General features: G+C 64.9%; 213 protein-coding genes, 3 tRNA genes and 7 pseudogenes (2 of these 223 running past the window's edge). 112 read left to right on the top strand and 111 right to left on the bottom strand.

Annotated features, from left to right (window positions below):
- The 5 genes from P0Y64_06520 to P0Y64_06500 form a co-directional block, all read left to right on the top strand.
- Window positions 1–1,379: the 3' portion of an NAD(P)-dependent oxidoreductase gene (locus P0Y64_06520; GenBank protein ID WEK44447.1), read on the top strand. The gene continues 61 nt to the left of window position 1, outside the view; the window shows 1,379 of its 1,440 coding nt (coding positions 62–1,440); the start codon falls outside the window, past its left edge; its stop codon occupies window positions 1,377–1,379.
- Window positions 1,379–1,975: a DUF2059 domain-containing protein gene (locus P0Y64_06515; GenBank protein ID WEK44446.1), complete on the top strand. Its 597-nt coding sequence runs from the start codon at window positions 1,379–1,381 to the stop codon at window positions 1,973–1,975. The genes P0Y64_06520 and P0Y64_06515 overlap by 1 nt, the downstream gene beginning before the upstream one ends.
- A complete protein-coding gene (gene gltB / locus P0Y64_06510; GenBank protein WEK44445.1) occupies window positions 1,972–6,486 on the top strand; it encodes a glutamate synthase large subunit in 4,515 nt (1,504 codons plus the stop codon). The genes P0Y64_06515 and gltB overlap by 4 nt, the downstream gene beginning before the upstream one ends.
- A gap of 160 nt (window positions 6,487–6,646) precedes the next feature.
- A complete protein-coding gene (locus tag P0Y64_06505; GenBank protein ID WEK44444.1) occupies window positions 6,647–7,318 on the top strand; it encodes a glutathione S-transferase family protein in 672 nt (223 codons plus the stop codon).
- Window positions 7,318–7,689 (top strand): tRNA-binding protein, encoded by a 372-nt coding sequence (locus tag P0Y64_06500; GenBank protein ID WEK44443.1) that lies wholly within the window; start codon window positions 7,318–7,320, stop codon window positions 7,687–7,689. The genes P0Y64_06505 and P0Y64_06500 overlap by 1 nt, the downstream gene beginning before the upstream one ends.
- Window positions 7,690–7,735: 46 nt before the next feature.
- Here P0Y64_06500 and pepN read toward each other — a convergent pair whose 3' ends face one another.
- Complete coding sequence (gene pepN / locus P0Y64_06495) at window positions 7,736–10,327, bottom strand: aminopeptidase N (GenBank protein WEK44442.1); 2,592 nt, start codon at window positions 10,325–10,327, stop codon at window positions 7,736–7,738.
- A gap of 80 nt (window positions 10,328–10,407) precedes the next feature.
- On the opposite strand from pepN, the gene P0Y64_06490 reads away from it, so the two are divergent.
- Both P0Y64_06490 and P0Y64_06485 read left to right on the top strand, forming a co-directional pair.
- Window positions 10,408–12,069, top strand: a complete 1,662-nt coding sequence (locus P0Y64_06490; protein WEK44441.1) for a M28 family metallopeptidase — start codon at window positions 10,408–10,410, stop codon at window positions 12,067–12,069.
- Between the two features lie 31 nt (window positions 12,070–12,100).
- Window positions 12,101–12,925 (top strand): NAD(P)-dependent oxidoreductase, encoded by an 825-nt coding sequence (locus P0Y64_06485; protein ID WEK44440.1) that lies wholly within the window; start codon window positions 12,101–12,103, stop codon window positions 12,923–12,925.
- On the opposite strand, the gene P0Y64_06480 is transcribed toward P0Y64_06485, so the two are convergent.
- On the bottom strand, window positions 12,835–13,752 hold the full coding sequence (locus P0Y64_06480) for an EamA family transporter (protein ID WEK44439.1): 918 nt from the start codon (window positions 13,750–13,752) through the stop codon (window positions 12,835–12,837). The two genes, P0Y64_06485 and P0Y64_06480, sit on opposite strands and share 91 nt — an antisense overlap.
- A gap of 132 nt (window positions 13,753–13,884) precedes the next feature.
- Window positions 13,885–16,020 (bottom strand): transglycosylase domain-containing protein, encoded by a 2,136-nt coding sequence (locus tag P0Y64_06475; protein WEK44438.1) that lies wholly within the window; start codon window positions 16,018–16,020, stop codon window positions 13,885–13,887.
- 63 nt (window positions 16,021–16,083) lie between these two features.
- Between P0Y64_06475 and P0Y64_06470 the strand changes: the two genes are divergently transcribed.
- From P0Y64_06470 to P0Y64_06415, 12 genes are all read left to right on the top strand, one after another.
- A complete protein-coding gene (locus P0Y64_06470; GenBank protein WEK44437.1) occupies window positions 16,084–16,683 on the top strand; it encodes an NAD(P)H-dependent oxidoreductase in 600 nt (199 codons plus the stop codon).
- A 113-nt stretch (window positions 16,684–16,796) separates the two neighbouring features.
- Entirely contained in the window at window positions 16,797–18,560 is a 1,764-nt protein-coding gene (locus P0Y64_06465) for an amidohydrolase family protein (protein WEK44436.1), read from the top strand.
- Window positions 18,561–18,650: 90 nt separating this feature from the next.
- Window positions 18,651–19,766 carry a hypothetical protein gene (locus P0Y64_06460; protein WEK44435.1) on the top strand — a complete coding sequence of 372 codons (1,116 nt, stop codon included), beginning with the start codon at window positions 18,651–18,653 and terminating at the stop codon, window positions 19,764–19,766.
- Window positions 19,763–21,163: a phosphotransferase family protein gene (locus P0Y64_06455; GenBank protein WEK44434.1), complete on the top strand. Its 1,401-nt coding sequence runs from the start codon at window positions 19,763–19,765 to the stop codon at window positions 21,161–21,163. Before P0Y64_06460 ends, P0Y64_06455 begins: the two co-directional genes overlap by 4 nt.
- A complete protein-coding gene (locus P0Y64_06450; GenBank protein ID WEK44433.1) occupies window positions 21,160–23,271 on the top strand; it encodes a CoA transferase in 2,112 nt (703 codons plus the stop codon). The genes P0Y64_06455 and P0Y64_06450 overlap by 4 nt, the downstream gene beginning before the upstream one ends.
- 169 nt (window positions 23,272–23,440) lie before the next feature.
- Window positions 23,441–24,244, top strand: a complete 804-nt coding sequence (locus P0Y64_06445) for a crotonase/enoyl-CoA hydratase family protein (protein WEK44432.1) — start codon at window positions 23,441–23,443, stop codon at window positions 24,242–24,244.
- A gap of 1 nt (window position 24,245) precedes the next feature.
- Window positions 24,246–25,751, top strand: coding sequence for an acetyl-CoA acetyltransferase (locus tag P0Y64_06440; protein WEK44431.1), 1,506 nt, complete (start codon window positions 24,246–24,248; stop codon window positions 25,749–25,751).
- 175 nt (window positions 25,752–25,926) lie between these two features.
- Window positions 25,927–26,397 (top strand): ribose 5-phosphate isomerase B, encoded by a 471-nt coding sequence (rpiB, locus tag P0Y64_06435; protein WEK44430.1) that lies wholly within the window; start codon window positions 25,927–25,929, stop codon window positions 26,395–26,397.
- Window positions 26,394–27,701 carry a serine hydroxymethyltransferase gene (locus tag P0Y64_06430; GenBank protein WEK44429.1) on the top strand — a complete coding sequence of 436 codons (1,308 nt, stop codon included), beginning with the start codon at window positions 26,394–26,396 and terminating at the stop codon, window positions 27,699–27,701. The genes rpiB and P0Y64_06430 overlap by 4 nt, the downstream gene beginning before the upstream one ends.
- Before the next feature lie 8 nt (window positions 27,702–27,709).
- Window positions 27,710–27,886, top strand: coding sequence for a small multi-drug export protein (locus P0Y64_06425; protein ID WEK44428.1), 177 nt, complete (start codon window positions 27,710–27,712; stop codon window positions 27,884–27,886).
- Window positions 27,887–28,112: 226 nt separating this feature from the next.
- Window positions 28,113–28,574, top strand: coding sequence for a transcriptional regulator NrdR (nrdR, locus tag P0Y64_06420; protein ID WEK44427.1), 462 nt, complete (start codon window positions 28,113–28,115; stop codon window positions 28,572–28,574).
- Window positions 28,571–29,299 (top strand): RNA methyltransferase, encoded by a 729-nt coding sequence (locus tag P0Y64_06415; protein WEK44426.1) that lies wholly within the window; start codon window positions 28,571–28,573, stop codon window positions 29,297–29,299. The genes nrdR and P0Y64_06415 overlap by 4 nt, the downstream gene beginning before the upstream one ends.
- Window positions 29,300–29,356: 57 nt before the next feature.
- On the opposite strand, the gene P0Y64_06410 is transcribed toward P0Y64_06415, so the two are convergent.
- The 7 genes from P0Y64_06410 to thiL form a co-directional block, all read right to left on the bottom strand.
- Window positions 29,357–29,432, bottom strand: a tRNA-Phe gene (locus P0Y64_06410).
- A gap of 29 nt (window positions 29,433–29,461) precedes the next feature.
- The gene (gene yacG, locus P0Y64_06405) at window positions 29,462–29,635 is read right to left on the bottom strand and encodes a DNA gyrase inhibitor YacG (protein ID WEK44425.1); all 174 of its coding nucleotides are present in this window, start codon (window positions 29,633–29,635) and stop codon (window positions 29,462–29,464) included.
- Window positions 29,635–30,552, bottom strand: coding sequence for a ribonuclease (locus tag P0Y64_06400; protein ID WEK44424.1), 918 nt, complete (start codon window positions 30,550–30,552; stop codon window positions 29,635–29,637). The genes yacG and P0Y64_06400 overlap by 1 nt, the downstream gene beginning before the upstream one ends.
- Complete coding sequence (locus tag P0Y64_06395; GenBank protein WEK44423.1) at window positions 30,545–31,126, bottom strand: Maf family protein; 582 nt, start codon at window positions 31,124–31,126, stop codon at window positions 30,545–30,547. The genes P0Y64_06400 and P0Y64_06395 overlap by 8 nt, the downstream gene beginning before the upstream one ends.
- Window positions 31,127–31,141: 15 nt before the next feature.
- Window positions 31,142–31,387, bottom strand: coding sequence for a translation initiation factor IF-1 (gene infA / locus P0Y64_06390; protein ID WEK44422.1), 246 nt, complete (start codon window positions 31,385–31,387; stop codon window positions 31,142–31,144).
- Window positions 31,388–31,518: 131 nt separating this feature from the next.
- Window positions 31,519–33,693: a sodium-translocating pyrophosphatase gene (locus tag P0Y64_06385; protein ID WEK44421.1), complete on the bottom strand. Its 2,175-nt coding sequence runs from the start codon at window positions 33,691–33,693 to the stop codon at window positions 31,519–31,521.
- Window positions 33,694–33,804: 111 nt separating this feature from the next.
- Complete coding sequence (gene thiL / locus P0Y64_06380; GenBank protein WEK44420.1) at window positions 33,805–34,692, bottom strand: thiamine-phosphate kinase; 888 nt, start codon at window positions 34,690–34,692, stop codon at window positions 33,805–33,807.
- A gap of 89 nt (window positions 34,693–34,781) precedes the next feature.
- On the opposite strand from thiL, the gene nadB reads away from it, so the two are divergent.
- The 4 genes from nadB to P0Y64_06360 all read left to right on the top strand — a co-directional run bounded on the left by nadB (window position 34,782) and on the right by P0Y64_06360 (window position 42,029).
- On the top strand, window positions 34,782–36,374 hold the full coding sequence (gene nadB, locus P0Y64_06375) for an L-aspartate oxidase (GenBank protein ID WEK44419.1): 1,593 nt from the start codon (window positions 34,782–34,784) through the stop codon (window positions 36,372–36,374).
- Between the two features lie 138 nt (window positions 36,375–36,512).
- Entirely contained in the window at window positions 36,513–37,631 is a 1,119-nt protein-coding gene (locus P0Y64_06370; protein WEK44418.1) for a serine hydrolase, read from the top strand.
- Between the two features lie 92 nt (window positions 37,632–37,723).
- Window positions 37,724–40,483: a DNA polymerase I gene (gene polA, locus P0Y64_06365; GenBank protein WEK44417.1), complete on the top strand. Its 2,760-nt coding sequence runs from the start codon at window positions 37,724–37,726 to the stop codon at window positions 40,481–40,483.
- A 28-nt stretch (window positions 40,484–40,511) separates the two neighbouring features.
- Window positions 40,512–42,029, top strand: coding sequence for an oligosaccharide flippase family protein (locus P0Y64_06360; GenBank protein ID WEK44416.1), 1,518 nt, complete (start codon window positions 40,512–40,514; stop codon window positions 42,027–42,029).
- A 180-nt stretch (window positions 42,030–42,209) separates the two neighbouring features.
- On the opposite strand, the pseudogene purH reads toward P0Y64_06360, so the two are convergent.
- The 4 genes and pseudogenes from purH to P0Y64_06340 form a co-directional block, all read right to left on the bottom strand.
- Window positions 42,210–43,783, bottom strand: a pseudogene (gene purH, locus P0Y64_06355) (bifunctional phosphoribosylaminoimidazolecarboxamide formyltransferase/IMP cyclohydrolase).
- A 100-nt stretch (window positions 43,784–43,883) separates the two neighbouring features.
- On the bottom strand, window positions 43,884–45,617 hold the full coding sequence (locus tag P0Y64_06350) for a heparinase II/III family protein (protein WEK44415.1): 1,734 nt from the start codon (window positions 45,615–45,617) through the stop codon (window positions 43,884–43,886).
- Window positions 45,614–46,276, bottom strand: a complete 663-nt coding sequence (rpe, locus tag P0Y64_06345) for a ribulose-phosphate 3-epimerase (protein ID WEK44414.1) — start codon at window positions 46,274–46,276, stop codon at window positions 45,614–45,616. Before rpe ends, P0Y64_06350 begins: the two co-directional genes overlap by 4 nt.
- A 69-nt stretch (window positions 46,277–46,345) precedes the next feature.
- Window positions 46,346–47,638: a transcription antitermination factor NusB gene (locus P0Y64_06340; GenBank protein ID WEK44413.1), complete on the bottom strand. Its 1,293-nt coding sequence runs from the start codon at window positions 47,636–47,638 to the stop codon at window positions 46,346–46,348.
- Window positions 47,639–47,678: 40 nt separating this feature from the next.
- Between P0Y64_06340 and P0Y64_06335 the strand changes: the two genes are divergently transcribed.
- A complete protein-coding gene (locus tag P0Y64_06335; protein ID WEK44412.1) occupies window positions 47,679–47,840 on the top strand; it encodes a DUF1674 domain-containing protein in 162 nt (53 codons plus the stop codon).
- Window positions 47,841–47,954: 114 nt separating this feature from the next.
- Here P0Y64_06335 and P0Y64_06330 read toward each other — a convergent pair whose 3' ends face one another.
- The 3 genes from P0Y64_06330 to tsaD are packed head-to-tail and all read right to left on the bottom strand — an operon-like array spanning window position 47,955 to window position 50,481.
- Entirely contained in the window at window positions 47,955–48,485 is a 531-nt protein-coding gene (locus tag P0Y64_06330) for a DUF1697 domain-containing protein (protein ID WEK44411.1), read from the bottom strand.
- A gap of 2 nt (window positions 48,486–48,487) precedes the next feature.
- The gene (locus P0Y64_06325) at window positions 48,488–49,459 is read right to left on the bottom strand and encodes an NAD(P)-dependent glycerol-3-phosphate dehydrogenase (GenBank protein ID WEK44410.1); all 972 of its coding nucleotides are present in this window, start codon (window positions 49,457–49,459) and stop codon (window positions 48,488–48,490) included.
- On the bottom strand, window positions 49,456–50,481 hold the full coding sequence (tsaD, locus tag P0Y64_06320; protein ID WEK44409.1) for a tRNA (adenosine(37)-N6)-threonylcarbamoyltransferase complex transferase subunit TsaD: 1,026 nt from the start codon (window positions 50,479–50,481) through the stop codon (window positions 49,456–49,458). Before tsaD ends, P0Y64_06325 begins: the two co-directional genes overlap by 4 nt.
- A gap of 59 nt (window positions 50,482–50,540) precedes the next feature.
- Here tsaD and hemC point away from each other — a divergent pair, with 59 nt between their 5' ends.
- From hemC to P0Y64_06305, 3 genes are read left to right on the top strand one after another with little or no spacing between them, the layout of a single operon-like run.
- Window positions 50,541–51,446, top strand: a complete 906-nt coding sequence (gene hemC, locus P0Y64_06315) for a hydroxymethylbilane synthase (protein ID WEK44408.1) — start codon at window positions 50,541–50,543, stop codon at window positions 51,444–51,446.
- On the top strand, window positions 51,443–52,111 hold the full coding sequence (locus P0Y64_06310) for a uroporphyrinogen-III synthase (GenBank protein ID WEK44407.1): 669 nt from the start codon (window positions 51,443–51,445) through the stop codon (window positions 52,109–52,111). The genes hemC and P0Y64_06310 overlap by 4 nt, the downstream gene beginning before the upstream one ends.
- Before the next feature lie 24 nt (window positions 52,112–52,135).
- Entirely contained in the window at window positions 52,136–53,041 is a 906-nt protein-coding gene (locus P0Y64_06305) for a hypothetical protein (GenBank protein WEK44406.1), read from the top strand.
- On the opposite strand, the gene P0Y64_06300 is transcribed toward P0Y64_06305, so the two are convergent.
- The 11 genes and pseudogenes from P0Y64_06300 to P0Y64_06250 form a co-directional block, all read right to left on the bottom strand.
- Window positions 53,034–53,831, bottom strand: a complete 798-nt coding sequence (locus P0Y64_06300) for a DUF72 domain-containing protein (GenBank protein ID WEK44405.1) — start codon at window positions 53,829–53,831, stop codon at window positions 53,034–53,036. The two genes, P0Y64_06305 and P0Y64_06300, sit on opposite strands and share 8 nt — an antisense overlap.
- A gap of 161 nt (window positions 53,832–53,992) precedes the next feature.
- Complete coding sequence (gene pbpC, locus P0Y64_06295; protein ID WEK44404.1) at window positions 53,993–56,131, bottom strand: penicillin-binding protein 1C; 2,139 nt, start codon at window positions 56,129–56,131, stop codon at window positions 53,993–53,995.
- On the bottom strand, window positions 56,128–61,905 hold the full coding sequence (locus P0Y64_06290; protein ID WEK44403.1) for an MG2 domain-containing protein: 5,778 nt from the start codon (window positions 61,903–61,905) through the stop codon (window positions 56,128–56,130). The genes pbpC and P0Y64_06290 overlap by 4 nt, the downstream gene beginning before the upstream one ends.
- Before the next feature lie 87 nt (window positions 61,906–61,992).
- Window positions 61,993–62,946, bottom strand: coding sequence for a CorA family divalent cation transporter (locus tag P0Y64_06285; GenBank protein WEK44402.1), 954 nt, complete (start codon window positions 62,944–62,946; stop codon window positions 61,993–61,995).
- Window positions 62,943–63,695: a siroheme synthase gene (locus tag P0Y64_06280; GenBank protein WEK44401.1), complete on the bottom strand. Its 753-nt coding sequence runs from the start codon at window positions 63,693–63,695 to the stop codon at window positions 62,943–62,945. The genes P0Y64_06285 and P0Y64_06280 overlap by 4 nt, the downstream gene beginning before the upstream one ends.
- Window positions 63,692–64,956, bottom strand: a pseudogene (gene lysA / locus P0Y64_06275) (diaminopimelate decarboxylase). Before lysA ends, P0Y64_06280 begins: the two are co-directional and overlap by 4 nt.
- Window positions 64,957–65,205: 249 nt before the next feature.
- Window positions 65,206–65,376, bottom strand: a complete 171-nt coding sequence (locus P0Y64_06270) for a hypothetical protein (GenBank protein ID WEK45124.1) — start codon at window positions 65,374–65,376, stop codon at window positions 65,206–65,208.
- Window positions 65,373–65,555, bottom strand: coding sequence for a hypothetical protein (locus tag P0Y64_06265; GenBank protein ID WEK44990.1), 183 nt, complete (start codon window positions 65,553–65,555; stop codon window positions 65,373–65,375). The genes P0Y64_06270 and P0Y64_06265 overlap by 4 nt, the downstream gene beginning before the upstream one ends.
- A gap of 278 nt (window positions 65,556–65,833) precedes the next feature.
- Window positions 65,834–66,016: pseudogene (locus tag P0Y64_06260) on the bottom strand (argininosuccinate lyase).
- Between the two features lie 79 nt (window positions 66,017–66,095).
- Window positions 66,096–66,224, bottom strand: a pseudogene (locus P0Y64_06255) (lyase family protein).
- Between the two features lie 70 nt (window positions 66,225–66,294).
- Window positions 66,295–66,456, bottom strand: a pseudogene (locus P0Y64_06250) (argininosuccinate lyase).
- 282 nt (window positions 66,457–66,738) lie between these two features.
- Here P0Y64_06250 and P0Y64_06245 point away from each other — a divergent pair.
- The 6 genes from P0Y64_06245 (at window position 66,739) to P0Y64_06220 (ending at window position 71,137) form a co-directional block, all read left to right on the top strand.
- Window positions 66,739–67,059, top strand: a complete 321-nt coding sequence (locus P0Y64_06245; protein ID WEK44400.1) for a TlpA disulfide reductase family protein — start codon at window positions 66,739–66,741, stop codon at window positions 67,057–67,059.
- A 210-nt stretch (window positions 67,060–67,269) separates the two neighbouring features.
- Window positions 67,270–67,755 carry a methylated-DNA--[protein]-cysteine S-methyltransferase gene (locus P0Y64_06240; GenBank protein WEK44399.1) on the top strand — a complete coding sequence of 162 codons (486 nt, stop codon included), beginning with the start codon at window positions 67,270–67,272 and terminating at the stop codon, window positions 67,753–67,755.
- A gap of 18 nt (window positions 67,756–67,773) precedes the next feature.
- Window positions 67,774–67,983: a hypothetical protein gene (locus tag P0Y64_06235; protein ID WEK44398.1), complete on the top strand. Its 210-nt coding sequence runs from the start codon at window positions 67,774–67,776 to the stop codon at window positions 67,981–67,983.
- Window positions 67,984–68,124: 141 nt separating this feature from the next.
- Window positions 68,125–69,249 carry an 8-amino-7-oxononanoate synthase gene (locus P0Y64_06230; GenBank protein ID WEK44397.1) on the top strand — a complete coding sequence of 375 codons (1,125 nt, stop codon included), beginning with the start codon at window positions 68,125–68,127 and terminating at the stop codon, window positions 69,247–69,249.
- The gene (gene bioD / locus P0Y64_06225; GenBank protein WEK44396.1) at window positions 69,246–69,875 is read left to right on the top strand and encodes a dethiobiotin synthase; all 630 of its coding nucleotides are present in this window, start codon (window positions 69,246–69,248) and stop codon (window positions 69,873–69,875) included. Before P0Y64_06230 ends, bioD begins: the two co-directional genes overlap by 4 nt.
- Window positions 69,872–71,137 (top strand): adenosylmethionine--8-amino-7-oxononanoate transaminase, encoded by a 1,266-nt coding sequence (locus P0Y64_06220; GenBank protein WEK44395.1) that lies wholly within the window; start codon window positions 69,872–69,874, stop codon window positions 71,135–71,137. Before bioD ends, P0Y64_06220 begins: the two co-directional genes overlap by 4 nt.
- Window positions 71,138–71,146: 9 nt before the next feature.
- Here P0Y64_06220 and P0Y64_06215 read toward each other — a convergent pair whose 3' ends face one another.
- Entirely contained in the window at window positions 71,147–72,073 is a 927-nt protein-coding gene (locus P0Y64_06215) for a formylglycine-generating enzyme family protein (GenBank protein WEK44394.1), read from the bottom strand.
- A 150-nt stretch (window positions 72,074–72,223) separates the two neighbouring features.
- Window positions 72,224–72,371 (bottom strand) — tRNA-Ser (locus P0Y64_06210).
- Window positions 72,372–72,423: 52 nt separating this feature from the next.
- On the opposite strand from P0Y64_06210, the gene P0Y64_06205 reads away from it, so the two are divergent.
- The 5 genes from P0Y64_06205 to P0Y64_06185 all read left to right on the top strand — a co-directional run bounded on the left by P0Y64_06205 (window position 72,424) and on the right by P0Y64_06185 (window position 77,171).
- Complete coding sequence (locus P0Y64_06205; protein WEK44393.1) at window positions 72,424–73,566, top strand: HipA domain-containing protein; 1,143 nt, start codon at window positions 72,424–72,426, stop codon at window positions 73,564–73,566.
- A gap of 121 nt (window positions 73,567–73,687) precedes the next feature.
- Entirely contained in the window at window positions 73,688–74,824 is a 1,137-nt protein-coding gene (locus P0Y64_06200; protein ID WEK44392.1) for a DegT/DnrJ/EryC1/StrS family aminotransferase, read from the top strand.
- Complete coding sequence (locus tag P0Y64_06195) at window positions 74,824–75,450, top strand: sugar transferase (protein WEK44391.1); 627 nt, start codon at window positions 74,824–74,826, stop codon at window positions 75,448–75,450. Before P0Y64_06200 ends, P0Y64_06195 begins: the two co-directional genes overlap by 1 nt.
- 105 nt (window positions 75,451–75,555) lie before the next feature.
- Entirely contained in the window at window positions 75,556–76,515 is a 960-nt protein-coding gene (locus P0Y64_06190) for an ATP-grasp domain-containing protein (GenBank protein ID WEK44390.1), read from the top strand.
- On the top strand, window positions 76,512–77,171 hold the full coding sequence (locus P0Y64_06185; protein ID WEK44389.1) for an HAD family hydrolase: 660 nt from the start codon (window positions 76,512–76,514) through the stop codon (window positions 77,169–77,171). The genes P0Y64_06190 and P0Y64_06185 overlap by 4 nt, the downstream gene beginning before the upstream one ends.
- 118 nt (window positions 77,172–77,289) lie before the next feature.
- On the opposite strand, the gene rfbA is transcribed toward P0Y64_06185, so the two are convergent.
- From rfbA to P0Y64_06130, 11 genes and pseudogenes are all read right to left on the bottom strand, one after another.
- A complete protein-coding gene (gene rfbA, locus P0Y64_06180) occupies window positions 77,290–78,165 on the bottom strand; it encodes a glucose-1-phosphate thymidylyltransferase RfbA (protein ID WEK44989.1) in 876 nt (291 codons plus the stop codon).
- Window positions 78,162–78,437, bottom strand: coding sequence for a sugar nucleotide-binding protein (locus P0Y64_06175; GenBank protein ID WEK44988.1), 276 nt, complete (start codon window positions 78,435–78,437; stop codon window positions 78,162–78,164). The genes rfbA and P0Y64_06175 overlap by 4 nt, the downstream gene beginning before the upstream one ends.
- Window positions 78,346–79,098 (bottom strand): annotated as a pseudogene (gene rfbD / locus P0Y64_06170) (dTDP-4-dehydrorhamnose reductase). The gene P0Y64_06175 and the pseudogene rfbD overlap by 92 nt, the downstream one beginning before the upstream one ends.
- Entirely contained in the window at window positions 79,041–80,093 is a 1,053-nt protein-coding gene (rfbB, locus tag P0Y64_06165; GenBank protein ID WEK44388.1) for a dTDP-glucose 4,6-dehydratase, read from the bottom strand. Before rfbB ends, rfbD begins: the two are co-directional and overlap by 58 nt.
- 9 nt (window positions 80,094–80,102) lie before the next feature.
- Window positions 80,103–80,660, bottom strand: a complete 558-nt coding sequence (gene rfbC, locus P0Y64_06160) for a dTDP-4-dehydrorhamnose 3,5-epimerase (GenBank protein WEK44387.1) — start codon at window positions 80,658–80,660, stop codon at window positions 80,103–80,105.
- Between the two features lie 61 nt (window positions 80,661–80,721).
- Window positions 80,722–81,630 carry a glycosyltransferase gene (locus tag P0Y64_06155; GenBank protein ID WEK44386.1) on the bottom strand — a complete coding sequence of 303 codons (909 nt, stop codon included), beginning with the start codon at window positions 81,628–81,630 and terminating at the stop codon, window positions 80,722–80,724.
- Window positions 81,631–81,647: 17 nt separating this feature from the next.
- Window positions 81,648–82,691: an EpsG family protein gene (locus P0Y64_06150; GenBank protein ID WEK44385.1), complete on the bottom strand. Its 1,044-nt coding sequence runs from the start codon at window positions 82,689–82,691 to the stop codon at window positions 81,648–81,650.
- A 1-nt stretch (window position 82,692) separates the two neighbouring features.
- Window positions 82,693–83,322 carry a hypothetical protein gene (locus tag P0Y64_06145; GenBank protein WEK44384.1) on the bottom strand — a complete coding sequence of 210 codons (630 nt, stop codon included), beginning with the start codon at window positions 83,320–83,322 and terminating at the stop codon, window positions 82,693–82,695.
- 44 nt (window positions 83,323–83,366) lie between these two features.
- A complete protein-coding gene (locus P0Y64_06140; GenBank protein ID WEK44383.1) occupies window positions 83,367–83,972 on the bottom strand; it encodes a methyltransferase domain-containing protein in 606 nt (201 codons plus the stop codon).
- Between the two features lie 44 nt (window positions 83,973–84,016).
- On the bottom strand, window positions 84,017–84,916 hold the full coding sequence (locus P0Y64_06135; GenBank protein WEK44382.1) for a glycosyltransferase: 900 nt from the start codon (window positions 84,914–84,916) through the stop codon (window positions 84,017–84,019).
- A gap of 76 nt (window positions 84,917–84,992) precedes the next feature.
- The gene (locus P0Y64_06130) at window positions 84,993–86,474 is read right to left on the bottom strand and encodes a glycosyl hydrolase family 28-related protein (protein WEK44381.1); all 1,482 of its coding nucleotides are present in this window, start codon (window positions 86,472–86,474) and stop codon (window positions 84,993–84,995) included.
- A gap of 238 nt (window positions 86,475–86,712) precedes the next feature.
- Between P0Y64_06130 and P0Y64_06125 the strand changes: the two genes are divergently transcribed.
- The 7 genes from P0Y64_06125 to P0Y64_06095 all read left to right on the top strand — a co-directional run bounded on the left by P0Y64_06125 (window position 86,713) and on the right by P0Y64_06095 (window position 95,564).
- The gene (locus tag P0Y64_06125) at window positions 86,713–88,713 is read left to right on the top strand and encodes a nucleoside-diphosphate sugar epimerase/dehydratase (GenBank protein WEK44380.1); all 2,001 of its coding nucleotides are present in this window, start codon (window positions 86,713–86,715) and stop codon (window positions 88,711–88,713) included.
- Window positions 88,713–90,128 (top strand): O-antigen ligase family protein, encoded by a 1,416-nt coding sequence (locus P0Y64_06120; GenBank protein ID WEK44379.1) that lies wholly within the window; start codon window positions 88,713–88,715, stop codon window positions 90,126–90,128. The genes P0Y64_06125 and P0Y64_06120 overlap by 1 nt, the downstream gene beginning before the upstream one ends.
- A 48-nt stretch (window positions 90,129–90,176) precedes the next feature.
- Window positions 90,177–90,890 carry a polysaccharide export protein gene (locus P0Y64_06115; protein WEK44378.1) on the top strand — a complete coding sequence of 238 codons (714 nt, stop codon included), beginning with the start codon at window positions 90,177–90,179 and terminating at the stop codon, window positions 90,888–90,890.
- Between the two features lie 149 nt (window positions 90,891–91,039).
- On the top strand, window positions 91,040–93,127 hold the full coding sequence (locus tag P0Y64_06110) for a polysaccharide biosynthesis tyrosine autokinase (GenBank protein WEK44377.1): 2,088 nt from the start codon (window positions 91,040–91,042) through the stop codon (window positions 93,125–93,127).
- Window positions 93,124–94,341 (top strand): hypothetical protein, encoded by a 1,218-nt coding sequence (locus tag P0Y64_06105; protein WEK44376.1) that lies wholly within the window; start codon window positions 93,124–93,126, stop codon window positions 94,339–94,341. Before P0Y64_06110 ends, P0Y64_06105 begins: the two co-directional genes overlap by 4 nt.
- 13 nt (window positions 94,342–94,354) lie before the next feature.
- Entirely contained in the window at window positions 94,355–94,672 is a 318-nt protein-coding gene (locus tag P0Y64_06100; protein WEK44375.1) for a hypothetical protein, read from the top strand.
- Between the two features lie 131 nt (window positions 94,673–94,803).
- Window positions 94,804–95,564 (top strand): IS5 family transposase gene (locus tag P0Y64_06095; protein WEK44374.1). Its coding sequence is split into 2 segments (ribosomal slippage): window positions 94,804–95,140 and window positions 95,140–95,564, totalling 762 coding nucleotides; the frame shifts between segments, so codons are not numbered across the junction.
- A gap of 402 nt (window positions 95,565–95,966) precedes the next feature.
- Here P0Y64_06095 and P0Y64_06090 read toward each other — a convergent pair.
- Entirely contained in the window at window positions 95,967–96,197 is a 231-nt protein-coding gene (locus P0Y64_06090) for a hypothetical protein (GenBank protein ID WEK44373.1), read from the bottom strand.
- A 110-nt stretch (window positions 96,198–96,307) separates the two neighbouring features.
- Between P0Y64_06090 and P0Y64_06085 the strand changes: the two genes are divergently transcribed.
- Window positions 96,308–96,553, top strand: a complete 246-nt coding sequence (locus P0Y64_06085) for a helix-turn-helix transcriptional regulator (protein WEK44372.1) — start codon at window positions 96,308–96,310, stop codon at window positions 96,551–96,553.
- 242 nt (window positions 96,554–96,795) lie between these two features.
- Here the strand turns inward: P0Y64_06085 and P0Y64_06080 are convergent.
- Window positions 96,796–96,870: transfer RNA gene (locus tag P0Y64_06080), tRNA-Gly, on the bottom strand.
- Between the two features lie 121 nt (window positions 96,871–96,991).
- On the opposite strand from P0Y64_06080, the gene P0Y64_06075 reads away from it, so the two are divergent.
- From P0Y64_06075 to P0Y64_06050, 6 genes are all read left to right on the top strand, one after another.
- Window positions 96,992–97,702 carry a response regulator transcription factor gene (locus P0Y64_06075; GenBank protein WEK44371.1) on the top strand — a complete coding sequence of 237 codons (711 nt, stop codon included), beginning with the start codon at window positions 96,992–96,994 and terminating at the stop codon, window positions 97,700–97,702.
- Entirely contained in the window at window positions 97,699–99,057 is a 1,359-nt protein-coding gene (locus tag P0Y64_06070) for an ATP-binding protein (protein ID WEK44370.1), read from the top strand. Before P0Y64_06075 ends, P0Y64_06070 begins: the two co-directional genes overlap by 4 nt.
- Before the next feature lie 129 nt (window positions 99,058–99,186).
- Window positions 99,187–100,035, top strand: coding sequence for a TorF family putative porin (locus P0Y64_06065; protein WEK44369.1), 849 nt, complete (start codon window positions 99,187–99,189; stop codon window positions 100,033–100,035).
- Between the two features lie 133 nt (window positions 100,036–100,168).
- Window positions 100,169–101,065 (top strand): tetratricopeptide repeat protein, encoded by an 897-nt coding sequence (locus P0Y64_06060; GenBank protein WEK44987.1) that lies wholly within the window; start codon window positions 100,169–100,171, stop codon window positions 101,063–101,065.
- Between the two features lie 2 nt (window positions 101,066–101,067).
- Window positions 101,068–101,673 (top strand): LON peptidase substrate-binding domain-containing protein, encoded by a 606-nt coding sequence (locus P0Y64_06055; protein ID WEK44368.1) that lies wholly within the window; start codon window positions 101,068–101,070, stop codon window positions 101,671–101,673.
- Complete coding sequence (locus tag P0Y64_06050; protein WEK44367.1) at window positions 101,670–101,846, top strand: Trm112 family protein; 177 nt, start codon at window positions 101,670–101,672, stop codon at window positions 101,844–101,846. The genes P0Y64_06055 and P0Y64_06050 overlap by 4 nt, the downstream gene beginning before the upstream one ends.
- Here P0Y64_06050 and msrA read toward each other — a convergent pair.
- The 4 genes from msrA to pabB form a co-directional block, all read right to left on the bottom strand.
- Entirely contained in the window at window positions 101,830–102,486 is a 657-nt protein-coding gene (msrA, locus tag P0Y64_06045) for a peptide-methionine (S)-S-oxide reductase MsrA (protein ID WEK44366.1), read from the bottom strand. The genes P0Y64_06050 and msrA overlap by 17 nt on opposite strands.
- Window positions 102,487–102,522: 36 nt before the next feature.
- Window positions 102,523–102,663: a hypothetical protein gene (locus tag P0Y64_06040; GenBank protein WEK44365.1), complete on the bottom strand. Its 141-nt coding sequence runs from the start codon at window positions 102,661–102,663 to the stop codon at window positions 102,523–102,525.
- Window positions 102,664–102,860: 197 nt separating this feature from the next.
- A complete protein-coding gene (locus P0Y64_06035) occupies window positions 102,861–104,060 on the bottom strand; it encodes a pyridoxal phosphate-dependent aminotransferase (protein WEK44364.1) in 1,200 nt (399 codons plus the stop codon).
- Window positions 104,061–104,122: 62 nt separating this feature from the next.
- Window positions 104,123–105,913: an aminodeoxychorismate synthase component I gene (gene pabB, locus P0Y64_06030; GenBank protein WEK44986.1), complete on the bottom strand. Its 1,791-nt coding sequence runs from the start codon at window positions 105,911–105,913 to the stop codon at window positions 104,123–104,125.
- A gap of 92 nt (window positions 105,914–106,005) precedes the next feature.
- Here pabB and P0Y64_06025 point away from each other — a divergent pair, with 92 nt between their 5' ends.
- Complete coding sequence (locus tag P0Y64_06025; protein WEK44363.1) at window positions 106,006–106,668, top strand: MBL fold metallo-hydrolase; 663 nt, start codon at window positions 106,006–106,008, stop codon at window positions 106,666–106,668.
- 97 nt (window positions 106,669–106,765) lie between these two features.
- Here the strand turns inward: P0Y64_06025 and rpoZ are convergent, their stop codons facing one another.
- Complete coding sequence (gene rpoZ, locus P0Y64_06020; GenBank protein WEK44362.1) at window positions 106,766–107,110, bottom strand: DNA-directed RNA polymerase subunit omega; 345 nt, start codon at window positions 107,108–107,110, stop codon at window positions 106,766–106,768.
- Between the two features lie 118 nt (window positions 107,111–107,228).
- Here rpoZ and P0Y64_06015 point away from each other — a divergent pair, with 118 nt between their 5' ends.
- Window positions 107,229–108,374 carry a phosphatidylserine/phosphatidylglycerophosphate/cardiolipin synthase family protein gene (locus P0Y64_06015; protein ID WEK44985.1) on the top strand — a complete coding sequence of 382 codons (1,146 nt, stop codon included), beginning with the start codon at window positions 107,229–107,231 and terminating at the stop codon, window positions 108,372–108,374.
- A 133-nt stretch (window positions 108,375–108,507) separates the two neighbouring features.
- Here the strand turns inward: P0Y64_06015 and P0Y64_06010 are convergent, their stop codons facing one another.
- Entirely contained in the window at window positions 108,508–109,128 is a 621-nt protein-coding gene (locus P0Y64_06010) for a methyltransferase domain-containing protein (protein WEK44361.1), read from the bottom strand.
- A 132-nt stretch (window positions 109,129–109,260) separates the two neighbouring features.
- Here P0Y64_06010 and P0Y64_06005 point away from each other — a divergent pair, with 132 nt between their 5' ends.
- Both P0Y64_06005 and P0Y64_06000 read left to right on the top strand, forming a co-directional pair.
- Complete coding sequence (locus P0Y64_06005) at window positions 109,261–109,596, top strand: antibiotic biosynthesis monooxygenase (GenBank protein ID WEK44360.1); 336 nt, start codon at window positions 109,261–109,263, stop codon at window positions 109,594–109,596.
- On the top strand, window positions 109,593–110,909 hold the full coding sequence (locus P0Y64_06000; GenBank protein ID WEK44359.1) for an MFS transporter: 1,317 nt from the start codon (window positions 109,593–109,595) through the stop codon (window positions 110,907–110,909). Before P0Y64_06005 ends, P0Y64_06000 begins: the two co-directional genes overlap by 4 nt.
- Window positions 110,910–110,917: 8 nt before the next feature.
- Here the strand turns inward: P0Y64_06000 and P0Y64_05995 are convergent, their stop codons facing one another.
- Window positions 110,918–113,209, bottom strand: coding sequence for a CDC48 family AAA ATPase (locus P0Y64_05995; GenBank protein ID WEK44358.1), 2,292 nt, complete (start codon window positions 113,207–113,209; stop codon window positions 110,918–110,920).
- Window positions 113,210–113,532: 323 nt separating this feature from the next.
- Between P0Y64_05995 and P0Y64_05990 the strand changes: the two genes are divergently transcribed.
- A complete protein-coding gene (locus tag P0Y64_05990) occupies window positions 113,533–114,426 on the top strand; it encodes a LysR substrate-binding domain-containing protein (protein ID WEK44357.1) in 894 nt (297 codons plus the stop codon).
- 97 nt (window positions 114,427–114,523) lie between these two features.
- On the opposite strand, the gene P0Y64_05985 is transcribed toward P0Y64_05990, so the two are convergent.
- The gene (locus P0Y64_05985; protein ID WEK44356.1) at window positions 114,524–114,979 is read right to left on the bottom strand and encodes a peptidylprolyl isomerase; all 456 of its coding nucleotides are present in this window, start codon (window positions 114,977–114,979) and stop codon (window positions 114,524–114,526) included.
- A gap of 143 nt (window positions 114,980–115,122) precedes the next feature.
- Here P0Y64_05985 and mgtE point away from each other — a divergent pair, with 143 nt between their 5' ends.
- Together mgtE and P0Y64_05975 are read left to right on the top strand one after the other, a co-directional pair.
- On the top strand, window positions 115,123–116,520 hold the full coding sequence (mgtE, locus tag P0Y64_05980; GenBank protein ID WEK44355.1) for a magnesium transporter: 1,398 nt from the start codon (window positions 115,123–115,125) through the stop codon (window positions 116,518–116,520).
- A gap of 14 nt (window positions 116,521–116,534) precedes the next feature.
- Window positions 116,535–116,933 (top strand): DUF1489 domain-containing protein, encoded by a 399-nt coding sequence (locus P0Y64_05975; protein ID WEK44354.1) that lies wholly within the window; start codon window positions 116,535–116,537, stop codon window positions 116,931–116,933.
- Here P0Y64_05975 and P0Y64_05970 read toward each other — a convergent pair.
- The 4 genes from P0Y64_05970 to recQ form a co-directional block, all read right to left on the bottom strand.
- Window positions 116,828–117,808 (bottom strand): sterol desaturase family protein, encoded by a 981-nt coding sequence (locus P0Y64_05970; protein WEK44353.1) that lies wholly within the window; start codon window positions 117,806–117,808, stop codon window positions 116,828–116,830. The genes P0Y64_05975 and P0Y64_05970 overlap by 106 nt on opposite strands.
- 13 nt (window positions 117,809–117,821) lie before the next feature.
- Window positions 117,822–118,217, bottom strand: coding sequence for a hypothetical protein (locus P0Y64_05965; GenBank protein ID WEK44352.1), 396 nt, complete (start codon window positions 118,215–118,217; stop codon window positions 117,822–117,824).
- Between the two features lie 16 nt (window positions 118,218–118,233).
- A complete protein-coding gene (locus P0Y64_05960; GenBank protein WEK44351.1) occupies window positions 118,234–118,668 on the bottom strand; it encodes a TIGR01244 family sulfur transferase in 435 nt (144 codons plus the stop codon).
- A 105-nt stretch (window positions 118,669–118,773) separates the two neighbouring features.
- Window positions 118,774–120,534, bottom strand: coding sequence for a DNA helicase RecQ (gene recQ, locus P0Y64_05955; GenBank protein ID WEK44350.1), 1,761 nt, complete (start codon window positions 120,532–120,534; stop codon window positions 118,774–118,776).
- Window positions 120,535–120,583: 49 nt separating this feature from the next.
- On the opposite strand from recQ, the gene P0Y64_05950 reads away from it, so the two are divergent.
- Window positions 120,584–120,856 carry a GNAT family N-acetyltransferase gene (locus P0Y64_05950; GenBank protein WEK44349.1) on the top strand — a complete coding sequence of 91 codons (273 nt, stop codon included), beginning with the start codon at window positions 120,584–120,586 and terminating at the stop codon, window positions 120,854–120,856.
- 9 nt (window positions 120,857–120,865) lie between these two features.
- Here P0Y64_05950 and P0Y64_05945 read toward each other — a convergent pair whose 3' ends face one another.
- Window positions 120,866–122,686 (bottom strand): ABC transporter ATP-binding protein/permease, encoded by a 1,821-nt coding sequence (locus tag P0Y64_05945; GenBank protein ID WEK44348.1) that lies wholly within the window; start codon window positions 122,684–122,686, stop codon window positions 120,866–120,868.
- Window positions 122,687–122,870: 184 nt separating this feature from the next.
- Between P0Y64_05945 and P0Y64_05940 the strand changes: the two genes are divergently transcribed.
- Complete coding sequence (locus P0Y64_05940; protein ID WEK44347.1) at window positions 122,871–123,101, top strand: hypothetical protein; 231 nt, start codon at window positions 122,871–122,873, stop codon at window positions 123,099–123,101.
- Between the two features lie 4 nt (window positions 123,102–123,105).
- Here the strand turns inward: P0Y64_05940 and ubiG are convergent, their stop codons facing one another.
- Window positions 123,106–123,861 (bottom strand): bifunctional 2-polyprenyl-6-hydroxyphenol methylase/3-demethylubiquinol 3-O-methyltransferase UbiG, encoded by a 756-nt coding sequence (ubiG, locus tag P0Y64_05935; GenBank protein WEK44346.1) that lies wholly within the window; start codon window positions 123,859–123,861, stop codon window positions 123,106–123,108.
- Between the two features lie 57 nt (window positions 123,862–123,918).
- Between ubiG and P0Y64_05930 the strand changes: the two genes are divergently transcribed.
- Window positions 123,919–125,178, top strand: a complete 1,260-nt coding sequence (locus tag P0Y64_05930; protein WEK44345.1) for an aspartate kinase — start codon at window positions 123,919–123,921, stop codon at window positions 125,176–125,178.
- Window positions 125,179–125,199: 21 nt separating this feature from the next.
- On the opposite strand, the gene P0Y64_05925 is transcribed toward P0Y64_05930, so the two are convergent.
- The 7 genes from P0Y64_05925 to P0Y64_05895 form a co-directional block, all read right to left on the bottom strand.
- Entirely contained in the window at window positions 125,200–125,907 is a 708-nt protein-coding gene (locus tag P0Y64_05925; protein WEK44344.1) for a DUF2807 domain-containing protein, read from the bottom strand.
- A gap of 45 nt (window positions 125,908–125,952) precedes the next feature.
- The gene (locus P0Y64_05920) at window positions 125,953–126,678 is read right to left on the bottom strand and encodes a DUF2807 domain-containing protein (GenBank protein ID WEK44343.1); all 726 of its coding nucleotides are present in this window, start codon (window positions 126,676–126,678) and stop codon (window positions 125,953–125,955) included.
- 58 nt (window positions 126,679–126,736) lie between these two features.
- On the bottom strand, window positions 126,737–127,480 hold the full coding sequence (locus P0Y64_05915; protein WEK44342.1) for a DUF2807 domain-containing protein: 744 nt from the start codon (window positions 127,478–127,480) through the stop codon (window positions 126,737–126,739).
- Window positions 127,481–127,598: 118 nt separating this feature from the next.
- Window positions 127,599–128,132 (bottom strand): CarD family transcriptional regulator, encoded by a 534-nt coding sequence (locus P0Y64_05910; GenBank protein WEK44341.1) that lies wholly within the window; start codon window positions 128,130–128,132, stop codon window positions 127,599–127,601.
- Between the two features lie 274 nt (window positions 128,133–128,406).
- A complete protein-coding gene (locus tag P0Y64_05905) occupies window positions 128,407–128,748 on the bottom strand; it encodes a ferredoxin family protein (GenBank protein ID WEK44340.1) in 342 nt (113 codons plus the stop codon).
- A gap of 57 nt (window positions 128,749–128,805) precedes the next feature.
- A complete protein-coding gene (locus P0Y64_05900) occupies window positions 128,806–129,114 on the bottom strand; it encodes an RNA-binding S4 domain-containing protein (protein WEK44339.1) in 309 nt (102 codons plus the stop codon).
- Window positions 129,107–131,581 carry a helicase-related protein gene (locus P0Y64_05895; protein WEK44338.1) on the bottom strand — a complete coding sequence of 825 codons (2,475 nt, stop codon included), beginning with the start codon at window positions 131,579–131,581 and terminating at the stop codon, window positions 129,107–129,109. The genes P0Y64_05900 and P0Y64_05895 overlap by 8 nt, the downstream gene beginning before the upstream one ends.
- A gap of 228 nt (window positions 131,582–131,809) precedes the next feature.
- Here P0Y64_05895 and P0Y64_05890 point away from each other — a divergent pair, with 228 nt between their 5' ends.
- Entirely contained in the window at window positions 131,810–133,246 is a 1,437-nt protein-coding gene (locus P0Y64_05890; protein WEK44337.1) for a peptidoglycan DD-metalloendopeptidase family protein, read from the top strand.
- Window positions 133,247–133,351: 105 nt separating this feature from the next.
- Here the strand turns inward: P0Y64_05890 and P0Y64_05885 are convergent, their stop codons facing one another.
- Window positions 133,352–134,155: a hypothetical protein gene (locus P0Y64_05885; GenBank protein ID WEK44336.1), complete on the bottom strand. Its 804-nt coding sequence runs from the start codon at window positions 134,153–134,155 to the stop codon at window positions 133,352–133,354.
- Window positions 134,156–134,370: 215 nt separating this feature from the next.
- Between P0Y64_05885 and P0Y64_05880 the strand changes: the two genes are divergently transcribed.
- Genes P0Y64_05880 through P0Y64_05855 form a run of 6 tightly spaced genes read left to right on the top strand, consistent with a single transcriptional unit; the run spans window position 134,371 to window position 140,355 of the window.
- Entirely contained in the window at window positions 134,371–135,009 is a 639-nt protein-coding gene (locus tag P0Y64_05880) for a DUF4129 domain-containing protein (protein WEK44335.1), read from the top strand.
- Window positions 135,006–136,217, top strand: a complete 1,212-nt coding sequence (locus P0Y64_05875; GenBank protein ID WEK44334.1) for a hypothetical protein — start codon at window positions 135,006–135,008, stop codon at window positions 136,215–136,217. Before P0Y64_05880 ends, P0Y64_05875 begins: the two co-directional genes overlap by 4 nt.
- Window positions 136,214–137,170 carry a MoxR family ATPase gene (locus P0Y64_05870; protein ID WEK44333.1) on the top strand — a complete coding sequence of 319 codons (957 nt, stop codon included), beginning with the start codon at window positions 136,214–136,216 and terminating at the stop codon, window positions 137,168–137,170. The genes P0Y64_05875 and P0Y64_05870 overlap by 4 nt, the downstream gene beginning before the upstream one ends.
- Window positions 137,167–138,477: a DUF58 domain-containing protein gene (locus P0Y64_05865; GenBank protein ID WEK44332.1), complete on the top strand. Its 1,311-nt coding sequence runs from the start codon at window positions 137,167–137,169 to the stop codon at window positions 138,475–138,477. Before P0Y64_05870 ends, P0Y64_05865 begins: the two co-directional genes overlap by 4 nt.
- Window positions 138,474–139,496: a stage II sporulation protein M gene (locus P0Y64_05860; GenBank protein ID WEK44331.1), complete on the top strand. Its 1,023-nt coding sequence runs from the start codon at window positions 138,474–138,476 to the stop codon at window positions 139,494–139,496. Before P0Y64_05865 ends, P0Y64_05860 begins: the two co-directional genes overlap by 4 nt.
- The gene (locus tag P0Y64_05855; GenBank protein ID WEK44330.1) at window positions 139,474–140,355 is read left to right on the top strand and encodes an RDD family protein; all 882 of its coding nucleotides are present in this window, start codon (window positions 139,474–139,476) and stop codon (window positions 140,353–140,355) included. Before P0Y64_05860 ends, P0Y64_05855 begins: the two co-directional genes overlap by 23 nt.
- Window positions 140,356–140,387: 32 nt before the next feature.
- Here P0Y64_05855 and P0Y64_05850 read toward each other — a convergent pair whose 3' ends face one another.
- From P0Y64_05850 to P0Y64_05830, 5 genes are all read right to left on the bottom strand, one after another.
- Entirely contained in the window at window positions 140,388–142,022 is a 1,635-nt protein-coding gene (locus P0Y64_05850) for a DUF87 domain-containing protein (protein WEK44984.1), read from the bottom strand.
- Window positions 142,023–142,136: 114 nt separating this feature from the next.
- Complete coding sequence (locus P0Y64_05845) at window positions 142,137–142,904, bottom strand: TIGR02186 family protein (GenBank protein ID WEK44329.1); 768 nt, start codon at window positions 142,902–142,904, stop codon at window positions 142,137–142,139.
- Window positions 142,901–143,815: a sulfite exporter TauE/SafE family protein gene (locus P0Y64_05840; protein ID WEK44328.1), complete on the bottom strand. Its 915-nt coding sequence runs from the start codon at window positions 143,813–143,815 to the stop codon at window positions 142,901–142,903. The genes P0Y64_05845 and P0Y64_05840 overlap by 4 nt, the downstream gene beginning before the upstream one ends.
- A gap of 139 nt (window positions 143,816–143,954) precedes the next feature.
- Window positions 143,955–144,977, bottom strand: a complete 1,023-nt coding sequence (locus P0Y64_05835; protein WEK44327.1) for a hypothetical protein — start codon at window positions 144,975–144,977, stop codon at window positions 143,955–143,957.
- A complete protein-coding gene (locus P0Y64_05830) occupies window positions 144,974–146,350 on the bottom strand; it encodes a glycosyl transferase family protein (GenBank protein WEK44326.1) in 1,377 nt (458 codons plus the stop codon). Before P0Y64_05830 ends, P0Y64_05835 begins: the two co-directional genes overlap by 4 nt.
- A gap of 110 nt (window positions 146,351–146,460) precedes the next feature.
- Here P0Y64_05830 and gluQRS point away from each other — a divergent pair, with 110 nt between their 5' ends.
- From gluQRS to P0Y64_05770, 12 genes are all read left to right on the top strand, one after another.
- Complete coding sequence (gene gluQRS, locus P0Y64_05825; protein ID WEK44983.1) at window positions 146,461–147,303, top strand: tRNA glutamyl-Q(34) synthetase GluQRS; 843 nt, start codon at window positions 146,461–146,463, stop codon at window positions 147,301–147,303.
- Window positions 147,304–147,314: 11 nt separating this feature from the next.
- Complete coding sequence (locus P0Y64_05820) at window positions 147,315–147,551, top strand: twin transmembrane helix small protein (GenBank protein WEK44325.1); 237 nt, start codon at window positions 147,315–147,317, stop codon at window positions 147,549–147,551.
- Window positions 147,552–147,593: 42 nt separating this feature from the next.
- Entirely contained in the window at window positions 147,594–148,154 is a 561-nt protein-coding gene (locus P0Y64_05815) for a cob(I)yrinic acid a,c-diamide adenosyltransferase (GenBank protein ID WEK44324.1), read from the top strand.
- A gap of 249 nt (window positions 148,155–148,403) precedes the next feature.
- Complete coding sequence (locus P0Y64_05810; protein ID WEK44323.1) at window positions 148,404–149,315, top strand: heme o synthase; 912 nt, start codon at window positions 148,404–148,406, stop codon at window positions 149,313–149,315.
- Window positions 149,312–149,452 carry a hypothetical protein gene (locus P0Y64_05805; GenBank protein WEK44322.1) on the top strand — a complete coding sequence of 47 codons (141 nt, stop codon included), beginning with the start codon at window positions 149,312–149,314 and terminating at the stop codon, window positions 149,450–149,452. Before P0Y64_05810 ends, P0Y64_05805 begins: the two co-directional genes overlap by 4 nt.
- The gene (locus P0Y64_05800) at window positions 149,449–149,988 is read left to right on the top strand and encodes a cytochrome c oxidase assembly protein (GenBank protein WEK44321.1); all 540 of its coding nucleotides are present in this window, start codon (window positions 149,449–149,451) and stop codon (window positions 149,986–149,988) included. The genes P0Y64_05805 and P0Y64_05800 overlap by 4 nt, the downstream gene beginning before the upstream one ends.
- Before the next feature lie 34 nt (window positions 149,989–150,022).
- Window positions 150,023–150,949 (top strand): cytochrome c oxidase subunit 3, encoded by a 927-nt coding sequence (locus tag P0Y64_05795; GenBank protein ID WEK44320.1) that lies wholly within the window; start codon window positions 150,023–150,025, stop codon window positions 150,947–150,949.
- 118 nt (window positions 150,950–151,067) lie between these two features.
- A complete protein-coding gene (locus P0Y64_05790; GenBank protein WEK44982.1) occupies window positions 151,068–151,388 on the top strand; it encodes a DUF983 domain-containing protein in 321 nt (106 codons plus the stop codon).
- Window positions 151,385–152,002, top strand: a complete 618-nt coding sequence (locus P0Y64_05785) for an SURF1 family protein (protein ID WEK44319.1) — start codon at window positions 151,385–151,387, stop codon at window positions 152,000–152,002. Before P0Y64_05790 ends, P0Y64_05785 begins: the two co-directional genes overlap by 4 nt.
- A gap of 11 nt (window positions 152,003–152,013) precedes the next feature.
- Entirely contained in the window at window positions 152,014–153,408 is a 1,395-nt protein-coding gene (thrC, locus tag P0Y64_05780; GenBank protein WEK44318.1) for a threonine synthase, read from the top strand.
- Between the two features lie 7 nt (window positions 153,409–153,415).
- On the top strand, window positions 153,416–154,288 hold the full coding sequence (locus tag P0Y64_05775; protein WEK44317.1) for a class I SAM-dependent methyltransferase: 873 nt from the start codon (window positions 153,416–153,418) through the stop codon (window positions 154,286–154,288).
- A 206-nt stretch (window positions 154,289–154,494) separates the two neighbouring features.
- Window positions 154,495–154,731 carry a hypothetical protein gene (locus P0Y64_05770; protein ID WEK44316.1) on the top strand — a complete coding sequence of 79 codons (237 nt, stop codon included), beginning with the start codon at window positions 154,495–154,497 and terminating at the stop codon, window positions 154,729–154,731.
- 27 nt (window positions 154,732–154,758) lie between these two features.
- Here the strand turns inward: P0Y64_05770 and rlmN are convergent, their stop codons facing one another.
- From rlmN to P0Y64_05755, 3 genes are all read right to left on the bottom strand, one after another.
- The gene (rlmN, locus tag P0Y64_05765; GenBank protein WEK44315.1) at window positions 154,759–155,943 is read right to left on the bottom strand and encodes a 23S rRNA (adenine(2503)-C(2))-methyltransferase RlmN; all 1,185 of its coding nucleotides are present in this window, start codon (window positions 155,941–155,943) and stop codon (window positions 154,759–154,761) included.
- Between the two features lie 71 nt (window positions 155,944–156,014).
- Entirely contained in the window at window positions 156,015–156,485 is a 471-nt protein-coding gene (locus P0Y64_05760; protein WEK44314.1) for a hypothetical protein, read from the bottom strand.
- Window positions 156,482–157,123 carry a histidine phosphatase family protein gene (locus P0Y64_05755; protein WEK44313.1) on the bottom strand — a complete coding sequence of 214 codons (642 nt, stop codon included), beginning with the start codon at window positions 157,121–157,123 and terminating at the stop codon, window positions 156,482–156,484. Before P0Y64_05755 ends, P0Y64_05760 begins: the two co-directional genes overlap by 4 nt.
- A 221-nt stretch (window positions 157,124–157,344) precedes the next feature.
- Here P0Y64_05755 and P0Y64_05750 point away from each other — a divergent pair, with 221 nt between their 5' ends.
- From P0Y64_05750 to P0Y64_05725, 6 genes are all read left to right on the top strand, one after another.
- Entirely contained in the window at window positions 157,345–157,965 is a 621-nt protein-coding gene (locus P0Y64_05750) for a porin family protein (protein WEK44312.1), read from the top strand.
- Window positions 157,966–158,081: 116 nt separating this feature from the next.
- Entirely contained in the window at window positions 158,082–159,200 is a 1,119-nt protein-coding gene (dnaN, locus tag P0Y64_05745) for a DNA polymerase III subunit beta (protein ID WEK44311.1), read from the top strand.
- Window positions 159,201–159,277: 77 nt separating this feature from the next.
- Window positions 159,278–160,501: a site-specific integrase gene (locus P0Y64_05740; GenBank protein WEK44310.1), complete on the top strand. Its 1,224-nt coding sequence runs from the start codon at window positions 159,278–159,280 to the stop codon at window positions 160,499–160,501.
- A gap of 15 nt (window positions 160,502–160,516) precedes the next feature.
- Window positions 160,517–162,094, top strand: a complete 1,578-nt coding sequence (locus P0Y64_05735; protein ID WEK44309.1) for a tyrosine-type recombinase/integrase — start codon at window positions 160,517–160,519, stop codon at window positions 162,092–162,094.
- Window positions 162,091–164,139, top strand: coding sequence for a hypothetical protein (locus tag P0Y64_05730; GenBank protein ID WEK44308.1), 2,049 nt, complete (start codon window positions 162,091–162,093; stop codon window positions 164,137–164,139). The genes P0Y64_05735 and P0Y64_05730 overlap by 4 nt, the downstream gene beginning before the upstream one ends.
- Window positions 164,140–164,219: 80 nt before the next feature.
- Entirely contained in the window at window positions 164,220–164,642 is a 423-nt protein-coding gene (locus P0Y64_05725; protein ID WEK44307.1) for a hypothetical protein, read from the top strand.
- 181 nt (window positions 164,643–164,823) lie between these two features.
- Here P0Y64_05725 and P0Y64_05720 read toward each other — a convergent pair whose 3' ends face one another.
- The 5 genes from P0Y64_05720 to P0Y64_05700 all read right to left on the bottom strand — a co-directional run bounded on the left by P0Y64_05720 (window position 164,824) and on the right by P0Y64_05700 (window position 172,221).
- The gene (locus P0Y64_05720; GenBank protein ID WEK44306.1) at window positions 164,824–166,530 is read right to left on the bottom strand and encodes a UvrD-helicase domain-containing protein; all 1,707 of its coding nucleotides are present in this window, start codon (window positions 166,528–166,530) and stop codon (window positions 164,824–164,826) included.
- 4 nt (window positions 166,531–166,534) lie between these two features.
- Window positions 166,535–168,340: an AAA family ATPase gene (locus tag P0Y64_05715; GenBank protein WEK44305.1), complete on the bottom strand. Its 1,806-nt coding sequence runs from the start codon at window positions 168,338–168,340 to the stop codon at window positions 166,535–166,537.
- 232 nt (window positions 168,341–168,572) lie between these two features.
- On the bottom strand, window positions 168,573–170,486 hold the full coding sequence (locus tag P0Y64_05710; GenBank protein WEK44304.1) for a hypothetical protein: 1,914 nt from the start codon (window positions 170,484–170,486) through the stop codon (window positions 168,573–168,575).
- A complete protein-coding gene (locus P0Y64_05705; GenBank protein ID WEK44303.1) occupies window positions 170,483–171,046 on the bottom strand; it encodes a hypothetical protein in 564 nt (187 codons plus the stop codon). The genes P0Y64_05710 and P0Y64_05705 overlap by 4 nt, the downstream gene beginning before the upstream one ends.
- The gene (locus tag P0Y64_05700; GenBank protein ID WEK44302.1) at window positions 171,043–172,221 is read right to left on the bottom strand and encodes a dsDNA nuclease domain-containing protein; all 1,179 of its coding nucleotides are present in this window, start codon (window positions 172,219–172,221) and stop codon (window positions 171,043–171,045) included. Before P0Y64_05700 ends, P0Y64_05705 begins: the two co-directional genes overlap by 4 nt.
- Window positions 172,222–172,597: 376 nt before the next feature.
- Between P0Y64_05700 and P0Y64_05695 the strand changes: the two genes are divergently transcribed.
- From P0Y64_05695 to P0Y64_05685, 3 genes are all read left to right on the top strand, one after another.
- The gene (locus P0Y64_05695) at window positions 172,598–173,164 is read left to right on the top strand and encodes a recombinase family protein (GenBank protein ID WEK44301.1); all 567 of its coding nucleotides are present in this window, start codon (window positions 172,598–172,600) and stop codon (window positions 173,162–173,164) included.
- Complete coding sequence (locus P0Y64_05690) at window positions 173,161–173,631, top strand: hypothetical protein (GenBank protein WEK44300.1); 471 nt, start codon at window positions 173,161–173,163, stop codon at window positions 173,629–173,631. Before P0Y64_05695 ends, P0Y64_05690 begins: the two co-directional genes overlap by 4 nt.
- 221 nt (window positions 173,632–173,852) lie before the next feature.
- Window positions 173,853–175,823 (top strand): AAA family ATPase, encoded by a 1,971-nt coding sequence (locus tag P0Y64_05685; GenBank protein ID WEK44299.1) that lies wholly within the window; start codon window positions 173,853–173,855, stop codon window positions 175,821–175,823.
- Between the two features lie 235 nt (window positions 175,824–176,058).
- Here P0Y64_05685 and P0Y64_05680 read toward each other — a convergent pair whose 3' ends face one another.
- Entirely contained in the window at window positions 176,059–177,720 is a 1,662-nt protein-coding gene (locus tag P0Y64_05680) for a DUF262 domain-containing HNH endonuclease family protein (GenBank protein ID WEK44298.1), read from the bottom strand.
- Window positions 177,721–177,996: 276 nt separating this feature from the next.
- Window positions 177,997–179,874, bottom strand: a complete 1,878-nt coding sequence (locus P0Y64_05675; protein ID WEK44297.1) for a hypothetical protein — start codon at window positions 179,872–179,874, stop codon at window positions 177,997–177,999.
- 283 nt (window positions 179,875–180,157) lie between these two features.
- Here P0Y64_05675 and P0Y64_05670 point away from each other — a divergent pair, with 283 nt between their 5' ends.
- The 5 genes from P0Y64_05670 (at window position 180,158) to P0Y64_05650 (ending at window position 189,109) form a co-directional block, all read left to right on the top strand.
- Entirely contained in the window at window positions 180,158–182,161 is a 2,004-nt protein-coding gene (locus tag P0Y64_05670; GenBank protein ID WEK44296.1) for an N-6 DNA methylase, read from the top strand.
- Complete coding sequence (locus P0Y64_05665; GenBank protein WEK44295.1) at window positions 182,158–183,384, top strand: restriction endonuclease subunit S; 1,227 nt, start codon at window positions 182,158–182,160, stop codon at window positions 183,382–183,384. The genes P0Y64_05670 and P0Y64_05665 overlap by 4 nt, the downstream gene beginning before the upstream one ends.
- Before the next feature lie 35 nt (window positions 183,385–183,419).
- Window positions 183,420–186,584 (top strand): type I restriction endonuclease subunit R, encoded by a 3,165-nt coding sequence (locus P0Y64_05660; protein WEK44981.1) that lies wholly within the window; start codon window positions 183,420–183,422, stop codon window positions 186,582–186,584.
- Window positions 186,585–186,888: 304 nt separating this feature from the next.
- Entirely contained in the window at window positions 186,889–187,911 is a 1,023-nt protein-coding gene (locus P0Y64_05655) for a nucleoid-associated protein (GenBank protein WEK44294.1), read from the top strand.
- Window positions 187,912–187,996: 85 nt separating this feature from the next.
- On the top strand, window positions 187,997–189,109 hold the full coding sequence (locus P0Y64_05650) for a hypothetical protein (GenBank protein ID WEK44293.1): 1,113 nt from the start codon (window positions 187,997–187,999) through the stop codon (window positions 189,107–189,109).
- A gap of 132 nt (window positions 189,110–189,241) precedes the next feature.
- Here P0Y64_05650 and P0Y64_05645 read toward each other — a convergent pair whose 3' ends face one another.
- The 5 genes from P0Y64_05645 to P0Y64_05625 form a co-directional block, all read right to left on the bottom strand.
- Window positions 189,242–189,661: a hypothetical protein gene (locus P0Y64_05645; GenBank protein ID WEK44292.1), complete on the bottom strand. Its 420-nt coding sequence runs from the start codon at window positions 189,659–189,661 to the stop codon at window positions 189,242–189,244.
- Entirely contained in the window at window positions 189,658–190,068 is a 411-nt protein-coding gene (locus P0Y64_05640; GenBank protein WEK44291.1) for a hypothetical protein, read from the bottom strand. Before P0Y64_05640 ends, P0Y64_05645 begins: the two co-directional genes overlap by 4 nt.
- Before the next feature lie 15 nt (window positions 190,069–190,083).
- Entirely contained in the window at window positions 190,084–190,431 is a 348-nt protein-coding gene (locus tag P0Y64_05635; GenBank protein ID WEK44290.1) for a hypothetical protein, read from the bottom strand.
- Window positions 190,432–191,000: 569 nt separating this feature from the next.
- Complete coding sequence (locus tag P0Y64_05630; protein ID WEK44289.1) at window positions 191,001–191,759, bottom strand: SDR family oxidoreductase; 759 nt, start codon at window positions 191,757–191,759, stop codon at window positions 191,001–191,003.
- Window positions 191,756–192,508: an enoyl-CoA hydratase-related protein gene (locus P0Y64_05625; protein ID WEK44980.1), complete on the bottom strand. Its 753-nt coding sequence runs from the start codon at window positions 192,506–192,508 to the stop codon at window positions 191,756–191,758. The genes P0Y64_05630 and P0Y64_05625 overlap by 4 nt, the downstream gene beginning before the upstream one ends.
- Window positions 192,509–192,671: 163 nt before the next feature.
- Between P0Y64_05625 and P0Y64_05620 the strand changes: the two genes are divergently transcribed.
- Genes P0Y64_05620 through P0Y64_05610 form a run of 3 tightly spaced genes read left to right on the top strand, consistent with a single transcriptional unit; the run spans window position 192,672 to window position 195,788 of the window.
- Window positions 192,672–193,457: an SDR family NAD(P)-dependent oxidoreductase gene (locus tag P0Y64_05620; protein WEK44288.1), complete on the top strand. Its 786-nt coding sequence runs from the start codon at window positions 192,672–192,674 to the stop codon at window positions 193,455–193,457.
- A gap of 13 nt (window positions 193,458–193,470) precedes the next feature.
- Window positions 193,471–194,568, top strand: coding sequence for an acyl-CoA/acyl-ACP dehydrogenase (locus P0Y64_05615; GenBank protein ID WEK44287.1), 1,098 nt, complete (start codon window positions 193,471–193,473; stop codon window positions 194,566–194,568).
- 14 nt (window positions 194,569–194,582) lie between these two features.
- Window positions 194,583–195,788: an acyl-CoA dehydrogenase family protein gene (locus P0Y64_05610; GenBank protein ID WEK44286.1), complete on the top strand. Its 1,206-nt coding sequence runs from the start codon at window positions 194,583–194,585 to the stop codon at window positions 195,786–195,788.
- Window positions 195,789–196,183: 395 nt separating this feature from the next.
- Here the strand turns inward: P0Y64_05610 and P0Y64_05605 are convergent, their stop codons facing one another.
- Window positions 196,184–197,248 (bottom strand): GGDEF domain-containing protein, encoded by a 1,065-nt coding sequence (locus tag P0Y64_05605; protein WEK44285.1) that lies wholly within the window; start codon window positions 197,246–197,248, stop codon window positions 196,184–196,186.
- A 102-nt stretch (window positions 197,249–197,350) separates the two neighbouring features.
- Window positions 197,351–197,881: a peroxiredoxin gene (locus tag P0Y64_05600; GenBank protein WEK44284.1), complete on the bottom strand. Its 531-nt coding sequence runs from the start codon at window positions 197,879–197,881 to the stop codon at window positions 197,351–197,353.
- 65 nt (window positions 197,882–197,946) lie between these two features.
- Here P0Y64_05600 and P0Y64_05595 point away from each other — a divergent pair, with 65 nt between their 5' ends.
- Window positions 197,947–198,768: a histidinol phosphate phosphatase gene (locus P0Y64_05595; GenBank protein ID WEK44283.1), complete on the top strand. Its 822-nt coding sequence runs from the start codon at window positions 197,947–197,949 to the stop codon at window positions 198,766–198,768.
- Between the two features lie 70 nt (window positions 198,769–198,838).
- On the opposite strand, the gene P0Y64_05590 is transcribed toward P0Y64_05595, so the two are convergent.
- The 4 genes from P0Y64_05590 to P0Y64_05575 form a co-directional block, all read right to left on the bottom strand.
- Window positions 198,839–199,237, bottom strand: a complete 399-nt coding sequence (locus tag P0Y64_05590; GenBank protein ID WEK44282.1) for a GFA family protein — start codon at window positions 199,235–199,237, stop codon at window positions 198,839–198,841.
- A 106-nt stretch (window positions 199,238–199,343) separates the two neighbouring features.
- Complete coding sequence (locus P0Y64_05585) at window positions 199,344–200,240, bottom strand: pirin family protein (protein ID WEK44979.1); 897 nt, start codon at window positions 200,238–200,240, stop codon at window positions 199,344–199,346.
- Window positions 200,233–200,679 (bottom strand): NUDIX domain-containing protein, encoded by a 447-nt coding sequence (locus P0Y64_05580; protein ID WEK44281.1) that lies wholly within the window; start codon window positions 200,677–200,679, stop codon window positions 200,233–200,235. Before P0Y64_05580 ends, P0Y64_05585 begins: the two co-directional genes overlap by 8 nt.
- A complete protein-coding gene (locus tag P0Y64_05575; protein WEK44280.1) occupies window positions 200,676–200,966 on the bottom strand; it encodes a BolA family transcriptional regulator in 291 nt (96 codons plus the stop codon). The genes P0Y64_05580 and P0Y64_05575 overlap by 4 nt, the downstream gene beginning before the upstream one ends.
- A gap of 33 nt (window positions 200,967–200,999) precedes the next feature.
- Here P0Y64_05575 and P0Y64_05570 point away from each other — a divergent pair, with 33 nt between their 5' ends.
- Entirely contained in the window at window positions 201,000–201,599 is a 600-nt protein-coding gene (locus P0Y64_05570) for a J domain-containing protein (GenBank protein WEK44279.1), read from the top strand.
- Between the two features lie 10 nt (window positions 201,600–201,609).
- Here P0Y64_05570 and P0Y64_05565 read toward each other — a convergent pair whose 3' ends face one another.
- The 8 genes and pseudogenes from P0Y64_05565 to P0Y64_05530 all read right to left on the bottom strand — a co-directional run bounded on the left by P0Y64_05565 (window position 201,610) and on the right by P0Y64_05530 (window position 205,885).
- The gene (locus P0Y64_05565; GenBank protein ID WEK44278.1) at window positions 201,610–202,269 is read right to left on the bottom strand and encodes a dihydrofolate reductase family protein; all 660 of its coding nucleotides are present in this window, start codon (window positions 202,267–202,269) and stop codon (window positions 201,610–201,612) included.
- Complete coding sequence (locus tag P0Y64_05560; protein ID WEK44277.1) at window positions 202,262–202,744, bottom strand: SRPBCC family protein; 483 nt, start codon at window positions 202,742–202,744, stop codon at window positions 202,262–202,264. Before P0Y64_05560 ends, P0Y64_05565 begins: the two co-directional genes overlap by 8 nt.
- Window positions 202,741–203,238 (bottom strand): VOC family protein, encoded by a 498-nt coding sequence (locus tag P0Y64_05555; GenBank protein ID WEK44276.1) that lies wholly within the window; start codon window positions 203,236–203,238, stop codon window positions 202,741–202,743. The genes P0Y64_05560 and P0Y64_05555 overlap by 4 nt, the downstream gene beginning before the upstream one ends.
- Window positions 203,239–203,248: 10 nt before the next feature.
- On the bottom strand, window positions 203,249–204,028 hold the full coding sequence (locus P0Y64_05550) for a VOC family protein (GenBank protein WEK44275.1): 780 nt from the start codon (window positions 204,026–204,028) through the stop codon (window positions 203,249–203,251).
- Window positions 204,029–204,040: 12 nt separating this feature from the next.
- Window positions 204,041–204,454 (bottom strand): DUF1428 domain-containing protein, encoded by a 414-nt coding sequence (locus P0Y64_05545; GenBank protein WEK44978.1) that lies wholly within the window; start codon window positions 204,452–204,454, stop codon window positions 204,041–204,043.
- A pseudogene (locus tag P0Y64_05540) lies at window positions 204,431–204,751 on the bottom strand (DUF1428 domain-containing protein). The gene P0Y64_05545 and the pseudogene P0Y64_05540 overlap by 24 nt, the downstream one beginning before the upstream one ends.
- A gap of 16 nt (window positions 204,752–204,767) precedes the next feature.
- Window positions 204,768–205,421 carry a glutathione S-transferase family protein gene (locus P0Y64_05535; GenBank protein ID WEK44274.1) on the bottom strand — a complete coding sequence of 218 codons (654 nt, stop codon included), beginning with the start codon at window positions 205,419–205,421 and terminating at the stop codon, window positions 204,768–204,770.
- 38 nt (window positions 205,422–205,459) lie between these two features.
- Window positions 205,460–205,885 (bottom strand): lactoylglutathione lyase, encoded by a 426-nt coding sequence (locus tag P0Y64_05530; protein ID WEK44273.1) that lies wholly within the window; start codon window positions 205,883–205,885, stop codon window positions 205,460–205,462.
- An 82-nt stretch (window positions 205,886–205,967) separates the two neighbouring features.
- Here P0Y64_05530 and P0Y64_05525 point away from each other — a divergent pair, with 82 nt between their 5' ends.
- Window positions 205,968–206,651, top strand: coding sequence for a helix-turn-helix domain-containing protein (locus P0Y64_05525; GenBank protein WEK44272.1), 684 nt, complete (start codon window positions 205,968–205,970; stop codon window positions 206,649–206,651).
- Window positions 206,652–206,698: 47 nt separating this feature from the next.
- The gene (gene cobS, locus P0Y64_05520; GenBank protein WEK44271.1) at window positions 206,699–207,703 is read left to right on the top strand and encodes a cobaltochelatase subunit CobS; all 1,005 of its coding nucleotides are present in this window, start codon (window positions 206,699–206,701) and stop codon (window positions 207,701–207,703) included.
- Window positions 207,704–207,782: 79 nt separating this feature from the next.
- Here cobS and P0Y64_05515 read toward each other — a convergent pair whose 3' ends face one another.
- Complete coding sequence (locus P0Y64_05515; GenBank protein ID WEK44270.1) at window positions 207,783–208,436, bottom strand: PEPxxWA-CTERM sorting domain-containing protein; 654 nt, start codon at window positions 208,434–208,436, stop codon at window positions 207,783–207,785.
- A 302-nt stretch (window positions 208,437–208,738) separates the two neighbouring features.
- Here P0Y64_05515 and cobT point away from each other — a divergent pair, with 302 nt between their 5' ends.
- The 5 genes from cobT to P0Y64_05490 all read left to right on the top strand — a co-directional run bounded on the left by cobT (window position 208,739) and on the right by P0Y64_05490 (window position 214,759).
- A complete protein-coding gene (gene cobT, locus P0Y64_05510) occupies window positions 208,739–210,565 on the top strand; it encodes a cobaltochelatase subunit CobT (GenBank protein ID WEK44269.1) in 1,827 nt (608 codons plus the stop codon).
- On the top strand, window positions 210,562–210,828 hold the full coding sequence (locus P0Y64_05505; protein ID WEK44268.1) for a ribbon-helix-helix domain-containing protein: 267 nt from the start codon (window positions 210,562–210,564) through the stop codon (window positions 210,826–210,828). The genes cobT and P0Y64_05505 overlap by 4 nt, the downstream gene beginning before the upstream one ends.
- 119 nt (window positions 210,829–210,947) lie before the next feature.
- Entirely contained in the window at window positions 210,948–213,344 is a 2,397-nt protein-coding gene (locus P0Y64_05500; GenBank protein ID WEK44267.1) for a TonB-dependent receptor, read from the top strand.
- Between the two features lie 3 nt (window positions 213,345–213,347).
- Entirely contained in the window at window positions 213,348–214,082 is a 735-nt protein-coding gene (locus P0Y64_05495) for a tetratricopeptide repeat protein (protein ID WEK44266.1), read from the top strand.
- The gene (locus P0Y64_05490) at window positions 214,076–214,759 is read left to right on the top strand and encodes a Fe2+-dependent dioxygenase (GenBank protein WEK44265.1); all 684 of its coding nucleotides are present in this window, start codon (window positions 214,076–214,078) and stop codon (window positions 214,757–214,759) included. Before P0Y64_05495 ends, P0Y64_05490 begins: the two co-directional genes overlap by 7 nt.
- 51 nt (window positions 214,760–214,810) lie before the next feature.
- Here the strand turns inward: P0Y64_05490 and P0Y64_05485 are convergent, their stop codons facing one another.
- Window positions 214,811–215,239 (bottom strand): CBS domain-containing protein, encoded by a 429-nt coding sequence (locus P0Y64_05485; protein WEK44264.1) that lies wholly within the window; start codon window positions 215,237–215,239, stop codon window positions 214,811–214,813.
- A gap of 59 nt (window positions 215,240–215,298) precedes the next feature.
- Here P0Y64_05485 and P0Y64_05480 point away from each other — a divergent pair, with 59 nt between their 5' ends.
- Window positions 215,299–215,589: a hypothetical protein gene (locus tag P0Y64_05480; GenBank protein ID WEK44263.1), complete on the top strand. Its 291-nt coding sequence runs from the start codon at window positions 215,299–215,301 to the stop codon at window positions 215,587–215,589.
- A gap of 91 nt (window positions 215,590–215,680) precedes the next feature.
- Here P0Y64_05480 and P0Y64_05475 read toward each other — a convergent pair whose 3' ends face one another.
- From P0Y64_05475 to hisS, 4 genes are all read right to left on the bottom strand, one after another.
- A complete protein-coding gene (locus P0Y64_05475) occupies window positions 215,681–216,496 on the bottom strand; it encodes a DUF4167 domain-containing protein (protein WEK44262.1) in 816 nt (271 codons plus the stop codon).
- A gap of 269 nt (window positions 216,497–216,765) precedes the next feature.
- Window positions 216,766–217,587 (bottom strand): peptide chain release factor N(5)-glutamine methyltransferase, encoded by an 822-nt coding sequence (gene prmC, locus P0Y64_05470; GenBank protein ID WEK44261.1) that lies wholly within the window; start codon window positions 217,585–217,587, stop codon window positions 216,766–216,768.
- 54 nt (window positions 217,588–217,641) lie between these two features.
- Window positions 217,642–218,718, bottom strand: coding sequence for a peptide chain release factor 1 (gene prfA / locus P0Y64_05465; GenBank protein ID WEK44260.1), 1,077 nt, complete (start codon window positions 218,716–218,718; stop codon window positions 217,642–217,644).
- Window positions 218,715–219,968, bottom strand: a complete 1,254-nt coding sequence (hisS, locus tag P0Y64_05460) for a histidine--tRNA ligase (protein ID WEK44259.1) — start codon at window positions 219,966–219,968, stop codon at window positions 218,715–218,717. The genes prfA and hisS overlap by 4 nt, the downstream gene beginning before the upstream one ends.
- A gap of 73 nt (window positions 219,969–220,041) precedes the next feature.
- Here hisS and P0Y64_05455 point away from each other — a divergent pair, with 73 nt between their 5' ends.
- The 3 genes from P0Y64_05455 to ppa all read left to right on the top strand — a co-directional run bounded on the left by P0Y64_05455 (window position 220,042) and on the right by ppa (window position 223,329).
- Complete coding sequence (locus tag P0Y64_05455; protein WEK44258.1) at window positions 220,042–220,701, top strand: DUF1345 domain-containing protein; 660 nt, start codon at window positions 220,042–220,044, stop codon at window positions 220,699–220,701.
- A gap of 67 nt (window positions 220,702–220,768) precedes the next feature.
- Window positions 220,769–222,709: a peptidase M61 gene (locus tag P0Y64_05450; GenBank protein WEK44257.1), complete on the top strand. Its 1,941-nt coding sequence runs from the start codon at window positions 220,769–220,771 to the stop codon at window positions 222,707–222,709.
- 80 nt (window positions 222,710–222,789) lie between these two features.
- Window positions 222,790–223,329, top strand: a complete 540-nt coding sequence (gene ppa / locus P0Y64_05445) for an inorganic diphosphatase (GenBank protein WEK44256.1) — start codon at window positions 222,790–222,792, stop codon at window positions 223,327–223,329.
- A 25-nt stretch (window positions 223,330–223,354) separates the two neighbouring features.
- Here the strand turns inward: ppa and P0Y64_05440 are convergent, their stop codons facing one another.
- The 6 genes from P0Y64_05440 to ispG form a co-directional block, all read right to left on the bottom strand.
- A complete protein-coding gene (locus tag P0Y64_05440) occupies window positions 223,355–223,726 on the bottom strand; it encodes a TfoX/Sxy family protein (protein ID WEK44255.1) in 372 nt (123 codons plus the stop codon).
- Window positions 223,723–224,037 carry a multidrug efflux SMR transporter gene (locus P0Y64_05435; protein WEK44254.1) on the bottom strand — a complete coding sequence of 105 codons (315 nt, stop codon included), beginning with the start codon at window positions 224,035–224,037 and terminating at the stop codon, window positions 223,723–223,725. Before P0Y64_05435 ends, P0Y64_05440 begins: the two co-directional genes overlap by 4 nt.
- Window positions 224,037–224,519 carry a GNAT family N-acetyltransferase gene (locus P0Y64_05430; GenBank protein WEK44253.1) on the bottom strand — a complete coding sequence of 161 codons (483 nt, stop codon included), beginning with the start codon at window positions 224,517–224,519 and terminating at the stop codon, window positions 224,037–224,039. Before P0Y64_05430 ends, P0Y64_05435 begins: the two co-directional genes overlap by 1 nt.
- Window positions 224,516–225,412, bottom strand: coding sequence for a DMT family transporter (locus P0Y64_05425; protein ID WEK44252.1), 897 nt, complete (start codon window positions 225,410–225,412; stop codon window positions 224,516–224,518). Before P0Y64_05425 ends, P0Y64_05430 begins: the two co-directional genes overlap by 4 nt.
- 72 nt (window positions 225,413–225,484) lie before the next feature.
- The gene (locus P0Y64_05420; protein ID WEK44251.1) at window positions 225,485–225,985 is read right to left on the bottom strand and encodes a TIGR02281 family clan AA aspartic protease; all 501 of its coding nucleotides are present in this window, start codon (window positions 225,983–225,985) and stop codon (window positions 225,485–225,487) included.
- 36 nt (window positions 225,986–226,021) lie between these two features.
- Complete coding sequence (gene ispG, locus P0Y64_05415) at window positions 226,022–227,137, bottom strand: flavodoxin-dependent (E)-4-hydroxy-3-methylbut-2-enyl-diphosphate synthase (protein ID WEK44250.1); 1,116 nt, start codon at window positions 227,135–227,137, stop codon at window positions 226,022–226,024.
- An 87-nt stretch (window positions 227,138–227,224) separates the two neighbouring features.
- On the opposite strand from ispG, the gene P0Y64_05410 reads away from it, so the two are divergent.
- Window positions 227,225–227,354, top strand: partial view of a DUF1993 domain-containing protein gene (locus P0Y64_05410; protein ID WEK44249.1) — the 5' end (the start) only. 392 nt of this gene lie beyond the right edge of the window; 130 of the gene's 522 nt are visible here — the first part of the coding sequence; it begins with the start codon at window positions 227,225–227,227; its stop codon lies off the right edge, out of view.

Below are 227,354 nucleotides of genomic sequence, written 5' to 3'. Positions count from 1 at the left end.
ACGCCGCAGAGCGCGCGGCGGACTTTCGTGAGATCGCCGATCGCTATGCCGTGCCCACGGCCGAGGAGCAGTCTTCGCGCTGCTCGCAATGCGGCGTGCCCTATTGCTCAGTGCACTGCCCGCTCCACAACCACATCCCTGATTGGCTGCGGCTCACCGCCGAGGGTCGGCTTAAGGAAGCGTTCGAGCTGAGCAACAGCACCTCGACCATGCCCGAAATCTGCGGCCGCATCTGCCCGCAGGATCGGTTGTGCGAGGGCAATTGCGTGATCGAGTTCTCCGGCCATGGCGCGGTGACGATCGGCTCGGTCGAGAAATTCATCACTGATACCGCGTGGGAAGAAGGCTGGGTGGAGCCGCTCAAGCCCGGTCCGGCGCGCGGTCAGTCGGTCGGTGTGATCGGCGCGGGGCCCGCGGGGCTGGCGGCGGCGGAATATCTGCGCGGCCACGGTTATGAGGTGCATGTTTACGATCGGCATGATCGCGCGGGTGGGTTGCTGACCTACGGCATCCCCGGCTTCAAGCTGGAGAAGCCGGTGGTGATGCGGCGCGTCGAGCGGCTGCGCGAGGGCGGCATCGTGTTCCACGAAGGGTTTGAAGTCGGCCGCGACGCGACCCTCGACGAGCTGCGGCGTCAACATGACTCTATCCTGATCGCGACCGGCGTGTACCGCGCTCGCGCGATCGACGTGCCGGGTAGCGGCGCGTCAGGCGTTCTCGAGGCGCTGGATTATCTCACCGCATCGAACCGCAAGAGCTTCGGCGACGCCGTTCCGGCGTTCGACGACGGAAGCCTGAATGCGGCGGGCAAGCATGTCGTGGTGGTCGGCGGCGGCGATACCGCGATGGATTGCGTGCGCACCGCGATTCGGCAGGGCGCGAAGAGCGTGAAGTGCCTCTATCGCCGTGATCGCGCCAATATGCCGGGCAGCCAGCGCGAAGTGGCGAATGCCGAGGAAGAGGGCGTGGAATTCGTCTGGCTCTCCGCCCCGCTGTCGTTCGACGGCGAGAAGGTGTCGAGCGTTCGCGCCAGCCGGATGCGGCTCGGCGCGGCAGACGCCAGCGGTCGCCGCGCGCCGGAGATCGATCCGGGCAATGAAGTCTCCTTCCCCGCCGATATGGTGATCAAGGCGCTGGGCTTCGACGCGGAGGAACTGCCGCGTTTGTGGGGCGCACCCGAGCTTGGCGTGACGCGCTGGGGCACGTTGCTTGTCGACGGCAAGACGCTGATGACCAGCCTCGACGGCGTGTTCGCCGCCGGCGACATCGTGCGCGGCGCGAGCCTCGTCGTGTGGGCGATCCGCGATGGCACGGACGTCGCCGGGCATATGCACAAATGGCTGAAGGCCAAGGCCGCTCGTGAGAAGGTGGCGGCGTGATGCCTCGCGCGCTTCTCGCGGTGGCGCTGCTCGGCGCGCCTATCATTGGGATCAGCTCATCGGCGATCGCGCAAACCACGCCTGTCGCACCCGCGTCCAGTGCGACGGACCCCGTCCGCCTAGCGGCGGCGGATCATTTACTGCGGCAGATGGGAATTGAGGCGACGCTGGATCGCTCATTCATTCAGCTTGCGCCGGTCTTCGCAAAGGCCGTGATCGGGGAACTCGCAAGCAATCCGCAGAGCAAAACGACGATCGAAACGCTGAATTTACGCGCGGCGGAGAATCATGATCGGATGATAGCGGTGCTGTCGCAGGAGTTCATGCTGGCGATTAAGCGCCAGTATCCAACCTATATGAAGCGCGCGGCCGCGGAATATGCCGGGGTTTTTACGACCGATGAATTGAACGAGATAGCCGCCTTCTATTCAACCGGCGCGGGGGCAAAGGCGCTCAAGCTGATGCCAGAACTTCAAACCAAATTGAGCGCTGTCGGCAGCGAAATTGGAGCGGTCGCGGGAGCTGATGCCGGCAAACGCGCATTCGAACGTATTCAACAGGAAATGTTGCCCGAAAACCGGAGCAAAAACTCATGACCGATCCTCGCACCTATCTGGCCACCCACGGCATGTACCGTCCCGAATTCGAGGGCGACGCATGCGGCGTGGGCCTCGTCGCGGCGACCGATGGCAAGCCGTCGCGCCGGGTCGTGCAGTGCGCGATCGATGCGCTGAAGGCGGTGTGGCATCGCGGCGCGGTCGATGCCGATGGTAAGACCGGCGATGGCGCGGGCGTGCATGTCGATCTGCCGATCCGTTTCTTCGACGATGCGATCGCGGCGGGTGGGCATAAGGTGCAGCCGAACCGGCTCGCGGTGGGCATGATCTTTCTGCCGCGCACCGATCTCGGCGCGCAGGAAACGTGCCGCACGATCGTCGAAAGCGCGATCATCGAGGCGGGCTATACGATCTATGGCTGGCGGCAGGTGCCGGTCGATGTGTCGGTGATCGGCCAGAAGGCGCAGGCGACGCGCCCCGAGATCGAGCAGATCATGATCGCCGGCCCGATGCCGGATGAGGTGGACGCGACCGAATTCGAGAAGAACCTCTATCTCGTCCGCCGCCGGATCGAGAAGCGCGTGATCGCGGCGCAGATCCAGGGCTTTTACATCTGCTCGCTCTCCTGCCGCTCGATCATCTACAAAGGGCTGTTCCTCGCGGAGAGCCTGTCGGTCTTCTACCCCGATCTGGTCGACAAGCGGTTCGAGAGCCGCGTCGCGATCTTCCACCAACGTTATTCCACCAACACCTTCCCGCAATGGTGGCTGGCGCAGCCGTTCCGCTGTCTCGCGCATAATGGCGAGATTAACACGATCCGTGGCAACAAGAACTGGATGCTGAGCCACGAGATCCGCATGGCGTCGATCGCGTTCGGTGAGCATTCGGAAGATATCAAGCCGGTGATCCCGGCCGGTGCCAGCGATACCGCCGCGCTCGATGCGACGTTCGAGGCGATCTGCCGCTCGGGCCGCGACGCGCCGACCGCCAAGCTGATGCTGGTGCCCGAGGCATGGCGCGGCGGCGACGAGGACGTGCCGGCCGCGCATGCCGCAATGTATCAATATCTCGCCAGCGTTATGGAGCCGTGGGACGGCCCCGCCGCACTGGCGATGACCGATGGTCGTTGGGCGGTCGCGGGCATGGACCGCAACGCGCTGCGCCCGCTGCGTTATACCGAGACGGTGGACGGGCTGCTCATCGTCGGTTCCGAAAGCGGGATGGTCGTCGTTCCCGAATCCACCGTGGTCGCCAAGGGGCGGCTCGGGCCGGGGCAGATGATCGCGGTCGATCTCGTCGAAGGACGGGTATTCAACGATCGCGAGATCAAGGATCGCATCTCCGGCGAGCAGGACTATGCCGCGATGATCGGCAATTTCGCGACGCTCGACGACCTGCCACCAGCACCGGCGGACAGCGTGCCGCGTTATGACCGCGCTGAACTTGCGCGCCGCCAGGTCGCCGCCGGCCAGACGCTGGAGGATATGGAGCTGATCCTCGCGCCGATGGTGGAAACGGCAAAGGAAGCCGTAGGGTCGATGGGCGACGATACGCCGCTCGCGGTGATCTCGGACAAACCGCGCCTGCTCAGCCACTTCTTCCGGCAGAATTTCTCGCAGGTCACGAACCCGCCGATCGACAGCTTGCGCGAGCGTTATGTGATGTCGCTCAAGACGCGGTTCGGCAATCTCGCCAATATCCTCGACACCGAGGATCGGCGCGAACGCGTGCTGGTGATGGATTCGCCGGTGCTGACCTCCGCGATGTGGGGCCGGCTCAAGGCCTATTTCGGCAATGCGGCGGCGGAAATCGATTGCACGTTCGAGGCGAACGGCGGCCCGGACCGGCTGCGCGCGGCGATCCAGCGTATTCGCAATCAGGCCGAGCAGGCGGTGCGCGAGGGACGCAGCGAAATCTTCCTGACCGATGAACATATCGGCGCGGATCATGTCGCCATCCCCGGCGTGCTGGCGGCGGCGGCGGTGCATACGCATCTCGTGCGGCGTGGCTTGCGCTCTTATGCCTCGATCAACATCCGCACCGCCGAATGCCTCGATACGCATTATTATGCGGTGCTGATCGGCGTCGGCGCGACCACGGTGAACGCCTATCTGGCCGAGGCGTCGATCGCCGATCGCCACGCGCGCGGGCTGTTCGGCGAGATGACGATGGAGCAATGCCTCGAGCGTCACCGCACCGCGATCGAGGAAGGGCTGCTCAAGATCCTGTCGAAGATGGGGATCGCGGTGATCTCCAGCTATCGCGGCGGCTATAATTTCGAGGCCGTCGGGCTAAGCCGCGCACTCGTCAACGATCTGTTCCCGGGGATGCCGGCGAAGATCTCCGGCGAAGGTTATGCCTCGCTCCATGTCAACGCGACCGAGCGGCATGAGGCGGCGTTCGACAGCGCGGTGGTTCATCTGTCGATCGGTGGCTTCTATCGCCAGCGCAACACGGGTGAGCCGCACGCCTATTCGGCGCAGCTCATGCATCTGTTGCAAACGGCGGTCTCGACCGACAGTTATTCGACCTACCTGCAATTCTCACGTGGCGTTTCCGATCTGCCGGCGATCTACCTACGCGATCTGTTGCAGTTCAATTTCCCGGCGGAAGGGCTGCCGGTCGATCAGGTCGAGCCGATCACCGAAATCCGCAAGCGTTTCGTCACGCCCGGTATGTCGCTCGGCGCGCTCAGCCCGGAAGCGCATGAGACGCTGGCGATCGCGATGAACCGCATCGGAGCCAAGGCGGTGTCGGGCGAGGGGGGCGAGGACAAGGCGCGCTACAAGCCCTATGCCAATGGCGATAACGCGAATTCGGTGATCAAGCAGATCGCCAGCGGACGGTTCGGCGTCACAGCTGAATATCTCAACGCGTGCGAAGAGATCGAGATCAAGGTCGCGCAGGGTGCCAAGCCCGGTGAGGGCGGCCAGCTCCCCGGTTTCAAGGTGACCGAGTTCATCGCGAAGTTGCGCCACGCAACTCCGGGCGTAACGCTGATCTCGCCGCCGCCGCACCACGATATCTATTCGATCGAGGATCTGGCGCAGCTCATCTATGATCTGAAGCAGATCAACCCGCGCGCGCGGGTTTGCGTGAAGCTCGTCTCCTCGGCTGGCATCGGAACGGTCGCGGCGGGCGTCGCCAAGGCTCATGCCGATGTGATCCTCGTCTCCGGCCATGTCGGTGGCACCGGGGCCTCCCCGCAGACCAGCATCAAATATGCCGGGACGCCGTGGGAAATGGGCCTCAGCGAAGTCAATCAGGTGCTCACGCTCAACGGCCTGCGCGGCCGCGTGAAGCTGCGCACCGACGGTGGCCTCAAGACCGGGCGCGACATCGTGATCGCCGCGATCCTTGGCGCGGAGGAATTCGGCATCGGCACCCTCAGCCTCGTGGCGATGGGCTGCATCATGGTGCGGCAATGCCATTCGAACACTTGCCCGGTCGGCGTCTGCACGCAGGACGAAGCGTTGCGCGGCAAGTTCGTCGGCACGCCGGAAAAGGTGATCAACCTGATGACCTTCATCGCCGAGGAGGTGCGCGACATTCTCGCCCGGCTCGGCGTGCGCAGCCTCGACGAGGTGATCGGCCGCACCGAATTGCTGCGGCAGGTGAATCGTGGTGCCGAGCATCTAGACGATCTCGATCTCAACCCGATCCTCGCCAAGGTGGACGCGTCGGACGACGAGCGGCGTTTCAGCTTGAAGACCTTCCGCAACGAAGTGCCCGACAGCCTCGATGCGCAGATCATCAAGGATGCGGCCGCCGTCTTCTCGCGCGGCGAGAAGATGCAGCTCACCTATTCGGTGCGTAACACGCATCGCGCGGTGGGAACGCGGCTGTCGAGCGAGATTACCGCGCGCTTCGGCATGGATACGCTCAACGACAATCACGTCACGATCCGGCTGCGCGGCTCGGCGGGGCAGAGCCTTGGCGCATTCCTCGTCAAGGGCGTGACGCTGGAGGTGTTTGGCGACGCCAATGATTATGTCGGCAAGGGCCTGTCGGGCGGCGTGATCGTGGTGCGGCCGGCGGTGTCGTCACCGCTCGCCAGCCAGGACAATACGATCATCGGTAACACCGTGCTCTATGGCGCTACCGCCGGGCGGGTCTATGCCGCCGGGCAGGCGGGTGAACGGTTCGCGGTGCGCAATTCCGGCGCGACGGTAGTGGTCGAAGGCTGCGGCGCCAACGGGTGCGAATATATGACCGGCGGCACCGCCGTGGTGTTGGGAGAGGTCGGCGCGAATTTCGGCGCGGGCATGACCGGCGGGATGGCGTTCGTCTACGATTCGACGGGCACGTTCGCGCGCCGCGCCAATCCGGAAAACATCATGTGGCAACGGCTCGCTTCGCTTCACTGGACGAGCGTGCTCCACAATCTGATCCGCGAACATGCCGATACGACCGACAGCAAATGGTCGCGCAGCATTCTGGAGGATTGGGATCGTACCGCCGGCCATTTCTGGCAGGTGGTGCCGAAAGAAATGCTGACGCGCCTGTCGTATCCGCTCGATGACAGCGAGGCGCTCGAAGCGGCGGAGTGAATAGCGCTCGGCCGTTTGCCCCGGCGTCTGTGGACGCGGGGTAAACGGTCGGGAGTATTGTTCCCGCCATCCGCGCTGGGAGCGCCACCGGGATCATCGGCCGAATTTCCGCGTCGAGCGGCGTTGCCGCACCGCCGTCGCTCGGCTTATGGATGGTCGCATGTGGCAGCTTTACCAATTCACCTTGTGTCCCTTCACCCGCAAGGTCCGCGCGCTGCTCAATGAAAAGGACGTCGGCTATGAGCTGGTGCCCGAGGAGCCATGGGCGCGGCGCGACGAATTCGTCGACATGAATCCCGCCGGGCAGACCCCGGTGATGGCCGACCCGACCCGGAATATCCTGCTGATCGATTCGATGGCGATCTGCGAATATTTCGAGGAAACGGTCGACAAGGTGCAGATGATCAACGGCACGGCCGCGAACCGTGCCGAGATTCGCCGGCTGGTGACGTGGTTCGACGGTCATTTCTATCGCGATGTCACCGGGCCGTTGTTGCAGGAGCGGATGATCAAGCGGATCGTCCACCGCGCGTCGCCCGATGCGTCGCGTCTGCGCGAGGCGATGAAATCCGCCATCGGCCACCTCGATTATATCGATTTCCTGCTCGATCATCGCAAATGGATGGGCGGGGCGACGATCAGCTTGGCCGACTTGGCGGCCGCAGCGCAGATTTCGGTCGCCGACTATCTCGGCGGAATCGACTGGAGCGGGCATACGCACGCCAAGGCGTGGTATTCCGCGTTCAAGAGCCGGCGCAGCTTCCGTCCATTGCTCGCCGAGCGGATGCGCGGGATCGAGCCGCCATCCTATTACGAGAATCCGGATTTCTGATGCACATGGCGCATGATCCGGCGGCCGCGGCCGCCGACACGATCGGTTTCGACGATTTCCTGCGGGTCGATATCCGCGTCGGCACGATTGTTGCCGCCGATCCATTCCCCAAGGCGCGCAAGCCCGCGTTCAAGCTGACGATCGATTTCGGGCCGACGCTGGGGCTCAGGAAATCCTCCGCGCAGATCACCGAACATTATACCCCGGAGCAGCTCGTCGGGCGGCAGGTGGCAGCGGTGGTCAACTTCCCGCCCCGTCAGATCGGCCCGATGATGAGCGAGGTGCTGACGCTCGGCTTCCCCGATGCGGACGGCAACGTCGTGCTGATCGGCCCGAGCGAAAAGGTGCCGGACGGCGGGCGAATGTTCTGAAGCCGAAGCCGACCCCCCTCAAAGGGGTTTATGCACGGCCCCGCGTTTACTCTTCGAGACTCTTCGACGCCTGCTCGAACAGATCCTTCGACAGCCCCGGCGTGGCGACGATCCGTTCCAGCTCGGCCTTCATCAGTGCGGCGCGACCCGCATCGAAACGGCGCCAGCGGCCAAGAGGCGGCAGCAGCTTGGCGGCAGTCTGCGGGTTGAGCCGGTCGAGCGCGATCAGTTGGTCGGCGACGAAGCGATAGCCGCCCCCGTCGGCGGCATTGAACGCGCGCTGGTTGACGCTGAACGCGCCGATCAGGCTGCGCGCGCGATTGGGGTTGGAGAGCGTGAAATCGGGATGCTCGGCCAGTTGCGTCACTGCCGCTGGCGTATCGGCGCGTGTCGATAGCGCCTGCGTCTGGAACCATTTGTCCAGCACCAACGGATTATCGGCGTAGCGATTGTAGAAGATGTCGAGCGCGGCCTCGCGCTCGTCCCACTCGCCGTTGACCAATGTGGTTAGCGCCGCCTGCCGGTCAGTCATGTTGTCGGCCGCCTCGAACTGGCCGAACGCGACCTGCGCGACATCCGTTGCCCCGCTCGCCGCGATATAGTTGAGTGCCACGTTGCGCAGCCGCCGCAGCCCCTTGGCATGCGGATTATATTGATAGGGGGCGGTGCTCCCGGCGTCATAGGCAGCGCGCCATTGCGCGGCGAGCGCCGTGCCGAGATCGCGGCGCAAAGCCTCGCGCGCGGCGAAGATCGCGTCGGGATCGACCGTCGTCAGCTGATCGCCGATAAAGCCTTCGGACGGCAGCAGCACCGCTTCCGCGATAAAGGCGCGATCGAGCGACCCGTTGGCGAGCGTGTTGGCGACCGCGCGGATCACCGCCTGATGATCGGCGCGCCCCTCCACCGTCGCTGCGACGAGCGTATCGAGCATCAATTGCTGCATCGCCTCGTAGCGCGCGAAGGGATCGTCATCATGCGCCGACAGAAAAGCGAGATCGGCCGCGCTGCGATCGCTCTCGATCACGACCGGGGCGGAAAAACCGCGATTGATCGAGAGCGCGGGGCGTTCGGCGACGCCGTCGAACACGATCGTCTCGACGGTCGCGTTGAACAATATGAGCCGCTCCTCGGTCAGCGGGCGGCCCGTCACCGTGCCGAACAACCGGACCTTGAGCGGGAGCACCATCGGCTGCTTGTCCGACTGGCCCGGCGTCGGCGGGACATGCTGGGCGAGGCGCAGCGTCGCGCGGCCGCCCTCATGCTCAACACTGGCCGAGACCCGTGGCGTGCCGGCTTGCAAATACCACAAGCGGAAACGTGAAAGATCGACGCCGCTCGCTTCCTCCATGCACGCGACGAAATCCTCGCATGTCGCCGCCGTGCCGTCGAAGCGGTCGAAATAGAGATCGGTCGCGGCGCGGAAGCGCACCGGGCCGAGGATCGTCGCCATCATGCGGATCAGCTCGGCGCCCTTGTTGTAGATCGTCGCCGTGTAGAAATTGGCGATCTCCAGATAGCTTTCCGGGCGCACCGGGTGCGCCAGCGGGCCGGCGTCTTCCGGAAACTGGCTGGCGCGCAGCCCGCGTACATCCTCGATCCGTTTGACGGCGGCAGAGCCCTGATCGGCAGAGAAGCTCTGATCGCGATAGACGGTGAAGCCTTCCTTCAGGGAAAGCTGGAACCAGTCCCGGCAGGTGACGCGATTGCCCGACCAATTGTGGAAATATTCGTGCGCCACCACGGCGGCGATCGCGTCGTAATCGTAATCGGTCGCCGTGTCGGGATCGGCGAGGATGTAGCGGCTGTTGAAGATGTTCAGCCCCTTGTTCTCCATCGCGCCGAAGTTGAAATCGTCCACCGCGACGATGTTGAACACGTCGAGATCATATTCGCGGCCATAGACGCGCTCGTCCCATGCCATCGCCGTCTTGAGCGCATCCAGCGCGTGGCCGGTGCGCGACAGATCGGCCGAACGCACCCAGATGCCGAGAGCGACTTCGCGGCCCGATTGCGTGACGAATGTGTCGCGATTGACCGCGAGATCGCCTGCCACCAGCGCGAATAGATAAGTGGGTTTGGGAAACGGATCATGCCATTCCGCCCAATGCCGCCCGTTCGGCAGATCGCCTGACGCGATCGGATCGCCGTTCGCCAGAAGCACGGGAAAGCGCGCCTTGTCCGCCGTCATCCGCACGCGATAGGTGGCGAGCACGTCGGGCCGGTCGGGGAAATAGGTGATACGGCGAAAGCCCTCCGCCTCGCATTGCGTGCACAGATTGCCGCTCGAGGCATAAAGTCCCATCAATTGCGTGTTGCGATCGGGAGCGATCGCCACCTCGGTTTCGATCTCGTGCGTGGCGCCGGTCAGCGGGATGATCAGATCGTCGCCATCCTGCCGCCAGTCGTTGATGGCCACGCCATCGACCAGCACGCTGAGCGGCGCCTGTCCCGCGCCATCGAGCCGCAGCGGCGCATGCTGCGTGCCGTTGCGCGTGACGCGAAAGCGCGCCTTCACCAACGTGCGCTCGGGATCGAGATCGAAATCGAGCGACACCTCCGGCACCAGCCATGCGGGCGGGCGATAATCCTCGCGCCGGGTGATGGCGGGAAGCGTAGCGGCGGTCTGAACGTCGATCATAGGGGAAATATAGCTGGCGCGCGCGGTGGTTCCATCGAAACCTTGCGTGTACCCGGCGGGATGATAGTCACCCAGCCGATATGAAAGCCATTCCCTTGCTGGCCCGCGTGGCCGTGATCGCGCTTCTCCCGCTTTCCGTGACCCTTTCCGCACAGGAAACTACGCCGGCCGGGGTGAACGTCGCCGTCAACGCGCCACTGCCGGCGGATCAGGCCGCGCTCAAGGCGCATGTCATGTTCCTCGCCTCCGACGCGATGAAGGGGCGCGAGGCCGGGAGCGGGGAATATGATATCGCCGCGCAATATGTCGCTTCGCGCTTCTATGCCGCCGGGCTGCGGCCGGGCGGCGATGCGGGGGGCTATCTCCAGGCGGTTCCGCTGGTCAGCTACCGCCCCGAAGGCAGCGGGCGCGTGGTGCGGACCGTCGATGGAAAGACCGAAACCTTGGTGGCGGGGACGGATTATGCCGCGCTTGCCGATCCACGCCGGGCAAAGGTGTCGCTGAACGGCGAAATCGTGTTCGTCGGCTTTGGCGTCTCCGCGCCGGATCGCGGGCGGGACGACTATGCTGGCGTAGATGTGAAAGGGAAGATCGTCGCGATCCTCCCCGGCACGCCGCGAGACATGAATGCGGAGGAGCGCGCCTATCTCGGCGGTGGCGATACCAAGGCCAAGGCGGCGGCGGCGCATGGCGCGATCGGGATGATCCTGCTCGCCGCGCCGGGGAGCACGGAAAAAACGCCCTTCGCCCGCACCGCCGAACGCATCGCCAAGCCACGCATGACCTATGCCGAACCGGACGGGACCGGGCACGGGGACGCGCCGATCCCGACGGTCGCGACTTTCAGTGAAACGGGCGCGGCGAAGCTTTTCGCAGGTGCGCGCGCGCAATGGCCGGCGCTGGTGAAGGAAGCGAAGAAGAAGCTGCCGCGCTACGCCTCTCAACCGCTGCCCGGCATGGTGCAGCTTGAAACGGCGAGCAGCTACGACAAGGCGACTTCCTCCAATGTCGTCGGCGTGATTCCGGGGCGCGATCCGGTGCTGTCGAAAGAGGTGTTGGTACTCTCCGCGCACCTCGATCATATCGGCATCACCGCGCCCGACGAGCGCGGCGACACGATCAACAATGGCGCACTGGACGATGCGATCGGCATCGCCAGCCTTATCGAAGAGGCAAATCGCTTCAAGGAAAAGGCGCCGCGCCGCACGATCCTGTTCGTCGCCTTTACCGCCGAGGAAAAGGGTCTGATCGGCAGCGCGTGGTTCACCACCCATCCCACCGTACCGATCGACACGATCGTGGTGGACGTGAACCTCGATATGCCGATCCTGACCTATAAGTTCGAGGATATGGTCGCGTTCGGCGGGGATCGCTCGACGCTGGGTCCAGTGATCGCGCGCGCGACGGGGGCGATCGGAGTGTCCATGTCCCCCGATCCGATGCCGGACGAGGCGATCTTCGTGCGCTCCGATCATTTCAATTTCGTGCGACGCGGTATCCCCTCCGTCTTCCTCTGGCCCGGCCAGAAGGGCCCCGGAAAGGAGGCCGTCGCCACTTTCATGTCGAAACATTACCACCGCCCGTCGGACGATCTGACGCAGCCGATCATGTGGGATCAGGCGGTGCGTTTCGTCGATGCCAATTATCGCATCGCCCGCGAGATCGCCGATGCTGACGCGCGGCCGGTGTGGAACAAGGGCGACTATTTCGGCACCTTGTTCAACGGGCCGATGGCGCGGTGATCGACATGACCGGGCCGCGCGCCTCGCAACGATGACCCGCCTGTTCGTCTTCGGCATGGGCTATGCCGCGCGCGCGATCGTTGCGGCGAGTGGCTGGCCCGCGCTCGGAACGACGCGTGAGGGGCGCGACGGCACGATCCCTTTCGACGATGCGGATGCGGTGCGCGCCGGGCTCGCGGCGGCAACGCATGTTCTGTCGAGCGTACCGCCCGATCTCACGGAAGATCCGGTGCTGGCGCGTTACGGTGCGCTGTTGAGCGGGCGCTGGCTCGGATATCTTTCATCGACCGGCGTCTATGGCGATACGCGCGGGGCGTGGGTGGATGAATGTGCCGCGATCGGCGGCGGCCGCCGCGGCGCGCGTGCGGCGGCGGATGCGGCGTGGCTGGCGCGCGGCGCGCGGGTGTTTCGCCTGCCCGGAATTTACGGCCCGGGGCGCTCGCCGCTCGGTCGGGTGCGGAGCGGCACCGCGCATCGCGTCGATGTGCCGGGGCAGATATTCAGTCGCATTCACCTGAGCGATATCGCCAGCGGCGTGCTCGCCGGTTTCGACGCGCCAGCCGGGGCATATAATCTCGCGGACGATCTGCCGGCGAGCCAGAATGAGGTGATGGAATATGCTGCCGCGCTGCTGAACCTGCCCGCCCCGCCGCTGGTCGCGCTCGACGTGCTGTCACCGGCGGCGCGGGGTTTCTATGCGGAGAACCGTCGCGTCGCGAACGGCAAGGCGAAGCGCGTGCTCGGCTGGACGCCGCGCTATCCCGATTATCGCGCAGGCCTGCGCGCGGTGAGCGCGATGACGAGGCCAACCCCCGCGAGTGCCGCCCCGCCGATCGCGAGCGGGGACCAGCGATAGCCCTCGAACAGCGTCGACAGCAGCATCGCGATCACCGGCACGATCACGCTCGAATAGGCCGCCTTGGCCGGGCCGATCACGCGGATCACGTTGAAATAGAGCGGAAAGCACAGCGCTGATGCGGCAAGCCCGAGATAGAGGATGCCCGCGACATAACCGACGCGCCATTCGAACACCGGCGGCCCGACGGTCGCCCATGCCCAGATCGCATCAAGCCCGGCGCCGATCAGCATCGCCACTGCCAGTGTCGGGATCATCGGATAGCGTCGCGCCGTTTCGGTCGCCTGCATCACATTGGCGCTGGAGGCGGAGAGGATCGCGCAACAGGTGAGCGCGATGCCGACCAGCGCCGCGCCCGATCCGTGCGGATCGCTGCGCGCCTCGTTGATGAACAGCAGCACGACGCCCGCCATCGCCACCGCTGAACCCGCGATCAACTGTCGCCCGAGCTTCTGCCCGAGGAAGATGCGGCCGAACAATGCATTGGGCACGAGCAATAGCGCAAATACCACGGCGACCAGCCCGGACGTGATGTGCTGTTCCGCGCGATAGACGAAGTTGAAATTGAACACGAACTGCGCCGCCCCCAGCGCCGTCGCGAAGGCCCAGCCGCGCGCATCGAGCGCAAACCGTTCGCGCTTGATCAGCGCCCAGATCAGCATCGCGATGCCAGCGGTGAGGAAGCGATAGCTGACCGACCAGCTCGCCGGTACGACATGGAGCTGATCGCGGATGACGAGCCAAGTGGAGCCCCAGATCAGCGTGACGATTGCGAACGGGATCAGGATCGCGGCACGGGTGGAATTGGGCCGGATCGCGTCGCTCATCAGGTTCGCCTCATCTTCTGGTGTGGCCGTGTCATTCGGCCGAGGCCGCGCAGATTCGCTCTAGCCGTGCGCGAGGCGCTGTCGACCGGAATTTCCCGGTTCGATCACAAGCCTGGCTGATCGATGCGCGGATCACTCACGCGGTGAGGGGCCCTCAGGCGGTGGTGCGCGCTCCTCGCGGCGCGGCGGCGGCGGTGGTGCGGATGGCGCGCGATCGATCGAGACCGATCCGTCCTGCCCGACTTTCATATTGATCCCCATGCCGTGCAACTGGTCTTGCAACTGCCCCTGAAGCTGCCCGGCAACCGGCGCGAGCACATTGTCGGCCACGTCGTCGATCACCGCCTCGGGATCGATTTCCTCCGGCTCGGGTGCCTTCACCACCGGCTTCAGATCGAGCGCGGAAACCATGAAGTTGCGCCAAATCTGCGCGGGGACGCCACCGCCGTGCAACCCCGGATTGGGCGTATTATCGTCATTGCCGACCCACACGCCGACGACCAGATCGCCGGCGAAGCCGATGAACCACGCGTCCCGCCCGCTTTGCGACGTGCCGGTCTTGCCATATGCGGGAACCGACAGTGCAGCCGCGCGCCCGGTGCCGCGCATCGAGGCGGCGAGCAGTTCCAGCATTTCGTCATGAATGCCAGACGGCATCGTCTTCTGGCCGCCGGTCAGCGCGGCATACCACGGCTTGTCGCTATTATCCTTGAGCCCGCGCGGCTGCACCGGATAGCGCCCGTCGGCGACACCGGCGAAGGCGGCGGTGAGTTCGAGCAGCGATACTTCCGAGGTGCCGAGCGAGATCGTCGCCTCGTTCGCGATCGGGGTGGAGATGCCGAGATCGCGCGCGGCGCGGATCACGTTCTTGACGCCCACCTCCTCCGTCACGCGTGCCGCCACGACATTCGACGATCGCTGAAAGGCGCGGCGCAGCGGAATCTTGCCGAGATAATCACCGCTGTCGTTCTTCGGCTTCCATCCGGCGATCTCGACCGGCGAATCGTCAACGATCGTCTCCGGCGTCATCCCGGCGCGCATCGCGGCGAGATAGACGAACAGCTTGAAGGTCGAGCCGGGCTGGCGGCGTGCCTGTGTCGCGCGGTTGAACGGGCTTTTCGCATAATCGCGGCCGCCGACCATCGCGACGACCTCGCCATTGCGTGTCATCGCCACCAGCGCGGCCTGCGCCTGCCGCAGCCCGGCCTGCCGGATCACGCGCTCGGCGGTGCGCTGGAGATCGCGATCGAGGGTTGTGCGAACCACCGCCTCGTTACGAATCTCACCCGCCTGATCGCGCGCCTCGGGCAGCACCCAATCCGCGAAATAGGTGCCGTTGGGGAGCTGCGCCGGCTCTTTCGCGAGCACGCGCTGCGGCTGAACGTCGTCGCCTTCCGCCTTGGTGAGAAAGCCCGCATCGACCATCGCGCCGATTACCACCATCTCCCGCGCCTGCGCGCCATCGAGATTGCCGGTCGGCGCAAGCCGCGACGGCGCCTTGACCAGCCCGGCAAGCATCGCCGCCTGACCGACGTTGAGCTTGTCCGGCGCACGCCCGAAATAGTGTTTCGCCGCCGCCGTCAGCCCATAAACATTGTCGCCGAAATAGACGTTCGACAGATAGCGCGAGAGGATTTCATCCTTCGTCAGCCACGCCTCCAGCCAGAAGGCGATCAGCATCTCGCGCAACTTGCGACCGGCGGTGCGATCCGAATCGAGGAAGGCGTTCTTGGCTAGCTGTTGCGTGATCGTGCTGCCGCCCTGGCGCACCCCGCCATGGCCGACATTGGCCCAGGCAGCGCGCGCGATGCCGCGCGGATCGATTCCCCAATGCGAATAAAAACGCCGATCCTCGATGGCGATGAACGCCTCGCGCACATGCGGCGGCAGCTTCGCCGCATCGACCGGCGCGCCGATGATCGCGCCGCGCCGGGCGATCGGCGTGCCATCCGCTGCGGTAAGCGTGATCGACGGCGGGGTTGGCGGCTTCAATGAGCGCGACAAGGGCGCGGTAACCGCAAGCCAGGCGATCGCGATCACGAGCAGGACGATGAACCCCGCCATGCCACGTACCGTCCAGCGCCAGATATGCCGGGCGCGACGGGTCGGCGGGTGGAGGGGAAATTCCGGCGATAGCTCGGCGCCCTCTTCGTGCCATGCGTCGAATGCGGGCAGCGGCGCGCGCGCCTCCGCGGGAGCGTGGTTGTAGCGCAAGCGGCCGGTATCGTGGGGATCGGGATGCATATCGTCGTTTTGGCGGTCGGCCATTAGCGTGTTACTTCAATAAGACAGTTGCCGCAAGGGGCCGGGCCATGCGAAGGGCTTAACCCGATGACGACTGAAGCGAAAGCGGTAAGCGGCGATGATCGGCCGCTCGTGGTGGGGATTGGCGGCACGACCGGCGGCGTGTCTTCGACCGAGCGCGCATTGCGCATCGCGCTGGATGCGGCATGCGAGGCGGGTTTCCAGACGCGGATGTTCGGTGGCGAGGCTATGGCCAAGCTGCCCCTTTATGATCCGCGTGCGCCGGAACGCACCCCGGAAGAACGCGAATTTGTCGAGACCGTGCGGCAGGCGTCTGCGGTGATCATTGCCAGCCCGGGCTATCACGGCAGCATCTCCGGCCTCGTCAAGAATGCGCTCGATCTGCTTGAGGAAACCGCGCGTGATGAGAATCGTCCCTATCTCGCGGACATGCCGGTCGGGCTGATCGCCACCGCTTATGGCTGGCAGGCGACCGGATCGACCATCGCGGCACTGCGCTCGATCGTTCACGCGTTGCGCGGCTGGCCGACGCCCTTCGCCGCCGCGATCAACAGCCAGATCACCAAGTTCGATGACGCTGGCGGTGCGAGCGACCCGGCGGTGGTGGAGCAACTGCGGCTGATCGGCCGACAGGTGGCGCGCTTCGCACCGCTGACGCAGGGCTGACGCGCGCGTTTACGTTGAAGCGGCCAGGCGCGAACTCCGGCCGGTCGTCGCTAATACGTTTGACTTAGCGAATCGCGCGACGCACCCTCGGGGAAAATCCGAGGAGAGGTGTGATGGCCGAGGCAGCCTGGGATCTGGTGATTCGCGGCGGGACGATCGTCGATGGATCGGGCGGCGAGCCGTTCGAGGCGGATGTCGCGGTGGTCGATGGTGTGATCGCGGCGATCGGCAGGGTCGCCGGGCGTGGGCGCGAGGAGATCGATGCGCGCGGGAAGATCGTCACCCCCGGCTTTGTCGATGTTCACACTCATTATGACGGGCAGGCGACATGGGACGAACGGCTCCAGCCCTCGTCGTGGCACGGCGTCACTACGGTCGTTCAGGGCAATTGCGGGGTAGGCTTCGCGCCCTGCCGCCCCGAGGACCGCGACCGGCTAGTCTATCTGATGGAGGGGGTGGAGGATCTGCCCTATCCGGTGCTTACCGCCGGGCTGCCGTGGAACTGGCGGAGCTTCCCTGAATATCTCGACGCGTTGGGGCAGCGCCGCTTCGATCTCGACGTCGCGACGCAGCTGCCGCATGCGGCCGTGCGCGTGAACGTGATGCGCGAGCGTGGCGTGGCGCGCGAGCCGGCGACGGCGGACGATATCGCGCAAATGGCCGCGATCGCGCGTGAAGCGGTGGAGGCGGGCGCGCTCGGCTTCTCGACCAGCCGCACGCTGAACCATCGGACCAAGGCCGGCGAGCCGACCCCGACGCTGACGGCGGAAGAAGACGAACTGACCGGCATCGCCATGGGTCTCGCCGCCGCCAATGGCGGGCGCGGAGCGGGCGTGTTGCAACTCGTCAGCGATTTTCACCCTGATGCGGCGGCGGAGTTCGCGATGTTTCGCCGCATCGTCGAGAAATCGGGCCGTCCGTTGAGCTTCAGCCTCGCACAGAGCCATCAGGCGCCCGATTCCTATCGCATGATCCTCGATGCACTGGGGCAAGCGGTCGACGCCGGGTTGCCGATGAAAGCCCAGGTCAGTGCGCGTGCGGTGGGGGTTTTGTTCGGGCTTGATCTGACGGTTAATCCGTTCAGCGGCCACGATACCTATCGCGAAATCGCGGCATCGCCTGTCGCGGCGCAGGTCGAGCGGCTCCGCGATCCCGCGTTCCGCGCACGGCTGTTCGCGGAGACACCGAATCCGCGCGGGCCCTTTGCCACCGCCAACCTCACAGCATGGGCCGGCATGTATCCGCTCGGCTCGGAAAGCCCGGATTACGAGCCGACGCAGGACCGCACGATCGCGGCGATTGCCGCTGCACAGGGGCGCGATCCGCAGGCGGTTGCGCTCGATCACCTGCTGTCGAACGAGGGGCGCGGAATCCTGTATCTGCCGTTCCTGAGCTATGGTTATGGCTCGCTCGATGCGTCGCACGAGATGATGCTCCACCGCGATACCGTGCCCGGCCTGTCCGATGGCGGCGCGCACGTCGGGATGATCTGCGACGGCAGCTTCCCCACCTCGTTGCTGACCCATTGGACGCGTGATCGCACGCGCGGGCCGAAGCTGTCGCTGCCGTTCGTGGTCAAGCAGCAGGCGGCCGATACCGCCGCTTTGGTGGGGCTTGGTGACCGGGGCATGATCCTGCCGGGGCTGCGCGCCGATCTCAATGTGATCGATTATGACAATCTCACCCTGCTCGCGCCGGAGGTGATCCACGATCTGCCGGCGGGCGGGCGGCGCCTGATGCAGCGCACGCGCGGCTATGTCGCCACGATCGTCGCCGGGCAGATCACCTATCGCGACGGCGAGCCGACCGGCGCTTTGCCGGGCCGATTGGTCCGTGGTGCGCGTGGCGCTCCATCGGCGAGGCGTATGGCGGCATAACTTCTGTTATTGTACTGTTGACACGGTCGTCGGCGCTCGTCCACGCTGGGGCAATGCGGCATGAGACCGCGATCCCGAAGGAGAGCTGGCATGGTGCTGACCAAGGGCGATGACTATCCGATCCACCAGACGGCGGAGCCGGTCGCTTATGCGGGCACGGACCGCAATTTCTACGATCGCTATTTCTTCAACGGCTATCCGCGCGGAGCCGATGACGACGGCTTCTTCGCCGCCGCTTTGGGCGTCTATCCGCACGTAAACGTGATCGATGCGTCCTTTTGCGTGCTGGTCGGCGGCCGGCAGGTGAATCTCCATGCCAGTCGCGGGCTGGGGATGGAGCGGATGGACACGCATGTCGGGCCGATCGCGATCGAGGTGGTGGAGCCGCTCAAGGTGCTCCGCCTGAAAGTCGATGCGCCGGACGAAAAGATCCGCGCCGAGATCACTTTCACCGGCCACTCCTTCCCGCTGGAGGAACCGCGCTTCACCCGCCGTAACGGCCCGCGCGTGTTGATGGATGTGACACGGCTGACGCAGAACGGCGGTTATACCGGCTGGATCGAGGTGGATGGAAACCGCATCGATGTGAACGGCTGGGTCGGCACGCGTGATCGCTCGTGGGGCGTGCGGCCGATCGGCGCTCCCGATGCGCAGCCTCCCAGCCCGCCGATGGCGCCGCAATTCTTCTGGTTGTGGAGCCCGTGCGTGATCGAGGGGGGCGACCTTTATTGCCACACCAACGACGATGCCCATGGCCGTTTCTGGAACCGCCGCGCGACCTGGCGGCCCGCGGGCGGTGGAGCGGCGGACGAGCATCATTACGAGGCCGCGGATTATGCGATCGACTGGCGCAAGGGCACGCGCCATGCCGAGCGCGCGTCCGTAACGCTGCACGACGATAACGGCGAGACGAAGGTGGCCTTCGATATCGGCGCGACCTTTCAGATGATCGGGCTGGGTTATGGCCATCCGAAATGGGCGCATGGCCGCAATCATGGCGAGGCGGTGACGGTGGAGCGCGAGGATTTCGTCCCGGCGGAGCTTGATCCGATGATGCCGCATCACCTCCACATTCAGGCGCTGGTCGGCGTGACGATGACCGCCCCCGATGGCTCGGTCCGCAAGGGCAAGGGCGTGCTGGAGCAATTGGTGATGGGGCCGCATGCCCCGTCCGGCTTCCGCAATGTGCTGGATCCGGCACAATGATCGGCGCGGCGATAGAAGCCTATCTGACCCGCATCTGGAATACCCCCGTGGTGATCCGCGATCTCGCGCGCATCCCCGGCGGGGCGAGCCGCGAGACCTATCGCTTCGACGCCTTCGTCGATGGCGAGCGGCGGCGGCTGATCCTGCGGCGTGAGCCCGAGGCCGGGCTGATCGACACCGAAAGCGAAACGGAGTTCCGTGCCTATCAGAGCGCGGCCGGGGTCGTCCCGGTTCCCGGCGCGATCGTGCTGGAACCGGGCGGGGCTGAACTGGAACGCCCGTTCTTCCTGATGGAGCGGATCGACGATGGGCTGGTCGCGAGCCCATTCGATCGCGCGGGCTTTGGCGACCATGCAGAGGCACTGGGCGAGCAATTCTTCGGCGCGCTCGGCCGGCTCGCGGCGCATGATCCGGCCGGCTCGCCGCTTGCCGGCCATGTAGAGATGCCCGCGCCCGATCAATGCTGGCGCATCGCGCTCGATTATTGGGAAGGCGTTATCGAGGCGGACGCCTTCGCGCCGCAACCGATCGCGCGCGCGGCGATCCGGCGGCTGCGCGCCAGCCCGCCGCCGCCGGCGCAGCGCCTGTCGATCGTTCACGGCGATTATCGTTCGGGCAATATGATGCACGACGGCGCGGGCCGGATGCTCGCGATGTTCGATTGGGAGATGGCGCACCTCGGCGATCCGCTGGAAGATCTCGGCTGGGCGCTTAACCCGATCTGGGATCATTTCCAGCCGGGCCGTGCGTGCGGCATGACGTCAAATGAGCGCGCGCTGGCGATCTGGCGTAGCGCGAGCGGGCTGACCGTCGATCCGGCCGCGCTCGATTGGTGGCTGTTGTTCAACGCGGTGAAGGGCGCCGCGATCTGGATTTCCGCCTTTCGCGAATTCGTCGATGGCGGGCGGACCGATCCGATCCTCGGGCTGTCGGGCTGGTATGTCGGGCGGCGACAGGACGCGGTGATCGCGGCGATGCTGGCGGGCCGCGCCACCGCGCCGGAGCCGCCGGGCGCGGTGCAGAGCGAACTGGGCCATATCATGACGGGCGCGGGCATGATCGCGAGCGGCGCGGGGCAGGCTGCGGGTGCGACCGATGCCTTCGGCGGGGCGATGCTCGCCGGCACCGGGCTGATGGCGCTGCTCGCCGCGCAGGAAACCGAAAAGGCAGCCGCGTGGCGGATCGCCGATATCGCTGAGATGCGTGCGCTACTCAACGATGTCGCTACCGGAGACGGGGAAATGACGCTGCCGGCGCTTGACGCGCGCTGGGCGGGGCTCGCCGGGGCGCTGATTGCGGAGCATGATCGCGTCGCGGCAACGGGCGGCGACGAACGCGCCTTCAGCGATTTCTATCTGCGCAGTGCGGCCCGCCGCGAATTGGCGTGGCCGGCGTGACGGCACTCGACCTGCCACTTATCGGAATACGCGTGCTGGATGCGGTGCCCGGCCCGTTGGGGGCGATCGGGCGCTTCCTCGGCGAGCTTGGCGCGGAGGTGATCCGGGTCGAGCCGACCGGTGGCGGCGCGGATCGCGTCGCGGGCGATATGGTGGCGGGGATCGGGCTCGATTTCATCGCGGCCAATCTCGGTAAGCGCGCCGCGACGATCGATCTGCCGCGCGACGCGGCGCGGTTCATGGAACTGGCGCAGGCGGCGGACATATTGCTCGAGGCGCGGTTGCCGGGGCTGGACGTAGATGCGGTGCGCGCCGCCAATCCGGCGCTGGTGGTGGTGTCGATCAGCGATTTCGGCGAGCAGGGCCCGTGGAAGGACTGGCGCGCGAGCGACGCGGTGCTTCACGCACTGACCGGTGGTCTGTCGCGATCGGGGTTGCCGGGGAGGCCGCCGCTGCTACCGCCCGGCGAACTGACCTTTCAGACCGCCGCGCCGCAGATCGCCTATCTCGCGCTCGCCGCGTTCATCGGGCGGCTGCGCACCGGGCAAGGCGACTGGCTCGACGTCGCGCTGCTCGAAGCGGCGATGCAGGCGCTTGATCCCGGCTTTGGCCTGTCGGGCAGCGCGCAATCGGGCGTGCCCATGTGGAAGATGCCGCGCGGGCGGAGCGACGAGCGCCATCGCTATCCGATCTTCCGCTGCGCCGATGGCTTCGTCCGGCTCTGCGTGCTCGCTCCACGGCAATGGCGCGGCATGTTCAAATGGATGGGCGAGCCGGCCGAATTTGCCGGGCCGGAGTGGGAAAAGCTGATGGTGCGCTATCGCTCGGCGGCGCTGCTCGATGCCTTCACCTGCTTCCTCGCGCCGAAGACACGAGCGGAGATCGAATCCGGGGCGGAGGCGCATGGCGTGCCCGCCGCCGGGTTGCTCGATGTCGATGAGGCGATTGCCACGCCGCAGATGATCGCGCGCAACGCGTTCGCGCCGGTCGAGATCGCGTCGGGCGTGAGTCTGCCGTTTCCCAACGGCGCGGTGGAGATTGATGGCGTTCGTGCCGGCATTCGTGGCCCCGCGCCCGCGCCGGGCGGCGATGCAAGCTTCGCGGATGCACGGCCGGTGTTCGATGCGCCGCCGGGCACCGTGCCGCTCGATGGCATCCGCGTGCTCGACATGGGGGTGATCGTCGTCGGCGGCGAAACGGGGCGGCTGCTTGGCGATCTCGGCGCGGAAGTGATCAAGGTGGAGAATGGCGCCTTCCCGGATGGCCAGCGCCAGTCCCGCGACGATGCCGCTGTTTCGCTGACCTTCGCGGCGGGGCATCGCAATAAACGCGGGCTGGCGATCGATCTGCGGTCGCCACGTGGCAAGGCGCTGTTCCTCGATCTGGTGCGGCGGGCCGATGTGCTCTGCTCGAACTTCAAGCCGGGTACGCTCGCCGCGCTCGGCTTCGATCAGGCGACGCTGATGGCGACGAACCCGCGACTGGTGATGGTCGACAGTTCCGCATTCGGGCCGACGGGGCCGTGGTCGGGCCGCCTCGGCTATGGTCCGCTGGTGCGGTCTTCGGCGGGGCTGACGCGGCAATGGGTTTATCCCGGTGAGCCGGAAAGTTTTTCCGATGCGATCACCGTTTATCCCGATCATGTCGCGGCGCGGATCGGGACGTGCGCGGTGCTGGCGCTGCTGATCCGGCGGATGCGCACCGGGCGCGGCGGTAGCGCGAGCCTGAGCCAGGCGGAGGTGATGCTGGGGCAGAAAGGCGCGGAAATCGCGGCGCTCGCGGCGGGCCCGGCGCTGGAGCGCGGCGCGGCGACGGAGAACTGGCTGCTCGCCTGCGCCGGCGACGACGAATGGTGCGTGGTGACGATCCGCGACGATGCCGATCGCGCGGCGCTAGGGGCGGTTGCCGGCGGCGCGGGCCGTGCGGCGGCGGAGCGATGGGCGGCGGCGCACGCGCCCGGCGAGGCGATGGCATTGTTGCAGGCGGCGGGCATTCCGGCGGGGGCGATGGTGCGCGTGATCGATATGCCGGAAAGCCCGCAATATCAGGCGCTCGGCACGTTTCGCGCGGCGCGGCACCCGCTAATCGCCACACCTTTCATGGTCTAGGGGCGGCCGACACGTTCGGCGCATCTCCCCGATCCTGATCAACGCCCCGCGCCGCGCATCGGCGAGGATAGCTCGGCCGTGGTGGCCGACTGGCTGGGGCTGGACGCGGCGGCGATCGCCGCGCTCCTCACCGACAAGATCATTGAACAGGCAGCTTGAAGGAAAACACATGAGTGCTCTTGGTAATGACGCGGTAGTGGTCGAAACGCGCGGCAATGTGATGCTGATCACGATCAACCGGCCGGAGGCGCGCAACGCGGTCAATGCGCACGTCCACGAAGGCGTTGGCGATGCGCTGGCGGCGGCGGATGGCGATCCCGAAATCCGCTGCGTGATCGTCACCGGGGCGGGCGACAAATCCTTCTGCGCCGGTGCCGATCTGGTCGCGCTGTCACGCGGCGAGAGCCTGGTCCCTGCCGACAAGGCGAAGCAGTCATGGGGTTTCGGCGGGATCGTCAGCCACGCGATTTCCAAGCCGGTGATCGCCTGCGTCAATGGCACCGCGCTCGGTGGCGGGCTGGAGATCACGCTGTCGTGCGATCTCGCGGTGGCGGTGGATAGCGCGCAATTCGGCCTGCCGGAACCGAAGCGCGGGCTGTTCGCGGCGGCCGGCGGCGTGTTCCGCCTGCCCGAACAATTGCCGAAGAAGATCGCGATGGAGATGATCCTGACCGGCGAGCCGATCACCGCGCAGCGCGCGCTGGAGCTTGGTCTGATCAACGCCGTCGCCCCGCGCGAGGCGCTGCTCGACACCGCTTTCGCGCTGGCCGAGCGGATCGCGGTCAACGCGCCGCTTTCGGTGCAGGCATCGAAGCGGATGGCGCAGGGCATCGTCGACGGCAAGGTGGCGCGTGAGGAAGCCGCCTGGACGCAGAATCGCAAGGAGACGATGGTGGTCTTCACCAGCGAGGATTCGCGCGAAGGGCCCAAAGCGTTCGCCGAGAAGCGCGCGCCCGTCTGGAAGGCGCGCTGAGGTGGCGATCGATCCCGCACGCGTCGCGGTGATCGTCGGCGTCGGGCAGGTCAATGACCGCCCGACGGACCCGATGCAGGGGCTCGATTCGCTCGGCCTGATGGTCGCCGCGCTGGAGGCGGCGGATCGTGATGCGGGCGGCGGTTGGCTGGCCGATGTTGAATCGGTCGCCGTGATTCAGCAGATCAGTTTCCGCCAGGAGAATCCGCTGGCGCAGAAAGTCGCCGACGGGATCGGATCACGCGCAAGCATCGTCTATGAATCGGTAGGGCCCAATGGCGACAGCCCGATTCTGTTGTTGAACGAGGCGGCCAATCGCATCGCGCGCGGCGACATCACGGTCGCGGCGGTTACCGGTGGGGAGGCGTTGCGCACCGCGAGCCAGCGCGCCGCGATTGCGGCAAAAACGGCGGTGGCGGATCAGAACCCGATCCGCAATCTCGCGAAAGGCCGCGCGCCCGGTTATCGCCAGCTCCACGGCCTGTCCGCGCCGATCGACGTCTATCCGCTTTATGAAAATGCCGGTCGCGCCGCTTACGGGCAGACGCTGGCGCAGGGGCAGCGCGAATCGGGGGAAATCTGGTCGCGCTTCAGCCAGATCGCGGCCGCCACGGAAGCCGCGTGGATTCACGCCCCGAAGACCCCGGACGAGGTGACCGAGGCGACCGCCGACAACCGCCCGATCGCTTTTCCCTACACCAAGCTGATGGTGGCCAATTCCAGCGTCAATCAGGGCGCGGGGTTCATCGTCACCAGCCTTGCCGAAGCGCGGCGGCGCGGGGTGCCGGAGGCGCGGATCATCTATGTCGGGCGTGGCGCGGCGGCGCATGAGGCCGACGATTTCATGGCGCGCGACCGATACGATAAGTCGCCGAGCATGGAAGTGTGCCTCCGGCGTACACTCGAATGGAATGCGGTGAGCGCGGACGATCTCGATTTCGCCGAACTCTATTCGTGTTTCCCATGCGTGCCGAAAATGGCGCGTCGCGTGATCGGCTGGCCGGTGGAGAAGCCCGCGACGGTGTTCGGCGGCCTGACCTTCGGCGGCGGTCCGATCGGCAATTACATGAGCCATGCTGTCGCGGAGATGGTCGATGCGCTCCGTGACGGTGGGGGCGGTAAAGGCCTGCTGTTCGCCAACGGCGGCTTTGCCACGCACAATCACGCGATCGTACTGGGCACGGCCCCATTGCCCGGCGCGGGCGAGGCGCATGATTTCGATTGTCAGGCCGAGGCGGACGCAGCGCGCGGATCCGTACCGGAATTGATCAAGGATTATGCCGGGCCTGCCGAGATCGAAACCTATACCGTCTTCTACGCGCGCGACGGGCAGCCGAAATCGGGCGTCGTGGTGGCGCGCCTGCCCGACGGTAATCGCACGCTGGCGCATGTGCCGGGCGAGGATGCGGCGACGATCGCCTTTCTCACCGACGGCGCGGTCGAACCGGTAGGCACGAACGGCGCGGTGATTGCGTCAGGCGATCTGATGGCCTGGCGGCGCGCGTGATTCTTGCTCCGTCGCCCCGGTACAAGGCCGGGGTGACGGAGTTGTCGCCGGCAGAGGCCGATGGTCCGTCCGCCTGAGGCGGATCCATTCTTCGTATCTTCAACGGTGGCAATCGCGCGGCGGCGCGGCTAAAGGCGCGGGCATTCGTCCATCGCCTTTGAAGGAAGCGCCCCCGATGCGCATCGCCATCGCGTCCGATCACGCCGCCGTCGAGTTGAAGGCCGCGCTTGCGGAATGGTTGCGGGAAAGCGGGCACGACGTGCTCGATCTCGGCACCGATGGCAGTGCGAGCGTCGATTATCCCGATTACGGCTATGCCATCGGCGCCGCGCTGGCGGACGGCCGCGTCGATCGCGGCGTGGCCCTGTGTGGATCGGGAATCGGCATCTCGATCGCGGCGAACCGCAATCCGGCATGCCGCTGCGCCCTGGTCAGCGAGCCGCTTTCCGCGAGCCTCGCGCGCACCCATAATGATGCGAACGCGATCGCGATGGGTGCGCGGCTGGTCGGGCCGGAAATGGCCAAGGCCTGCCTCGAAGCCTTTCTCTCGACCGAATTCGCCGGCGGCCGCCACCAGCACCGCGTCGACAAGCTTTCTGTTTCTGACGGCGCCGGGAGCGCCGCTCAATCGAAGGAGCCAGCATGAGCACGAACCCCGCCTCTCTCCACGACGTGCAGCCTGACGGCTTCTTCACCCGCGGCCTTGCCGATGCCGATCCGGCGGTGTTCGCCGGCGTGGAGCATGAACTTACCCGCGAGCAGACCCAGATCGAGCTGATCGCCAGCGAGAATATCGTCTCCAAGGCGGTGCTGGAGGCGCAGGGCAGCGTCTTCACCAACAAATATGCCGAGGGTTATCCGGGCAAGCGTTATTATCAGGGCTGCCACCCGTCCGACGAGGTCGAGCAGCTCGCGATCGATCGCGCCAAGGAGCTGTTCGGTTGCGGCTTCGCCAACGTCCAGCCGCATTCCGGCGCGCAGGCCAATGGCGCGGTGATGCTGGCGCTCGCCAAGCCGGGCGACACGATCATGGGCCTGTCGCTCGATGCCGGCGGCCACCTTACGCACGGCGCGCGCGCGGCGATGTCGGGCAAGTGGTTCAACGCGGTGCAATATGGCGTAGATGCCAAGACGCACCTGATCGATTTCGACGAGGTTGCCGCCAAGGCGCGCGAGCACAAGCCGAAGCTGATCATCGCAGGCGGCTCGGCCTATCCGCGCCAGATCGACTTCGCGAAATTCCGGGCGATTGCCGATGAAGTCGGCGCGCTGTTCATGGTCGACATGGCGCATTTCGCCGGCCTCGTCGCCGGCGGTGTCCACCCCACGCCGTTCGGCCATGCGCATGTCGTCACCACCACCACGCACAAGACGCTGCGCGGTCCGCGTGGCGGCATGGTGATGACCGATGACGAGGCGATCGCGAAGAAGATCAACTCGGCGGTGTTCCCGGGGTTGCAGGGTGGCCCGCTGATGCACGTCATCGCCGCAAAGGCGGTGGCGTTCGGCGAGGCGCTGCGCCCGGAATTCCGCACCTATGCCGCCGCGATCATCGAAAATGCCAAGGTCTTGGCCGCAACGCTGGCGGAGCGCGGCGCGGCGGTCGTTTCCGGCGGCACCGACACGCATCTCGCGCTGATCGACCTCACCCCGCTCGGCGTGACCGGCAAGGATGCGGACGAGGCGCTGGAGCGTGCGGGCATCACCTGCAACAAGAACGGCATCCCCAATGATCCGCTGCCGCCGGTCAAGACCAGCGGCATTCGCGTCGGCTCCCCCGCTGGCACGACGCGCGGCTTCGGCGCGGCCGAATTCCGCGAGATCGGCAATATGGTCGCCGACGTGCTCGATGGCCTGGCCAAGAACGGCGAAGCCGGCGACGCACAGGTTGAGGCGCATGTCAGGGAACGAGTTAGCGCCTTGTGCGCTCGTTTCCCTATCTATCAGTGAGGGATGACATGTCGAAGATCGACGAAGTGCAGGACAATGTGAAAAACACGCCGGGTCTCGGCAAGAAGATGGCGAAATACGGCGCGGTCGGCGCGGTGCTCGCGATCCCGTTGCCCTTCGTCGGCCCTGTGCTGGGCGCGATCGTCGGCGCGGGCGTCGCTTATGCGAGGCGCGACAAGAATTAGTCGCCGGATTCAGCATCGCTGAATTCGCAGCCGGTATCGGCCCGCTTCCTCACCCCACCTCCTACATCAGTATCCTGAATGGGAGATGGGATGGGGGAGCGGGCCGGCGCCGCATCGAGCTACTGCACCGGCCCGCTCTCCTGCCTGACTTCCCATTCGGCGCCAGCTGTGGGAAATGCGGCGGGAGAGCGGGCCGGCCCCGTTTTATCGTTAGGAATTGAACCCGATGCGCTGCCCATTCTGTGGCCATGATGCGAGCCAGGTGAAGGACAGCCGCCCTACCGACGATGGTGCCGCGATCCGTCGCCGGCGGCAGTGCGAGGGCTGCGCCGCGCGCTTCACGACGTTCGAGCGCATCCAGCTCCGCGATCTGGTGGTGATGAAAAGCCATGATCGCCGCGAATCGTTCGAGCGCGAAAAACTGATCCGCTCGATCGGCATCGCCGCGCGCAAGCGCCCGATCGATGGGATCGCGATCGAGCGGCTCGTTTCGGGCATCCAGCGCCAGCTCGAAACCAGCGGCGACGGCGAGGTTACCTCAAAGCGGATCGGCGAAATGGTGATGGAGGGGCTGAAGGTGCTCGATTCAGTCGCTTATATTCGCTTCGCCTCGGTCTATCGCGATTTCAACGAAGCGCGCGATTTCGAGGAATTTGCCGGCAACGTCGAGGAAGCGGGGCGCGGGTGAGCGTCGCGCCACCTCCCGTCATCGTTCTGGTCCGCCCGCAGCTTGCCGAGAATATCGGCAAGGCGGCGCGCGCGATGCTCAATTTCGGGCTGGTCGAGATGCGGCTCGTCACGCCGCGAGACGGCTGGCCCAACGCGCTCGCGGGCCCGGTCGCCTCGGGCGCGGACATCGTGCTGGAACGGGCGCAATTGTTTGATAGCGTCGCCGATGCGGTGGCCGATTGCGCGCACGTCTATGCGACGACGGTGCGCAAGCGCGGCGTGACCAAGCCGGTGGTGACGCCGGAGGTCGCGGCGCGCGAGATACGTGGTGCAAGCGAGCGTTCCGCGATCCTGTTCGGCCCGGAGCGCGCTGGCCTCGAAACCGACGATGTGGCACTCGCGCGGAAAATCCTGACCGTGCCGATCAACCCGGAATTCGGCAGCCTCAATCTCGCGCAGGCGGTGATTCTGGTCGCCTATGAATGGTCGAAGGGTGAGGCGCTCGCCAGCCCGCCGACGACCGATCTTGCCCCGCCCGCGCCGCATGAGGAGCTGGAAGGCATGATGGGGCAGCTCGATGGGATGCTGGAGGAAGCGAATTTCTTCTTCCCACCCGATCGCACGCCCACGATCAAGCGCACCCTGCGGACATTGCTCACCAAGCCCGGCTGGTCGAGCCAGGAAGTGCGCACGATGCGTGGCGTGCTGTCGGCGCTGGCCGGAAAAAAAGCGAAACGCGGCTGAGCGCCCGGGGCGTTCAGTTCGCTTTGCGCAGGGGGTGAAGCATCATCCGGGAAGGGATGGTGCCCAGGGACGGGATCGAACCGCCGACACTGCGATTTTCAGTCGCATGCTCTACCAACTGAGCTACCTGGGCATAACCGACGAGCGCCGGAGCCGCGCTCTCTAGTCGGGGTCTTTGCCGCTGTCCAGCCCGTTCGGATCGATCGGCGAACCGGGCAGGCGATATCCCTCGCCGAGCCATTGCAACAGATCGCGATCCTTGCAGCCGCGGCTGCAAAACGGCGTGAATTCCGGCGCCGTCGGGCGGCGGCAGATCGGGCAGGCGGTTTTCGACATCACTGCAATATAGGGGTGCGGCCGGTGCGACGCACCAGCTCCGCGAGCCAATCCGCGCGCGATTCGATTCGCGCGGCGACGGCGGGCGGCAGTCGATGGCTATTGGGTGCGCCGGGCGGGGTCCGCTCGATCTGGCGCAGCGTAGCGAGCGCGGCGCTGTTGACGGGATCGGCGCGCAGCAATTCGGGGAGCGACGCGCGCGGGCGCGGGCGGACGATCTGCAGGAAACCGAAGCCGTTCATCGCCGTGCGCTCGAACGGTTGCGGCAGGCCGGCATCGATCGCGGCGGCGACGCGCTGGCGCGCTTCCTTGCCCTGAATGGTCGGGAAGTCGATGCCGATCGAGCCGCCCACTCCGTGCCGCACGATCGCGGCCGCGACCGCCGCCGCGGCGCGCTCGGCAAGCGCATCGAGCGGGCCATCGCCATCGACGTCGAACAATGTCATCGCGGGCGTCGGCGACATGCGCAGCGCGCCGCCGGAGAAGACGATGTCGCCGGTCAGCGCCTCGTCCAGCACCTCTGACCATCCCGCCGCCTCCAGCGCGTCCGGCTCGTGCGCCCGGAGCGTCCGCACAGGGCCTTCGAGCGTCTCGCGCAGGGACGGGGCCGCACGGGGCGGTGCATCGGTGGAGACGACGCGGGGGAGCTTGAGGCGGCCCGGTTCTGGTAGCGCCTCCCGCGTTACCTCTACATTCAGCCGTGCACCGAGCGTCAGGCCCGGCGGCGTGCGCGTGAGCGTCGCGGTCGTGCCGTCGGGAAGGCGCACGAGGCCGGGCTCGAATAATTGTGCGGTATAGACCGCGCCGAGCCGTGGCCCGGCATCATCACGTTCGATTCGGGCACACAGGATGCGGTCGTCCGCGATCAGCGCGGCGCGCGTCTCGCCGATGCCCTCTTCAAGCAGCCATTCAGCCAAGGTCGATACCAGCCGTGCGCAGCAGCGCGGCTGTTTCGTAAAGCGGCAGGCCGACCACGCCGGAATGCGAGCCGTCCAGGCGGCGCACCCATGTTTCGGCATGGCCCTGAATGGCATAGCCGCCAGCTTTGCCCATTCCCTCGCCGCCGGCGATATAAGCGTCGATCTCGGATGCGGAGAGTGGCTTGAACACCACCAGCGTATCGGAAAGCCGCTCGCGCAACCGGCCCTCGGCATCGATCACCGCGACCGACGAGAGGCAATGGTGGCGGCGCCCGGCAAGCAGGTTGAGCATCCAGCGCAGTTCGTCCGCATCGGCGGGCTTGCCGAGAATCCGCCGCCCGACCGCGATCGTCGTGTCGGCGGCGAGGATTATCTCATTGGGTGCCCGTTCGACCGCACGGGCCTTGGCGATGGCGACGCGGCGGACATAATCGCGCGGGGTTTCGCCCTTCAGCGGGGTTTCATCGACATCGGGCGCAACGATGCGCGCCGGGGTCACGCCGATGCGCGCCAGCAGATCGCGCCGCCGGGGCGACGCGGAGGCGAGAACGAGAGCCGGACCGGAGGGCATGCGCCCGCCCGCGCCTTATTGCGGGCCGGGGCCGCCGCGACCGGGCATGAAGCGGTAGGTGATGCGCCCCTTGGTCAGGTCATAGGGGGTCAGCTCGACCAGCACCTCGTCGCCCACCAGCACGCGGATGCGGTTCTTGCGCATCTTGCCGGCGGTGTGGCCGAGGATCTCGTGATCGTTCTCAAGCCGGACGCGGAACATCGCGTTGGGCAGCAGCTCGACCACCTGGCCGCGCATCTCGAGGAGTTCTTCTTTCGCCAAACAAATATCTTTCGGGAATGGAGGGCGCGCGCGCCCTTAGCGGAAAGGGCGGGTTTTGGGAAGCGCGAGGCACAAAAAGCCCGCCCGGAGCGGATCCGGGCGGGCCATCTAGACCATATCGACGGTGCTTGTCAGCCCGCGACGTGACCGGCCAGCGCGGCGAGCAGCAATAGCGCTACGATATTGGTGATCTTGATCATCGGATTCACCGCCGGGCCGGCGGTATCCTTGTAAGGATCGCCCACGGTGTCGCCGGTGACGGCGGCCTTGTGCGCTTCCGATCCCTTGCCGCCGTAATGTCCGTCTTCGATATATTTCTTGGCGTTATCCCATGCGCCGCCGCCCGAGGTCATCGAGAGCGCGACGAACAGGCCGGAGACGATCACGCCGAGCAGCATCGCGCCGAGCGCGGCGAAGCCGGCCGCCTGATCCTCCACGCCGGTGACGACGAAATAGAGCACGATCGGCGAGAGCACCGGCAGCAGCGACGGCACGATCATCTCGCGGATCGCCGCACGGGTGACAAGATCGACGGTGCGGCCGTAATTGGGCCGGCTCGTTCCTTCCATGATGCCCGGATTGTCGCGGAACTGCCCGCGCACTTCCTCCACCACCGCGCCCGCCGCGCGGCCCACCGCCGTCATGCCGAATGCTCCGAACAAATAGGGGAGCAGGGCGCCGAGCAGCAGCCCGACGATGACATAGGGGTTGGAGAGGCTGAAATCGACCTGCGTATCCGGGAAATAGGTTTGCAGATCGGTGGTATAGGCGCCGAACAGCACCAGCGCGGCAAGCCCCGCCGAGCCGATGGCATAGCCCTTGGTCACGGCCTTGGTGGTATTGCCCACCGCATCGAGCGCGTCGGTCTTGTGGCGCACGTCATCGGGCAGGCCGGCCATTTCCGCGATGCCGCCGGCATTGTCGGTAACCGGGCCGTAAGCGTCGAGCGCCACGACCATCCCGGCGAGTGCCAGCATCGAGGTCGCGGCAAAGGCGATGCCGATGATCCCGGCGAACTTATAGGCGGCGATCACCGCGATCACGATCACCAGCGTGGGGAGCGCGGTCGCCTCAAGGCTGACGGCAAGGCCCTGGATGACATTGGTCCCGTGGCCGGTCTCCGATGCCTTGGCGATCGATTTCACCGGGCGATAATTGGTGCCGGTGTAATATTCGGTGATCCACACGATCAGCGCGGTCACGGCGAGGCCGATCATCATGCACCAGAACAGGTCCATGCCGGTAAAGCCGGCGCCCGCCATCACCGGCGCGACGGGTGCGGACAAATCGCCGCCCAATGCGTCGCTCGACTGATCGAGGAAGCCCGATGCACCAATCGGCGCGTTGAGATCGCCCAGGGTGAACTTCGTGGCGAACCAGATCGCCGGGATCGACAGCAGCGCAGAGGTGCCGAAGCCCTTGTAGAGCGCGCCCATGATCGAGGTGCCGCCGCCGAGACGGACCATATAGGTGCCGATGATCGAGGTGATGATGCACACCCCGCCAACCATCAGCGGCAGCGTCATCAGTTTCGTCAGTTCGGCGGCATCGGCGTGGATCAGCAGCGCGATCGACACCATCGTCACGCCCAGCGTCACGACATAGGTTTCGAACAGATCGGCCGCCATGCCCGCGCAATCGCCGACATTGTCGCCGACGTTATCGGCGATCACGGCGGGGTTGCGGGGATCGTCCTCCGGGATGCCCGCCTCGACCTTGCCGACGAGATCGGCGCCGACGTCCGCTGCCTTGGTGAAGATGCCGCCGCCGAGACGGGCGAAGATCGAGATCAGCGATGCGCCGAACGCCAATGCGGTCAGCGATTCAACGATCACCCGGTCGTTCGGCGCATGGCCGGCCGGGCCGGTGAGATACCAGAAGAAGGTTGCGATCGCGAGCAGCCCCAGCCCCGCGACGAGCATGCCGGTAACCGCGCCGGAGCGGAACGCCAGCGTCAGCGCCCCCTGCAGCGATCCCCGCGCGGCCTCCGCCGTGCGGACGTTGGCGCGCACCGAGATGTTCATGCCGACGAAGCCCGCCACGCCTGACAGGATCGCGCCGATGACGAACCCGATCGTGGAGGTGTGGCCGAGCGTCACCGCAAGGATCACCGCGACGATCACGCCGACGATGGCGATGGTGGTATATTGCCGTGCCAGATAGGCTTTTGCGCCTTCCTGGATGGCGGCCGCGATATCCTGCATTCGTTCGTTGCCCGGCGATGCGCTGAGCACCTGCCGGCTGGTGACGAAGCCATAGACTACGGCCAGGATGCCGCAGAGGATGGCGATAGTGACGGTCGTCATCGCATTCCTTCCCCTATTCTGTTCTCCCGTGTCGAAGGCTTTTGCCCTTTAAAAGACACGGATAGGGCAAAGGCGTATAGAGCGCCCGGCGCGCGCGCAAGCCGCCCCGCGTCAGGCGCGGTGTTCGAAGCCGAGGCGGGGAGGAAGCGGCACGGCGCGATCGCCGTCGACCAGCGTAAGGCCGGTTCCTTCGGCAAAGCAGCCGACACGCGTAGCGGGCGCGGGGATCGCCGAACCCGGCGCGGCGGCGAACAATAGCTGATAATCGTCGCCAGCGGTTGCCGCCGCCAGCACATCCCAGCCGAACGCGCGATAATCCGCCGACAGCGGGACGCGCGCGAGGTCGATCGTCACCGCGCAGCCGCTCGCCGCAGCCATCCGCCACGCGTCGATCAACAGGCCGTCAGACACGTCCATCATCGCATGGACATGGGGGGCGAGCAGCCGCCCCTCTTCGATGCGCGGGCGCGGGCGGCGATAGGCCGCGAGCAACGCGGGCGGCCCATCCGCGCCCTGGGCAATGGCAAGGCCGGCGCCCGCGTCTCCGATCGTGCCGGTAACCCACAATTCATCGCCGGGCCTCGCCCCGCTCCGTGCCGGCGCAATGGCGTCAGCGCCGATCGCAGTGAGCGTCAGCACGCGCGGCGCGCCAGCCGGTAGCGATATCGTGTCGCCGCCGAGGAGCGGGCAATCGAACGCCGCCAACGCCGCCGCCAGCCCCGCGAGGAAGGCACGATCCCAGCGATCGTCGCCCAGCGGGTAGTTGAGCAGCACGCCTTCCGGCCGTGCGCCCTTGGCGGCGAGATCGGAGAGGTTGGTCGCCACCAGCTTCCACGCGACATCCTCCGCCGGATCGTCGGGGAGGAAATGCACCCCCTCGACCAGCGTATCGGTGGTGAGGATGAACCCGCCGAGCCGCGCGGTATCGTCGGCCAATCCCAGCGCGCCGGCATGGAGTGGAAGCCGGCGCAGCGCGGCGATGAACTCGGCCTCGATCATGCGGCGGGCTATAAGTTCTTGTCGGTGTGCATGGAAGACAACACACATAGCCATTGTCGCGCGGCGCAACTTTCGTGCAACAGGGCGGCATGACCCAGCCCGTTCACGCAACCAGCGACGTTCTCATCGTCGGGTCCGGCGCTGCCGGGCTGACCGCAGCGCTCAATCTCGCCGATCGCTTCAAGGTGACGGTGCTGGCGAAAGGCGCGCTCAACGAGGGCTCGACCGCCTGGGCGCAGGGCGGCATCGCCGCGGTGCTGGAGCCGGGCGATACGTTCGAAAGCCATATCGAGGACACGATGATCGCGGGCGCGGGCCTCAACGATCGCGCGACCGTCGAATTCGTGGTGGAAAACGCCCCGGCCGCGATCCACCAGTTGCAGGCGCTGGGCGTGCCCTTCGCGACCGAGGGGGATACGCTGCACCTGACGCGCGAGGGCGGGCATTCGCACCGCCGGATCGTCCATGTCGATGACGCGACCGGCTGGGCGGTGCAGGAAGCCCTGCAGCGCGCCGCGGAGAAGCATCCCAATATCACCCTCGTTCCCGATCAGGTGGCGATCGATCTCGCCACCAGCCGGCATGAGGAGCGTTATTCCGGCGCGGGCAACGTGTGGGGGGTATATGCGGCCGATCGCCGCACCGGGCGCGTCAACCTTTACACCGCGCGCGCGACGATCCTCGCCACCGGCGGCGCGGGGCGCACCTATCTGTTCTCCACCGCGCCGCGCGGCGCGACGGGGGACGGGATTGCGATGGCGTGGCGTGCCGGGTGTCGCATCTCGAACATGGAATTCATGCAATTCCACCCGACCTGCCTCTACAATCTGGAGGTCAAGAACTTCCTCATCACCGAGGCCGTGCGCGGCGAGGGCGGGCAGCTCAAAATTCCCGAAACCGGCTATCGCTTCATGCCCGATTTCGATCCCCGCGCCGAGCTTGCCCCGCGCGACGTGGTGGCGCGCGCGATCGACCATGAGATCAAGCGGCTCGGCCTCGATTACGTCCATCTCGACATCAGCCATATGCCGGCCGATTTCGTGCGCGGGCATTTCCCCAATATCTACGAAAAGCTGCTCGGTCTCGGCATCGACATGACGACGCAGCCGATCCCGGTGGTGCCGGCGCAGCATTACACCTGTGGCGGTATCGTCATCGATCGTGACGGGTGCACGGACCTGCCGGGTCTTTACGCGGCGGGCGAGTGCACGCAGTCCGGCCTGCATGGCGCGAACCGGCTCGCGTCCAATTCATTGCTCGAATGCTTCGTGTTCGGCGAGGCGGCGGCGAAGCATATCGCGGCCAATTGGGACAGCTTCGGCCCCGTGCCCGCGATCCGCGCATGGGATGAAAGCCGCGTCACCGATTCCGACGAGGAAGTGGTGATCAAGCAGAACTGGACCGAGATCCGCCGCTTCATGTGGAATTACGTCGGCATCGTGCGCAGCACCAAGCGGCTGGAGCGCGCCGCGCACCGCATCAAGCTGCTGACCGATGAGGTTGGCGATTATTACGGCCATTTTCGCGTCACGCCCGATCTGATCGAGCTGCGCAACCTGCTCCAGACCGCCGATCTGATCGTGCGTTCCGCGTTGCAGCGGCATGAGAGCCGGGGGCTGCATTATACGATCGACTGGCCCGAAACGCTGCCCGAGGCGCGCGATACGATTCTCGTTCCGTGAATCTGTCGCGCATCAGGCGCGGTTCATCGCGATTGTGCCAAGCCTATGTTTTCTTTCGATGCGCGGATCGGGTTTAACCTGATCTTCGGGTCGGGTGGGCATGATTTGAGTATGGCGGGTTCGTCGCTACGGTGGTTGATGGCAGGGCTGGGGGCACTGGTGCTGGCCGCCTGCGGATCCGGTACGCGGCCCGGCGCGAGTGGGGTCGCGCTTACGCCATCCTATGTCGCCGCTCCCGCTTATGTCGTTTCGTTGCCCGTGCCGCGCGTGATGACGCCGCGCCGCAACGATCCCCCGCGTGCGCTGGTCGAGCGCGTCGATGCGCTGGTGCGGGGCTTCCCCGGCATCGCCGGCGTCGCGATCCGCGCGGTGGATGAAGGATGGACGGTGGAGGCTGGCGGGCGCCGCCGGATGCCGCAGCAGAGCGTGAGCAAATTGTGGGTCGCGATGACCGTGCTCGATCAGCGCGATTCCGGCCGGCTGAAGCTCGACGATCCGGTAACGGTCTATCCGGCCGATCTAACCCTGTTCCATCAGCCGATTGCCGGGCTGGTCAAGCCGGCCGGATATCAGACGACCGTGGGCGGTCTGCTGGCCCGTGCGCTCACGCAAAGCGACAATACTGCGAACGATCGCTTGCTGTCGCTGGTCGGCGGCCCCAGCGCGGTGCGCGCTTTCGTTGAGCGCAAGCAGCTCGGCGATATCCGCTTTGGTCCGGGTGAACGGCTGCTCCAGTCGAAGACCGCCGGGCTGACGTGGCAGCAGAGCTATTCGCTCGGCAATGGTTTCGAAATCGCGCGCTCGCGGCTCGCGCCCGAAGTGCGCGCGGCGGCGTTGCAGGCCTATATCTCCGATCCGCCCGATGGCGCGGCGCCGCTCGCTATCGCGGATGCGCTGGCGCGGCTGGCGCGCGGCGAGCTGCTGTCCGAAACGTCGACGCGCTATCTGTTGAGCACGATGGGTGCGTCCGTCACGGGGCGCGCGCGGCTTCGCGCGGCGCTGCCGCCGGGCTGGTCGATCCAGCATAAGACCGGGACGGGGCAGGAACTTGGCCGCCGCAATGCCGGCTTCAACGATGTCGGGCTGCTCACCGCGCCGGACGGACGGCGCTATGCGATCGCGGTGATGATCGGCGATACGACGCGCCCGATGCGCGAACGGCAGTTGCTGATCCAGGCCGCCGCGAGCGCGCTGACCGGCTATCGCGTCGATAATCGCGCCTTCGCATCGACCGACGACGACGCGCCGGGAAGCTGAGGGTTCGCCAGCGCGAATTTTTTGTAACTTCCAATCCCGCGGATGCGACAAGCGGGATTGGTCCGCCGCGCGATCCGGGCTATCCCGCGCCGATGCCGCACCTCTATCTCGTCGATGGCTCGGGCTATATCTTCCGCGCCTATCACGTCCTGCCGAAGCTCACTAACCGGCATGGCGAGCCCGCCGGCGCGGTTTATGGTTACACTTCCATGCTATGGAAACTAGCCAACGAGTTGCATCAGGCGGATGGCCCGACCCACCTCGCGGTGATCCTCGACAAGTCGGGGCACACCTTCCGCAACGAGATGTACGACAAGTATAAGGCGCAGCGGCCGCCCGCGCCGGAAGATCTCGTCCCGCAATTCCCGATGATCCGCGACGCGACGCGCGCCTTCTCGCTGCCATGCATCGAAGAACAGGGATGGGAGGCAGACGATCTGATCGCCTCTTATGCCAAGGCCGCACTGGCGCAGGGCTGGCAGGTGACGGTGATCAGTTCCGACAAGGATCTGATGCAGCTGCTGACTGAGCCCGGCATCGACATGCTCGACACGATGAAGGATCGGCGGATCGGGCCGGAAGCGGTAATCGAGAAGTTCGGCGTCGGCCCGGAAAAGCTTGGCGAAGTGCTGGCGCTGATGGGCGACAGTGTCGACAACGTCCCCGGCGTCCCCGGCGTCGGCCCCAAAACCGCCGCCAAGCTGATCAACGAATATGGTGATGTCGAAGCCGTGCTCGCCGCCGCGCCCGGGATGAAGGCCGGCAAGCTGCGCGAGAATCTGATCGAACATGCCGATATGGCGCGGCTGAGCCGCCAATTGGTCGAGCTGGCAAGCGACGTGCCGCTGCCGCAGCCGCTTGAAGAGATGGCGTTGAACGGCATTCCGGAGGCGCCGCTGCGCGCGTTTCTGGAGCATCACGGGTTCAAGACGTTGCTCGGCAAGCTTGGGCAGGTGGCGGATGCGCCGCAGCCAGCGCCCTCCGCCGCGGTCGCGCTTGAGGAAGAGCCGCCGTGCGATCACGACAGTTACGAGACGGTGGCCGATGAGGCGACGCTGGATCGCTGGATCGCGGAGGCGCGGCATCAGGGCTTCGTCGCGATCGACACCGAAACGACCGCCAAGGATCCGATGCTCGCCGAACTGGTCGGCATCAGCATGGCGCTAGCCCCGAACCGTGCCTGCTATATCCCGCTCGCGCACGGTGGCAGCGACATGTTCGCCGAAAAGCCGGTGCAGATCGATCGCGATGTGGCGCTGGCCAGGCTCCGTCCCCTGTTCGAGGACGCGGGCGTGCTCAAGATCGGGCACAATCTGAAATACGATCTGACCGTGCTGGCTCGGCTGGACATCGACGTCGCGCCTTATGACGATTCGATCGTGATGAGCTTCGACCTCGACGCAGGCCTGCATGGGCACGGCATGGACGAGCTGGCCGCTACGCATCTATCGCATTCGTGCATCGCGTATAAGGATGTGGTCGGCACCGGGAAGAAGCAGCTCGGTTTCCATGAGATCGATCTCAAGACCGCCACTCGCTACGCGGCGGAAGATGCTGATGTGACGCTGCGGTTGTGGCGGCGTTTCCGTGCCCGGCTCCCGGTCGAGGGCGCGACGCGCATCTATGAGATGGTCGATCGCCCGCTCATTTCCGTGATCGCGCGGATGGAGCGCCACGGAATCAAGGTCGATCGTGAGCGGCTGGCGCAACTTAGCCGTGGCTTCGATACTGAAATCGCCCGCTTGGAAACCGCGATTCACGGCCTCGCTGGCGGCCCGTTCACCATCGGCAGCCCCAAACAATTGGGCGACGTGCTGTTTGAGCGGATGGGGATCAAGGGTGGCCGTAAGGGCAAGTCCGGCGTCTATTCCACCGACGTGACCGAGATGGAGCGGATCGCCGCCGACAAGGATTCGCCGGGCGCGGAAATCGCCGCGCGTGTACTCGACTGGCGCCAGCTCACCAAGCTTAAGAACACCTACACCGATACGTTGCAGGAGCAGATCCACCCGGCGACGGGCCGCGTCCACACTAGCTACAGCCTGACGGGCGCGCAGACCGGACGCCTGTCGTCGACCGACCCTAACCTCCAAAATATCCCGATCCGTACCGAGACCGGGCGCCAGATTCGCCATGCTTTCGTGGCAGAACCGGGCAATGTCATCTTGGCGGCCGATTATTCGCAGATCGAGCTGCGGCTCGCCGCGCACATGGCCGATGTGCCTGCGCTGAAGGAGGCGTTCGCACGCGGCGACGACATCCACTCGCTCACGGCGCAGGAATTGTTCGGCGAGTTGAATCGCGACACCCGCGCGCGCGCCAAGACGATCAACTTCGCGATCCTCTATGGCATCAGCCGCTGGGGCCTCGCTGGACGGCTCGACGTCACGCCGGACGAGGCGCAGGCGATGATCGATCGCTATTTCGAGCGTTTCCCCGGCATTAACCGCTATATCGCCGAAACGCTGACCAACGCGCGCGACCGCGGTTTCACCGAGACACTGTTCGGCCGCAAGACGCATTTCCCGCGCATCAAATCCAAGGTGCAGCATGAACGGCAGGGCGCCGAACGCGCGGCGATCAACGCGCCGATTCAGGGATCGTCGGCGGATATCATCAAGCGCGCGATGGCGCGGATGGAGCCGGCGCTGGCCGCGGCGGGGCTTACCGGCACGCGGATGCTGCTTCAGGTGCACGACGAATTGGTGTTCGAGCTTCCGGTGGGCGAGGTGGATGCCGCGCGCCCGGTGATCGAACGCGTGATGGCGACCGCCGCCGAGCCGGTGGTGAAGCTCGATGTGCCGCTCGCGGTGGAGATCGGTGTCGGTGAAAGCTGGGGGGCGGCGCATTGACAGATCGCAGGCGCGAGGAGCGCCAGCAATGAGCGAATCGTCGGAAGACATCGCCACGCTCGCTAAGGGTGGCCGCACCAATGTCGCGGGTTTCATCCTGCGGCTTCTGGCGCGCATCCCGTTCCTGTTCATCGCGGGGCGGCTCTATGGCCCGGATCTCGTCGGCCGCTTCGCGATAGCGGTCGTGGTGGTCGAACTGGCCGCGCTGGTTTCCACGCTTGGGCTGAAGCGCGGGCTTGCGCAGGCGCTGGCGACGACCGAGCGACCGCATGTCCATGTCGTCTGGGATGCGATGGTGCTCGGCGGCATCCTCAGCCTCGCGGCGAGTGGGGTGCTGTGGGTGTTTCCGGAGGTAATGTATCCAAATAGCTATGTCGGCGGGCTCGATCGTTATCTGCCGCTGATCATTCTGGCGATCGCCTGGTCCGACATCAGCCTGGCGGCACTCGCCTATCGGCTGAACGTGCGCGCGACGGTGACGGCGCGGGCGGTGGTGGAGCCGTGGACGATATCGATCGCGGCATGGATATTCTCGTTCTTCACGACGCGCGACGGGCTGGTCCTCGCCTATGTCTCGTCGATGATCGCGGCGCTGACGGCGAGCCTCATTCCGTTCATCCGCAGCTATGGCCTGCCGCGCGGCTGGTCCCCGCACCTGACCGAATTGTTCGCGCTGGCACGTCGCAACATACCGCTCGCCGGGGCCGACGCGCTGGAATGGGGGACGCGCAACGTCGACCGCTTCATCCTCGGCATAATGTTCGAGCCGAAGATCGTCGGCATTTACTATATGGCGCAACAGGTCGCCTCGTTGCCGCAGAAGCTGAAAACCTCATTCGATCCGATCCTCGGCCCGGTGATCACCCGCAATCTGGCGAGCGACAATCGCGCGGCGATCGCGGCACAGGTGCGCCAGGTGGCGTTCTGGATCATCGCCGCGCAGGGCGGGCTGGCGCTGATGGGATCGATCCCCGGCGAAGCAGTGATGGGCATCGTCGGGCCGCAATTCGTCGCGGGGACCGCCGCGCTCGCGTTCCTGCTCACCGCCGAGGTGCTGGCGTCGACCGGGGCGGTGTGCGAATCCGCGCTCGTTTATATGGCGCGGCATCGCAATCTGATGATTTCGGCCGCGATGCTGTCGTTTCAGGTGGTGCTGAGCTTCGCGCTGATCTTCGGGATGCGCGAACTGGGCTGGCCGGTGGCGTTTCAGGCGGCGGGCCCCGCGGTGGCGCTGATGCTGAGCCTTGCCATGACCTCGGTGGTGAAAGCGCGGGTGCTCGGCCACCTGCTGCACGCGCCGGTGTCACCGCTGCGCTGGCCGCTGCTGTGGGCGGCGCTGGCGGCGATCGCAGTGGGGGCGGCCTTCACGATGCTGCCGCACCGCTTCGAATGGGCTGAGGTGATCATCGGCATTCCCGCGATCGCGGCGGTATATCTGTTCGTGTTGTGGCGCTGGGCATTCGGCCCCGCCGACCGCGCCCTGTTTGGCAAGATGCCGCGCGCCGATGAGGCGACGCTGCCCAATGTCGGTGCGATCACGCGCTAGACGAGGTCGCCATTCGGCGCATGCGGGCGGTGGAAATAGCGGTTTCCGGCGCGTCGGGAATTATGCTTCGGGCACGCCATGCTGCTGGCCACCCTGCTGAGCGCATGGCACCAGCCCGCCCCCTCCCGCGCGCGCCATGATGAGAGGCGGGGGGAGAGAGCAGGCCGACGCTGCGGCGGATCAATGACGGAAGTGGCGCATCCCGGTGAAGACCATCGCCAGGCCCGCCTCGTCGGCGGCCGCGATCACCTCGGCGTCGCGGATCGAGCCGCCCGGCTGGATCACCGCCGTCGCGCCAGCCTCGACCGCCGCGAGCAGCCCGTCGGCGAAGGGGAAGAAGGCGTCGGAGGCCACCGCCGAGCCGATCGTGCGCGGCGTGGCCCAGCCGGCCTTGTCGGCCGCGTCCTTCGGCCTTCCACGCGGCGATCCGCGCGCTTTCGCAGCCGGTTCATCTGGCCCGCGCCGACGCCGGCGGTGCCGCCGTCCTTGGCATAGACGATCGCGTTCGACTTGACGTGCTTGGCGACCGTCCAGGCAAAGCGGCAATCGGCCAGTTCCTGTGGCGTCGGCTGGCGCTTCGTCACCACCTTGAGCATCTCATCGGTTAGGCCGCCATTGTCGCGCGACTGCACCAGCCAGCCGCCGGTGATCGACTTGGCGGTCATGCCCGTGCGCGCCGGATCGGGAAGCGCGCCGGTGAGCAGCAGGCGCAAATTCTTCTTCGCCGCGAACAGCGCGATCGCTTCCTCATCAGCATCGGGGGCGACCACCACTTCGGTGAAGATGCCGGTGATCGCCTTGGCCGTCGCCGCATCGAGCGTGCGGTTGAGCGCGATGATCCCGCCGAATGTGGACACGGTGTCGCAGGCGAACGCCGCCTCATATGCCTCGGCCAGCGTCGCCGCGCTTGCCACGCCGCACGGATTGGCATGTTTGACGATCACGCAGGTCGGCGCGGCATCGCGGAATTCGCTCACCAGCTCCAGCGCGGCATCGGCATCATTGAGGTTGTTGTAGCTCAGCTCCTTGCCCTGCACCTGTCGCGCCTGGCCGATGCCCGGCGTCGAGGGGCCGGCATGGTTGTAGAAAGCGGCCTGCTGGTGCGGGTTCTCGCCGTAGCGCAGCACGGTGGGGGACTGGAGGACGAACGGCAAAGTCGCGGGGAACATCTGCTGCTGATCGGCGAAACCGAACCAGCTCGCGATCATGGAATCATAGGTCGCGGTTGCCGCGAACGCCTTGGCCGCCAGCCGCTTGCGCTCATCGAGATCGGTCTCGCCCTTCGCGACGGTGGCATAATCCGCCGGATCGGTGACGATCGCGACATAGGCATGGTTTTTCGCGGCCGAGCGCACCATCGAGGGGCCGCCGATATCGATATTCTCGATGATCTCGTCGCGGCCCGCGCCCTTGGCGACGGTCTGGGCGAAAGGATAGAGGTTCACGACCACCAGATCGATCGCGCCGATCGCGTGCTCGGCCATCGCGGCGGCGTGGGCGGGATCGTCGCGCACCGCGAGCAGCCCGCCATGGACCATCGGGTGCAGCGTCTTGACGCGGCCGTCCATCATCTCGGGAAAGCCGGTGAGGTCCGACACGTCGCGTACCTCAAGCCCGGCATCGCGCAATGCCTTGGCGGTGCCGCCGGTCGAGACCAGCTCGACGCCACGCCCGGCGAGCGTGCGGGCCAGATCGACCACCCCCGTCTTGTCGGAAACGGAAAGGAGCGCGCGCTTGATAGGGATCGTGGTCATGTCGGCCTTGCGAAGCTTGGGAGGACTCGCCGCGCCTCTTAGAACCGGTTTGGAGGTCGCGCCACCCTGCGCCGCCCTAGCTCCTGAATGTCGATCCGCCCTAGCGCGCGCGTTTGAGCGCCCAGCTTACGCTCGCGCCACCGGATTCCGCCGTGCCGGTGATGACGAGCTGCTGCGTCGCGACCGGGCGGCCGTCCGCATCGATCCACAGGCTGTCCTCGATCGTCAGCGAATCGCCACGCACGCGGAATTGCCACAGCGCGCCGCCGGGTACGCGCAGCACGGCGGCGAGGCCGTCGGCGGTGGGCGATGCCTCCACCCCGCGCCCGAGATGGAAGCGGATCGCGAACGGCGTCGCGCCGGGGCGACGGCGGCGTCCCTTGGGCAGTAGCGAGTCTTCGCCACGCAGCTCGCGCCCGTCGCCGGTCAGCACCAGCTGGCGGCGATGGACGAAGCCGAAACGGCGGACGTAACCGTCATGGCTCGCCTCGATCCGGTTGGCGCCATCGGACTCCTGTCGTGACAGTTCCACCTCCGCCACGCCCTTGCCGAGCGTGCCGTCCGCGAGGATCGCGGTGGAGTTTGAATCCGCCAGCGTCAGCGTGGAATGCGCAGCGGTGGTGCGCAGCGCCTCGACCAATTCGCGTGGGATACGCGTCGAGGCAGCGCGCGCGCCGCCGCAATTGATGATCAGCCGCGTCGCACCGTCCGAAAATTCGAACGCCAGCGTCGAGGCGCAGCCGCCATCCACCACGCGCGCCACCGGGGGCGGCGCCGCATCCATGATGAGGACGGCATTGCCCCCGGTCAGCCGCTGATAGCCCCATTCGCGGGCCTGTTTGAGCGGGCGCGCGCGCACGCCGGTCGCCTCGACGATCTGCGCGACACGCTCGGCGGATACCGGGCCGCCGCCCTGCCAGCTCGCCAGTCCGCGATCGGCGTGGCAGGTGCCGAGCAGCGCGGGGATCATCCGTGCCAGCGCCGCCTCGGCCGGTTCGGGCAGTTCCAGCCGCCGCGCGGCATAGCATTCGCGAAGGCTCACCAGCAGCATCGCGATATCGAGCAACGCATCGGGCGCGCGGCTCACCGCGCCGCCATCCTCGAACAATGCGGTGGAAAGCGCGCGGGCCAGCCCCGCCTCACCGAACACGCGGCGCGGATCGCCGCCGGGGATCAGCAGCCCCGCCGCGACCAGCCCGCACCACGCGGCGACGCGCTTCGGCCCCGGCGGCGTCTTGTCAGCGCCGCGATCGAGATGCCGCGCGCCGCGCGCCAGCGTGTTCAGCACCTTGGAGCGATAGATAAGATCGGTCGAAGAGAGGATCAGCGGGGCGTGCGCGGTCCAGAACAGCATCCGCCGGCCCCAGATATCCGGCCGCCACGCGACGCCCGACACCTTGTCGGCATGCGCGAGCAGCCAGCGCGACATGAGGCCCTCGGCGATCGGCGCACCCTGCGCACGCGTCGCGACCGAGGACAGATCGCGCAGCCACGCGAAGGACTGGAGATAATCGGCAAAGCCCGGCGCGACATCGAGCGCACGGAAATCGAGACTGGCGATTTCCCGCATGTCGCCACGCCATTCGGCGCGCCCTTCGAGCAACGCCTGCCCGCGCTTCGCATCGCCGTATAGCGGATCTTCCGGCACGGCGATCAGCTTCAACGGATAACGCCCCTTGAGGCGGAAGCTGTGGATCGGCGTGCGCCAGGTGAGCCGATCGAGCGTCTGCGACAGGCGCTCGGTGAGCGACAGCCCGCGATCGCCGCCCGATCGTACCAGCCGCTTGCCCTGCTCGATCCCGTCGGCGCCGGGATCGCCGCCCGGTGCGTTCATTCGCCCCGGAGCGCCCGGATATTGGCGGCATAGGCATCCGGCCCGCCACGGAAGGTGGCGGTGCCGGCGACCAGAGCGTCAGCGCCGGCGTCGATCGCCAGCCGCGCGGTGCGCTGGTCGATTCCGCCATCGACCTCCAGATCGATATCGCGCCCGCTCATATCGATCATCGCGCGGATCGCGGCGATCTTGCGCAACTGGCTGTCGATGAAGCTCTGCCCGCCGAAGCCGGGGTTGACGCTCATCACCAGCACCAGATCGACCATGTCGAGCAGATAATCGAGGATTTCCACAGGGGTCGCGGGGTTGAGCACCACGCCGGCGCGCTTGCCGAGGCTCTTGATATGCTGGACCGTGCGGTGGACGTGGGGGCCGGCCTCCGGGTGGACGGTGATAATGTCCGCGCCGGCCTCCGCAAAGGCATCGAGATAGGCGTCGACCGGCGAGATCATCAGATGAACATCGAACGGCTTGGTGGTGTGCGGGCGTAGCGCCTTCACCACCGCCGGGCCGATCGTGATGTTCGGCACGAAATGACCATCCATCACATCGACGTGAATCCAGTCCGCGCCGGCGGCGTCGATCGCGCGCACCTCCTCGCCCAGCTTCGCGAAATCGGCGGACAATATGGAAGGCGCGATACGGACTGGCTTGGTCATGATGCTCCGCTGCTGCAACAGATGCCCGCCGGGCTGGCGGACGCAGCCATGCCTTAACGCGCGATTCGCTCAGGCGGAAGCGCGTCGCAGCCGTGCGACGAAAAAGCCGTCGCAGCCACCCTTCGCCTCAACCGTTCCGGGCAGCGTGCGGACATGCCCATCGGCATGCGCGGTGATGCCCTCCGGCAATTCGCCCGCGATCGGCGGCGCGATCGAATAATCGCTACGCAGCCCGAGAAACCGCGCCAGTTGCGCCTCGCCCTCCGCCGGTTCGAGCGAGCATGTGGCATAGACGAGCGTGCCGCCCGGCTTCACCCATTCCGCCGCGCGATCGAGGATGCGCTGTTGCAGCTCGGCCATCTCCGCGATCACGCCGGGATGCGCGCGATGCAGCACATCAGGATGGCGGCGGAAGATGCCGGTGGCGCTGCATGGCGCATCGACCAGCACGGCATGAGCCGGGGCGCCGGGGGACCATTGCAGGAGATTGGCCACCACCGTCTCCGCCTCAAGCCCGATGCGGGCGAGATTATCGTCAAGTCGCGCGGCGCGACTTTTCGAGGCGTCCACCGCCGTTACCTGCCAGCCGGCGGCGGCGAGCTGGAGCGTCTTTCCGCCCGGCGCGGCGCACAGATCGAGCGCGTGCCCGTTGCCGGCGCCGATCAGCCGCGCGGGGATCGAGGCCGCAAGATCCTGCACCCACCACGCGCCTTCGTCATAGCCGGCGAGTTCGGGCACCGGCCCGGCATCAGTGAGGCGCAGATGGCCCGGGGCGAGGCTCTCGCCCTCCAGCCCGGCCCATGACGGATCGCGCAACGAGAGATCGAGCGCCGGCGGCGCGGCGATCGCGCGGGCGGCGGCGGTGACCACTTCATCGCCCCACGCCTCACGCCAGCGCGTAGCGACATCCTCCGGCAATGTCGGCGTTTCGGGCAGCATCGCGTTACGGCGGGAGAGCGTGCCGAACACGCCATGGACCAGCCGGCGCGGGCCACCGTCGACCAGCGGCAGGACGGTGGCGATCGCGGCGTGCGGCGGGGTGCCGAGCCCCAATGTCTGGGCGAGTGCGATGCGGAGCGCCATCCGCGCCTTGGCATCATCCGGCAGGCGCTGGCTGGTGGCCGAATCGATCAGCGCGTCGAGATCGGGCAGACGGCGCAGCGTTTCCGCCGCAATGGCATGGGCGAGGCCGCGATCTGGCGGGGAGATCAGATCGCGCGTCGCGGCGGGCAATGCCGTTTCCAGCGCCTCACCACGCCGCAACACCGCGTCGAGCAGGCGCAGTGCGGCGCGCCTGGTTTTCGTGCCGAGCGGCTCGACGGGGCGGGAGCGGGAATTGCGGGGCTTGGCGTGGGTCGTCATCGCGCCCATGTGGCGGTTAACCAGCAAGATCGGAAGAGCAATGTCGAAACGCCCCCCGCATGTGCAAGCGCCGGCCTATCTTTCGCCGAACCCGCCGGTGCCGAAACCCGCGCCCGGCAAGGATGGTCCGGCCGATCCGAACGATCGCAATCCCACGCGCTTCGGCGATTGGGAACTGAAGGGAATCGCGGTCGATTTCTAGGACGGATTTTGCGCGCTTCCGGTGCTCACGTACTGGAAGTACGCTGCGCTCCGGGTCGCGCGAAATCACCAATTTCGCCACACCATCTTCTGACGGTCGATCCGCCCTAAATGGTCAGGCGGTCTGTTCGGCCAGTTTGAGCAGCGTGTTCCAGTTGCGCGCGGTGGCGGCCTTGGGGAATTTCGCGCGCGACATCGCCGGTGGCAGTTTCGACCGGCCGATGCCGTCGGGATAATCGACGAACAGCTCGCGGCCGATCGCGTGGATGCGTTCCGGGCCGTCATAATTGTCGGCGAGCGTGGTCAGCGCCGACGGAGCGATCGGCTGGTGCAGGAAGAATATCTGCACATGGTTCGGCCGCGTTTCCGCTTCGTGTGGAAAGGGATTGGCGGCGATGATCGCGGTAAGCGCGTGATGGTCGCGCAGGAACCAGTCGGTATCCAGGCCGAGCTTTTCGCGCGCCGCCGCCTGCAAGCGTTGCTCCAGCGCGGGGCCATCCGTTTCGTCGCTGTCGAATAATGCGTTGCCCGAGGCGAGCAGGGTGGTGACATCGCGCATTCCCTCCGCCCCCAGAAACCCGCGCAGATCGGTCATCGCGACATTCTTGCCGGCGTTGATGCTCTTGAGCAGCGCGGCCCAGCGCATTGTCAGGCCTCGTCGCGCAATGGGCGGGAGAGCAGGTCGCGCGTCACCTCGCGCACGTCCGCGCCATCGAGCAACTGGCACACCGCATCGACGATCGGCATGTCCGCCCTCGCCTCACGCGCTGCTTCGGCCAGCACCGGGGCGGTGAACGCGCCTTCCGCCACCGTGCGGCGATCGGCAAGCAAGGTCGCGGCCTGCTCGCCACGCCCGAGGCCAAGGCCGAGCGAGAAATTGCGCGAACTGGTCGAGGAACAGGTGAGGACGAGATCGCCCAGCCCCGACAGCCCCGCCAGCGTCTCCGCCCGTGCGCCGCGCGCGAGGCCGAAGCGCGTCATCTCCGCGAAACCGCGCGCGATCAGCGCGGCGCGGGCGTTCTGGCCGAGGCCGGCGCCCTCAACCACGCCACAGGCGATCGCCAGCACGTTCTTCACCGCGCCGCCGATCTCCGCGCCCACAACGTCGCTCGAGGCATAAGGGCGGAAGGCCGGGCCGGCGAGCCGCGCCGCCAGCCGGGCCTGAAGCTCGCTATCCTCGCACGCGAGCGTGACGGCGGTGGGCAGCCCGGCGGCCACCTCATGCGCGAAGGTGGGGCCGGAGAGCACCGCGATCGGCGCGTCGGGGTGCGCGGCATGTGCCACCTCACCGACCAGCCGGCGCGATCCGGCCTCGATCCCCTTGGCGCACATCACCAGCGGGGTCGCGCCAACCGGCGTTTCGGCGAGCACGCGCCCGACGTGCTGGGCGGGGGCGACCACCAGCAGCGCCTCCATCCCCGCAAGATCGCCAAGCGCGCCGGTCGCACGGATCGCGGGGGACAGCGGAACGCCGGGCAGGAACAGCGGATTGGCGTGATCGGCGTTGACCGAGGCGACCACCTCCGGCTCGCGCGCCCATAGCAGCACCTCGCCGCCGCGCGCCGCGACCTGCGCCAGCGCGGTGCCCCATGCGCCGCCGCCGATCACCCCGATCCTCATGCCTTCACCCCCGCGCCACGCACCGTTTCCGCCGAAGGATCGAGCGGCCAGCGCGCGCGCGCCGGCACGTCGAGCGCGTCGGTGAGGCCGGCCGTGAATCGCTCCACGCCCGCCCATGCGATCATCGCGGCGTTATCGGTGCACAGCCACAAGGGCGGCGCGACGAAGCGCAGGTGGTTGTCGATCGCCAGCGCCTCCAGTGCCCCGCGCACCGCGCTATTGGCCGCGACTCCGCCGGCGACGACCAGCGCGGTCGCGCCATCGGCACGGTGAAGGGCGCGGCGCGTGCGATCGATCAGGCAATCGACCACCGCCTGCTGGAACGATGCCGCGATATCCTCCGGCGCATGATGCCCGACAGCGCGCACCACCGCGCTTTTCAGCCCGGCGAAGGAGAAATGCGGCTCGGCCGATCCGAGCAACGGGCGCGGCAGCGGCACGGCCTTGGCATTGCCAAGCGCCGCGGCGCGCTCCACCGCCGGGCCGCCGGGGAAGCCGAGACCGAGCGACTTGGCGGTCTTGTCGAATGCTTCGCCCGCCGCGTCGTCGATCGTCGTGGCGAGGCGGCGATATCGGCCGACGCCCTCCACCAGCAGCAACTGGCAATGCCCGCCCGATACGAGCAACAGCAGATAGGGAAATTCGAGATCGGGATCGGACAGGCGCGGGCTGAGCGCATGACCCTCCAGATGATTGACCGCGATCAATGGCTTGCCGATCGCATGGGCGATCGCCTTGCCCGTGACCAGCCCGACCATCACGCCGCCGATCAGCCCCGGCCCGGCGGTCGCGGCGATGGCGTCGACCCGGCTCAGCGAGACGCCGGCATCGGCCAGCGCCGCTTCGATCAACGGCTCCATCGCCTCGACATGCGCGCGCGCGGCGATTTCGGGCACCACGCCCCCATAAGGGCGATGCGCCGCTTCCTGACCGGCAAGCCGGTGCGCCAGCACGCGCCGCTCGCCGTCGACCAGCGCGGCGGCAGTCTCGTCACAGGAGGATTCGAGGCCAAGGATCAGCATGGCCAATCCTCTATCCGCTCGTTCCGAACTTGTCGAAGGGCGCGGCTTGGGTCATCGGGATGGACATGACCTTTCGCCTAGGCACCCGTGCTTCGCCCCTTGCGCTCACCCAGGCGGAGATGGTGCGCGACGCGCTGATCGCCGCGCATCCCGGTATCGCGATCGAACTGGTGCCGATGCGCACCACCGGCGACAAGGTGCAGGATCGCGCGCTGGCCGAGATCGGCGGCAAGGGGCTGTGGACCAAGGAGCTGGATCGCGCGCTGCTCGATGGGGAGGTCGATGCCTGCGTCCATTCGGGCAAAGACGTCGAGACGATCCGCCCGGCGGAGATCGCCATCGCCGCGATGCTGCCGCGCGCCGATGTACGTGACCGGCTGATCGGCGCGGAATCGATCGCGGCGCTGCCGAACGGCGCGGTGGTCGGCACCAGTTCGCCGCGTCGTCGCGCGCAATTGCTTCACCTGCGCCCCGATCTGAAGATCGTGCTGTTCCGGGGCAATGTCGCGACGCGGCTCGCCAAGCTGGAAGCGGGGGAGGCGGACGCGACGCTGCTTGCCGCCGCCGGGCTGGATCGGCTCGGGCGGCACGATCTGGGCGCGGCGATCGCGATCGACGAGATGCTGCCCGCGCCATCGCAGGCGGCGGTGGCGATCGAGATACGCGCCGGCTCCCCGGCAGCGGCGATCATCGCGGCGATCGATGACGCGCCGACCAGCGCGGCCGTGCTGACCGAGCGCGCCTTGCTCGCGGCGCTGGACGCGGGGTGTCATTCGCCGGTCGGCGCGTTGGCGCGGATCGTGGACGGGCGGATCGTGCTGCGCGCGCAATTACTGTCCGAAGATGGTGCCGAGATGATCGCGGGCGAGCTGTCCGGCACCCCCGGCGAGGATATCGCCGGCGCGCTGGCGCGTGATCTGCTGGCGCGCGCGCCGGCGGCGGTGAAGCGGCTGTTCGGCGGATGACGCGCACTGCGATCGTACTGCGCCCCGCGCCCGGCGACGCGCAGACGATCGCGCGGCTCGCGGCGCTCGATATCCCGGCGCGCGCGCTGCCACTGTTCGCGGTCGAGCCGGTCGCATGGTCGCTGCCGGAGGGTGAGTTCGATGCGCTGCTCGTCACCAGCGCCAATGCGATGCGCCACGCGGGCGACGGACTGGCGGCGGTGCGTGCGCTGCCGGTGGTCGCGGTAGGCGAGGGGAGCGCCGCTGCCGCACGGGAAGCCGGCCTGCGCGTCGCGCTCGCCGGAACGAGCGATGGCGTCGCGGTGATCGCGGCGGCGCGCGCGGCGGGGTTCGCGCGGCTGCTCCATCTCGTCGGGCATGATCGGATCGGGTTACACGGCGTCACCGCGGTCACCGTCTATCGCAGCCGCGCGCTCGATCCCGCGCGCGGCGCGCTGGCGGTGGCGCGCGGGCAGGTCGTATTGCTCCATTCGCCGCGTGCCGCGCGCCATTTCGCCGCGCTGAGCGATCGCGATGGCGTGCCGCGCGATACGATCCGTCTCGCCGCGCTGAGCGAGGCGGTGGCGAACGCCGCCGGTACGGGATGGGGCGATATCGCCGTCGCGGCGCGCCCCGATGACATGTTGCTCGTCACGCTCGCCGCCAAGCTCGCGATTGACCCGTGACGCTGGCGCGGGGATAGTGCGCCCATGAACGATCCTATGCCGAGCGAAACCGCCGCGCGCCGGCCGCGGGTCGGGCTGGTGACGATTTTTATCGTGCTGGCCTTTGCCATCGGCATCGCGCTGATGTTTTTCGCGATGCGCAATTCGGGCGGATGGTTCATCCACACCCCCGCATCGAACCCACCCGCGCCCGCCGCTGCCCCTGTCGAGCCGCAGCCGGCCGCAGCACCATCCCCGCCCGCCCCGCCGCCCGATCTCGACGCGCTGGCGACGCGCGAAACCACGCTTGCCGCGCAACTCGCCGCGCTGGAGGCGCGCGCGGCGGAGATCGGCAGCACTTCCGCCGCCGCCGCCACGCAGGCTGGTCGTGCGGAGGCGATGATGGTCGCCTTCGCCACGCGCCGCGCGATCGATCGCGGGCTGCCGCTCGGCTATCTCGAGGTGCAATTGCGCGAACGCTTCGGCAAGATCGCGCCTGGTCCGGTGGCCGCCGTTATCCAGGCGGCGCGCCAGCCGGTGACGATCGCCGCATTGCGGCAGGCGCTCGACAATAACGCCGATGTGCTGATCAACGGGGATGATGGCTGGCTGGAAGGGCTGCGGCTTCAGCTCGGCAAGCTGATCATCCTGCACGACGCCAATACCCCGTCGCAGCTTCCCGGCGAGCGACTGGCGCGCGCGCGGCGGTTGCTTGAATCCGGGCAGGTGCAGGCGGCGCTGGGGGAGGTCTCACGCCTGCCGGGCGCGACGGATTCGGGCAATTGGGCGACGGCCGCGCGGCGCTTTATCGATGCGCATCGCGCGCTCGATGCGATCGAGGCGGCGGCGTTGATGCTCCCCCCGCCCGCGCCGCCGAAGCAGGATGAGGCGGATGCGGCCCCGGCGCCCGCGCCCGAACCGCTCGCGCCACCGCCGCCGGGCGTTATTTGACGCGATCGATCAGCGCCATCGCGCCGTGCGGGGCACGGATCTTTGCGCCATTGATGAAGAATATGAACGCATCGCGCGGCGCTAGTTCCGGTTTCGCGGGATCGACATAAGGCAGGTTTTCCGGCGCCTCGCCGGCCGCCCATTCGCGCGCCGCGCCCGCCCAGCGATCGAGCGCCGCTGGCGTATAGCCCGCCGGCTCCTCCTCCACGGCATTCTCCAGCCGGGCATAGGTGAAAGCGCCCGTCACATCGGCGATCGCGGGATAATCGGCCGAATCGGCATAGACGATCGCCACCCCGGCAGCGCGACACATCGCGATAAAGGCAGTGTCGGCGAAGGATTCGTGCCGCACCTGCACCGCGTGGCGCAGCGCCACGCCGTCATGGTTCGAGGGCAGCAGCTTGAGGAAGGCGCCGAAATCATCGGCATCGAATTTCTTGGTCGCCATGAATTGCCACAGGATCGGGCCGAGCTTGTCTCCCAGCTCCACGATCCCCTGCCCGACGAAGCGCGCGACCGATTCACCGGCCTCCGCCAGCACCTTGCGATTGGTGCAGAAGCGCGAGGCCTTGAGCGTGAAGACGAAACCGTCGGGCACCGTATTCGCCCATCCGGCGAAGGTCGCGGGTTTGAAGCCGCTGTAATAAGTGCCGTTGACCTCGATCGCGGTCAGTTTGCCGGCGGCATATTCCAGCTCGCGCTTTACCGGCCATTTCGGCGGGTAGAAGCTGTCGCGCCACGGCTCGTAGGTCCAGCCGCCGATACCGATGCGAATCGTGCCCTTGCTCATCGCGCGATCATAGCAGGCCTCGCCGGTGCGCGCTTCGGCCGCGTCGCATGGTAAGCAACGACGCGGCCAGTGCCGACAGCGCGACACTAGCCCCCAAAGGGAAGGGGCCGGATCATCAACGCGCGATCCCGATGGCGGTTCGCGGGCGACGAAAAATCCGCTCAGCGTACCGTAAAGGTCACACGATCGACGACGCGCCCCGCCACATCGACCAGTGCGAGCTGGTGCTTGCCCGGCGCGGGGAACATCGGCGCGATCGCTTCGGCGGGGCCGAGATCGCGCGCGTCGAGCCGCAGCCGGTGCGTCGTCGCTGCACCGGTTACCGATACCGACAGCCGCTGCCGATCGCGCGGGATATCCGGATCGAGCGCATAGACGCTGCCAGAGACCGGGGCGGCGATGCGCGGGCGGCGCGCTTCGGCCGGTGCGACATCCGCGCGGGCGAAGGAGGTTCCGGCGAGAAACCATTCGCGGCGCGGTTGCTCGCGCGTGCCGGGGAAGGCGATTTGCCGTGCCTCCACGCCGGGCGGCGGGGGCGGGGCATGGCCGGCGCGCGTACCGCCCAGCGCCAGCATCACGTCACGCCATACCGGCGCCGCGCCGCTGGTGCCGGAAACCGCGCGCATCGCATCGCCTTCGACATTGCCGACCCACACCGCGACGGTGAAACGTGTCGAGAAGCCGACGCACCAATTGTCGCGCATCGCCTTGGACGTGCCCGTCTTCACCGCCGCCCAGAACGGCAGCCGCAGCGCTGAATCGAGCCCGAACGTGCCGGCGCGGGCGACCGGATCGGACAGCATATCGCCAACGATCCATGCCGCGGCCGGCGTGGTGATCGCGCGTGGCGGCGTGTGCGGATCATCCGCCGTCAGCCGCAGCGTGGACCAGCGCCCGCCTTGCGCGAGGCTGCGATAGGCCGCCGCCTGTTCCTGCAGCGTCACCTCCGCCGAGCCGAGTGCGAGGCTGAAGCCGTAATAAGCGCCATCCTCCACCAGTCCGCGATAGCCGGTATCCCACAAGCGATCGCGGAACGGATCGACGCCGACGAGCAGCAAGGTGCGCACCGCGGGCACGTTGAGCGAACCGGCCAGCGCCGCGCGCGCCGAGACCGGCCCCTTGAACGCGCGATCGTAATTCTGCGGGACATACAGACCCGACGCGGTGTCGAGCTGCACCGGAGAATCGTCGAGGATCGAGGCGGGGGTGAGATAGCCCTTTTCGATCGCTTCGGCGTAGAGGAACGGCTTCAGCGTCGATCCCGCCTGCCGATAGGCGTTGGCGCCGTCCACCGCCGGCGCGGTCGAATTTCCGCCGATCCCGCCGACATAGGCGAGCACGTCGCCGCTGGCATTGTCGACGACGATCACCGCGCCATCGCGCGCGCGGGTCGCACCCAGCCCGAGAAGTTGGCGGCGCAAAGCGGCGGTCGCCACACGCTGGACGTTGATGTCGAGCGTGGTGGAAACGCGCATCCCCGGCTTTTTTAGCAAGCGGTCCGCGAGATGCGGCGCCAGCCCCGGATCGAGCGCGAGGCTGCGCGCCGGGCCGAGCATCGACGCGGCAAGCGCGGGATAGCGCGCGCAATCGCGATCATGCGCCAGCAGGCAGGCACGACGTGCGACGTTGCTGGCTGGCGCCTGCGGATTGGGCAGCAGCGCCGCGAGCAGCAGCGCATCGTCGCGGGTCAGGGTGGCGGGCGTCTTGCCGAATAGCCCGAGCGCGGCGGCGCCGATCCCCTGCGCCTCTCCGCGAAAGCCGGCCAGATTGAGATAGGCTTCGAGGATCTGGTCGCGGCTCCAGGTATCGCCGATCGTCCGTGCCGCCCTGATCTGCCGCAACTTATCGCGCCAGCCGCGTGCGCCCGGCCGCGCGAGATCGGGCGAGAGGAAGCCGGCGAGTTGCATCGCCAGCGTGCTCGCGCCGCGCGGGCGCTTGCCGGTGATCCGATCGCGCACCGCCCCGCCCAGCGCGAGCCAGTCGACCCCGCCATGATCGGCGAAGCGCCGGTCCTCGGCGGCGATGATCGTGGTGCGGACGATCGGTGCGATCTGATCGAGCGGGGTCCATGCCAGTCGCCGTGACGCGAAATCGACCCGCGAGGAATCGAGCAGCACGCCGTTGCGATCGTAAAGCCACGCTTCCGATGGCCGCCACGCCGCGCGGACCTGCGCATAACCGGCCAGCGGTGGCGGCCGCGTGAACCAGTCGATGAGGCCGAACAGCGTCGCGACCAGCAGAATCGCCACGATCGGCCACGCGCGCCGCGCCGGCGGGGCAGGCGCGCGCGTGTCGTTCACCTTTGCACCACGACCACCGGCGCATTCGGCACCGCCGCATGGATCGCGGGCGAATACATCGCCTCGACCCGCGTCGGCGGGAGCTGGAAGCGGCCCGCGCCGTTCAGCCGCAGCATATAAGACGCCTGGAAACGTCCGCGCGGCACCCACGCATAGAAGCCGCGCCACGCGGTATTGCCGCGCTCGACATAGGCGGGGACGACGCCAGCCTGCACCTCCCACAATTTGCCATCGCCATCCACCGCGCCGAACTTCACGCCGTCGCCCGCACTGGCCTGATCGGCGAGCATCTTCGATTGGCCGCCGAGATCGCCGATGATTGTCGCGCTGGCGGGGATCGGATCGTCGATCACCACCCAGTTGCGCTCTGCCGTCGCGTCGACCGTGAGCGTGACGCGCAGCACATCGCCGCGCGTCAGTTGCCCGGCGATGCGACGCTGCACCACATCCACCTTGCGCGTCAGGCGATAACCGGCGGAGAGCGGCTGGGTCAGCGGCACGGCGGCCTTCACCGAGACGGTCGCCCATGGCCCGTCGCCGCCAGACTGGCGGAGCACCAGCGGTGTTTGCCCCGCTGGCAAAGGCAGCGACGCCTGCCGGCGATCGGTTGCCAGCGGCCAGGCGAAGCTCGCGCTGCGCCCGCCAAGCGTCGCGGTGGTCGTGCCCGCGATCGCGCTCGCCGGGTAGAGCTGGGCGAAGCGTCGCACGGTCAGCGCCCCCCAGGCGTTGGCCGTCGTGGTGTCCCAGCGCCCGCGCTGCTGGCGCGATGCGATGCCGACCATCATCTTCGGCCCCTCATCCTGCCAGCCCGGCCGGCCGAGCATTGCCAGCAATGCCTTGATCGAGCCCTCGTCGGCCGACGACATCAGCCACCATGGCGTGTTCGACGCATCGGAAAGATCGAGCCGCGTGCCTTCATAAACCAGCCGGCTGCGCAGCGCATTCTCGCCCGCCCCGCGCAGCGCCTGCGCATTGGCCAGCCCCGGCACGCGATCGAGCGCGAGCAGATAGTCGGCGAGGCTGGCGGTCGGCATTTCGGCCGGGGTCAGCCCGATCTGGCCGAGCATCGCGGGGGTCGCGGCGCCCGCCCGCGCCAGCGCGGCGAAGGCGGCGAGCCGCTGGAGCCGCACGTCGCCATATTCCTCATGCCGCAAGCGCCCGTCGAGCACGGCGCGCAGCCCCTCGATCATCTTGGTGCGGCTCGCATCCGGGATTGGCAGGCCGGCCTCTCCTGCCATCGACAGGACATAGGCCGTGAGCGCCTCCGATCCTTGCAGGCTTTCGCTCGGCCAATAGCGGAGGAGACCGTCCGGTGCCTGATAGGCCGGAATGTCGGCGGCCAGCCGCGCCCAACCGGGCGTGTCACCGAGTGCCACGATACGGCTCATCTGCTGTTCGAAGCAGGTATAGGGATAGGCCGCCATGAACGCGCGGACCCCCGCCATCGGCGGCGCGAGCGTGTCATCAAGTCGGATATCGACCGAGCCCATCCCGCCGATCGCGCCAGCGGGCGCACGGATCGGAATCACCGTATCCGCGCCCACTCGCGCGAGCGTCGACGCCCATACCTCGACCGGTACGGCGGGCACGACCTCTTGCGAGACGGTTACCTTGTCCGCCGCGCGGCCATCGCTGGACTTCGCGGTGACCTGCCAGCGCAGATTGCTCGCTTGCGGCGGCGCGGTGAGGTTCCACGCGATCGGCGCGGCACCGCCGGCCGGGATCGTCACGGTCAGCGGCCTGCCCGTCGCGATGCGCGGGGTGAGCGCCACCTCCGCCGTCACCGTCATCGGCTTGTCGGAGCCGTTCCTGAGCGTGAAGCCGGCTGCATATTGATCGCCGGTGCGCACCGCCGGGGGCAGCCCCGCGTAAACCGACAGATCCTGCGCGGTGCGGATATTGACGGTGCCGGTGCCGAAGCGATCCGCCCCATCGGTGGCGATCGCCACCAGCCGGAACGACGTCAATGCGTCATTGAGCGCGACGGGCACGATCACCCGCCCGTTGGCATCGAGCGCGACGCGCCCTTTCCACAGCAGCACCGGCTGGAAATTCTCGCGGTTAAGCGCCGTGGCATCGCCGCCGCCGCCACCACCAGCCTCCACCGCCTTGCGGCCGTAATGCCGCTTGCCCACCACCTGCATCTGCGCGGTGGCGGTTAGGACGGAAAGCGGGCGTTCGCCCATCATCGCGGTCAGCACATCCCATGATTCATTGGGCGCGAGCTGGAGCAACGCCTGATCGACCGCGGCGAAGGCGACATCGGCGGTGCGCGCCGGCTTGCCGTCCGGCCCGCGCACCTGAATGGCGACCTGCGCGGTATCGCGCGCGGCATAGCGTTCGCGATCGGCCTTCACCGTCACGTCGAGCGTATGCGCTTCCCACCCGACCTTCACCTTGGCGATGCCGAGGCGATAGGCCGGCTTGGAGAGATCGACCAGCGCCGTTGCCGCGGGGGCCTCGTTGCGCGCGCCGAACAGGCTCTTGAACCAGCCCCACCAGCTTTGCGTCACGCGCCCGCGCACCGCCATCACCGAGACATAGACATCGGGCGCATAGCTGCCCGGCATCTTCACCTCGACCACCGGGTCTTTCCCCGACAATTGCGTGACGAAGCTGGAAAGCACGCCCTCGCGCTCAACCGTCACCAGCGCGGTCGCCTCGCGGAACGGCATGCGAACCTGGAAACGCGCGGTGTCGCCGGCCTTATAGGCGGGCTGTTCGGGCACCACGTCCATCCGGTCGCCATTGTCGCCGCCGAACCACCAGTCGTCGTCGCCCGCCAGCCACACCGAGCGCACCGCGCGCGCGACATTGCCGTCCGCGTCCGCAGTGGTGACGACGGCATAGACCTCGCCGGAAACGCCGGGGTTGGCCGCGCATTGCGCCAACCCCTGCGCGTCGGTCGTCGCGGTGCAGGAGGCTGAGAGCTTCGTCGTCCGCATCTGATTGTCATAGGCGTAGAAGCCGCCGATCAGCCGGCGCCGCGCGGTCAATATCTGGCGGCTGTAGAGCGCGACCGCGATCTTCTGGCCCTTGATCGGCTTGCCATCGGGATCGAGCGCGACGAAGCGCAGCCGCAGATCATCCTGCTTCATCAGCCAGCCGTCGGTCTTGACGCCGAGTTGCACGCGTGATGCGAACACCGGGATCGTGCGCGATGCGGTCAGCGTCTGGCCGTTGGCATCCTGATAATCCATCTCGACCGTCATGTCGGTCGTGCCGTCGAGCCCTTGCGGCACCTCGACCGTCTGGCGCCCGGTGCCGTCCGCACCCAGCTTTGCGGGAAGCGTCTGCGTCGGCGGCAGAGTGGGCGCATCCTCCTCACCATCGCCGTTGAGCGGCTTCACGCCCTCCTGCACGGCGCGGCCGCCGAAGGTATAGGCCTCATAGCCATCGGGGTTGCTGCGCCGCGCGAACCAGCCGACGCGCAGATCGACCGGCAGGTTCGATGCGCCGCCGCCGGAGAGATAACCGGCGAACAGGTCGAGCGGCACCGTTTTGGGGCGCACCAATGCGCCTTTCGGCCCGCTTACCGTCGCACGCATCGTCGGCAGGCGATATTCGTCGAGCCGGAACGACTGGCTGGTGTAGATCGTGCGGTCCCCGGCGATCACGCGCAGGTCGTAATCGCCCATTGGCGCGCCCTTTGGCGCGGTCCAGCTCGTCTCGCCCGTGCCGTTCGCGTCGATCGTCAGCGGCAGATCGAATTCGGTATCCGATCCGCGATGCGACAGCCGCAATGTGCCCGTGAAACCGGCGGGAATAGTGAAGCCCGCGCCGACCGGGTGGCGCACGATATGTTTCATGTGGACCGTCTCGCCGGCACGGACCAGCGCGCGATCGAACACGGTGTGAAACACATCGCCGGGCTTCGAATAGCCATAGGGCAGATCGAAATCATAGGGGCGGATGCCGTTGCCCCATTCGGTCAGCGTGAAGCTGAAATCGTCGCCGGCGCGGGCCGAGATCATCAGCGGATGCGCGGACGAATTATCGCGGCAACTGCCATAGGTTTCCGGCTCCGGCAGGCCGCCAGCCACCATGAGCGCCCCGGAACGATCGGTCGCGCCGCGCGCCAGCAATTTGCCGGTGCAACTGTCGGTGATCGCGATTGCGGCATTTGCGACCGGCTCGCTGCTGTCGAGCGCGGTCACCCAGGCCAGGCTGCGCTCGCGGCCCCATTTGAAATGCACCGCCATGTTGGTGACGAGCGCGGACGCGGCGACATAGCGTGTCGCATCCCGCCCGAGCAGCGCGCGGCCCAGCACCGGGCTGGCGAGTTCGACGACGTAGAAGCCGGGCTTGCCGAGGGGCACGCCGACCACCTCGAAATCGCGCCCCTTGCCGGGCAGCGCCACCGTGAGTGGCGCGCCCTTGCCGCCGAGGATCGACGTGTCGCCCGTATGGTTGACCTCCACCGATTCCTTGCCGCGCTTGACGGTTTCGTACCTGCTGTCGTCGGCCGATCCGACGCGGCGCAGCCAGTCGGCCACATCGCCGTCACTGTTCGCGACACGCAGCGCCTGTCCGCCGACCGCGAGGTTGCGCCCCTGTAGCGCGGGCTCGACGTTGCGCACCGTCACCGGCAGCACGCCGCCTTCCTTCGCCTCAAGGATGCCGAAGGGCGCGGCGAACTTCACCAGCGGCGGCGCGCGATCGAAACGGATGTCGAGCGGGAAACGCTCCGCATTGGAAAGCGCGCGACCGCTCTCGTCCTTCACATTCTGCGGCAATTCCAGCTTGGCGGCGGTGTCGAACGGTAGCGGCGCGGCGAAGGAGATATCGGCGATCGTCGCCTTTTTCTTTTCGTCGGCGCTGATGGTCGGCGCGATCTTCTTGCCGTCGGCCAGCGTGATGCGGATCGCCTGCGCGGTCGACATCGGCACCGGCGCGGTGAAGCGCACCCACGCCTTTTCGACCGGGCTGCATCCCGCCTGCGGATTGACGCGCGAACATTCGAAGCGCGCCGCGAACGGCTTGCGCACCGTATAGTCGAAGCGCTGGTCGGTGCCGGCGCGCTTCCCGCCGGCAGCCGCGATGTTCGCGCCCCACACCAGCGCCATGTCACGCCCCGGAGGCAGGTTGCGACGGCATTTCAGCGCAACGACATTGCTCAGCGCGCGCTGGCGATCGGCGGCGCCTTCGGGCAGGTCCGCCGCGATGCCGGCATTTTCGAGGAAGCTGCGGACCTCCCAGCGATCCTTGCCCATTTCCTTGAGCAACTTGCCGGGCAGATCGGCGGCCAGCACGTCGACCGGAATCTTCTCGCCGATACCGTCGACCGCGCAATAAGCGTTGGCCGCGACCGAGCGCGGATCCGGTGACATATTCGCCGCGACGAGGAACGCCTGATCCTCCTCGATCTCATCGCCGCTGCCTGATGGCAGCACCGCGCGCGCCACCGGGCCACCGGCATCGACGGTGAAGCTCCGCGTGCCGGCCAGCGCATAGCCGGCGACGCTTTTCAGCCCCTCCACCGTCTTGAAGGCGCAGCTCGTGCCGCCCGGCAGCGGGCGGGTGAATTCGTAAACCCAGGTCTGCTGATCGACCCAGCGGCCCTTCCCCTCGACCGGGCATTGCGTGGTGGCAGGGGCGGCGGCGCGCGGATCGCCCAGCGGCGCCATTGGCTGGCTGAAGCGCATCGTGAAGCGCTCGATCGCCCCATTGCCGATCCCCGGCTGCGCGAGGATCACCCGCGGCGCATTGTCGCTGAGCGCCGCCACCGGGGCGATCGCCAGCGCGAGCAGGGCGAGCTTTGCCGCGAGCTTCATGATTATCCTCCCGAGATAGCCGCGACGCTATCGGCAGGAGGGCCCTCAAGTCCAGCGCGAAAAGGCGCGGCTTTCTATCGGTTTAGGCTAACGGCGGAACCAGCGGTTGCGCAGAAAATAGAGCACGATCGCCGCCGAGATGACGACGCAGGCGATCATGATAGCGTCGAACGCCCATGGCTTTTGCGCATAAGGAAGGCCCGAGACGTTCATCCCGTACAGGCCGGTGAGAAAGGTGAGCGGCAGGAACACCATCGCGGCGATCGCGATGATCAGGCTGCGCGTGTCGATCAGTTCGGCGCGCAGATCGGTGAGCGTTTCGTGGATCAGGCTCGATCGCTCGCGGATCGCTTCGAGTTCCTCGGCCATGCGCGCCGCGCGATCGGCGGCGGCGGCGACATGGGCGCGATCGTCCCCGTCCAGCCAGTCACCGGGTAACTGCGCCATCTTCTCCAGCGCGGCGCGCTGCGGATTGAGGAAGCGGCGATAGCTGATCGCGGCGATGCGGACATGGGTTACGCGGCGGCGCAGCTCGAACACGCGATCGGCGTCCAGCTGTTGCTCGCAATCGTCGATCTGGTCACCCAGATCCGCCACCACGGGATCGAGATCATTGGTGATCGCGGTGGCGAAGGCGGTGATCAGATCGCCCGGATCGCTCACCGTCCCGTCTTTCACCGCCTGTTCGACGGTATCGGTGGCGAGCAGGTGCTTGCGCGTGACCGAAATCACCCGCCCCTTGGTCGCCCAGATGCGCACCGAGGCGAGGAGATCGGACGAATCGATATCCTCCTCCGTGCGGCCGCGCAGGTTGAGAAAGGCGCCCGCCTCGAAGCCGTCGCAGCGCGGGCGCGTTTCCTGCGCGATCAGCGCCTCGACCAGATATTCCGGGAGCTGTGCCTGATCGCGCAGCCACGCCGCGGCCTCCGCATTGGTGGCGGACAGGTGAATCCACGCCAGCCTGACCGAACAGTTCAGCGCTTCCTTCACGGTGACGCGCTGCACTTTGCCGTCGTCAATGCGATAGCCGAATCCGCTCACAGCATCTCCACGTCCACGGTCAGTCCAGATTCTGCGTCCAACGGCGCGGCGGCGCATTCGATCCGTACGGCATCGGCGCGCGCGCGATCGAGGATGGCACGCGGCACGTTGGCGCGATGCATCACGCGATCGGCATTGGCGAGCGCGCGCGCCTCGCGCAGCGTGAGATCATCGGGATCGGCGGAGCGCAGCTTGAGCGCGACAAGCGCGCCTGCGGTCGTCGCCGCCGCAGGGGGGTGGGCATCGGGCATGTCGCCATGATCGCGCAGCGGATCGAGCGCGCCGCCCGTCGCCAGCGCCGCGCCGATCGCGCGGCGTCGCTCGGCCGCCTCGGGATAAAGCGCGCGCCACGCCGGGCGCGCCGCATGCAGCGCGCTAGCCAGCGCCCCGAGCCGCGCGGGCAGCAATGCTTCAAGTCGTTGGCGCAGCGCCGCCGCCAGCCCGGCGGAGGCGCCGGCGGTGCCGATCGCGACGATCACCGGCGCGCGATCGACGATCGCCGGCAGCGTGAAATCGCACAATTCAGGCCGATCGACCGCATTGACCAGCACGCCACGCGCCCTGAGCCGCGCGACCGCTGCATCATCATCGACGACGATGGCGAGCACGGCATCGTCTGCCTCGCCCACCACAATGGCGCCCGCGCGCTCCAGCAGCCGCCGCTTCGCGTCGGCCGCTTCGCCTTCCCCCACCAGAATCACCGGCCGTCGCTCCAGCCGGACGAACAGGGGAAGGGCGGGGAGCGTCACAGCCAGTCGGGCACCCGTTCCGCGTCGAGAATCGTCTCGGCGGCGATGCGATCGGCGACCACGACATAGCGATCGCCATCCACCAGCACCTCCGGCACCAACGCGCGGCTGTTGTAAGTGGAGGCCATGGTCGCGCCATAAGCCCCGGCGGTGCGGAAGATGCCGAGATCGCCGCGCTTCACGCTGTCGATCTCACGCCCCATCGCGAAAGTGTCGCCCGTTTCGCATACCGGGCCCGCGATATTGGCGACCATCGTCTCGCCGCTCGGGCGCACGGCGGAGAAATCGTGCCATGCGTCGTACATCGCCGGGCGGGCGAGATCGTTCATCGCCGCGTCGACGATGACATATGGGTGCACCACGCCGGGCTTCACCCAGATCACCTCGGTCAGCAGCACGCCGGCATTGCCCGCGATGACGCGCCCCGGCTCGAACATCAGCTCGACATCCCAGCCGGCGGTCGCACGGGCGACCATCGCGCCGTAATCCGCCGGGGAGGGCGGTAGGTCGAGCGGCTTGTATGGCACGCCCAGCCCGCCGCCGAGATCGACATGGGTGATCGTGTGGCCGCGCGCGCGCAGCTCCGCGACCAGCTCGCCGACACGGCGATAGGCTGCGTCGAGCGGCGCGAGATCGAACAACTGGCTGCCGATATGGATCGCGACGCCGCGCAGGTTCAGCCCATCGGCAGCGGCGCGAGCCGATCGAAGATCGCGGGGGCGAGGTCGATCGGCACGCCGAACTTATTGTCCTTCTTGCCGGTCGAGATCTTGGCGTGGGTGCCGGCGTCGACGTCCGGGATTGACGCGCAGCACGGCCGGTGCGGTCAGCCCGCGCGCGGCGGCGAGCGCGGCGAGCACCACGCCCTCCTCCTCCAGCTCGAGGTTGAACTGGCCGATCCCGGCCTCCAGCCCGCTGCACCAGCTCGGCGATCGGTCTTGCCGACGCCGGAGAAGACGATGTCCTCCGCCGGCATCCCGGCGGCCAGCGCGCGCGCCATCTCGCCCCCGGAGACGACGTCGGCGCCATAGCCTTCGTCGGCCAGCACGCGCAGCACGCCGATATTGGGATTGGCCTTGATCGCATAAGCGAGATGCACCTCGCCCGGCGGATTTCAGGCCGTCGCGGAACACCTGTGCATGGCGACGGCAGCGTCGCGGCGGAATAGACATAGACGGGTGTGCCCACCTCTGCGGCGATTTTCGCCGAGCGGCACGCCTTCGCAGTGGAGCGCGCCGTCGATCTTCGAAAAATGGTCCATCAGCGCGGCGGCAGGTCGAATTGATCCGACCGGCGATCCATGAGAGTTGGTGAGCAGATCGTCGCCGCGCTCGGGGCGCGCCTGCGCCGAGGGATCGGATCAGTCGGCTGGCGGACGGCGCCGCATCCGCGCCATAAGGGGCGGGCGGCAGGCTATCGCCCTTGGCGGGCGCAGCCGGATGCGCCGGCCGCAGGCGGCAAGCAGCAGCAGCGAGCGAGGATGAAGCCGCGCACTGATGCGCGTTCATCGTCATTCTCCCCGCGCCGCGCGGATCGCGGCGCGCACATTATCCGGCGCGGTGCCGCCGAAGCTCGTCCGGCTGGCGACCGAGGCATCGACCGACAGCACCGAATAGACGCGATCGTCGATCCGCGCGTCGATCGCCTTGAGATCGGCGAGCGGCACCTTGTCGAGCGTCACGCGCCAGCGCCTCGGCGCGCGCCACCGCGCGCGCCGGTGATATGATGCGCCTCGCGGAACGGCACATTCGCCTCGCGCACCAGCCAGTCGGCCAGATCGGTGGCGGTGGCATAGCCGCTCTCGGCCAGCGCGCGCATCCGATCGGTGCGGAAGGTCGCGCTCTCGATCATGCCGGTCATCGCCGCGATGCTGAGGCCCGAGCAGGTCGTGGCATTCGAACACCGGCGGCTTATCGTCCTGCATGTCCTTCGAATAAGCGAGCGGCAGGCCCTTCATCGTCACCATCAGGCTGACGAGGCAGCCGGTGATCCGCCCGGCATGGCCGCGCACCAGCTCGGCGGCATCGGGGTTGCGCTTCTGCGGCATGATCGAGCTGCCGGTCGACCATTGGTCGGACAGAGCTGACGAAGCCGAACGGCTGCGACGCCCACAGCACGAATTCCTCGGCCAGCCGCGACAGGTGCAGCGAGCATTGCGCGGCACAGGTGAGATATTCGATCGCGAAAGTCGCGGTCGCGACACCGCGTCGAGCGAATTGCGCGTCGGCCCGTCGAAGCCGAGCGCCTGCCGCGGTCGCGTGCCGATCGAGCGGGAAGCCGGTGCCGGCGAGCGCCGCCGAGCCGAGCGGGCACAGGTTCATCCGCTGCGCGCGCATCGCGAAGCGGCGCGGCATCGCGCGCGATCATCTCGTGATAGGCCATCAGATGATGGCCGAGCGTCACGGGCTGCGCGGACTGGAGGTGGGTGAAGCCGGGCATCACGTCGCCGGCATGTTGCTCGGCGCGCGCAAGCAGAGCGGCATCGAGCGCGTCGAGCGCGGCGAGCGTCTGGTCGATCGCGTCGCGCACCCACAGAGCGGAAATCGGTCGCCACCTGATCGTTGCGGCTGCGCGCGGTGTGCAGCCGCCCGGCGACCGGGCCGATCGCCGCGGCGAGCCGCGCCTCGGTGAGCATATGAATGTCTTCGAGCGTCAGATCGTCGGGCACGCCGTTGGCATCATAATCCGCGGCGACCGGATCGAGCCCGGCGGTGATCGTGGCAGCGTCCTCGTGCGCGACGACGCCGCGCGCAGCGAGCATCGCGACATGCGCCTTGGACGCCGGCGATGTCTTGACGCCACATGCGCTTGTCGAACGGGATCGAGGCGTTAATCTCACGCATCACTGCTGCGGGGCCTTCGGCGAACCGCCCGCCCCACATCTGATTGGAACCGCTCATGGCTTCGCGTTCGGCGATCGTCTTTCTCCTCGGGCTGGCACTGGCCGCCGCCGGCTGCGATAGGCAAAGGCCCGGCGACGGGCAAGCGACTGCCGCGCATAATGCAACCTCGCCCGACGAAGTGCAGCCGACGCGCAAGAGCCATGGCGCACACAACGCGGTCGATCGCCACCAGCGAGGGCTCGCACCGGTCGACGCCTTCTTCATCGCCCGACGAGCAGCGCACCCGCATAGCCGATTTCCGCGGCAAGCCGGTGCTGCTCAACCTGTGGGCGACGTGGTGCGCGCCATGCGTGAAGGAACTGCCGAGCGCTCGACGCGCTGGCCGGGCGGCTCGGCGACAACGTGTGCACGGTGCTGGCGGTGAGCCAGGATATGGAGCCGGCGAAGGTCGCGCCCTTCGTTGCCGCGCGTCGGCATCTGACGCGGCTCGAAGCCCTACACCGATCCCGACATGGGGCTGAGCCTCGGCTATCGGGTCAACCTGCCCGACGACGATCCTGTTCGACGCGAAGGGGCGTGAGGTGTGGCGCAGCCTCGGGCGCGATGGACTGGGGCGCGCCGGCCACGCGCAAATTGGTCGATGAGGCGATCTGAGCGACCGGCATTGATCGCAAGCGACGGGAAGTGCGGCGCCGCGCGAATCGGGCAGGGAAGGGCCAAGGAGATCGATCATGACCCAGCCTTTGCCATCGAAGATCATCGCGTCCCCGGTCGGCGCGCTCACCCTGGTTGCGGACGAAGACTCGCTCGTTGCGATCCTGTGGGAGAATGACGATCCCGCCCGCGTTCCGCTGCCCCCGATGGTGACGGCGCCAGCGCATCCGGTGCTGCTGGCGGCGGAACGACAATTGGGCGAATATTTCGCTGGCCGCCGTCGCGCGTTCGATCTTCCGCTGCGCTTTCGCGGCACCGAGTTTCAGCGTGCGGTGTGGGCCGAGCTGCTCGCGATCCCGTTCGGAGCGACATCGAGCTATGGCGCGATCGCGCATGCGCTCGGCCGCCCCGGCGCGGCGCGCGCGGTGGGGGCCGCGAACGGTCGCAATCCGATCTCGATCGTCGCGCCGTGCCATCGCGTCATCGGAGCGAGCGGTGCGCTGACCGGGTTCGCCGGTGGGCTGCCAGCAAAGGAGGCGCTGCTCGCGCTCGAACGGCAATAGGTTCGGCTTGATGAGGCCATGGTCCGCGCGATGGACCCGCTGGCCGCCCGGTGCGTTGAGCACCGAAATCCCGTTTCGAAACGAGTTTCCGCGATGCGTCAGGATGTTGGCTATATTCTGCTTGTTCTATTGGTGCTCGCGGTGATCGCCGGGGGCGTGATCTACGCCCGCTACCGCCAGCGCGAGCACGCCCGAATCTGGGGCCGCAACAAACGCCGCCGCCGCTAGGAGGGATCGCCTTTCAATTCGAGGGAGCTGCGATTGGCCGCTATCCGCGTTTCCGTTGCGCGCCGGTCCACCATTTCCTGAATGGCGATCACTGTGGCGCATCCTCTCGCGCCGCCCGCGCTATTCGTTATAGCGGCGCGCATGAGCCTGCTGACTGCCCAGAGCCGCGATCTGAATGATCTCGCCGCGCGGGCGCGCCTGCGTCACCTGCAATCGCGCGCCGGCCTCGATTTTTCCTCCAACGACTATCTCGGGCTGGCCAATTCGCCCCGGCTGCGAGCGGCGGTCGCGGCGGCGCTCGCGCGTGATGTGCCGGTCGGCTCCGGCGGATCGCGGCTGTTGCGCGGCAACGATGCCGAGCATGAGGCGCTGGAGGCGGAAGCGGCGGCGTTCTTCGGGAGCGAATCGGCGCTGTTCTTCTCCAGCGGCTATACCGCCAATGCCGCGCTGCTTTCGACCTTGCCGCAGCGTGGCGATCTGGTGGTGTATGACGCGCTAATTCACGCCAGCGCGCATGAGGGGATGCGGCTCAGCCGGGCGACCTGCGTCGGCGCGGTGCATAACGATGCGGATGCGTTCGATGACGCGATCACGCAATGGCGCCGCGAGGGCGGTACGGGGCGGCCGTGGATCGCGGTGGAGAGCCTCTACAGCATGGATGGCGACGCCGCCCCGCTCAACGCGCTGCTCGCGGTCGCGGATCGGCACGAGGCGATATTGCTGATCGATGAGGCGCATGCGACCGGGGTGTTTGGCGATTCCGGGCGCGGATTCGCCGCCGCGCTGGAGGGGCGCGAAAATGTTGTCACTTTGCGTACCTGTGGCAAGGCGATGGGATGCGAGGGCGCGTTGGTGTGCGGCCCCCGCATCGTGCGCGATTTCCTGGTCAATCGCGGGCGCGGTTTCATCTTCTCGACCGCGCCATCGCCGCTGATGGCGAGCGCGGTGCGGGAGAGCCTGCGCATCCTTGCCGACGAGCCGGAGCGACGCGCGCGGCTGATGGCGCTCGTCGCATTCGCCGAACGCGCACTCGCGCCATGCGGCATCTCGCCGGCGGGTTCGCAGATCCTGCCGCTGGTGATTGGCGAGGACGCGCCGACGATGGCGCTCGCAGCGGCAGTGCAGGCCGCCGGTTTCGATGTGCGCGGTATCCGGCCGCCCACCGTGCCGCCGGGCACGGGGCGGCTGCGCATCTCTATCACGCTCAACGTGGATGAGGCGGATATCGCCGCGCTCGCCGATACGATCGAAAGGTTGCGGGGATGAATGGCTCACGGATCGTCGTCACCGGCACCGACACGGATGTCGGCAAGACAGTCTTCACCGCCGCTTTGGTCGGGGCGCTGGGCGCGCATTTCTGGAAGCCGGTGCAGGCCGGGGTCGATCCGGGCACCGATGCGGAGCGCGTCGCGGCGTTATCCGGCGTGCCGGCGGCGCATATCCTGCCCGAAGCCTATCGCCTGATCACGCCCTGTTCGCCGCATCGCGCGGCGGAGATCGAGGGCGTGACGATCGATCCGGCGCGGCTCGCGCTGCCTGAGGTGGATGGGCTTTTGGTGATCGAGGGCGCCGGTGGCGTCATGGTGCCGCTGTCGCTCGATCTTGTGTTCGCCGACCTGTTCGCGCGCTGGGGCTGCCCGGTGGTGCTGGTTGCGCGCACCGCGCTGGGCACGATCAGCCACAGCCTGTTATCGATCGAGGCGCTGCGCCATCGCGGCGTTCCGATCCTCGGCATCGCCTTCGTCGGCGCTTCGCAACCGGATAGCGAAGCGACGATCGCGCGGATCGGCGGCGTGAAGCGGCTCGGCCGCTTGCCGTTGCTCGATCCGCTCGATCGGCAAACGCTGGCGCGCGCCTTCGCGGACAATTTCGACGTGGAGGATTTCCGATGAGCGGCTCCCCGATCTGGCACCCATTCACCCAGCACGGGCTGGGCGAGCCGATTCCGCTCGTCACCCATGCCGAAGGCGCGGCACTCTACACCGCCGACGGGCGGCGGGTTATCGATGGTATCTCATCCTGGTGGGTGACGACGCACGGCCATTGCCATCCGCGCATCATGGCGGCGATCGCGGCACAGACGGCAAAGCTCGACCAGATCATCTTCGCCGGCTGGACGCATGAGCCGGCGGAGGCACTGGCACGCGGGCTGACCGCGATCATGCCGCGCGAACTGACCCGCGTCTTCTATTCCGATTCGGGATCGACCAGCGTCGAGGTCGCGCTGAAGATGGCGCTGGGCTTCTGGGCCAATCGCGGCGAGCCGCGGCATCGCATCCTCGTGATGCAGCACAGTTATCACGGCGACACGATCGGCACGATGTCGGTCGGCGAGCGCGGAGTGTATAACGCGGCTTATTCGCCGCTGCTGTTCGATGTGGATACGCTGCCCTTTCCCGCGCCGGGCGCGGAGCAGGCGACGCTCGACGCGCTGGAGGCGGCGTGTCGCGAAGCGCCCGCCGCGCTGATCGTGGAGCCGCTGCTGCTCGGCGCGGGTGGGATGCTGATCTATCCGCCACGGGTGCTCGCCGAGATGCGCGCGATCTGTGCGCGATATGACGTGCTGTTCATCGCCGATGAAGTGATGACCGGCTGGGGCCGCACCGGCACCCTGCTCGCGTGCGAGCAGGCGGATGTCGTGCCGGATATCCTTTGCCTGTCCAAGGGGCTGACCGGCGGCGCGATTCCGCTGGCGGTGACAATGGCAACCGAGGCGATCTTCGACGCGCATCTTTCCGATGATCGCGCGAAGATGTTTTTTCACTCGTCGAGCTACACCGCGAATCCGATCGCCTGCGCGGCGGCGAACGCCAATCTCGCGATCTGGCGCGAGGAGCCGATGACGGCGCGAATCGCCGATCTCTCCGCGCGACAGGCGGCGCGGCTGGCGTCGCTCGCCGGGCGCGACGGCGTGGCCAATCCGCGCGCGATCGGCACGGTTACCGCGATCGACGTGATGGATGCGGGGGGCACCGGATATCTTTCGCATCTCGGCCCGCGTCTGCTGGCCGCTTTCCGCGAGCGCGATCTGCTGCTCCGCCCGCTCGGCAATACCGTCTATGTCATGCCGCCTTATTGCATCGACGACGCCGATCTCGATCGGCTCTATGCCGGTATCGCCGAAGCGGTGGAGGATATCGCGCGAGGCGGCTGAGCGCCGGCGTCAGGCCGCGCGAGAAACGCAGCGAAAGCCGATATGGCCGGTGGCGGAGTCGATCTGCTGCGGATGGCGCGCCGCCGGGCGATAGCGCTGGCAATAATTGGCCGCGCACAAATGCGATCCGCCTTTCAATACCTTGCGCCCGATTTTGCTCGCTGGTGAGGACGGGTCATAGCTTTCGCGTTCGCGCGCGCCGCGTGGATTGCGCGGCAGGTCGCAACAGCCAGGCTTCCCGCGCTGTTTTCCTTTGGCCTCGGCGGTTGCGTACCAGTCGGCGGTCCATTCCCAGACATTGCCGATCATGTCCCACACGCCATGGCCGTTGGCGGGAAAAGCGCGGACCGGCGAGGTGCGTTCATAGCCGTCGAGCAACTGGTTGGCGAAGGGGAACAGCCCCTGCCAGTAATTCGCCATCATTGCCCCGCCCGGCGCCAGTTCGTCGCCCCACGCATAGTCTGCGCCGTCTAGGCCGCCGCGCGCGGCATATTCCCATTCTGCCTCGGACGGCAGCGCCTTCCCCGCCCAGTCCGCATAAGCGAGGGCATCGGCATAAGCGACGTGGACGACGGGGTGATCCTCCAGACCGTCGATCGAACTGTCCGGCCCGAGCGGCTGTCGCCAGTTCGCGCCGAAGCGGAAATGCCACCACGCGCCCGGATCGCCAAGATCGACCGGCGCCGTGGTGCGCTCGAACACCAATGACCCCGCGCGCGCCATCGCCGGGTCCAGCCCGGGATAGTCGCGCGGATCGGGTGGCAGCTCGACCAGGGTGACATGGCCGGTTTCCGCCACGAAGCGCGCGAATTGCGCATTGGTGACCGGGGTCTCGTCGATCCAGAAGGGATCGATCCGCACCGCGCGCGCCGGCGTTTCCTCGGGATAGAATCGCGCGGAGCCCATGGCGAACTCGCCGCCTTCCAGCCAGCGCATGTTGGCGTGATTCGTTGTCGCAGCCAGTTCCACGGCGCAGCGCTAGCATCGCGCGTCGGGATGCTCCAACTTCAAAGGGTGGATATCGCGCGATTGCGCCGGTGGCAGCAGTTTTTCCCGCCTTGCGGCGGTGTCGATCGACGGAAAGACTGGAGCGGGCGAAGGGATTCGAACCCTCGACCCCAACCTTGGCAAGGTTCATTGTAGCTATTCCGTATGTATTCGGCGCTGCGCGTTATTGCTACAATTCAAAGGTATAATTGAAAGCTGCCGAAAACAATAGCAGCGTTATACCCGCGTTTTTTCCGGGCTCGGTGTTGACCATGTGTTGACCGTAAAATCGCAGAAAAATGGTCGATGTCTTGGTACAGCGAGTCGCAATCCTTCTCATCAATCGCGGCGTTCTGGCGGCGCAGGCGCGAAAGAATCGCTATTGCGTCTGGGACCGCGATCTGCCGGCCTTCTTCGCGAACCTGCTGCCAGAGGACAAGCTGCGCGAGGCGATGGAAAAGCATCATGCAGGCGCCGTCCGTCCGGGCAATGATTTCGATCTATTGGCGGCGCTCGGCGCAGATCTGCCGGGCGCCGTCCGGGCCCTGCCGAGCGACGGCACGAAAGCAGCGCCTCAGGACAGGGCAAAAGGAAAGCCGAAGGCTCGTTTTTCGCTCGCGGGCGTGCAGATGAAGTTGTCGGTGATGAAGAACACCGGCAAGGGTGACGGCCTGATCCTTCCGCTCGATGACAGCCAGGGGCAATATATCGCGAAGTTCCCCTCGACGGCATTTCCCGGCGTGTCCGAAAACGAATTTGCCAATCTCGCCCTGGCGGCAGCGATCGGCATGGATGTGCCCGAGCGCGAGCTGGTCGAGAAGTCCCATTTTGAGGGGATTCCGGAAGACTTCGATACGCTGTCAGACGGCAAGGTTCTTCTCATCAGGCGTTTTGACCGTGGCCCACAGGGTGAGAGAATCCACATCGAGGACTTCGCCCAGGTGTTTGGCGTCTATCCCTCCCGTAAATATGAGGGGGCGGCCTATCACGATGTGGCCGCGGCCATGAACGCGGCCGTGTCCCCTGCCGCCGCGCTCGAATTTGTGCGCCGGCTCGCGCTGGCGTTGGTGACCGGCAATGGCGACATGCACCTGAAAAACTGGTCGCTGATCTATCGTGATGAAGGCAGCACGCCCGGGCTCGCGCCGATCTACGACATGTTATCGACCATCCCTTACATTCCCACAGGCACGATGGCGCTGTCGCTTGGTGGCGAACGGTCGTTCAAGGCACTGTCGGCGCCTCGATGGAAATCCTTCGCGAACCGAGCAAGGCTGCCCGAGCCGGCGGTTCTTCAAGCCGTGGTGGAGACGGTGGCCCGCGTAAACGAGCATTGGTGGCATCTGCCGGAACGCGCTGTCGTCCATGCGATGGTGCTCGAGCGTATCGACGCGCATGTGAAAGCGATGACACCGATCCTGAACTCCTGTGGAGAAAAATGAGCAGGGGATGAGAAGCTCGGTCGGGGGGGGATTGAACGACACCATTGTCCTGATCGAATTTGCTCCCTAGTCACGAATTGACGGCTTGCGGGCCGGAAGGTCAGCAACGGTGTTTTTCCAAATGAATTTTGATATCCTGCTCTCGCCGCCGCATATGGGGGGAGAAGAGTTCGGCAAGATCAAGGCCGCCTTCGACAGCAACTGGATAGCGCCGACCGGGCCGATGGTTGATGCGTTCGAGGCCGGTCTCGCCGAACTCACCGGCATCAGCCATGTGGCGGCCTTATCGAGCGGCACCGCCGCGCTGCATCTGGCGTTTCGTCTCGCCGGGGTCGGGCCGGGCGATCATGTGTGGTTGCCGTCGATGACGTTCATCGGCGGGGTCGCCCCCGCGTTGTATCAAGGAGCGCGGCCGACGTTCCTCGACAGCCGTGAGCGTGACATGCTGGTCGATCTCGATCTGCTTAACGAAGCTTTGCGCGGGGTGCCGGCAGCGGAACGGCCAAAGGTGGTGGTGACGACCGATCTTTACGGTCACGTCGTCGATCCGGTCGCGATGCGCGCGGCGGCGGATGAATATGGCTTCCTGTGGGTGAGCGATGCGGCGGAATCGATCGGCGGCACGTATGGCGCGGTCCACGCCGGCAAGGGCGCGCATTTCGCGGTCTTCTCCTTCAATGGCAACAAGATCATCACCACGTCCGGCGGAGGCGCGCTGGCCAGTGACGATGGCGAGATGATCGCGCGTGCGCGTTATCTTTCCACCCAGGCGCGAGAGCCCGCGCCACATTATGAGCACACGACCTATGGCTATAACTACCGTCTAAGCAATCTGTGCGCGGCGGTAGGGGTCGGACAATTGGAGGTGCTGGCGGACCGGGTCGCTGCGCGACGGCAAATAGCAGAACGTTATCGGGTTGGGTTGGAGACGTTGTCGGGTTTCCGCATGACTAGTGAGGATGAGGTGATGCGTGCCAACCGCTGGCTGACAACCATCCGTATCGATCCTGACGCAGCCGGCGTTGACCGCGAGGACGTGCGTCTGGCGTTGGAGCGCGCACGGATCGAAAGTCGCCCGTTGTGGAAGCCGATGCATATGCAGCCCCTGTTTGGAGAATGCCGCTTCATAGGCAGCAATGTGGCGGAGACTGCCTTTGCGACGGGCCTGTGCCTGCCGTCCGGATCGGCGATGACCGATGAGCAAGTCGATCATGTGTGCCATGTGATCCGCGACCGGGTAGAGGCGCGGGTCGGCTAATGGCGGCGGGCAGCCGGGCTTACCGTTTCGCGAAACGGGGGCTGGACCTGACGCTCGCCGGCGGGGGGCTCGCGGTGCTGGCGGTGCCCTTGGTGTTGGTCGCCCTGCTCGTTCGCTGGAAGCTTGGGGCACCTGTATTGTTCCGGCAGGAGAGGGCGGGGCGGAACGGCCGACCCTTTCAGATCCTTAAATTCCGCTCGATGACCGATCAGCTTGGGGTGGACGGGGCGCTTCTTTCAGACGCGCAGCGCCTGACCCCGTTCGGTGCCTGGTTACGCTCGACCAGTATCGATGAATTGCCGTCGCTCCTTAACATCCTGCGCGGCGACCTTAGTATTGTCGGACCACGACCGTTGTTCATGCGCTATATCCCACGCTACACGTTGGAACAGGCGCGCCGGCTGGAGGTTTCGCCTGGCCTCACCGGTTGGGCGCAGGCGCGAGGCCGCAATAGTCTGAGTTGGAACGAAAAATTCCGGCTTGATGTCTGGTATGTCGATCACCGTTCGTTCATGCTGGATCTCGGGATCATCGCGGCGACCGCGCTTCAGGTGCTGCGCCGTGAAGGGATTTCTGCGTTAGGCGACGCCACCATGCCGGAATTCATGGGTAACGATCAGGTGTGATGGGAAGGAAATCGTTATGATCTTAGGGACGGCAACATTTGCCCAAGTCCCTCCCGAAATATCTCCTTTGCAGGGCGTCCGCCTGTTAACTAGCAAGGCCTGTCGATGACCGTATCCATTCTAATCTGTTCCGCTGGGCGTCGAGTCGGGCTCAGCAACGCATTCCGCGATGCGGCACAGGCGCTTGGGCACAAGGCGCGGATTATAGCTGTAGATGTAAAACCCGCTCTCAGCGCGGCATGTGCGTTGGCGGATGTGGCTTATGCGGTGCCCCGAGCATCCGACCCTGATTATGTTTCGGCGCTCGTTGATCTCTGCGACCGCGAGCGAGTACAACTCGTTGTGCCCACGATCGATCATGAACTTTTACCACTGGCGATGGCGGTTGATCTGTTCGGGGCTGTCGGTGCGCGTGTCCATATATCGAGCCCTGATTTCGTCAGGATGGCGCGTGACAAGGAAATAACAGCGAAGCGGCTGGATGCGGCGGGCATTGCTACTCCGCGCACCGTGACACCGCTGCATACCAACGTCACGCATGCTGCCATTGACCTGCCAGCGATAGTCAAGCCGCGTGGCGGAAGTTCGTCGATCGGCTTGCGCGTCCTTAGGACGAGGGCTGATCTTGCGGGTTTCGAATTACCCGCAGACTCGATCGTGCAAGAATTGCTTGATGGACCTGAGTATACTGTTAACGTTTTCTACGATGCCGAGGGCAATTTTCGGGCGGCGATTCCCCATCTACGATTAGAGACACGTGGTGGAGAAATGTCCAAGGGGCGTACCGAACGCCACGCTGCCCTCACCGAAATCGCACGGCAGATCGGTAAAAGTGCAATGGGAATCCGAGGAGCCTTCTGCTTCCAGGCCATACTGACAACACGCGGACCTGTCGTGTTCGAGATTAATGCGCGCTTCGGCGGGGGGTATCCTTTGGCCCATCATGCCGGCGGCCGCTTCGCGCAATGGCTGCTCGAGGAGGTTCTGGAACTCGAGCGGACCGCCGCAGATGACTGGCGCCCTAATATCACCGCCTTGCGGTACGATATGGAAGTTTTTCGATGACCGCCCAGGCGACATATGCGGTGGTTCTGGATCTGGACGACACTCTGTATCTCGAGCGAGACTATGTCCGGTCCGGTTTTAACGCAGTGGGACGTCATCTTGCCGGCCAAGGGGTGATGGAGGACTTCTCGGAACGAGCCTGGGCATTGTTTGAGTCTGGGCTACGCAACACCATATTCGATGCGGCATTGGCTTCCTCAGCGTCGATTTCGATAACTGAGCTCGTCGAGATTTATAGGGCGCATCAGCCGGACATCGCGTTATGTCCAGATGCTATTCGATTTCTAGAACGCTTTCCAGCCAACAGGCCTCTCGGCATGGTAACGGATGGCCCGATCACCAGTCAGGCCGCCAAGGTGCGAGCTCTTGGACTGGAACAGCGCATTTCCCCCATCGTCATGTCGGACAGCTTCGGCGTGACGTTCCGCAAGCCTCATGACCGGCCCTTCGAAACGATCGAACGTGCTCTTGGGGTGGCTCCAGAGCGGATTGTCTATATTGGAGACAACCCGTTGAAGGATTTCGTCACACCGCGCCGTCGTGGCTGGCGCACGATCCGGATTCGACGCCCATTGGGCGAGCATACCGCAAGGCTGATGGTGGGAGAATATGCGGCGCATACCACTGTTACGACCTTAGATGCGCTGGATATCTAATCCTCTGTCTTAGATACTTGGTTCCCCACACGATGCTGATGCTGATGCTGGATGGTCAGGTCGAGGTGGACGATGCCACGATCGACCGCGTGATCGACGTCAGCGGATGGGTAAGGCGCTAGGCGTTGCTTTCGCGGACGGCGTTGATGATGGCGCGGCCGTAGGCGGTTTTGCTCAGTGCCTCGCCGCGGGCGATGGCTTGATCGGCGGTGATGAAGCCGTGGGTGAACGCGATTTCCTCGAGGCAGGCGATCTGGATGCCCTGGCGGTGCTGGATGGTGCGGACGAACTCGGAAGCTTCGAGCAGGCTGTCGTGGGTGCCGGTGTCGAGCCACGCATAGCCGCGCCCCATCTGCTCGACGTAGAGGTCGCCCGCCTCCATATAGAGGCGGTTGAGATCGGTGATCTCCAGCTCGCCGCGCGCCGAGGGTTTCAGGTCGCGGGCGAGATCGAGCACGCGGTTGTCGTAGAAGTAGAGACCGGTGACGGCGCAGTTCGACTTCGGTTTCGCCGGCTTTTCCTCGAGGCTGATCGCGCGGCCGTCGCGATCGAGCTCGACCACGCCGTAGCGTTCCGGGTCTTCGACGCGATAGCTGAACACGGTCGCGCCATGGGTACGCGCGACCGCGCTCGCCAGCAGGTTGGTGAGGTGTGCGCCGAAGAAGATATTGTCGCCGAGCACGAGGGCCACCCGATCGTCGCCGACGAACTCGCGCCCGATCGTGAACGCCTGCGCCAGCCCTTCCGGGCGGGGCTGTTCGGCATAAGAGATGGCGATGCCCCACTCGCCGCCGTCGCCGAACATCCGCCGATAATTGTCGAGGAACTCTGGGCTGGAGATGATCAGGATATCGCGGATGCCGGCCATCATCAGCACCGACAGCGGATAATAGATCATCGGCTTGTCATAGACCGGCAGCAGCTGCTTGTTGATCGCCAGCGTCGCGGGATGCAGCCGCGTGCCGGAGCCGCCGGCGAGAATGATGCCTTTCACTTGGGTGTTCCGATCAGTTCGTCGAGGATGTCGTCGAGCGCGGCCTGCCACGGGCGCGGCTCGATACCGTAAGCGGCGCGGATCGCGTCGTGATCGAGGCGCGAGTTGGCCGGGCGGCGCGCCGGCGTGGGATAATCGCTGGTAGCGATCGGCTCGACGACGGGCGAGGGGCCGCCGCGCCGCGCCGGCGAAGATCGCGCGGGCGAAGCCGCACCATGTCGTCTCGCCGGCGTTGCTGAAGTGGAACACGCCGCTTGGTGCCGCGCGGTCATCGGCCATGGCGAGCGCGATCGTCGCGACCGCCGTGGCGAGATCGGCCGCAGCCGTCGGCGCGCCATGCTGATCGTCGACCACGCGCAACGTATCGCGCTCGGCGCCGACGCGCAGTATCGTCTTGATGAAGTTATTGCCGTGCGCGCTTACCACCCATGAGGTGCGGACGATGGCGTGGCGCGGGCAGCCGCTCGTCACCGCGAGATCGCCGCCGAGCTTCGACGCGCCATAGACGCCGAGCGGCCCGGTCGGATCGGTGGGGAGCCATTTGCCCTGCTTTGCCCCGTCGAACACATAATCGGTCGAGACATGGACCAGCGGGATATCCGCCACGCGACAGCCTTGCGCGAACGCGGCCGGGGCGAGGGCGTTGACCGCCCAGGCAGTGACGCTGTCGTCCTCGGCCTTGTCGACGGCGGTATAGGCGCCGCCCGAGATCACCGCCGCCCATGGCCGCGACGCGACCATCGCGGCGATCGCAGCGGTATCGCGCAGATCGAGTTCGTCGATATCCACCGCGACCACGCGCCACCCCGCCGGCCATGGATAGCGTTTCAACTCGGTGCCGAGCTGGCCGTTGCCGCCGGTGACGAGGATCTCCCTCACGCGGCGAGCCCGCGCCGTTCGGCCGCCTTCGCCTCCACCAGCGAGCGCCACCATGGCTCGTTGGCGAGATACCAGCGCACCGTTTTCTCGATCCCGCTCTCAAACGTCTCGGCCGGCTCCCAGCCGAGTTCGTCGCGGATGCGGGTCGCGTCGATCGCGTAGCGCGCGTCATGCCCCGGCCGGTCAGCGACGAAGCCGATCTGCGCGGCATAGGATTTGCCGTCGGCGCGCGGACGCTCGGCATCCAGGATCGCGCAGACCGTCTCGACCACCGCGAGGTTGGTCTTCTCGTTATTGCCGCCGACATTATAGGTGCGCCCCGGCGCGCCGCGCTCGAACACCGCCTGCAACGCGCGGACGTGATCCTCGACATACAGCCAGTCGCGAACATTGGTGCCTGCCCCGTAGATCGGCAGCGTCTCGCCGGCGAGCGCCTTGACGATCATCAGCGGGATCAGCTTTTCCGGGAAGTGATATGGCCCGTAATTGTTCGAGCAATTGGTGACGAGCACCGGCAGCCCGAAGGTATGCCCCCAGGCGCTGACGAGATGGTCGCTTCCCGCCTTCGACGCGGAATAGGGCGAGCGCGGATCGTAGGACGTATCCTCAGTGAACAGCCCGGTATCGCCGAGCGAGCCATAAACCTCGTCGGTTGAGATATGGTGGAAGCGGAACGCCTCTTTCGCCGCGCCGTCGAGCCCCTGCCAATAACCACGCGCCTCCGCCAGCATCACATAGGTGCCGACGAGGTTGGTCTGGATGAACGCATCGGGCGCGTCGATCGAGCGATCGACATGGCTCTCTGCGGCGAGATGGGTGATCACGTCCGGGCGGAACTCCGCGACCGCCGCGCGCACCGCCTCGGCATCGCAGATGTCACCCCGGACGAAGCGATAGCGGTTGCTGCCTGCCACCTCCTCGACGGTCGACAGCGTGCCGGCATAGGTCAGCTTGTCGAAGTTCAATACTTCATGGGTCGTATTGGCGATCAGATGGCGAACCAGCGCCGAGCCGATGAAGCCGGCCCCGCCGGTGACGAAGATGCGCATCAAACTACCTCAGGCAAGCGGCGCCAGCGGGCGACCGTCATAAGGAAAGGGGCTGTCGAACTCGGCGAGGGTCGGGAGCTTCGCGTCCTTGGCGGACAGCTCGGGCAGCGTATCGGTCGGCAGCGGCCAGTCGATCCCGGCGCTGTCCCAGCGGATCCCGCCGTCGCATTCCGGCGCGTAATAATCGGAGACCTTGTAGGTCACCTCGCAATCCTCGGTCAGCGTCATGAAGGCGTGGGCGAACCCAACGCCCACGAACAGCTGTCGGCCATTCTCCGCCGACAGCTCCACCGCGACATGCTGGCCATAGGTCGGCGAGCCGCGCCGCACGTCCACCGCGACATCGAGAATGCGGCCACGGATACAGCGCACCAATTTATCCTGCCCGTGCGGCGGGGTCTGGAAATGCAGGCCGCGCAACGTCAGCGCAGGCACCGACAACGAATGATTGTCCTGCACGAAGCGACAGGCAATCCCGCGCTCGGCAAAGCGGCGCTCGGCATAATATTCGGTGAACCAGCCACGCGCGTCACCATGCCGCACCGGGTGGATGAGTTGGACCGACATAATAATACCTGGAATTGGATTAGCTATCAGGGGCTTGTAGACATTCTGGGGCTGGCAGCCTTTAGAACAGGCCGGTAGCGATCGCTAGCCGGAGCATCAGGACGTCACGAGGGCGCCGCCGTAATTGTCTTGCATGTGCCAGCAGCCAAAGCCGGTCCGTGAGATTGCCCCGCGCCACCCGCCGCACCAGCACTTGCTCCTCGGTCGACAAGTCCAACTGCGAGGCGATCCAGAGCACATGGCGGCGATACCAGCGTGCCCGGAGCAGCTTGATGCGCGCGGCGACACTCTGCAGGCCTGTCTGGGCCCCATATACATTGGCACTGTGTTGGCGATAGAGAAGCAAGGCGGCATCGTCATAAACCCAGCCAAGCTCACGGTTGCGCGCAAAGGCATAGATCAGCCAGTCGTGCGAGATTCCGTAGTCGACGGGGTACTCCAAAGTAGCGAGCCACGGCCGAATGGCATCGGCGGCAGCCCGGCTGAGAACATAGGTGCACCCGGCTGAGGCGCCTTGGAAAAAGTGATCGAAACGCTGGGGGGCGCCTTGTTTGAGCAATAACCATGGTTCGCGCAGGCCTTCATTGTCGAAAGCGGTCAAATTGGCCGAATAACCCCCCGCGCGCGCAATCGTGATCCGCTCTATCGCCCTGCGCAGCTTATACGAAAGCCAGAGATCGTCTTGGTCGGCCAAGGCAATATAATTGGCGTCCCCGAAGTCCACTGTTTCGAGCATTCGCAGGAAATTGCGCGCTGCCGAGCCTGTTGAGATGCCTTGCGGATCCACCACCTGGACGCGGGCATCGCGTCGCGCCTCCGCGGCGATGATGTCGGGGGTCGCGTCCAACGATACATCATCCCTAATAAAAAGCTCAACTTCAACATCTTGCTGGTTAAGGATTGTTGCAATCTGGTCGGCGATAAAGTTGGCGCCATTGTAGCTAGCCATTAAAACGCAGATGCGGGGCATGGGGCCTTCTTGCGGTTTCATATGTATACCTGATCAAACTGAAAGACGAATAATACCGCGCAGGCTAATATGAAAAGAAAGGCCACAGGACCCTTTATGCCGAATTTTTGCCATGGAAACAAAGAAATCATGGGAATTAGAAAAAATGGTGCTTGACGGAAGGCTGCGACCGGAGAAAGCGCCATAAACATAGACAAATATACAAATGAAGACGATATAACGTAAATTATTATGCTTTTTGCGCGATCATCTAAAGATATCAAAAAAGATATGGTCAATAATACTACGAATACCATAAACACATAATGACTGATACTTGTAACATGATTCGTCGGAAGAACTTCGTCCGTGTATGCTATATATTTTGAAAGATAAGATGTGCTTTGAATTAAGGTGATTGGGGCTGATGTTATCTGCGGAAAGATTGCCGTGGCAACCAGTAGCGATGAAATGGCGATCGCCAATATCCAGGCGGCCCGTTTTCCCCTGAGGGATTGAGGAAGAAATTTTTGAAAGTAAAGCAAGAGCATGGGGGGGAGGGCGAGTAAAGTCGATGCATGAAAAAGGAAGGCGACCGCAACGTAAATCCATGCGCGCGGATCGCGCCGCATTGCACGAAAAACGCTTGCCGAAATGAGGAAATACGCGGGTGTAGCACGAAGGGTTACGAACGCTAAAACTGGCCCCAGTATACAGAAGAAGAAAAATATAGATTGCCAAGACGAGATTCTTGGAGGAAATGAAATAATAAGCAAGAAGATGAATGTGATTCCAAGAATATAATGGGCTATAAAAACGGAAGATTGCACTGATGGTTGAATTAAATGAATAAGAATAAGGTAAAAATTTGAAAATGCTTCGAAGTACCACCAGTTTGCTGGTGGGAAATGAATAAGTTGATCAAGATACAAAATATACGTATCGACGTCGGCAAAGTTGCCTGGTTTTGTTGTTAGCCATACCGCGCCAATGCATGCGCCGATTGCTGCTATGGCCACCCAATATCCGGTGTTGGTGGTTGCAAACGAGCTTCGGGCAGGAACCCTCTCTTCACCAATCACTTTAGATTGCCTTATAAATCAGGAAGCACAGCGCGGCTGAGAGGCCGAAGGCTAGCGCGCGCCCCATGCTGTAGCTGGGCAGAGTCCGCGCAAGATCGCCTTCATCCAAGGAACGGAACAGCCGCTGGTCGACCATGAACAGCAACATGATCGTGCCAAGCGCGTTCACCATTTGCCCCACATAGGACAGCGACATTCGGTATTGCGGCACGAGCACGGCCAGCAAAAGCGGTAAGCTTATCCCGATTCCAAAACACAGCGAGGCAATCGCCGAGGAGGTAACAATTCGGCGCTCCATTTGAGGGTGTGGCACCCCGTCATAGGGGCCGGGCTTCGGCAGAAGCAAAATGCGGGTCATGACCGCAACGGTCAGATGCGTAATCGCCCCTCCCCGAAGCAGCAGGAGATGGGCAACACACGTGCCGGCGAAACCGATCGCCAGCGTCGCAGCGACATGCTGTGCAGGTGCGCCGTTCTCGATCCCGAAAGCAATCAACGCGTTATACGCAAGGGAAAAAAAACGGCCGAAGTAAAGATAGATGTTTGAACGACTGACATAGAGACCGATCGTTCCCGGAGTGCACGCGCCCTTGATCCACCAGGATGAGGATTCGACAATAAAGCCGGCCATCATTGCCGCCGCCGCAACGGCGAAGGTAAGAATGAGTGGGACCGTCACTTGGCGAAGATGAACAAGTTTTGCAGGGCAAGGAATTCGGCGGGGGCAATCCGCGCGAGCATGGAAGGCACGAGTCGCCCTGATCCTCGCCAATCCTTGAGAGTGAAACCGGCCCGGGTTGCTAGTGCGACCACATCCTTTTTGCAGAACCAGCGCAAGTGCGTGCGATCGAACAGGCCGGCCTCATCGCGCGGGAAAGTTCCGCGCACGAAGATATGATAGGCAGTGCGGATTTGACGGATGTTGGGAACCGACAGCGCTAGGAGTCCGCCGGGGCGCAGCATCATGAGGAGCACGCGGAAGAACTCCTCGGTCTGCTCGACATGTTCGATCACGTCATTGGCTACGATCAGGTCGAAGCCGTCCTGCGGTAAGCGCGCCACCACTGCGGGATCGGTGATAGATCCCTCGACGAAGTTGTCGAAGGTGGGTTCGGGGCGCCGAACATCTACCCCCCAAATCTCAGCCTGACGATCTTCGCCGAGCTTGTGCAAAGTAGGGAAATCGCCGCCGCCCACTTCCAGAATGCGCGAGAAGTTGCGATCGGGAATCAACGCGACGACGTCGAGGCGAGCATTGGTGTAATAGATGTCCGGTTTCATCGACAAACGGTCCTCAATGGCCAGTCTTCAAGGGCGGGCCGCTTCTACTCAAATCGGCCCGCAGATACGAAGCGTGGCGAGCGTAAGCCATCGGCAAATGCCCGTAATAGATTGCGCATCGAACGGGGCCTGTCGGCGCTGAACAACAGATAGACGGGCATGCGGTAGACCAGCTTCAAGAGTTCGCTCGCGCGCCAACGAAGCGGTATATAGCTTCGACCTGCCAGCCAGAGCGTATTGCGTACGATGAAATAGTGCCGCGCCGCAGACCGGTGAATCGGCTTGAAGCGGCCGAAAAAGTTGATCGCGCCTTCGCCCATGTCGTGTTCCATGACGATGCCTGGCGAAACTACCGTCTCGAAACCGCAATTGCGCGCTCGGAAGCACCATTCATGGTCGATCCCGTCGATGAACAGGTCTTCCCACATCGGACCAACTTGGTGCCATGCCGCGCGCGGGATGAGCGTGCCCGACGTGGCAAGCGTACCTCTTGTTGCCTTATGCGGATCGCTTGAGCCGACATTGGCCCCCGCCAGCTTGCGGTCGACCAACGCCGGGGCCACGCAGCCGATTCGTCGTCCTGCGGCCGCCAGTTCTGCCGCCACGGCAATTAGGCGGCCGCGCATCGCGGCGTGGGGCCGGCTGTCCTGATCGAGCAGCAACACGTAATTGGCTCCGCGCTCCATTGCAGCGGCGAGACCCTGATTGAGTGCGCGCGCCAGACCCGGATTGTCGACGTTGCGGATGTAGAATATGCAGTTTTTTGCCGGGAGAAGCTTTGAAAGCGCGTCGTCGTACCCATTGACGACTGCAACCACCTCCTGCCCCCAATCGGCCATTAGCGTAAGGTTCGCGATATCGTCGGGGCCCGGCCGGAAGAGAACCACGACAGTTGCGGACGCATCGCTGACGCTGGGTGCTGGTGACACAGGATCAATAGGCATGGGCAAACCAATCAGAGTCGTAGAGCAGATCGTGTTGTAAGGGATCGACAGGCGGCTCGCTGGCGCTTTTTGAAAGTTACGTCAATGGTACGCGAACTGCCGGCGGCATTGCCGTAGCGGCGAAATCCCAGGCAAAGGTGTACCCAAGCCGCACCGTGCGCTGCGCGCTGGCAGCAGTGATAAAGATAGCCCACCGCCGAGGCTCCATGCGCTCAAGCCGAGCGGTGTAGGGAGGGGCAGCCCGTGTTACACTGGGGGAATTAACATCTGCTGTCAGGGTGACGGAAATGGGATCGCTGGTTCGGTCTGTATCAGGAAGCAGAGTCAGGTTCGCGTGCAGTCGCCAGGACGGATCGGCAGAGGTCTCGATAACAAGGGCGGGCTGGTCTGGGCGGAGCGTACGTGGCTGGGCCATGAGACGCCCTGACTGAGCAGCGCCCTGAACCAGCACCTCCCCGGCGAAAATGCCGCGGTTATTCCCCTCGAGCATGACATGTCCCCCGACGGGCATGGGGTGAAGGCTCACACAGTCGCGGAACACGGTCATTGTGTCACCCATATCCCAGCGGAATGCACGGAGCGCACCTCCGCCTAGGCTCGTGCCGGAGAAATGGCAGGACTGAAATACGACGGGGCCATCGATGCGCCGAAAGCGGGCGAGAAACTCGTGAACATTCTCGAAAAAGCAGCCAAGGAAGAGGATGTTGCTCCCATTCTCGATATCGATGCAGTAGCGGCCCCGGCGGCCGCTGCCCTCAAAACGGCTACCGACAATGGTGACCCCGTCTGCGCCTCGCAGGAAGATCGATCCCTCGGAATGATCGATCCACTCAGATCCGTCCGCGTAGAAGCAGTTGGTTCCGGTCCCTGCGACGCGGATACCCCATGGAGCGCTGCCGAAAATGCAGTTGGAGATCTTGACGGTCTGTAGAAGTTTGTTTGCCTCAATATTGGCCACACCTTGCATCAGCATGCTCACATTTTGAAGGCGAAGGTCGGCGTTCTCCTCCTCTGCATCGAGCCTGATACCGTGTGACCCGCCAAAGAGCGCCAAATCCTGAATCCGTGCGGCAATAAGGCCGGTGCGCGCTTGATTCACCAAGATCGGTTTGTTGAACGCGCTATCATTCTGGCTGTTCAAGACCGAGCTGCCGCCCTCACCCGTCAGGCAGAGATGGTTAGGCAGCGCAATGCTGTCGCTTCGGCGGAAATTGCCGGCAGGAATGAACACGCTCCGGGGGTATTGGTCCGTTTGTTGTGCGCGGGCGATCGCTTTGCGGATCGGCTCTATATCATCGGTCTGGCGGTCTCCCTTTGCCCCGAAGCGGCGGATGTCGATGCGCTCTGTCGCCGCAAGCGTCGGCGCGTCAGTCTGGCTTGCCGCGACGCTTTCGCGCGAAAGCCAGATTGCGCCGTTTGCTGCCAGTGCCGCGCCCAGAAGCTTGCGGCGCCCAGGCTCCGGCGCTTCGTGCGGCTCGGTTCGAGGTTTCTTGAACCTGCGACGAAAAGGGTCGAATTTGCGGACGATCAGGCTTCTTAGTATCCCGTTGGAGAACATGTCATTATCCTATCCATCGCAGGCGGACTTTATCTGTTTCGCCCAGATGTGGTAGCGACAGAAGTAGTCGATCTTGCATTAACACGCCTATCTCGTTGCCGAAGAGGTCCTCGGGCGCGACGGCCCGGGGCGGGGCGGGTCGATGCGACATCCATAGGGTAGGAATAGTCCAGCTCTTGGCCTAAGGCGTTCCGATCTATCGGTCGGACGCGCGCTAAAGTGGGGAGCATAGAATAGCATGCGGTTAATTGCCGACTCTCTTCTGGCGCTACCTCGGCCTTTGAAGCGGCTGATCGCGGTTGGCGTAGATGTCGCACTATGCGCGCTTGCGGTCTGGATTGCCTATTGTCTAAGGCTTAGTGAATGGGCGCCGATGAGCGGCCACCCACTGGTTGCGATCTCCCTGTCCGCGATGCTTGCAATCCCGGTGTTTTCGGCATTCGGCTTGTATCGCATCGTTTTCCGCCATGCGGGCGCCGACACTTTGGGTGCATGCGCCTCAGCCTGCGCGGTCTATGGTCTCGGCTATTCGGCCTTCATCACGGCCTATGGTTTCAAAGATGTGCCGCGCACCGTTGGGCTAATCCAGCCGGTATTACTGTTCCTCGCCGTATCCTTCTCCCGCGTCGTAGCGAGCATGATGCTTGGGGATCGGTACCGCCGCATCAGCAGTGCTGAACCGCGTAAGCGTGCGCTGATCTATGGTGCCGGGTCAGCTGGAAGGCAACTTGCTAACGTCATGGCGAATAGCCGTGAAATGGAGATCGTCGGCTTCCTAGATGACGATCGTTCGCTGCATGGTAGTCGCATCTCCCGTTTGCGCATCTATGACCCGGGCGGGATGCACAAGCATATCGACGATCTGGAAATCGCCGAAGTGCTGCTGGCGATTCCCTCCGCTGGGCGCGCGCGCCGTAGCCAGATTGTCGACGAGCTCAAGACGATTGGCGTCGGGGTGCGCACGCTGCCTGGTTTGCTCGATCTCGCCCATGGCACTGTGCACGCCAATGATTTGCGCGAGGTAACCATCACCGATCTGCTGCAGCGCGATCCTGTATCGTATGAAAGCAAGCTGTTGGCGGAATATATAAAGGATCACGTAATCCTGGTGACGGGCGCCGGCGGATCGATTGGCAGTGAGCTCTGTCGTCAGATCATTGGCATGAATCCGCGGCGGCTATTGTTGGTCGATTCCAGTGAATTCGCACTTTATTCGATCCACCATGAGCTCGCTCCGCTAGGTGGGGACAGGTTGGTTCCGCTGCTTGCCTCCGTGATTGATGTGCAGCGGATGGAATCGATCCTGCGGACGTGGCGGCCGCAGATGATCTTTCATGCGGCCGCATTCAAGCACGTCCCGCTTGTCGAGCATAATCCCCTCGAGGGGTTGAGGAACAATGTTCTTGGCACCGCGACCGTGGGGCGGCTCGCGGCACGCTACGCGGTCCCAGATTTCGTGTTGGTGAGTACCGACAAGGCAGTCCGGCCGACCAACGTCATGGGAGCCTCGAAGCGCCTTGCCGAGCTCGTCCTCCAAGGGCTGAGCGCAACCGTGGATCCGCAGCAGACGTGTTTTTCGATAGTCCGTTTCGGCAATGTGTTAGGGTCGAGCGGATCGGTGGTGCCCTTGTTCACTCGCCAGATTCAATCGGGCGGGCCCATCACAATAACGCATCCCGACATTACCCGCTATTTCATGACAATACCCGAGGCGGTCAATCTGGTGCTTCATGCTGGGGCCATGGCCACGGGAGGCGAGGTGTTCGTTCTCGATATGGGAGAGCCTGTCCGCATTTATGATATGGCGCTCAAGATGATCCATCTGTCGGGTCTCATGCCGCGCGACGAAATGCATCCCGATGGCGATATCGAAATCCGGATCACCGGCCTGCGGCCCGGCGAGAAGCTGTACGAAGAACTGTTGATCGGTGATAATCCCAAATCCACCGCGCACCCGCGCATCATGAAGGCGACGGAGCACAGTCTACCATGGGATTTGCTGGATCACGAACTCGGACATTTGAGCGGAATGATCGAAGCGGGCGATGTGGTGGGGGCACGTGCCTTGCTGTCGAAATTGGTGATTGAGTTCATGCCTAGCAGTGACATTGTCGATTGGGTCGAGCTGGCTTCCCGGCAGCCTGAACGGGTTGCGATCGCCGTCCCAAACGCTCGGAAGCTGAGGTCGGTGCGGGGCACGCATGCCCGCGCCCTGGCACATGACAGCGGAGCGCGTTGATGGGCACCCGCTTGCATTCACCTATGTCCGGCGAAACAGCACAAACCCGATTGATCCGATTCTTCGAGCTTCTTCGCGAAGACAGGGCCTTTTTGTTGCTTTGCGTTCTACTCTGCGTCCTTTGGGTGGCCGGAGGTGCATCGCGCGAGGATGCTCTGGGGCAAGCAGTCGTTCGGAGCGCGGCATGGGCGGTGTTGATTGGAGCGGCGTTGTTCGGGCGTCGGCCAACATTTGACCGATTAATGCCTGTCCTCGCCTTATTAAGCGTCGCGGCCCTGCTTCCGATATTACAGTTGATCCCTCTGCCGCCTGCTTTGTGGCAGGCCTTGCCGGGCCGAGATGCTTTTGTCTCGGCGGCGGAGGGCGTGGATCAGCCGTGGCGACCCTGGTCGCTGGTGCCTGGCGCGACGTGGAATGCGGCCGCTTCCTTGGTCGTCCCAGCCGCGGTTCTTTTGCTAATTGCGCAGATGCGCAAGGAGGGGCGAGCGAACCTGCCCGAGCTGTTATTCGGGCTGGTCATTGCCTCTCTTGTCCTAGCATTGGTCCAGGTGTCCGCTGGCGGCTCTCGTAATCCCTTCATCAATCAAACGACCGGCCAAATCGGAGGGCCATTTGCCAATCGTAACCACTTCGCGCTTTTCATGGCCTTGGGTTGCCTGATCGTGCCCGTCTGGACCTTTCGAGCTACAAAAGCGCCGAGTTGGCGAATACCGGCCGCAGTTGGACTGTTGCCCCTGCTCTTGCTTAGCATCCTTGCCAGCGGATCCCGTGCCGGATTGCTGCTGGGAGGGGCCGGCCTGGTTTTGGGGCTTGCGCTGGTGCGCGACGAAATCCGGCGTGCGCTGCGCCGCTATCCACGCTGGGCGTTTCCCGCAGTTCTGGCCGGCATACTGTTGCTCGTGGCGGCGTGCGTGCTCCTGGCAGTTGCGACAGATCGGGCGGTATCGATCCAGCGTATCTTGGCCGAGGATAGCGCGCAGGATATGCGGCGCCAAGCATTGCCGGTGGTGATCGACATGATCGGCGCCTATTTCCCCTTCGGTTTTGGCCTCGGCGGCTTCGATCCCCTGTTCCGCGTCCACGAGCCCCTGGCGCTTCTCAAGCTGACCTACTTCAATCACGCGCATAATGATTTTCTCGAGATAGCGGGGGGGGCAGGGGTGCCTGGCATCCTGGCGTTGGTTGTCGCGCTTGGATGGTGGGCATGGGCGAGCTTTAACGCTTGGCGGCCTAGTGAGGCGCGTAGCGCTACGGCGCGGCTGGGATCGGCGATGCTGCTGTTGATATTCATCGCCAGCCTTTTCGACTATCCGGCGCGCACGCCCATCATTATGGCTGTCATCACGATTGCAGGCATCTGGTTGACAGAAGCCGGGCGCGGTCGGCGCGGCGCTGCTTTACCCATGTCTGGGTAGCATCTATAGCCCGGTGGCTTTCACCTAAATTCGGAACTTCCCGAGCGCATGCGAAAAACCTGTATTGCTTTACTGCTGGCGACGACTCTGTCCGGCTGCCTGACTGGCCGGCCGCAGCTTGAGTCCACTTCGCGCTTGACTGTCGTCCAGGACATTGAAGCGCTGCCCGCTCCAGATCGCAACGATTTGACGGCGCCAGATCGCCGCTCGCTGATCGGACCGCTCGACACGATCCAGGTTGACGTCTTCAATGTTCCTGAACTGAGTCGCGAATTGCAGGTAGATGCGAGCGGGAAGATCGCGATGCCACTGGTGGGCACGATAGATGCCCGCGGCAAGACTTCAGCCGAATTGGCCACCGCGATTGAAGGCGCATTGCAGGAGCGGTATGTTCGTAACCCGAAGGTTACCGTCAATATCAAGAGTTCGGTCAGTCAAGTCGTGACGATCGACGGGCAGGTAGTAGAGCCCGGCCTATATCCTGTGACCAACCAGATGACACTGATACGCGCTATCGCCTCGGCGAAGGGGTTTTCTGAATTCGCGCGACAGGAAGACGTGGTGATCCTGCGCACAGTAAATGGACGCAAAATGGCGGCTCTGTACAATGTCGCCGCGATCCGACGTGGTGCGTATGACGATCCGCCAATCTATGCGAACGACATCGTCGTCGTCGGGGATTCCCCTCAGCGGCGGATGTTCCGTGACTTCGTATCGCTCTCGCCGCTGCTTGCAGCGCCTCTCGTTGCGATCCTGCGATAAGGCGGCTTGAAATGAATATCGCATCTTCCCACTTTCAAGGTGATCTGGCGGTGGTGGGTTCGCAAGCTATCCAACCGAGAACCGTCGAGGCGGAGCAATCGGCTTTGTTGCGCCGCTACCTTCGGATTGCGGTGCGGTGGCGCCATGTGATGCTCGGGATCATTGCGGCTTGCATTCTGTTGGGCTTGATCGTCACGCTCCTGATGACGCCTAAATTCACCGCAATAACAACGGTAGAAATCTCACGTGAATCGAACCGTGTCACCGACATCCAGGGCGTAGAGCGCGAAGCCGGTGTTGCGGATCAAGAATTCTACCAGACCCAATATGGGCTATTGAGATCGCGTCAGTTGTCCGAGCGGGTGGCGCAGCGGGTTAATCTGATTGACGATCCGAAATTCTTCGAGATGTTCGGTGTCAAGCGTGATGGCCCGGCGTTTCAGCTGGTCAATGGCCGCTATATCGCCGCAGGGCGCGCGGCACGGCAACGCATAGCTGGCGAAGTCCTTATGGATCATATCGGCATCGAGCCGACGCGTCTTTCGCGGCTGGTGGACATCCGCTTCACCAGCCCCGATGCCCAGCTTTCCACCAAGGTCGCGAACGCCTGGGCCGAGAATTTCATCCAGACCAACCTGGAGCGCAAGGTCCAGGCGACCTCCTATGGCCGCGATGCCTTGCAACGCCAGTTGGTCCAGCTCAAGGAGCGGCTCGACCAATCCCAGCGTCAACTAGTCGGTTATGCTTCCGCCCAGCGGATCATCAATTTGCCGCCGCAGGCCGGTGGCGACGGACGGATGACGTCTGAACGTTCGATCGTGGCGGATGATCTGGTATCGCTGAATACAGCGTTGTCGCAGGCGACGGCGGACCGGATTCAGGCAGAAGCACGCTATCAGCAAGCCGGGCGCGCTGGCGCTTCGATCGAGGCTTTGGCAAACCCGGCGATCAACGGACTGCGCCAGAAGCGCGCCGAACTGGCTGCCGAGTATCAACGGCTGATGCTCCAGTTCGAGCCTGAATATCCTGCCGCCAAGTCTATCAAGACCCAGCTCGATCAGTTAGACCGCAGCATCGCACGCGAAGAGGGCCGGGTTTCCAGCGCATTGGGGGCCGCTTATCGCGAAGCGTTGGAACGTGAGCAAGCTCTTGCCGCCAAGGTGGAGCAACTGAAGGCGAGCTATCTCGACCTGCGTCGGCGCAGTATTCAGTACAACATATATCAGCAGGAAGTGGATACCAACCGAGCCCTCTATGATGGGGTGCTCCAACGATTCAAGGAGATTGGCGTCGCGGGTGGCGTGGGCGTGAACAACGTCTCCGTCGTTGATCCGGCCGATGTTCCGCAGAAGCCCTCAAGCCCGCGGTTGCTGCTGAATCTCGCGATTGCGCTCTTGGCGGGACTGGGTTTAAGCGCCCTCGCAGCCTTTGCACTGGAGCAGATCGACGAGGCGATCGCCGATCCGGGCGAGGTTGAGCGGCGGCTCGGCCTACCGTTGCTCGGTTCGGTGCCCAAGGTAGAGAACAGCACGCCCAAGGAGGCGCTGCTCGATCGCAAGTCCGACCTGTTCGACGCCTATCTCGCAGTGCAGACAAACCTTGGCTTCACCACTGAACATGGCGTACCGCGCTCCTTCGCCGTCACCTCGACGCGACCGGCGGAGGGCAAGTCCACCACCTCGCTTGCGCTCGCTACCACGCTAGCGCGCGCGCATCGCAACGTTATACTGATCGATGGCGACATGCGCTCGCCGTCGGTGCATCACCTAGGTGGCGTGGCTCACGATCGGGGATTGAGTAATTTCCTGTCGGGCGAGGACGATTTCGCCTCGCTGACCTTCCCGATGAGTGATCTCGGCTTCACCGCCATGTCGGCCGGACCGATTCCGCCTAATGCGGCCGAGCTGCTAACGGGCAACCGCCTGTCGCTGCTGCTCGAGCGTCTGCTGGAGATGTACGATCACGTGGTGATCGACTCCCCGCCGGTGATGGGGCTCGCCGATGCGCCGCTGATCGCGAGCCGCGTCGAGGGCGTGATCTTTGCCGTGGAATCGCACGGCATACGCTCCAGCCTCGTCAAGACCGCGCTGGGCCGGCTCGCCAGTGCCAATGCCCATATCATCGGCGGCGTGCTCACCAAGTTCGAGGCGCGCAAGGCGCATTACGGTTATGGTTATGAATATGGCTATGGTTATGGCCGCGACGGCAAGGTCGACAAGGCGGCCCGCGGCGGATGAGGCGCCGCGATGGGATCCTGCTGCGCCGCTCCGCCGGTGAATGGGGCGCCCGCATAGCGCTGGCGCTGTTCGCCGCGATGGTGGGAGCATGGTCGGTGATGCAGTCGCTGGCCTATTCGGAACGCGGCGTCACGCCAGAGCTGGCGCATCGGCTCGCGCCGGGAGATGGACGGATTACTGCTCTCCTCTCCGAAAAACTCTCCGGGCCGGAGGCGACAACGGCGCAGCGTGCTGAGGCTGACGGGCTGGCACGGTTGGCGTTGCGGCAGGATCCGACCGCGGTGCCGGCGGCGGCGACGCTCGGGATCGACGCACAGATCCGGGGCGATACGGCACAGGCGCGGCGAGTCTTCGCTTACGCCCAGATGCTGTCGCGGCGCGACCTGCGCACCCAGCTCTGGGCGATCGAGGACACGGTGTCGCGTGGAGACGTGGCCGAGGCGCTGCGACAATATGACATAACGCTGCGCACCTCGACCTATGGGTCGGACCTGCTTTTCCCGGTGATGGTAAATGCGATTGCGGACCCGGCTATCCGCAATGCGCTGATCCACACGCTGGCCGCCCGTCCGGCATGGACCCAGTCGTTCATTGAATATGCCGCGAACGGTGCCGATCCACGTACGGTGTCAACTCTGTTCGCTGGATTGCGACGCGTCGGCGTACCGATTTCCGGCAATGCGCGCGCGGTGCTGGTCAATGCGCTGCTGAAGGATAACTTTTATGACGAGGCGTGGGCCTATTATGCCTCCATCCGTCCGGGTGCGGACCGCCGTATGTCGCGCGACCCGCATTTCACCGCCACGTTAGATACGCCGTCGCCGCTGGATTGGGTCGCGATCAACGATGCCGGAATCTCTGCCGTGATTCAGGGCGGGGTTTTCGATTTCTCAGCGCCGGCCAGCGTCGGTGGGCCAATGCTACGGCAGATGCAATTGCTGCCGGTCGGCAATTACGTACTTCGGGGGCGCAGCCAGAACCTGGACCAGCCACCCGGCTCGCGGCCTTACTGGACATTGACCTGCCAGGACGGGCGCGAACTGGGCCATGTCGAAATACCTAATTCGGCGCAGGGCGGCGGCAATTTCACCGGCCGGTTTAGCGTGTTGGCGGGATGCGCGGTGCAATATCTGATGCTCGTTGCCCGTTCCTCCGATGCGGTTGCAGGGGTTAGCGGGCAGATTGATCGGGTTCAGCTAGCGCCGGCGCGGTGACGAGGGAAAAGTGATGGTCTTGCGTGCGTGCGGTTCGACGTTTGCGGTGCTGGTGCTAATGGCCGGGGTGTCCCCCGTGTTAGCGCAAGAGGTGAAGGGCGGCCATGTAGCCGGCTCGGCGGTTGGCGAGGCTGGGCAGCGCCAGACAAAGGAGCAGGGCGTGACCGGTATCAAGCCGATGGCGCGGATCAACAGCCGTATCCCGAACCGTGTACAATCGCGCATTGGCAACCGGATTGACCGTTATTACGATCCTTATGCCAATGCGACTTCGCCGTTCGCGACCGCCGGCGATCAAGCGCGTACGGCAGGGAAGCCGCGCGGTCGTTGATTCGCGGAATCTCTTTCGCGTTTCCCGCTCGCCTGAGTACTCGTATGATACCGTCCTTTATCGTGCATTAGGGTCAGGACCTATTGATATGATCGGCGCGATCTGATTCCGTCTCTCTGAGGAGACTGGATTTGAGCGATCTTTACTGGCCGACGGACGAGCAGATGGCGTGGCTTGAGCCGTATTTTCCGAAGAGCCACGACAAGCCCCGGGTTGACGATCGACGGGTGTTGAGCGGGATCATCTTCGTCAATCGCAACGGGCTGCGCTGGCGGGATGCGCCGAAAGAGTATGGACCGCACAAGACGCTCTACAATCGCTGGAAACGGTGGGGTGACAAGGGCGTCTTTCTTCGGATGATGGAAGGTCTGGCTGCGCCTCAGGCTTCCGAGCGCAAGACTGTGATGATCGACGCGACCTATTTGAAGGCGCACCGCACGGCTTCCAGCCTGCGGGCAAAAAAGGGGATGCGGGCCGCCTGATCGGCCACACGAAAGGCGGCATGAACACCATGCTTCATGCCGTTACCGATGCGAACGGCCGCTCTTTGAGCTTCTTCATGACCGCAGGCCACGTCAGTGATTATATCGGTGCCGCCGCTCTGCTCGATGAGTTGCCGAAGGCCCAATGGCTGCTCGTTGACCGGGGCTATGATGCCGACTGGTTCAGGGACGCCTTGCAGGAAAAGGGCATCACGCCTTGCATCCCGGGCCGAAAATCCCGGAACAAGGCCGTCAAATACGACAAGCACCGCTACAAACGCCGCAACCGCATCGAGATCATGTTCGGGCGCCTCAAGGACTGGCACCGTGTGGCCACCCGCTATGACCGATGCCCGATTGCCTTCTTCTCCGCCATCGCACTCGCTGCCACCGTCATCTTCTGGCTGTAATCAACGAGTCCTGGCCCTAGGGCGCAAATTCTATTTATGATGTTGACCCGCTTTTCATCGGAGAAATTTGTTTCTTCATTGTTCACCGTTGCCGTCAATAAGATTTGACTTCCAACCGCTTCCACTTTTGAAATGATCGTAGTATTATCAATGGTAACGGGTGTGCGTGCGGTCACCGCTGCTTCCCGGAGGCGGGTTTCTAGTTGGATGGAAGAAATTGGGGGCTGCTGGCCCGCGCTCGGCGTTGGAGTCGCTGTGCTGCCATATGCTGGGGCCGTTGATCCAGTGGGGGGGGGCATGATCTCGCAACCTGGCCACCTAGTTCCATCCGTCCCTTGTTGATATGCGTAGAGCATTGCGCCTTTGCAGTCGCCGTCAGCAAGCATTTGGCCTATTTTTTTTCTAAAGCGATTTTTCTTTCGCTCCCATGATCATGGTCCCGATCGCTTCGCCAAGCGCGTATCCACCGTCGCCCGTGCTCACGGTGTCGCAGTGTACCATGCCGCCGCCCATCGCCATGCAGTTAGAGCTGCTCGTCTGAGCGTGGGCTTCGCCGGCTGCGGTGATCGCCATTGCGCCTATGGCTGCGTGAACGCCCATACGCAGGCGGGCAATTTTCAGATTGCGACGCACGGCTACCTCCACCCTGTTCAAGTCATATCGGAAGCAGAATAGCTCAGAGCGCTTAATGAGGTATAAAAGCCCGTGGACCGATAGTCCGCATTTGCGGCCTAGCCCGCTCGATGGACGAGAGGCAAATCCTCCGTGAATTAGGCCGGCGAATCAGGGCGCAGCGCAAGCGTATTGGCCTTACGCAGGAGCAACTCGCGTTGCTCGCAGAGGTCGATCGGTCTTATTTCGGTGCGATCGAACGCGGCGAGCGGAACGTGACCTTCACCACGCTCAATCGTCTTTGCATTGCGCTACGATGCGATCTCGCGACCGTTGCGGGCGACATGCCCTCTTCGGGGCGGTCGTCAGGTTCTTGACCGCTGCAGGAAGAATTTTTTCTAAATTTTTTCTTGAGCGAAAAGGTGGGCTTGAAACGCGATTCTTTTGCGCCGGGTTTCTGCCCCTCCCCCCCCCGTGGCGGTCCCTTGCAAATCCGAAAGCGAGAGGGCGCTCACTCTTGTGAGTTGCAAAACCTCGAGTTTGAGAGGCGAGTTTGTGGGATATGGTGGGGTGGCGTATGTGCCACGGTCCGCATGCGCGGATAAGTCTTTGAAAAGACTGGAGCGGGCGAAGGGATTCGAACCCTCGACCCCAACCTTGGCAAGGTTGTGCTCTACCCCTGAGCTACGCCCGCTCTGGCGCCTGTCCCGGAAGCCTCCGGGGTGGGTGAGGCGCGGCCACTAGCAGCCGTTTTTGGTCTTGCCAACCCCCTCGTTGCGTTGACCGTGCATCTCCTTCGCGATTAGGCCCGCGCGATGACCGCTCCCGTGATCCTGCTCGTCGAGGACGATCCTTCCCTGCGCATGCTCACGGCGCGCGCGTTGCAGGAAAATGGCTTCGTCGTGCGCCCGGCCTCTGCCGCGCCGGAAATGTGGCTGGCGCTCGATTCGGGGCCGGTCGATCTCGTGCTGCTCGACATCATGTTGCCCGGCACCAGCGGAATCGATCTGTGTCGCGCGCTTCGCCAGAAAAGCGATGTGCCGATCATTTTCATGTCGGCGCGCTCCAGCGAGACGGATCGCGTCGTCGGGCTCGAACTGGGCGCGGACGATTATATCGGCAAGCCGTTCGGCGTGCGCGAGCTGGTCGCGCGGGTGCGTGCGGTGTTGCGCCGGCCCGCGCTCGATCGCCGATCCCGCGTGAGCGGCGAGGGGATGATGCGATTCGAGGGCTGGGCGCTCAATCTGCCGCGCCGCGAGCTGCTTTCGCCGACCGGGGCAGTGGTCGATCTTACGGGAGCGGAATTCGATCTGCTGGTGGTGCTGGCGGATCATGCGCAGCGCGTGATCGCGCGCGAGCGGCTGATCGAGCTGTCGCGCACGCGGCTCGGCGACAGTTCGGATCGCTCGATCGACGTGCTGGTCAGCCGTCTGCGGCGCAAGTTGTCGACGGCGGGTGATGCCGCGCCGATCATCACGGTGCGTGGAGTGGGCTATATGCTCAACGCGCCGGTGGAGCGCAGTTGAAGCGGCTGATTCTCTCGACGGGGCTGTTGGGGCAGGTCGTCGCGATCCTGCTGCTGACGATGCTGATCGAATTCGGCGTCTCGACCCTGCTCTATGAGCGCGCCAGCCAGTTTTCGGTGCGCGACGATGAGGCGCGGCGGCTGGCCGAACATCTCGTCATCAGTCGAAGGCTGATCGAGGAACGGGCGCCGGCCGGGCGTGCGGCGATGGCTTATGCGCTGACCACGACGCGCTATGCGATGCGCTGGGATCAGGCGCCGCCGCGCCGCGCGCCGCTGGCGCCTCCGCTCGGCGAGATGCGGCGCCAGATCCTCGCATGGGAGCCGGGGTTGCAAACCGGCGATCTGCGTGTCCTGCTGACCTCACCGGGCGGCGGCGCGGCGGCGGTGACGGGCGGATTGCGACTCGCGGACGGCAGCTGGCTCTATTTCCGCACGCTGGAGCCGTTGACGCGGCTGACCTTCGGGTTCGAGCGAATCGCCTTCGCGCTGGTGCTGGCTTTCGCGCTGATCGCGATCGGCGGGCTGATGCTGCGGCGTATCCTGCTGCCGCTGCGGCGGCTGGCGGCGGCGGCGGACCGGATGGGGCGCGATCGCGTCGATCCTGTGCCGGAGGACGGCCCCGGTGAGGTGCGCCGCGTTGTCGGGGCGTTCAACCGCATGCAGGCCCGTATCCGCGCGCTGATCGACACGCGGACACAGGCGCTGGCCGCGGTTGGGCATGATCTGCGCACACCGCTCGCCCGGCTGCGGCTGCACGCCGAATCGGTGCCGGACGTGGACGCACGGGATGCGATCGGGCGCGACGTGGCGGAGATGGAGGCGATGATCGCGTCGCTGCTCGCCTTTCTGGGCGGAGAGAACGATCCCGAAGCGCCCGTGTCGATCGATCTGGCGGTGCTGTGCGCGACACTGGTGGACGATGCGAGCGACGCAGGGCGGGTGGCGGAATATATCGGCCCGGATCATCTGGAGCTGCCGCTGCGCCGTTCCGGCTTCAAGCGCGCGCTGACCAACCTCGTCGATAACGCGCTGCAACATGGCGACCGCGTTACGATCGCGCTGGAGAATGGCGGCGAAGCGGTGAAGGTGCGAGTGATCGATGATGGGCTCGGGATACCGGTGGATCAGCTCGAATCGGTGATCCAGCCTTTCGTCCGGCTCGATCCCGCGCGGTCCCGCGATACGGTAGGGTTTGGGCTCGGGCTGGCGATCGCCGCGCAGGCGGTGGAGGCAGAGGGCGGCACGCTGACGCTCGCCAATTGCCAGCCGCATGGGCTGGAGGCGACGATCAGTCTGCCGTGGCCGATTCATCACACCAACGGCGGCACGCGATTCAGCAATGTTTTGACATAATCCAGCAACATTTCAGAAAGAATGCTGCACTAGCGTAATTACTACCGACCAGTCGCGGCCCGTCCCCATGGGATAGAGAGCAACGGCGGACGGGAAAGCAGGAGGAGCCTCTGATCAACAGGAGGTTCCATGAAGACGTTTCAGCTTATTTCCGCGTTTGCGTTCACCGTCGTGGCCGTCCCTGCCGCAGCGCAGGAAACCGCGCCGCCAAAGGACGTTACCGTCACCGGCAGTGTCGGCGTGGTCAGCGATTACCGCCTGCGCGGCGTGTCGCAGACCGACAAACATGCCGCCGTGCAGGGTGGCTTCACCATCGCCCACAAGAGTGGCTTCTATGTCAGCACCTGGGCATCGAACCTGGCCGGCTGGGGTACGTTCGGTGGGGCGAACATGGAGCTGGATCTGATCGGCGGCTACAAAAGGTCGCTGGGTAGCGGCATCTCGATCGATGCCGGGCTCACCTGGTATATGTATCCGGGCGGCGCCAACAAGAGCGACTTCGGCGAGCCGTATGTGAAACTGTCTGGCACCGCGGGCCCCGCCACCGTGCTGGTCGGCGTCGCTTATGCGCCCAAGCAGCAGGCGCTCGGCAAATGGTATAACGATGCGGCGAGCTACGCGACCGGCATCCCCGACCATCCCAACGCGAAGAACGACAACCTGTATATCTGGACCGATCTGTCGGCGGCGATCCCCTCGACCCCGCTCACCGCCAAGGCGCATCTCGGCCATTCGGACGGCAACAACGGCCTCGGCCCGAACGGCACCAGCGCCGCGCCGACCGGCCATTATTGGGATTGGATGATCGGCGCAGATTTCGCGGTGAAAGGCACCCCGCTGACGCTGAGCGCGGCATGGATCGACACCGATATCAGCCGCAGCAAATCCGCCTATCTCTTCCCCAATTTCGCTTCGACCAAGGATGGCAGCTCGATCGCCGGCTCGACCGCGCTGTTCTCGATCACGGCGGCGTTCTGATTGTCGCGGTGCCGGTGGGGCGGCACCGCAGCATAATCTGATGTTTCCGGCCGGCCGGGGGTTTGCTTCCCCCGGCCGGTCCCCACATAAGGGCGCACCAATCAAGTTGGAGCGATCCTTGGCAACCCTGGGTATGAGTGAAGCGGAAAAGGCGGCGGTGCAGGCGTTCCGCGCCGACGTGGTCGAACCGTCGATGACGAAGCTCGTCATCATCGATTTCTGGGCGGAATGGTGCGGGCCGTGCAAGGCGCTGGCCCCCGTGCTGGAGAAGGTCGCCGCAGCATATGCCGACAAGGGCGTCGTGCTGGCGAAGATCGATACCGACAAGAATCAGTTCATCGCCGCGCAATTCCAGGTGCGTTCGATCCCCACCGTCTATGCGATGTTTCAGGGGCAGCTCGTCGCGGATCTCACCAGCGCGCGCACCGAATCGCAGCTGCGCACGATGCTCGACCAATTGCTTCGCCAGCTCCCGATCACGGGCGAAGCGCAGCAGCAGGAGGCGGAGCTCGAGCCGCTGATCGCGATGGGCGAGGAAGTGCTGGCGGCGGGCGATGTAGAGCGCGCGCTGTCGATCTTCGATCAGCTGGCGGAGATGGCGCCGGACAACCCCGCGGTCGTTTCGGGCCGCGTTCGCGCGCTGGTCGCGGCGGGCGATATTGAAACGGCGGAGGCGATGATCGCCGCGCTGCCGGAGGAGATCGCGAAGCTGCCTGAGATCGAGCGCGCGAAATCCGCGCTCGCGCTGGCGAAATCCGCGCCGGTCGTGTCCGATCTCGCGCCGCTGGAAGCGGCGGTGGCGGCCAATCCGGGCGATCTTCAGGCGCGCTATGATCTCGCCAACGCGCAGATGGCGGCGGGGAGCCGCGATGCGGCGGCCGAGGGCTTCCTCGGCATCGTCGCGACCGAGCGCGACTGGAACGAGGGCGCCGCGCGCCAGCAATTGCTGAAGCTGTTTGAAGTGGTGGGGCTGGAGGATCCGTGGGTCTCGCAGCAGCGCCGCAAGCTTTCCGCGATCCTGTTCGGCTAGTCATGGCCCGGCTGTCGATCTTCCCGCTCGCCGGCGCGATCCTCTTTCCGGGGATGCACTTGCCGCTGCACATCTTCGAGCCGCGTTATCGGGCGCTGGTATCGGATGCGATGGCGCGCGATCGGCGGATCGGGATGATCCAGCCGCGCGGCGAAGGCGATCCCCCGCCGCTTTTCGATATCGGCTGTGTCGGGCGCATCACCGATATCGAGATGCTGGACGACGGCCGTTCGAACATCGTGCTCGAAGGGCTGTCGCTGTTTCGCGTGACGCGCGAACTCGAAGTGACGACGCAATTCCGGCAGGTCGAGGCGGAATTGCTGGCGGTGCCGGCGGACGACACGCTGTCGCTCGCCGCGCGCGCCGGGCTGGAGATCGAATCGAAGCGCTTCGCCGAAGTGCAGGGCTATGCGGTTGACTGGGACGCGGTCGGGCGGCTCGACGACGCCAGCCTGGTCAACGGCATCGCGCAGATCGCACCATTCGATTCGGCGGCGAAGCAGGCGTTGCTCGAAGCGCGCACAGTTGCCGAGCGCGCCGAACTGGTCGTCCAGCTCCTGCAATTCTTCGGTCGCCACGACGGCGAGGATCGCGTGACGCTGCAATGATCGACGCGTGGCTGCTTGAACGACTGGTCTGCCCCGTGACGCGTCAGCCGCTGCGCTATGACGCGGAGGCGGCAGAGCTGGTTTCAGACGCCACCGGTGTCGCCTATCCGATCCGCGATGGAGTGCCGGTGCTGCTGATCGAGGAAGCGCGCCCGCTCACTTCACGAGATTAGGGAAAGCGGCGCGGAACGCGGCAACCTTAGGCTTGTCCCAGCGGACGATATAGGGATTGGCCGGGTTGCGATCATAGAAATGCTGGTGGAAATCCTCCGCCGGGAAGAAGCCGCCGCCCTCGATCCGGGTGACGATCGGGCGCGGCCATGCATGGGTCTGGCCGAGCTGGGCGATATAGGCCGCCGCCACGGCGCGCTGCGCGTCGGATTGCGGGAAGATCGCGGAGCGATAGCTCGGGCCGCTATCCGGCTCCTGCCGGTTGAGCTGGGTGGGATCGTGCGCGACCGAGAAATAGACGCGCAGCAACGTGCCGTAGCTGATCTGCTGCGGATCGAACACGATCCGGATCGCCTCGGCATGGCCGGTGCTTTCACCTGAGACCGCTTGGTAATTGGCGCTGCCCGCACTGCCGCCAGCATAGCCCGACGTGACGGAGCGCACGCCCTTCACGCGCTCGAACACCGCCTCCATTCCCCAGAAGCACCCCCCGGCGAAGACTGCTGTCTGCGTGCCGGGCGTGGCGGGAACGTCGCGGGCGGGCGGCGGAATCGCCACCGCGCGCTCGGCGGCGCTGGCGGGGAGGGAGGTCGCAGTGGCCAGAAACGCGGCCACGGCAATTGCGGGCAGGGAGCGGTTCATGCCCCCCAATATAGGGTGTTGCTCAGCGCCGCGCTATCACCGCGCGACGATGTGGGTCGGCGCAGCAGGCGGGGGCGTGCTGGCGGAGACCGGATGCAACGCGAACAGACCCACCGCTCCGATCATGAAGCCGCCTGCGAATTGCCACAGGAAGGTGGATTTGAGGAAACGGGTCATTCGCGTGATCTCTTCTTGAATCTGCTCAGGGCGACAGGTGGGGCGCGCCCAGCCATCGACAAGGAAACTTATACTTGGGGCCGCTGAACCTTGGCTGGCGCCGCCGTTCATCCGGCAGCAGGCAAATAGGTACTCGCGGGTTGCCGCGGTATTTCAACAATCGAAACGCATTGTTTCGTTGTTGAAACCCGCGAGCTTCAGCGCAGCGCGGCGCAGGCCGTCTGGATGCGCTCGCACGCGTCGCGCAGCACGTCCTCGCCGGTGGCGTAGCTGATGCGCATCGCCGGGGAGAGCCCGAACGCCACGCCCTGCACCGCCGCGACGCGCGCGTCGTCGAGCAGATAGCCGACGAAATCGCTGTCGTTCTCGATCTTCTTGCCGCCCGGCGTGGTCTTGCCGATCACGCCCGATACCTCGGGATAGACGTAGAAGGCGCCTTCCGGGCGCGGGCAGGTGATGCCGACGGTCTGGTTGAGCATCGACACGACGAGATCGCGGCGCGACTTGAACGCCGCATTGCGCTCGATCAGGAACGATTGATCGCCGTTGAGCGCCGCCGTTGCAGCCGCCTGCGCGATCGAACACGGGTTGGACGTCGATTGCGACTGAAGCTTGGCCATCGCCTTGATCAGCCACGGTGCACCGGCCGCGAAGCCGATCCGCCAGCCGGTCATCGCATAGGCCTTGGAGCAGCCGTTGACGGTCAGCGTGCGATCATAAAGCGACGGGCAGACCTCCGCGATCGTCGCGAACTGGAAATCGTCATAAACGATATGCTCGTACATATCGTCGGCGAAGATCCACACCTGCGGGTGCCGTTCGAGCACCTCGCCCAGCGCCTTCAGCTCGGCCGCGGTATAAGCGGCGCCGGTCGGGTTCGACGGGGAGTTGAGGATCAGCCACTTCGTCTTCGGGGTGATCGCGGCTTCCAGCATCGCCGGGGTCAGCTTGTAACCCTGCGCCGCGCCGGCAGCGACGATCACCGGAGTTGCGCCGGTGAACTGAACCACGTCCGGATAGCTGACCCAATAAGGCGCGGGGACGATCACTTCGTCGCCCGGGTTGAGCGTCGCGACCAGCGCGTTGAACAACGTGTGCTTGCCGCCCACGTTCACCGAGACTTGCTGCGCGGTGTAATCAAGGTTGTTGTCGCGCTTGAACTTGGCGACGATCGCGTCCTTCAGCTCGGCCGTGCCATCGACATTGGTATATTTCGTCTTGCCGTCGCGAATCGCCTGGATCGCGGCTTCCTTGACGAAATCGGGCGTGTCGAAATCGGGCTCGCCCGCGCCCAGCCCGATCACATCGACCCCGGCACGCTTCAGTTCCAACACCTTGGAGGTGATCGCCAGCGTGGGCGAAGGGCTGATGCGGTCAAGCGCGGCGGAGGGCTTCATGTCGACGGGCCTCGTAAAGTTTCGCGGAGCTGCGGCGGCGCAGCCCTGTTATGTCGCGCGGCCTATAGCGGTCGTGACTTCGATTTCGCAACTGCAACAACCGCCGGCATCAATCCACGCAGCGCATTTCCGATCAGAAAGCCGTCTGAAAGGTCGGCGGCCGAGAGATCGCCCTCCACCGCACGGCCCTGTTCGATCAGCGCGGCGCGCAGGATTCCGGGCAACAATCCCCGTGTCAGTGGTGGCGTGACGAGTTGGCCGTCGCGTTCGACGAAGATCGTCGTGAAACTGCCTTCGGTCAGGAAATTGTCCGGGCCCACGAACGCCACTTCGTCGGTGCCCGCCGCGATACGTGCATCGTCGTAGAAGGCGCGATCGCTCGTCTTGTGGCGCAGGCGAAAGTCGCGCGGCGCAACTGGCAGCGGGGTGACGGCGACCTGCATCGGTGTGGCGCGGGTAGGCGGCGCTGGGCTTACCTCAATCGCTATTCGCCCGGTGCGCGCGGCCAGCAGCCGCACTTTCGCGGGGTGGCGCAGACGAAAGGTCGCGGCCTGCAATTCGTTGCGCGCATCATGGCGATCGAAGGCGAAGCCGAACTCGTCCGCGCTCGCCTTCATCCGCGCGAGATGCTGCTCGACCATCGCTACGCCGGCCTCGGGATCGAAGGCCATCGTCTCAATCAGGTCGAAGTGGCGCGAATCGTGGGTCAAAAATGCTCCCTTCGCCAGCGCTTCATCCCATTCGGCACCGGCGCGGGAATCGGCGACAATTCCCCCGCCCAGCCCGATAGTGGCGCGGCTAATACCCTCATTTACGAGTGTTTCATCGACTAGCAAGGTGCGGATCGCGACGTTGAACTGCGCGGCATCGAGCGTGTCGATGTGCCCGATCGCGCCGGTATATGGCCCGCGCGGCGATCCGCGTTCCACCTCGCCGATCACCTGCATCGCGCGCACTTTGGGCGCTCCGGTGATCGAGCCGCACGGGAACAGCGCGGCCAGCACGTCGATCGCGTCGCGCCCCACGTCGAGCGCGGCGGTGATGGTGGAGGTCATCTGATGGACGGTGGGATAATGTTCGACCGCAAATAGAGCGGGCACCTTCACGCTGCCGGGCATGGCGACGCGCGACAGATCGTTGCGCATCAGATCGACGATCATCAGATTTTCGGCGCGCTGCTTTTCGTCTGCCGCCAGTTCCGCCGCCGCCGCAGCGTCCAGCGCCGGATCGCCCGTGCGCCGCGCGGTGCCCTTCATCGGGCGGCAGGTGATTTGCCCGTCGGTAAGATCGAAGAACAATTCGGGCGAGAAGGAGAGCAGGGTCTCGCGGCCCGTGGCGACCACCGCGCCCCACCCCGCCGCCGCCCGCGCCCGCACCGCGGCGTAAATGGCAAGCGGATCGCCGGAGAACGGCACCTGCGCGCGGAAGGTGAGATTTGCCTGATAGATGTCGCCGGCCGCGATCAGCGCCTGCACGCGCGCGATCATCGCGTCATAATCGGCACGGGATACTTCGGGTTCGGGCGCGCCGATCCATGCGCCGGCGGGATCGGGCAGCAAGGCCAGCGGGTCGGCGAGTTCGGTGAAGCCGTCGAACAGCCCGAACCACAGTAGCGGAGTGGGCGAGGCGATGGCCGGGCCTGCCCCCGGCTCCAGCGCATGGCCCGCCTCATAGGACAGGAACCCCGCCGCCTGCCGCCCCGCCGCGACGGCTGTGCGCAAAGCGCCCAGCGCGCCTGCCACCGCCTGGGGCGTCCGCGCCTCGATCACCGCGGCAGGCGCGCGATAGAGCCGCGCGGGCGCCCCACCGGTACGCGCGTCGTCCAGCAGGACAAAGGGGGCGGTCGCCAGCATCGCGCGGGTGATGCCCGTCGCGTCGCCTTGCGGCAAGGGCGCGGCGCGGGCTAGGGATCGAACTATCCCGCCTGCCGGAAAGGATTGTTTGAATGACCGAACCCGCGCTGCGCGCGATGATCGTGCCGGTCACCGCGATCGAGCAGAATTGCACGATCATCTGGTGCACCAAGACGATGAAGGCGGCCGTGATCGATCCCGGCGGCGATATCCCGCGCATTCAGGCCGCGATCGCGCAAGCGGGCGTGACGGTGGAGAAGGTGCTGCTCACCCACGGTCATATCGATCATGCGGGCGAGGCCAAGCCGTTCGCGGAGGCATTCGGCGTGGCGATCGAAGGGCCGCATGAGGATGATCGCTTCTGGCTCGCGCGGCTGGGCGACGATGGGCGCAACTGGGGCATTCGCGGCGTACCGTTTGAGCCGGATCGCTGGCTGGACGACGGCGATACGGTGACGGTCGGCGAGCTGACGCTGGATGTCTATCATACGCCGGGGCACACCGCCGGGCATGTGATCTTCCACCATGCGCCGTCGAAGCTCGCGCAGGTCGGCGACGTGCTGTTCCAGGGCTCGGTCGGGCGCACTGATCTGCCGCAGGGCGATCATCAGCAACTGATCAAGTCGATCGTCACCAAGCTGTGGCCACTGGGCGACGACACCACTTTCATTCCCGGCCACGGCAAGGCCAGCACCTTCGGGCATGAGCGGCAGTGGAACATGTTCGTCAGCGACGAGGCACTATCAGCGGCGTGAGGTGATCCGCACCGGCCCCGTAACAAAACAAAAAAGCCGCGACTGCCGATGAGGCGGTCGCGGCTTTTTTTGATCGGGCCGTCAGTGAAAGCTGAAATCAGCCCTCGTAATCGGCGCCGAGATTCTGGTTGCGCGGCGGTGCGGCGGCGGTGAGGCGCAGCGCCTCTGCCGACGCGGCCAGGCTGCCGACGGCATCCGCCTCGTCCTCATCGTCGATCTGCACGCGCTGCAGGCTGGCGACGAGCGATTCCTCGAGCCCGCCGGGCAGCACCGTCTGTTCGGCGATCTCGCGCAGCGCGACCACCGGGTTTTTATCGCGATCGCGATCGATCGTCAGTTCCGCGCCGCCCGATACCTGCCGGGCGCGCTGCGCCGCGAGCAGAACCAGATCGAAGCGGTTCGGGATTTTATCGACGCAATCCTCGACCGTCACGCGCGCCATGGACGCTTTCCTTCGCAAATTTACCGCTGGATGAAGGCGCGCGATCTAGGTGCTGACAGCCGCGAAGTCAAGAAAAGCGCGCTTGTCGCTTCGCCGGCATCCGGCCAACAGTGGTGCGATGGAGACGCTGACCGTCGACGGCAACCGCCTGACGCTGATTACCGAGGGGCCGGCGCGGCTCGACGCGCTCGTCGCGTTGATCGATGGCGCGCGGGCTACGCTGCGCATCCTCTATTACATTTACGCCGACGACGAATCGGGGCGACGCGTCAATGCGGCGCTGATGGCCGCCGCCACGCGTGGCGTGCAGGTTACGCTGATCGTCGACGGTTTCGGCAGCGAGGCGACCGGGCGCGAGCACTTTTTCGATCCGCTCGCGGCGGCAGGGATCTCGGTCTGCTGGTTTATGCCGCGCTTTGGCCGGCGATATCTGTTGCGCAATCACCAGAAGCTCGCGCTGGCGGATGAGGCTCGCATCCTGATCGGCGGGTTCAACGTCGCCAACGACTATTTCGCTACCGCCAGCGAAGATGCGTGGCGCGATCTGGGGTTGCTGGTGGATGGCCCGGCAGCGGGGCGGATCGCCCCCTATTTCGATGCGCTGCATGAATGGGTGCGTCGCCCCGACGCGCCGACGCGGCATCTGGGCAAGACGCTGGCGCAATGGAGCGAGCCGACCGGCGCGGTGCGCTGGCTGATCGGCGGGCCGACGCGGCGCCTCTCGCCCTGGGCTCGCGCCGTGCGCCACGATATGCGCGGCGCCCGGCGGATCGATATCATTGCGGGTTATTTCACGCCGAGCCCGACGATGTTGCGCCGGCTGGATCGCGCGGGGCGTCGCGGTGAGAATGTGCGGATCGTCACCGCATCCCGATCGGACAATAATGCGACGATCGCCGCCGCGCGCTTCACCTATCGCGGGCTGCTGAAGCAGGGCGTGCGGATATTCGAATATGCGCCGTCGAAGCTGCACACGAAACTATATGCGATCGACGATGCGGTGCATGTCGGCAGCGCGAATTTCGACATGCGCAGCCTGTTCATCAATCTGGAGCTGATGCTCAGGATCGAGGATGTCGCCTTCGCGGCGCAGGTTCGCCGCTATATCGATGGTGAGGTGGCGCAATCGAGCGAGATCACGCCGACGGGCTATCGCGCCGCGACCGGCTGGTGGCAGCGGATCAAGCAGTTCATCGCCTATCTGATCGTCGGCGTTGCGGACCCGACGCTTTCACGCGGGCTGAATTTCGGGATCGATGATTGAGGTCTGGAGCCGACGATGGCGAAGCCCACATCGTCGGACGGGTTCCGCCGTGCCGATCCGCCGGCCGGGCAGGGAATTGCGCCGCCGAACACCGCGCGCCGCCGCGTCGCGGGGCGACGCGGCTATTCCTTGCCTATTCCCCGTCTTTCCAGGCCCAGTAGAGCTGTGCCGGGGGCACATTCCACCATTCCATGCCGTGATCGATTCGCGGGAAATGCGGCGCGACGAAATCGCGCACCTTCGGGCTGAACTGATAGACCAGAAAAGCGCCGCCGGGACGGATCACGCGCTGCGTCGCGGCCGCGATCTCCGGGCCTACGCCGGTCGGCAGGGTGGAGAAGGGCAGGCCGGAAAGCACGTAATCGGCCTTTTCATGGCCGTGGCTCGCGACGATCGATTCGACATCCGCTGCCGAGCCCAGAACGGGCACGAAACGCGAATCGCCGATCGTGTGGCGCAGATAGTTGATGAAATCCGGATTGGTGTCGATCGCGAGCAAGGTCGCGTCGGGCGCCATTTTCTCCAGAATGGGGCGGCAAAAGGTGCCGACGCCGGGGCCATATTCGACGAACAGCTTGCATTGCTGCCAATCGACGGGCCCGAGCATCTTCTCGATCAGCTTGTCCGAGGATGGGATGATCGATCCCACCATCACCGGATGCTTGAGAAAGCCCTGGAAGAACATCTGCCAAGGGCCCGGAACGCCCGCGGGGCGGGACCGCGCGCGGCGGACGGCACTGGTCGAACTGGGCATCGAGGCTATGTCACTCCCGGACGTGGAGGTGGGCGGTATCTCGCCCCGTCGCACATCTGCCAAACGCTGGGCAAGCGCTATCGGTTGCAAGGGTGGGGTTGCGTCCTTGCCGCAAGCGCTTAAGCGAGCAGGATGCACGACGGACCGAGCGTGGAGAGAGCGGGGCAGGTGGCGGTGATTTTCATCTCGCAACGCACCGCCGCCGATGGGGAAGGATATGCCGCGGCCGCGGCGGCGATGGACGCGCTCGCCGCAGAGCAGCCGGGCTATCGCGGGATAGATAGCGCGCGTGACGCGGAAGGTTTCGGCATCACCATTTCCTATTGGGCGACCGAGGCGGATGCGCATGCGTGGCGCGATCAGCCGGATCACGCGGCGATTCGGGCGCGAGGGCGGGCGGACTGGTATCAAAGCTATCGGGTGATCGTGACGCGGGTCGAGCGCGGTTATGATTGGATGCGCCCGTGACGCGCGGCTTCGATCGGCGCTTCACATTATTGTTTCTCGTCATGCTGACGATCGCGGCGGGGAATACCGCGCTGCAATCGGTGCTGCCCGCGCTGGGGCGCTCGATGGGGGTGAAGGACAGCGCGGTGGCGGCGGCCTTTTCGGTTTCCGCGCTGCTGTGGGTGATCGCCGCGCCCTTCTGGGCCAATCGCTCCGATCGGCAGGGGCGACGTGCGATGGTGCTGCTCGGCGTCGGCGGCTTCACCATCAGCCTTGGGCTGTGTGGACTGTTTCTCGCAGCGGGAATCAACGGCTGGATCAGCGGCACAGCCGCCTTCGGGCTCTTCATCGTCGGGCGGCTGATCTACGGCACGTTCGGGTCGGCCGCACCGCCGGCGGTGCAGGCAATGGTCGCCGGCAACACGACGCGGGAGGAGCGCACCCGCGCGCTCACCCTGCTCGCCTCCGCCTTCGGTCTGGGCACGATCCTCGGCCCGGCGATCGCGCCATACCTCCTCCTCGGACGATTCGGCTCGTTCGAAGTCGGGCTGGCGGGGCCGGCTTTCATCTTTGCCGCGTTCGGGCTCGCGATGTTCGTCACCGTGCGGCGAGTGCTGGAAGACGATCGCAACATTGCGGCCGGGGTCTATGGCGCGGCGACGGCCTATCCCTCGATCGGCGGCCAGCCGACCGGCGCGAGCGTGCGCGCCGCGACGGAACCGCGTGGGGAGGAGGTGAAATTCACCGATCCGCGTATCCGCGGCTGGCTGATCGCGGGGCTGGTTTCGGGCCATGCGCAGGCGATGACCGGGCAGGCGATCGGTTTTCTGGTGATCGATCGACTGAATCTGGTGCCCGCGCTGGCGCTGCAGCCAACCGGGATCGTGCTGATGATGGGCGCGGGCGCATCACTGCTCGCGCAATGGGGCATCATTCCTATCCTGAACCTCGCGCCGCGCGCGCTGATGTTGACGGGGCTGGTGGTGGCAGCGGCGGGCACGGCGCTCACCGGGCTGGCGACATCGCTTTACGGCATTGCCACCGCTTATGCGCTGGCAAGCCTTGGGTTCGGCTTCATTCGCCCCGGCTTCACCGCCGGATCGAGTCTCGCAGTCGGGCAAGAGTCGCAAGGCTCGGTCGCGGGCAAGGTGACGAGCATCAACGGCGCGAGCTTCATCCTGGGGCCGTCGATCGGCGTCGGCCTGTATGAGCTATATCACCCATTGCCCTATCTGACCGCGGGCGCGGCGTGCCTGTTGCTGCTGAGCTATTGCTGGTTCCGGTTGAAGGATCAGTCGGCCGACACGAATGAAGAGTTCGCGCCGGCCGACTGAACGGCGAATCAACCGCCCTTGGGCCCATGCGGCAACAACTGGCCGGGCATGACGAAGCCGATCGATTGCGGGGCGTGCGCCTCCTGTTTGAGCCTGGCGGCGATCTCGGCATATTCGCGCTCAAGCTCGGGTGTCACGCTGGCGCGCGATTCCTTCAGTGCCGCGCGGAAATGCGCCATCGTCACTGCCGGCGCATCGATCGATTCGCGCAGCGCGATCAGGCCGGCGCGGCGCACCACGTCCTCCAGATCCGCGCCGGTGAAGCGATCCGTGTCCGCCGCGACGGCATCGAGATCGACATCGGCCGCCAGCGGCATCTTCTGCGTCTGGATCGCGAGGATGCGCCGCCGCCCGGGGCGATCGGGCACGCCGACATAGATCAGTTCGTCGAACCGGCCCGGCCGGAGCAGCGCCGGGTCGATCAGATTGGGCCGATTGGTCGCGCCGATCACGACGACGGACTGAAGCTCCTCCAGCCCGTCCATCTCGGCGAGGATGGTGTTGACCACGCGCTCGGTCACCTGTGGCTCGCCAAGCCCGCCGCCACGCATGGGCACAAGGCTGTCGAGCTCGTCGATGAAGATCACCGTCGGCGCCACCTGCCGCGCGCGCTGGAACAGCCGCGCGATCTGCTGCTCGCTCTCGCCATACCATTTGCTCAGCAGGTCGCTTGACTTGGTGGCGATGAAATTCGCCTCCGCCTCGCGCGCGACCGCTTTAGCGAGCAAGGTCTTGCCGGTGCCGGGCGGGCCATAGAGCAGGAAGCCCTTGGCCGGGCGGATGCCGAGCCGGCGGAAGGCATCGGGGTCCTTGAGCGGCAGCTCGACGCCCTCCTTCAGCCGCATCTGTGCGTCGTCCAGTCCGCCGATATCGGCCCAGCGCACGGTCGGCGCCTGCACCATCACCTCGCGCATCGCCGACGGCTGGACGCGTTTTAGCGCATCCATGAAGTCATCACGCTTCACCGCCAGCGTATCCAGCACTTCCGCCGGAATGGTGCGCTCCTCCAGATTGAGTTTCGGCATGATCCGCCGCACCGCTTCGATCGCGGCCTCACGGGTGAGCGCGGCGAGATCGGCACCGACGAACCCGAAGGTGGTCCGCGCCAGTTCGTCGAGGCTGACATTATGTTCGAGCGGCATCCCGCGCGTGTGGATGCCAAGGATTTCGCGGCGCCCGCGTTCATCGGGCACGCCGACCACGATCTCGCGATCGAAGCGGCCGGGGCGGCGCAATGCTTCGTCCAGCGCCTCCGGCCGGTTGGTCGCGGCGATCACGACGAGGTTGGCGCGCGCTTCCAGCCCGTCCATCAGCGTAAGGAGCTGCGCGACGACGCGCTTCTCCGCCTCGCCCGAAACCTGCCCGCGCTTGGGCGCGATCGAGTCGATTTCGTCGATGAACACGATCGACGGTGCATTCTTGGCCGCTTCCTCGAACACGGTACGCAGCCGTTGCTCGCTCTCGCCATAAGCGGAGCCCATGATCTCCGGGCCGTTGATCAGGAAGAATTGCGCGTCGCTTTCATTGGCGACCGCGCGCGCGAGGCGTGTCTTGCCGGTGCCGGGCGGCCCGTGGAGCAGCACGCCTTTGGGCGGCTCGACACCCAGCCGTTCGAACAATTCCGGATAGCGCAGCGGCAGCTCGACCATTTCGCGCAACTGATCGATCGTCGCGGCCATGCCGCCGATATCGTCGTAAGTGACGTCGGCGCGCCGCGCGGCGCCGGGCTCCTGATATTCCGGGCGCAGCTCCACCTCGGTATTCTCGTCGATATGGACGATGCCCTTGGGTGAGGCGGACACTACGACCAGTCGGATTTCCTGAAGCGCATAGGCTGGCGCATTAACGAACTGCGCCATGTTCGGCGGCATATTCTGCACGCGCTGATGCCCGGCGGTCGCTACCACATCGCCCTGGCAGAGCGGGCGATGAAAAAAAGTTCTTTTCAGCGCATTGGCGGAGCCCTGCAGCCTCAGATTTTCCTGTGCCGGCGCGAAGGTTACGCGCGTCGCCGGCTTCGATTCGGCGCGGCGCACCTCGACGAAATCGCCCGAGCCGAGCCCGGCATTGGCGCGCTGGAGCCCGTCGATGCGGATGATTTCCAGTCCCTCATCCTCGGCATAGGGGCCGATGGCGCGTGCCGGGGTCGATCTCTTGCCGACGATTTCCACCACGTCGCCGTCCGTGATGCCTGCCGCGGCCATGAAGGCACGCGGAAGGTGCGCAATGCCGCGCCCCGAATCCTCTGGCCGCGCATTGGCAACCTGTAACTTGTGCACCGCGTCACCACCATCTGCCACTATCCGCCCTCCATACCGCTTCGCTTTGGAAGATAGAAACGCACGGCGCGGGTTTCGAGATGCGTGATGTTTCGCGGGGCGTCCCGATGGAGCCGCGTGATATAGTGCAGGCGCAAAAAAAGGGCCGATCGTGAAGACCGGCCCGTGAAAGTTTTTAGGAGAGGATGCCTGAAAGGCCCGCCCTATTTGCGCCGCGAAGGCTTATTGTGCAAGTGCGAAATAAATTGATGCTCTTGCAATTTTTGCAATCGTGATGCGGGCGCGCTTGCCTTGGCGTGTGCAGAAAGTGCATGATGCGGCGCACAAGAAATGAGTGAGAATCCATGCGCCGGCTGCCACCCCTGACCGCGATTGAGGCATTCGTCGCCGTCGCCCGGCTCGGCTCGGTTAAGGCGGGCGCGCAGGAACTTGCGCTGTCCGCGCCGGCGCTCAGCCGACGGGTTCAGACGCTCGAACGCTTCATCGGCCGCCCGCTGTTCGATCGGCGCCACCAGTCGATGGTTCCGAACATGGATGGCGAGCGATTGCTGGCGCAGATCGCGCCGGTGCTCGATCAACTATCCGATTCGCTCGCCGGGCTGACCAGTGCGGCGGAGGTGGTGCGGCTGCGGCTTGGGGTGATGCCGCTGTTCGCGTCGCAGCGGCTGTTTCCGCATTTGGGCGAATTGCGCGCCAAACATCCCGAACTGCATCTCGATATCGATACGGCCGGACATGCGCTGACCCGGCTCGGCGAGGGGCTGGACGCGGTGATCGCGCTGGCGCGCGAAGTCGATCCGACGCTCTATTCCCGCCGGCTCGATCGTAACATGGTCTATGCGATCGGCGCGCGCGCGCTGGTGGAGGGGCCGAACCCGATCAAGCGGCCCGAACAGCTCGCCGATCTGTCGGTGCTGATCCACCGCGACATGCCCGACACCTATTCGACCTGGCGCCACGCGGCCGGCCTACCGGAGATCGATCCGGTGGCGATAGACCATTTCGATTCGGGCGCGTTGATGCTGGAGGCGGCGGCGCAGGGACTGGGCGTCGCCTTCATGCTCGAAAGCCATTTCGAGGATGCGAACGATCCGCGCCTCGTGCGGCTGTTCGGCGATATCGAGGTGGAGAGCCCGTACAGCTATTGGCTCGTCTGCCGCCCGCGTGCGCTTCAGCTGAAACAGGTGCGGCTGTTCCGCGACTGGTTGCTCGCCACGCTGCGGCAAGAGGGCGTGTAGCGCGCCCGTCTGGGGAGATGCGGTGAGGCCGCCCGCTCCTTCCCGCCTGCCAATCAGTCATTGGCCGACAGGTGAAGGAGCGGACGGTATCGTCAGATTATTCCGCGCGCATCTGCACGATCTTGCCGGGCTCGCGCGGCGGCTCGCCCTTGGGCAGCGCGTCGATATGCTCCATGCCCGACGTCACCTCGCCCCACACGGTATATTGGTTGTCGAGGAAGCGTGCGTCGTCGAAGCAGATGAAGAACTGCGAATTGGCGCTGTCCGGATTGTTGGTGCGCGCCATCGAGCACACGCCACGGACGTGCGGCTCGCGGTTGAATTCCTGCTTCAGATCCGGGAGGTCCGAACCGTGCATGCCGGTGCCGGTGGGATCGCCGCCCTGCGCCATGAAGCCGGGGATCACGCGGTGGAAAACCACGCCGTCGTAAAAGCCCTGATTGGCGAGCGTCGCGATGCGCTCAACGTGATTCGGGGCGAGATCGGGGCGCAGCTTGATCGTCACGTCGCCGTCAGCGAGCGTCATCGTCAGCGTATTGAAGGTATCGGCCATGGTCGGCTCCTGGTTCCGAGGAAGTCGGCGCCCTACCGCTGGCGGATCGTCATGGCAAATCGTCCGCGCGTGGGTTGTCGATCTTCGGCCATGGCCATATCAGTCGCCGAACGAGGCGCGCGATACTGGAAGGAGGCGAAGCGATGAGCGACACCGAACTTCAGGTCGCGGATGACGGAAGCCAGCTCGACGCCGATGACCGGCTGAAGCCCGAATTCGTCGATGCCGTACTCGATGCGGTCGAGGTCGGCGACGCGGAGGCGGCGCGCGCGCTGGTCGAGCCGCTCCACCCCGCCGACATCGCCGATCTGTTCGAACTGACGCCGGAGGATCGCCGCGCCGCGCTCGCTCGCGCAATCGCCGATCTGCTCGATGGCGACGTCTTCGCGGAGATGAACGATTACGTCCGCGAGGAACTGCTCGACACGCTCGACGCGCGGCAGGTGGCGGACATTGCGTCGGAACTCGATACTGACGACGCGGTCGCCATCATCGAGGATCTCGACGCGGACGAGCAGCGCGAGGTGTTGCGCGCGATGGAGCCCGACGATCGCGCCGCGATCGAAGAGGCACTGAGCTACCCTGAGGAATCCGCCGGCCGCCTGATGCAGCGCGAGCTGATCGCGGTGCCGGAACATTGGACGATCGGCGACACGATCGATTTCCTGCGCGGCCATGAGGAGCTGACGACCGATTTCTGGGAGGTGTTCGTCGTCGATCCGTCGCATCGCCCGGTCGGGACGGTGGCGCTGTCGTGGATCCTGCGCACCCCGCGCGGAATCGCGATGTCGGACGTGATGCAGCGCGAGCAGACGCTGATCCCGGTCGATATGGATCAGGAGGAAGTGGCGCTGCGCTTCCAGAAATACGCGTTGATCTCCGCAGCGGTGGTTGATGGCAGCGGGCGGCTGGTCGGCATGATCACCGTCGATGACGTGGTCCACATCATCCAGGAAGAGGCGGGCGAGGATACGCTGAAGCTCGCCGGCGCGGGCGACGGCGACATCAACGAGCCGCTCACCGTTACGGTGCGCACGCGTGTGGCGTGGCTGATCGTCAATCTCGGCGCGACGATGCTGTCGGCCTCGGTGGTCGGCCTGTTTCAGGGCGAGATCGCGCGATTTGCGCTGCTCGCCGCGCTGATGCCGATCGTCTCCGCCCTCGGCGGCAATGCCGGGACGCAGACGCTGGCGGTGGTCGTCCGCGCGCTCGCCACCAATCAGCTCACCAGCTCCAACACGATGCGGATGCTGTTCCGCGAATTCCGTGTCGCGATCTTCAACGGCGCGGCATTGGGCGCGGTGGGCGCGGCGGGCAGCTATCTCATCCTCGGCAATGCCGGCCTGTCGGCTGTGTTCGCGCTGGCGATGATCATCACCAGCATCGTCGCCGGGCTGGTCGGCGTGATCGTGCCGGTCGCGCTCGACAAGGCGAAGGTCGATCCGGCGGTGTCGTCTGCGGTGTTCGTCACGACCTTCACCGATGTGATGGGCTTCTTCTCGTTCCTCGGCCTCGCCACCTTGTGGGGGCTGGGGAGGTAAACCACATCTCCGTCATGCTTCATCTCACCAAGGTCGCATTCGGTGCCAGCGGGGTCGAGGATCTCGCCGAGCGCTTGCGGATGCGCGGCGAGCTGGGGCCGGTGTTCCTGACGACACGCTATCTGCCCAAGCGGCATGAGGAGATCGCGGGGCAGGGATCTCTGTTCTGGATCATCAAGCATGCGCTGGTCGCGCGATCGCCGATCCTGTCCTTTGGAGAGGCGGAGGGCGGGCGCGTCGCGATCCACCTCGATCCGGTGCTGCGGCTGACCCATGCGCGCCCGAAACGCGCGCATCAGGGTTGGCGCTATCTGGAGGCGAGTGACGCGCCGGCCGACCTGTCGGATGGCGAGGGCGCGGCGGTGCTGCCCTCCGCGCTGGCCGGGCGGCTCGCGGAACTCGGGCTCATCTGACGCGCGAGCCAGGCGGCTTTCAGCGTCTCGCTGGTGTCGCGGCTATTGTCGTGGCTCCAGCCGGGTGGTCGCCAGATATAGCCGAGTTTCGCGCGCCACGGCGCACGCCACACGTCGCGCGCGATCCCGATCCACTCATGGGTCGCGGCCCATAACAGGTTGAATGAGCCGAGCTGGTGGACGATGCCGTAACGCGGTCGTTCCTCGTCCAGCTCCGGCTCGAACGTGCCGAACATCCTGTCCCACACGATGAACACCCCGGCATAGTTGCGATCGAGATAGCGCGGGTTGGTCGCGTGGTGGACGCGATGATGCGATGGCGTGTTCATCACCGCCTCGAACCAGCGCGGCATCCGCCCGATCACCTCGGTATGAATCCAGAATTGATAGACGAGGTTCACCGCGCCGACGAAGAAGATCATCGCGGGCGGAAAGCCGATCAGGAACAGCGGCAGCCGGAACAGGAAGGCGATGCTGAAGAAGCCCGTCCACGTCTGTCTGAGCGCGGTGGAGAGATTATAATGCTGTGAGCTGTGGTGGATGACATGGCTCGCCCAAAACCAGCGCACACGATGGGCGGAGCGGTGGAACACGTAATAGGCAAGATCGTCCAGCACGAAAGCGATGACGAACCAATACCATTGCCAGCCGATGTCGAAGAGCCGGAACCGCCACACCCACATCGCCAATGCGAAGACGGCGCCGGCGGTGATCACTCCTGCCACCGTGCTGCCGAGCCCGAGCATCAGGCTGGTCAGCGTGTCGCGCGGCTCGTAGCGACTGCGATCACGGTAGTGCGCGACGACCATCTCGACCAGCACGAGCAGGACGAACGCGGGGACGGCAAGGTTCACGGGATCGGGTAGCTGCGGCACGATGCCGATGAGCTTACACTCGTGTCAGTTGCGGCGCCAGCCTGCGCACGTCGAGCGCGTCGACCCCCAGCAGCGTCACCGCGCCGAAGCGCCGCTCGCGGGTTTCGACGAGCATGCCGCCGGGGGTGGCGCGCACGGCATCCCATTCGATCACCCGTGCGGCGATCCGTGCGCCATGCGTCTTTAGCACGACCACGCGGCGATCCTCGCCAAACACCAGCGCGGCACGGCCGTCCGCCCCGATCACCGCCGACACGCCGACGAAGCCTGCCACCGCCTCATCGGCGGCGCGGAGCGCATCGGCTTCCTCGACCAGCATTCGCTGCGTCGGCCCAAGCCGCAGCAACGTGGCAGCGCCGCCCAATGCCAGCACCGCCGCGAGCGAGCCGCCGAGCACCAGCCAGTTCATCGCGGCCAACCCTGGCTCAGCCGCGTTTCGCCACTGCATCCATCAGCGGACGCAGGTTGGTGAGATCATAGCCCGCGCCGGCGCCCTTGGCAGTCAGTTCATCCCCGTCACCGCCAAGTTGCGCCTGCGCCAGCGCCCACAGGTTGCATGAGCGCGTGCCGGAGCGGCAGTAAGCGAGCACCGGGCCGCCGGCACCGGCCAGCGCCTCGATCATCGCGCTCACCTGCGGCTGGGAGAAGCCGGCATGGGTGATCGGGATCGCGGTATAAGCAAGGCCGGCGTCCTCCGCCGCGGCGCGGATCGCGTCGCCCGGCGGTTGCGCTGCCTCTTCGCCGTCGGGGCGGTTGTTGACGATCGCGACGAATCCGGCCGCCTTGATCGCGGCGATATCCGTCGGCGCGATCTGTGGCGCGACGGAAATGGTGGCGTCGATGGGGCGGATATCGAGCATGATCGGAACCTCGGGCTTTTCCACTTGTGTGGGGCGGTGCGGACACCGCCGTGGATTCTGCGAATCCCTAGCGCAGCCCATCGCAGGTTTGAACCGGGTCGGCGATCAGTTTTCGTGGATAACCTGCAGGAAGGCGTCGCCATAAGCGTCGAGCTTGCGTTGCCCGATGCCCGCGATCCGCGCCATCTGCGCCAGCGAGGCGGGGCGCGCGGCGGCCATTTCGCGCAGCACCGAATCGTGGAAGATCACATAGGGTGGCACCTGGCCTTCGCGCGCGAGATCGCGGCGTTTCTCGCGCAGTGCCTCGAACAACGGGTCACCGACAGGGTTCTCGACCGTCTCACCCTTGCGGCGGCGTTCGCGTTTCGGCGGAAGAATCAGCGCCAGTTCTTCCTCGCCCTTCAGGATAGCGCGCGCGGCGGGGCCGAATTCCAGCCCGCCATGCGGATTGGTGCGCAGCGCATCGCGCACCTGCAGCGCGCGGCCGACCGGCTTCAGCAGTGCGGTTTCCTCGGTGTCGACGATACCCCAGACGGAAAGGGCCTCATGTCCGCTCATCAGGCTGCGCTCGGTCGATTTGCCGGTCAGCACCTGCTCGACATAGGTTGAGCCGAACATCTGCCCGGTGCGAAACACCGCCGAGAGATATTTGCGCGCCGTCTCTGTCGCGTCGACCGCCTTGGGCGGGGACAGGCAATTGTCGCAATTGCCGCAGGCGGCGGGGGCATCCTCGCCGAAATGCTTGAGCAGGATGCGGCGACGGCAACCCGCCGTTTCCACCAGCGCGCCGAGCGCGTTCAAGCGAACCCGCTCGCCCTGCTGGCGATGCTGCTCCACCTCGGCGGTGCGCTGGCGGGCGCGGGCGAAATCCTCCGCACCCCAGAACAGATGCGCCACCGCCGGATCGCCGTCGCGGCCCGCACGGCCGGTTTCCTGATAATAAGCCTCGATCGACTTGGGCAGCCCGGCATGGGCGACGAAGCGCACGTCGGGCTTGTCGATCCCCATGCCGAAAGCGACCGTGGCGCAGATCACCATATCCTCGGATGCGACGAACGCGGCCTGATTGGCGGCGCGGACGCCCGGTTCCAGCCCGGCATGATAGGCGCGCACCGGGCGCCCGGTGACGGCCAGCGCCTCCGCCAGCCGCTCCGTGCCCGCGCGCGTCTGCGCATAGACGATCCCGGGGCCGGGCGTCGCGCGGACAAGGTCGACGATCTGCCGCGTGGTATTGTCGCGCGGCGCGATCGCGTAGCGAATGTTCGGCCGGTCGAACCCCGCGACGATCATCCCGTCATGTGGGATGCCAAGCTGATCGAGGATGTCGGCGCGGGTATGCGCGTCTGCGGTGGCGGTCAGCGCGAGCCGGGGAACCTCCGGAAAGGTATCGAGCAAGGGACGCAGCAGGCGATAGTCCGGGCGGAAATCATGCCCCCATTCGCTGACGCAATGCGCCTCGTCGATCGCGAACAAGGCGATGCGACCGCGTTGGAGCAGCTCACGGAAATCGGCGGTCGAGGCGCGCTCCGGCGCGATATAGAGCAGATCCAGCTCGCCATCGAGGAAGCGCCCACGCGTTTCGGCGCGATTCTCGTCAACGCTGGTCAGCGTCGCGGCGCGGATCCCGACAGCTTCGGCCGCGCGGAGCTGATCGTGCATCAGCGCGATCAGCGGGGACACGACGACGCACGTCCCCTCGAACATCACCGCCGGCAATTGATAACACAGGGATTTTCCCGCGCCGGTCGGCATCACCGCCAGCGTATTCTCCCCCGCCAGCACGCGGCCGACGACATCGCTCTGGACGCCGCGAAAGCCCGGAAAGCCGAAGACACGCTGAAGAACGGAAACGGGATCGGCAACCATGATCCGCGCGCTATAGCGGCACCAAACCGGGTTCGGGAAAGGACTTTCGATGGAAATCGTGCGTGACAATAAGGCGGAGCAGGAATTCGAGCTGGATGTGGACGGCCATCGCGCGCTTGCCGCCTATCAGCTTGAGGGCAATCGCATCGTCTTCACGCACACGCTGGTGCCAAAGCCGCTGGAGGGGCGAGGCGTGGCATCGCGGCTGATTCGCGCTGCACTGGACAGCGCCCGCGATCAGGGGCTGAAGGTGGTGCCGCAATGTCCGTTCGTGCGCGCCTATATCCAGCGGCACGACGCATATCGCGATCTGCTGGCCTGAGCGCGCGGGTTATTCCGCCGCCAGTGCCTCCTGTCGCTCTTTCGCCTGCCGCATCCACATTTCGGCATAGAGGCCGTCGCGGGCGAGGAGCTGGGCATGCGTGCCCTGTTCGACGATCCGGCCGCCCTCCAGCACGACGATCCGATCGGCATGGACGACGGTGGACAGGCGGTGGGCGATAACGATCGTGGTGCGGCCGCGCTCGATCGCCTCCAGCGTCGCCATGATCTCAGCCTCGGTGCGGCTGTCGAGCGCGCTGGTCGCTTCGTCGAGGATCAGGATCGGCGGGTTCTTGAGCAAGGTGCGCGCGATCGCGACGCGCTGCTTCTCACCGCCGGACAGTTTCAGCCCGCGCTCGCCGACGCGGGTTTCATAATGGTCCGGCTGGCGATCGATGAAATCGGCGATCGCGGCACCGCGCGCCGCCGCCACGATCTCCGCCTCGGCGGCGCCTTCGCGGCCATAGGCGATGTTGTAGCCGATCGTATCGTTGAACAGCACGGTATCCTGCGGCACGATGCCGATCGCGGCGCGCAATGACGCCTGTGTCACCTGCGCGATATCCTGCCCGTCGATCGTCACCCGGCCGCCGGTGAGGTCGTAAAAGCGATAGAGCAGCCGCGCGAGCGTCGATTTGCCCGCGCCCGAGGGGCCGACCACCGCGACGGTGGAGCCGGCGGGCACGTCGAGATCGATGCCCTTCAATATGTCGCGGCCCGGTTCATAACCGAAGCGCACGTCCTCGAACCGCAGATGACCGCTCATCACTTCGAGCGGCAGCGCGCCCGGGGCATCGACCACCTCGGCCGGCGTATCGACCAGATCGAACATCGCGCCCATGTCGATCACGCCCTGCCGGATCGTGCGATAGACCATGCCGAGCAGGTCGAGCGGGCGGAAGAGCTGTGACAGCAACGTCGAGACCAGCACGATATTGCCGGCGGTGAACTTGCCCTGCCCCCAGCCGAGCACGACCCACGCCATGCCGGCGGCGAGCATCAGATTGGTGATCAGCGCCTGTCCGATGTTGAGCCACGCGAGGCTGTTTTCCGATTTCACCGCCGCTTTGGCATAAGCGGTCATCGCCGCTTCGTAGCGATTGCGCTCGCGCGCTTCGGCACCGAAATATTTCACCGTCTCGAAATTGAGCAGCGAATCGACCGCATGGGCCACGGCGCCGGTATCGAGATCGTTCATCCGCGCGCGCAACGCCGAGCGCCAATCGGTCACCATGCGGGTGAACCAGATATAGATCGCGACCATCGCCAGCGTCGCCGCGACGAGCGGCCAGCCGAACTTCGTCCAGAAGATGCCGACGACCAGCCCTAGTTCCAGGATCGTCGGCGCGATGTTGAACAGCATGAAATAGAGCATCGTATCGATGCTCTTGGTGCCGCGTTCCACCACCTTGGTGACCGCGCCGGTGCGGCGTTCGAGGTGGAAACGCAGCGACAATTGGTGGAGATGCCCGAACACGCGCACCGCCAGCGTCCGCGTCGCCTCCTGCCCGACCTTTTCGAACACCGTGTTGCGCAGATTGTCGAACAGGGTGGTGCCGAACCGCGCGGCGGCATAGCCGATCGCCAGCAGCACGATGAGCGTTACCGGATCGCGCGATCCGGGAGCCATGCCGTCGACTACGCCCTGTAGCGCGAACGGCGCGCCATAGACCTGCACTAGCTTCGACAGCACGACCAGCGCCAGCGCCACCACGACGCGCACCCGAACCCCCGGCGCGTCGGACGGCCAGAGATAGGGGAGAAAACGTCGCAGCGTCGGCCACATCGGGCGGTCGGCGGTGGTGGCCGTGGTGGGATCGATCGGGGGCATGGGTGGACCGCATGTCAGAACGGAGAGCCACCGCGTCAATCCCCGTCGTGTCGACGCGGTTGTTTCATCGCACGCGTTCAAAGTGGATCGATCAGGCCGTCGGCGCCAAAACTCGTCTCATCGTGCTGATGGAACCTTTTGCCGCGCCGATCGATTCTCGCGGGAAGGAATGGAGGCGGTTGCAATGGGGCCCGTGTTCTTCGTGATGGCGATCCTGGGCTGCGGCGACGGGCAGGAGATGTGCACCGAGGTACGGGTCGAGCCGACGCGTTATGCGACGATCCAGCAATGCCAGGCGGCCGCACCCGCCGCGCTCACCCGCCACACCGATCTTTCCTTTCCGGTGATCAGCGCCGCGTGCCGCGCGAACGGGATGCAGGTGGCGGCGGAGGACGAGAAGCCTCCGCACGGCTGAGCGTTCAGGCCGATACGGCGGTTATGAAATAATCGAGCGTGGTGGATTCGCTGAGCGTAAAGCCGCGCGTCGGCGAAAAGGCGAGGCCGCGCACATCTTGCACCCGCATCCCCGCGTGTTCGAGCATCGCGGTGAGTTCTTCGGGCGTTACGAAACGATCCCAGTCATGCGTGCCACGCGGGATTCGCCCGGTGCCTTCCGCGACAGTGATCAGCGCGAGTTTCGACAGCGCGGTGCGGTTCGGCGTGGACATGATCAACACCCCGCCGGGCGCCACCGCCCGCGCGAGGCCAGAGGTGAATGCTTGTGGATCGGTGACATGCTCGATCACCTCCATGCAGGTGACGAGATCGAATGTCTCGCCCGCCACCGTCTCCACCCCGCCGACGCGATAATCGATCGCGAGGGGGCCGACGTGATCGCGCGCGGCCGCGATATTCTCCGGCGCCGCGTCGATCGCGGTGACCGTTCCGCCCAGCCGCGCGAGCGGCTCCGCGAGCAGCCCCGCGCCGCATCCGACGTCGAGCGCGCGCTTCCCCGCGAGCGGGGTGAAATTCGTGTCGTCACCATCCCAATGCGTGTCGATCCGCTCACGGATATAGGCGAGCCGGGGCGGGTTGAGCCGGTGGAGCATCGCCGAGGAGCCGTTCGGATCCCACCAGTCGGCGGCCATCGCACCGAAATGCGCAGCTTCGCGCGGATCGATCGATGAAGGTGCGGTTTCAGCGACAGTCGCTTTTGTTACGGTTGCTTCGGACATGCTCCCTTCCTATCAGGGCCGCCGTTTTCCCCCAAGGGAGGTTGGACGTAAGCGATAATGGCGCGCATCGTGATGAAGTTCGGCGGTACGTCGATGGCCGGGATCGAGCGCATCAGGAGCGTTGCCGCGCGCGTCAAACGCGAGGCTGATGCCGGCAACGAGGTTGCGGTGGTTGTTTCCGCCATGGCGGGCGAGACCGATCGGCTTGTCGGCTTCTGCCGTGAAGCCTCCCCGCTTTACGATCCGCGCGAATATGACGTCGTCGTCTCGGCGGGTGAGCAGGTGACGAGCGGATTGCTCGCGATCACGTTGCAGGCGATGGGCGTGAAGGCGCGCTCGTGGCTCGGCTGGCAATTGCCGATCCATACGTCCGACGCGTTCACCAAGGCGCGGATCGGCACGATCGACACCGACGAACTCGACAAGAGCCTGTCGGCCGGCGAAGTGGCGGTGATTCCCGGATTTCAGGGGGTCAGCGAGGGGCGGGTAACGACGCTCGGCCGTGGCGGCTCGGATACGTCGGCGGTCGCGGTGGCGGCGGCGATGAAGGCCGATCGTTGCGACATCTACACCGACGTGGATGGCGTTTACACCACCGATCCGCGCATCGTGCCGCGCGCACGCAAGCTCAACAAAGTGACGTATGAGGAAATGCTGGAGCTCGCCAGCGTCGGGGCCAAGGTGCTCCAGACGCGCTCGGTGGGGCTGGCAATGAAGGAAAAGGTCCGCGTTCAGGTGCTGTCGTCGTTCACCGGCGAAGATGCGCCGATGGCGGATACACTGCCCGGCACGATGATCGTGGGCGAAGAGGAGATCGACGACGTGGAACGCCAGCTCATCACCGGCATCGCCCATGACAAGAATGAGGCGAAGATCACGCTGACCAGCGTGCCGGACAAGCCCGGCGCGGTGGCGAGCATCTTCGAGCCGCTTGCCGAGGCGAACATCAACGTCGACATGATTATCCAGAATATCGCCCATGGTTCGGGGTCAACGGACGTTACCTTCACCGTGCCGTCGGCGGATCTCGCGCGCTCGATCGAAACGCTCAATCAGGGACGTGAGAAGATCGGCTTTGCCGAGCTGGTCCATGATCCGCGCGTCGCCAAGGTCTCGGTCGTCGGGGTGGGGATGCGCAGCCATGCCGGCGTCGCCTCGACGATGTTCACCACGCTCGGCGCGCGTGGCATCAACATCATGGCGATCACCACCAGCGAGATCAAAGTCTCGGTGCTGATCCATGAGGATGAGACCGAGCTTGCCGTGCGCGTGCTCCACACCGCTTACGGGCTGGATGCGCAGGACGACGCTGCCTGATATTTCGGATGGCGCCGGGCGTTATTTCCCGGTGCCGCAGACCACCGGGCCGTCGGAGACCGTCTTGACGGTGCATTTGGGGCTGCCGAGGACCGTCACCTTGCCGAGCCCGGTCGTGGTTACCTGCGCGGTATAGCGGGCGGTCGCGCGGGTTTCGCCGGTGCCGTCTAGGCGCACGGTCAGGTCGCTGGCGGTCAGCGCGGTGGCGTCGATCAAGCCGCCGCCGTTGCTCGCGAACCGCGCGCGATTGGCGCGACCGGCGAGCCGCATCGATCCCGTGCCGATCAGCGTGGCGTTGAGCAGATCCGCGCGAACCCCGTCGAGCGCGAGCGCACCGGCCCCGTTCACGCTGAGATCGAGGCGCTGCGCATCGATCTTGCTGGCGCTCACCTGCGCACCGGCGGTCAGCAGGATCGCATTGAGATGCGGGGTGGAGAGCGTGACGACCACCGGCGTCTGGCTCGCGGCGGCCTTGGGCATCTCGCCCCAGCCGCCGGAGCCCAGCCGCACCGCGAGCGTGGTTCCTTCCACTTTGAGATCGAGCCGCGCGAGCGTCGCCTCGCTCCCCTTCGCACTGGCGCGTGGTGAACCGCCCGCGACGATATGCACCTCGAACGGCCCATCGACGCGCAGCCGGTCATAGCTGCCAACGCTATAACTGCGCTCGGCGGCATAAGCGGGGGCGGCAAGGGCGAAAGCGACAATGGCGGTCGCGACGAACAATCTCATATGCCAAGCGTCGCGCGAAGCGGGGTGGCGCGCAAGCCCGGCGCGTCAGCCGCCGCAGCGCACCGAGCCGGAACCCGTCTTATGGGTTTCGCATTTCGCCTTCGGGCCGAGATCGATGTCGCTCGATCCCATTATGGAGACGGTCGCCGGGCCATTCACCGTCGCGCGCACATCGCCCGATCCGGCCACGTCCACCTTCGCGCTTTGGGCGACAAGGTTCCGGGCATCGACATCGCCCGATCCCGCGACGGAAATTTTCAACTGCCGCGCCGTGCCGCGATCGGTGGAGACTTTGCCCGAGCCCGATATCGAGAAGGCGGCATTGTCGACCGCGATCGCACCGATCTTCAGGTCGCCCGAGCCGGAAAGCGCGCCATCGAAACCGCTGCCCTCGATCCGATCGACCGCGAGGTTGCCCGAGCCGGACAGCGACGCGGCGGTAACACGCGGCATCGTGACGTAGATTTTCGCGCTGCCGGTGGATCCCCAACTGAACCCCGTCTTGCGGCCGACGCGCAGGGTTTGCCCGTCACGGACGACGCGCAATTTGTCGAGCACGCCCGGATCGCCATCTGCCCGCACGGAAAAGGCGCTGCCGACGCGCACGTCCATATCGTCCGGTCCCCGCAACTCGACGGCGGTGAAGTCATTCGCGGCGAAGGTGCGCGACGAACCCGATCCGTTGGGCGCGATCGATGGCTGCGAATCTTCGTCGTGAAGCCCGCCGCAGGCGGCTAGCGGGAGGAGCAGGGCGAGCGTAAGATAGCGCATATTAGACCTCATGTGTATTATTCATATAACACACATGAGGTCTAAACGCAAATGCGCGTCAGGCGCCGCAGCGCGCCTTTCCGCTGCCGACGCGGCTCACTGCGCAACGCGCGCGCGGGCCGAGATCGGCGTCGCCACTGCCGGCGATCGACACACGGGCATCACCGTCGACCTGCGCGCGGACCCCGCCCGAGCCGGCGATCGAGATATTGGCGCCGCGCGCGCGCAGCCGCTCACCCGCGAACCGGCCGGACCCGCCGATATTGACCTTGAGGTCGCGCGCGTCCCCGGCGGCGAGGATCGAGCCCGACCCACCGATCGAGCCGGTCAGCCGTCCGACCGCCAGATTGCCGAGCGTCAGCGAACCCGAGCCCCCGATCGCCGCGTCAAACTGTCCACCGGACACGCGATCGACCGTGATGTCACCGCTGCCGCCGATGCTCGCACCCTGAATGCGCGGCATCGTCACGACGAAGCGCACCGCGCGGAGCGCGCGCTCGTCACGCGCGCCGTTGCGGTAACGCTTCTCGATCTGGAGGGAATCGCCGTTGCGAGTGACGCGAATGTCGTCGAATGCCTCCGCCGGCCCGGTCGCGCGCACCGAAAAGGCGGGGCCGACGCGTACTTCGACCTGCGCCGGAAGCGCGAGCCCGACCGAGGTGAAGCCATCAACCGGATAAGCGAGAGTGGCGCCGTCATGGCGTGGCGCGATGCCCGGACCGCGATCGTCCCCCCATGGCGCGGCGGTGGCGGTTGCTGCGATCGCGGCAAGGGGAAGCAGGGCGAGCGACAGGTGGCGCATTTCATTCTCTCCTGGTGTGTTGTTTAATCAATACACCAGTTGATTACGCGCGTAAACGAAAAAGGAGCGGCCCCGCGAAGGACCGCTCCCTTTCAATCCATAGAGCGGATGGCGGCGATCAGGCCGGCACCTTCTCCTTGTTGTAGATCGCGGCGGCCTTGCGCAGGATTTCGAGGATCTTTTCCTGCGCGGCGCCTTCGTCGATCTGCTCCATTGCGGCCAGTTCGCGGGCGAGACGGCTCGTCGCGCCCTCGAAAATCTGACGCTCGGAATAGCTCTGCTCGGGCTGATCGTCGGCCCGGAACAGATCGCGGACCACCTCGGCGATCGACACGAGGTCGCCCGAGTTGATCTTCGCTTCATATTCCTGGGCGCGGCGCGACCACATGGTGCGCTTTACCTTGGGCTTGCCCTTCAGCGTCTCCATCGCTTCGCGCATCGTCTTGTCGGACGACAGCTTGCGCATGCCGACCGATTCCGCCTTGTTGGTGGGGACACGGAGCGTCATCCGCTCCTTTTCGAAGCGCAGCACATAGAGTTCGAGCTGCATCCCGGCGATTTCTTGTTTCTGCAGTTCGATGACCCTGCCAACCCCGTGCTTGGGGTAAACGACATAATCACCGACATCGAAATGCAGAGCCTTGGCAGCCATTTAGGGGCCTTTCGTCAGGATGGTTTCCCGTCACCCGAGGCGCGGTGTGAGCCACGTCGAGGAATCAGGCGGGAGGATATGGGTTGGACATCTCCGGCGGCCATGGGTTCGATTCCGGCCGTCGCGGACGTACATAGCACGCCTGTAATAAAATTGCCAGCATCACCATGGCAGTGATGCTGGCCTGTCTGGTTTTGGCGCGCGCCGATTCCGGCGCGCGAGGACTTTTCATCGGGCGAGACCGCCGCCAGCGGCCACCCGGCCGACGCGTGCGTTAGTCGCCCGCGCCCGGCTCAGCCGAGAAATATTTGTCGAATTTGCCCGTCTCGCCCTTGTGCTCATCGGCGTCGGCCGGGGTCTGTTCGCCCTTGCGGGTGACGTTGGGCCATTGCGCCGAGAAGGTGGTGTTGAGCTCAAGCCACTTTTCCAGCCCGCTTTCGGTGTCGGGCAGGATCGCTTCCGCCGGGCATTCCGGCTCGCACACGCCACAATCGATGCACTCGCTGGGATTGATGACGAGCATGTTCTCGCCTTCATAGAAACAGTCGACCGGGCAGACTTCGACGCAATCCATGTATTTGCAGCGGATGCAGGCGTCGGTGACGACGTAGGTCATTGCCGGTTTTCTCCCTCGGACGAACGAATCCGCTGCTATGCCTCGTAACCCGTATCGTCAATCGTTCCCGGCTTGCTGCGAGCGGTTATCAGTGATCAGTTCCTCGTAACACGCGCGCGCCTCGGCTGGCGGCCCGCGCCGCAGGGGCAATGCCTCGACCCGCAGCGCGCGGATCCGGCCGTGCTGGGCCAGCGTCAGGATGCTGCCGACGCGCACGGGCGCCGCGGCCCGGTCGACCGCGCGACCATCGAGGCGAAGGTGCCCGTCGCTGGCCATCGCCTGTGCTGCGCTGCGTGTTTTGGTGATCCGTGCGAACCACAGGAAGCGATCGAGCCGCATCGCGGGCGGCGCGACCCCGTCAGCCATGTTTGAGCGCGGCCAGCGCGGCGAAGGCGTTGCCGGGAGCGGGCGGCGTGGCGACGCGGCGCGGTTGCGGGCGGCCGTGCCAGCGCCATGCCGGCGCACCCTCTGTGGCCGGCGCGGGCTGGAAACCGAGTTCCGCCATCAGTCGGGCGATCGTCGGCGGCTGCAATCCCATCGACGTAGCGAGCGCTGGATCGGGGGCGAAGGGTTTGCGGCCATCGCGCGCTTCATGCGCCATCCGCGCGATCCGCTCGACCAGATCGACGCGCACCGCCTGCGCTGCGAGGGCGCGGAAACCCATCGCCGGCGTCGCGCCCGGCGTGTCGCGCGGCACGGCGGTCGCGCCTGCGGGCGGCGGCGTTACCGTTTCGCCGCGCGCCGCGAGCAGCGCGATGCGCCATGGCTGGGCGCGCGGTTTCAGCAGGCGGGCGTCGAACAGATCGAGCGCGCCGATCGTCACGCCCAGCTTGCGCAGGCGATGGCGCTCCGCCGGATCAAGCGCTTCGATCGCGGCGCGCAACGGCAGCCGCGCGGCGAACCCGGCGCCGGCCTCCAGTTCGCCGGCGATGCTGCGCAGCCCGGATGTGGCATGCTCGTCGCGCGCCAGTTCGGCCAGCCGGGCGAGCGCGGGGAGTGCGCGGGCGAGCGTGTCCCCGACCCAGCGCCTCACGCGCGCCAGCACGTCCTTGCGCAACCCGGCGTCGAGGCAATCGAGCGCCGGATCGAGCGCGACATCGGGCCGCGCCATCGAGCGCCCGGCGGTCAGCCGCGCCAGCACATGCCCCTGCCAGAGGATATTGCCATCGTGCATCGACAGATCGGCGTCGTTCGCCTCTATCACCCCGCGCGCGCGCCGTGCCCGCTCGGTAATCAGCCGTTTTTCGGCGGTGGCGAGCAGCAGGCGCTTGTCCGCCGCGCGCGCCTCCGGGGCGACGGTGAAGCGGAATCCGTCGAGCCGCCCGATCGGATGGGTGTCGATCGATACCTCGCCATTGTCCTCGATCGTCACCGGCAACGCGCCCGCGCCGCCGCCGATCTGGCGGATCAGCGCGCTGGTGCGTTTATCGACGAACCGCTGCGTCAGGCTGGTGTGGAGGGTGTCGGACAGGCGCTCCTCAACCGCCAGCGTGCGCGCCGCCCAATGGGCCGGGTCGGCGAGCCAGTCGCTGCGTTGCGCGATATACGCCCAGGTGCGGATCGCGGCGAGCCGCCCCGCCAGCGTTTCGACATCGCCATCGGCGCGATCGAGCCGCGCGACCTCATCGGCGAACCATTGATGCGGGAGATATCCTTCGGCGAGATGGCCGAACACGCGCGAGACGAAACGCGCGTGGATATCGGCGCCGAGCTTCTGGAAATCGGGGATTCCGCAAGCTGCCCACAGCCGCGTGACCTGCCCCTTGGCGCGCGCGCGGATCGCGGGATCGTCCGCCAGCCGGCGCAGCACCGTAAGGTCGATCGCTTCGGGTGCCGCGCGCAGCATCGGATCATTCGGCGGTGCCGCGAGCGAGGCGATCAGCGCGTCGAGGCTGGCCATGTCGGGCCGCCCTTCGCGCCAATAGAGCGCGTCGAGCGGCGGGAAGCGATGTGCCTCGATCGCCAGAACTTCCTCGGGCAGAAACGCGTCGGGACCATCCTCGACCAGCGCGCCGAACGTGCCGTCGCGCTGATGGCGGCCCGCGCGCCCGGCGATCTGCGCCATTTCGGCGATGGTCAGCCGGCGGCGGCGGCGCCCGTCGAACTTGTGCAGCCCGGCGAAAGCGACATGCGCCACATCCATGTTGAGCCCCATGCCGATCGCATCGGTCGCGACGAGATAGTCGACCTCGCCGGCCTGAAACATCGCGACCTGCGCGTTGCGGGTGCGGGGGGAGAGCGAGCCCATCACCACCGCCGCGCCGCCGCGCAGCCGGCGCAGCATCTCCGCCACCGCATAGACCTCCTCTGCGGAAAAGGCGACGATCGCGGAGCGGCGCGGCAGGCGGCTGATCTTCTTCGCGCCGGCATAGCTCAGCGTCGAAAAACGCGGCCGCGCGACGATCTCGGCCCCCGGAACGAGGTGACGGATCACCGGGCGCAATGTGTCCGAACCGAGGATCATCGTTTCCTCGCGCCCGCGCGCGTGGAGCAATCGTTCGGTGAAGACATGGCCGCGCTCGGGATCGGCGCCGAGCTGCGCCTCATCGAGCGCGACGAAGGCGACGTCGCGATCGGTCGGCATGCTTTCGGCGGTGCACAGGAACCAGCGCGCATCCTTTGGTACGATGCGTTCCTCGCCGGTGATCAGCGCGACGCGATCCGCGCCCTTCATCGCCACCACGCGATCATACACCTCGCGCGCCAGCAGCCGCAGCGGGAAGCCGATCATCCCGCTGGAATGCGCGGCCATCCGCTCCACGGCGAGATGGGTCTTGCCGGTGTTGGTAGGGCCGAGCACCGCCGTGACGCGGGCATTATCTGGAACGCGCATGACCGATGCTACATCGGCGGCGATGCGCGCCGATGCAACCTATTGCCGCTTCGGCGCGGCGCGCGAACGCCCCGCCGCATCGGAACCCCAGCTTTCCCTAGGTTAATTTGACTTTAGAACATTCGGCTTACATCCCGGCACCTGGACACGCCGGGGGGTCGGCGACGACGAATTTTTTTGAGGGATTCTTCCTCGCCATGTTTTTGCGCGAACAACCTGGATTGGAGCTTGCCGGCGGCGCGGGCACGGGCTCGTTCGGTCGCCGCGCTCGTTCCGGTTGCTTCGCTATCCCGTCTCGATCGGCTGCGCGTCGCGATGGCGGGGATCGATTGGGTGCCGGATCTCGGCGCCGAAATCGGTTCGCTGACCTGGTGGCGCGGGCTCGCCACCTGCACCACGCTGTGCGCCGCCGCGATCCTCACCGCGCCGGGGTTGCGCCCCGTGCAGGGCTATGTCGCCCCGCCGCTTGCCGGTGCCTCATGGGAGGAGGCGCGGCCATTGTCGATCGCCCCGCTCGGGCTGGGCAGCGGCACCGGGCGGCGAATGGCGGCGAGCGATCTCGTCCGGCCGCTGGCGGAAACGCCGGAGCGCCCGATCGTCGAGCTGACCGCGACGCTGGGCGAAGGCGATCGTTTCGGCGCGGTGCTGCAACGCGCCGGTGTGGGGCGAGCGGATGCGGCGCAGGCAGCGGCGCTGGTCGCGCAGGCCGCTTCGCTCAAGGATATTCCCTCGGGCACCATGCTCGATCTGACGCTTGGTCGCCGTGCCGACCGACGCGAGGCGCGGCCGCTCGAACGGCTCGCCTTCCGTGCGCGCTTCGATCTCAACCTCGCGGTCAACCGCGCCGGCGATACGCTGACGCTCGAACGTCACCCGATCGCGATCGACCATACCCCACTGCGCATCACCGGGCGGGTGGGATCGAGCCTTTATCGCTCGGCGCGCGCAGCCGGCGTGCCGGCGCGACTGGTGGAAACCTATATCAAGGCGCTCTCCTCGCGCGTGTCGATCGGCCGCGATGTGCGCGCCGACGATCGGTTCGATATCATCGCCGAACAGGCGCGCGCGGCCACCGGCGAGGTGCAGGTCGGCCAGCTCCAGTTTGCCGGGCTCGATCAGGGCACCAAGAAGGTCGAGCTGGTGCGCTGGGGCGACAATGGCCAATGGTGGGACGCCAAGGGCCAGAGTGAGCAGCGCGGCGCGATGGGGATGCCCGTCGCCGGCCATGTCACCTCCACATATGGCAAGCGCGTCCATCCGCTGCTTGGCTTCATGCGGATGCACAAGGGCATGGATATCGGCGCGCCTTATGGTTCTCCGATCCGCGCGGCCGTGGACGGCGTGGTGGCACAGGCCGGCCGCGCCGGGGGTTATGGCAATTTCGTGAAGCTCAGTCATCCCGGCGGCATCGCCACCGGCTATGGCCATATGAGCCGCATCGCGGTGCGCGCCGGCCAGCGCGTGTCGCGCGGACAAGTGATCGGCTATGTCGGCTCGACCGGCCTGTCGACCGGCCCGCACCTCCATTGGGAGGTGTGGAAGAACGGCGTGTCGGTCAATCCGCGCACGATTTCGATGTCGAGCGTCGCGATGCTGTCGGGCAAGGCGCTGCGCGAATTCAAGGCGAAGGTCTCGAACCTGCTGGCAACCGCGCCGGCACGTTAGGCTTATCCTCGCACGGAACGGCGCGGCGACTGCGCGAAACGGCGCGTCGCTCTCGCCGGATCGGCGAACGCGGTTGCGGACCGCGATCGCCTGACCCGGTCCTCCTCAGGCGAAGATTTCGGCCAGCCGATCGGTATCCGGCCCTTCTTTCCATTCGCGCAATTCGATGAACAGCGCGGCGAAAAGAACCATCATCCAGGTTAGCGCGACAGTGTTGATCAGCATCGCAACGAGCTGCGCGAAGCCGAACGGCGGTTGCACGCCTGTCTGGAGCGCCGCCAGCGAACCGCTGCTCGCCACCGTCAGCACTCCGCCGACCATGACGATGACCATATAGAGTATGAAGGCGACGAGCAGCACGCCCAGCACCTTCCAGCGCGCGCCCTTGGTTAGCGCGGCACTGCGGCCGAAGGCACCGAACACGCCGGGGCGCTCCGCCACCACCGCCGTGGTTGCGATCGACCACATCACCGCCAGGAATATCCCCGGCACGATCAGCAGAGCGAAGCCTATCGTGGTGGCGAGCGCATAGAGAAGATAGACCGCCAGCAGCGGCAGGCTGCGTTTTGCCCCGATCGTCAGCATCTCGCCCAGATCGGGCTTGCGCCCATCGGCTTGCGCCAGCGTCACCTGGGTGACCGCGCCATATGTGACCAGCCACAGGAGCATGATGCCCAAGCCACCCCCGACGATGCTGGTATAGGAAATCCCGCCGGGGTTGCGGATCAGGGCCGTTGTCCAGGCCGCGCTCATGCCGACGAGCCGAAGGAGTATGGTCGGCACCGTCGTCAATGCGAAGGTTACCCCCAGCGTCTGAAGCGGATACGCACGGATCACCTGAAAACTGCGCTCGAATATCCGGCCGATCGACAGGTCGCGTCGTTGCTCGCCGAAGGCTGCGGTAGCCATCTTCCATCTCCCCCCATTTGATTGACGCGAGCGTGCAGCGGGACGGAATACCTGTCCAGAAATATATGCGGGCGAGTGGCTAACGCGCTGTTGCGCACAGCGATCAGTGGGTTAAGCTCGATCCGCGTCGCGGGGGCGATGCTCGGGAGGGGCGTATCGCGGGGCAGGTTCACGATCCGGCAATTGCCGACCGCTTCGCCGCGGCGCATCGCGCCATGCGGGCGGACGCGTCGATCCAGTTCAATCTGACGACGCCCGCGCCGCCGCCGAAGCCGCCGGAATGGCTGCGCCGGCTTGCGAATTGGATCGGCGACATGCTGGAGCCTGTCGGGCGGTTTTTTCGCTGGATCAGCAGCCTGATGCCCGATGCCCCTTATGCGCGCATCTTCCTGTGGAGCGTCATCATCCTGGTTGCGGCCGGGCTGGTGCTGTTGGTCGTGGATCGTTTCCGCAGCGGTGAATGGCGGCTGCCGCGCTGGCGCCGCCGCGCGCCGACCGAAGCCGTATCGGATGAGGAGGCATGGGTGCCCGACGCCGCCCCGGCGCGTGCGTGGCTCAATGAGGCGGATGCATTCGCCGCCGCGGGCCAATATGCCGAGGCGATCCACCACCTGTTGTTCCGGTCGGTCGAAGACATCGCGCGCCGCCGGCCGCGCCTCGTCCGCCCGGCGCTCACCAGCCGCGAACTTGCCCGAGCAGAGGCGCTGCCGCCCGGCGCGCGCGGGCTGTTCGCCGAGATCGCGGCTTTGGTCGAGCGCAGCCTGTTCGGGGGGCGCCCGGTCGGCTCGGATGATTGGCAGGCGGCGCGCGCCGCTTATGCCGATCTCGCGCTGAGCAAGGCGTGGCGCGGATGAGCGATATCGCCGTCGGCCGGAAAGATGCGGGCAGCGGTTTCAGCGCGCTGACCGTCGCGCTGCTGCTTGTGGTCGGCATCCTCGGTTTCGCGGGCACGCTGGTGCTGGGGGCGTTCGCGCCCGATTTCGACAATGGCGATCATGGCGGCTCGAATGCGCTGTCGAAGTCGGCGACGGGCTATGCCGGGCTGGTGGAGCTGGCGCAGGCCACCGGCCGCGCGCCATGGATCATCCGCGACGATAATGAGTGGGATACCGACGATCTGCTCGTCATCACGCCGGAGCGTTCGACCGCCGATATGAGCGGCATATTGAAAGCGCGCGGTGATCGCCCGACGCTGATCGTGCTGCCGAAATGGATGACGATCGCCGATCCGGATCATCAGGGCTGGGTCAATGTCGGCGGCCTGCTTTCGGTGAATGAGCCGATCGGCGTGCTGGCGCCGGCCACGATGCTGCGTGTCGGGCGGGTGCGCAGCTTCGGCCGGCCGCTCGTGCCCGTCGGCGGCGCGCCGGGCGCGCTCGCCGTCGCCGCGCCGCGCCCGTTGCAGGCGATAGCCGCGGGGCAGCTGGAGCCGCTGTTGACCGACGATCGCGGCCATGTCGTGCTTGGCCGCTTTCCCGGTAGCCGCCGCTATATCCTCGCCGATCCGGATCTGCTCTCCAATCACGGCATCCGCGATCTGCCACGCGCGCGTGCCGCGCTGGCGATGCTCGATTTCCTCAACACGCCCGATGGCGGGCTCGTCGCGTTCGATGTCGTGGTGAACGGTCTCGGGCGCGGCCGCAGCCCGCTCAAGCTGATGTTCACGCCGCCGTTCCTTGCGCTGACGATCGTGATCGCGGTCGTTCTGGCGCTCGTCGGGTGGCAGGCGCTGGCGCGGTTCGGCGCGGCGCGGCCGCGTGAACGCGCGATCGCGTTCGGCAAGGTGGCGCTGATCGACAATACCGCCGCACTCGTCAGCCGTGCGGGGCGCGAGGGTGCGCTCGGCGGGCGTTATGCCGCGATGATCCGCGATCGCGCGCGCGCCGCATTTGGCGTGCCGGCGCATCTGCGCGACGCGGAGGCGGACAATTATCTCGATCGGCTGGGCGGCGATGTGCCGTTCACCGCGCTGGTCGCGGCGGCAGAGGGTGCCGATCGGCGCGAGGAAATTCTGGGCGCGGCCCGTGCGCTCCACCAATGGCTATGGGAGAAGACCAGGTGACGGTTGATGATGTTCAGGCGCTGGGTCAGGCGATCCGCGCCGAAATCGGCAAGGCCGTCGTCGGGCAGGAGGCGAGCGTCGATCTGTTGCTGGTGGCGCTGTTCGCCGGCGGGCATGTTCTGCTCGAAGGGCCGCCGGGCACCGCCAAGACCTTGCTCGCGCACAGTTTCGCGCAGGCGATCGGGCTGGAATTCGGCCGCATTCAATTCACCCCGGATCTGATGCCCGGCGATATCGTCGGCACCAATTTGTTCAACTTCCAGACCTCCACCTTCACGCTGACGCGCGGGCCGATCTTCACCGAGCTGCTGCTGGCCGACGAGATTAACCGCACCCCGCCCAAGACGCAGGCCGCGCTGCTGGAGGCGATGCAGGAACGCACCGTGACCATCGATGGCGAAAGCCTGTCGCTCAGCGATCATTTCATGGTCGTCGCGACGCAGAACCCGATCGAGCAGCAGGGCGTCTATCCGCTGCCCGAGGCGCAGCTCGATCGTTTTCTGTTCAAGCAGACGGTCGACTATCCCTCCGCCGATGAGGAGCGGCGCATCGTCGCCACGCATGGCGCGCGGCAATCGGTGATGTCGCCGCAGGAATGGGGCGTCGCGCGCTGTGCCGATGCCGCGACCATCGCTGCCGCGATCGGGGTGGTCGGCACGGTGCGGCTGGTCGACGAGGTGACGGACTATATCGTCGCGCTGATCCGTGACACGCGCGACGTCGCCGATCTGGAGAGTGGAGCATCGCCGCGCGCCGGGGCGATGCTGGCCGGCGCCGCGCGTGCGCGGGCGGCGCTCGACGGGCGCGATTTCGTCATCCCGGATGATGTGAAGGTGCTGGCCCCGTCCGTCTTGCGGCACCGGCTGATCCTGTCCCCGGCCGCCGAGATCGGCGGCCGCGCGGTGGAGGATGTGGTGACGCAGATCATCGAAACGATCGAGGCGCCGCGTTGATCTATCCCACGCGCCTCGCGGTGCTGTGTGCGTTGGCGGGGGCGCCGATCGCGCTTGCCGTCGCGACATTGGCGCCGGGGCGCTGGTATGCCGCGCTGGCGTGGCCGTTCGCGGTGCTGCTGCTCATTCTGCTCGATGCGCTGGCGAGCCGTGCGCGCGCCTCAGCCGAGGTGGTGTTGCCGCCGAGTGCCGCGCTCGCGGCGCCGCTCGATGTGCCGGTGATCGTCGCGCTGGCCGGTCGCCGGCCGCCGCATGTTGCGGAGGTCGCGCTGTCGCCGGATCGGCTCGTCACCTGCGCGGACGATGGCTTCGCGCGGGTCGATCTGCTCGGGGGAGAAGGGATCGGCCGGTTCGTGCTCACGCCCGTCCGGCGCGGGACCGCCTTGTTTCCGTTGCTGTGGGTGCGTTGGGCCGGGCCGCTCGGCCTGGTCTGGCGGCAGGCGCGCATAGCTGGCGAGCGGCGGCTGGCGATCCTCCCCGATATCGAGGCGATCCGCGATCGTGGTGCGGCGATATTCGAGCGTCATGCGGTGTTGGGGCTGGTCGCGCAGGCGGATCGTGGCGACGGCACCGATTTTCACGCGCTGGTGGAATATCGCGCCGGGATGGATCGGCGCGCGATCGACTGGAAGCAATCCGCCCGGTTCCACAAATTGCACGCCAAGGAATTCCACAGCGAGCGCAACAGCCAGATCGTCTTCGCGATCGACGCCGGGCGCCAGATGACCGAGCCGGTCGCGGGCATGGCGCGGATCGATCGCGCGGTGCAGGGCGCGTTGTTGTGCGGCTGGGTGGCGCTCAAGCTCGGTGACCGGATCGCGCTTTCCGCGTTCGATTCACGCCCGCGCATCGCCAGCGGGTTCATCGGCGGCGCGGCGGCGTTCGCCGAATTGCAACGCCTCGCCGCGACAATTGATTACAGTTCGGAGGAAACCAACTACACCTTCGCCCTCACCACGCTCGCGGGGCGGCTCACGCGTCGTTCGATGATCGTGCTGTTCACCGAATTCACCGATCTTACCTCCGCCGATTTCCTCGTCCGGGCGGTGGCACGGCTGATGCAAAAGCACCTGATCCTGATCGTCGTGCTGCGCGACGAGGAACTGGAGGCAATCGTTGCACGCGAGCCGGCGGACGCGGCGGATGTCACCCGCGCTGTCACTGCCGCCGCGCTGCTGCGCGATCGGTTGCTGGTGCTCACCCGGCTCAGGCATCTTGGCGCGCATGTCATTGAAAGTGAACATGATCGGATCGGTGAGCGGCTGGTCCACGGCTATATCGACTTGAAGCGGAGGAACCTGTTGTGAGCGCACGGGTGGAGGATCAGCCGATTCTGGTCAACACCAGCCGGTTCCGCGCCGCGCACACCGTCGATTGGGAGCGGCTGGAGGCGCTGGTCACACGGATCGAGCGGCGCTCGCTGCGGGCGCTTTCCGACGACGATCTGCTTGCGTTGCCGCTGCTTTATCGCTCGGCGCTGTCCTCGCTGTCGGTGGCGCGGGAAACGTCGCTCGATCGCGCTCTGATCGTTTATCTGGAGCAGCTTTGCGCGCGTGCCTATTTCCAGGTCTATGGCGTGCCGACATCGGCGCTGCGCGAACTGGGTGGGTTCTTCGCGCGCGGCTGGCCCGGCGCGGTCGCCGCGCTGTGGCGCGAAACGCTGGTGATGGCGCTGCTCACCTTCGGCGGCGCGCTATTGGCTTACCTGCTCGTGCGTAACGATCCGGGCTGGTTTTATGGCATCATCCCGCATGCATTGGCGGAGGGGCGCGATCCTTCCGCATCGGCTGCCCTGCTGCACAGGACGCTTTATCCCGAGGGGAGGGACGGGCTGGCGACGTTCGCCGCCTTTCTGTTCGGGCACAATGCGCAGATCGCCATCTTCTCGTTCGCGCTGGGCTTCGCGTTCGCGGTGCCTACGGTGCTGCTGATCTTCTATAACGGGCTGATGCTGGGGGCGATGTTCGCGGTGTTCATTCCCAAGGGGCTCGGTCTCAATCTGGCGGCGTGGCTCGCAATTCATGGCACCACGGAGCTGTTCGCGATCATCATCGCCGGGGCGGCGGGGATACGGATCGGGGGTGCGATCGCCTTTCCGGGCCGGCAGGACCGGATGGAAGCAGTGATCCGTGCCGGGCGCACCGCCGCGACCGCGATGATGGGCGCGGTGGTGATGCTCGCGGTGGCCGGCGTGCTGGAGGGGATCGGTCGACAGGTGGTCAGGACCGATGGCGCGCGTGCTGCGATCGGCGCCGCGATGCTGGTTGGCTGGCTGATCTATTTCTACGCGATCGGGAGGCGTCATGCGCTGGCCGTTCGGGCGTAAGTCACGCGACACGACGGGGCCGCGCTCGCTGCGCCGCAGCTTCGTCACGCCGGAGGGAGTCGATCTGCGGCTAGAACTCGGCTCGGCCGGCACGCGCGCGGCGGCCTTTGCGGTGGATGTTTCGCTCATCCTGCTGGTGCTGATCGTCAGCACGATCGTCATCGCCTTGACCTTGGTGGCCACCAAGTCCGAGATATTGACGATCCTGTGGCTGATCGGGGCGTTCGTGTTACGCAACGGCTGGTTCGTGCTGTTCGAGATGAGCGGCCGTGGCGCGACGCCGGGCAAGCGCGTGATGGGGCTGCGTGTCGTGGCGCGCGACGGCGCTCGGCTCACCGCCAGCGCGGTGATTGCACGCAACGCGCTGCGCGAGATCGAAATATTTCTGCCGCTGTCGTTTCTTGTCGCGCAGTCGGCGGAGGGAACGGCGGACGCTTTCCTGACGATATTCGCGTTGTCGTGGAGCGGGATTTTCCTGTTCTTCCCGTTATTCAATCGCGATCGGCTGCGCGCTGGCGACATGGTCGCGGGCACATGGGTGATCCACGCCCCCGCCGGGAAGCTCGCCGCCGATCTTGCGCACACCAGCGAGCGGCCGCGCCGCGTATTTCCCGAGGCGGCGCTGGCGCTTTATGGCGTGTACGAGCTGCAAACGCTGGAGGATGTGTTGCGCAACGGCAAGCCGGCCGCGATTGCGGCGGTGGCCGCGACGATCCGCCACAAGGCGGGCATCCCCGACGATGGCGACGATCCCGGTTTCCTCGGCGATTATTATCTCACGCTGTGCGCGCGGCTGGAGGCCGGGCTGCTGGTCGGCAAGCGACGACAGGACAAGTTCGGTACCGCCACGGCCGCGTGATCCGCGCAAGGCGCCCGCTCAAGTCACCGTGCCTATTTCCCCTGCACCCGCCATTTCTGGATCGTGCGCCCGATAATCTCTTCCTCGTGGCCCACTTCGTTCCACAATTGCGAGAATAATGGATCGGCGGAGGCGGGGCGGCGCTCCTCTTCCAGCGTGTCGAATGCGACGCGGATGGGGATCGACACGCCTTCGCCGCAGATCACGCATTCGCGGTTGCGGAGCGCCGGAATCGCATCGAGAAAGCCGCGCGCGCCTTCGGGCATCGCCGCGCGGACGAATGCCTGGTCGCGATCGTTGTTGAGGCGCATCGCGATGATCGTGCCGCATTGCGACAGCACGCCTTCGGCAAGGTCTGAGGGCCGCTGCGTGATGAGGCCGAGCGCGACACCGTATTTACGCCCTTCCTTGGCGATCCGGCCAAGGATGCGCGAGACCGAGGTGGCGGTTTCGCGATCGGAGGGGATGTAGCGATGCGCTTCCTCGCAGACGAGCAGGATCGGTCGCTGTGGCTCGTTGCGCGACCAGATCGCGAAATCGAACACCATGCGGCTCAACATGGCGACCACCACGGACGTGATCTCGCTCGGCACGCCTGACACGTCGATGATCGAGATCGGCTTGCCGTCACCAGGCAGGCGGAACACACGGGCGATGAAATTCGCCATCGTGTCCGCCACCAGCATGCCGGAGAACATGAAGCTGTAGCGCGGATCGGCCTTGATCTCATCGATCTTGGATTTGATGCGCAGGAAGGGCGCGCTGTTGCTCGCCTTGTCCATCTTGCCCATCTCGGCCTGAAGCTGCGCGGAAAGATCGCTCAGCAGATACGGCACCGGCGCATCGACCGTGAGCTTCGGAATCCCCTGACCGGCACGGCTCTTGGCGCGTGCGGCGAGCAGGCATTTGGCGAGAATATCCGCATCCACCTGACGCTCGGCGCAATCGCTGGTGAGGAATACTTCGCAATGTTCCTCGAAGTTCATCAGCCAATACGGCATCTGAAGATTCGATACGTCGTAAAGCGCGCCATTGCCGCGGAATGCGGCCGCATATTCGCCGTGCGGATCGATCATCACGATATGGCCGTTGGGCGCGCGCTCGCAGATGCGATGCAGGATCAGTGCGGCGGAGGTCGATTTGCCGGTGCCGGTCGAGCCGAGCAGCGCGAAATGCTTGCCGAGCATCGAATCGATGAACAGCGCGCCGCGAATGTCGCGCGTGGGATAGACCGAGCCGACCTCGATGTGCGCGCGGTCATCGGCGGCATATACCTGCCGGAGATCGACGCGGGTCACCGGAAACACCTCCGCGCCGGGCGTGGGATATCGCGTAATGCCGCGCCGGAAATGATAAAGCTTGCGGGTCAGCTTTTCCTCGCCGCCTTCGCCAAGGAAATCGACATCGGCAATGACACGCCCGCTGTTGACATCATCGAGCCGCAACGAGCGGATGTTGGCGATCAGCCAGTTTGCGCCGACTGGCACCTTGATCTGGCCGCCGACCTGCCCGGCACTGGCGACCAGCGGATCGGGATGATCGGCGAGTGCCGCCAGCGCGGCCATTTCGAACATCACCTTGCTCGATGAGCCGCCGATTTCCAGCACGATCCCGATCGGATCGGGCAGCGCGTGGCTATCGTGTGCCGTTTCGGGCTTTGCTTCCATAAAGGCGCCCGGCGCCGGCATCTCGGTCATGCGATAAGTCCCACGGGGTCAACAGAACCGGGGCATCATCGCCTGATTTGGTAAATTAAGGATGAGGTTGCCGGCGCGAAGCCGTCAAACGCGCCGCGCGATTGCGCCCGCGCCCCAGCCGAGCAACACCGACAGCGCGACGGCGGTCAGGCCGTAGAGGAATGAGGAATGCTCGGCGGCCCGTGCGACAAAGCGCTCGAAGCCGGATTTGCGCACGTCGATATCACGCACGGCAGCGCCCAATACCTTGCCGTCGCGGATCAGGAAGGTTTCGGCGGTAAACCGCCCGACGGGGACGCGCGCCGGGATTTTCATCCGCGCGCGATACAGTACCCCATCGGTGATCTCCACGGCGCGCGGCGCCTCGTAATAGAGGTTGCTGCGCGCGCGCAGATCGACCAGCCCGCGCGTAAAGCGATCCTGCACGTCGGACGGGGCGGAAGAGGTGGGCGAGAGTTGCAGACTGTCCAGCCCCAGCTCGTAGATCGCGCGTGTCCGATCATCGACCAGATCGCGGATCGGCCGCGATGAGGCGATGGCGTAGAAACTCGGCGCGGAGCTATATCGCAGTTGATCGGCGTTGACCCAGATTCCCGCGACCTTCTCCTTCTCGCGGATCGTGATCGATTCGGCCGGGCCCTTCACCACCACCACCACGTCGATCGGGTGGCGTGCATCAGCACGCGGCTCGCCGGGCGGGAGAAGGATCGCGCCGAACAGCAGGAGTTCGGCGCCGGTGAAACTGTATGCGATTTCGATCTCGCGTTGCGACACGTCGGGGACGAGCACGGGCTTGGCCTGCGCCATCATCAGCGGCGTGGCCAGCGTCAACGCGAGCATCGCGCGCTTCACGACAGATCCACCGTGTAGATTTCATCCGGACGCCACCCCAGTCCCAGCCCGATGCGGATCGCGACCAGCAGCACCATGATCGCCAGCGCCAGCCGGAGATATTCCGGCCGCGCCTTTTCCGCGAAGCGCGCGCCGATCTGCGCGCCGGCGACGGAGCCGAGCAGTAGCAGCCCGGCAAGCACGATATCCACCGCCTTGGTGGTGGTGGCGTGGACCATCGTCGCAGCGGCGGTGACGAACAGGATCTGGAACAGCGATGTGCCGACCACCACCTGCGTCGCCATGCCCAGCAGATAGATCATCGCCGGCACCAGCACGAAGCCGCCGCCGATGCCGAGCAGGATCGTCAGGATGCCGGTCGCCATGCCGAGCAACAGCGGCGCGAGCGGCGAGATATAGAGACCGGAACGATAGAAGCGCATCCGAAACGGCAGACTGGCGACGAGCGGGTGATGCCGTCGCCGGCGCGGTCGCGCGACGCTCTTGCCGTGGACGACGCGAATCGCCTCGATAGATTCCTTGAGCATCAGCCCGCCGATCGAACCGAGCAGCAGGACATAAGTGATCGCGATCGTCGTATCGATCTGCCCAACCGATTGCAGCAGGCGGAACAGCCATGCGCCGAGGAACGAGCCGATGATGCCCCCCGCGACCAGCACGCCGCCCATTTTCACGTCCACCCCATCGCGCCGGAAATAGGCGAAGACGCCGGAGACGCTCGCGCCCGTCACCTGGCTCGCCGCGCTGGCGGCGGCGACGGTCGGCGGGATGCCGTAGACGATCAGCAAGGGCGTGGTGAGGAATCCGCCACCGACCCCGAACATGCCCGAAAGCAGCCCGACCCCCGCGCCAAGCGCGATGATCACGAGCGCGTTCACCGACAGATTGGCGATCGGCAGATAGAGGTCCATGATTGAGCGGTAAGCGTTTAGCGGCGCTGGTGGAAGATGTGCCGGCGCGATCGCGTCTGCAATATCGTATCGTCTGTCCGGCGCCCGTTGCCGAATCCTCGAGCAAGCGGCGCGCGGGCTTCCCTGTCTCGTACGGCGCCTAGAGATCCGCCCCCAACGACAATGCCAGCCCGGACCCCGGCCGCGCTTCACCCGCGATGCGTTGCCGCCATTCGAGCGAGATGCGCAGTGGCACGATCGCCCGCACGGCCACGCTCGCCGCCGGGCCGATATCCAGCCGCGCCGCGCCAGGCTGCGCGCCACCCCATGCGCCGAGGCCGAGTTCGACGCGCGCCGTGCCGATCGCGGCGATCGGGCGCGTCACATGGGCGGCCGCGTCGATGAACCCCTCGCCGCCGTGCCGCCCGATCGCGCCGGCCTGACCATAGCCGTCGAGCGAGAAGCCGGCCGCGAGCCGGGTGGGGGGAAGGCCGGCGATCACGCCCACCGCCGGGCCGCCGCGCCCTTCGGAAATGGCGATGCGCTGTTCGGCGAACAGGTGGACGGGCAATGCGGTGGGCTGCCAGTCCATCCCGATCGCCGCCTCGCGCTGAGGCATCGCCAGTGCCGAGGAAAAGCGCGCCGCAATCGCGATGCGGCGAGAATCGCCCAGCGCATAGGTCAGTCGCGCGCCGGCCTGGCTGCCGCCCAATTGCGGCGCGAAGGGGGCCGCCGGCCCCGCGCCGCGCGCGATCAGCCATGCGCTTCCCGCGAGCCGCGCGGCCGGGGTGTGCGGCGTTCGTCCGAACGTTAGCGGCGCGCCGATCTCCGTTTGGGGCATCGTGGCGCCGGGAGCTTCCTTGTCCATCACCGCGACGAAAGGGGCTGGCGCGGTCAGCGCGACGGACTGTTCATACGTATCGGGAAGCGAATGACGATACGGTCCGTGCGGATCGGGCATGGCGATAGCGGCGGCCACCGCCTCACGCGGCGAACCATGGTCGAAGTGATCTGTCACGGTGGCGGATCGCGGCTCGACATGCGCAGCGGCAGGCACGACCGGCGAAATCGCCATCAACACCGCAGCGGGATCATGGACGGGCCACAGCAGCGCGATCCGCACGCCGACCCATCCGCCGACAATCACCATCACGAAGCGCAGCGGGCGGCTTTCGCCGATCATGACGCTCCTTCCGCGAATTGCGCGGGATAGGCGTGGTCGGTCTTGTCCCATTTCGGCGTGCGGCCGGTGAGCAACCCGGCGTAACGGATCGCGGCGCGGCGCGCGGCGAGCAGGGCGATGATATTGCCCACGATCATGCGCGGCGGTGACCACCATGCCTCACGCCAGCCATAGCTGCGCGCCGTAAAGGCGAAGCGCCACGCCACCCGCCACAGCAGCAACAGCAGATTTGCGAAGAGCATCATCCGCGTGGCGGCGCTCGTTTCAGGCATGGCGCCGCCAACGAGCGCATGGCCGGCCGTCGACAGTGCCCAGCCGATCAGCGCCATATATCCAGCGGCGAGCACGATCACCGCGAGCGTCGCGCGGCGGTCCCTGATCCGCATCCAGTGATCGCCAAGATCAAGCGCGCAACCCCATCCCATGCGATCCCAGCCGGCGAGCGCGATGCCGGTCATCCAGCGCGCTTTCTGTCGCACTGCCGCATTGATCGTCGCGGGGAAATATTCGCGCACCGCAATCAGCGCGCCATGTGGCGTTTCGCGCACCCGCGCGAAATGCGCGGCATGGCCCGCGGCGGCTAGGCGCAGGCCGAGTTCGTAATCCTCCGTCAGACTGTCGGCGTCGAATGGTGCGCCATGTTCGGCGGTGATCGCGATCAAGGCGTCGAGGCGGATCGCGCAGCCGACACCGGCGAAGGGCAGCCCCGCGTTGAGCGCCGTGCGCACGACCAGCTCCTTGCCATGAGCCTCCGCGAACTCCCCGCAATAATGGCCGGCGACGAGCGGGGATTCGGCGCGGGGCAGCGGCAACACCGGAATCTGCACTGCCGAATGCGCATCGAGCCGCGCATCGAACACCCGCAATTCAGCGGGATGCACCACGTCCTCCGCGTCGTGCAGCACGATCGCATCGGCCGGGTGCGGTGCGCGGGCGAGCGCGCGCCACAGGGTGTTGAGGCAATCGGCCTTGGTGGTCGGGCCGGGACGGTCTCCCACGACCAGGCTGACCCGCGCGTCTTTCGCGGCGACCGCTGCGACCTCATCGATCGTCGCGCGGTCATTGGGGTAGCAACCAACGTAGATACGGAAATCGGGATGATCGAGCCGCGCCAGCGTGGTGCGGAGCATTGCGCCGATCACCGCGCTCTCATCCCAGGCGGGCACGAGGATCGCGAAGCGGCGCGGGACGGCGGGAAGGGGCAGTTCGTTGAGGGGGATCACGTCGCTGCCGCGCGTCAGCCGCCGGATCAGCCACACCAGATCGATCAGCAGATCGTCGATGCCCCCGATCAGGAAGCCGGCCGCCGCGAACAGCGTCACCTCGCGCGTTGCCGCATCGATCCAGCCGAGCGCGAATTCTGCAGACCCCAAACACCGCTCCCCCGATTCGGCTGGGAGACTTTGGCATTTTCACTAGGTTACGCAACCGTTACGACTGTCTTGCGGTGGAAGGCATTGCCGTCGCCCGGCGCGGGCGCCACATGGCGCGGGTGATCGTCACGCGTTTCGCTCCTTCGCCGACCGGGCGGCTGCATCTCGGCCATGCCTGGTCCGCGATCCTCGCGCATGATTTCGCGCGCGTGCGCGGCGGACGCTTTCTGCTGCGTATCGAGGATATCGACGGCACGCGCAGCCGGCCCGAGCATGTCGCGACGATCGTCGATGATCTGCGCTGGCTCGGCCTGGCCTCGGACGGCGCGATCGTCTTTCAGTCGCAGCGGCTCGATCTTTACGCCGATGCGCTGACGCGGCTGCGACACATGGGGTTGCTCTATCCATGCTTCTGCACGCGCGCCGAAATTTCCGCCGCGAGCCTCTCCGCCCCGCACGGGCCCGAGCCGACCTATCCAGGCACCTGTCGCGCGATAGACGCCGTGGGGCGGATGGACGAGCCGCATTGCTGGCGGCTCGATATGGCGAAGGCGGTGGCACGCGTCGGGCCGCTCGAATGGAGCGATAACGGCGCCGTCGTGGCGGCCGATCCGCTGGCGGCGGGGGATGTGGTGCTGGCGCGCAAGGATGCGCCGGCAAGCTATCACCTCGCGGTGACGGTGGACGATGCCGCGCAGGGGATCAGCGACGTGATCCGTGGGCGCGACCTGTTCGCCGCGACGCATGTCCACCGGCTGTTGCAGGCGCTGCTCGATCTGCCGACCCCGGCCTATCACCACCACGATCTGCTCGTCGGGCCGGATGGCGAACGGCTCGCCAAACGCCACGGCAGCCCGACACTGGCGGCGCTGCGGGAAGCTGGCGAGGATGGTCGCGCGATCGCCGAAATGCTGCGCGCCGGGCGACTTCCCATCGCGTCCGCGAAGGCGTAGGGGAATCCGCCATGAAGATTTTCCTCATCATCCTGCTGGTGGCAGCGATGATCGCTACGGTGGTCGCGCTTGTGCGCGGCGTCGTCACCTTCCTTCAGGGTGCCAGCGCCGAGGCGCGCGGCGAAGGCGGTACCGGCCCGAGCGCGACCCAGCTCAAGTCCAACCGGATGATGCAGCAGCGCATCCTGTTTCAGGCGCTGGCGATCCTGATCTGCGTGGTGCTGTTGTTCTCGATGGGCCGCCCCTGAGACGCCCACTTCCGGACGAGGCGGCGCGCGGCAAGGAATGAAATGGTCAAGCTGAACAAGATCTACACCCGCACGGGCGATGCGGGGACGACCGGGCTCGTCGACGGCAGCCGCGTTTCCAAGACGGATGCGCGGATGCAGGCGATCGGCGATGTCGATGAAACGAACTCCGCCATCGGTGTGGCGATTGCCGGGCTGGCCGACGATCCGGCGCTGGTCGCCGCGCTCGGACGAATCCAGAACGACCTGTTCGATCTTGGAGCCGATCTCGCGACCCCCGGCGAAGATTTCACGCCGACCGAAATGACGTTGCGCATCGTGCCCGCGCAGATCGAGCGGCTGGAGGCGGAGATCGACGCGATGAACGCCGAGGTGCCCCCGCTGCGCAGCTTCATCCTGCCCGGCGGCGCGGCGGCGGCGCTGCATCTGGCGCGCGCGATTTCACGGCGCGCGGAACGGTCCGCGGTGGCTATCGGCAGTGGCGCCAATCCACAGGCGCTGATCTACCTCAACCGCTTGTCCGATTTCCTGTTCGTCGCCTGTCGCGTGGTGAACCTGCGCGCCGGTGGCGACATATTGTGGGTGCCCGGCGGCTCACGATAAAGCGGCGGAGCAATGGCACAGGCATGCCTCCACCCGTTCGCTGCTTTGTGAAGGGCGGGACGCGCGGGAGGCGTGCCCGGAAAATCGGCTGAATTTCGCCATTTCCAGCCCTTCAGCGACGCCCGGCCGAGTAACTTGCTGAGGCTTCCGCCGAGATTCCGCGCCTTCGCAAACCGGGGGCAGGTCGCCCCCATCCACGCAGGCCTTTTCCCACGCGACGCGACGGGCTATGGCGGCGGCGAACTTGCCATGAGCACCACCTCCCCCCTTCTGCCGCCAGCCCATTGGCGGGATTTCCTGGCGCTGACCAAGCCCCGGGTGATGACGCTTGTCGTCTTTACCGGCCTGTGTGGCCTGCTCGCCGCGCCGGCGATCGATGGGCATCGCATCAATGCCGTGCTGGGGTTCACCGCGATTCTGTGCATCGCGCTCGGCGCGGGGGCGGCAGGGGCGCTCAACCAATGGTATGAAGCGGATATCGACGCTGTGATGCGTCGCACCGCGGAGCGCCCGCTGCCGGCCGGGCGGATGGAGCGCCAGGCGGCGTTGCACTTCGGCGTCGGGCTCGGGTCTTTCTCCGTGATCCTGATGGGGCTGGCGATCAACGTGCTGGCGGCGGCGATCCTTGCCGTGTCGATCCTGTTCTACGTGCTGATCTACACCGTGTGGCTAAAGCCGCGCACGCCGCAGAATATCGTGATCGGCGGCGCGGCCGGTGCCTTCCCGCCGCTGATCGGCTGGGCTGCCGCGACCGGGCATGTCACCCTGCTCCCGCTGCTGCTGTTCCTGCTCGTCTTCCTGTGGACGCCGCCGCATTTCTGGGCGCTCGCGCTGTTCGTGAAGACCGACTACGCCAATGCCGGCATCCCGATGCTGCCCGTGGTGGCGGGTGAGCGCACCACGCGGCACCAGATCGGGCTCTACACGATTCCGATGGCCGTGGCGGCGGTGTTGCCGTGGCCATTGGGGCTCTCCGGCTCGATCTATGGCGTGGTGTCGATCGTCACAACGGCATGGTTCGGGTTGCTCGCCTTGCGCGTCGCGACCCGCACGAGCCAGCCGGATGATGCGATGAAGCCTGAAAAGGCGCTGTTCAAATATTCGATTCTCTACCTGTTCGTCGTGTTCGGCGCGCTGGTGATTGACCGGTGGGTGGCATGAACAAGGAAGAAGAAAAACTGATCCGCCAGCGCCAGAAGGGCCGCGCGATCGTGATGGCGGTGCTGCTGGGCGCGTTCGTCATTCTGGTGTTCGCGATCACCATGGTGAAGATCAAGGCGGGGATGCCGATCAGATGAAGATCGCGCGTACCACGCGCACCGCGCTGTTCGCGGTGCTCGGCATCTGCTTCATGACCGGGCTCGCCTTCGCCAGCGTCCCGCTTTACCGCCTGTTCTGTCAGGTGACCGGGCTCAACGGCACCACCCAGCGCGGGCTGACCGCGCCGGGCAGCGTGCATCGCGCGATCCGCATCGATTTCGATGCCAACACCAGTTCGCGCCTGCCGTGGCGCTTCGCGCCCGAACAGGGCAGCGAGACGGTGGAGGTGGGCGCACGCGACATGGCGTTTTTCACCGCCACCAATCGCGCGGCCGTGCCCGTCACCGGCACCGCGACCTATAACGTAACGCCTTATCAGGCAGGCAAATATTTCACCAAGATCGAGTGTTTCTGCTTTACCCAGCAGACGCTGAAACCGGGCGAAACGGTGCGTATGCCGGTGATCTTCTTCGTCGATCCGAAGATCCTGACCGATCCCGACACCAAGGATGTCGAGACGATCACACTGAGCTATACATTTTACCCGGTGGATTCCGACAAGACCGCAAGCTAGAGAACCAGCCACTTAGGAACAGGGAACGCAACGAATGGCCGGCGCGAAGAACCACGATTACCACATCCTGCCCCCCGATCCGTGGCCGCTGATCGGCTCGTTCTCCGCGCTCGCGATGGCGGCCGGCGGCATCATGTGGATGCACGGTGGGCACGTGGGGAAGCCCAATGGGGGCGGCTTCCTGTTCTTCGCCGGGGTGGCAGCGGTGCTGTTCACCATGTTCTGCTGGTGGCGCAACGTGATCAAGGAAGCGCATGCGGGCGATCACACGCCGGTCGTGCAGCTCCATTTCCGTTACGGCATGATCCTGTTCATCGCTTCGGAAGTGATGTTCTTCGTCGGATGGTTCTGGGCCTATTTCGATTTTGCCCTGTTCCCGGCGGCGATCAGTTACGTCAACGGGCAGGTCGAGCATGCGGCTGAGGGCGCTGCTGCGATCGCGGCGCAATGGCCGCCCAAGGGGCTGGAGGTGATCAACGCCTTCGAGCTTCCGCTGCTCAACACGCTGATCCTGCTGACCAGCGGCACCACCGTCACCTGGGCGCACCATGCGCTGATCCACAATCAGCGCGGCGGCGAGAAGGTCGGCCTGTGGGGTCTGATCGGCGTGGGCGATCGCGACAGCGTGCTCAAGGGCCTGTGGCTGACGATCGTGCTCGGCCTGATCTTCACCTCGATCCAGGCTTATGAGTACATTCACGCGCCCTTCCCGTTCAAGGGGCTGAACTATGGCGCGTCGTTCTTCATGGCGACGGGCTTCCACGGCTTTCACGTGATCATCGGCACGATCTTCCTGATCGTGTGCCTGATCCGGGCGTACAAGGGTGACTTCACCCCGCGCCAGCATTTCGGCTTCGAAGCGGCGGCGTGGTACTGGCACTTCGTCGACGTGGTGTGGCTGTTCCTCTTCGTCTCGATCTACGTCTGGGGCGGTTGGGGCGCGCCGGTCCACGGTGGCTGAGCCGGACGGGGTTTCGGGGCGGGTGGAAGCACCCGCCAGCACGGAAATCCCGGAAAAGAATGAGCCGGGCGCGGCGGCGACAAGCCAGCCGCGCCCACTCGATTGCGGCCTCAAGGGCCTGTGTCCCCGGTGTGGCGCGAAGACGCTGTTCGCCGGCTGGATAAAATTCGCGGATCGGTGCCGCGCCTGCGGGCTGGACTATGCCGCCTTCAACGTCGGCGATGGGCCGGCGGCATTCCTCACCCTGATCCTTGGCGCGCTGGTCACGATCGGCGCGGTTACGCTTGAGCTGACCGTCGGGCCGCCATTGTGGGTCCAGCTTCTGCTCTGGACGCCCGTGACGCTGGCGGGCGTGATCCTGAGCCTCAGGCTCGCCAAGGGGTGGCTGATCGCGCTCGAATATCGCAATGCCGCGCGTGAAGGGCGATTGAAGCAATGAAACGCTGGCCGGTCATCCCCACGATCCTCGTGACGCTCGCGGTGGCGGCGATGATCGGGCTTGGGCTGTGGCAATTGCTGATCCGCCTGCCGGAGAAAGAGGCGCAACTCGCGCAGCTCTCCGCCAACCCGGCTAAGCCGGCGGTCGCCTTCCCGCGCTTCCCCGATGATTCGCTGCTGTTCCGCAGGGCAAGTGGCTTCTGCCTGTCGATTGCGCGAATCGAGCGAGCAGGTGCCGGCAACGCGGGATATCGCCTGATCGCGCATTGCCGCACTGGGGCGGAAGGGCCCGGGATGCAGGTGCAACTCGGCACGACCCGCGATCCCGATGCCAAGGTCGAATGGCCCGGCGGCAAGGTGACCGGCTGGATCAGCCACGCGCCGGATGCGCGCCCGCTGATCGCCGGGCTGTTCGATCATGTGCCGCGCGAACTGTTGCTCGTCTCCGATACGCCCGCGCCCGGCCTCGCGGCGAACACGCGGCCGGATATCGGCATCGTGCCCAACAATCACTTCGCTTATGCGTTTCAATGGTTCTTCTTCGCAGGCGTCGCGGGCGTGATCTATGTGCTTGCGGTGCGACGGAGGATTGCCCGCGCGGGCGACGCGCGTTAGGCGCGCCACTCATGCGCTATATCTCCACCCGCGGCGCCGCGCCCGCGCTCGATTTCCGCGACGTCACGCTCGCTGGTCTCGCCTCCGACGGTGGCCTGTACCTTCCCGAGCAATGGCCGACGCTGACCCGCGACGAGATCGCCGCGCTCGCCGGCCTGTCCTATGTCGATACGGCGGTGGCCGTGATGGCGCCGTTCGTCGCAGGCAGCCTGACGCGCGATGAACTGAAGGCATTGTGCACCGCCGCTTATGGCCGCTTCGATCATGCCGCCGTCACCCCGCTCGTCCAGCTCGATCATGATCAATGGCTGCTTGAACTGTTCCACGGCCCGACGCTGGCGTTCAAGGATGTCGCGCTGCAATTGCTCGGGCTGTTGTTCGAGAAGTTCCTTTCCGGTTCGGACAAGCATCTGACGATCGTCGGCGCGACGTCCGGCGATACCGGGTCGGCGGCGATCGACGCGGTGGCGGGCCGCGCGGGCGTCGATATCTTCATGCTCCACCCCGAAGGCCGGGTGAGCGAGGTGCAGCGGCGCCAGATGACGACCGTGGGTGCGCCCAACGTCTATAATATCGCGATCCGGGGTGATTTCGACCAGGCGCAGGCGCTGGTGAAGGCGATGTTCAACGATTCCGCTTTCTCGGGTCGGTTCAATCTGTCGGCGGTCAATTCGATCAACTGGGCGCGGCTGATGGCGCAGGTGGTCTATTATTTCTACGCCGCCGTACGGCTCGGCGCGCCGGAGCGTTCGGTGGCGTTCAGCGTGCCGACCGGCAACTTCGGGGACGTTTTCGCGGGCTATGTCGCCGCGAAGATGGGGCTGCCGGTGGCGAAGCTGGTGGTGGCGACCAACGTGAACGACATCCTCGCGCGCGCGCTGGCGAGCGGCGATTATTCGTGCCGCGATGTCGTGCTGACGCCGACGCCATCGATGGATATCCAGGTCTCGTCCAACTTCGAGCGGCTGCTGTTCGATCTCGGCGGGCGCGATGGTGCGGCGCTCGCGGAGCAGATGCGCGGATTCGAGGCGACGCGCGCGATGCGGCTCAGCAACGCGCAGCATCAGGGTGCGGCGACGCTGTTCGCCAGCGAGCGCGTCGATGTCGACGATATGGCGCTGGCGATGCGCTGGGCGAGCGAGCGCGCGGGCCAGGTGATCGATCCGCACAGCGCGATCGGCCTCGCCGCAGCGCGCCGCCATGCCGGCGACGTGCCGATGGTGACGCTGGCGACCGCGCACCCGGCAAAGTTCCGCGACGCGGTGGAGCGCGCGACCGGCATCCGGCCGTCGCTGCCCGCGCGCGTCGGCGATCTGTTCGAGCGCGAGGAACGCTATGTCACGCTCGACGCGACGTTCGATGCGGTGAGCGGCTATATCGCCGGGCTGGCGAGCCCGCGCGGGTGAGCGCGGCGTGACTCTGCACACCATCATCGGCGAGCCATGGGCCGACTACGGCTTGATCGATTCGGGCCATGGCCGGAAGCTCGAACGCTACGGCCGTTTTCGCTTCATTCGCCCGGAGCCGCAGGCGCTGTGGGCACCCGCGACGACCGACTGGCGCGCGCATGGCGAGTTCGTGCCCGGCAGCGATGAGGACGGCGGCGGGCAATGGCGCTTCGCCGAGCCGGTGCCATACGATGGCTGGCCGCTGTCCTGGCAGGAGGTGCGCTTCACTGCACAGACCACGCCGTTCCGCCACCTCGGCTTCTTCCCGGATATGGCGCCGGTGTGGAGCTGGATGCGCGAGCAGCTCGCCGGGCGCGACGATCCCGAATGCCTCAACCTGTTCGGCTATACCGGCGTCGGCACGCTTGCCATGTCGGCGATCGGCGCGCGGATGGTGCATGTCGATGCGTCGAAGAAATCGGTCGAGGCGGCGCGCGGCAATGCGATGCTCTCCGGGCTGGCCGACGCGCCGGTGCGCTGGATGATCGACGATGCGGCGAAGTTCGTCGCGCGCGAGGTGCGGCGCGGGCGCCGCTATGACGGTATCCTGCTCGATCCGCCGAAATACGGCCGTGGCCCGACGGGCGAGATATGGCGGCTAGAGGAAAATCTCCCGGCGCTGATCGCCGATTGCCGCCAGTTGCTCGACGCCGATTCGCGCTATCTGTTTCTGACGGTTTACGCCGTCCGCATGTCCGCGCTGGCGATCGGAGAGATGCTGCGACAGGCGTTCGCGGACCTCCCCGGGAAGGTCGAGGCGGGCGAGCTAGGTGTGCGCGAGGAAGCGCGCGGGCTGGTGCTGCCGACCGCGATCTGGGCGCGCTGGTCGAACGGGTGAAATTGGGGGCGGCCTTGCTGAGCGCCGCCGTCCTGTGCGCCGGGTGCTCCCACAAGGAATCGACATACGCGGAAGGGTGCGGCCCGCTCCCCGCGGGCTGGATTACGCCGCGTCAGGGGCGGGGAGTTCTCTCCGGTCTAAGCGTTATATCGGTTTCCGCTGATGGCGCACTGTCGTGGAACGGTCGGCGAGTGAATCAACCCACCATGGCGGCCAATCTTAAACAAACGCGCGAATTGCTTCCGATCCCGGTGACGCAAATCAAATTCGCTTCAGGTGTTGATTGTGAAACCGTTCGCCGGTTGCGCCGGCTGATGACCCAATCGCTCGACTGCAACTACGCCCGCTGCGCGGAAGGCGAAGGAAAATGGTGGTACGTCGGCGATGTCGGAACGGGCCCTGCTGAACCCTTTGATCCAGATGCTTCCGGACCCCGGCATTAACGGCCGCGCCTGGGACGTTTATCGTCCCTACCCCAGCGCGGCGAGCTTTTCCTCCGCCTGACGATCCAGCTCCGCACGCGACTTCTTCTCCGCCGCCGTCTTGAGCTGGCCGCACGCCGCATCGATGTCGCGTCCGCGCGGGGTGCGGGTGGGGGCGGAGATGCCGGCCTCGAATATGAGGTTCGAGAAGGCCTTGATCCGGTCCGGCGTCGAGCATTCGTAGGGCGCGCCGGGCCATGGGTTGAACGGGATCAGGTTCACCTTCGCGGGTAGGCGATAGTGTTTGATCAGCCGCACCAGTTCTCGTGCATCGTCGTCCGAATCGTTCTTGTCCTTCAGCATCACATATTCGAACGTGATGCGGCGCGCGTTGTTGGCGCCGGGATAATCGGCGCACGCCTGCAGCAATTCTTCGATGCCGTATTTGCGGTTCAGCGGCACGATCTCGTCGCGCACTTCCTTGGTCACCGCGTGGAGCGAGACGGCCAGATTGACGCCGATCTCTTCGCCTGCGCGCGCCATCATCGGCACGACGCCGGAGGTGGAGAGCGTGATCCGCCGCTTCGACAGCGCAAGGCCGTCGCCATCCATGACGAGCTTCAGCGCATCGCGGACGTTATCGAAATTATACAGCGGCTCGCCCATGCCCATCATCACGATGTTGGTGAGCATCCGCCCTTCCGGCTGGCTCGGCCATTCGCCCAGCCCGTCGCGCGCCAGCATCACCTGCCCGACGATCTCGGCCGCGGTCAGGTTGCGGACGAGGCGCATCGTGCCGGTGTGGCAGAAGCGGCAGTTGAGCGTGCAGCCGACCTGGCTCGATACGCACAGGGTTCCCCGATCGGCATCGGGGATGAACACCATCTCGTAATCCTGCTTGTCGTCCGAGCGGAGCAGCCATTTGCGCGTGCCGTCGGTGGAGACCTGCGCCTCGATCACTTCGGGCCGGCTGATGACGAAGCGTTGCGCAAGCCATGGACGCAGCGTCTTCGAGATGTCGGTCATCAGCTCGAAATCGGTGACGCCGCGATTGTAGATCCAGTGCCACAGCTGCTTGGCGCGCAGCTTCGCCTGCTTCGGTTCGAGCTGCGAGGTCTCCAGCGCCATGCGCAGATCGAGCTTCGACAGCCCGAGCAGGTCGATTCGCCCGTCGCTACGTGGTGCGAGCGTGCGTTCCACGGGCACGGGATCGATGTGCCCCGGAATGGGCATGTGGGCTGCCGACGCTGTTTGCATGACGGCGCACATAGGCGAAGTCGCGCGGTTTTTCCAGCGGTGGCGATTCAGTCGCGCGCGCAGCCCAGCGCGGCCGCGTCGATCGCGGTGGCGGCGCCGGTCAGCGCATAGCTGTCCGCAAAGGGGCGGCCGCTCGGCGCGACGGCCGATACACTCATGCTGCGGCTGCCACGCATCGCCGCGACGATCGCGCGATCGGTGGCGGCATCGGGCGACCAGGCGGCGCTGTCATGCGCGGAAAGCGTGAAGCGGCGCTCGCCGATCGCCAGCGTCACCGGGGTGCCGGGGCGCGCGGCCGCGCTCAGGCGGACGAACACCGCGCCGCGTCGCTCCACGCCGAATCGGCTGACGACGCTCGCGAACGGTCGCCAGCGGGAGGCCGCGCCCGCGCGAATCGGCGCGGCGATCGCGAAGCAGCGCGACGGGGCAGCATCACGAAACGCACCCCAGCTCTGATAGACGCCCAGCGTCGTCCGCCCCTCCGCCGCGGCGAGCAGCAGAAGCGCGGCGGCGATCACGCCGGAGCGTATCCCAGCCCGAGGTGGACGACCGATTCGCGGCCCCCCTCGATCATCGTGACGGTGCCCTGCGGATGGCCCGGCAAGACTGGTGCGCCATAATGCCCGTCCGCCGCGCCGGTCATCACCCCGCGCATCACACGGCTGGAGATGCCGTGCATGATCACCAGCCGGTCGCCCGCATCCTGCGCGGTGTCGGCCAGCCACCCGGACACGCGCGTCGCGATCGCGGGATAATCCTCCCCATCGGGCGCGGGGCGCAGCAGCCCTTGCGAATCGATCACCGCGCCGACTTCACCCACCACGTCGGCATAATATCGGCCGCCCCAGCTACCCATGCCGATCTCGGTCAGGCGAGGATCGACCCGGGCATCGTGCCAATCGAGTTCGAGATGCTCAGCCACGATCGCCAGCGTCTGCAGCGCACGACCGGCATTCGATGCCCAGAGCGTCAGCGCCGGTTTGGGCCCAAGCAATTCGCGTAGCGCCCGCCCCATTTCCTCTGCCTGCGCGAATCCGGCGCGTGTGAGCGGAGTGTGCGGGGCGTCGCCTTGCAGACGGTGGGCGGCGTTGAACACCGTTTCGCCGTGTCGCGCGATGAAATCGCGGCCGAGGCGGCGGGAGGGGAATGCGTCCATGGCCCCGGTCTTTGGACCAGCAGGCGGGCGTGGCGCAACGCCTTTTGCCGGGTGCGCAAGGGCGCGCGCGTTTTGGAACATAGCGGGGTGATTTCAACCCCCTGTGGCCCAAAAACAACGGATTTCCTCGTTTATCTGAGGTTCATGCAAAGTGCGGCGAGAAGGCCCAGATAGCCCGTGCGCCCCCAGTTTCAGGGGACGGTTATCGAATGGAGTTTTTTATGCGTAAGCTCGTTATCGCCACTGCGGCCGCCGCGCTGGGCACCGCCCTCGCCACCCCGGCGCTGGCGCAGAGCCAGGCCCCGTTTTCGGGGCCGCGTGTCGAAGTGTTGGCCGGGTGGGATCACCTGAACGCCCATGACGGCACCAGCGATGGCCGCGACGGTTTCACTTATGGCGGCGCGATTGGCTATGACGCCAACCTTGGCGGCAGCGCCATCGTCGGCATCGAAGGCGAGATCGACGGTTCCACCACGAAGGCGCGCGCCTTTGATATCGTCAACGCCGGTGACAGCGCTCGCCTGAAGGCGGGCCGCGACCTCTATGTCGGCGGTCGCGTCGGTTATGTCGTGTCGCCGCGCGCGATGATCTACGCGAAGGCGGGCTATACCAACGCTCGCTTCAACGCGCGCTATTTCGATGGCACGTCGACCACCTACGAAGACAGCCAGAACCTCGGCGGCTACCGTCTGGGCGCGGGCGTCGAGTATAACGTGACGCCGACCGCCTACATCAAGGGTGAGTATCGTTACTCGCACTATGGCCACATCGATGGCGTCAACAACTACGATCCGAACCTCGACCGCCATCAGATCATGGCGGGCGTGGGCATGCGCTTCTAAGCGCGGCTTCGCGATCTGACGAAAAGAAGGGCCGGGGCGCTTGCTCCGGCCCTTTTTCATTGGCTAGGGTGGATCGAACTGCCCCGGCCGCTGCCGGAGGGCTGGGGGACGATAGAATGAAGGCGACGATCGAACGCGCGACGCTCCTCAAGGGGCTTAGCCATGTGCAATCGGTGGTGGAGCGCAGGAACACCATTCCGATTCTCTCCAACGTGCTGATCGAGGCGACGGCGGAGGGTGCGCTGAAGCTGATGGCGACCGACCTCGATCTCCAGATCAACGAAAGCGTGCCCGCCGCGGTGGACCAGCCGGGCGCGACGACCGTTTCCGCGCACACCCTGTTCGACATCGCGCGCAAGCTGCCGGAAGGTGCGCAGGTATCGCTGAGCGCGGCGGACGGGCGGATGGCGATCGTTGCCGGCCGTGCGCGCTTCTCGCTCGGCACGCTGCCGCGCGACGATTTCCCGGTGATCGCCGAGGGCGAGCTGCCGCATCAGTTCGAGATGCCGGCCGAGTCGCTGAAGCAGATCATCGACAAGACGCGATTCGCGATCTCCACCGAGGAGACGCGTTACTATCTCAACGGTATCTTCCTGCACGTCGCCGACAGCGACGGCGCGCAGCCGGTGCTGAAGGCGGCGGCGACCGACGGCCATCGCCTTGCCCGCGTGACGATTCCGCGCCCCGATGGCGCGGACGGGATGCCCGACGTGATCGTGCCGCGCAAATGCGTCGCCGAGCTGCGCAAGCTGCTTGATGAGGTCGATGGTTCGGTCGGCGTGTCGCTGTCCGCGACCAAGATTCGCTTCGATCTGGGGCAGGCGATCCTGACCTCCAAGCTGATCGACGGCACTTTCCCGGATTATTCGCGCGTCATCCCGACGGGCAATGACAAGATCCTGAAGATCGATCCGAAGAGCTTCATGGAGGGTGTCGATCGCGTTTCCACCATTGCGACGGAAAAGACCCGCGCGGTGAAGGTGGGGCTGGATCGTGATAAGGTGACGCTCTCCGTCACCAGCCCGGAAAACGGCACGGCGGCGGAAGAAGTGCCGGGCGAATATGTCTCCGCACCGTTCGAGATCGGCTTCAACAGCCGCTATCTGCTCGACATCCTCGGCCAGGTCGATGGCGATATGGTGGAAGTGCACCTTGCCGACGCCGCCTCGCCGACGCTGATCCGCGAGAACGACAAATCGCCGGCACTCTACGTTTTGATGCCGATGCGGGTGTAGGACGCCCTCAGACAGCAGTGTAAAGCGATCGCAACAAAGCACGTGATTCTAAACGATTTTTCTGCCAATGGCTCCGCATGGCGGCTTCCAATGCGAAAAATCAAATACGCGGTCAAATTGTCAAGCAAGCGGCTTATCTCGTAACTGAGATCCGGATGGCGAGCGGCGAAGAAATGTCGCTCGTCGTCCGCCGCGACAGCCGCATCCCAGACACATACGCCCTTCGTTATGTGATCGTCGTTCATCGGGTGCCAGGCGATAGCCCCAAAACGATTCGTAACGTCTCCCAAGGTATCGCCACCGGGCTATCATTTCTGGAGGCCAGGGGCATCGACCTGATGCAACGGCTAGCTTCCGGCAGATTCCTTTCCCGCGACGAGTTGGCCGATTTTGCCAATCGTTGCCTGAGTCGTGCGGACGGACGGAAAGGCGCTGTCGTAACCTCGTATGCGAAGCGACGGTACGCCGACTTCATTCGATACCTGCTTTGGCGGTTTGAGGCCGTTATCGCACGAGCGCGCAGAGAAGACCTGAGGGACCTTAGGACGGAGCGGAATGAATTCCGCAGCCGCGCAAAAGCTCAACAGCCCAGAGGGAATGCCGGAGCTGCCGAACGCGATCGATCTGGCCTTTCCGAGGCGCAGCGCAAGCTGTTGCTGGAGGTGATCAGGCCAGATTCGCCGAAAAACCCCTTTGTGCCAAAGCTCCGGCGGCGAAACCACGCCCTGATCTTGCTGCACTATCGTTATGGGTTGCGAGCCGGCGAACTCGCGGGCTTGCATCGCAACGACTACAAAAATCTCGAGCAGCCGCCTCAGCTTTTCGTGCACATTCGCCATAACAACCCAGACGATCGCCGTGCACGTCCGGCAAGGGCGAAAACACGCCCTCGAATGATCGAGGTCAATGGCGATGCTCAGGATGCCATGGCCGTATGGCTCGACCACAGATCGGATCGCGCAGCGTTTCCTCAGTCACGAAAATCGCGCTTTCTCTTCGTCAATGAAGATGGGTTTGAGATTTCGATCCGAGCCGCGTTCGCTATCTTCGAGCGGCTTCGTGATGTTTATCCCGCCCTCGGCAATTTCGCTTCGCACGTCCTCCGCCACGATATGAACGAGCGGTTTGTCGAAGAGGCAGAGAAACACGGCTGGGATGAGAAGCAGGTCAGGGAGGATCAAATTTATCTGAACGGGTGGGTTGAGGATACGGTCATGGACAGTCGATATTCGCGGTCAGCTATAGCTAAACGCGCGAACAGTCGTATATACGATCTCCAGAAGAAGTCCGTCGATATATAAATTTAGCGTGTTAACATGAAAAACTCTGGTCTGATCGATCTTTTTTCCGAATTTCCCGAAGAAGAATTAGAGGACGCTTTGGTGCAGTCTTCTTCTGGAGATGTGATAGATACGTCTGGCGATATTTGGCGCATTGCCACGGATGGTGTTGTATCGTGGACTGAATTTTCGATTGTGGATTATCGCGTAACTCGTGCTCTCAAGGCATTTGTCCGCCATCTTATCCGAAATAACGCCGCAACCTACGTTGTCGGTCAACACAAGTTCATGCGATTATTGGCGAAAGAGCCGATCGCTGGTGAGCTGAACATCGCGGTTTCGCGAGATAGAATGCTCGATCGAGGATTCTTCGAAAGATACAAAGAGTTTGTTCGCGGGCGCGTCAGCGAGGAGAACGTCGGTTTTTACACCGGCGGTTTTGTGCGCTGGTATATTTGGGCCACTGATGCCGGTTTCGACCTTTTCGATCCCGACGTGGCATCTGGGTTTGAGAGCTTGCAGATAGGCGGCAACCCGAGGGGGCGCGCGGTTCTGAGCCATGACATTAATCGCGGACCGCTTCGAGGAGTCGAGATGACCCAGTTGCGGTCTGCCTTGAAGGCGGCCCAGGCCGCTGGCCGGCTCGATCTCGCTGATTTGGTGCTCGTTTGGCTGATGGTCGCTCTTGGGACAAATCCGCGAAACCTCGTGTTACTCGAAGAGCAGGATTACATTCGCACAAAGCTAGAGGACGGCCAGATCGTCCATGAGCTTCGAATACCGCGTATCAAGAAACGCACCGCCGGTGAGCGCGATCAGTTCCGAGTCCGCAGGCTGGTGCCCGAGATCGGTGAACTCGTCGCCAAGCTGATCGCGCGCAATCAAGGCGCACAGCATATTGATGGCGCCATTCGGCCGATCTTTCGTAGGCCTAAGCCCGAGCAGGCGCTGCTGGGAACAACCCATGAGCGCAAATCCTACCGCCGCTCCCCCGGCTATCTGGGCGTCGTCGTGAAAGCAGTCGCTAGAGATCTGGGGCTCCGCAACGCGGAAGGCGGGCCGCTGCACCTTCATCCTCGCCGCCTCAGATATAGCTTCGCTACGCGCCTGGTTGACGAGGGCGCGTCCGTCCAAGAGGTGGCCGACGCTCTCGACCATACGTCAACCGATTACGTATTGGTCTATTTCAATGCTCGGTCGGATGCAGTCCGCAATCTCGATCGTGCCCTCTCGACCCTCCTGGCACCCGTGGCGCAGGCCTTCCTTGGGAAGGTGATCCGCAACGAAGACGAAGCTGCCCGGGCTGGTGATCCCAGCAGTCGCATCATGCATTTGAACAAAAAGAACAAAAAACGCGAAGGGCTCGGAAGCTGCGGCGAGTTTGGCTTTTGCGGTCTGCTAGCCCCCTTGGCATGCTATCTCTGTCGCGATTTCCAGCCATGGATGGAGGCACCACACGAGCACGTTCTCGATAAACTGATCGATCGCCGAGCGGAAAAGCTATCCGAGGGCGCCGATCCGAAATGGACGCAACTTTACGACGAGCACATTTTAGCGGTGGAATTGGTCATCCAACGCTGTGACGAAATGAAAGCTCAGGACCTGGCCGCATGACCTCAGGCATCAATCGGGCGATCAAGGTCCGTGCATCCAACTGGCGCTCTCATGGCGACGTGCTCGCGTTTCGCTCGACCGCCGTATCTTCGGCCGTTGAAGAGCTAGAAAAGCAGGTCGAGCGTGCGCGGAAAGCAAACGTCTTACGCGTTCCGAACTTCGACGATCAATATTGGCCGCTCGTGTCACGCGCCCGAGCGTCCGATGCAGGTGCCGGCGGTCTCCATTTCACGATAGCGAAAGCCGTCAAGGGCAGTCGTTTGCCACCGTTCCCTGAGCCGTTTTTCGGCTTTGCCAAGGTCATGGTCTGCGCTTTCGAGGGGCGCAGCGATAAGGGCTTCTCGGCCTCGAATTTGCAAGCTGTCGTGTCAGCATGTCGTTGGCTGTATTCTCAGTTTGGCCAAAGGCCACCGCAGCCGCATCTGTTGGTGCACGGCGATTTCGAGGCAGCGGCGCAGGCGGCAAAATCGGAACTGGGCGAAGGCGCGGCGAACATTGGTAGCAAACTAGCGTTTATCGCTCTCCAGATGGACGACATGCGCCTAGCGCCCGCGCCAATCGAATGGCGCAATTCGATTGGGCGCAAAGCGAAGCATAATGCGATAGGTGCCGTTGCGGATCGCCGTCGTGACGAGTTGATGCCACGCCAGGAGATCATCGACGCCTTAGCCGACCTTTCTGGGCGTGGTGACCTCGATGAGCGAGACCTGTTCATCCAACGCGGAATCGAGCTCTGCGTAAGCGGTGGTTTCCGCGTGAACGAGTTGCTGACCCTTCCTCGAGACTGCCTCCATAGCGAGCCGGAACTGGACGATATGGGCGTTCAGGTGCTTGATCGCTTTGGCAACCCTTGCGAGCGCATTGGTTTGCGCCACTGGCCAGAGAAGGGAGCTCACACGCTTCAGATTAAGTGGGTGCCTTCGGTTATGAACGATGTCGTAAAGCGCGCCGTCGCAGACCTGCAACGCATTTCGGAACCGACATGGCGCGCAGCCACGCATCAGGTTGCATTCCCGGATAAGACGCTGCTGGGCGACGCATGGGACGAGATCGATGACGATGCTTGGCTGCCGCTCAATCAGATCGTCGAGATCGCTGCTGTCACTGATCCATACCAGTTTGTCAGAGACAACGATATGTCCCTCAAGCCTGTCCGTCCGGAAAGCAAGCGAGGGCGGTGTTTTCGGATGGGTGATCTTCGTCGGGTTCTCTATCGAAAATCTGAACGTGGTGAGATCTTACGCTCCGGCGAAGGAAGCCAGTACCTCCACGACAGCTTGTTCATCATTCCCAAGTTTTTCGTCAAACGCTCGATGGATGGCGGGCTGCGAGGAACGGTGTCCCTCCTCAAAGATGCCAACATAAACGTGTATCTCGTCGGGATCACCGGTGCGCCCTCGATATTCGAACGACTCGGATATCTTGACGAAGACGGGCGACCTCTCCGCTGCCCATCCCATCAAATCCGCCATTGGCTGAACACCTTGGCGCTCGAGGGCGGCTTGAGCGATGTCGACCTCGCCCGCTGGATGAGCCGTCAGAATGTTGCTCAGAACCGCGCCTATGATCATCGTTCGCCGGTTCAACGCGCAAAGCGGGTAAGCGAAAAGCTAATGACGGGCGAGGCCGCTGGTCCGGTCGCGCAAGCAACGAGATCTATCAAAGACCCGGTGCGCCGTGAGGAGTTTGTGAAAAGCGTCTCCCGTACCGCGCACGTCACCGATCTCGGCATTTGCGTTCATCCCTGGGACGCTCTCCCTTGCCAAAAACACGGCTCATGCTCGGATTGCGGCGAACTCCGTGTCGAGAAAGGCAATGTTGAGCAGCGCGAGCGTGCGGCGAAGAATCTGATCGACACCGAGGCGGATCTCGCAATCGCGTTCGAAGAGGAGGCCGACGGCACCATCAATGCCGACCGCTGGGTGGACGCACATGAGCGAATGGCTTCTTCCCTCAAAAAAATCATCGCCATCCATGACGATCCTAGCATCCCTGATGGTCATATCGTACAGGTCGACCAACGCCCTGCCCCGGTGACCCACTGATGGCTGGCAAGACGAAACGCCGGCAGGAACACCGGCTGACCGCCAAGCATGTGGAGATGATCGTTACGCTCGCGGGCGAGATGGCGGTCGATCTTCGCCCCACGTGGCCGAAAATCATTGCTTTGGGCGAGACGGTCACCGGTCGCGCTTTCACCCGCCAGGCGCTTTCTGCTCATGAATCGATCGCCACCGCCTACGATGCGGCCGTTGCGCGGCATCATAAGCTGAGAAAGAACGGGCCGCCGCCGGAACCCAAGCCACAAAATGACTCGCTCGATGCACAGCGGATCGCGGAACTGGAAGCGGAGAATGAACGGCAGCGCGAGTTGATTGATGCACTTCAGGATATGCTCGTCAGGTTCGTCGGTAATGCGGTGACGGCAGGCGTCTCGCAGGAACGGCTTGAGGCTCCGCTCCCAGCGCGCGCCGAATGGCGTAGCGACGTCGATGACATGGCGGATCGGACGAAGGAAGCCCGCCGCAAGCAGCGACGTGGCAGCTAGACGGCCAATTGTAATTGTTTGGCAGCCAATTCCTCGTCCTCAGCTGCGGTCGGTCTGCTTTCCCATTTTGGAAACTAAGACTGACTGGTTGATAGGCGACTGCCAGGTTTGGAGGGGAGAAAGTAAGATAGCTGTCGGACCCTGCCGCAGGGGCCATCAGCGGGTTGTGATGTTGTTTTCCTCACGGCAAGAGACGGCAAGGATCACGCGCGGGCGTCATGATCGTTACGGCGGTCCGGGCGCGGGTCGCGGCCACATGAAGGTTGAACCGAGCGGACCGTTCCTCGTTCGCGCCGCCCGGGCGAAGGTAGCGCGAGTAGGCGCCTTCGAAGACAATCACCTCATCAAATTCCTTCCCCTTCGCCTTGTGGATCGTCATGACCGTCACGCCGCGATGCGGCCTCGCTGTCGCGGCGAACTGATCCTCGACGACCGCCGCGCGCAGCAGGTCGCGTGCCTCGCGATAGGCGCCATGCTCGCGCCACGCACCGGCCAGTCGCGCCTCGATCTGCGCGCCGCGACGCAGCAGTCGCATGTGGCGGGCCTCCTTGGCGACCGCTTGCAATTCGGGGCGTGGGCTCGCCGCGAACAGCGCGCGAATCGCGCGCCAGTCCGTCATCGGATCGCCCGTCAGCACAAGCGCTTCGGCCTCGACCAGCAATTGCCGGAGATCAGTCGGAATACCCCGCGCACCATAGCCCGCGTCGCCGCGCTCTCGGACGGCCCTCGCGGCCTTGCGCAGCTTGGCGGCCTTTCCGATCGCGCCAGCGGACGCCGCCTCGCTGCGTCCCACTTCAAACGCCGCCAGTGCCTCCAAGGCAAGCGGCCCCAGCGCAACCGTTGGATCGCGCGGTTCGAGCAGCAAAGCGATGATCGCGCCCGCGAGCATCGGTCCCTCGGCGGCGACGAGCAGCTCGACCGGATAGCTCGGCAGCCCGTGCTCGGCTTTCCACATATATTCGAAAACCATGGTCGCCAGCATGTTAGCCGGCACCAGCACCGCGAGCGACCAATCCCCGTTACGGCGCAAGCGATTAGCGGCCTGAAGGACAGCCGCTTTTAGAGGGCGCAGGCTCTGACCGGGATATGATGTGATGGTCACGCCCGCATAGGCTTGCGGGCGAAATGCGCCCGTTAGCATCGCGTCCGCGAACAGGGTGATATCTGTCCCCGCGCTGCGGCGGTTCTCGCCCTGAAAGTCAAATGGGATAGGCTGAAAAGTGGCTATGAACTCATCGAACCGGCGCGGATCGGCGCCCTTGAAGTCGTAGATCCGCTGTTTGGGGTCGCCAAGCGCCATAAGTGGGCTTTGCCGACCGAGGGTCGCAATCATCCGCCACTCGTCGGCGTTCGTGTCCTGGAACTCATCGACGATTATGAAGGGATATGCGCCGCCATAAGCGCGCGCCAGTAGAGGCACGGCCTCTAGAAGGTCGGCGACAAGGCTGGGAAACAGGTCGAACGCGATCAAGCCTTCCCGATCGAACAGCCGCCGCTGCTCGGCGATCCGCGCAGCGCCGGTTAGGCCGGCGAGGCGATCACGCGCCTGCGCGGGCAGCAGGAGCGAGACATATGGCCGAGCACACAGCAGATAGGCGTGGCTCTTGAGGATCGACCAGGCAAACCCGTGATAGGTGTTGATCTCGATCCGCGACATCAAGCCGCGCGGAATCGTGGCCGTGGCCTGTTCGGCGACGCGCGCGATCGTCGCGCGGGCGAAGCTCAGGAACAGCGCCTTTCCGCTCGCGCCGAGCCGGTCGGCTTCGAGGTCCGCACAGGCCTTCGCCAGCGCGATCGTCGTCTTTCCCGACCCCGCGCCGCCCCGCACGAGGATATTGCCGTCTGTCGCCAGCAAGCGCCGGCGCTGGTCGCAAAGGACGAGCGCCACGTGCTTACCCGCCCGGTACCGGCGGAACAGGCGCCGCCGGGATCGGCGGTATCGGGACGGGCGGCGGCGGTATTTCCACCATCGCGCGCAACTGGCTGAGGATTCCCATGATGGTCGGCGGGAAATGGCCTACCTGACACTGGCTGAAGAAGAGCGTCAGAAAGTCGTCGCCCTTCTTATGTTTGAAGAGCGCGAGGAACGGCCCGGAATAAGCCGCCTCCGGCGATCCATTGGCCGGAACCTGGGCCGCTAGCGCCGCCGGCCACTCACCGTTCTGGACAAGCCACTGGACGAACCATTGCTGCATACTGGGCGCGACCTCATCCCGGAGTAGATGCTCGAAACCGGCATAAGGCTGCTCGAAGGCGCGGTCGCAAGCTAGCTGGATCGCAGCCGCCGCACCCGGCTCTTGGCGGTCGAAGATTGTCGCGACGGTCTTGCCCAATCCCCGGAAGAAGCCGGCGAAAGATGCCACCGCCGTCTCGCCACCCGCATCGAACGGTACCCACCCAAGCGAGTCGAGACGTTTGTGAGCCGCCGGGTCCAGCTCCGCCGCGCGCCGCGCGACCGCGCTATAAGCGACGAACTCGGTCTTGCCCTCCACGACCAGGACACGGCGTGCGAGGAGCGCCTCGCAGAAGCGGGTACGAAAACCGTCGCGGAAGATTTTCAGGCGCAGATTGTCAGGCAGAACGACCTTGGTCGCAGTCAGGAGCGCCGTCGCGTCGCGGCGCATGACCGTCATCTGCTCGGGCTGGAACTGCTCGATCACATAGGGCGAGTGCGACGTGAACAACGCTTGCGAGGCAAGACCGCGAACCTTGTCCACGACGCGCTGCTGCACATGCGGCGGGAGCGAAATCTCTGGCTCCTCCATCGCGAAGATAACCCGCCCGTTCCGCCGCTCGGCGATAAGGCCGAGCATCGCGAGAACGAGCGCGTTGATCGTGCCCGAGCCCTGATGTTGAAACGGCGCGGCGTAACCTGGCACGCCGGTCGCCAGAAAGGACTTCAGCACGCGCCGAAGATCCTCGCGGGTCAGCTCCGACACCCGCAGATGCGGCGCATCGGCCCATTCACCCGGTACGATCTCGCGCATGGCGTCCTGTATCGCGGTCAGGATGCGGCCGAACTCGGGGTCGCTCGCTCCCACCACGTCGAGGCCGCGCAAACTGTCGAGCAAGCCCTCCCACATGCGCGTCCGGACCTCGTAGGTCTTAAGAATCACGTCGAGGAGAGAGCCGCGCTCCATGGACAGCGCGCGGCTTCCCGTGCGCAGGGCGCGAAGATGCAGGAAACCGAATTCGCGCTTGTCGCTTGATCGGCATTCGCTGGAAGGTGTGCCGTCCTCCGCGCGCGGCACCGCGAACCAGGTCTTCGCGGAGAACTCGTCGCCGTCAAAGTCGTAGGCTCCTTCGAAACGGATACGGACCGCCGGCTCAACGCCGGGCTGGGCCGCCTGAATTGCGCCACCCGGGCCGATCAACGTGCAGTCGGCGGCGCGCCAGAATTCCAGATTGTTCCGAAAGCGGTCGCAATGCTGATCGTCGAGGCCGGCAACAACGACTTCCACGACGATCCTCGGGGCCGATTGATCCTCTTGAGGGAGGTAGCGGCCGCCGTGGAAATCATGCTCGTCGATGGCCTGAGTGCGCGACAATCGATCAGCACCGATGGCGAGCTCGATCGCTTCAAACACCGTTGATTTGCCGGTGTTATTGTCGCCCAAGAGGACGGTGGTCCCATCAAAGTGGATATCGGCAAGACGAATTCCACGAAAATTTTCGATGTGAGTCCGAACAATACGCACGCAGTCTTCCTTTATTCCCACATGCTTCTTTGTATCGATATATCATTTTGAGGCGTTAGCGACGAACCTGCATTATCGTTGATTCGCCCGTCATCGAGCCAGTTTGAGACTTTTCGCTGTGACTGCGGTGCCGCGCTGCATGGGCGTAGCGATGCGGATCCATTGCACCGCATGAGCAGCGTGAATGAAAGGGTGCTGAGTACCCGCGCGCCGAAATTCCCGCCCACGGTCATCACGCGACATGAACGTGCGTCAGCCTCTGGAAATGTGCCCCCGAGAGATTGGTGAAGGATGCGCCGGTCATAATGAGCTGAGCACCGGCGAATTCATCGCGCTTGAGCAGGTCGATGAATGGCTGGACGATGAAATTTTCCTTATCCGCCACTGCCTCACCCGAGAACTCCCCCGGGACGTCGATAATGCTCAACCCTGGATAATGTGTGCCCGCCTTGGCCGACAGCGTCATCAGGCCATAGTGATAGGCCATCAGGAAATAGAGCGAGTCTGTCCCGCCCAGAGCTGCACTCCAGCGCTGACGGCCTACGCGGAGCGAGAGGTTGCTCCGGCTGATGTCGACATTGACGTGACTGTGTAGCCAGACCTTCGGCCCAGGCTGGTTCAGCGCTTCGAGATAGGCGTTCATCCCGTCTTCGAGCTGGGCCGCTGCCGAGTGGAAATCGATTGCAGCGAAGGCGTCGTCGACTCGTTTCTGAACGGGCTTTATCGCCTCTTCTAGGCGGGCGATTTCCTTGGTCATCTGCACGCCAAGCTCGAGCGCCGCGCTGACCCGGTCGAGTTGTCTTTGGCGCTCGGCTCCGCGTCCCAACGCCATGTCGATCGCGCTGATTTCGGCCTGGGCAAGTGCGCCGACTGCTTCCTTGGCGGGCGTAAGCTCTGCATCGATCTCGCCGATCTCCGCTTTGATGGTGGCCGCGCCCGCAAGGAGCTTGGCAACCTCCGCCTGCAAGACCCTTTCGAGTTCGATCGCCTCGGCGAGTTCGCCGGCAAGCCGGTCGCGCTCGAACCGCAGCCTGACCGAGCCGAGGTCGGCGATCACCGGCTCTGGCGGCAGATGCTGGTGGCACAGGAAGCAGTCATGACCATGATAGGCAAGGGCGTTCACCGATTGATCGCAAGCCGGGCAATGCGTGATCTTCAGATCGGCAAGCACCGCGCCAGCATCCTCGGCGCGCTCCATCCGTTCAATCTCTTCGGCAAGATCCGCGCGGTAGCGCGCAACGTCCGACCGACGCTCGGCCGCGCTACCCTGCTTGAGAGTAATGTTCTCCAGGCTTGAAAGCGCGCTCGACCGGCGCGCCGCGAGATCGGCGATGTGACTGCGCTGTTCCGTTGGGATCACTTCATCCTGCGCTGCGGTTAGCAGCGCGGTGCGGCGCTCGTGCAATGACGCTGCCTCCGCTGCGAGACGGTCGGCTGCTGCCGCAATTGTCGTTACGCTGACGTGGACCGAAATATCCTCGTCGGACAGCAGGTCGCGTGCGAGCTCATTCAGCGTGTTGGCATATTGGTCTCGTCGAGCCGCGAGCAGGTCTACCCGTCTTTTGAGCAGAACAAGCTCCTCATAATCCGGGCTGTAGATATGTTCGGCCAGGCCAAGGAACTGCAAGACGCTCGCATGCTGCTCGCCCTCGGGCTGCTTGTCTGCAATGTCACCCCAAAAGCGCTGCTGGCGATAGATGTGCCTCAGGAGAATACGGAAGGACAATTCCGGCCATGTCTGGCCCGATGTGGGGTTGCCCTTCGGGAAGCTCAGCAAAGGGATGCCGAGTTCCTTCATCAGCCAGTGCTGAAAGTCCTTCGCCAGCATTGCCGTGCCATCGACATAGACCTTCCCTTTGCCACCATTTTCTCGCCAGCGCCGCTCGACAAGAAAGGTGCCGGTGCCGATTCTCAAGGTTGCGGCTGCGGCATCGTATTTTTCCGCGAGCGCATTCTCGTCGGCACCTTCGAACGGATTTCCGCCAGGATCGCCAAGTAGGAAGTCGAGCGTCTGCAGCCACTTCGTCTTGCCAGTGTTGGGCCTGCCCACGATCACGTTGACCCCGGGCTCAAAGTCGAGCGATTCCTGCTGCCCAGTCGGCAGATGCCGCTCTAGGCGAGCAATGGAGAGGAATGGCCTGATCATGACCGTATCACCTTGCCCATTTCGCGTTGTCCGACCTCGCGATCGAAGAGGCGGTAGATCAGGTCCTTGAGGTAGGTGCCTGTCTTTTTTCCGAAAGTTTCCCGAATCTGCTTGAGACGGTCTACCAGGCCGGCGAAGGATGGCAGCTCCGCGAGCGCCTTCGCCCGGTCCTTACCGAGAGGCGTCAGCGCGATCTGGTAGGACTTCTTTTGCTTTGAGACGGTGATCAGCCGTTTGGCCTCGAGATGCGCCAGCACATGATAATAGCGTTTGTCCCACGGGCCGTAGTGATGGCGGACCATCGAGGACTCGACAGCGTTGCCGGCCGGCCTTGTGCCGGAACCTTCCGGCTCGCCCTCGGCCGCGCGCGCGACCAAGAAGAATTCAGGATACCTACTAAAAAAATCAAGCTTGGCCATTTTGGTGAGCCCATCGATCCGACCAGCCGAGCCGCAGACGAGCATGAGTAACAGCAGCCGCGCCGCGTGGAATTCGACGATATCGTCCGCCGCAAGCGGGACGCTGGCTGCCCGGGTCGCAAGGCGGTTGATGGACTTCATTTGGGCAGCTCAAAACGTAGGAGGCAGCGGTCTGCTATGTCGTAGAGGCAGCCCTTGAGAAAAGCGGCATGGTCCACCGGACCTGCGCTGACCTGTGCGCTGATCTCGTCCATCTTGGCGAGGCACAGGGCGTGGAACCCCATGCCGCTTGTCGCCAGCTCGCCGGCCAGATATTTCGACCGAAGCGACGCCGCTTCTGATTGGACCCTGTTGACGAGCTGCACGCCCTCTTCGGATTCCATATAGCGCGACGCTCGCGTGGCGGCGGCGTAACCGCGCCGCAGGTCGATCGCGAGCGCGACGACGTCGTCGGGCAAGCTGACAGCCGCCAGTTTTTCGGTCAATTTGGTGCCGGCCTGAGCCGAGGATTGCGCGACAAGATCACCCAGGCGCTTGGTCCACCAGGCGAGAATCTCCGCCCGAGTCACGATCTTTTTGGCCTTATCGGGAATCCATTTGGCGGCGCCGGCTTCTTTGGCCATGAGGCGCAATTCGTCGAGCAAATTATCAAGCTGTTCAAACAGCAGGGGATGGCCTGCGGTGATGCTCATCCTTAGCAGGTGGTTCGCATTGGCCGCGCGCATCGAGGTCAGGTCGTGCCGGATCTCCCATTCGCAATTATCGAGCCAGTAGGCAGCGCTATTGCCCTTGTCTGACGCAACGCCATTCATCCGTTCGGCGAATTCGGTGTGAAGCGCGTCCATCGCCTTTTGGGCGAGCTTCCGGTCTCCCGACCCGCACTTGTAAGTGAGCGGCTCGATCGCCTTGACGACCTGCCGCATCGTGATCATCCGGAAACGGGAGACTTCCTTGTGCTGATCGCGCGCTAAAGACTTCTCGAAGATTGACGTGCCAACCTTCTTTGCATCCCGGGCACAGAGGTCGGCGACGGACCACAGTTTGTCGGGCTCGCCGGCTTTGACCTGGACATATTCCGCGATCGCCGCCTCGATGGTTGGATCGTGGCGAACGGGGACCAAATCGTCATGGGTCTCAAAATGAATTTTCAGGAGATGCGCATTCTCGATCATCTCGAGTAGAAATCTTACTGCGACTTCATCCTGATAGTTAAATCCCTTACGCGCCTCGGGACCGCCCTCCTCGGTGGGCGCAGTATCATCGATCGAAGGCCAGACCTTCTCTGTGGCGGCATTCGCCGTGGAGTCATCCTTCATCGCTGGCAATCAGCTATCGCGACTGGCAAAAGTCGGCGACCACCTTGCTTCGAATGAATTCATGGCTGTGTATTGCCCCCCACTGACTGATTGGGCACCGAAGGAAACCCTTATTCAAGTCTTTTTTGTCCTTGGATCGGTGATGTGGGAGGCGTTGGTCCGCCTTCGGCGTTCGCAGCGTGCCGATCCTGCGAACGCGCGAACGTTGGGTTCATGACAAAATTTGACCATACAACAAGCGCGTTTGGGGGCGCTTATTGTCGTCCACCAAACGAGGGAATGATGGACGCCGCAATTTTGTCCGAAAACACTGGCGCAACGACGGCAAACCGGACAGAGTGATTTCTGGACAAGTTTTCGGACAGATTTCTTCCCAATGGCTATGATCGGATATGCCAGGGTTTCTACCCCGGATCAGGACCTCAGCTTGCAGCATGACGCGCTCCGCGCCGTAGGCTGTGACCGCATCTTCGACGATCGAGTGTCGGGCACGAAGGCAGATCGGCCGGGCCTCGCTGCTGCGCTGTCCTATCTCCGCGACGGCGATGTGCTGGTGATCTGGAAGTTCGATCGCCTCGGTCGATCGGTCCAGCATCTCATCGAGACTGTCGACCAGCTTCGGGAGCGGGGTGTCGGCCTTCGGTCGATCACCGAAGCCGTCGACACGACCACGCCAGGCGGCCGCCTGCTATTCCACATCTTCAGCGCCCTTGCCCAATTTGAGCGCGACCTAATTGTCGAACGCACCACGGCCGGATTGAAGGCCGCCGAAGCTCGCGGCCGCAAGGGCGGCCGCACCCGCGTCGTGACGCCAGAGAAGCTATCTCGAGCTCGTCGGCACATTGCGGATGGCCTTACCGTGCGGGAGGCCGCTGCACGCCTGAAGATCGGGAAATCCGCGCTATATGATGCTCTATCGCGTGATACTGAGGTTGCCGCGTGACCGATAGCGTTAGCACCACGATTATGGCGATCCTGGAAGAAATGGATCGTACGTCCGATGCCCAACTTGGTGGCCCTGCTGCTAAGGCAGCTCGTCGCAATGCTCGGCGGGTCGCAGAATATCTCCTCGCCCTTGGTTCCACTCCCCTCCCTCGCCACTCCGGGAAAGCTTCTCCTGGGAAGGTTGCTAGTGCGCTGAGCGAATCTGGCGAGCGCTTCAACCGCCAGAACTTCATGACCAACGAATTCTGCGCCCGCCTGCTCGCATCCTACGAGCGGTGGGAAAGCGATGTTGGAGGCAGCCATTTCGCGGAAGCTCAGAAGAGCGCCGAAGCAAAGGAGCCCGAAAACAAGCGGATTTCCGACCTTGAACGAGAGCTGCTGCTTGTGCGGGCCGAATGTCAGCACCTACGTGACGAGGTGTCGTTCCTGCGAGGTTTCGTGGCCGAAACGGGCCGTCTCCCCTGATGGCCCAACGAGCTACCGCCGAATTGACAGTCACCTCATTCCACCCCTCTCCATTTGGGGGTGGAATTCTGATCGGCAACGACAATCACGGCCGCTCTACACGCGCCCGTGTCGCTGTGAGCGTTTCAACTAGGCCGCCACGTCCAGGAGAGATCTGGCGCGTATCGGGCGATTGGATAATCGATCCCGATCACGGCCGTCAGATTCAAGCCGAGACGGTTTTGCCCCTGATCCCCGAGGGGCAGGCGATCATCCGTTGGATCGCCGCCAACAAGGCCATCCCGGGCGTGGGAGCCGCGACCGCAACGCGATTGTGGCAGACATACGGTCCAAAACTCTACGATCATCTGCGCGAAGGTGATGTCGGCGCGATTGCCGAGATCGCTGGTCCGTTCGCCGCTCATGTCATCGCCCAGGAATTCCGCCTGCTTCGCAACGAGGTGGACGTCCTCCAACATTTTGATCGTTATGGCTTCGACGCCAGAACATCGATCGCCGCCAGTCGCCTTTGGGGGGCGGGCGCGATCGCGAAGCTGGACGCAAATCCGTACGTCATGGCGTTGCTCCAGCCGTGGAAGATAGTTGATGAGCGCGCGCTCAGGCTTGGTGTCGCAAACGATGATCCGCGAAGGCTGATCGCAGCGGCCGGCGACGTGGTCGCCCGGCGATACCGAGGCTTCGAGCGGATGTCCGGCGGACACACTGCCGGCACGCGGAACGATTTTATTCGCGGCCTGCGCAGTCTGCTTGGCCGTCAGTCCGAAACGCTGGCCGAGCTGGCGTTCGATCTCGCTCTAACCGCTGGCGAGCTGGTCCAGTGTGGCGAACTCTATCAGGGGCGCGGGCCTGCCTTGATGGAGCGTGCGATCGAGAAGGCGATCGTCGATCGTACAGGCGACAGCCTCATCAGCCAGACGGCCATCGCCTCCGCGATCACTGAAACAGAGGCGCATCTTGGCTTCGCCCTCGACCCCACGCAGGTCGCCGCGATAAATCTCGCCGTTGGGCGGCGGTTCTGCGTTGTCGACGGTCCTGCAGGCACCGGCAAGAGCACGGTTACCAGAGCCATCATGGTAGCGACGCAGAAGGTTGGACGAGCATATTACCAGATCGCCCTGAGCGGCCGCGCCGCCAAGCGGCTTGTCGAGGCAACCAGCCACGAGGCGATGACCGTGCATCGCTTCCTCAAGGCTTTGACAAATGGCGCCCTGAAGCTCTCGGCGGCGACGCTGCTGATCGACGAGGCATCGATGATTTCGACGCCCAACCTCTGGCAAATTATCACATGGGTTCCCGCAGACACCAATATCATCCTCGTTGGCGATCCCGGGCAGCTTCCCCCAATCGGCGCTGGGAACCCGCTTAGGGCTCTGGTGGCATCTGATGGCGTCGCTCGAGCAACGCTCGACCAGATCCACCGGCAGAAAGGCGAGAGCCCCATTCCGACCGTCGCGCAATTCGTCCGAAAAGGCGGAATGCCGTTGCTGCCCGCGTTTGATCCTCGCGATCCCGATCGGGCCGGCGTGTACATTGTAGCGTGCCCGTCAGCCGACGTTCCTCGTAAGGTTCTCGATACCTTCGAGGCATTTGTCGGTGAGCCGGTAGATGTCCCGGACCGCGATGCGATGCGCCGCCTGCATGGCGCGCGGACGCAGATACTGGGCATGACTATTCACGGACCGGCTGGCGTTCGCGCTATTTCGGATGCGGTCGAAAGGCGCTGGCTCCACGGGCAGCCTCAAATTCCGATGTGGGGTTTTGCTGAAGGAAGCAAAATCCTGTGGACGAAAAACAGCTACAATCATGACACCGGGCTGCTCGGCGCGGACGGAACGGCCCGTACGGTCGACATCATGAACGGCAGCCTTGGAGTCGTTCAGCGGCAAACTTCCGAAGGCGCTCGTACGCTCTTCGACGATGATGAGGTCGGCGCTGTAGATATCCGAATCTCGAACCTGCAGAGGGTGCTGCGCGGTTGGGCGATCACCGTCCACAAGGCGCAAGGATCCGCCTTTGAGCGGGTAATTGTTCCTATCGTCCCGAGCAGGCTCCTCGACAGGCTGATGCTTTACACCGCGATCACCCGGGCTCGTCGAACGGTCGTCCTCGTTGGTGACCCAGAGGTTTTATTCAGCGCGGCGGAAGCGCGAGGCCGAGCGGCCACGCGACTGCAATGCCTTCTTCGGTCTTAAGTGGCATCGTCCAGACCTGGGACGATGCGGCCATCCGACCTTGAGGCCGCGAAGGTCCGCTGTTTTTGAAAGCGGCCGCTGGATCGCAATCACAGCGTTGTCCGTCCGATCGAAGCATCGAGATGGGGGAGCACCCGACGATTGGAGAGGCCAATCGGGCGGAAGCCGAGGGGACCCCAGACCATCCAGCTGTCGTCAGCGCTGACAAGGACTGGACCTCGACGCGTGCTCGGTGTCAGATCTTCCAGTGCTTCCGGATGAAGGCTTCCAGGGTTTCGCAGCGTGCGGCCACTGCGGCTTTGTCCCATTTGAGACCGGCATTGATTTCGCGGCCGATCGCTGCTGTGCCGCGCAACCCGCATTCGACGTAGGCGTCAGCTTTCTCGTTGGGAGTGCGACCGCCAAGGGACGAGTTCACGCCGGGCGGTAGCATGGTCAGGTTGCCAAGGTTGTGCAGATAGCCAACTTCTGTGTGCTGTGGCTTCACATGCTCGATCGATTTTGCCGGGTCGGTTGCCCAGATTTTGTTCCACTCGGACGCGTTGGTAGCGCCTCCGGCTTTCGCGGCGAGATGCTCTTCATAGCGGAAGAGAACATAACGGGTGTCTTCGCGGCGCCAGTACCATTCGTCCCAATAGCTTTTGAGCGACATGCGCTCTTCGAGGTCAAAATCCTCGCCGAGGGCATCGATGGCTTTGCCCGCCGCCTTAACATCAAGCCCGGCGGCAATCGCGTGCCCGAGATGGGTAAATTCCCGATTATAGGAACGGGCGTCCAAGCGGCCGATCCCAAACAGACGGAACGAGGAGCGCTCCCACCGTTCAAGTAGATCTGCGGTCGTAGCCACGTCAAAATTGCGCGCCATGATTGCAACCGCCACGAACCGGGCTTGCAACACTTTCGCCGGAGCCCGGCGCCTGTTGTCACTATAAAGCTCGTGGACGTACCGGTTTATCGCTTCCAACTTTCGAGCAGCCGCGATGATCAGCTTCAGGGCCTGACCGCCCTCCTGAAGAATCTCGCGCTGTGCTTCCTCTTGGGTCAGCACCTTGTTCGGCGCATTCTCGCGGGCGAAAGTACCAGCGAACTGCAATGCCTCGTCGGCGTGATCCGCGTCTGTCCCGATGGTCCGATAAATGGTCTGCCAGATGACATGCATCTCCGCGAGGCCCGGCTCTCGGGTGCCGGCGGGGACATGATCGTAGATCGAGGCCATAAGTTGGCTCTTCAGCTTGTCGATCCACTTCACGTCGAGCCCGCGACTGTTGAGGACCTCGAACACCCGGTAAACGAGGGACTCGTCGGCGACCTCATGCAGGATCATCGACATCCGATTGCGAACCGCCGACAGAAGACCGACCAACCCACCGTCCGCGCTCCACCCGGCCACGAAGCGCTCGCATTCTGCGATGGCGTCAATGACGTTGCGGTCAGCCGCCGTGACAACGAGCGTCTCATCGACACCACCTTTTCGGAGATAATCCGTGAAGACGTGGCTGCTGTCATGGTTGGTCTGCAGCAGGACGAGACTGTGTTCATCTCCCTTCACCAGAAGGTCCGCAAGGCCCTGCTTGGCTTTTTGTGCGGTGGCATCTTCAGCGCCCAACGCCTTCTCAATCGCCTTGAGTAGGATGACGAGCGTGGTGATACGCTGCTGTCCATCGACCAACTCGACGACACGGAACTCCTCTGCGCCGATAACGATCGTCTCACGGGACAAGCCGACGACCGTCGCCATGAAATGGTCACGGCCGGACCGCTGTGCCTCCTCGATATCGCGGAAGAGATCGGCCCGCTGATGCCGGCCCCAGGAGTAGGATCGTTGATAGCCAGGTATGTGAAAGAGCCGGCCTTCAAGAAGTTTGAAGACAGTAACGTGGATCGGATTGAGCTGCATGCGGCCAGTTTGGCGGCATCGATGCGGCCTGTCTATTCCAATGGAAAGCGTAGTGCGCGAGGCTGTGCCGTGGCGTCGGGGCGCTGAAAGCGTACGCGAACCCAAGGAAAATGGCTTTCTGCCCTGCATGTCCAGGATCGATACGTCTGGCAAAGCCGAGCGCAGGCATTTTGCCAAGGCCGACTTTGTCGCGAGGCTGCGCTCTGCCAACGTCCCTTCCTGATCGTCAGCAACCGACACACGCGTGACCGACAGCCATACAAGAAGGGCGGCGGATCATAGATCAGGCGCCCGCATCCACGCCTCTTCGAAAATGGCGTCGCTAGCATAAGTCAACCGACCGCCGGCGCGGATCGCAGCGGAAAGGTCTGCCTGGGACACCGTGCCAGGAGAACTGGAGCCGACTCCTTGCAAAAGGCACATCAAATAGGATTGCTTGCGAATGTCCGTCGCTAAATCGATCTCTGGCTGAGGCCAGAGGCGTTCGCGCGCGGTGCGAATTGCCGCCTCCGCCGGATACACACGTCGCCCCCGTTTAGGGTCATCCGGGTCAGGAACGACATAGCTCGGACGTGACAGTAACCAGTCGCCAGCCTGACCATCTCGCAGCGCACCTTCGGTAACACTAAGCCGGCCGGACGCTCCATATCGCGTCATGACCCTGTCGAACGTCCGGACTACACCATCGGCAAAATGGACGTCGAAGCGTCGATCGTCGCGTGCCACCACCCTCTCGATACGGCCCTGACGATAATCCACAGCCTCGAAGCTCTCCAAGAGGCACATCATCCAGACGTTGAAGGGAGATAGCGCCCGCGTGTAAGGGGTCGGCGTCTCGCCGTTCATCGTTATTCGAACCCCAGGCCGGGCCCTCGCATGCAGCTCTGCGGTCTCAGGTGGCAGCACGAAATCCTGCATCATTTCGTGAACGCGCAAGCTGATCCACTCGTCGATGACCGACTGGACGGCCGATCTGACGCGAAGCTGGTCGGCCATCGGCATCGACTCCGCGAATGTCTCGCGCTCCTCCCAGCTCAGACTGTCGTGCGATCGGCCGGGAAAGGCCGCATCGAGATAGGGCGCAAGGGCGGCCTTCAAGGCTTCAAGGATCGGGCGAGCATGGGGAGCCCAATCTATAACCTGCCGGCCCATCGGGTGGTGATGCTCATAACCCGAGCGATCGCACCACCACGTGATTTCCGAGATCACCGGGTTCTCGAAACGATCTGCTTCGTCGCTCCGCAAGACCTCGTCGAGGCGCGCGTTCTCAAGTTTTTGATCCAGCAGCAGCCCCAATTCATCATATGCTGGCCAGAGCGCCTCGACCTCTTCATGAAGGAAGCCGGAGATGGCATAGTGCAGGCCCTCGATCACGCCGCTGTCCCCGCACCCCGACACGAGAACCTCGGCGGGCGATATCAAATGGTCGTAGATCAGGCGGTGGCCCGACTCCCAGTAGCTGTGATCCACTAGATTGTGGGGGTTCTGCTCCTCGCCAAAGCCGGTCGCATCGATCAGCAGATCGACGACGATCGGGAACAGAAGCAGTTTCCTGAAATCGGGTTTGATCTCCAGGCGCTCGCCAGCCGTGACGATGTCCTCACGACGGATCTCGCACCGGTCGATGACGAAAATCGGCAGCACGCGTGCGTAGCTCTCGAACTCATGGAGCCATTGCGAGGCAACGTCGCTCGCCCTTCCCTTTTTCCACGCGAAGATCGGTGACCGGTAGGTCGGCTCGCTGAAATCAGGATCGAACCCGCTTCCGAGGTCTCGGGAATTGAGGAGCGGCGACAGATGTCGATTGCCCTTGTCGCGGAAGCGCGGAAGGAGTCGGTCCTCCTTTTCGAGAATGTAGACGATGGCATTGCTGGTGAGCGCGAGCGACACCGCCAGCATGAGACCGGAGAAGGATCCGCCGACGATCGCGACCACGTCACCGGGGCCGACGCGCTTCCGCCAGTTGAGTGCCCAGGCAAGGTTCGCGCACCGGTTCTGCTGGTGGACGATCGAGATGTTGTGCTTCGCAAAGCCTGTCGCGGAGAAGATCCGCGCGTCTGTTTTGGATGCGGCTTCCGCGAGCATCCGATCGGCAAGTTCATCAAGCGCTGCGACATCGTCGGAGCCGAGCGGCGGCGGGGGTGTGCTGACCATGCGACCTTCTAGCTAGATCAGGCCAGACCGCGAAGCAGAAGCGACGCAGCAAGATCGGGGATTTTTGATTGGCGCCGGCGCGCGATGCAGTCGTCGTCGATACACTGCAGCATAGCAGGCGACGCGGCGCCCCATATTCTGATAGTCGGCCCGTTGAGTGATGCTGGCGCGCGGCAACTGATTGCCGCTCTGGCGAAAAAAGCGGCAGTGGCATCATGCCTCTGTCGTGATGAATGCGTGGCTGCTAATTCCCCGGTCCAGCGAAGGGGAGCAGGCCAGCGTAATGGAATCCAATATCGAAGCGCTTGAAAAGCGCCTGTGGACGGCGGCAGATCAGCTGCGCGCCAACAGTGATTTTGCCAGCAATGAATATTTCCTGCCCGTCATGGGCCTGATCTTTTTGCGCCATGCTTACAGCCGTTATCTGGCGGTGAAGCCGGAGATTGAAGCGAGCCTTCCTAGCCGTGGCGGGGTGACCCGGCCGCTGACTAAGGAGGACTTCACCAGCCGGGGAGCGATCTTCCTCCAACCTGAATCGCAGTTCGATCATCTGGCCAACCTGCCGGATGGCGCAGATCGCGCGAAGGCGATCATAGCCGCAATGGAAGCAGTAGAACGCGACTATGCCGCGCTGGCGGGCGTGCTGCCCAAGAATGAATATCAGCAATTAGAAAACGACGTCTTGGGCGACGTGCTGCGCATCTTCAACGACCCGGCGCTTCAGAACGCTAAGGGCGATGTCTTCGGGCGCATATACGAGTATTTCCTGACGCAGTTTGCCGATCAGAGCGCACATGACGGCGGTGAATTTTTCACGCCCCCCTCCATCGTTCAGATGATCGTCAACGCCATCGAGCCTGATCATGGCAGCGTGCTGGACCCAGCCTGCGGTTCGGGCGGCATGTTCGTGCAGAGCGCGCATTTCATCGAGAAGATGCAGCAAGACCCGACCAAGGTCGCGACCTTTTACGGTCAGGAAAAGAACGCTACGACCATCCGGCTGGCCAAGATGAACCTTGCCGTCCACGGGCTGGAAGGACGGATCGAACCCGGCATCACCTATTATATCGACGCGCATGAACTCGTTGGAAAGGCCGATTTCGTGATGGCCAATCCCCCGTTCAACGTGGACGAGGTGGACGCGGAAAAGATCAGGCGAGACCCCCGCCTGCCGTTCGGCCTGCCCGGTGTGAACAAGGGTAAGAAGGTTTCGAACGGCAATTATCTGTGGATCAGCTATTTCTACAGCTATCTGTCCGACGCAGGCCGGGCGGGCTTCGTCATGTCGTCGCAGGCGTCCAGCGCGGGCGGGGAAGAAGCGAAGGTCCGGCAGAAGCTGATCGAAACCGGCCATGTCGATGCGATGATCGCGATCCGAGGCAATTTCTTCTACACCCGCACCGTGCCATGCGAATTATGGATGTTCGACAAGGCCAAGCCATCCGAACATGCCGACAAGGTACTGATGCTCGATGCGCGGCAGGTGTTCCGCAAGGTGACGCGCAAGGTCTTCGATTTCTCGCCCGAGCAGCTGCAGAATCTGACCGCCATATTCTGGCTCTATCGCGGACAGGACGAGCGGTTCCGGGAGCTGGTGGACCGTTATCTGAGCGGATGCGTCGTGGATGCCTTGGCCAGCTTGTTGACGGAACCTGTGCTGACCGCAGCACTGGATGATGTGCTGAGCGGTCTGGATGATGATCCCGAACTTGCGGCGGCGTTCGCTGTCCTTAAAGCCGATTGGGAGGCGTTCGAGCACAAGGTGAAGGGCCAGGTCGGCGGCAGCAATCTGTCTGTTTCCAACATTGCGGCGCTTCACACTAGGTATGATGCACTTGAGCCACTGGCCGAACAGTCGCGCGACCTGATCCGTCAGATTGATCAGTTGTTCAAGCTAGCGGAAAAGGCGCACCGCGATGCGGGCAGGAAACGCGGCAAGGCCAGCCCCGTCAAGGCGCTGGAGGAAGCGCGGGCCGATGCCGTCGATCAGCTTAAACTGGTGCGCTATTTCCACCGGCAGGCACACTGGCTGCTGAGCCGTTTTCCTGATGCGCGGCTGGTGGCGGTGCCGGGGCTGGTCAAGCTGGTGGGCCGGATAGAACTGGCAGCAAACGACTGGTCACTGACTCCCGGCCGTTATGTCGGCGTCGCCCCGGAAGAGGAGGAGGATGATTTCGATTTTGAGGGCGTGATGCGTGATATTCATATCGAACTGGCGGGGTTGAATGAGGAAGCGGCGGCGCTAGCAGCACAGATTCAGGTCAACTTTGCGGGGCTTGGCCTGTGAGTCTAAGCGAAGTTGCCCTCGGCGACATCTTGAGGATCAAGCACGGATTCGCTTTCAAAGGCGAGCACTTTGGAAGCGAAGGTGAATTCCTTGTTGTTACGCCGGGTAATTTTCACGAGGAGGGAGGGTTTAGACGCCGGGTTGGCAAGGATCGCTATTATACTGGCGATATACCGGAATCTTTCATATTCGAAGCCGACGATTTGATCATTGCGATGACTGAGCAAGGCGAGGGCTTGCTTGGTAGCTCTGCCTTAGTTCCAGAAACTGAGCAATTCCTGCACAACCAGCGGATCGGCTTGGTTCACTCGATCGATGTCGAAAGAGCCGATAAGGGTTTTCTATTCTATCTCTTCAACACGAGACCAGTGCGCTCTCAGATACGGGCAAGCGCGAGCGGAACCAAGGTTCGCCATACCGCCCCCGAACGAATTTATCGGGTCAAGGTTTCGCTCCCAAGCCTTCCAGAGCAGCAATGCATTGCCTCCATACTGTCCGGCTACGACGACCTCATCGAGAATAACCGGCGGCGGATTGCCTTGTTGGAGGAGACCTCGCGGCAGCTTTATAAGGAGTGGTTCGTCCGTTTCCGCTTCCCTGGCCACGAACATGTCAAAATCATCGACGGTGTGCCGAAGGGATGGACAGTAAATACGATTGATGAGGTTTGCCAAACCATCGGTGGGGGCACGCCATCAACGCAAAAAGCAGGATATTGGGATGACGGTGATGTTCTATGGTTCACCCCTACCGACGTTACGCGCAACTCCTGCCTTGCGTTGTTGAACAGCGAGACAAAGATTTCTGAGTCTGGCTTGAATAACTCTTCGGCAAAAATTATTCCGGCAGGATCAATTTTGATGACTAGCCGCGCATCAGTTGGTTTCTTTGGCATCAATCGCTTGGCTGCATCGACAAATCAGGGCTTCATAAACATTGTGGCTAATGAACCCACCCTGCGGATGTATCTGTTGCAGAACCTTATGTGGCGCGTTGAGGAAATCCGGTCTCATGCGGGAGGGGCGACTTACAAGGAGATCAGCAAGGGGCGGTTCCGGGCGCTGCCGATCTTGATGCCTCCCTTGGAGTTGGCTGGTGAATTTGAGGATCAGATGACATTGCTTCACACTCAGGTTGAGACATTGCATATCGCAAATCAACAACTCACCAAAGCCCGCGACCTTCTCCTCCCTAAACTGATAAGCGGAGCCATCTCCGTATGAAGCCTTTCAACGAAGACACGCTGGTTCAGGCGACCATGGCCGATTATCTGGCCGATGCGCTGGGCTGGGATAGTGTGTTTGCGTTCAACACAGAATTGCTGGGGGCAGAAGGCTCGCTGGGCCGTGCATCGGAACAGGATGTCATCCTGACCCGCCATTTGGGCGAGGCGCTGATCCGGCTGAACCCCGGCCTGCCGGGCGCTGCCTATGCCGACGCGCTGCGCCAGATTACCGACGCGCCGATCGGCTCCAGTTTGATGGCAATCAACCGCGATGCCTATGCGCTGATCAAGGATGGCGTGCAGACCAGCTTCCGCAATTCGAAGGGCGAACTGGTCAAGCAGCGGCTGCGCCTGATCGATTTCGATGTGCCCGATAACAACCATTTCCTGTGCGTGCGGGAATTGTGGGTCAAGGGCGACCTGTATCGTCGCCGCGCCGACATTGTGGGTTTCGTCAACGGCCTGCCGCTGCTGTTCGTGGAGTGCAAGGCGGTCCATAAGAACATCCGCCATGCCTATGAACAGAATCTGTCCGACTATAAGGACACGATCCCTCACCTGTTCCACCACAACGCCTTCATCATCCTGACCAACGGTCATGCGGCAAAGATTGGCTCGCTCTCCAGCCGTTATGAGCATTTCAACGACTGGAAGCGACTGGAAGAGGATGAGCCGGGCGTTGTCGATCTGGAGACGATGCTGAAGGGCATCTGCGCCAAGGCCAATTTCATCGACATCCTGGAAAATTTCATCCTGTTCGATGACGGCGGCGAACGCCTGGTCAAGATCGTGGCGCGTAATCACCAGTTTCTGGGCGTCAACCGGGCCATTGCAGCGGTGAAAGATCGCAAGGCGCGCGAGGGCAAGCTAGGCGTGTTCTGGCACACGCAGGGATCGGGCAAGAGCTATTCAATCGCCTTCCTGACGCAGAAGGTCCATCGGAAGATCGGGGCGAACTTCACCTTTCTGGTGTGCACCGACCGCATCGACCTGGACAGCCAGATTTACGGCACCTTTGCCGGGTGCGGGCTGGTCAACAATGACAAGGCGCAGGTGCGGGCCGGGACGGGTGCGGAGTTGAAGTCGCTGCTCGCCGTGCAGAAGCCCTATGTCTTCACACTGATCCACCGCTTCAATCAGGATGTGAATCCCAACGATCCCTATTCGGATCGCGACGACATCGTCGTCATCACCGACGAAGCGCACCGGACGCAGAACGGCTTGCTGTCGCTCAACATGCGCAACGCCTTGCCCAATGCCAGCTTTCTTGGCTTCACCGGAACGCCCCTGATGAGCGGCGACGAGACGACCAAGCAGACGTTTGGCGACTATATCTCCACCTATGATTTCCAGCGCGCGGTGGAGGATAATGCGACCGTGCCGCTCTATTACGACGCGCGCGGGGACAAGCTGGGTGTCGCCACCAATGACCTGAATGAGAAGATCGCCGCCAAGCTGGAAGAGCTGGAACTGGACGATCCCAACGTGACCGAACGGCTCGAAAATGAGCTGAAGCGCGAATATCACATCATTACCGCCGAGACCCGGCTGGACAAGGTCGCGGCGGATTTCGTGGAGCATTATACGACCGCTTGGGAAAGCGGCAAAGCAATGCTGGTCTGCATCGACAAGGTAACGTGCGTCCGAATGCACGCGCTGATCGCGAAGCATTGGGATTTGCGGATCGCCAGCCTTGAAAAGGAATTGGCGCAGGCGACTGACGAACAGGATCTGGCTGACCGGCAGCACCAGCTTGCTTGGGTCAAGGCCACCAAGGCAGCCGTGGTGGTTTCGGAGGAGCAGGGCGAAGTCGACAAGTTCCGCAAATGGGAGCTGGACGTCGTACCGCACCGGGCGCTGATCAAGAACGGCTTTGAAACGGACGACGGCAAGCGCATCGATCTGGAATCTGCCTTCAAGAAAAAGGACCATCCGTTCCGTATCGCCATCGTCTGCGCCATGTGGTTGACCGGTTTCGATGTGCCGAGCCTTTCGACCCTGTATCTGGACAAGCCGCTGAAGGCGCACACGCTGATGCAGGCCATAGCGCGAGCCAACCGGGTAAGTGCAGGGAAGAACAACGGCCTGATTGTCGATTATTGCGGGATATTGAAGAACCTCCGCAAGGCGCTGGCCACCTATGCCGGGACGCCTGGGGGTGGGCTGGGCAGTCCGGGCGATCCGCCGCCGGAAATCGACCCGGTCCGGCCACCCGAAGAGCTGCTGGCTGATCTGGAAGAGGCGATCGAAGCGGCGGAAGGTTTCCTGTCCGCGCGTGAATTCCGATTGCTCGACATATTGGAGAAGGTCGGATTCGATCGGAACAAGGCGATCATCGACGCCAAGGAAGCGGTCAACGAAAATGATGAAAGCCGCAAACGCTTCCAGATCATGGCGCGCGAGGTGCTCAAGAAATTCAAGGCATGCGTGAACTTCCGCGCCGTGAATGCCTACCGCCAGCGGTTTGCGGCGATCAAGGTCATCTACAATAGCCTGGATGAGGATGTGAAGAAGGCCGACATTTCCGACATCATGCGCGAACTGCATGCTGTAGTGAATGCGAGCATCGAAACGCAGGTTGATCCCAACGATCAGGATGATCGGCTGTATGACATTAGCCAGATCGATTTCGAGAAGCTGAAGAAAGAATTTGAACGCAGCCCCCGCAAAAACACAACCGTGCAAAGCCTGAAGGATGCCATCCAGAAAAAGCTAGAAATGATGCTGCGCCAAAATCCACTACGCACCGATTTCCAGAAACATTATGAACAACTGGTCTCGGATTATAACAGCGAGAAGGATGCCGTGAACATCGAGCGGACCTTCGCGGCCCTGCTGGTGCTGGCGGAGGAACTGGATGGCGAACAGCGCCGGGCAGTGCGCGAGGGATTGGACGAAGAAACCTTGGCCCTGTTCGATTTGCTGATGAAGCCTGACTTGGAAAAGAGCGATATTGCCACGCTGAAAAAGGTCGCCGTTGGGCTATATGAAGTTCTGAAACAGCAATTGGACGCCGTGCAGGATTTTGTCGGGAAGCAGGCGACGCGCGATGCGGTTCGCGTGGCGATAACGAACTTCCTCTACGATGATCGAACCGGCCTTCCCCAAAGCTATGAGCCGAACGAAGTGGACTTGAAGGCGCAAGCGATCTTTGCCCACCTCCTGACCAGGCGCAGTCTGGATCTTTATGCCGCGTGATGCTGCGACGTTGGAGGTAATCTGCAGGGGCAGGCGGGCCCTGTCTGAATGGATCGACCGGTTCCGGTGAGAGCTGACATTCGCAGCTCCTCGTCGGAACGGCTCATATTGGTCGGTGATGGCCCGAAGGAAACGGGACTTGGAGCAACATCGAGGTGTAAACTTCTTGGTCGTCGGTTGGCTTTGACCGAGCCGCCTCTCTTCCAGTGGGCCTAAATCGCCAGACCGAAACAGACAGCGAACATGCTGGACGGCGGCGATATCGCTCGGCAAGATGCCGCGATCGATCCTGGAGAAGGGCCCCTTGGCGAACGACATCATCAACCTGACGGTGCATGAGCATCGCAGAGTCGACGGCGGCTTCGAAGTTCGACTTCGTGGTGCCCCCCTCCCGATTAATCCGCTGACGCAGAAGGTCGTGGACGACTTGCACGAGCTCTATCGCCGACGCAGCTCCAAAGCGCATGGGCGCTTTGCCGCCGACGCCGTGCAGTTTCCGACGCGGACCTTCATCCAGACCTATATTGATTTGGGCGCGACTGCGGAGGCGTTCGCAGCGCTAACCGGCGATATGATGACGACGCTTGACGTACGTGCAAGGGCCCGTCCTAACGCCGGCGGCGGCCATGTCTTATTCGCTCACTTCGAAACTGAGGGGCGGCAGTTCCTGCTGGTTGCGATCGTCAACGAGAAGTGGGGCGCCCGGCTCACCCAGGAGCTCGACATGCGCGAGGCTCCCCATATCGACATGGAAGGCTTTCGCTTCGCCGGCCGCATCGGAATCTCGGGATGGCAGGCGGGGGAGCCTCGCTACATCGGCTTTCTGAAGGGGCGCGGTAATGTGGCAGAGTATTTCAAGGAGGTGCTTGGCTGCGAGGAGACGGTTCTCGAGAAGGCCGACACTCAGGGCCTCGTCGACATCTTTCGTGATTTCGCCGACGCTCGCAACTTGGCCGGCGAGCAGCGCGAGAGCTTCATGCGCCGCGCACGCTCGATCTGCGAGCGTTCCGCCCGCACGCGGACCGAACTCGACTTCACCGCGCTTGCCAACGAACTCGTACCTGACGCACCGAATGACCTCCTGGGACGTCTCAACGATCCTGAGCGAAATCTGACCGACGGCTTCGTGCCAAATGCGGCGGTGCTGAGTACACTCGTTCGATTTAAAGCGCGAACGGACGATTGGACGATCGAGTTTGATCGGAACGCCATCACCAATGAATCGATTACGTTCGACGAGGACGACGAGACCCTCGTGATCCGTAATCTGCCGGAGCAACTCGTGTCGCGCTTGCGACAGGAGTTCGGTCTCAATGCCGAGGCCTAAGTTCGGTGATCTACTTTCGGTCTATCGCGCTACGACATTCGATGGGCCCGGGCGGGATGGTCGTGTCGTCGTAGCCGATGCCGCGATGGCAGAGCTACTGCTCCGTATTGATGCGGACCCCGAGGACGGCGCAGAGACGGGCCTGGTGCTACGATCAGAGCGAAACGAGGTAGTGCTAGGTGCCGAAGTGCTCGTGCGTATCGATGCGCCGCGCATCGGCCTCGGCCTGTTCGCCCGCACAACCAACGATCTTCTAAACGGGCCGAAGGTCCGCATAGCGGAGCCGCATGCCTACTACGTCAAGGATGTAGGCTTCGCCAAGGCGGACGTCGCCGTCCCAAATCTCATCGCCCGCTATCGGAAGATGCTCAAGCTGGTGGCTCTGTTTGGCGAGGCCGCATCCTATTTTGACGAAACGCGCGCCGATCTGGTGTTCGTGAAGGACGGCAAATTTGTCGTGCCGGTGACGTATGACGTCAATGATTTGACGACTATGGCCATCGACAAGGCCGATGCCTTGCTCGGCCTCTTCAGTCGAGACGAGCACCGGGAACAGAAGCTCGAAATTCTGGCTGAGGCGCTCTTGGACATTACGCGCGCGCAGCCGCAGCGGGTCCGCTTTTTTCACCTAGTCGCCAATCTCGACGCGATCCTTAAGTCAGTGCAGGACGGCTACCGCCTGTTCGCCTCGAGTTTCTCCTACGCGAAGATCCGCAGCCAGCTCGAAGACGCTCGGATCGACTTCGCCACCAAAATCCACAAGACCATCGTGGACATTCAGGCGCAGCTACTCGGCCTACCGGTCGCGAGCGTGGTCGTCGCGTCACAGCTGAAGGTCGCCAAGGCCTGCAGCTTAGAACTCTGGACGGACGTCGCCGTGCTGGCCGGTGCCTGGATCTTCGTCGGGCTGCTCATGTTCGGGGTGATCAACCAGTGGCTTACCCTTGGCGTGCTCTCCACGGAAATTAGGCGCCAGAAGGCAAAGCTGAAAAGCGATTACGCTGCCATCTCGGAACAGTTCGACGACGTGTTCAGGTCGCTCGGCCGGCGGATATGCTGGCACCGAGCCGTCCTCGCGATAGTTGCAATATTGGCTGTCGCCGGCGCGCTGTTCGCGACATTCGCCTTTTCCAATGTGGTTCAGACGGATGTCGGGGCATGCCTCTCGGGGCGATCAACCATCGGAAACGCTGTGTAGCTGGGGACGAGAAATGCAGAAACGTGTGAGACGCTTCTACGGCATGGCCTGGGAGCTCTCAGCGCGGTCAACGGCTCGTTTCAGGGTGAGCCGACGTTCCCGCTACTGCATGAGAACGGCCTATAATTGTCGCTACTCGCCGTGTCCGGCCGGACCACCTCGCTCATCGGGCCTATCAGCAACATATGGCTTGAGCCCCTCATCGTGATGGCTGCAAACGGTCAGAAACCAGCCGCGAGCGTCCACGCACAATCGCCCGGGCGCAGCGCAAATCGAGCAGGTCCGGTAGCTTTGCTGTTCCGCCCCTAGCCTGAGGCCGACAATGGCGGGCGCTTCCCCGAGTCGACCACGTACGCCGACCCTCAGGCCACCAAATCTCTCCTTGGCCTCGGACAGGAAAAAACCAGGCGCGACCGCCTCGATCTTCACCATCAGATCGTCGTAGATCGAGTGCCATCCAGACGGCACGAATTGCCGCCAGATCGCGCGCTGCTCCACGGGATCGGTGACGCCCTCGTCCGGAGGCCATCGCGTCAGATCGGCCTCGATCACATGTAGGCGCCTGATCGCATTGCGCGATAATGGCCCACGATGGCCGCGATCGATTCAGTTGGGGTGTCGGAAACCGCCGAGAATGGGTCACGGTCGCCGATCGGAGAATCGATGGCCCACGGCCGCATCCACCAAGCGGAATAGCCACTGGGCGTTACTGTTTGCGAGAACCAGAGTTCAAAATGAAGATCCCAAAGGCCCTCAACTAGAGCTTTCAGCGACGCTGGAGTTTCGATCTGGTGGATGCGCATCGCCTGCAACGCCTCGGGCAAGATGCTCGTCACTAGCATCACCGCGACCTCATCCCACTGATAGGCCGCAGCGAGCAGATCGAGGTGGAGGAATGTCTTGAGCGTGTCGCTACCGGACACTTCAGGTCGCGGTGGAGGCGGAGGTTCATCGATCATCAGGCGAGCCTCCCTTTACGACCCGTAACCGTAGAGCAGACGAAACACACCATGCCCTGTCGTCTTCCGTCCAATCTCGCCAAGCTCGATTTCTTCACCGTGCAGTCCAGCGATGTCCTCGCCATAGGCAGGAATCGGAATGCGTAAAGATTGCCATTGCCTATAATCCTTGTCCCCCTTCACCAACGCCAAGAGGAGATCATCTCCTCGGATCGGGGTGAGCTTGATCTCGAGATCACAGAAGCTGTCGGCGCCCAGAGCTTCCACGGCTGCTTGAACGCGCTCGGCGAGCTCAACTAGATTCTCGAGCGGGACTTTCGGGCTCAATCGGCCTTTGAAAGGATTCTTGTCGATGAACCGCATGACCGATCCTTCCTCCTCGTGTTCAGGGGCAGGACCGGCAAAAGCCGGGTGGTGGTAACCAGGTCCAATGGAGCAAGGCGCCGCCGCCTTTGGGCGAAAGCCTTGGACATAACGGCGGCCACCCGGCCGCGAAGCTCGCGACCGGCCATTGGATTTTTGAGGTTACCACGCCCCACCGCCAGACTTTCACCGACGGCGGTCGTTAATTTGCAGATCGAAACCGGGTCTGCAAGCTTGATCGGGAGTGAGAAGATCCTGTCGGATCAGGCTCGCAGGATGGGACGAAAGAGGTCGACGCATGCGCGGCTGCATGCTTACATCGGTTCGAAGGTGCCAGAATGCTTTACACAATGAATCCAGAAGGCCCGATAAGGATGACGCAGAAGGTTTCCCAGAGCGCCATTCCATTGGGTTTTGGAGCTGACGGTCGGACTGTCACTTTACCGATCCGCAGCGGTTTCCGCGTGTGACGGAGCGGGGGGCGGTCTGGTCCCCCGCGCCGTTGCCGGTCACTCCGTTCGCGCGGGGGGGCGCGCATCAGCCGCAAAGCCGAGACCGCCGCGCGCGAATCACCCGCCGCCGTGCAGGTTGATCTTCTGTCCGTTGGCATATTCGCCATCGGCCGAGACGAAATATGCCACCGCCGCCGCGACATCCTCGGGCGTCGAGACGCGGCCGAACGGTGATTGCGCGTCGAGATCGTGGATGTTCGCCACCCCGCGCGTCGCCCTGGCGAGCCGATCGCCCATGTCGGTGACGGTCAGCCCCGGCGCGACGATATTGGTGCGGATACCGTGCGCGCGTTCTTCCTTCGCAAGCGTCTGCGCCAGCGCCTCGGCCGCGGCCTTGCCCATATTATAGGGCGCGCCATTGGCGCTGTTATAGAGCGTTGCGACGCTGGAGATCATGATGATGTCGCCGCGCGGCCGCGTGCGCATCGATGGCAGCACCAGCTTCGCCATATAATGCGGCGCGAAGGCGTGGGTGCGCAGCACGCGTTCCAGTTCACCCGGATCGGTGTCGGCGACAGACTGGCCGCGACTCGCGATCCCGGCGTTGTTGATCAGGATATCGATTGCGGGAAAATCGGCCAGCACCGCCGCGACAAGCGATTCGCATTCCTCGAATCGATCGACCGACGCGGCATAAGCCTTTGCCTTGCGCCCCATCGCCTCGATCTCGCGCACCACTTCCGCCGCCGCGTCACTGTCACGGCGATAGTTGACCGCGACATCCGCGCCGTCGCGCGCCAGCCGCAATGCGATCGCGCGCCCGATCCCGCGGCCGCCGCCGGTGACCAGTGCGACGCGCCCTTCAAGTCCGCTCATGCCTGTTTCCCCTTCCGGTTGTAGTTAGGCCGGCGCTTTTCGAAAAAGGCCGCCACCGCCTCGTTGAAATCGGGGCCGGAGGCGCAAAGAATCTGGTTGCGATCCTCCATCGCCACCGCCGCCTCCAGGCTGGGCGCGTCGATCGACATGCGCAGGCATTCCTTGGTGAGCCGCAGACCGAGTGGCGCGGTGGTCAGCATCGAATCGATCAGCGGCGCGGCGGCTTGCTCCATCCCTTCATCAGCCACGACGCGGCTGACGAGGCCCGTCGCCAGCGCGCGATCGGCAGTGATGAAGTCGCCGGTCAGCATGAATTCCGCCGCGACGCTCGCGCCGACCAACCGAGGCAGGAAATAGCTCACCCCGATATCGCACGCGGAAAGCCCGATGCGGATGAAGGCCGCGTTCATCCGCGCAGATTCGCCGGCGATGCGGATGTCGCTCGCCAGCGCCATCGCGAATCCGCCGCCGCACGCCGGGCCATGGATCAGGCTGATGATCGGCTGCGGGCAATAACGCATCTTCATCACGATCTCCGCGATGCCGCGCTGATGCGCGAGCCGGTCGATCGTGTCGCGCTCGCCGCCGTCGTGCATCGCCGCCAGATCGAGCCCGGCGCAGAATGCACGGCCCGCGCCCTTCAGCACGATCACCCGGCATTCGCGATCCTTGGCGATGGCGCCGAAATAGTCCGAAAGCGCGTCGATCAGCGAATCGTCCAATGCGTTGAGCCGGTCAGGCCGGTTCATCGTCACCCAATCGACCTCGCCGCGCCGTTCAACCAGCAGCGTTGCTTCGCCCACGCACTCTCTCCCACAGTCTTGTTGACGCGATCTTCTACATAACTAATGTTATCCCGCAACCGTGGACGCCGGACGATAGCCGGCGCCGCGACCGACAGGAGAGCGATGCGTGAAATTGGGACCGGATATCGCGGCGATCATTACCGGCGGGGCCTCTGGCCTCGGCCATGCCACCGCGACGGCATTGCGCGCGGCGGGCGTGAAAGTGGCGCTGTTCGACAAGAATGCGGAAATCGGGCCGGAGGCGGCTGCGGCGATCGGCGCGACCTTCTGCGCGGTCGATGTGATGGATCAGGCATCGGTCGACGCGGGTTTCGTGGCCGCGCGCGCGGCGAACGGACAGGAGCGCATCCTGGTCAATTGCGCCGGCGGCGGGTTCGGCGCGCACAAGACGGTCGCGCGGTCGAAGGAAGACGGCGCGATCGAACCCTATCCGCTTGATAAATATATCAAGACGATCGAACTCAATCTGATTGGCAGCTTCCGTTGCATCGTGGGCGCAGCCGCCGGGATGATGACGCTCGACCCGCTGCCGGATGGCGATCGCGGCGCGATCGTCAACACCGCCAGCGTCGCGGGCGAGGAAGGGCAGATGGGGCAGGTCGCCTATGCCTCCGCCAAGGCCGGGGTGATCGGCATGACCCTGCCGATCGCGCGCGACCTGATGGGCGAGGGTATTCGCGTCAACACGATCCTGCCCGGCATTTTCGATACGCCCCTGCTCGCCCGCGCCAAGCCGCAGGTGAAGGCGGCGCTCTCCGCGATGGTGCCGTTCCCGAAGCGGCTCGGCGCGGCGGATGAATATGCGATGCTGGCGCTGGAGATGATCCGCAACGGCTATTTCAACGGCGAGGACGTGCGGCTCGACGGCGCGATCCGCATGCAGCCGCGATAAGGAGGGCCGGGCAGTGAACTTCGACTATTCCGACGATCAGAAGATGCTGAAGGAAGAGGCGCGCCGTTTCCTCGCCGCGAAATGCGACGCGAAAGTGGTGCGCGGCGTGCTCGATGATGATGCCTGTGCCTATGACGCAGGGTTGTGGCGCGCGGTGGCGGAGCAGGGCTGGCTCGGCACCGCCATTCCCGAGGCTTATGGCGGGCTGGGGCTCGGCCATGTCGAGCTATGTGCGCTGGCGGAGGAGCTTGGCCGCGCCTGCGCGCCGATTCCGTTTACCTCCACCGTCTATTTCGTCGCCGAGGCGCTGATGCTGTTCGGCTCGGAGGCGCAGAAAGCGAAATGGCTGCCCAAGATTGCCGCCGGTGAAGTGATCGGCGCGTTTGCAACCAGCGAGGGCAAAGGACCGGTGACGGCCCGCTCGATCCGCACCGCCGTGAGCGGCGGCGCCCTTTCGGGTGAGAAGATTCCGGTTACCGATGGCGATGTCGCTGACCTGATCGTCGTGCTGGCGAAGGATGGGCTGTATCTGGTCGAAAAGGGTACGGGCGTTTCGGCCGAGGTGCTGACGACGATGGACCCGACGCGATCGGCGGCGCGGCTCACCTTTGCCAACGCCCCGGCGGAGCGGCTGGGCGACGAGGATGGTCTCGCCGCGATGCAGGCGGTGTTCGATCGCGCGGCGGTGCTGCTCGCCTTCGAGCAGGTCGGCGGGGCGGACCGCAGCCTGGAGATGGCGAAGGATTATGCGCTGGAGCGTTTCGCCTTTGGCCGGGCGATCGCGGGCTATCAGGCGATCAAGCACAAGCTCGCCGATATCTATGTGAAGAACGAAATCGCGCGGTCGAACGCTTATTATGGCGCCTGGGCGCTCAACACCTCGGCCGCTGAGCTGCCGCTTGCCGCCGCCACCGCGCGCGTCGCGGCGAGCGAGGCATTCTGGTTCGCATCCAAGGAAAATATCCAGACGCACGGCGGAATCGGCTTCACCTGGGAGGCGGACCCGCAGCTTTATTACCGGCGATCGCGGCAGTTGAGCCTCGTTGCCGGCGCGCCATCGACGTGGCGCGAGCGGCTGGTGAGCCAGCTCGAAACGCGCAACGCAGCCTGACGGGGAGAGAAAGCATGGATTTCAACGACACCCCGGAAGAAGCCGGATATCGCGCCAAGGCGCGCAGCTGGCTGGAGCAGAACGTCGCCGAGCATAAGGCGATCGCGCATGCTGACGACATGGCGGCGGCGCGTAGCTGGCAGGCGCGCAAGGCCGGTGCCGGCTATGCCCAGATCACCTGGCCGAAGGAATGGGGCGGTGGCGGCGGCACGCCGATCCACAGCGTGATCTTCGGGCAGGAGGAAGCGAAATTCCCGGTCCAATACGGCTATTTCACGATAGGGCTCGGCATGTGCGTGCCGACGGTGATGGCCTTCGCGGACGATGCGACCAAGCAACGCTTCGTCGGCCCGGCGCTGCGCGGCGAGGAAATCTGGTCGCAGCTCTTCTCCGAGCCGGCGGGCGGATCGGACGTCGCGGCGATCCGCACCCGCGCGGTGCGTGATGGCGACGACTGGGTGGTCAACGGCCAGAAAGTGTGGACCTCCGGCGCGCATTATTCGGATTACGGCATCGTTCTCGTCCGCACCAATACCGATGTGCCCAAGCACAAGGGGCTGACGATGTTCTGGCTCGATCTCCGCTCGCCGGGCGTCGAGATCAGGCCGATCCACCAGATGTCCGGCGGGTCGAACTTCAATGAAGTCTATTTCACCGATGTCCGCATCCCCGATGCGCAGCGGCTCGGCGCGGTGGATGACGGATGGAAGGTTGCGCTGGTCACGCTGATGAACGAGCGGCTCGCGGTGGGCGGCGGCACGGGGGCGGGGCCGAAGGAAATCCTCGCGCTGGCGAAGGATCTGGACGCGGCGGATGGCCCGCTGATCTGTGATGCGGCGTTCCGCCAGCGGCTCGCCGACTGGTATGTTCAGGCAGAGGGGCTGCGCAACACGCGGATGCGGACAATCACGGCGCTGAGCCGCGGGCAGACGCCGGGGCCGGAAAGTTCGATCGGCAAGATCATCGCCGCCAATCAATTGCAGGAACTGGGCAATGCGGCGGTGGAGGCGGAGGATCAGTACGGGATCATCAACGATCCGGCGCTGCTGCCGATCAAGGGCCTGTTCCAGACCGCGGTGATGAACGCGCCCGGCCTGCGCATCGCCGGGGGCACGGACGAAATTCTGAAGAACATCATTGCCGAGCGCGTGCTCGGCCTGCCCGGGGAGATCCGCGTCGACAAGGATGCCGCGTTCAAGGATCTTCCCGTCGGGCGGTGACGGCCGGGGCGTTGCTGTCAGGCGATAACGCTGACGGCGTTGACGTAGATCAGCAGCGCGGCGGTGGCGAAGGAGGCGAGGCCTAAAGCAAAGGGGCGGAACATCTTCTGTCTCTCCGTGGATGGGCGGTCGCGGTCAGGCGATCGGAACTACGGGAACGGCGGCGCTGACCATCAGCGCGGCGACGAACAGCGCGCCGACGAGGCTCAGCGCGTAGTGGCGGGTGGAGGCGAAACGGTCGGTCATAGCTTGGTCTTTCCTGTTGGTGGCCGCCGGGTTGGCGGCTGATGCCAAAGGAAATGCATGAGCCATGCCAGTTTTTGAAATTGATCTAAATCAGTATTTTAGCTGATCGGACTCAGAAACTTGGCAAAAATCGCCGCTCGAAGTTGGCGCTATTCACCGGTTTCCGGTGCAACTTCCACGCGATTTCGGCCACCGCGTTTGGCGGCGTAGAGCGCGGCGTCCGCCCGGGCCATCCCGGCTTCCTGTCGCTCGGCGGCGAATGCCCGTGCAAGGCCGGCGGATATGGTGACCGCGCCGATAAAGGCATCGGTCGAGCGCAGCCTGAGCCGACGCCCGGCGATCGAACTGCGTGCGCGCTCGATGAGCAAGCGTGCCTGATCCAGTTCGACACCGACGAACAATATACCGAATTCCTCACCACCCAGCCGCGCGACCAGATGGCCCTCGCATTCGGTGGCGAGCGTCTGGCCGATCGTCTTCAGCACGCGATCGCCGACGGCATGGCCGAAATCGTCGTTGACGCGCTTGAAGTGATCGACATCGCATACCGCGATCATTGCGGCCGTGCCCGGGGTGAGCGCGGCATAGGCTTCATCGAAGGCGCGGCGATTGGCGAGGTCGGTCAGCGGATCGCGTCGCGCATTGCCGCGCGCGACATCGAGCGCAAGCCGCAATTCCTCGGTTTCGCGGGTCGCGGCCTCAAGCCGTGCCTCGACCTGCCGGACGCGTTCCAGCATCGCGCCGGTCAGCCGCGCGATCTCGTCGATCCCTTCCCCTAGCGTATCGTGGCGCATTGCCGCCGCGCTCGCGGCGATGTCACGGCCGAAGTCGGTCGCCTCGACATGGATCGCGCGCACCGTGTCCGCGAAGTCGTCGACCTGCTCCTGCGTCTTGGCGATCAGCGCGACGGGATCGGGCTGCTCCGTCGCGGGCGCGACTCGCGGAAGATCGGGCCCCCATTCCACCGCCGGGCCGGTAACCGCCTCCCCGCCCAGCGATACGATATCATCGCGGGATAGCCGCAACCCGCCGTCGGTCAACGCCGTCACGGCGCGGGCCAGCTCTCCTTCCGGATCACTAAGCACGTGATAAGAAAACGAATAATGCGCAGGCTCGGGGCTCAGGCGATGTTGGGCCAGGAACAGTCCGATCCGCTCGAACAGACCAAGCGGCGTGCTGCCGTCCTGCACCTGTCGCGCAGCAATGAACTCCACGATATCATCCCCCTGGGCGCCGCCCGGCCGGGATTCCGGCGCGGGACATGCATTGTTCGCAGGTGCGATATCGAAAAAGCGCTAAGAACTGGTGACCAAATGTTAGCGCGCGTTAAGTTTTCTCACCGCGTCCAGCGTCGAGGCAATGTGATCGGCCGGGCTCATGTCGCTGTGAACGAAGACGATCTTTCCATTGCGATCGATCACGTAGCTGGTTCGATTGCTAACTTGTCGCCCATTGACTGCGCGTGGCAGCGACACATCATAAGCCTGGATCACGTTTGGCCCTGCGCTCGCCACCGCGAACTTGCCGGCGCATTCGCTTGATGAGAATTTCTGCAAATCCTCAACGGTGTCCGCTGACATGCCGAGCACCGTCGCGCCCGCCTTGCGGAAAGCGTCGATATTCTCGGCGAAGGCGCGGGCCTCCGCATTGCAGCCCGGCGTGAAGGCAGCGGGGAAGAAATAGAGCACGACCGGCCCCTGGCGCAGCTTTTCCGCGAGGCTGATCGGCACGACCTTGCCCGCGATCGCGCCGCGCGTGGTGAAATCGGGTGCCTTGGCGCCGGGGGCGAGCGTGGCGGCGGCGGGTGCGGCGATGGCAACGGCGACGATAAGGGGGAGCAGGCGCATGAAGAAGTCTCCTGGCGAACCGCGTGATCCTAGCGCGATCGCGCCGGGTGCGATAGGCGCTCCGGATGCCGATCCGCCAAGCCGATATCGATCTCGCGCTCCGTCTCGCCGATGCGGCGGGCGACGCGATCCGTCCCTATTTCCGCGCCGAACATGGGGTGGAGATCAAGGAGGATCATTCCCCTGTCACGCTGGCCGATCGCGCGGCGGAGGCCGCGATGCGCCGCATCCTCGACGCCGAACGCTCCGGCGATGGGATCGTCGGCGAGGAATATGGCGTGAAGGACGGCGTGACCGGCCGCCAATGGGTGCTCGATCCGATCGACGGCACGCGCAGCTTCACCGTGGGCCGCGCGATCTTCGGCACGCTCATTGCGCTGGTCGAGGATGGCTGGCCGATCCTTGGCATCATCGACCAGCCGGTGCAGCGCGAACGCTGGCTCGGCGCGGCGGGGCGGCCGACGACGCTCAACGGTCGCGAGATCCGTACGCGAGCCTGCGCGCAACTGGAGGGCGCGATGCTTGCCACCACCAGCCCGCACGCCTTCACCGGGGAGGAAGCGGACGGCTTCCTCGCGCTCGTCGCCAAGGTGTCGGGTGGCCACGCGCGGCAGGGGCCGGTCTATGGCGGCGATTGCTATAACTATGGGCTGGTCGCGGCTGGGCAGCTCGATCTGGTATGCGAGGCGGGGCTGGCGCTTTACGACTTCGCCGCGCTCGTGCCAGTGGTGGAGGGCGCCGGCGGCCGGATGTGCGACTGGCACGGCGATCCGCTGACGTCTTCAAGCAACGGGCAGGTGCTCGCGATCGGCGATCCGGCGCGGACGGACGATGTGCTGGAGGCGCTGCACGGCGCTGCGCATGGGGACGGGCACGGGCACGACTGATTGGCGTGGACTTCCGGATTTGCGACGACTGGCTTGTTCTTTCCTGCCCGGCAATAGCTGCTCTCGGCAGTCAGTCGAAATGCTCGATGTTGTCGCCGTGGATCACTGCCCAGGAATGCCTTCGCTCTTCGTATCCGGACACGGATGGTGGCGGAAATGCTGGATCGGCGAACGTGCCAACGGGAACAGCGGTTAGACCACGCATTGCTTCACTGGTGTAGGTGACGGTCGTACCGCACACGGGGCAGAAGTGAAACGTTGCCCGCTTTCCATTTTCGCCGATATCAGACCATTCGCTAAGTTCGCCGGTCACTTTTACACGCTCATCCGAAAAGCGGGCTTGAACGGCAAAAGCACTGCCGCTGCGCTTCTGGCAATCCAGACAATGGCAGACCGAAATGCGAACGGGGTCTCCCGTACATACGACTGTCAGTTGTCCACATCGACAAGTGGCTACGTGTTCAACCATCGTTTCGTTTCTACACTCCATCGATCCGCCCAACAACGACAGCAAATGGCGCGAAAGTCATCAGATCGTCGTGGCGTTTCTCCCCGACGAACGGTCTGCTATCGCTCTAGTCGCTCCGCGTCAGCGGCTGTCCCGGAATCGGAATCCATTCCTTCTCGTCGCCCTTCACGCGCGGAAATTCGCCCGCCATCCAGGCGCGTTTCGCTTCGTCGATCCGCTCACGGGAGGAACTGACGAAGTTCCACCACACGTGGCGCGGGGTGGCGAAGGCCGCGCCGCCGGCGAGCATCGCGCGGGCGCCGCCTGCCGAACGCAGCGTCGCCGCGATGCCGGGGCGCAGCACGTAGAGCCGTTGCAGCTCCAGCGTGACGCCTTCCAGCGTCGCATCGCCCGCGACGAGGTAGATGGCGCGTTCGTCCGCCTCGGCATCGATCGGGATCGCGCCGCCGGCGTCCAGCGCTATGTCGGCGTAGATCGTGCCGCTATAGGTCGTGGTCGGTGCGGTGGCGCCCCACAATTCACCCATTACCACGCGGGCACGGGCGCCGTGCGCGCCCAGCTCGGGCAGCGCGGTCGCCTCGATATGCTCGAACGCGGGGGCGATCTCCTCGCTGCCGTCGGGGAGCGCGAGCCATGTCTGGATGCCGGACAGCGCCGGGCCGCCGGGGCGCACATCGGCGGGGGAGCGTTCGGAATGGACGATGCCATGGCCGGCGGTCATCAGATTGACCGCGCCGGGCTCGATCCGCCGATCGTTGCCGAGCGAATCGCGATGCTCGATCGCGCCCTCGAACAGATAGGTGACGGTGGACAGCCCGATATGCGGATGCGGCCGCACGTCCATCCCGCTGCCGGGGGGCAGGTGCGCGGGGCCCATCTGGTCGAAGAACAGGAACGGCCCGACCATCGTTCGCGCCTTTTGCGGCAGCGTGCGGTGGACCTTGAAGCCGCCGAGATCGTGGCTCGTCGGCAGCAATGTCTGTTCGATCAGATCGTCAGGAATCGACACGGTCGGTACTCTCCAGCATCGCGGTAAGATCTTCGGGATAGATGGTTTCGTGCCAGTCCGCGATCTCTTCGCGCGCGAACCAGCGCCACTCAGTCATCACGCGCAGTTCAAGCGCGGTGTGGCGCGAGGAATCGACCTCCCCCCCTTCGATGTCGACGCGGAACCAGCGTTCGTCGGCGATCACCTCGACGCGCTCGATGGTGAGGAACTCCACCATGCGCTGCGCCACCTCCGGACCGGGATCGGCGTAGATGCCGGTTTCCTCGATCAGTTCGCGGCGTGCCGCGGCGGCATAGCTCTCGCCCGGATCGACCGCGCCGCCCGGCGTGCACCAGAAGGGTGGCCGCTCATCGCCGGTGTCGAAACGGAACAGCAGCGCGCGCCCGGCCGCATCGACCAGCAGGATGCGCGCGGCGGGGCGCTCGGCTCTCACGCAGGCTCGCCCGGCGCGATGGCGCGGATCGCGAGCGCATGCACCTTTTCGCGCAGCAGATCGGCGAGCGCCTGATTGACCAGCCGCTGGCGCTGGACGCGAGACTGGCCGGCGAAGGCGGCGCTTTCGACGATGACGCGAAAATGGCTTTCGCCCGATCCGTCATCGCCCATATGGCCGCGATGCTGGGCGCTTTCGTTGAGCACGTCGAGGCGCGAGGGGGTGAGCGCGGCGGTAAGCCGGGCGGTGATTTCCTGGGCAACGGGGCCGGTGGCGGTATCGGTCATCGCGCCTATATAACGGGCTTTTGCGGGAAAGGCGTGCGAAGGGTGAGTGACAGGAAAGAGCGGCCGAACGCGCGCTTTCACGGGCGGATCGCGGGGGATCGCCCCTGCGCCGCGGCGGGATGCGCCGAGCTGGGCGAATTCCGCGCGCCGCCGCTGGAAGGATCGAATGGAGAGGGGCCGCCGGCGTTCCGCTGGTTTTGCCTCGATCACGTCCGCGCGTTCAACGCGGGCTATAATTACTTCGAGGGCATGACCGTCGACGAGATTCACGCCGCGCAAAGCCCGATGGCGGGCTGGGAGCGCGAGACACGTGCCTTCGCGCACGCGGGCGCCGATCGCGGCCCGCGCTGGGCCGATTTCGCCGATCCGCTCGACGCGATCAGCGCGCGCTTCCGGCGCGAGGTCGCGCCAGAGCGCAAGGACGGCAAGCCCCTGTCCGGGCAGGACCGTGCCAGCCTGAAGGTGCTCGGGCTGGAGGCGAACGCCGATCGCCACGCGTTGCGCCAGCGCTATTCGGAGCTCGTGCGACGCTATCACCCCGATCGCAACGGCGGGGATCGCAGCCATGAAGGCACGCTGGCGAAGGTGATCGCCGCCTATCAGCAATTGCGGCAGGCGCCGGCCTTCGCGTGAAGGCGCCGGCTCACCCCTCGCGCTTCATCCGTTCCTGCCGCGCCTGTTCGCGTTCGCTGGGTTGCGCGAGCTGGAACGTGCCGATCGGCACCGCGCCCGCGGGCTCGTAGGTCGCGAGCGTCACGCCGGTGGCCGCGGCGCGATGCTCCACCAGCTTGAGCGCGAACGGCGGCGTGCCCGTGCCGAACAGCCTTTTGCCGGACCCGAGCACGACCGGGAAGGTCATCACCAGCAGCCGATCGACCAGCCCGGCGGCGAACAGCGCGGGATAGAGCGTGCTGCTGCCCTGAATCAGCAGATCGGGGCCGTCGCTGGCCTTGATCCGGGCAATCTCTTCAACGGTGCCGACGCGGTGGCTATTCTGCCAGTCGAGCGGATCGGCACCGCGCGTGACGACATATTTTGCCACGCCGTTGAACAAGGCGCCGATCGGATCGTCTGCGCCGACATAGGGCCAGTGCGCGGCGAAGATTTCCCAGGTCTTGCGCCCGAGCAGCAGGTCGAACGGCGCGCGGAACAGGCCGCCCATCGCCTGTTCCATCGCCGGATCCCAGAAGGTCGCGGTCCAGCCGCCGAGCGTGAAGCCGCCCGTCCAGTCCTCGCTGGGGCCGCCCGGCGCCTGCATCACGCCATCGAGCGACTGGAACACCCCGCCGATGATCTTACGCATTGGCGGTCTCCGCCACCCGGCGGGCGACTTCGGTGAGCTGGTCGGCGCAAATGCCCCAACCTTCGGCGAAGCCCATTTCGTCGTGCGCTTTCCGGTCGGCTGCGTTCCAGTGGTGGGCGCTGGCGCGATAGGCGGTGCGGCCGCCCGGCGCATCCGCGAGGGTGAATATCCCCACGATCCCGAACGGCTGCGCGTCCTGCGGCACCCAGTTTTTGCCCAGCATATTGGTGAAGACGATCCGTTCGCCGGGCACGACCTCCAGCAACATGCCGTCGCCGTCATGCACGTCGCCGTCCGGCGTATGCATCGCGAGCGAGAAGCGCCCGCCGGAACGCCATTCCAGCGCGACGACCTCGGTTGTCCATGGGCGCGGGCACCACCATTCGGCGATATGATCGGTCATCGCCCGCCATACGGCATCGCGCGGGGCGTCGATGACGCGTTCGATCGCCAGCTCCTCGTTGACCAGGCTCATGCGGAGACTTCCTCGCCGCGGCGCGCGCGCTCGATCGTGGCGATGTCGATCTTCGTCATCGTCATCATCGCTTCGAAGACGCGTTTCGACACGGCGGGATCGCGGTCACCCATTCCATCCATCAACGCGCGCGGGGTAATCTGCCACGAATAGCCCCAACGGTCCTTGCACCAGCCGCACTGGCTTTCGGCGCCGCCATTGGCGACGATCGCGTTCCAGTAGCGATCGGTCTCTTCCTGCGTATCGGTATAGACCTGGAAGCTGACCGCCTCGTTGGGCTTGAAGTTCGGGCCGCCGTTAAGCCCCATGAACGGCTGGCCGAGCAGCGTGAACAACACGGTGATCTCATTGCCCGCGCTGCCGCCGGGAAAGTCGGATGGCGCCTTGCTCGCCTCTTCGAAATGGCTGTCCGGGAAAGTGGCGGCGTAGAACGCCGCCGCTTTGCGCGCTTCACCATGATCGAACCACAGGCAGGTGCGCATCTTGGTCATCATCACTCTCCCGTTATTTCTTGGGGCCGACCAGCCCGACCGCGAAGCCTTCCGGATCGGTGATATTGGCGGAATAGTCGCCGCCGGGAATCTGGTCAGGCCCCTGGATCAGCGTGCCGCCGCGCGTTTTGGCATCGGCGATCGCGGCATCGATGTCGGGCACGTTTATGTACCAGTTCCACCGCGCGGGCGCGCCGCTCTTGCTGCTCGACATCATGGCGCCCGGGCGGAAACCCTCGCCTTTGCCGATGAAGGCATATTCCCCCATCTCGCCCATCGGCATCGCGCCGGCCTTCTCCCAGCCGAACAATTTGCCGTAGAAACCGAATGCGGCATCGGGATCGGGGGTGGCGAGTTCTATCCACACGGCATGGCCGAAGGCGCCGGCGGCCTGTCGAAACGCGGTAGAGGCCTCGGCGCTGCTGCCGGTCATCAGCATGAAGCCCACGCCCTGCGGATCGGCAACCGCTGCGAAGCGCCCGACATGCGGTATGTCCATCGGCCCGAAATGCAGCGCGCCACCGAGTTCCTTCACGCGCGTCGCCATCGCATCGACGTCGCCGGTGGCGAAATAGATCGTCCAGCCGTTTGCCGCGCCCATTCCCGGCGGCGGCTTCATCAGCCCGGCAACGCCCTCGCCGTCACTGGCGTTGGCGAGCCGATAGCCGCCATGTTCGGCCATTTCCGAGGCGGCGACGGTCCAGCCCGCGACGCTCGTGTAGAATTGCTGTGCCTTGTCCGGATCGGCGGTGTTCAGCTCGAACCAGATCGGGGTGCCTTCGTCGTTATGCATCGTCGGTTCCCTTCAGCTTGCCGTGTTGTCGGTATCGAGGATTGGCGTGAATCCGCCGAAAATCGCGAGCTGGCCATTCCATGGCGCGGGATTCGCGCGCAGCCGCTCATCCTGCATGAGTGCCGTCATGCCGGCGTCCCGGGTCGACTTGTCAGGCCATTCGATCCAGCCGCAGACTACCGTCTCGCCGGCCTTGGCCTGCACCGCGCGTTGGAAATCGGTGATCTTGCCGGCCGGCACGTCGGCACCCCACCCCTCGACCACGCGGGTCGCGCCCTTTTCGAGAAAGATCGCCGCCCTCCCTTGGCTGTGCTCGACGAAGTCGGCGCGCGCGCCATCCGGCACCGCGGCGACGATGCCATCGACATAGCCGATCGCGCCGCTCGGCCCGGTGGCGAATGCGAGATCATAGCCGGCGTAGATCATCCGCTGCATATCGAACGGCACAGGCCCGTCGGGCCGCGTCATCTTCTCGGCGGCCGCGTCGCACGTCGCCCTGTCGGGCCATTCGATCCACGCGAACACGATTTCTTCCCCGTCGTCGGCGGCGACGGCACGGCGAAAATCGGTGGTCTTGCCAACCATCACATTGTCGCCCCAGCATTCCACCGTGCGCAAAGCGCCATGTTCGGAGAAGCCCGGCGCGACCATCGCGGCGAAGCGGCGATAGGCGGCCTGCTCGCCCTTCTTCACCGGGATCACGAAACCTTGAAAGTACCCCATCGCTATCCTTCCCGGTTCAAGCCGCGACCGGCTGGTCAAACGTGGCGAGATGATCGGCCATCGCCTTGCGATGCGCCGGCCGCCCTTCACCGCGCGCGACATAAGCGGCGAGGCGCGGGAAGCGATCGAGCGAATCCGTGCCGCGAAGGCCGCCCAGCACGGAAACCATCATCAGGTCGCCGACCGTGAAATCGTCGCCGTCGAGCCATTGCTTGTCGCCGAGCGCATTCTCCAGGTCGGCAAGGCGCCCGTTGAGATCGCCCACCACCTTGTCGTGCCGCGTCGCGGACCACGGGCGGTCGGCCTCGAAGATGTCATTGACCGCGAGCGCCATCACGAACGGCTCGACCGAGTTGAGCGCGGCGGCAAGCCACTGGATCGCATGGGCCCGCTTGATCGGATCGGTCGGCACCAGTTTCCCGGCCGTTTCGCAGATGTGAAGCACCATCGCGCCGGATTCGAACATCTCTAGCTCGCCGTCGCGATAGGCCGGCACCTGTCCGAACGGCTGGAGGCGGCGATGCTCGGCGGACTTGGCATCGGTGATCAGCACCGCCTCATAGGGCTGGCCAACCTCCTCGCACGCCCAGCGCGGGCGGATATCGCGGACGAAGCCGCGTGCGAACTCCGGCACCCAGCCGAAGGTGATGATCTGTGGCGTGTCAGACATCTCTCTCCATCCTTATATTTGTATATTAGTGCGGTGTTTCAGCCGTGGGTCGGCGCGAGCACTTGTTCCGCTGCGGCCATGTCCATCCACATCGGCTCGAACACATGGCCGTCGAGATCCTCGAACGCGCGGGAATACATGAAGCCCATGTCCTGTTTCTCGCGTGCCTCGCGGCCGCCGGCGGCGAGCGCGGCATCGGTGATCGCATCCACGTCCGCGCGGCTGTCGCGTGACAGCGCGATCAGCGCGCCGCTCACCGCCTTGGCGTCGATGATCTGTTTGGTGGTGAAGGTGGCGTAAAACGCGTGGTCGAGCAGCATGAAGCTGATCGTGTCCGACCATTCCATCGCCGAAGCCTGTTCGTTGGAGAACATCGGGTTCTGCTTCATGCCGATCGCTTCGTAGAAGGCAGTGGCCTTCGCGACATGGGCGACGGGCAGGTTCACGAAGATCATTTTCGGCATTTGAACAAAACTCCCCTGGCGATTCGTTGCTTGCGATTTCTGCGCGCCGAAGTTACAAAAAACAACCATGAAGTTAGAAAAAGTGACTAAACGAGAGTTGGCGACGACGAAGCGGTGGTATGACGATGCCTGCGGCACCGCGCTGGCGATGGAATTGGTTGGCGAACGCTGGTCGCTGCTGATCGTGCGGGAATTGATGTTCGGCGCGCGGCGTTTCGGCGAACTCAAGGCGTCGCTTAGCGGGATCAGCGCCAATGTGCTGACCCAGCGGCTCGAGGGGTTGGAGCGCGCGCATATCCTGAAGCGTCGCAAGCTGCCGTCGCCGGCCAATGTGCAGGTCTATGAACTGACGGCATGGGGATATACGGCGGAGGAGCCGATCAAGATCCTTGGTGCGTGGGCGGCGCGCTCTCCCAATCACGATCCCACATTGCCGCTGTCGTCTGCGTCGATGATGCTCTCGCTGCGCACGATGATGGATGTGGAGCGTGCGCGCGCCATGCCGCCGATGACGCTGGGTTTCGCGTTCGGCGCCGAATCGTTCATCGCCCGGTTCGCGGACGGCGACCTGCCGATCGTGCGCGGCGAAGGCGATGTGGAGGTGCATTTCGCGACGGACGCGCGCACGATGGCGAATATCGTCTATGGCAAGCAGCCGATCGAAGAGGCGGAGGCGGAGGGCACATTGGTGTTCACCGGAAACCGCGCGGCCGCACGTGCGTTCATCGATCTCTTCGCGCTTCCCCCCAAGGCGGAGGTTGAATAACCTGTACCGCCGTGCCTAAGGCAGAGGCGTTACTTCGCGAGGCGCGCATGACTGATATTCCGAACACCCAGCCCGACAGCCGCGAGACGACGATTCTCGACGCGCCTGACAAAATGGTCAGCGTCCGCGATCTGTTCGGTATCGACAGCGACATGCAATGCCCGGCGTTCAGCGAGGCGGACGAGCGCGTGCCCGATCTCGATCCGGCCTATGTGTTCGATCCCGATACGACGCTGGCGATCGTCGCGGGCTTCGCGCACAACCGCCGCGTGATGGTGCAGGGCTATCACGGCACCGGCAAGTCGAGCCATATCGAGCAGGTCGCCGCGCGGCTGAAATGGCCGTGCATCCGCATCAACCTCGATGCGCATATCAGCCGTATCGATCTTGTCGGCCGCGACGCGATCGTGCTGCGCGACGGTCAGCAGGTCACCGAATTCCGCGAGGGGCTGTTGCCCTGGGCGCTCCAGACGCCGACCGCTTTGGTGTTCGACGAATATGATGCCGGTCGCCCCGACGTGATGTTCGTGATCCAGCGCGTGCTGGAGACGGAGGGCAAGCTGACGCTGCTCGACCAGAATCGCGTGATCCGTCCGAACCCGTGGTTCCGCCTGTTCTCCACCGCCAACACGGTGGGCCTGGGCGACACGAGCGGACTTTATCATGGCACCCAGCAGATCAACCAGGGCCAGATGGATCGCTGGAACATCGTCGTCACGCTGAACTATCTGCCGGCGGCGACCGAGGCGCAGATCGTGCTCGCCAAGTCGGGCGAATATGACAAGCCTGAGGGCAAGAAGCTCGTCGACGATATGGTCCGCGTCGCCGATCTGACGCGCAAGGGCTTCATCAACGGCGATATCTCGACCGTGATGAGCCCGCGCACCGTGATCACCTGGGCGCAGAACGCGCTGATCTTCAGCGATGTCGGTTTCGCTTTCCGCCTGTCCTTCCTCAACAAATGCGACGAGGCGGAGCGGCCGCTGGTGGCGGAATATTATCAGCGCGTATTCGGCAAGGATCTGCCCGAAAGCGTGGTGGGTCGGGCCTGACGCCCGCACCCGGTGAACAAAAAAGAAGGGGCGGCGCCGTGTGGCGTCGCCCCTTCCTTATTCGCGCTGGCTGGATCGGTCAGGCGAAACGCACGTTGCTGGTGATACGCTTGCGGCGAAGCGCGCCGCCGATGGCGCCAAAGCCCAGGATCATCAGGGCCCATGTCGCCGGCTCCGGCACGCCGCCGTTGAACGTCGCGGAGAACAGCGCGTTGCCCAAGTCGCCGAAATAGTTCCAGCTCGTGTTGCCACGCGCATCGCTGGTGTTGTTCCATACGAAATAATCGATGCCTGGCGCGCTGGTGCCGCCCGGCATCGAGGTGGTGCCGCTCGCACCGGCGACGCCGAACGCGCTTATGTAAGCGACATATTGTTGCCCGGCGACGACCGCGACATTCGGCGTGAACGTGAAGGCCTGCGCACCGGACGAGGCGACGTTGGCGCTCTGGTATAGATTTGTCGGAGAGCCATAGCCGAACGCGAAGCTCGATCCGCCGTTCCACGTGCCGACCCCGCCGAACAGCGCGCCCACGCCGCCGTTCAGGCTAAGTGTGAACGAGGAAAGCGTGCCGGTGACCGGCGCGGTGAACACCTGACCATAAGTAAGCGTGTTGGGCACGCCGAACGCTGAAATCGAGCCATCGGTCGGCGCATTGGAGATCGTCTGCGCGGTTGCGGAGCCTGCGATCAGGCCGCCTGCGGCAACGGCGGCGAGCAACATCGTTCTCATCATCGATATTCCCCTTGTTGGCGGCCGCTTCGAAATCTGGCCGAAGCGGCGATTTCATCAGTGTTTCGATCAGGTGCCGGGAGACGACCAGCAGCCTAGACGCTCATTCAGAGGGGCAGGGGTCAACAGCTTCACTGCCGACTCGTTACCTTAACAAAAGATTACCATTGCGTTCGGCGCGCGGACAATGGTCATTTCTTACCAGAAACGGTAGTTTTTCAGCCGATTGCTACGAAAATCGTTTCATCGCGGGACGTGCATGGTCGCGCTTGTGCGCGGCGGCGCGATGGCCCTAAAGCCGATGCATGGCTGATCGTTCTCCGCTCGACCGGTTCAAGGACGTGCTTGGTGGCACCGCGCGCGCGCTCGCCGACGAGCCGGAGGTCGAACTCGCCTTCACCGCCGATGCGCCGAGCCAGTCGGGCAAGCATCTCAAGGTGCCGATGCCGGCACGCGCGCTGCCGGCGGATCAGGTGGCGGAGGCACGCGGCTTCGCGGATGGTTTCGCGCTGCGGCTGAAGCATCACGATCCGGCGTTGCACCTGCGTGGCGCGCCGCATGAGGCGGTGGCGCGCGCGGTGTTCGATGCGGTGGAAACGGCGCGGATCGAGGCGCTGGGCAGCCGGGGCTACGTCGGGATTGCGGACAATCTCGCCACCGCGCTCGATGTGAAGCTCCGCGCCGATCCGATCACCCGCGCCCGCACCCGTGAAGAAGTGCCGCTGTCGACCGCGCTCGGGCTGATCGTGCGGGAGCGGCTGACCGGCCGGGAGGCGCCGGCGGTGGCGGCGCCCGGTCTCGCGCTGGTGCGGGAATGGATCGACGAGAAAGCGGGCGACGATCTCGATTCGCTGGCGCTCGCGCTCGACGACCAGCGCGCGTTCCAGAGCCTCGCGCGGAAGCTGCTGGAGGATCTCGAGCTGGTGCAGGGCGAGGAACTGCCCGAGGATACCGACGATGGCGACAGCGACGATCAGGGCGCTGACGACGAGCAGAGCGACGATGGCGAGCAGGACGACGGCGAAGGCGGTCAGGGCGAGGCGCAGCTCGAAGCGCGCGGCGAACAGCGCGACGCCGAGAATGAGGACGGCGAAGGCCAGGAAATGGGCGATGACGTCCAGGACATGGACGGCGAGCCGGGCGACGACGGTGAGGAGGGGATGCAGCCGGTGCGCCCCAATCGGCCGTTCGCCGATCTCTCCCCGCAATTCGACTATCGCGTCTGGACGACCGATTTCGACGAAGTGATCGCGGCGACCGATCTGTGCGACGCGGACGAGCTGGTGCGGTTGCGCGCCTATCTCGATCAGCAGCTCGTCCATCTGCAATCGGTGGTGTCGAAGCTTGCCAACCGCCTCCAGCGCCGGCTGATGGCCCAGCAATCGCGCTCCTGGGATTTCGATCAGGAGGAAGGGCTGCTCGATGCCGCGCGGCTCGCGCGCGTCGTGGTCAGCCCGGACATGTCGTTGTCGTACAAGATCGAGCGCGACACCGAATTCCGCGATACCGTGGTCACGTTGCTGATCGACAATTCCGGCTCGATGCGCGGGCGGCCGATCTCGATCGCGGCGATCTCCGCCGATATCCTGGCGCGCACGCTCGAACGGTGCGGGGTGAAAACCGAGATTCTCGGCTTCACCACCCGTGCGTGGAAAGGCGGCCAGAGCCGGGAGACCTGGCTCGCCGCGGGCCGTCCGCCGCAGCCGGGGCGGCTCAACGATATCCGTCACATCGTCTATAAAAAGGCCGACGAGCCGTGGCGCCGCGCACGCACCTCGCTCGGGCTGATGATGCGCGAGGGGCTGCTCAAGGAGAATATCGACGGCGAGGCGCTGATGTGGGCGCACGCGCGGCTTGTCGCGCGGCCGGAGGAGCGCCGCATCCTGATGGTGATCTCGGATGGCGCGCCGGTCGATGATTCCACCCTCAGCGTCAATTCCGGTTCCTATCTGGAGCGGCATCTGCGGCAGGTGATCGACTGGATCGAGAAGCGCTCGCCGGTGGAGCTGGTCGCGATCGGCATCGGGCATGACGTGACGCGCTATTACAGCCGCGCGGTGACGATCATGGATGTCGACCAGCTTGGCGGCACGATCATCGAGCAACTCGCCGCGCTATTCGATACGCCGTGATCAGCGCGCCCGCCGACGGGTTTGCCGGGCCGGTAAAGCGCTCGATCACGATCGCCGGGCATCAGACCTCGGTAAGCCTCGAACCGTTGTTCTGGCGCGCGCTGGAAGCGGCGGCTGTGGCGCGCGCATTGCCGTTGAGCGCGCTGGTGGCGGAAATCGATGCGCTGCGTATCGCCGCGCCCGATCCACCCAATCTGGCGAGCGCGTTGCGCACATGGTTGTTCGTTACATTATGCGACAAAGATGAGAATCTTTCTCAATAGCATTGACTATGAGAACCACTCTCAATAGCGAACGCCCCGGAAGGGGAATCCCGTGTCGAATAAATCCGTATCGTTTCTGGCGCTGTCGTGCGTCGGGTTCATTGCCAGCGCGCCCGCCGGTGCGAACGTCCCTCGCGAACGTTGACGCTCCCGATGGGGATAGCGATGTTTTCCAGCATTCCGATGTGGTCGTTAACGGCGAGCGTGATCGTCGCGACGCCAACCCGAAATTCATCGCACCGCCGGTCGATACCCCGCGCTCGATCGTGGTGCTGCCGGCCGAAACGATCGAGCAGACCGGCTCCGCCACGCTGGCCGACGCGTTGCGCACGGTGCCCGGCATCACCTTCGGCGCGGCCGAGGGTGGCAATCCGGTCGGCGATCGCCCGTTCATCCGTGGCTTCGACAGCCAGGGCTCGACCTATGTCGATGGCGTGCGCGATTTCGCGGCGCAGAGCCGTGAAGTGTTCGCGGTCGATTCGATCCAGATCATCCGCGGGTCGGACACCACGCTCGGCGGGCGCGGCAATGCCGGTGGCACGATCAACATCATTTCCAAGGCGCCGCAGAAGGATAGCTTCGTGCGCGCCACGGGGAGCTATGGCACCGCCGATTACAAGCGCGTCACGGCGGATGTGAACCAGCGCATCTCCGATCAGATCGCGGTGCGGGTCGAGGGCATGTACCACGATCAGGACGTCGCCGGGCGGGATGCGATCTGGCAGCGCCGCTGGGGCGTCGCGCCATCGATCACGATAGGCGTGGATGCGCCGACGCGGCTGACCATCGGCTATTACCATATGGAAAGCACGGAGTTGCCGGATGCCGGCATCCCGTATCTCTATACGATCAACAATTCGCCGAAGACGGGGTATGTCCTGTCCGAGCCGGCGATCGGGAAGTTCACCACCGCCAATGGCCAGGCCGGCTATGTCGATCGCTCGACCTTCTACGGGCTGAAGGATCGCGATTTCCGCGACACCTCGATCGATCAGGCGACGATCCGCGCGGAGCATGATTTCGGCGGCATCACGCTGCGCAACACCTCGCGCTTCACGCATAACGATCAGTCGTACATCTATACCCAGCCGGACGATTCGCAGGGCAATGTCTATAACACCGGGCAGGTGTGGCGCCGCGCCAACACCCGCTATGGCTATGCGGATTCGATCGTCAATCAGACCGATCTGTTCGGCAAATTCAACACCGGCGGGATCAAGCACAGCTTCGCCGTCGGGGCCGAGCTGGCGTGGGAGAAGGCGCGGCGCGGTACCTTTGTGACGCGTGGCTATGTCAACGCATCGGGCACCGAACTGCTCTCGACCGGCTCGACCATCTCGCCGCGCTGCACGCCGACCGCAGTGTCGCGCTATTATTGCACCAGTGCGTTCACCCCCAATTCGAACGATCCATGGGTCAATTACGCGACCGACACGTCAACCACGCCAGCGGCGATCTCGCGCAACCTGCCGATCGCGGAAACGCAGAACGATGCCAACACGATCGGCATCTATGGCTTCGATTCGATCCAGCTCGCCGAGCCGCTGATCCTGAATGTCGGGCTGCGTTATGATCGGTTCCACTCGCGGGTCCGCCCGGGCCAGCCGATCACCGCGTCGCAGGTGATCGAGTTCGAGCGCACCGACGAATTGTTCAACTGGCAGGCCGGCCTCGTGCTGAAGCCGACCAAGAACACCAGCATCTACGCCAGCTACGCCACCGCCGCGACGCCGCCGAACAGCCTGTTGGGCGAAGGTTCGGAGGGCAATGCGTTGCCCACGACGATCGCGACCGCGAACGTGCTGGACGCGCTGAAGCCGGAAAAGACCAAATCCTATGAGATCGGCGCGAAGGCCGATGTGCTCGGTGGGCGGCTCAGCCTCGCCGTGGCCGCGTTCCAGACCGACACGGACAATGCCCGCGTCACCGGGGAGGACAATAGCGTCCAGTTCATCGGCAAGCGCCGCATTCGCGGCGTCGAGCTGAGCGTCAACGGCACGATCCTGCCGGGCTGGACGATCTTCGGCGGCTATACCCATCTCGATCCGAAGATCGTCGATGGCGGCTTCTCCGCGCTGACTGTCGCGGCGAATGGCGCGGCGAAGGCGACGACGCTGCTCGTGCCGTCGGTCAACAACGGACGGCAGGCGCCGCAAACGGCGCGCGACAGCGTTTCGCTATGGACCAATGTCACGCTGTTCAAGCGGTTGCAGGTCGGCGGCGGCGCATTCTACATGAGCCGTGTGTTCGGTGGCTACAGCGACAACCGCAAGGCGGCGCAGGACGCGAATGGCGTGATCACGCTGACGCCCGCCACCACGGTGATCGCGCGCTCGGTGCCGGGCTATACCCGCTTCGACGCGCGGGTTGGTTTCGACATCACCGAAAAGGTCAATTTAAGCGTCAACGTGCAGAACCTGACCGACAAGACCTATTTCAGCCAGGCCTATGCCTCGCATTATGCGACGATCGCGCCGGGTCGGTCGGCATTCGCCACGCTCGCGGTGCGTTACTGACGGATGGGTGACGCGGCTGATCTGTCGCGTGAGGAAATCGCCGCGCGCCTCTCCGGTTCGCCGGAGGAGCGCGCGGCGTTTCTGCATGAGCTGGCCGATGCGGGTGTGGCGGAGGCGCAGGCGTTGCTTGGGCAGTTGCTGCTCGATGGAAATGGCGTGGCGCAGGACGCGCGCGCTGCTTTCCGTCGCTTCGAGCAAGCGGCTCGGCAGCATCATGTGATGGCGCTCAACATGGTCGGGCGTTGTTACGATCTCGGCTGGGGCGTCGCGGTCGACAAGGCGCGTGCCGCCGAGTGTTTCCGCATCGCTGCCACGCGCGGGCTCCCGGAGGCGCAATATAATTTTGCCACCGCGCTGACGCTGGGTGAGGGCGTCGCGGAGGATAAAGTGGCGGCGCTCGCGCTGTTCGAGCAAGCCGCCGCGACCGGCTATGCCAAGGCGATCAACCATGTCGGCAGCTTCGCCGAGGATGGCTGGGGCGGCCCGCGCGACATGGCGAAGGCGGCGGATTGCTACGCCCGTGCCGCGGAGGGCGGCGATTTTCGCGGTTGCTTCAATCATGCGCGGATGCTGGGTGCGGATGGGGCGGTGGAGCAGGCGTTGCCATGGCTGCGCCGCGCGGGCGAGCTTGGCAACGCACGCTTCGTCGCCAAGGCGCTGGCATGGCTGGAGGCGAGCGACGTGCCGGGGTTCGCCGATCGTGGCGTTGCGGCGCTGAAGGAAGGTGCAGGATGCTGATCGCGATTCCCGATGTGCTGGATGCGGACGGCGTGGCGCGGTTGCGCGCGCTGATCGACGCGGCCGAATGGGCCGACGGCAATGCGACGTCCGGCCCGCAATCCGCGCTCGCCAAGCGTAACCAGCAATTGCCGGAGGATAGCGCCGCCGCGCGTGAGGCGGGCAATATGGTGCTCGATGCGCTCGGCCGGTCGTCGCTGTTTGTCGCCGCCGCGCTGCCGCTCAAGGTGTTTCCGCCGTTGTTCAATCGCTATCAGGGCGGCGAAGCATTCGGAATGCATGTCGATAACGCGGTGCGCATCAAGCGCGGCAGCGATTTCCGCATCCGCAGCGATCTGTCCGCGACCTTGTTCCTCGCCGATCCCGACAGTTATGACGGCGGGGAATTGGTGATCGAGGGGCAGTTCGGCACGCAGAATGTGAAGCTGCCGGCCGGTCATCTGGTGCTCTATCCCGCCTCCAGCCTGCATCGTGTCACGCCGGTGACGCGCGGCGCGCGGGTCGCATCGTTCTTCTGGATTCAGTCGATGGTGCGCGATGAAGGGGCGCGGCGCATCCTGTTCGAACTCGATCAGTCGGCGCAGGTGATGGGGCAGGATCGCGGGCAGGATGATGCGGCGGTGATCCGGCTCACCGGCGTCTATCACAATCTGCTGCGACGCTGGGCGGACGCATAAGGGTGTGATCCGGCGCTGGGTAGCGCCGGGCGACCACGACTCGGCGCATTGCTACGCCTGCTGAATATATTCCCGCATCGCCGCGGCATCCGCCTCGATTTTCTCGATGCGATATTTCACCAGATCGCCGATCGAGACGATTCCGATGATGCGCCCGTCTTCCACCACCGGCAGATGGCGGATGCGCCGCCGCGTCATCAGCGAGAGCGCCGCGAGCACCGGCTCCGCCGGGGTTACCGTCAGCGCGGGCGTGGTCATGGTTTCGGCCACGGGGCGCTGGAGGGTGGAGGTATCGCCAGCGATCAGCCCGTGGATCACATCGCGTTCGGAAAACACCCCAACCACCTTGCCGCCGTCGATCACCGGGACTGCGCCGATGCGATGCTGTGCCAGCAATGCGATCGCCTCCATCACCGTCTGCGTGGGGCTGACGTAGATCACGTCCCGTCCCTTGTTGCCGAGGATCGCCGCGATCGTCATGGTCCGTCTCCTGCCATGTGGGGTGGTAGCGTCTCACTTTTCCGGGCTAATGGCAAAGGATGAACGAACAACGATCCGGTCTGGATAACCCCGATTACGCGCGCTTCGCGTGGAGCCGCTTTCGCCGCATCCTGGCCTGGGTGGGTTTTGTCGGGGTGATCGCCGCGCTCGTCTCTGTATGGGCGCTGGGCCGCATCTATGGGCCGCTCGGCTGGGTCGCCACGCTGGCGACGATCGGCGGCGTCATCGGGACGGTGCTGATGGCCGGCGCGCTGATGGGGCTGACTTTCCTCAGCTCGGGCACCGGGCATGACGAGAGCGTCGACGATCTCGACAACGATCTGAAATAACCCCGCGACGGGCTCTGATCTGGATGTGAAAAAGGGCCGGCCTCCCGTGGGAAGCCGGCCCTTTCGCATTCTATCGCGGTAACGCGCCGGATCAGCCGGCGCTCGCCTCCGCATCGGTGGTGCGGCGACGGCGGGTGCGCGGCTTGGGCGCCTCTGCCGGCTCACCTTCGCTCGCGATCACGCCTTCGACCGGCACGATGCCGAGCGATGGAGGCAGGCGCTCCGCATCCATCACTTCCGCGGCTTCGGTTTCGACCGCTACGCGACGCGGGCGGCCACGGCGGGGACGTGGCGCTTCGGCGGCCGCCGTCTCGGGCGCGGGCTCGGCGGAGACATCCACGGCCGCGACCGGGGCGGGCGATGCCTCATCCGAGCGATCGGCTTCGGCGTAGCGCGGGGCTTCGTCGCGGCGGTTGAAGTTGCGTTCACGCGCGTTGCGATCGCCGCGCTCTTCACGGCCGCCACGTTCTTCCCGGCGACCATCATCACGACGGCCATCGTCGCCGCGCTGCTGCTGGCGCTGCTGCTGTTGATATTGCTGGGGCTGCTCTTCGGCACGGAGCATCTCGCCCTCGTCGCCGAAATCCTCGTCATTGTCGAAATCGTCGCGATTGCGGCGATCGCGGTTCTGACCCTGATCTTCGAAGCGACCGCGCTGATCGGCGAGAACGCGGAAATAGTGATCCGCGAATTGCAGATAATATTCGGTGTTCACCCGATCGCCCGAAAGCTGCGCGTCGCGCGCCATGTTCCGGTATTTCTCAAGCAACTGGGCGGCATTGCCACGCGCGCGGCTGTCAATACGGTTGCCGCTATCGCGCTGCCCCTGGCCACCACCACCACCACCGGGCGAACGCTGGCCACCACCGCGACCGCGACGACGGCCACCTTGACGATTGTTGATCAAATTACTGTCCTCGTCCTCGAACCCAAATCGGCCCTATCCCCGAACGCATCCATCCTGGACTTCACGGTGCAGCTTCCCCCGGCCCACAGCTGCGCGAATCGTTCGCGGGCTTGGGCCTGCCATGGCCACCGGACTACAGCGGCTTATGACGAAGGGTAGGCAACTTGCCCGATTTCAACCGCTTGAGCTGATCTGGCGTGCCCCTATCGGCGTCTTAGCCGCTGAGCGGGCGTTCTCAAAGCGAAATGTTGGTCTTTCGCCCTCTCGTTTCAAGGCGTGACAACGAGGCAACGCTGATGTCCGGCCAAATCCTGGCGCAGCGCGACCGCGAATCCGGCCGCGCGGAACAAGGCGGCGGCGCTATCGCCCTGATCGAATCCGATCTCGATACAGGCGACGCCGCCCGGCGCGATCTGGGGGCGAAGCAACGGGGCGAGGCGGCGATAATCGTCGAGCCCATCCGTTCCGGCGAACAGCGCGGAGGCGGGCTCATATTCGGCCACCTCCGGCGGAAGGGCCGCATCTGTCGCGATATAGGGCGGGTTGCACAGGATCAGGTCGAACGCTTCGCCGATGCCCTCCCAGCCGCCTTCCGCGATGATCGCGCGCCCGGGCGCAAGGCGCGCGGCATTGTCGCGGGCGATGGCTAGCGCATCCGGCGATGCATCCAGCCCGACCCCGGTTGCCTGCGGCCATTGATCGAGCGCGGCGAGCAGCAGCGCGCCCGATCCGGTGCCGAGATCCAGAACGCGCTTCGGCCCGGCGGTCCCCGCGAAATGATCGACCGCCGCCTCGATCAACGTCTCGCTATCCGCGCGCGGGATCAGCACGCCGGGCGCGACCGTAAGGTCGATCGTCCAAAAGGCGCGGGTGCCGGTGATATAGGCGACCGGCTCATGCGCGGCGCGGCGCTCGACCAGTTCGGCGAAGGGTGGGGGGGCGCCATGATCGCCGAGCGTCAGCAGCAGGCGCTCCCGCGTGATGCCCAGCGCATGGGCGAGCAGCAGCTCCGCATCGAGGCGCGGCGTGGCGGAAAAGGCGAAGCGCGCGGCGGCTTCGGCCAGTGCGGTGCGCGCGTCGGCCGGGCTCATCGATGCTGCCGGCCGCGCTTGGCCGAGTCCTGCCGCGACGCGCGACAAGCCGGCCTATGCGGCATTCAGCGCCGCCAGCCGCTCCGCCTCATCCTCGGCGATCAGCGCGCCGATCAGCTCGCCCATTTCCCCGGTGAGGATTTCCGGCAGCCGGTGAAGCGTCAGGTTGATGCGGTGATCGGTGACGCGGCCTTGCGGGAAATTATAGGTCCGGATGCGCTCCGAGCGGTCCCCGGAACCCACCATCGACTTGCGCGCGCCGGCGCGCTCCGCATGGAGCCGTTCGCGCTCCAGCTCGTAGAGCCGCGTGCGCAATACCTTGAGCGCCTTGGCCTTGTTCTTGTGCTGCGACTTTTCGTCCTGCTGGATCACGGTGAGCCCGGTCGGGATATGGACGATGCGTACCGCCGAATCGGTCGTGTTGACCGATTGGCCGCCCGGGCCGGACGAGCGATAGATGTCGATGCGCAGATCCTTGTCGTCGATCTGCACGTCGACCTCCTCCGCCTCGGGCAACACCGCGACGGTGGCGGCGGAGGTGTGGATGCGCCCGCCGCTTTCGGTGACGGGCACGCGCTGGACGCGGTGAACGCCGCTTTCGAACTTGAGCTTCGCGAACACGCCCTGTCCGGTGACCGACGCGACCACTTCCTTGAACCCGCCGACCTCGCTTTCGGAGGAGGAGATCAGTTCGACCCGCCAGCCCTGGGTTTCGGCATAGCGCTGATACATGCGGAACAGGTCGCCTGCGAACAACGCCGCCTCGTCGCCGCCGGTGCCGGCGCGCACTTCGAGCATCGCGGAGCGTTCGTCGGCGGCGTCGCGCGGCAGCAGCGCCAGCGCGAGTTTGCGGTCGGCCGCTTCCAGCGCGGCCTTGTTCTCGCGCAATTCTTCCTCGGCCATCGCGCGCAACTCGGCGTCGGCGTCCTCGGTCATGAACGACAGGCTCTCGGCCTCCTGCCGCAGCCGCCGCACTTCGGCTGCCGCCACCGCGACCGGCTCAAGCTCCGCATATTCCTTCGATACAGCCACGAAGCGCTCGCCTGACAGGTCGCCGGTCGCCATCAGCGCGGCGAGTTCGTCCCGCCGCGCCTCGATCTGGCGGATACGATCGAGCGAAATCGCGATCATGCGTTGGCGCCGGTCCGCTGTTCGAAGATCGCGCGTGCCTTCGCGGCATCGGCGAACGCCTCGTCGAGCAGCCGGAAGCTGTGCGACTGCGCGCCATCGCGCACATCGAGCGAGACGATCGCCGCGGGCTTGCGTTCCATCGCCTTGCTGAAGCGCTTGCGCGGGCTGCCGGTGACGAACAGCTCGGTCGCGAGACCACCCTGCCGCAGCGCGCCGGTGAGCGCCACCGCATCGGTCTCGCGATCGCGGTTCTCGGCGACGACCACAACGTCCGGCCGCTCCGCCGCCGGCTCGTCGATCAGCATCGCCAGCCGCTCGACGCCGGCCGCCCAGCCCACACCCGCCGTCGCCGGGCCGCCGAGGCTTTCGACCAGCCCGTCATAGCGGCCGCCGGCCAGCACCGTGCCCTGCGCGCCGAGCCGATCCGTGACGAACTCGAACGCGGTGTGGCGGTAATAATCCAGCCCGCGCACCAGCCGCGAATTGCGCGTCCACGCCACGCCTGCCGCGTCGAGGCCCTTGATCACATTCTCGAAGAACGCGCCCGCCTCGGCGGTCATGAAATCGTCGATGCCGGGCGCGGCGTCGGCGATCGGGCGGTCGCGCGGGTCCTTGCTGTCGAGGATGCGCAGCGGGTTCTTGTCGAGCCGCGTCACGCTGTCTTCGGAAAGCTCGCCGCGGTGCTGCTCGAAATGCGCCACGAGCGCATCGCGCCACGCATCGCGCGTCGCGGCGTCGCCAAGCGTGTTGAGTTGTAGCGTCACGCCATCGGCGATGCCGAGTTCATGGAGCAACTGATCCGCGAGGCACAGCAATTCCACGTCGGCGGAGGGTTCGGGCGCGCCGAGAATCTCCGCGTCGATCTGGTGGAACTGGCGATAGCGCCCCTTTTGCGGGCGCTCGTAACGGAACACCGCGCCCGACGTGGCGAGCTTGAGCGGCGCGAATTGCTGCCACCCCTCGGTGATATAGGCGCGCGCGATGCCGGCGGTGAATTCCGGGCGCAGCGTCAGCGAATCCCCGCCCTTGTCGGGGAAAGTGTACATCTCTTTTGAAACGACATCGGTGGTCTCGCCGATCGAGCGCGCGAACACCTGCGTATCCTCGAACACCGGCACTTCGGCGCGGCCGAAGCAATAGAGCCGGCGGACGCGATCGAACGTGTCGAGCACGGTTGCGAAACGGCGCTGTTCGGCGCCGAAGATGTCCTGCGTGCCGCGGACGCGATTTGGGGTTTGAATACGAGCCATGATGAAGCGCGGCTATCTATGCGAGGACGCGCGCCGACGCTAGGGTTTGCCGACCGATCAGGGCAGGTGCTTGATGACGCGGCAAAATCACGGATGGCAGATCGGCCGACGCATCGCGCCGCCGCGTTTCATCGCGTTCATGGCGATCATGGCGGCGGTGTGGATCGGCGTCGGGATGGTGAAAGGCTTCGCCTGGGGCCGCGCCATGATGATCGGGTTCGATGCCGGCGCGCTGTTCTTTCTCGTCTCGCTATGGCCGCTGTTCAACGATGATACCGGCGAGGTGCGGGCGCGGGCCAAGGCGAACGACACCAATCGCGCCGGGCTGCTCGCGATCACCGCGCTGGTGACGATCGTTATTCTGGTGGTGGTGGCGAACGAGCTGATGGCTCAGCCGTCGGGTCGCGCGATCGTGCTGGTCGTCGCGACGCTGGTGCTGGCGTGGCTGTTCTCCAATGTCGTCTATGCGCTGCATTACGCGCACCTGTTCTACAGCGAGCAGGAGGGAAAAGACGCGGGTGGGATCGATTTTCCGGGCGAGGATGAGCCGCATTATTGGGACTTCATCTATTTCAGCTTCACGCTGGGGATGACGTTCCAGACCTCGGATGTGAACATCAAGTCGCGGCGGATCAGGCGCGTGGTGATCGGTCAGTGCCTCGCCGCGTTCGTGTTCAATATCGGCGTGCTCGCTTTCACCATCAATGTGTTGGGCAGCGCCGGCGGGCATTGAGCGGCTGGACGCGGGTGTGTGCGGGCGGCTAGCGTGGTCGTTTCATGCGTCTTGCAGAGTTTACTTGATGATCCGTGCCATTGCCGTCGCGCTGCTTCTCTCCACCACTCCGATTGCCGCCATTGCCCAGGTTCCCGCCGGCAACTCCGCGCCCCAGCCGGTTCCTTTCACCGATACGATCCCGCAGCCGCGTGACGAGGCCTATCCCGGCACGTTGGTGGTAAATGTCGATGCGACAGACACGGTGCGCGGCATCCTGCGCGTGAAGCAGACGATTCCGGTCGCCAAGGCCGGGGCGATGACGCTGCTCTATCCGAAATGGCTGCCCGGCGCGCATTCCCCGCGCGGCGAGATCGAAAAGGTCGCCGGCCTCGTCATCCGCGCCAATGGCAAGGTGGTGCCGTGGACGCGCGATCCGGTCGACGTCTTCGCTTTCCATATCGATGTGCCGGCGGGCGCGAAGCAGCTCGACGTGGAATTCCAGTTCCTCTCCGCGACGCGCGCGGATCAGGGCCGTATCGTCGTCACGCCGACGATGATCAGCCTCCAGCCCAATCAGGTGAGCCTCTATCCGGCCGGCTATTTCACCCGCCGCATCCCGGTGCGGATGAGCGTGACCTGGCCGACCGGCTGGACGGCGGCGGGCGCGCTGCGTGGCAAGCCGACCGGCAATGGCAACAGCTGGTCCTATGAGCAGACCAATTACGAGATTCTCGTCGATTCGCCGATGCTGGCCGGGCGCTATGGCCGCGTGATCCCGCTCAGCGATCGCGTCGCGCTCAACGTCTTCGCGGACGATCCGGCCGAGCTGGTCGCGACACCGGCGCAGATCGAGGCGCACAAGCAGCTGGTCGATCAGGCGGTGACGACCTTCGGCGCACAGCATTACGATCATTATGATTTCCTGCTGTCGATCACCGATCGGCTCGGCGGGATCGGTCTGGAGCATCACCGCAGTTCGGAAAATGGCGTGACGCCGGGCTATTTCGCGCGCTGGAACGAGGGGCCGGGGCGGCGCAACCTGCTGCCGCACGAATTCACCCATAGCTGGAATGGCAAGTTCCGCCGTGGCGCGGACCTGTGGACGCCCGATTTCCGCACGCCGATGCGCGGCTCGCTGCTGTGGGTATATGAAGGGCAGACGCAATTCTGGGGCTATGTGCTTCAGGCGCGCTCGGGCCTCGTTTCGAAACAGGATACGCTCGATCAATATGCCGCGATCATGGCGAGCTATGATTCGCAGCCCGCGCGCAAGTGGCGCGATCTCGCCGATACCACGCTCGATCCGGTGATCGCGCAGCGCAAGCCGAAGGGCTGGCTGAGCTGGGAGCGCAGCGAGGATTATTACAACGAGGGGCTGCTCGTCTGGATGGACGTCGATTCGCTGCTGCGCGAGCAATCCGGCGGCAAGAAATCGATCGACGATTTCGCGCGTGCGTTCTTCGGCGTGCGCGACGGCGATTGGGGCGAACTGACCTATACGATCGACGACGTTGCCGCCGCGCTCAACGCGATCCAGCCGTGGGACTGGAAGGCCTATCTGGTGAAGCGGCTGACCGAACATGCCGCCGGTGCGCCGATCGAAGGGTTTGAGCGCAACGGCTATCGCCTGATCTACACCGATCAGGCGCCGCCTTCGTTCCGCAATGGTGAGCGGGTGCGCAAAGTGGCCGATTTCACCTATTCCGGCGGGCTCATCATCGGGGACGATGGCGCCAATCGCGGCATGGTGACGGGCGTGACCTGGAATAGCGCGGGATTCACGGCGGGGCTCACCGTCGGCACCGTGATCGCGGCGGTCAACGGAGAGAATTATTCGCCCGAGCGGCTGAAGGCTGCGATCGCGGCGGCGGAGGAGGGGGAGAAGCCCGCGGTTACGCTGCTTGTGCGCAATGGTGAGGAATATCGCACGGTGACGCTCGACTGGCACGGCGGGCTGCGCTACCCGCGCCTCGAAAAGATCGGCACCGGAGAGGGTGGCCTCGACAGGCTGTTGGCGCCGCGCTGAACCGCGGGCCGGCAACGCTTGCGCGTTTTCCGTAAGGAAGGCGCGCCGGCGCCGTCTCCTTGAGCGAAGTGAAGGAAAAGATGCGCATCGACCTCATCCCCGTGGGCAAGAACCCGCCCGAGGAACTCAACGTCATCATCGAGGTGCCGACCGGCGGCGAACCCGTGAAATACGAGTTCGACAAGGAATCCGGCGCCCTGTTCGTCGACCGCATCCTGCATACGCCGATGCGTTACCCGGCGAATTACGGCTTCGTGCCGCATACGCTGTCGCCGGACGGCGATCCGCTCGACGCGCTGGTCATTTCGCGCTCGCCGTTCATCCCCGGCTGCGTGGTGCGGGTGCGCCCGATCGGCGTGCTCAACCTTGAGGACGAGCATGGCGGCGACGAGAAGCTGATCTGCGTGCCGGTCGACACGACCTTCCCTTATTATTCGGATGTCGGCGAGCGGCAGGATCTGCCCTCGATCGTGCTCCAGCAGATCGAGCATTTCTTCAAACACTATAAGGATCTCGAATCCGAAAAGTGGGTGCGCGTCGGCAATTGGGGCGATGCGGCCGAAGCGCGGCAGATCGTGCTCGAGGCGATCGAGCGCGCCGAGCAGGCCAAGAAGGCCTGACGCGATACGGGACGGGGCGAGGGGTTTACCCGCGCTCCGTCCGTTTGCGCCGCCGCACCGGCTTGGGCGGCGCGCGCCGCGCCGCCTCCAGCGCGAGCGTAGCCCATTCGCGCAACGCATCCGGATCGTCGTACACGTCATCCGGCGCGCGCCGATACGGCAGCGATTGCACGCGGCCATTGTCCCGCGTGACGGTGAACAGCGCCGCGCCAATTCCGTCCCACGCCGCGGCGCTTTGCGCATCCGCCTTGAACCACAAGGCATCGAACGCGATGATCGCGAAGGTCAGCCCGTCGCAATAGAGCGCGGCACCACCGAACAGGCGCTTGCGCGTGACCGTCCCGATCGGCGCCATGGCCTCCGCCACCCAATCGGCGAGGCCGGTGTCGATCGTCACGCGGTCGCCTTCAGCCCGGCGATGCAGGCGACGACGCCGAGAATCAGCAGGCCACGGATCGCGGTCAGCGGCTCGCCATATAGCATCACGCCGACCAGCACGGTGCCAAGCGCGCCGATCCCGGTCCATACCGCATAGGCCGTGCCCATCGGGATCGAGCGCGCGGCAAACTCAAGCAACCCCATCGACAGCGTGACCGAGACGAGGAAGGCAAGCGTCCACGGCAGGTTGCGAAAGCCATCGGCGTTGCGCAGGCAGGTGGTGAAACCCACCTCGAACAACCCGCCGAGAATGAGCCACGCCCACGCCATCAGCGGCGCCCCGCGAGGCGGACCAGCGCATCGCCGGTGACGCGCTGCACCGTCCATTCGTCCATCCCGGTCGCGCCCATCGCGCGATAGAAATCGATCGCGGGGGTGTTCCAGTCGAGCACCGCCCATTCGAACCGCGCACAATCGCGATCCACCGCCACCCCGGCGAGATGGACGAGCAGCGCCTTGCCCGCGCCCGATCCGCGTGCGGCGGGCGTGACGTAAAGATCCTCCAGATACAGGCCGCGCTTGCCCTTCCAGGTGGAGAAATTGTGGAAGAACAGGGCGAAACCCACGGCAACGCCATCGCGCTCCGCGATCAGCGCCTCGGCTGCCGGCGCCTTTCCGAACAGCGAATCGGCAAGCGTTTCTTCCGTCGCCTCCACCGCGTCGGGCTCGCGTTCATATTCGGCAAGCTCGCGGATGAAGCGCAGGATCGTGCCGCAATCGTGCGGCGTGGCGGGGCGGATGGAAACGGTCATGCGGCGCTCTGTAGCGCGGCTTGCGCGATATCGCGACGCCGCGCGGCATAAAGACAGGCGGTGACGATGATAGCCGCGCCGGCTAGCGTGTAGAACGAAAGCCGCTCGCCGAATATGAGATAGCCGAGCGTCGCGGCATAGACGAACGAGGTATATTCGGTCGTCGCCAGATAGCCCGTCTCGCCATGGGCATAGGCCCAGCCGAGCAGGAACAGCGAGGCGCTGGCGAGCAGCCCGCCGGCCACGATCTTCCACCATTGCGCCGCTTCCGGCACCGCGAGCAGCCATGGCGCGCCGAGCGCGAGAAAGGCGGTGACGATCATCGACTGGAAGAAGGCGATCTCGCCGGGTGTCGCCGCCTGGCTCTGCATCCGCGCGACGACGAGGTTGACCGCATAGAGCAGGGCCGACGCGAGCACCGCGATCGCGCCCTCCAGCGCCCGTGGCCCAAGCGCCGCGTTCGACTGGCCCGCGATCACCACCAGCACCCCGGCGAATGCCGCGAACGACGCGCCCACCACATGGCGTCCGACGCGCTCGTGCAGGAATACGGCGCCGAGCAGCAGCGCGAGCAGCGGCGCGATATATGACAGGGTGATCGCCTGTGCCATCGGCACGCGCGCCAGGCCCCAGAAGAACAGCAGCGCCATCGCCGCGGTGATCGCGCCGCGGATCGTGTGCAGCCACATGCCGCGCCGGCTGGGCCGTGGCCGTCCGCCCGCGATCCATGTGCCGAAGCTGAAGACCGTCGAGACGCCGGTGCGCCAGATCAATGCGTTATAAACGCCAAGCGCGAGCGTCAGCGATTTCATGAACGCATCCATGATCGAAAACAGCCCGATCCCCGCCGCCGCGACGGCGAAGGCCAGCGCGGGGGAGAGCGAGCGTTTCATGGCACCGGCTTAAGGGCCAAATTCCATTAGAACAATGTCGAGCCGTAACGGATTCCGCGCGGCGCCCTTGCGCTATTTCAGCCGCATCTCGTCATTGCTGATCGAGACGCTGCCGATCTGCCGCAAATAGGATTGGCCGAGCAGTGAAACCGACAGATCCGCCAGAACCAGCGCGCGCAGCGGCCCGACGCGCCTTCCGTCCAGCTCGATCCGGTCGATCGTCACGATCTGGCCGCTGACCTCGCCACCAGCGCCGCGTGCCACCGGGGCGAAGCGTGCCGGGTCGAAATCGATATGTGCGCGGCGGGCGTCGTCCTGCGTCAGCGCCACTTCGGTCGCGCCGGTATCGACGACGAAGCGGATCGGCTCGCTGTTGACGCTGGCGGTGGCGTAGAAATGGCCGCCCGGGTCGCGGCGGATCACCGTTGCGTCGGTGGATGTGCTGGTCACGTTTGGCACGGCGGCCGTGGCAACGGCCGTGGCGGCGCGGGGCGCGGCCCTGTGCGTCGCACCCGGCAGCGCGAGGCCGATCAATATGCCGCCGGCGATCATCAGGAGCAGCGCGATCCGCATCGCGCTTGTCCTTATCAGCGCGCGGTTAACGCCCCGCTACGCGGCCGCTTTCTCGGTCGCCGCCTCGATCTCCGCCGCTTTGGCCTCGACCAGCCGGACGATATGATCGATCATCCCGGCATCCTGCACATGATGATCGGTAACGCCCGACAGATAGACCATATGCTTGCCGTTGCCGCCGCCGGTGATGCCGATATCCGTCTCGCGCGCCTCGCCCGGGCCGTTGACGACGCAGCCGAGCACGGAAAGCGACATCGGGGTGCGGATGTGCTGGAGCCGTTCCTCCAGCGCCTGCACGGTGCGGATCACGTCGAAGCCCTGCCGCGCGCAGCTCGGGCAGCTCACCACGCGCACGCCACGGTTGCGGATGCCCAGCGCCTTCAGAATCTCGAAGCCGACGCGCACTTCCTCCTCCGGTTCGGCGGAGAGCGAGACGCGGATCGTGTCGCCGATCCCGTACCAAAGGAGCGAGCCGATCCCGATCGCGGATTTCACCGTGCCGCCGACGAAGCCGCCCGCCTCGGTGATCCCCAGGTGCAGCGGGCAATCCACCACCTCTGCAAGCTGCTGATAGGCCGCGACTGCGAGGAACAGGTCGGACGCCTTCACCGCGACCTTGAAATTGTGGAAGTCGCGATCCTGCAACAGCTTGATGTGATCGAGCGCGCTTTCGACCAGCGCCTCGGGGCACGGCTCGCCATATTTTTCGAGCAGGTCGCGCTCCAGGCTGCCGGCGTTCACGCCGATGCGGATCGCGCAGCCGTTCGCCTTGGCGGCGTTGACGACCTCGTTGACGCGCTCGGCCGAGCCGATGTTGCCCGGGTTGATGCGCAGGCACGCCGCGCCCGCGTCCGCCGCCTCGAGCGCGCGTTTATAGTGGAAGTGGATATCCGCCACGATCGGCACGCGCGCGGCGCGGACGATCTGCCCGAACGCCGCCGTGCTCTCCACATCGGGGCAGCTCACGCGGATGATGTCCACCCCGGCCTCTTCGCAGCGGCGGATCTGGTCGATCGTCGCCCTGGCGTCGCTGGTCGGCGTGTTGGTCATCGTCTGGACGGTGACGGGGGCGTCGCCGCCGACGGGGACGTTGCCGACCATGATCTGGCGGCTCTTGCGACGCTGAATATCGCGCCATGGACGGACGGACATTTGGATACACTTCCTATTGGGATCGCCGACGATATAGCGGTTCATGACGCGGAACGGAACGCCGCGTGCTGACAGGAGCAGGAACTGATGACGCTTTCCCTCTATGACGCGACGATTCCGTCGAACATTCAGATTCTCGGCGCGGTCGACGGGCTGATCAGTAAGGCGGAAGCATATTGTGCCGAACAGGGCATCGCGCCGGCCGATCTGATCGAGG

This window comes from Candidatus Sphingomonas colombiensis (genome assembly GCA_029202845.1).
Taxonomy (GTDB): Bacteria; Pseudomonadota; Alphaproteobacteria; order Sphingomonadales; family Sphingomonadaceae; genus Sphingomonas; species Sphingomonas colombiensis.
Note: the sequence above shows the minus strand (reverse complement) of the source record. Positions and strands in the feature narration are given on the sequence as shown.

What these genes read in the sequence shown, in the direction of transcription:
- P0Y64_06515 (WEK44446.1), top strand. Translation starts at nt 1,379, where the DNA reads ATGCCTCGCGCGCTTCTCGCGGTGGCGCTGCTCGGCGCGCCTATCATT.
- gltB (WEK44445.1), top strand. Translation starts at nt 1,972, where the DNA reads ATGACCGATCCTCGCACCTATCTGGCCACCCACGGCATGTACCGTCCC.
- P0Y64_06505 (WEK44444.1), top strand. Translation starts at nt 6,647, where the DNA reads ATGTGGCAGCTTTACCAATTCACCTTGTGTCCCTTCACCCGCAAGGTC.
- P0Y64_06500 (WEK44443.1), top strand. Translation starts at nt 7,318, where the DNA reads ATGCACATGGCGCATGATCCGGCGGCCGCGGCCGCCGACACGATCGGT.
- pepN (WEK44442.1), bottom strand. Translation starts at nt 10,327, where the DNA reads ATGATCGACGTTCAGACCGCCGCTACGCTTCCCGCCATCACCCGGCGC.
- P0Y64_06490 (WEK44441.1), top strand. Translation starts at nt 10,408, where the DNA reads ATGAAAGCCATTCCCTTGCTGGCCCGCGTGGCCGTGATCGCGCTTCTC.
- P0Y64_06485 (WEK44440.1), top strand. Translation starts at nt 12,101, where the DNA reads ATGACCCGCCTGTTCGTCTTCGGCATGGGCTATGCCGCGCGCGCGATC.
- P0Y64_06480 (WEK44439.1), bottom strand. Translation starts at nt 13,752, where the DNA reads ATGAGCGACGCGATCCGGCCCAATTCCACCCGTGCCGCGATCCTGATC.
- P0Y64_06475 (WEK44438.1), bottom strand. Translation starts at nt 16,020, where the DNA reads ATGGCCGACCGCCAAAACGACGATATGCATCCCGATCCCCACGATACC.
- P0Y64_06470 (WEK44437.1), top strand. Translation starts at nt 16,084, where the DNA reads ATGACGACTGAAGCGAAAGCGGTAAGCGGCGATGATCGGCCGCTCGTG.
- P0Y64_06465 (WEK44436.1), top strand. Translation starts at nt 16,797, where the DNA reads ATGGCCGAGGCAGCCTGGGATCTGGTGATTCGCGGCGGGACGATCGTC.
- P0Y64_06460 (WEK44435.1), top strand. Translation starts at nt 18,651, where the DNA reads ATGGTGCTGACCAAGGGCGATGACTATCCGATCCACCAGACGGCGGAG.
- P0Y64_06455 (WEK44434.1), top strand. Translation starts at nt 19,763, where the DNA reads ATGATCGGCGCGGCGATAGAAGCCTATCTGACCCGCATCTGGAATACC.
- P0Y64_06445 (WEK44432.1), top strand. Translation starts at nt 23,441, where the DNA reads ATGAGTGCTCTTGGTAATGACGCGGTAGTGGTCGAAACGCGCGGCAAT.
- rpiB (WEK44430.1), top strand. Translation starts at nt 25,927, where the DNA reads ATGCGCATCGCCATCGCGTCCGATCACGCCGCCGTCGAGTTGAAGGCC.
- P0Y64_06430 (WEK44429.1), top strand. Translation starts at nt 26,394, where the DNA reads ATGAGCACGAACCCCGCCTCTCTCCACGACGTGCAGCCTGACGGCTTC.
- P0Y64_06425 (WEK44428.1), top strand. Translation starts at nt 27,710, where the DNA reads ATGTCGAAGATCGACGAAGTGCAGGACAATGTGAAAAACACGCCGGGT.
- nrdR (WEK44427.1), top strand. Translation starts at nt 28,113, where the DNA reads ATGCGCTGCCCATTCTGTGGCCATGATGCGAGCCAGGTGAAGGACAGC.
- yacG (WEK44425.1), bottom strand. Translation starts at nt 29,635, where the DNA reads ATGTCGAAAACCGCCTGCCCGATCTGCCGCCGCCCGACGGCGCCGGAA.
- P0Y64_06395 (WEK44423.1), bottom strand. Translation starts at nt 31,126, where the DNA reads ATGCCCTCCGGTCCGGCTCTCGTTCTCGCCTCCGCGTCGCCCCGGCGG.
- P0Y64_06385 (WEK44421.1), bottom strand. Translation starts at nt 33,693, where the DNA reads ATGACGACCGTCACTATCGCCATCCTCTGCGGCATCCTGGCCGTAGTC.
- thiL (WEK44420.1), bottom strand. Translation starts at nt 34,692, where the DNA reads ATGATCGAGGCCGAGTTCATCGCCGCGCTGCGCCGGCTTCCACTCCAT.
- nadB (WEK44419.1), top strand. Translation starts at nt 34,782, where the DNA reads ATGACCCAGCCCGTTCACGCAACCAGCGACGTTCTCATCGTCGGGTCC.
- P0Y64_06370 (WEK44418.1), top strand. Translation starts at nt 36,513, where the DNA reads ATGGCAGGGCTGGGGGCACTGGTGCTGGCCGCCTGCGGATCCGGTACG.
- polA (WEK44417.1), top strand. Translation starts at nt 37,724, where the DNA reads ATGCCGCACCTCTATCTCGTCGATGGCTCGGGCTATATCTTCCGCGCC.
- P0Y64_06360 (WEK44416.1), top strand. Translation starts at nt 40,512, where the DNA reads ATGAGCGAATCGTCGGAAGACATCGCCACGCTCGCTAAGGGTGGCCGC.
- P0Y64_06350 (WEK44415.1), bottom strand. Translation starts at nt 45,617, where the DNA reads ATGAACGCACCGGGCGGCGATCCCGGCGCCGACGGGATCGAGCAGGGC.
- rpe (WEK44414.1), bottom strand. Translation starts at nt 46,276, where the DNA reads ATGACCAAGCCAGTCCGTATCGCGCCTTCCATATTGTCCGCCGATTTC.
- P0Y64_06340 (WEK44413.1), bottom strand. Translation starts at nt 47,638, where the DNA reads ATGACGACCCACGCCAAGCCCCGCAATTCCCGCTCCCGCCCCGTCGAG.
- P0Y64_06335 (WEK44412.1), top strand. Translation starts at nt 47,679, where the DNA reads ATGTCGAAACGCCCCCCGCATGTGCAAGCGCCGGCCTATCTTTCGCCG.
- P0Y64_06330 (WEK44411.1), bottom strand. Translation starts at nt 48,485, where the DNA reads ATGCGCTGGGCCGCGCTGCTCAAGAGCATCAACGCCGGCAAGAATGTC.
- P0Y64_06325 (WEK44410.1), bottom strand. Translation starts at nt 49,459, where the DNA reads ATGAGGATCGGGGTGATCGGCGGCGGCGCATGGGGCACCGCGCTGGCG.
- tsaD (WEK44409.1), bottom strand. Translation starts at nt 50,481, where the DNA reads ATGCTGATCCTTGGCCTCGAATCCTCCTGTGACGAGACTGCCGCCGCG.
- hemC (WEK44408.1), top strand. Translation starts at nt 50,541, where the DNA reads ATGGACATGACCTTTCGCCTAGGCACCCGTGCTTCGCCCCTTGCGCTC.
- P0Y64_06310 (WEK44407.1), top strand. Translation starts at nt 51,443, where the DNA reads ATGACGCGCACTGCGATCGTACTGCGCCCCGCGCCCGGCGACGCGCAG.
- P0Y64_06305 (WEK44406.1), top strand. Translation starts at nt 52,136, where the DNA reads ATGAACGATCCTATGCCGAGCGAAACCGCCGCGCGCCGGCCGCGGGTC.
- P0Y64_06300 (WEK44405.1), bottom strand. Translation starts at nt 53,831, where the DNA reads ATGAGCAAGGGCACGATTCGCATCGGTATCGGCGGCTGGACCTACGAG.
- P0Y64_06290 (WEK44403.1), bottom strand. Translation starts at nt 61,905, where the DNA reads ATGAAGCTCGCGGCAAAGCTCGCCCTGCTCGCGCTGGCGATCGCCCCG.
- P0Y64_06265 (WEK44990.1), bottom strand. Translation starts at nt 65,555, where the DNA reads ATGACCGGCATGATCGAGAGCGCGACCTTCCGCACCGATCGGATGCGC.
- P0Y64_06245 (WEK44400.1), top strand. Translation starts at nt 66,739, where the DNA reads ATGGCGCACACAACGCGGTCGATCGCCACCAGCGAGGGCTCGCACCGG.
- P0Y64_06240 (WEK44399.1), top strand. Translation starts at nt 67,270, where the DNA reads ATGACCCAGCCTTTGCCATCGAAGATCATCGCGTCCCCGGTCGGCGCG.
- P0Y64_06235 (WEK44398.1), top strand. Translation starts at nt 67,774, where the DNA reads ATGGTCCGCGCGATGGACCCGCTGGCCGCCCGGTGCGTTGAGCACCGA.
- P0Y64_06230 (WEK44397.1), top strand. Translation starts at nt 68,125, where the DNA reads ATGAGCCTGCTGACTGCCCAGAGCCGCGATCTGAATGATCTCGCCGCG.
- bioD (WEK44396.1), top strand. Translation starts at nt 69,246, where the DNA reads ATGAATGGCTCACGGATCGTCGTCACCGGCACCGACACGGATGTCGGC.
- P0Y64_06220 (WEK44395.1), top strand. Translation starts at nt 69,872, where the DNA reads ATGAGCGGCTCCCCGATCTGGCACCCATTCACCCAGCACGGGCTGGGC.
- P0Y64_06215 (WEK44394.1), bottom strand. Translation starts at nt 72,073, where the DNA reads ATGCGCTGGCTGGAAGGCGGCGAGTTCGCCATGGGCTCCGCGCGATTC.
- P0Y64_06205 (WEK44393.1), top strand. Translation starts at nt 72,424, where the DNA reads ATGGTCGATGTCTTGGTACAGCGAGTCGCAATCCTTCTCATCAATCGC.
- P0Y64_06200 (WEK44392.1), top strand. Translation starts at nt 73,688, where the DNA reads ATGAATTTTGATATCCTGCTCTCGCCGCCGCATATGGGGGGAGAAGAG.
- P0Y64_06195 (WEK44391.1), top strand. Translation starts at nt 74,824, where the DNA reads ATGGCGGCGGGCAGCCGGGCTTACCGTTTCGCGAAACGGGGGCTGGAC.
- P0Y64_06190 (WEK44390.1), top strand. Translation starts at nt 75,556, where the DNA reads ATGACCGTATCCATTCTAATCTGTTCCGCTGGGCGTCGAGTCGGGCTC.
- P0Y64_06185 (WEK44389.1), top strand. Translation starts at nt 76,512, where the DNA reads ATGACCGCCCAGGCGACATATGCGGTGGTTCTGGATCTGGACGACACT.
- P0Y64_06175 (WEK44988.1), bottom strand. Translation starts at nt 78,437, where the DNA reads ATGACCGCGCGGCACCAAGCGGCGTGTTCCACTTCAGCAACGCCGGCG.
- rfbB (WEK44388.1), bottom strand. Translation starts at nt 80,093, where the DNA reads ATGCGCATCTTCGTCACCGGCGGGGCCGGCTTCATCGGCTCGGCGCTG.
- rfbC (WEK44387.1), bottom strand. Translation starts at nt 80,660, where the DNA reads ATGTCGGTCCAACTCATCCACCCGGTGCGGCATGGTGACGCGCGTGGC.
- P0Y64_06155 (WEK44386.1), bottom strand. Translation starts at nt 81,630, where the DNA reads ATGCCCCGCATCTGCGTTTTAATGGCTAGCTACAATGGCGCCAACTTT.
- P0Y64_06145 (WEK44384.1), bottom strand. Translation starts at nt 83,322, where the DNA reads ATGGCCGGCTTTATTGTCGAATCCTCATCCTGGTGGATCAAGGGCGCG.
- P0Y64_06140 (WEK44383.1), bottom strand. Translation starts at nt 83,972, where the DNA reads ATGAAACCGGACATCTATTACACCAATGCTCGCCTCGACGTCGTCGCG.
- P0Y64_06135 (WEK44382.1), bottom strand. Translation starts at nt 84,916, where the DNA reads ATGCCTATTGATCCTGTGTCACCAGCACCCAGCGTCAGCGATGCGTCC.
- P0Y64_06130 (WEK44381.1), bottom strand. Translation starts at nt 86,474, where the DNA reads ATGTTCTCCAACGGGATACTAAGAAGCCTGATCGTCCGCAAATTCGAC.
- P0Y64_06125 (WEK44380.1), top strand. Translation starts at nt 86,713, where the DNA reads ATGCGGTTAATTGCCGACTCTCTTCTGGCGCTACCTCGGCCTTTGAAG.
- P0Y64_06120 (WEK44379.1), top strand. Translation starts at nt 88,713, where the DNA reads ATGGGCACCCGCTTGCATTCACCTATGTCCGGCGAAACAGCACAAACC.
- P0Y64_06115 (WEK44378.1), top strand. Translation starts at nt 90,177, where the DNA reads ATGCGAAAAACCTGTATTGCTTTACTGCTGGCGACGACTCTGTCCGGC.
- P0Y64_06110 (WEK44377.1), top strand. Translation starts at nt 91,040, where the DNA reads ATGCTCGGGATCATTGCGGCTTGCATTCTGTTGGGCTTGATCGTCACG.
- P0Y64_06105 (WEK44376.1), top strand. Translation starts at nt 93,124, where the DNA reads ATGAGGCGCCGCGATGGGATCCTGCTGCGCCGCTCCGCCGGTGAATGG.
- P0Y64_06100 (WEK44375.1), top strand. Translation starts at nt 94,355, where the DNA reads ATGGTCTTGCGTGCGTGCGGTTCGACGTTTGCGGTGCTGGTGCTAATG.
- P0Y64_06085 (WEK44372.1), top strand. Translation starts at nt 96,308, where the DNA reads ATGGACGAGAGGCAAATCCTCCGTGAATTAGGCCGGCGAATCAGGGCG.
- P0Y64_06075 (WEK44371.1), top strand. Translation starts at nt 96,992, where the DNA reads ATGACCGCTCCCGTGATCCTGCTCGTCGAGGACGATCCTTCCCTGCGC.
- P0Y64_06065 (WEK44369.1), top strand. Translation starts at nt 99,187, where the DNA reads ATGAAGACGTTTCAGCTTATTTCCGCGTTTGCGTTCACCGTCGTGGCC.
- P0Y64_06060 (WEK44987.1), top strand. Translation starts at nt 100,169, where the DNA reads ATGAGTGAAGCGGAAAAGGCGGCGGTGCAGGCGTTCCGCGCCGACGTG.
- P0Y64_06055 (WEK44368.1), top strand. Translation starts at nt 101,068, where the DNA reads ATGGCCCGGCTGTCGATCTTCCCGCTCGCCGGCGCGATCCTCTTTCCG.
- P0Y64_06050 (WEK44367.1), top strand. Translation starts at nt 101,670, where the DNA reads ATGATCGACGCGTGGCTGCTTGAACGACTGGTCTGCCCCGTGACGCGT.
- msrA (WEK44366.1), bottom strand. Translation starts at nt 102,486, where the DNA reads ATGAACCGCTCCCTGCCCGCAATTGCCGTGGCCGCGTTTCTGGCCACT.
- P0Y64_06040 (WEK44365.1), bottom strand. Translation starts at nt 102,663, where the DNA reads ATGACCCGTTTCCTCAAATCCACCTTCCTGTGGCAATTCGCAGGCGGC.
- P0Y64_06035 (WEK44364.1), bottom strand. Translation starts at nt 104,060, where the DNA reads ATGAAGCCCTCCGCCGCGCTTGACCGCATCAGCCCTTCGCCCACGCTG.
- pabB (WEK44986.1), bottom strand. Translation starts at nt 105,913, where the DNA reads ATGCTGGCGACCGCCCCCTTTGTCCTGCTGGACGACGCGCGTACCGGT.
- P0Y64_06025 (WEK44363.1), top strand. Translation starts at nt 106,006, where the DNA reads ATGACCGAACCCGCGCTGCGCGCGATGATCGTGCCGGTCACCGCGATC.
- rpoZ (WEK44362.1), bottom strand. Translation starts at nt 107,110, where the DNA reads ATGGCGCGCGTGACGGTCGAGGATTGCGTCGATAAAATCCCGAACCGC.
- P0Y64_06015 (WEK44985.1), top strand. Translation starts at nt 107,229, where the DNA reads ATGGAGACGCTGACCGTCGACGGCAACCGCCTGACGCTGATTACCGAG.
- P0Y64_06010 (WEK44361.1), bottom strand. Translation starts at nt 109,128, where the DNA reads ATGCCCAGTTCGACCAGTGCCGTCCGCCGCGCGCGGTCCCGCCCCGCG.
- P0Y64_06005 (WEK44360.1), top strand. Translation starts at nt 109,261, where the DNA reads ATGCACGACGGACCGAGCGTGGAGAGAGCGGGGCAGGTGGCGGTGATT.
- P0Y64_05990 (WEK44357.1), top strand. Translation starts at nt 113,533, where the DNA reads ATGCGCCGGCTGCCACCCCTGACCGCGATTGAGGCATTCGTCGCCGTC.
- P0Y64_05985 (WEK44356.1), bottom strand. Translation starts at nt 114,979, where the DNA reads ATGGCCGATACCTTCAATACGCTGACGATGACGCTCGCTGACGGCGAC.
- mgtE (WEK44355.1), top strand. Translation starts at nt 115,123, where the DNA reads ATGAGCGACACCGAACTTCAGGTCGCGGATGACGGAAGCCAGCTCGAC.
- P0Y64_05975 (WEK44354.1), top strand. Translation starts at nt 116,535, where the DNA reads ATGCTTCATCTCACCAAGGTCGCATTCGGTGCCAGCGGGGTCGAGGAT.
- P0Y64_05965 (WEK44352.1), bottom strand. Translation starts at nt 118,217, where the DNA reads ATGAACTGGCTGGTGCTCGGCGGCTCGCTCGCGGCGGTGCTGGCATTG.
- P0Y64_05960 (WEK44351.1), bottom strand. Translation starts at nt 118,668, where the DNA reads ATGCTCGATATCCGCCCCATCGACGCCACCATTTCCGTCGCGCCACAG.
- recQ (WEK44350.1), bottom strand. Translation starts at nt 120,534, where the DNA reads ATGGTTGCCGATCCCGTTTCCGTTCTTCAGCGTGTCTTCGGCTTTCCG.
- P0Y64_05950 (WEK44349.1), top strand. Translation starts at nt 120,584, where the DNA reads ATGGAAATCGTGCGTGACAATAAGGCGGAGCAGGAATTCGAGCTGGAT.
- P0Y64_05945 (WEK44348.1), bottom strand. Translation starts at nt 122,686, where the DNA reads ATGCCCCCGATCGATCCCACCACGGCCACCACCGCCGACCGCCCGATG.
- P0Y64_05940 (WEK44347.1), top strand. Translation starts at nt 122,871, where the DNA reads ATGGGGCCCGTGTTCTTCGTGATGGCGATCCTGGGCTGCGGCGACGGG.
- ubiG (WEK44346.1), bottom strand. Translation starts at nt 123,861, where the DNA reads ATGTCCGAAGCAACCGTAACAAAAGCGACTGTCGCTGAAACCGCACCT.
- P0Y64_05930 (WEK44345.1), top strand. Translation starts at nt 123,919, where the DNA reads ATGGCGCGCATCGTGATGAAGTTCGGCGGTACGTCGATGGCCGGGATC.
- P0Y64_05925 (WEK44344.1), bottom strand. Translation starts at nt 125,907, where the DNA reads ATGAGATTGTTCGTCGCGACCGCCATTGTCGCTTTCGCCCTTGCCGCC.
- P0Y64_05920 (WEK44343.1), bottom strand. Translation starts at nt 126,678, where the DNA reads ATGCGCTATCTTACGCTCGCCCTGCTCCTCCCGCTAGCCGCCTGCGGC.
- P0Y64_05915 (WEK44342.1), bottom strand. Translation starts at nt 127,480, where the DNA reads ATGCGCCACCTGTCGCTCGCCCTGCTTCCCCTTGCCGCGATCGCAGCA.
- P0Y64_05910 (WEK44341.1), bottom strand. Translation starts at nt 128,132, where the DNA reads ATGGCTGCCAAGGCTCTGCATTTCGATGTCGGTGATTATGTCGTTTAC.
- P0Y64_05905 (WEK44340.1), bottom strand. Translation starts at nt 128,748, where the DNA reads ATGACCTACGTCGTCACCGACGCCTGCATCCGCTGCAAATACATGGAT.
- P0Y64_05900 (WEK44339.1), bottom strand. Translation starts at nt 129,114, where the DNA reads ATGGCTGACGGGGTCGCGCCGCCCGCGATGCGGCTCGATCGCTTCCTG.
- P0Y64_05895 (WEK44338.1), bottom strand. Translation starts at nt 131,581, where the DNA reads ATGCGCGTTCCAGATAATGCCCGCGTCACGGCGGTGCTCGGCCCTACC.
- P0Y64_05885 (WEK44336.1), bottom strand. Translation starts at nt 134,155, where the DNA reads ATGGCTACCGCAGCCTTCGGCGAGCAACGACGCGACCTGTCGATCGGC.
- P0Y64_05880 (WEK44335.1), top strand. Translation starts at nt 134,371, where the DNA reads ATGCGGGCGGACGCGTCGATCCAGTTCAATCTGACGACGCCCGCGCCG.
- P0Y64_05875 (WEK44334.1), top strand. Translation starts at nt 135,006, where the DNA reads ATGAGCGATATCGCCGTCGGCCGGAAAGATGCGGGCAGCGGTTTCAGC.
- P0Y64_05855 (WEK44330.1), top strand. Translation starts at nt 139,474, where the DNA reads ATGCGCTGGCCGTTCGGGCGTAAGTCACGCGACACGACGGGGCCGCGC.
- P0Y64_05850 (WEK44984.1), bottom strand. Translation starts at nt 142,022, where the DNA reads ATGGAAGCAAAGCCCGAAACGGCACACGATAGCCACGCGCTGCCCGAT.
- P0Y64_05840 (WEK44328.1), bottom strand. Translation starts at nt 143,815, where the DNA reads ATGGACCTCTATCTGCCGATCGCCAATCTGTCGGTGAACGCGCTCGTG.
- P0Y64_05835 (WEK44327.1), bottom strand. Translation starts at nt 144,977, where the DNA reads ATGATCGGCGAAAGCCGCCCGCTGCGCTTCGTGATGGTGATTGTCGGC.
- gluQRS (WEK44983.1), top strand. Translation starts at nt 146,461, where the DNA reads ATGGCGCGGGTGATCGTCACGCGTTTCGCTCCTTCGCCGACCGGGCGG.
- P0Y64_05820 (WEK44325.1), top strand. Translation starts at nt 147,315, where the DNA reads ATGAAGATTTTCCTCATCATCCTGCTGGTGGCAGCGATGATCGCTACG.
- P0Y64_05815 (WEK44324.1), top strand. Translation starts at nt 147,594, where the DNA reads ATGGTCAAGCTGAACAAGATCTACACCCGCACGGGCGATGCGGGGACG.
- P0Y64_05810 (WEK44323.1), top strand. Translation starts at nt 148,404, where the DNA reads ATGAGCACCACCTCCCCCCTTCTGCCGCCAGCCCATTGGCGGGATTTC.
- P0Y64_05805 (WEK44322.1), top strand. Translation starts at nt 149,312, where the DNA reads ATGAACAAGGAAGAAGAAAAACTGATCCGCCAGCGCCAGAAGGGCCGC.
- P0Y64_05800 (WEK44321.1), top strand. Translation starts at nt 149,449, where the DNA reads ATGAAGATCGCGCGTACCACGCGCACCGCGCTGTTCGCGGTGCTCGGC.
- P0Y64_05795 (WEK44320.1), top strand. Translation starts at nt 150,023, where the DNA reads ATGGCCGGCGCGAAGAACCACGATTACCACATCCTGCCCCCCGATCCG.
- P0Y64_05785 (WEK44319.1), top strand. Translation starts at nt 151,385, where the DNA reads ATGAAACGCTGGCCGGTCATCCCCACGATCCTCGTGACGCTCGCGGTG.
- thrC (WEK44318.1), top strand. Translation starts at nt 152,014, where the DNA reads ATGCGCTATATCTCCACCCGCGGCGCCGCGCCCGCGCTCGATTTCCGC.
- P0Y64_05770 (WEK44316.1), top strand. Translation starts at nt 154,495, where the DNA reads ATGGCGGCCAATCTTAAACAAACGCGCGAATTGCTTCCGATCCCGGTG.
- rlmN (WEK44315.1), bottom strand. Translation starts at nt 155,943, where the DNA reads ATGCCCATTCCGGGGCACATCGATCCCGTGCCCGTGGAACGCACGCTC.
- P0Y64_05755 (WEK44313.1), bottom strand. Translation starts at nt 157,123, where the DNA reads ATGGACGCATTCCCCTCCCGCCGCCTCGGCCGCGATTTCATCGCGCGA.
- P0Y64_05750 (WEK44312.1), top strand. Translation starts at nt 157,345, where the DNA reads ATGCGTAAGCTCGTTATCGCCACTGCGGCCGCCGCGCTGGGCACCGCC.
- dnaN (WEK44311.1), top strand. Translation starts at nt 158,082, where the DNA reads ATGAAGGCGACGATCGAACGCGCGACGCTCCTCAAGGGGCTTAGCCAT.
- P0Y64_05740 (WEK44310.1), top strand. Translation starts at nt 159,278, where the DNA reads ATGGCGGCTTCCAATGCGAAAAATCAAATACGCGGTCAAATTGTCAAG.
- P0Y64_05735 (WEK44309.1), top strand. Translation starts at nt 160,517, where the DNA reads ATGAAAAACTCTGGTCTGATCGATCTTTTTTCCGAATTTCCCGAAGAA.
- P0Y64_05730 (WEK44308.1), top strand. Translation starts at nt 162,091, where the DNA reads ATGACCTCAGGCATCAATCGGGCGATCAAGGTCCGTGCATCCAACTGG.
- P0Y64_05725 (WEK44307.1), top strand. Translation starts at nt 164,220, where the DNA reads ATGGCGGTCGATCTTCGCCCCACGTGGCCGAAAATCATTGCTTTGGGC.
- P0Y64_05710 (WEK44304.1), bottom strand. Translation starts at nt 170,486, where the DNA reads ATGATCAGGCCATTCCTCTCCATTGCTCGCCTAGAGCGGCATCTGCCG.
- P0Y64_05705 (WEK44303.1), bottom strand. Translation starts at nt 171,046, where the DNA reads ATGAAGTCCATCAACCGCCTTGCGACCCGGGCAGCCAGCGTCCCGCTT.
- P0Y64_05700 (WEK44302.1), bottom strand. Translation starts at nt 172,221, where the DNA reads ATGAAGGATGACTCCACGGCGAATGCCGCCACAGAGAAGGTCTGGCCT.
- P0Y64_05695 (WEK44301.1), top strand. Translation starts at nt 172,598, where the DNA reads ATGGCTATGATCGGATATGCCAGGGTTTCTACCCCGGATCAGGACCTC.
- P0Y64_05680 (WEK44298.1), bottom strand. Translation starts at nt 177,720, where the DNA reads ATGCAGCTCAATCCGATCCACGTTACTGTCTTCAAACTTCTTGAAGGC.
- P0Y64_05675 (WEK44297.1), bottom strand. Translation starts at nt 179,874, where the DNA reads ATGGTCAGCACACCCCCGCCGCCGCTCGGCTCCGACGATGTCGCAGCG.
- P0Y64_05670 (WEK44296.1), top strand. Translation starts at nt 180,158, where the DNA reads ATGGAATCCAATATCGAAGCGCTTGAAAAGCGCCTGTGGACGGCGGCA.
- P0Y64_05660 (WEK44981.1), top strand. Translation starts at nt 183,420, where the DNA reads ATGGCCGATTATCTGGCCGATGCGCTGGGCTGGGATAGTGTGTTTGCG.
- P0Y64_05650 (WEK44293.1), top strand. Translation starts at nt 187,997, where the DNA reads ATGGCAGAGCTACTGCTCCGTATTGATGCGGACCCCGAGGACGGCGCA.
- P0Y64_05640 (WEK44291.1), bottom strand. Translation starts at nt 190,068, where the DNA reads ATGATCGATGAACCTCCGCCTCCACCGCGACCTGAAGTGTCCGGTAGC.
- P0Y64_05635 (WEK44290.1), bottom strand. Translation starts at nt 190,431, where the DNA reads ATGCGGTTCATCGACAAGAATCCTTTCAAAGGCCGATTGAGCCCGAAA.
- P0Y64_05630 (WEK44289.1), bottom strand. Translation starts at nt 191,759, where the DNA reads ATGAGCGGACTTGAAGGGCGCGTCGCACTGGTCACCGGCGGCGGCCGC.
- P0Y64_05625 (WEK44980.1), bottom strand. Translation starts at nt 192,508, where the DNA reads ATGAACCGGCCTGACCGGCTCAACGCATTGGACGATTCGCTGATCGAC.
- P0Y64_05610 (WEK44286.1), top strand. Translation starts at nt 194,583, where the DNA reads ATGGATTTCAACGACACCCCGGAAGAAGCCGGATATCGCGCCAAGGCG.
- P0Y64_05600 (WEK44284.1), bottom strand. Translation starts at nt 197,881, where the DNA reads ATGCGCCTGCTCCCCCTTATCGTCGCCGTTGCCATCGCCGCACCCGCC.
- P0Y64_05595 (WEK44283.1), top strand. Translation starts at nt 197,947, where the DNA reads ATGCCGATCCGCCAAGCCGATATCGATCTCGCGCTCCGTCTCGCCGAT.
- P0Y64_05590 (WEK44282.1), bottom strand. Translation starts at nt 199,237, where the DNA reads ATGGTTGAACACGTAGCCACTTGTCGATGTGGACAACTGACAGTCGTA.
- P0Y64_05575 (WEK44280.1), bottom strand. Translation starts at nt 200,966, where the DNA reads ATGACCGATACCGCCACCGGCCCCGTTGCCCAGGAAATCACCGCCCGG.
- P0Y64_05565 (WEK44278.1), bottom strand. Translation starts at nt 202,269, where the DNA reads ATGCGTAAGATCATCGGCGGGGTGTTCCAGTCGCTCGATGGCGTGATG.
- P0Y64_05560 (WEK44277.1), bottom strand. Translation starts at nt 202,744, where the DNA reads ATGAGCCTGGTCAACGAGGAGCTGGCGATCGAACGCGTCATCGACGCC.
- P0Y64_05555 (WEK44276.1), bottom strand. Translation starts at nt 203,238, where the DNA reads ATGATGACCAAGATGCGCACCTGCCTGTGGTTCGATCATGGTGAAGCG.
- P0Y64_05550 (WEK44275.1), bottom strand. Translation starts at nt 204,028, where the DNA reads ATGCATAACGACGAAGGCACCCCGATCTGGTTCGAGCTGAACACCGCC.
- P0Y64_05545 (WEK44978.1), bottom strand. Translation starts at nt 204,454, where the DNA reads ATGATCTACGCCGGCTATGATCTCGCATTCGCCACCGGGCCGAGCGGC.
- P0Y64_05535 (WEK44274.1), bottom strand. Translation starts at nt 205,421, where the DNA reads ATGTCTGACACGCCACAGATCATCACCTTCGGCTGGGTGCCGGAGTTC.
- P0Y64_05530 (WEK44273.1), bottom strand. Translation starts at nt 205,885, where the DNA reads ATGCCGAAAATGATCTTCGTGAACCTGCCCGTCGCCCATGTCGCGAAG.
- cobS (WEK44271.1), top strand. Translation starts at nt 206,699, where the DNA reads ATGACTGATATTCCGAACACCCAGCCCGACAGCCGCGAGACGACGATT.
- P0Y64_05515 (WEK44270.1), bottom strand. Translation starts at nt 208,436, where the DNA reads ATGATGAGAACGATGTTGCTCGCCGCCGTTGCCGCAGGCGGCCTGATC.
- cobT (WEK44269.1), top strand. Translation starts at nt 208,739, where the DNA reads ATGGCTGATCGTTCTCCGCTCGACCGGTTCAAGGACGTGCTTGGTGGC.
- P0Y64_05495 (WEK44266.1), top strand. Translation starts at nt 213,348, where the DNA reads ATGGGTGACGCGGCTGATCTGTCGCGTGAGGAAATCGCCGCGCGCCTC.
- P0Y64_05490 (WEK44265.1), top strand. Translation starts at nt 214,076, where the DNA reads ATGCTGATCGCGATTCCCGATGTGCTGGATGCGGACGGCGTGGCGCGG.
- P0Y64_05485 (WEK44264.1), bottom strand. Translation starts at nt 215,239, where the DNA reads ATGACGATCGCGGCGATCCTCGGCAACAAGGGACGGGACGTGATCTAC.
- P0Y64_05480 (WEK44263.1), top strand. Translation starts at nt 215,299, where the DNA reads ATGAACGAACAACGATCCGGTCTGGATAACCCCGATTACGCGCGCTTC.
- prmC (WEK44261.1), bottom strand. Translation starts at nt 217,587, where the DNA reads ATGAGCCCGGCCGACGCGCGCACCGCACTGGCCGAAGCCGCCGCGCGC.
- prfA (WEK44260.1), bottom strand. Translation starts at nt 218,718, where the DNA reads ATGATCGCGATTTCGCTCGATCGTATCCGCCAGATCGAGGCGCGGCGG.
- hisS (WEK44259.1), bottom strand. Translation starts at nt 219,968, where the DNA reads ATGGCTCGTATTCAAACCCCAAATCGCGTCCGCGGCACGCAGGACATC.
- P0Y64_05455 (WEK44258.1), top strand. Translation starts at nt 220,042, where the DNA reads ATGACGCGGCAAAATCACGGATGGCAGATCGGCCGACGCATCGCGCCG.
- P0Y64_05450 (WEK44257.1), top strand. Translation starts at nt 220,769, where the DNA reads ATGATCCGTGCCATTGCCGTCGCGCTGCTTCTCTCCACCACTCCGATT.
- ppa (WEK44256.1), top strand. Translation starts at nt 222,790, where the DNA reads ATGCGCATCGACCTCATCCCCGTGGGCAAGAACCCGCCCGAGGAACTC.
- P0Y64_05435 (WEK44254.1), bottom strand. Translation starts at nt 224,037, where the DNA reads ATGGCGTGGGCGTGGCTCATTCTCGGCGGGTTGTTCGAGGTGGGTTTC.
- P0Y64_05430 (WEK44253.1), bottom strand. Translation starts at nt 224,519, where the DNA reads ATGACCGTTTCCATCCGCCCCGCCACGCCGCACGATTGCGGCACGATC.
- P0Y64_05425 (WEK44252.1), bottom strand. Translation starts at nt 225,412, where the DNA reads ATGAAACGCTCGCTCTCCCCCGCGCTGGCCTTCGCCGTCGCGGCGGCG.
- P0Y64_05420 (WEK44251.1), bottom strand. Translation starts at nt 225,985, where the DNA reads ATGCGGATCGCGCTGCTCCTGATGATCGCCGGCGGCATATTGATCGGC.
- ispG (WEK44250.1), bottom strand. Translation starts at nt 227,137, where the DNA reads ATGTCCGTCCGTCCATGGCGCGATATTCAGCGTCGCAAGAGCCGCCAG.